Origin of the sequence: Stenotrophomonas sp. 2694, assembly GCF_040548715.1 — a bacterium.
GTDB classification, from domain to species: Bacteria; Pseudomonadota; Gammaproteobacteria; order Xanthomonadales; family Xanthomonadaceae; genus Stenotrophomonas; species Stenotrophomonas indicatrix.
This window is the reverse complement of the sequence record NZ_JBEPSG010000007.1, coordinates 1-223645: the sequence shown is the minus strand read 5'-3', so window position 1 is coordinate 223645 and position 223645 is coordinate 1. Positions and strand designations below refer to the sequence as shown.

Here is a 223645-nt window from a genome sequence, read left to right as displayed (position 1 = left end):
ACTGCTGGCATCGCGGCCCGCAAAGCGTGCAGCGACTTCCTGCATGGTGCCGTACCAGCTGCCAGCTTGATCGCGGAACCGCCGCACTGCCTCTTCGGGCGCGGCAGCACCGGTCCCGGGCAGCAGTTGGCCCCACCAGTCGAACAGGCGCTTCCAGCTGCCCGGGTCGTCGCCAGCCGGGGTTCCCGGCACGGCTGCATGGCGCAAGGCATCAGCCCAGGCGCCGAAGTACTGGCGGGCCAGATTTTCGAAATCGCTGCTGCCGGCGTCGTTGGCCGAGCTGGTCATCGCGCTCCTCCGCAGGGCTGGGTCATGGCTTGGGAATGCGCAGGGTCTTGCTGATCATCAGCGACCCGGACAACGCGAACAGCAGCACCAACGGATGCAGCTGCCAAGGGCCAATCTGCCACTGGCCCAGCCACAGGTCGTGGCCGATGGCATCGGTGCCGGCGGCGATCGCCAGCACGATCACCAGCGCCAGGCTGGTGGGAATCGGCGTTCCCTCGAAGTACTTCACCTTGCCTTCGTCACCGCTCATCGCCTCGGCGGTTACGTTGTAGCGAGCCAAGCGGCTGACGCCGCAGCAGACGAAGTAGCTCAGCACCAGCCAGTCCCAGCCCCCCTGCATGCCACAGGCATAGGCCAGCGCTGCGGGCGCGACCCCAAAGGAAATGACGTCCGACAGCGAGTCGAGCTCGCGGCCCAGGGTCGAACTGGATTTGCGCCAGCGCGCGATGCGGCCGTCCAATGCGTCGAAAATGAAAGCCAGCGGGATCAGCGCCATGCCGAACAGCAGGTAGCCGCGCTCGCCATCCTGCAGGAAACGCATTGCGGCAAACACCGCGCCGGTGCCGCAGAAAGCGTTGGCGAGGGTGAACCAGTCCGCCAGATGGAACTCGCGCAGCATCGAGAAGTGACGTTTCATGAAGTCTCACGGGGCATCAAGGCCCACAGGGTACCGCGAGCGCCGCCACCGGCAACAGCGTGGGCTGCCCCTGTCCTTCACCCGTCACTCACCGATCCTCACCGGCGGTGAATTTTTCGCCACCCATCTTGACAGCCTAGGGGGGTGGCGCCTGTCAGCGCTTATCCACAAAGTTGCCCACGCGTAATCCACACCCCCTGTGGACAACTGGTTCTCACCGACTGCGACGCTGGACATTTCCTCATCACCACAAGCCGGGGTTTCCCTACTTCCCAAGCCGATCCGCCAGCGCTATGGTCTGCGGCGGACCCGCCGCCGCCACGTCCGACTCCTTACCGACGGACGATGTTGATGCTGGATGCACGCACCCTGGCCGCGCAGTTGCGGCAGCCCCATGGCGAGGCCGCGCTGGCCGTGGGCGAATCGATGAACCGCAGCAACGACGCCCTCAACCAGGCGGCGATCGCACTGCTGGCCGTCGCTGCCGGAGAGCAGGTGCTGGAAATCGGTCCTGGCAACGCCGCCTTTGCGCCGCTGCTGCTGCAGGCCAGTGGCAGTCGCTACGTGGGTGTCGAGCTGTCCAGTGCCATGGTCGACGCCGGCAACCAGCACCTTGCCGCCAGCGGCCTGGCTGGCCGTGCCGCGCTGCGCGAGGGTGATGCCCATGCCCTGCCCCTGGCTGATGCCAGCGTCGATGCTGCGCTGGCGGTCAACACCCTGTACTTCTGGCCGGACCTGGCACCGGTACTGGATGAACTGGCACGGGTGCTGCATCGCGGCGGCCGGCTATGCCTGGCCTTCGGCGATGCCGGATTCATGCGCAGCCTGCCCTTTGCCGCCGACTTTGAGCTGCATGAGCTGGACGCAGTGGAGCTGGCGCTGCGGGTGTCCGGCTTCACCGTCACGGCATGGCGCTCGCATCGCGAAAGCACGGCCGGCAATGACGGCCAGCAGCGGGAAAAGCACTTCCACCTGCTGCTGGCGCGCCGGCGCTGAAGCTCTCCCCGCCGGGCATGGCCCGGCGCTACCGAGGCTGCGCCGGATGGTAGCGCCGGACCATGTCCGGCGAGCGCAGCGGCCCCCGGAATGCCTCACAGCCGGCTGAAGGACCAGCTCTGCATGCGACCATCCCGGTAAGGCATCACCCCGTGGAACGGGCGCGGATCGGCATCGAACACCAGCGGCAGGAAGTTGCGGTCGCCCTCCCACATCGGCAGCTGGTCCAGCTTGTCCACGTCCACCCACTCCAGGGTGCCTTCATGGTTGCCGCCGTGCGGGGCACCCTCGAAGCTGTCGATGACGAACACGAAACCGAACCAGTCCTCACCGTGCTTGCCGAAACCCGGCCAGCTGATGGTGCCGCGCAGGCGCATGGCCGTGCAGTCGATACCGGCTTCCTCGGCGATTTCGCGGCGCATGCCGGCGGCGATGTCCTCGGTCGGCTCGACCTTGCCGCCCAGGCCGTTGTACTTGCCCAGATGGTGGTCGCCCGGCCGGGTATTGCGGTGGATCATCAGCACCTGGCGGCGATCGGGCGAGAGCACGTAGCCCAGGGTGGCGACGATCGGGGTATACGGCATGTGCGGGTCCGGCGGCGGGTCAGCCGTGGATTATGGCCGATCAACGCACCAGCGACAGGCGACGGTCGCCGGCACCCACGGCGTTGCCGTCAGGGTCACGACGCAGGGTGGCCACGCCATGGCCGCGTTCTGCCAGGTATTCCAGCCATTTGCCGAGGAAGGTGTTCATCCGCATGCGATGGCTGATCAGCTCGGCCGGCGGTGGGTACAGGCCCATCGTGTCCTGCCAGCGGCGGCCGACGTAGCAGTGGGTGGTCTCGGCTTGGCGCGCGTCCCGGTACAGGCGGACAAAGGCCGATGGGTCCGGTTCACCGGTCACCGGGTCGGCCAGGTCATAGGTCAGGCGCAGCTCGACCGTGTAGCGGTGGCACTCGATCACGTCCAGGCGCACGTCCAGGCCATCGCCCAACGAAGAGACATAGCTTCCCGCCACCAGCTCGGCCGGCGCGAACAGGCGCACCAGGTGACGGTAGTTCTCTGCGTACAGCCCCATGAGCCAGCTCAGCCGGCTCAGGCGGGGAATGCGCTCGGTACGGGGCAATGCTCGGGCCATGGGTTGATCCTACACGTTGGCCCTTCAACGTGGGGACTGATCGGCCCCGGCCAAAGGGGCCCTGTATCGACCAACGGTCGATACCCACCGCGCAGGTGGGCCACGACTGTGGCTCGTAGCGCCCCGTCAACCGCGCAGATGGGCCACGACCGTTGGTCGTGGCGCCCCCGTCAATACAGTTCGCGCTGCAGCCCCAGCGTGCCGAGCACCTTGCTGGAGATCTCCTCGATCGAGGTATGGGTGGTGCTGAGGGTCGGGATGCGTTCCATCTGGAACATGACCTCCGCCGCCGCCACCTCGCGCTTGCAGGTGTCCAGGTTGGCGTAGCGCGAATTGGGCCGGCGCTCCTGGCGGATCTGCTGCAGGCGGTCCGGGTCGATGGTCAGGCCGAACAGCTTGCGCCGGTAGTTGCGCAGGCGGGGCGGCAGGCGGTCGCTCTCCAGATCCTCGTCGGTCAACGGGTAGTTGGCCGCGCGCACCCCGTAATGCAGGGCCAGGTAGATGCAGGTAGGCGTCTTGCCCGCCCGCGACACCGCCACCAGGATCACGTCGGCGTCGTCGTAATTGACCGCGATGCCATCGTCATGGGTCAGCGCGAAGTTCATCGCGTTGATGCGCCGGTGGTAGGTGTCGAAGTCGACCATGCCGTGGGCCTGGCCGACCCGGTTCAGGCGCGAGCTGGACAGTTCGCGCTCCAGCGGCTCGATGAACGGGGCGAACACATCCAGCATCAGCGCCCCGCTTTCGGCCAGGATCAGGCTCAGGCTCTGGTCCACGCAGGAGTTCACCACGATCGGTCGGACCTGGTAGCGCTCCCCCGCCGCCTGGATCCGGGCACAGGCTTCGCGGGCTTTTTCGGGGTCATCGACAAATGACATCCGGTCGGTAATGAAGCTGAACCCGGAGAACTGGGTCAGCAGGCTATGCCCAATGGTTTCAGCGGTGATACCGGTTCCATCGGAAACGTAGAACACCGGACGGATGGTCGACATGCGCGCATTTACCCCCTACGAAGCCTAAAAGGGCCGCCAACACAAGCTTGTGCCGACGGTGGTCTGCCCGGCATCATATCGGCTTCTTCCTACGGACGCGGCCATCAAAGCCCGCCTCGGGCGATGGCCAAACGGAGCATCGCGCTTGAACGAGAACATCCTGTGGTTGCACGAACTGCGTCTGGCCGACCTGGCCCGCGTAGGCGGCAAGAATTCCTCGCTGGGCGAGATGATCGGCAACCTTGCCGGTCTGGGCGTCTCCGTTCCGGGGGGCTACGCGACCACGTCTGAAGCCTTCAAGGACTTCATCGCGCACAACGACCTGTCCAAGCGCATCTTCGACAAGCTGGCCACGCTGGACGTCGAGGACGTCAACGCGCTGACCGCAGCCGGCAAGGAAATCCGCGGCTGGGTGATCGATGCACCGCTGCAGCCGCAGCTGGACCAGGACATCCGCACTGCCTACGCCAAGCTGAGCGCCGACAACGGCGGCGGCGACGTGGCCGTGGCCGTGCGCTCCTCGGCCACCGCCGAAGATCTGCCCGATGCCTCCTTCGCCGGCCAGCAGGAAACCTTCCTCAACGTCACCGGTGCCGACGATGTCGTGCACAAGGTCAAGGAAGTGTTCGCCTCGCTGTACAACGACCGTGCCATCGCTTACCGCGTGCACCACGGCTTCAAGCACGAGGACGTGTTCCTGTCCGCAGGCGTGCAGCTGATGGTGCGTTCGGGCGTGGGCGCGTCCGGCGTACTGTTCACCCTGGACACCGAATCCGGCTTCCGCGACGTGGTGTTCGTCACCTCCTCGTTCGGCCTGGGCGAAATGGTCGTGCAGGGCGCGGTCAACCCCGACGAGTTCTACGTCTACAAGCCCACCCTGCAGGCCGGCAAGCCGGCGATCCTGCGCCGCTCGCTCGGCAGCAAGGCGATCCGCATGGTGTACTCGGATGTCCCCGGCGAGCGCGTCAGGATCGAGGACACCCCGGCCGAACTGCGCACCACCTTCTCGATCAACGATGAAGACGTGGCCGAACTGTCGCGCCAGGCGCTGACCATCGAAAAGCACTACGGCCGCCCGATGGACATCGAGTGGGCCAAGGACGGTGTCAGCGGCAAGCTGTTCATCGTGCAGGCGCGCCCGGAGACCGTGAAGTCGCGCAGCCATGCCACCCAGATCGAGCGTTTCGCGCTGACCGAGAAGGGCGGCAACGTTCTCGCCGAAGGCCGCGCCGTGGGCGCCAAGATCGGTGCCGGCGTGGCGCGCGTGGTGAAGACGCTGGAAGACATGAACCGCGTACAGCCGGGCGACGTGCTGATCGCCGACATGACCGATCCCGATTGGGAGCCGGTGATGAAGCGTGCCTCGGCGATCGTGACCAACCGCGGCGGCCGTACCTGCCACGCGGCGATCATCGCGCGCGAGCTGGGCGTGCCGGCCGTGGTCGGTTCGGGCAATGCCACCAAGGTCATCGAGGATGGCCAGCTGGTCACCGTCAGCTGCGCTGAAGGCGATACCGGCTTCATCTACGAAGGCAAGCTCGGCTTCGAGCGCACCACCACTGATCTGGGCAACATGCCGCCGGCACCGTTGAAGATCATGATGAACGTGGCCAACCCGGAACGTGCCTTCGACTTCGGCCAGCTGCCGAACGCGGGCATCGGCCTGGCGCGCCTGGAAATGATCATCGCCAGCCACATCGGCATCCACCCCAACGCGCTGCTGGAATACGACCGCCAGGATGCGGCGACGAAGAAGAAGATCGACGAGAAGATCGCCGGTTATTCCGACCCGGTCGGCTTCTACGTGGACCGTCTGGCCGAAGGCATCGCCACCCTGACTGCTTCGGTCGCGCCAAACCCGGTGATCGTGCGACTGTCGGACTTCAAGTCCAACGAGTACGCCAACCTGATCGGCGGCAGCAACTACGAGCCGCACGAAGAGAACCCGATGATCGGCTTCCGCGGCGCCAGCCGTTACGTCGATCCGAGCTTCTCGGCCGCCTTCGCACTGGAGTGCAAGGCCGTGCTGCGCGTGCGCAACGAGATGGGCCTGGACAACCTGTGGGTCATGATCCCGTTCGTGCGCACCCTGGAAGAAGGCCGCAAGGTCGTCCAGGTGCTCGAACAGAATGGCCTCAAGCAGGGCGAGAACGGCCTGAAGATCATCATGATGTGCGAAGTGCCGTCCAACGCACTGCTCGCCGATGAGTTCCTGGAGATCTTCGACGGCTTCTCGATCGGTTCCAACGACCTGACCCAGCTGACCCTCGGCCTGGACCGCGATTCGTCGATCGTGGCGCACCTGTTCGATGAGCGGAACCCGGCGGTGAAGAAGCTGCTGTCGATGGCGATCAAGTCGGCACGGGCCAAGGGCAAGTACGTCGGCATCTGCGGCCAGGGCCCGTCCGATCATCCGGATCTGGCCGAATGGCTGATGCAGGAAGGCATCGAGTCGGTGTCCTTGAATCCGGATACTGTGGTCGATACCTGGTTGCGCTTGGCCAAGTTGAAGGCCAAAGGTTGACCTGTTGACGTGTGATGGCTGACGTCGCTTTCATCGACGCCTGCCCATACTGAAGCTGCACGCAAGCCCCGCCTCTGCGGGGCTTGCTGTTTCTGGCGTCCGCGTACGCCATGTTTCCGTCGCACCTGTTCCCGTTGCAAAGGAGTCCGCATGATCGCCGCTGCCCCACCCTCCCCCGCCACGACCTCCTGGTTCCGCTCACTCGACTGGGAACGCCTGCTGGAGACCTACGGCGTGCCGTTGCTGGCCGCGATCGTGGTGCTGCTGGTCGGCATGTGGCTGGCACGACGGCTGTCCAATGCCATGCCGCGCGCCACCTCGCGCATGGGCGTGGACCCGATGCTGGGCAGCTTCCTGCGCAACGTGGTCTACGCGGCCTCGCTGGTGATCGTGGTGATCCTGGCCATCGGCACGCTGGGCGTGCAGATCACTCCGCTGCTGGCCGTGCTCGGTACCGCCGGCCTCGCCGTTGGCCTGGCGCTGAAGGATTCGCTGTCGAACATTGCTTCGGGCGTGATGCTGGTGACCCTGCGTCCGTTCCGCGTGGGTGATGTGGTGACCATCGCCGGGCAGACCGGCACGGTTCGCGAGGTACGCATTTTCCAGACCGTGATCACCGGCGCGGACAACCAGCACACCACCATTCCGAACACGCTGATCACCGCCGCACCGATCATCAACCTCACCGCAGAGCCCACCCGCCGCGTCGAGCTGGTGGTGGGCATCGGTTACGAAGACAACATCCAGTTGGCGCGTGATACCGCACTGGCGCTGATGAAGGCCGACCCGCGCGTGCTGCAGACGCCGGCGCCGGACGTGGTGGTGTACGAGCTGGGTGCGCACGCGATCAACCTGGGCATCCGCTGCTACGTGAAGTCGGCCGATCACTTCGGCACCAAGGTCACCCTGCTCGAACAGATCAAGCTGGGCTACGACAAGGCCGGCATCAACATCCCGTATCCGCAGCAGGACATGCACCTGTACCTGCATGGCAAGGATGGCGGCGTGGTCGAGGCCGACGCACTGGTGCGCGACAAGCCCTGATCGGCAGTGCCGGCCAGTGGCCGGCACCCATCCGCCGTCATCGGTAGCGCCGGGCCATGCCCGGCGGGGGCTGCTTCAGGCCTCGACTGCCTCTTCCAGCACCGGATAGTCGGTGAATCCCGCCGCGCCACCACCGAAGTACGTCGCGCGATCGGGCGAATTCAACACCGCGCCGCTGCGCAGGCGCTCGGGCAGATCGGGATTGGCGATGAACGGCCGACCGAAGCCGATCAGGTCGGCCCAGCCCTCCGCAAGCGCCTGAGCGGCACGCTCGGCGGTGTACTTGCCGGCGTAGATCAACGTGCCCGGATAGATCATCCGCAGCGCCTGCTTGAACGCGACGGGCATCAACGGGGCATCCTCCCAGTCGGCCTCGGCGATGTGCAGGTAACCCACACCCAGCTCGCCCAGCAGGTGTGCGGCAGCCAGATAGGTCGCCTGCGGCGTGTCATCCACCGCCCCCTGCAGCGTGGTCAGCGGCGCCAGACGCACGCCGACACGCTCGCCGCCAGCAACATCGACCACCGCCTGCACCACCTCGCGCAGGAAGCGCAGGCGATTGCGCAGCGCGCCGCCATAGCCGTCGGTACGCTGGTTGGCCTGCGAGTCGATGAACTGGTTGATCAGGTAGCCGTTCGCGCCGTGCAGCTCGACGCCATCGAATCCGGCAGCCAGTGCATTGCGGGTGGCCTGCGCATAGTCGGCCACGATGCCCGGAATCTCGTCCTCGCCCAGCGCGCGCGGCATCGAGTGCTGGATCATTTCGCCCACGCCGGATTCCGGACCGGCGCCGGTCGGGTCGACGAAGACCTTCACCCCTTCGGCCAGCAGTGCCGAGGAAGAGACCGGCGCCGCGCCGTCCGGTTGCAGGGCCACATGGGAGACACGGCCGACATGCCAGAGCTGGGCGTAGATGCGCCCACCCGCCGCGTGCACGGCATCGGTAACCCTGCGCCAGCCCTGCACCTGTTCGTCGCTGTGGATGCCCGGGGTCCAGGCATAGCCCTGGCCCTGCAGGCTGATCTGGGTGCCTTCGCTGACGATCAGCCCGGCACCAGCGCGCTGGGCGTAGTACTCGGCCATCTGCGCGGTGGCGACATTGCCGGCCGCCGCACGCGAGCGGGTCATCGGTGGCATCACGATACGGTTGGGCAGCGTCAGCGCGCCCAGGCGGTGGGGGGTGAACAACATGGCGGCACTCTCTTGCGGGGGATTGCCGGCAAGGATGGGGATGGCGCTGCGCGCGCAACAGGCACGTCCGCGCAAAACAGTTGTGCCTGGCAGGCAAGGGTCAGAGCCCTTCCCTGCGGCGGTCGGGTCGGATCCCTTTCCGCAGGAAAGGGCTCCGACCCCATCGTTACAACGTCGCCTCGATCAACACCCCGCCGTGTGCGATGCGGTCGTAGCAAGTGCGCACTACCTCTTCACCGTACTTCAGCTCCAGCCGGCGCACGATGAAATGGCCGCGGGCCATGTCCTGGTAGTAGTCGGTGAACATGGTGTTGAGCGTCGCGCCGGCCGCCGCACCGACGATTGGTACCGCCTGCGCGGCAAACTTCTCGGTGACCACCACGCCGAAACGGGCGGCGACCTTTTCCACCAGCTTGGCCAGCAGCTTGCCGGCTTCCTTGGGCGCCACGCCCAGGGTCAGGTCACGTCCGGTCACCACGCGCCCGGCCAGTTCGGCCGAGAGGTGGCGCATGACATCGGTGGTGAAACCACGGGCGAGGTAGTAGCCGGTCTCGCTGGCATCGTCGCGCGGCGAATTGCCACCCAGTGCGAACACCTCCAGGCAGGCCTGGCGGGTGCTGAACTGCGATAGATCGAAGCCTTCGCTGCGGGCGACGTCGGCTACCGCGCGCATCATGATCGTGGTCGACACCGGCAGCTCGATGAACAGCGCAGCGAAACCGAACGCCCCACCCACCGCGCCGGACGTCGCCGCCGCCAGCTTGTGCCAACGCGTCGAGGCGCCCTTGCCAGGAGTGTTGTCCATGCTCCACAGCGCGGCCTGCACCGATTTGGACAACGCCGCCTGCACCGCACCGTGGATGCGGTTGGACACCGAGGTGGGAAGCGCCTTCACCGCGAACTCCAGCGGCGTTCCGACCAGGTTGGCCATGCGCGCGGTGATCGTGGGGGCTTCCAGCAGTGCTACCGCCCGCTGCAGGTCAGACCAGTCACCAGCGTCGTGGGCGATATCGCGGGGCAGCAGGATGGGCTCGTTCATGGGCCGATCTTAGCGCCGTGGAGTTGAACGGAGCGTAGTGCCGGCCGCTGGCCGGCAACACCTGATCCTCACCAACGCCGCGGGATTGCCGGCCAGCGGCCGGCACTACCCATCAAGGGGTCGGCAGGCCCGACAGCGCGCCCATGAACTGGCGGTAGTGGCGCAGCTCGTTGATCGAATCGTGCACATCGCTCAGTGCGGTGTGGTTGCTGTTCTTGCCCACGCCCGCAGCCACGCTTGGCGCCCAGCGCTTGGCCAGTTCCTTCACCGTGGACACGTCGAGGTTGCGGTAGTGGAAGTACTTTTCCAGCCGCGGCATCTGCCGGTGCAGGAAGCGGCGGTCCTGGCAGATGGAGTTACCCGACATCGGTGACACGCCGGCCGGAATCCACTGCGCCAGGAAGGCCACGGTCTGCGCTTCGGCCTGGCCAAGCGTGGTGGTGCTGTCGATGACGCGCTGCCACAGGCCCGAACGACGATGCTGGTTGCGGTTCCACTCGTCCATCGCTTCCAGCGTTTCCAGCGGATGATGGATGGCGAACTCCGGGCCCTCGGCCAGCACGTTGAGCTGGGCATCGGTGACCACGGTGGCGATCTCGATGATCGAATCGTTGTCGGTATCCAACCCGGTCATTTCCAGGTCGATCCAGATCAGCCGCTCGTTGGCCGCGCCGTTCTCTGCCATCGTGTCGCCTCGTTGCTGGGCAGGCACGAGGCCGGCCGGTAATGGAAAGTGGCGGCCATCATACCCTTTCGCCACTCAGCCCTCGCCAGCGTGGTCCTCCAGCAGCAGCGGCGGCTTGCCACGCTTGGCCCTGAAGTAGTTGGTCAGCCGGTTGCCCGCTTCCTTGGCCAGCACGCCGGCATGGACCTCCACCCGGTGATTGTGGCGGGCATCAGCGACCAGATCGAACACGCTGCCGCAGGCGCCGGTCTTGGGGTCGCTGGCACCGTAGACCAGGCGCGCCACGCGTGCGTGCACGATAGCCATCGCACACATCGCGCACGGCTCCAGGGTGACATACAGGGTGCTGCCGATCAGGCGGTGATTGGCCAGCATCCGCCCGCCCTCGCGCATGGCCACGATCTCGGCATGCGCGCTGGGATCGTGCGAGGCAATGTTGAGGTTCCAGCCCTCGCCCAGCAGCTGACCGTCGGCACCCACCAGCACCGCACCGACCGGGATCTCGTCAAACTCGCGTTGCGCACGTTCGGCCAATGCCAATGCGTGGCGCATCCAGCTCTCGTCGACGTCGTGCACCGGCACGCCCAAGGCATCAGTCATGGCGTTTCTCGGATTCAAGGAATGAGCGCGCGCGTAGTGTAACGCAGGCCTTTTGGCGCTTCCGCTGCGCGGATGCGAAGCGCCGCACCGGCAAACGCTGCATCGCCGCTTGATCTGCTGTGAAGACTCCTTCACGCTACGACCGCGTTTTCGTCATCTGACGACTGTGCACTGCTGCTTGCTGGCAGCGATTTCACCTTTCGATCTCTACAGGGGGTAGTTTTGAACGCAGTTGCAGAAACCACCGTGCAGGCCAGCCCTGCCGGAAAAGCCGCATGGATCACGCTGGCGATCGCTTGGCTGTGCTTCCTCGTCCCGTTCCCCGGCCTGGGCCTGTTCCTGGGCTGGCCGCTGAACCTGGTGGCCTTCATCCTCGCCATCGTCGCGATGGCCAAGGGCGGCGCCATGAAGGGCCTGTTCCAGCTGCTGGGCTCGATCATCGTTTCGCCGATCGTGTACTTCGTCGGCCTGGCGATCTTTGCCGGCACCGTGAGCGGCATCAGCGCGCAGAGCAAGGGCCAGTACGATGCGGCCGTTGCTGAAGCCAGCGTCTCGTCCGCCGCCGCGGAGGCAGACGCTGCCGCCAAGGCTGCAGAACCGGCAACCACCGCCGTCACCAACGATGCCGCTGCGGCCTCCGCCTCCGCCTCGGCTGTGGAAGTGACCGCCACCACGATGTTCAGCGACTACCAGGACAACGAGATCGCTGCCGATGGCAAGTACAAGGGCAAGGCGCTGCTCGTTTCCGGCACGGTCGACTCGATCAGCTCGGACTTCATGGACAAGCCGGTCGTGCAGCTGAGCGCCAAGCCGTTCGGCTTCGTACAGGCCAGCGACCTGTCCAAGGACGTGGCTGCCAGCCTGAAGAAGGGCCAGAAGGTCACGCTGGCCTGCACCGGCAATGGCGAAGTCATCGGCTTCCCGGCACTGTCCGGCTGCACCGTGCAGTAAGGCGCAGCGAACGGTGACATCCAAGGCCCCGCTTCGGCGGGGCTTTCTGTTTGCGGGTGTCGCACCGGTACAATCCGGGTACTGCAAAGCACCTTGGCCGATCCCATGACCACCCTGCGCCCCTCCCGCGCCACCGATGGCGACGCTCTCGTCGATCTCTGGCGCCGGGCCGTCGACGCCACCCATGATTTCCTCAGTACCGAAGACCGTCAGGCTATCGATGCTGAAGTTGCCGGCTTCCTGCCACAGGCCCCGATGGTCGTGGCCGTCGGCGACCAGGACCAGCCGCAGGGTTTCATGCTGATCGACGGCTCGCACATGGAAGCGTTGTTCATCGATCCCGACGTGCGCGGAACCGGTATCGGCCGCCAGCTGCTGCAGCATGCGCTGGCACTGCAGCCGCAACTGACCACCGACGTCAATGCGCAGAATGCGCAGGCCGTGGGCTTCTATCGGCGCATGGGTTTCATCGAAACCGGACGCTCGCCGGTGGATTCGCAGGGTCGTCCGTATCCCCTCATCCACCTGCGCCATCCAGGCTGATCGGCGGTTGGAACGCCGGCCGTTCCCCGGTCAGGCAACCACGTCGAACGCCGGCGAGTAACGCACCTCCCCCTGTGCCATCGGTGGCTGCAGGCACAGGGCCTGGAAATACGCCGCCGGCACGCCGGGTAGTACCAGATCCGGCACGGCACGGAAGCCGAAGCGCCCGTAGTAGGCCGGCTCGCCCAACAGCACGCAGCCCCGCGCGCCCCTCTTGCGCAGAGCCTCGATCGCGGCCCGCATCAATGCCGTGCCCACGCCGCGCCCCTGCTGCTGCGGCAGCACCGAAATCGGCCCGAGCCCGAACCAGCCCTGGCTGTCGTCCTGCACGCTGACCGGGGACAGCGCGACATGACCCACCAGTTGGCCCGCATCCTCTGCCACCAGCGAGATGCTCAGCTCGCCACGCTCACGCAATGCGTCGACGATGTGGTGTTCGGTGTGGCTGCTGTGCGGCGCGTTACGGAAGGCCGCCTCGGTCAGGAAGTGGATTCCAGCAGCGTCTGCGGGCAGTTCAGGGCGGATGGAGAGCATCGTCGGCACGTCGTCGGAACGGAGTAAGCACCTTGATCATGCCGCATCGAGGAAGCAACGGCCCGCGCCTGATGCCCGTACCCCACGTGTGAAATCCGGATACGAATCACAGTTCGCTGCATCCAATCCAGTTTGATAGCGTCAAAATTTCGACTATTTCACTTTTCCGCCGCGAGAATCGCGCAATCTAGCCTTCCCGGGTCCGGGATCGTGGTCACCAAGGAAAGGAGACATGCCGTGATTGCCCGTCTTTCCTCGCCAGCGCGGCGCGCACTTTCATCGCCCGCAGCGTGCCCCGTCGCGAACGCGCTCACTCCTCCGTCCGGAGGCTGACGGTGCGCCGCACATCCCTCCCGTGTCTTGCCTTGCTTCTACTGATTGCCTGCAGCCCGGAGACCGCCATGAACCAGGAACTTGCTTCCGCCGAGTCCGACGTCGCCCAGGGAGGACGTGGCCTGGCCAAGCTCAACCCCTCACCGCGCAAAGCCTATGAACTGGTACTGCGCCTGCACAACCCGCCGGGCAGCTTTGCCGTGGTCGAAGGCGTTGCCCAGTACGATGTGAGCAACGAAGCGCAGTGCGGCTACATCGAGCCCGCCACCGGCGCTCCCGCCCGCATCACCAGCCAGGAGCCGGTGACGCTGCGCAGGGTCACCGATAACGAGTACCGCGGCACCGTCTACCTGGACCGCATGCTCGACGAGGACTACTACGGCCGCGGCGTCTGCCATTGGGCCTTCAGTGGCGCCGGCGCGATGCTGAAGGCGACCGGCGCCGATGGCGAGACGCGCTTCCTGTCCTTCATCGAGGCCGATCCGTTCGTCAAAGGCCAGAGTGAGACGCGCCATTATCCGCAGGGCGACTACCCACGCGTGGCGGACCTGCCCGACTACGGCGCTACCGGCCAGAAGGACGCCAGCCGGTTCCGTCCGGAACTGCAGGACACGCTGTTCTCTGCCACCTTGACGGCCGATGAGGTGCAGCCGTGACCCTCGGCAGCCAGGACTACGCCGCGCTGTCCAACGATGCCTATCGCGACCTGAAAGTCGGTCGCCGCGCACCCGGACAGGAAGAACATGTTTCCCTCAACGGGCATGACTACAAGGTGCTCGAGCACGTCAGCAACCGCTTCAATGGCTATCAAGGCACGATCTACCAGCGCGTGGACACGCAGGAGATCGTGGTCTCCCATCGCGGCACCGAGCAGATCGCCCGCGATGGTCTCCTCGCCGATGGCGGCATGGTGGTCGCCCGCTACAACGTGCAGGCCGCCGATGCGCTGGCACTGACCCAGCGCGCCCTCGCCTACGCTGCCAAGGAAGGACGCGACCTCGGCCAGGCACCTGAGGTCACCGTCACCGGGCATTCGCTGGGCGGCGCGCTGGCCCAGATCAGCGCACATCACTACAACCTGAAGGGCGAGACCTTCAACGCCTATGGCGCGGCCAGTCTTGGCTACCGCATTCCCGAAGGCGGCACCAGCGTTGTCAACCACGTCATGGCGGCCGACCCGGTCAGCGCCGCTTCGCCGCACTTCGGCCAGGTGCGCGTGTACGCCACGCCCCGGGAGATCGACACGCTGGGCGACTGGGGCTTCAGCAACAGCCGCCTGCGCATCCTGATTCCCGACAGTGCACTTGGCGCGGCCGCCAACTCCCTCGGTTCGCACAAGCTGGTCAATTTCCTCGGCGAAGACTCGGTGCTGGGCAGGCCGGAGACGCAGGCCTTGGCACGCGACAACGTCAAGATGATCGACGAGTACCGGGACAAGATGGAGCTGCTGCGCAGCGGCGTCACCACCGGTACGCGCGGCCTGCCGGGCGGCGTCAAGGATCTCTTCGACCATCTGCGTGGTCCCCTGGAACCGGGCGAACCCGCGCGCCGTGAAGCCGAACGGCAGGGGCGCCCGATCGGCATGCTGCGCATCGACGACGCCGGCCACGTCGGCAACCCCTTGTTCAATGATGCCCTGCGCGGCGTGCACGCACAGGACGCCCGCGTCGGCCGTACACCCGATGGCATGAGCGCGCAGCTGGCAGGCTCGCTGGCTGCGGAAATGCATGCCGCCGGCGGACAGCGGATCGACGAGGTACTGATGAGTGCCGACGCGTCACGCAGCTTCGCCCTGCAGGGTGAGGGCGGCGACCCCGGCCATCTGCGCGTGTCCGTCGACACCACCCGCGCGATGAACACGCCGCTGGAGCAGAGCAGCCAGCGCATCGAGCAGCAGGCTGCTGGCCTAGCCCTTGCACGCGAGCAGCAGCTGGAACAGACCCAAGCGACCCACCGCAGCCTGCACGCCTGAGACGCTTGCTGGAATGAAAACGGGAGCCGGCACTGCCGGCTCCCGTCATTTCCGCGGTCGATCAGGGGCTGGAGACCGCCGAGTGCGCCGCCGGCCCTGCCAGCACGTACGCATCCGGGCCCGAGTCCGGGAAACCGCCACAGGCCTTGTCGCCCGGCGCCACCGGATCACACGGCCACTGCGCGCGCGTCACGGTATCGCGCAGCTCGAAGCGGGTGCCATTCCACACCACGAAGGCCAGATGTTCGCGGTTCCAGTCACTGAAGCTGTGCGGACCGGTCTTCTGCGGTGATTCCGGGTACTGCACGAACCAGCGCATGGCCGGCCCGTACTGCAACTTGCTGTGGTCGAGGCTGATCCTGCCTTCGCGGGTGCGGTGACGGGCACGATCGGCCTCGGCGATCGACGGTGCCGCCGGCATTGCCATTGCAGTGATGTCCCGCGGGACGCCATCGCTGCCCACCTGGAACACGCGCTGGCGGACGTAGGCCTGCCCGCAACTGCCGGCTGCGAGTCGGACGGGCTCTGCGGTGTTCTCGTTTGGAAGTGCGCCATCGGCACAGTCGAACGGCGCCGAGACCAGGTAGGTGGTCGTCGACGCATCCGCGCCTTCAAACGAACGCACCCAGATGTCTCCCAGGCGGGCGATGAAGTCCGGGCGCTGGCCCACGCCGGCCACGGCCTTGAACCACGCCTTCTGGCGCACTTCACGCTCGCGCCAGCTGCGCGGCAGGTGGATGTCCTGCTCAGGCAAGGCCACCAGCAGCGCCGCCAGGTGCGGCGGCAACGCGCCCTGGCAGGCGCCGATCATCAGATCGCCCTGCGGTGCCAGGCGACCGGCCAGATCGACCGGGCAGCGCGCACCGAGCTGGCGCTCCGCGGCCTGGTCTGGTGCCAACGGGATGATCGGCGGTGCGACGGGGGCCGGCGTGGGTGACGGGACCGGCGCAGAGGCTGGCGCGGCGTCGGGCGCCTGTGCGACGGCGGCAGCCGTGGCCGGCACCTGCGCGGGAGCCGGTGGAGGAGCTGCGACAGGAGCCGTTGCGACAGGCGCAGCATTGGTGGAGGCAACGTCGGTCGGCGGTGCCATCGGTGCTGCCGCAGGTGCCGGTGCACTCGCGGGTTCGGCAGAGATGGCTTCCGGAGCGACGCCCGTCGCCGGTTGCGGTGCGGGTTCGGGCGCCGGGGACATGGACGGCACAGGTGCAGCTACCAGGGCAGGCACCGGCTCAGCCGCGGCGACGGGAGCCGGTGCAGCTACGGCATCGGTTGCGGTGTCAGCGGGCGTCTGCGCGTCCGCCGCGGCCACTACCGGTGCTGGCACCGCCTCCTCGACGGCCGGAGCCGCCGGGGCGTCCGGTGCCTGCTGTGCGTGGGCCATGGCGGCAGCCAGTCCCAGCGGCAGCAGCCACAGTGCCGGAGCGCGGCCACGCTGGGCCGCTTGGGAACGCAGGAAAGTGTTTCGCATGTTGTGTCCTTACAAAGAGATCCATGTAGGCACCCGAGGGTGCTCGGTGTCGTGCGATGGGCCCGCCGGTCTCCGACCTGCCGGGCGGTGCCCAGATTACAGCGATCGCGGGCGGTTCTGCTCCTGCTCGCGGGTGACCGAAGCGGTCTGTTCCTGGCGGGAAGAGGCTTCGGCCGCCAACTGCTGGCTGCTCTGCTCGAGCGGCAGCTGGGCAGCGGCCTCACGCTGCACCATCGAGCGCTGCATCGCCGGGTCCCCCATGACGCCCTGCACCGCAAACAGCGCCCTGCCGTCGGTACCGGCCACCACGTGATCGATACGGCTCATCCCTGCCTTCTGTGCGCTCAACGCCAAGGCCCCGGCCGCATTGTCCAGTTCCTGCTGGCTGCGCAGGCCACTCTGCGGCCCCATCTGCTGCAGATGACCCCGTGCGTCGGTGAACAACCGGTTGCCGGCATGGGCCGGATCGGACATATCGCGCGCGCGCTCAGGCAACTGTGCAGGTTCGCCCACTTCGCCGCGAGCAAGCCGGTCCATCACGTCCGGGGTCAGCTTCTGCTGCCACGCCTCGAAACGCTTGAGCCGGTCCTCCACCCCGTTGACGGCACCGTTGATGGCGTACGTAGCCTCGCGCACGTCCTCGCGCGCGTGTTCCGGCACACGGTTCTGCCACTGCCACACCGCGATGCGACCTGCATGTTCCGGCTGCGACGCCAGCTCGGGCTGGTTGACCAGGTCCAGGTCCAGCGCAGTGCCGGCGCGCTGGTAGCTTTCCTTGCCGGTCAGCGGCAGATAACCGCGCCCGTGGTACTTCAGCGCATCACCAGGCGCATCGTTGCCCATCCGGCCCCCATACATCAGCTCGGCCAGGTCATCCGGACGCCCTCGCAGGGCCTCCTGGCGTGCGGACTCCAGCGCCTCGGTGCCATTGCGCCACGCCGCTTCCACCGGGATCTGCGAGATGCCCCGGGTGTAGTTGAAGCTCTCGTTGAGCCGGCTCAAGCCGCGCGACTCGTGCCCTGCCTGGGCCATGAAATTGGCCAGTTCAAGGGGGGAGTCGATGCCGGCTTTCGTCGCCTCCCGCAGCAGTTGCGACTCTCTATCGGTCGACACAGTGCAACTCCTGGATGTTCATCAGCGCGGATTCCCTTCCGCCGGTTGGAGCTTGGATCATGGAAGCGACACCTCGGCGACACTGGACGGGTCGAAGTCCTCGAACCGCACCTTGCCCAGTTCCGCCACCGAGAAATCCCGGATGTTGGTCGCCTCGGTCTCGATATCCACGACCTTGCGTCTCACCCCATCCACCCAGCACGCCTTGTCCGCCGATGCGTAACGGAACCGGTACGTGCTGCTCCAGCGCTCGCGGCTGCCGCCGTTGGTGATCACGCTGAAGGTGTCTTCCTCAACCATTGCATACGCAAAAGGATCGCCAGCCAGGCCACCGCGGGTGGAACACGGCACCAGCTTGTCGTTGCGCGCGGCCAGCTGCCAGCGCCCGCGCCCGTCACCGCGCAGCAACAGCAGCACCCGGTTTGGTCCGTGCTGGCCAGGCACCAGCCCTTCCGGCGTCGGCTGGTCGATGACCAGCAGCTGGTACTCGATGCCATCGCCGTTGAGCTCGCCCCTGACGGCTTCCAGCAGGTTCGCACCGGACGGAACGAATGCCAGGGCATCGTCCATGTGTGCGCCAAACCTGTCGTCCATCCCCTCCCACTCCTTCAATGTCGTCTTGCCGATGCCCGCGTTGATAACGGGCACGGTGGCGTTGCCCGGCCGCGCCGGTCACCCTGCAGATGCGGATGATAGCTCCGGGAGCACCGTGGCAGCGATGGTGGCAAGCGTCACCCGTCGGACGGGCAGACAGGGTCCTCATGGACGGAAAAGCTCCTGCAATCGGTAGCGCCGAAGCGTCATTTTTCTGACGTCGGGAGAGCTTAGCGCGAAGAGGTCTATTGCGTCGAAGAGCGCAAGCTTGAAATGGAGCCACCAGTCACAAAATCCAGGTCCACATCCACGAAGCAAGAGGGACGCGGGCGGCACAGCGCCCCCAAATCGCCCGTAGCCTCACATGCAGTTGTTGAATACCAGAGGACAGGCTTTCGCATCGGCATCGATACATTCTCCCACTGCCTTTTCCTCCGCTTCGGGCAGCGTCCCGGCCACGGCAGAATAGGTCTGCACAACGTCACTGCCCCTGCTGCGGGCACGGACCACTGCGGCGCACTGGCCAAGCGTGAACGCAGCCACCACTTTGCAGTCACCTGCCCCGCACTGGCTGACCGCGGTGTCACGTGCATCACGCTCGTTCAACCCCATATGGATCGCGTAGGCCTTGGGCGCACTGCCTGCAGCGATCGCGCTCCAAGACTGGGCCATGTTGGCCACCATGCGGCCATCCTTTGCGGTTCCCGTGGACGCACCTCGCTTGTCGAGCGGCTTTGCGATGAACTCTGTGGCCCCCGGAAAAGGCTGGAACTTTGGATCCGAAACTTTACCTAGAACGTTCAGTGAAACGCGTTGGATAAAGCGCTCGGCCGCCTTGTAGCCGTACTTCCAGCCAGTGCAGAAAGCCTGCTCTGGCGGACTCTTGCAATCGCTACCACCCGCCGCGACGCAAGCGCTGCCGGCGCCGGCCGCAGCCTCCTGCTTGCTGGCGCCATGGCCCAGGTACATTCCGCCGTGCCCGCTGTACGCCGGGGCCACGCACGTGTTGGCAAAGGTGACAATCGGATAGCAGACGCCCTTGCACTGCTTCATGGCGTTGGTCAGTGCATCGTCGCTTGTCTCGTCGTTCAGATGGACGTACCACGACCCATCTTCAGTGTTGACCGCCAGCGAACCCCACCAGTCTCGCTTGGCGTCCTTCCTCAGCTGCGCGTTGCGGGCTGCAGCGATGTTCCGCGCAATCTGGTCGGCGATATAGTCTTCTTCGGTGTACACATAGCTGCGGGCTTGCTGGCTCTGCTGCCACTGCACGTAATTGTTGACGTTCTGCGCGTGCTGCTGCATCTGCGCCTGACGACCATTCTGCGCCATCGCCGGCATCACGGCAGCCGCGAGCAGGACGGTGCACAACCAGCGCAAGCAACGGTCAGAAGCAGTATTCACTCTGCACCCCGCACTTCTTCGCACCCGACGCCTGGCAACGATCCATCGCCTTGCGGCTCAATTCGCCAGCTTTAACCGTGCGACCATCACCTGCTTCAACGAAGGTGGCTCGGACGTTGGGCCGGGAGTCTGCATCGCTGGCGATCACCATGCAGTAATGACGAATCGGGAAAGTAGTCAGATCTTCGCATCCGCCCCACTTCTTGCTGCAGTCGCGTCGTGCCATCAGCTTGGCCTCCACTTCCGAACCACCCACAGCGGTTACAACCTGCTGCTTGGCATCGCTAACCGCCATGCCGATATACATTTCCCTGCCTTCAGGAATCTGTGCGGTCATGGTTCCGGGAGGCGGCAACCCCTCCAGGCCAGACTTCTGCTGCGCGATCGCCCCGCCGCTTACCAGCAGCACGGCAACCAGCCCACATCCCATGTGCTTCATGCGCTTCTGCATGTCCATTCTCCACTCGTCGCCAGATCGGGCGCAGATCTTGCGCCGCCAGGACGAATACAATAACGCTCGAAACAGAACTATAGTATCGGAACTTTCCTACAGTGAAGCAGAGGGGGAGAAGCCAAGCGCAAAAAGGGCTAAGCCCTGCTGGCTGCCCAGAAACCCATCAGCTCGCTTATGCGGATGTGCATATACGCCCCCCTCGGAGCCAACAACATTATTGAGGATCGTTGCCTCGTCCGGAATCGCATCCAACGCGCTGAACCAGACTAACAGCCCCATTAACGCGATCTTTTCCAACCTTCTTTTCATCCCAGGCGCTCAACGCACACCACTACTGCCGAAGAGGAATGCCCGGCATTGCGCCCGTCTCGCAGAGCGATAGCCCTCGCGGCCCGAGCAAGGATAACGTGGCAGATGTGAGCCAGCAGTGCCTTCCAGGACGCTGCCCGTTCAATTCCGACAAGAATGATCTCGCGACGGGCTGCGAGCGAAACGGCTCTTTCTGGAACCTCAATACTTTTTAAACAAAGGCTCCGTGCAGTCGCTATAGACGGCTTCGCAGGCACCCGGTTTATCGTTCTCACAAATTCCTTGAGCCAGACTCTCGGCGCGCTACAAAGTCGGCCCACTGCACACTTTGCCATGGCATCGCGCTCAGCAGCCTTCTTCGAAAGCTGGCCGGTTGGAACACCCGCGTCTGACGTAACGGGGGTACAGCGACGCCGCCCCAGGTTCTTATCCATTCACCTAAAGGTCTCGGGCGCGGCGACGGGCTCTGCTGCGAAACTCCGCCCCCTGCACCTGGAATCGGGGCGCAGCCTTGCACACCCCGGCCCCCGATAGCATACATGCCCGGGGGATATCCACCGCTATTCTCCGTTTTTTCTACTGCCCGAGGCCTGACCGAATTCGCCCCTTTGCCCGCAGCCCGCTGCGTCAAGCATCCCTGTCAGAAACTCTCGAATCGGGGCTCACTACAGTCAGAATAGACAATCTCACACTGCAAGCCTCCCTCTTTAGTACAGGACTTCATTGCAGTGTCGGACGCGCTCTGTACGGTTGGACCACCTGCAAACGATGAACCGGTGTTGGATGCCTTGGGGGTCGCTATTGCGGCGCATTGATTCTCGTAGGCAAGCATGACCTTGCAGTCATCTGCGCCCCAAGTTGCGCACTGGGCAAGCGCCACCTTCTCGGCTTCTCATTTTGAGTCCTTCCCCTTCGAAACCCCGGTATCTCCATCTCGCCCTATGGCCATGGCCCCCCACGTCTTATGCCATCGCCCAGTTGGTCGCGGGAGAGGTGCGGGCAACTGTTGAGAGCTCGCTCCACTAGCGCCAGGGATTGGCGCGCAACCCTGCACCCCTTGCCCACCGATGGGGTACATGCCAGGCGGACAGCCACCTTCAGCGACAGCGTGGAATGGCCATACAGAAACAAGAACCATCAGGCCCCCCATGCAAAGGGCTTGTATACCTTTCGAGCTCATACTATTCCGCCTTCTCAATCCGAAGATGCTGCACCACGCTTACCAGTCTGGGGGAACCACCATGCCCGAAGTGTCTTGGCCGGCAATACGACTGGTGCCCTGGGTACCGTGCGAGACAGGGGTTCCCTGAGTTGCCGTCGGCATCGATGGCGTGAAACCACCACCACCACCCTGCGAGCCCGGCGGCTGACCCTGCGGACCAGGCGAAGCCGACCCAGCACTACCGCCTATCTGAGACTATGCCATGAAGTACCCAGCGTACCCTGGAAGAACATAGCGGCCATTGGGGGCAGTCAGAATCAGCGTCGTGGGGATCAACCCCATGCCGCCCTGCTGCAGCGCCCTGCTGCTCATGCCTTCGGTCAGGTGGGTGCTCAACAGCGCGCCCAAGGCGGCAGCACCACAGAACGAGGCGGCAACGCGAGCGACCATTTCCATCGCAATACCGGTCATTGCTGCCAGCACTGCCATCGAGAACATGGTACCGATTCCATAGAACAACCAGCGCTGGAACAACGATTTGGTCTGCTCGAACAGCAGGCACAGGATGAACAGCGGGCCAAAGCCGATGAACCACATCGCACGCCTCTTCGCGCTGTCCAGGGTGACGTCGCCCGCCACATCCAGCACGCTTACCGATGTCAGCGCCAGTTGCATGTAGCCAAGGTTGCGACGGATCAGCTCTTCCGCCGTGTCATCCTTGCCGGTCACCACATCAGGCCATCTCTTCTTGAGCGTCCTCGGCGAGGGCAACCTCCAGATTCTCGGTCGAATGGCCAGCTCAGCCAACGTCAAACGATGGCATTTCGACTAGAGATCCTCGTTACTTCCGAACGAGTGGGTATTCACTCGCAAGGGCCAGACCTACACCGCAACTAAAGATCGGCTAGTACTTTTTAAAGATCTGCTCCGTGCAGTTCTCATGGATCACAGTGCATGCCCCTGGCTGATCGTTCTGGCAGATTCCCTGCGCCATTTCCCCCGCACGCTCGAGCGTTGGGCCGGTACCAATTCCAGACCTGCCATTCCCTGTGCGGCCGCTGGGCACTACCCAAGACATACATTGATTAAAGTAGGTAACGCTTACCTTGCAGTCTCGTGCTCCGCTATCTGCGCACTTTGCCATGGCATCGCGCTCAGCAGCCTTCTTCGAAAGCTGGCCGGTTGAAACACCGGCGTCTGACGTAGTCGGGGATACAGCGACGCCGCCCCAGGTTCTTATCCATTCACCCAAAGGTCTCGGGGGCGGCGACGGGCTCTGCTGCGAAACTCCGCCCCCTGCACCTGGAATCGGGGCGCAGCCTTGCACACCCTGGCCCCCGATAGGATACGAGCCGGGGGGACAGCCGCCTTCCGCGTAGGCGACATGTGCCCCCAGAAAAGCGAATCCAAGAGTGCAAAGGCGTATGGACCGCAAACTAATCATAAGAAACCCTCTTCAAATCTCGAGCGGCACGATCAATCAAGAGCCATTGGGTACAGCATTACCTCTTTGGCCAGGAGAGGCGGGCGTAACATCGTTGATCTTTGGCATGGCAACCTGCCCGGCAGCACTATCGGCCCTGTTCACCGAATGCTGCGGAGGCATGTGCGCACCACCGCCACCACCACCACCCTGCGAACCCGGCGGCTGACCCTGCGGGCCAGGCGAAGCCGACCCAGCACTACCGCCTATCTGCGAATATGCCATGAAGGTGCTGAAGACACCCCGGAAGAACATCGCGGCCATCGTGGCGCGGTAGAACCTGCGTAGTCAGAATGAAGTTATGCCCCGTACCGCAGCGTCATGCGGCATGCCTTCGGTCGGATTGGACACGGCCGCACACTCAGCGCGGGCACGGGCCAGCAACCTTCTTCGAAAGCTGGCCGGTCGAAACACCGACAACTGACGTAGTCGGGGATACAGCGACGCCGCCAGGTTCTTATAAAAAGGTCTCGGGGGGCGGCGACGGGCTCTGCTGCGAAACTCCGCCCCCCCCTGCGCCTGGAATCGGGGCGCAGCCTTGCACACCCTAGCCCCCGATGGGGTACATGCCCGGCGGGCAGCCGCCCTCGGCATGTGCAATCTTGGAGCAAATCACTCCAACCAGCAGCAACGGGATAGCAAGGATTGCGGGAATCATAGTTCCTTCCAGAAGCTACAGTCAGTCAACTGCATTGCGCGGCTGGATTACAGAATGCTGGCGTTACGCATTGGCTCACATAAACCAACAGCTCATCTGCAACTAGTACTCCCGGAAAACTGACTCAGAGCACTCGGTATGCGAGATTACGCAACGCCCCCCGCCCGCATCATTGCAACTTGCCAGTGCATTCTTCTTTGCTGTAGCCAGATCCACCGCCGTATTGACGGAGCCTCTGCCCTTTCCGGAATTCGGCACGGAGAATGCCACGCACTGATTGTAATAGGTGAGCGATGTCTTGCAGTCCCTGGCACCTTCCGACTCGCAAATGCGCCGCGCCTCGGTCTCGGCAGCAGCCTCGCTCGTCTTGTTCGCCGACGTACCTATCAGATCGGACGTTGGCGACTGCACCACCGCTCCCCACCTGGTCAACCACTCACCTGAAGGCCTCGGCGGCTGTGGCACGCCCCCCTGGGCCGGCCCTCCACCCGAAGAGCCCCCCGGAATCGGAGCGCAGCCCTGCACACCCTGACCACCGATGGAATAGTAGCCGGATGGACAGTTCCCTTCAGCGAAAGCCGAAGCTGAAAGTGCAAGAGAAACAAGTGAAACCGCCAGTACAGAGATCCGCCTCATCACGCACTCCATATTCCGAATCAAGCATTCATTGTCGGAGCATTACCCCGCTGGCCAGATTGAACCGGCGTGTCAACCGCGTTCTGGAACCTGGGCGTTACGCCTTCAAGTGGCGCTTGTTGACTCTGATTGTTTGCAGGGGCAGACGGCTTAAACATACCGCCACCACCACCGTGCGAACCCGGCGGCTGACCCTGCGGGCCAGGAGAAGCCGACCCAGCACTACCGCCTATCTGCGAATATGCCATGAAGGTACCCAGCGTACCCTGGAAGAACATCGCAGCCATTGGGGGGGGCAGTCAGAATCAGCAGCTTCGGGATGAAGCCACACCGTTATACAGGAGCGTTATGCGGCATGCCCTCGGTCAGGTTGGACACAAGCATCACCAGACTCTCGGCTGTATTGACCGATATATCGCCTTTTCCAGAGCGTGGGCAATTGTGAGGAAATCTGAGTCAGTAGTATCCTCCAAGACACTACCGATTCAATCTCGGCCAGAATAATCTCGCGGCGGGCCTGCTTGTGCTTGCCCACGCGCTCAGCAGCAAAAAATTCAATTGCATGATGCACTACACCAAAGGTGGCAAACAGCTTTGCATCGGCTGACAACCGGTGGCAATACGGCACAGCTCGCAGTGAGTCGTTCAATGCCCCCCTAATACTTCTTGAAGAAGGGAATAGTACACGCGGAGTAGATGGATTTGCATTGCGTTCCACCCGCCGCTTTGCAGTCCTGTAAGGCGGCCTGTGTTGCCTCTTCTTCTGTAGCAGCGCTGACGTATTTCGTTCCAGTGGACACCAGCTCGGGAGAGGAGACTGCTGAGACACACTGATTCTGGTAGACAAAGTCCACCTTGCAACGCCCACCGCCCTGCCGTTCGCAGTTCTCCAGTGCCTTGCGCCTGGCGGCCCCTTCGGTGAGCTCACTAACTGAAGCCCCCCCTTGCTTTCCCTCGGACGGGCTTGCAAGAGCCCCCCAAGTTTTGATCCATTCACCCATCGGACGCGGGGGCATTGGCGTGGATGAAGGTGCGCCTCCCCCGCCTCCCTGCGCGCCTGGAATCGGCGCGCAACCTTGGACACCCTGCCCACCAATGGGATACATCCCCGGCGGGCAAGCTCCCTCGGCATGCGCCGAAGAGACCGCGAAGTACCCCAATGAAATGAGGGCCAAGCGCATCAAGGGAATGAACATATCTGACCTCAACCTCGTTCGTTGTTTGCCACACCACGTTGGCCGGTGCTCGGGCCGGAATCAGCGAAGCCACCAAGCTGGGACCCAGCCGCCCCCTTGTGCTGCCCCCCACAGAATTAACTGGAACAGGTGGCATAAACACTGCGCCACCACCCGAACCTGACGAACCCGGCGGCTGACCCTGCGGGCCAGGCGAAGCCGACCCAGCACTACCGCCTATCTGCGAATATGCCATGAAGGTACCCCAGAACGAAGCAGCGACGCGGGCGACCATTTCCATCGCAATACCGGTCATTGCTGCCAGCACGGCCATCGAGAACATGGTACCGATTCCATAGAACAACCAGCGCTGGAACAACGATTTGGTCTGCTCGAACAGCAGGCACAGGATGAACAGCGGGCCAAAGCCGATGAACATGGCCATCGCGACCTGGTACAGCAGCAACATGGCACCGGCAGTGACTGCAGGACCGCCCGTGCCCAGGCCGATGAACCACATCGCTCGCGTCTTCGCGCTGTCCAGGGTGACGTCGCCCGCCACATCCAGCACGCTTACCGATGTCAGCGCCAACTGCATGTAGCCAAGGTTGCGATCGATCAGCTCTTCGGCCGTGTCGTCCTTGCCGGTCACCACATAGGTGATCTCGTCCTGGACGTCCTGGGTCAGGAAGGACTGCAGATCCTTGCCGAACATCGCCATCGACGTGGCCACGGTGACGATGAGCGCCGCGCGCGCCATGTTCGTGGCCAGCGCTGCCATCGAATCGCGGCTGCGCCCGGTCACGATGCGGAAGCCCTGGATCAGCACCCAAGTCGAACAATGCGGGCTTTCAGGAGTTGGCAGATGGTGCGCTACGTCTGAGCCCTGATGAAGCATGTCTGACCTCATCGCTATGAATCTTCAGCATGGCCAGCTGGCTAATTGCTGCGACTGCCTTATTCGTAAATGGCTTCGCCGGCGCGAATACCCCACCACCCGAACGCGACGAATCCGGCGGCGGACCACTAGGCCCAGCGACTTTGGCAGGGCACTAACAGCCATCTACGAATATGCGCGGCTACCCATGAGCCTTCCGGCGGGGCGTCCCAACCCTCGGGCGTGGAGTCACTCCTCCAATCGCACGGAATATCACCTAGCTGGCTAATGCCTGCGTGATATGCATCTAAAGCCAGGCGAGCAACAACCTTCTGAGAAAAAACACGGACGCAAAGTGCAGATCCAAATTAAAACAACAGAGCCAAACGGCAATCACAATTCATGCCAGAGAAAAATATTGCGAACCAATATCCACTTTCGATCCTACTGCCTCTATCCCACGTCATCTCTCTGAAAGCGAGGCATCTTTGATTACCCACAAGCTGCGTTGATTCGTCGTTCTTTGGATCACCGAAGGCAGCCCTAGAACTTTTTGAAAACGGGCAAGGAACATTCGGAATAGACTACGGTGCACTCCCCCCCCCCCGTGTCCTTGCAATGCTCGATTGCGTTTCCGGCCACAGTCTCTGCATCAACCGCCGTATCCAGCGAGCCCTGTCCCTTCCCTGAAGATGGCACCGCAAATGCAACGCACTGGTTGTAGTACGTTACAGAAGACTTGCAGTCCTTTGCACCTTCCGCCGCGCACTTTTTGATGGCCACAGCTACTGCTCGCCGTTCGCTCGATTCATTGGAAGATGTGCCGACGAGACTTGAAGTTGGCGACTCGGCTACAGCCCCCCATCGCGTCAACCATTCGCCCAGTGGCTGAGGCGGCGCAGAAACTGCTGGGCCGGAAGCACCGCTACTCGTCCCGGGTATTGGCGCGCAGCCTTGAACGCCCTGCCCACCGATAGGATACGACCCTGGAGGGCACCCACCTTCTGCTAAGGCTGGCCCCATGCAAAGAATCAGCGCAATAAGTACTGTCGAGCTAACGACTCTATGCATGGCACCCTCCAACTTCCACGGAGCTAAAAACTCATTTCGCATCGTACACTCCAAATTCCGGGGGGGGGGCTATGAGTTCCCTGCGCCAGCATTTCCACGTTGCCCAGTTTGAACCTGAGATTCTGATGCAGTTGCGAACCGAGGCGTTGTGTCCTGAACAGGAACCTGACTTGATGCTTTGGAATTGGTCGGAACAGAGGGCATAAAGAATCCTCCGCCCGAACCTGACGAACCCGGCGGCTGACCCTGCGGGCCAGGAGAAGCCGACCCAGCACTACCGCCTATCTGCGAATATGCCATGAAGGTACCCAGCGTACCCTGGAAGAACATCGCAGCCATTGGGGGAGCAGTCAGAATCAGCGTCGTGAGGATCAACCCCATGCCGCCCTGCTGCAGCGCCATGCTGCTCATGCCTTCGGTCAGGTTGGTGCTCAACAGCGCGCCCAACGCGGACGCACCCCAGAACGAAGCAGCGACGCGGGCGACCATTTCCATCGCAATGCCGGTCATTGCTGCCAGCACGGCCATCGAGAACATGGTACCGATTCCATAGAACAACCAGCGCTGGAACAACGATTTGGTCTGCTCGAACAGCAGGCACAGGATGAACAGCGGGCCAAAGCCGATGAACATGGCCATCGCGACCTGGTACAGCAGCAACATGGCACCGGCAGTGACTGCCGGACCGCCCGTGCCCAGGCCGATGAACCACATCGCACGCGTCTTCGCACTGTCCAGGGTGACGTCGCCCGCCACATCCAGCACGCTTACCGAGGTCAGCGCCAACTGCATGTAGCCAAGATTGCGATCGATCAGCTCTTCGGCCGTGTCGTCCTTGCCGGTCACCACATAGGTGATCTCGTCCTGGACGTCCTGGGTCAGGAAGGACTGCAGATCCTTGCCGAACATCGCCATCGACGTGGCCACGGTGACGATGAGCGCCGCGCGCGCCATGTTCGTGGCCAGCGCTGCCATCGAATCGCGGCTGCGCCCGGTCACGATGCGGAAGCCCTGGATCAGCACCCACAGCGTCATCAGCACCAGGGCGATCGAGCCGACCCAGGTCATCATGCGACCGAGCACGCCTTCGCCGAAGTTGGCGATCTCCTCTCGCAGGTACTCCAGGATCAGCTTGAAGAACACGAAGTCGCCCACTGAGGCGAACAGCGTTCCGTGCAGCAGATCCCCGATCACCATGCCCTGCATCATTCCCTGACTCATCACATCACCCGCCCCGTATCGGGGCCCTGCTGGAGTGCTTTACGCACGTGGTTCACTTGGAGAGAGCTGCTTTCAGCGCGGCTGCCTTGATCACGGTGCCGAGCGGGTTGCTTTCGCCTTTCAGTGCGCGCTCGGTCAGGTTGCGCTGGCGCCCCTGGAGGGCGGCAATCTGCTGGTCGTACACCTTGATCTTGGTTTCCCATTCCTTGAACGCCTTGTCCATCGCAAGCTGGCTGGCCGTATTGTTGGAAATATCCTCCTGCAAGGCACCCTCGTTGCGAAACGCGTTGCGGATGTTCCGAAGCTGCCCCAGCATCTGCTCCATGGCGGGCATCGACTTGGTCACCACGTCGACGGTTTCGTTGTACTTTTTGTTCTCAAGTACCTGGATGTAGGCACAGATGGAGCGCTGCTGCGCACCGATGTCGCCACCCGGGCTGACACCCAGCAACGACATCAGGCCTTCCTGACTGACCATCGAACCGCCTCCGCATTTCTCGGCGACGTTCCAGTTCTCGGGAATCCGGGTAAGCACAGGCGTGGGCGGCATCAGGGGTGAAGCGATGATCTGGTACCAGTTCTGCAGCCTGGAGATCCAGTTGTCCACCGTCTTCATGTACTGCGCGGCGGTTTCCGACCAGCGCCCGGCCTCGGTGAGGTACTCGCCAGCGGACTTGTATTCCTGCAGGAAGTTCATGATCCAGTTCGCAGGGTCATAAACAGTCATCGCCTGCGCCTGATGGGTGCCGGTACTGAACGTTGTACCCAAGGTCAGCATGGCGGCAAAGATCGGCGCCAAGCGCCGGCGACGCGGCGCGCTCTGTCGGGTTTCATTTGCCATGGCATTTTCCTTGTGCAGATCGGTGATGGTCTTCATGCCGCCTCCTCGTCCTTATCGGCCCGCTTTCCCGAGCCCTTTCGATTCTTGTAGAAGGTGTCCAGCCACTGGTCCGGGGTCAGCTCGTCGACGGTGACCCGTGCACGCACTGCGGCGGTCTGCAGGACGCGATGCATGACCTCGATGTTATCGGTCGATGCGGAGATGACCGACAGGATGTCATCCATGCCCCGCAGGTTGAGCTGACACACGCTGGACGCATGGCCCTGTTTGACCAGGAAGCATCGCGAGCGCTCGTCCAGCGCAGTGACCACTTTGAATTCGGCCTCGGTCAGCTTCAGGCCGTCCATGTAGTCGCTCTTGCTGGCGTTCGGGTTGGGCAACAGGATCAGCGTCGCGGTCTGCTCGATCAGCGCTGCGGAGATGTCGCTCTTCAGCGCATCCTCCGGGCTCTGCGTCGCGAAGATGCCGAGGCCGTTCTGCTTACGGATGGTCTTCTGCTTGTTCTTGGCGAATTCCTTCAGCCCACCCTCGCCATCCAGGATCTTCCAGAATTCGTCCATCACGTAGATCAGCGGGCGACCATCGATCAGCGATTCCAAGCGATGCAGCAGGTAGTTGATGACCGGCACACGTACTTCGGGATTGTCGATGATGTCGGTGTAGTCAAAGCCGATGATGTTGGCCTTGCTCAGGTCCACCGTATCGACCGGATTGTCGAACACCCAACCCAGCGAATTTCCCGACGTCCAGCGGCGCATGCGCGCGTAAAGGCCGTCGTCGCCCATGTTGGGCAGGCTCTTCTGGAAATTGGTCATGCTGCGCAGGTGCATCGGCGTGTCGAGCATGCTTTCCACTGCCCGGTAGATGTCCTCTTCCTCGCGGGCGCTGTACTCGCGCTTGCCGGCCAGCACCTTGATCAGGTCGGCCAGGAACTGCACGTTGCTTTCGTTGTTTTCGCACTGGAAAGGATTGAAGCCTGTCGGCGCACCGTTCTCCAAGGCCAAGTAATTGCCACCACAAGCGCGCACGAAGATCTCAGCACCGCGATCCTTGTCGAAGAAGAAAATGGTCGGCGACGGCTCGTACTTCTGTACCTGACTCAGCAGGAAGTTGATCAATGCCGTCTTACCGGTACCCGACTTACCAATCACCATGGTATTGGCAATCGCCTTCTCGCCCAGCGAATTTTCCGACGGGTGGGTCGCATGGAAGTTAAAGTAGTACGGCTGACCGTTGGTGGTTTGCAGGGTGGTAACGCAATCGCCCCACGGGTTGTTGTGCTGTTTGCCGGTGGCGAAATTGTGCAGCGGCGACAGACCCAGGAAGTTCAGCGAGCTGACGTTGGCCAGGCGCGTACGGAAGCGCCAGTTGGCCGGAATCTGCGAGTAGAACGACGAGGTGACAGCCAGATCTTCCTTGGTCGACACGAAACCGGCGTTGGACAGTTCAGCGCGCGTCGTGGCGACGTTCTGAGACAGCTTCGCCTGACTGTCGCCGTACACGGCCATGATGAAATGATACTCACCCAACACGAAGTTGCCCGAAGACAGCTGATCCATCGCGTAGTCAAGCTCGGCGATCTGACTGACAGCTTTGTCACCCGACGAAATCATCATGCCCTTGGTGCGATCCAGCACCTTCAGCGCGTCTTGTCGCCCCATCGGACTGAATGAATGAGTGATGACGTATTCGTAGTCCAGATACTTCAAACCATTGAGAATGCCGGGGTATGTACCCTCTGCATACTCCTTGATGTTGAGGATGGCACCAAAATGATTGACACCATTTGGAGTATTGATGACGAAGTCACCGGTTTTCGCCGAAAACATATGGCGACTGATCGGAAGATAGTCCTTCACCGGGGCGGACAGCACCGGCACCGGCTCGTCGACCCTGTTGATCAGGTAGCCGAACAGCTCCAGCGTCTCGGAGAACACGACACCATTCTTGGCTTCATACATGCCCAGGCGGTACGGCGCGTAATCGCGGATGACTGCTTCAACGTTGCCGGCCAGCTCAAGGAGCTTTTCCACCGCCTGATCCTGTTCCCCCTGCAGCTTGTCGATGCTGGCCGACTTTTCGACGAAGCGCTTACCGGCCACGACTGGACGATAGATCATCGTCAGGTAAAGCTCGTTCTGCATAATGCGCTGCGATGACAGCATGCCCATGTACTGATCGGACACGTCCTGGTTGAAGCGCTGGTTGTAACGACTGCTGCCCTTGAGCGTGCGTCGGCGACGGATGTCGTGCACCCAGAAGGCCACATTGACGAAATCTGGTGCACGCAGGGTCTGCAACAGGCGGTTGAAGGTATTGTGCCGGTGCTCCAGCTCCCACTCCTCGCGACCGACGAACGGCAGGCCTTCCAGGTACCACGTCAACAGATAGTCCCCGCCCGTGGTTTTGACCACGTTCGGTGCCACGTGTGACGAGAGAGGAACGAACTCGCTGATGGAGGTATCTGGAGAGAACATGCGACTGCTTCCAAAAAGTGCGCCAGGGAACTACAAAGTGGCAGGCGGGAGCGGGCACCCGCCTGCCGATGCCCGTCAATCCGTGCGGGCGGCTTTCTTCCGGTAGTGGTTCGGGCTGAACACCCACATTCCATCGTGGTCCTGCAGGTTGCGCGCCTTGAACTTGAAGAGTAGACGCAGGCCCAGCAGGCGGAAAATCAGCTCATCCCGCTTGGCCATCTGTCGCATGATGAAAATCGCGACTGGAATGGCGAGCAGGAACCAGAAATTGGTATAGACGCTCAACAGCAGCAACCCACCTGCCACCATGAAGAATGGCAGGTAGGGAACGCCCAGAAACATCGCAGGGCGAGTGCAGCCGCGGAACAGGACGTTCTTATGCACTGTAGTACTGCAGCACGTTGTTGATGACGGCAGCCGAGCTGCCCGAGCAGTTGCCATCACTGCCTTCACCCAGCAGCATCCGGGCGATCTGGCCGGCAGCACCGATCAGCACGCCACCGATGAGGATCGGCGCGACATCGGCGATGCGCTTGTGGGCGAAGGCGATCTGGTAGCCAGCAAAGATAACGGCAATCGTCACCACGGCGATCGAAGCAATGTTCAGCAGGCCGTTGATGTTGGCAAAGAAGCCGCAAACGCGCTCATCGGTGCCACCGAAGTCGGTCGGGCCCGACGCAAACACCTGCGGAGCGAATACTGCGCCGACGAAGAGGGTGGCCATCAGCATGGACTTCAGCGTGCGCTGGGCCTGGACGAGGTCGAGATTGAATCGCTTCATGGATTGATTTCCTTGTTGATGGACTAACACAACTGAATCGACCAGCCGGGGGACTGGTCGCACCACGACTTCGTCAGAACACGAAGGCCGCATCCCCAGGGGGAATCTGTTGAGCCGGCACGGGCTGCACCGGCGCGTTGTACATGTTGTTGGGGGACGCCGATTCGCCCTGCTGCCCCCAAGGCTGCAACATCACTGGGCTCTCGCCACCACCGGCAGCGACGCCAGGCAGCTGCTGCGGCATCATCGGCTGTCCGCGCTGCCCCGCAGCGCCCTGCGGCGCCTGTTGCGCATAGCTTCCATCTGGCTGCGACTGCGGCTGCATCATCCGATCCACAGAGCCCAGAACAACCCTCGACAACGCCTGATCGGCAAGATTCACGAGACTTCCACGCGCCATCGCGCCCGCAGAGGGATAGACGGTATACGCTCGCGCTGGATCGTTGGACGGAACATAAATCGGGCCATCGGCCTGAGCTACGATGCGGGCTTGAGCGGGGGAAGCCATCTGCGGATGGTGCTCGACCTTGACGGTTCGCCGCTCACCACGGTCAACCACGTCGATGGGTAGCGCGCCATTGCTTGCGACCTGCTGCCCACGGCGCATCGAATCAAAGACCTTCTGCACGTAGCCGTGGCGGAATCCCGTTTCAAAGTTGCCCGAGTAGTAGCAACTGAAGGACTTGCCCCAGTCCTTACCCGAGCGCTTGTAGCACTCTGCAAGAATGCGGGAGCCGGCCTGCAGGTTTGGACACTGCTGGAACGCCTTCTCATAGGAGTCCAGACCATACTTGCCAAGATTGTAGCGATTGACCTGGGCCAGCCCGATGGAGAAGTTGTAGCCCTTCTCCTCAAGCATGCGCACGGTGGCCAATGCCTCGTCCAGCCCCTTGGGTTGGCGGACAAGCGCTCCACCAACCACGCCGATGGCGTAGGGGTTACGAGACGATTCAACATTGATGACGTGCTGCATTACGTCCATGGAGACGGCCATCTCCGGGCACGCCATCATTTCCAGTCCTGGCAACATCGCTCAACCCTCCTGCCCCTGGGCGCGCCCAGGATTGAAATCGATGCCGGTGATATAGCGCGCACCTGCATGCGCCTTGATATGCACAACGATGTCGATGGTCATCATCAGCAGACGCTTGATGACGTTAAATTCAAGACCTGAGCCTTCGGTCGAGGCCTTCACCATCAGCGCCAACTGATCCCAAGTCTGCTCCGGGCTGCCTGCGTGACAGCTGGTGATGGAACCGGGGTGGCCCGAGGCGCAGTTACGGATGAAATAGAACGCCTCGTCACCACGCAGCTCGGCGAGGATGATGCGCTCGGGTTTCATGCGCAGGCAGGCTTCCATGCAGCTCTTGGCCGTCACGTTGCTGGCGCTTTGCCCACCTTTTGAATACAAAAGATGCACCACGTTGGGCTGAGTCAGGAACAGTTCGCGTGCGTCCTCGATCGTGACTAGGCGCTCGCTGTCCGGAATGTGATTGACCAGCGCCTTCATGAAGGTGGTCTTGCCGCTACCGGTCGCGCCGGAGACGACGATGTTCTTGCGATACATCACCGCACGGCGGAAGAACTCCGCGTACTCGCGGGAGTGGCGCAGTTCCAGCAGTTCGCGATCCTGCTCGCTGATGCTGCCATCCTGTTCGAGAATCTGGTTGAAGAAACCATCCTCGTGGTACTGCGTAAGCGATTTGGTGTGCTTGGAAGGCAGGCGAATCGTGATTGACACCTTGCCGGCATCACATGCCGGTGGAATCACGAACTGCGCACGCTGGCCGGTCGGAAAGGTCAGCGAGACCACCGGATCGGCATCGGTGATCCGCTGGCCCGTGTTGCTCTCGTTGACCACAGCGGTGCAGAACTGCCGCGCCCGCTCGAATGTCAGACTCGGCACGTCCATGCGCTGCCACCCTGCCCGCGTCTCCAGGTACAGCTCACCCGGACGGTTGATGCAGATTTCCGTTACATCGGGCGAGTTCATGTACTCGGCGATGCCCAGCACTTCGTACTGATAGCGCAGGAAATCGCTGGAGACGAGGGCGAGGGGTGACACTTCGGCGTCCATGGTCGTATGGGTTACCTGCGCGGGTTCAGCACATTGGCGAAGTCGACGTCCTTGGCGACGTAGACATTCACAATCGTGCCTTGGTTGATCGTTACGGTCGGCTGACGACGGCCTTCGCTGAGAGCCTCGTTGGCCAATCGCTCCATGGTCCGCGCCGTAGCACTTTCATAGGGCGAGCGGACAGCAAACCCATTGCTTGCGACGGTCGTCGACTCCGGACCGTGCTCTGCAGCGGCGTACTTGAAGGCATCGGCGATGAGGCTGATCATCAACGCCGAGGCGATGCGACTTCCCCAATGTGCGCTGTACTGGCCCGGATGACCGGCACCACCCAACTGATCGACGCCGGGACTGGACATGGCCACGTCGATGCCATTGGGGGTAGTGATTCGGTCCCAGATGACTTCCACGCGCTTGCCATTCGGGCCACCACCGTATGCGCCGTAGATCTTCGACCCCTTCGGCAACAGCAGGTTGCGCCCATTGATCGAGTACACCGGCTCGGTCACCAGGCAGGAGGTATAACCCGCGATGTCGGTGATGATCCGGGTTTCCAACACGCAACGCAGGTAAGTACCACGAACCAGCAAAGCATCCGGACTGCGGATGAACGCGGCATTCGAGACATCTTCCACATCCGGGCCGCGGCGTACCTTCTGCTGCTGTTGGGCCTGCGGATTGGCCGCCTGCATTGCAGCAATCATTGCCTGACTGTAGTCGGTCCCCTGTCCTGGCGGCTTGCCAGCAGAATCGCCTGCATTAAATCCGGCGCTGCTGCCGATACGACGATCGAGCAGCGATGGCCCACGTGGTTCCTCGCTCTGCCGCAAGCGCGCTCGGTCGGCGTCCTGCAGACTGACCATCGGAATATCCGGCTGCGGCGCAGGCGGCAACATCGGAATCGGATCGGCAGGTGCAATGGGCGCCGGCGCGCTGGCAGCCGGCCCAACCGTCGGCAGATCCGGCGTGGAAACACGGGATTCCTGGCGGTTGCCTGTCGTGGCGCTCTTGTCGTCCTGACCCTTGCGGAACAGCAGGAAGCCCATGGCAACGAGCAGCACCACAATCCCGCCAAGGAACATCAGCGCCTTGCGGTTCAGGCGCTGCTCTTCAGCCGAGCGCAACTGAGGTGCAGCAGCATCGAGATTGGGCGCCGCTTCTGCCTGCTGAGCACCGAAGTACGGGTTCGTTGGCGTTTCGGCCGGACCCTGACCACCGTAGGGGCCATGCCCTTCGTCGCGCCCGTTGTTCGGATCGTTTCCGGGAGTGTTCTGCTGGCTCATTTCTTCACGTTCCTTCGCAGACCAACGACGTAATCGCCGTGGCGGATGACCAGGTACGGGTAAGTCCCGTGGACGATCAAGGTATTGCCTTCGACAGTGGTGTTGACGACGAAGTCCTCGCCGTATTCCTTCTCACGGCCGAACACGGCGGGGAAGATGCCGGTTTTGTATTCAGGTGAATTCGGCAGCTTCAGGTACGTGAAACGACCGTCGTCGTAGGCGTTGACCGGAATCAGCCACCCCATTTTCTTCGCCTTGCTGGTCGAATAGGAGTAGTTGAAGTTGTACTGCCTGTCCTTGGCCATTTCAGTGCTCAACAGCGGCTGCGCCTCTTCCTCAACGGCCTCCTGGGCAACACCGAATACGGTGTCGTTGGGATAGCTGAAGGCGATCTTGTACTGCACGCCGGCGCGACGGGCCTGCTCGAGCTGACGCCAGTCTGTCGCCACGACCTTCAATTCGAAGATGTAGGAATGAGTCTCAGTGCGAACCATCATGTTGGTATCGACGTCGACGTTCTTCGGCTTGATGTAGAACACATTCTCGCGGCGGGTCAACTCCCAGCCGTTGCTGAAACCAGTGCTGTAGTCGAGGATCTTCTCGCTCGGGCTCAGCTCGATCTGGGTAGTGAGACCCAGGCCGGTGCGAACCGGATAGATGCGATCCTTCTCATACTCGTAATGGTCTACCGCCTGCGCCATCGCCGCGGTGGAGAACACCAGCGACAACAACGACAGCAGCGCCAATGCGCTCCCCCTGACTTTTCGACTACTCATCGGTTGCTTGCTCCATCAGCATTTCCGGTGGAATTATTCTGTACCGGCCTCATGGCCGGTTGACCGGGCATGGTCTGCCCTGGCGCGGCTTGGCCCTGCATCGGCTGCTGCACGGGCTGCCCCTGCACGGGCTGTCCTTGCATAGGCTGTCCTTGCATCGACTGGCCGACCATCGGCGGGGTGATCTGGACATCGCCCGGCACGGCGAGCGGCTGCCCCGTTGCCGGGTCGATCATGGTGGCCGCTGCCGGGTTGTTCGGGTCATACACGCCTTGTTGTGCTTGCGTGGCCTGCTGTTCTGCCTGCTGCTGCAACTGCGCATCATCCGGACCCGGCACACCGCGCGAGTAATCATTGTCGCGGCGATACTCGAAGACCTGCATGCCCAAAGGATTGAGAATGCGCTGCTGCTCGTTCAGCGCCAGATTCGAGTCATAGCGGAACCGCAACGTGATCAACTGATTGTCCAGGTAGGACGTCGTCGCCTTGTTCTTGTCGTAGACGCTGCGCTGGATTCGTACCGAGGCCCCGCGGAAACCACCGTTAACCTGAGCCTCCAACGGCGTAATGCTGAGAATCTTCACCCGGATGGCACGATCCTTGCCATACAGGGTCACCGGGCTCTGTGGGTTGTTCGGGGAATAGAAGGCACGGATGGCGGCACTGGTGCGCGTGTCGGACATGACGTGCACCAGCGCCCAGTCGCGCAGGCCCATGACAGCGAAATCGTAGGATTCGCGCGCCATGACGTACTGGGCTACGTTGCTGCGATTGATCGCATCGCTCGCGGTGATCGACTGCCCTTCGAAATTGCCGGTCAGGCGCGCCACCGTCGCCGTACCGGTATAGGCATCAGCCATCACCAGGAACGGCACCTTCTCCTTCAACGGCAGCATGTAGTAGTAGCCACCGGCCAGAGCCAGCGACATCAGCAACGAACCGGTGGCGACCCACCAGGCACGACGCTCGCTGCGCCGGGCCATGTCGGCCACGGTGATCTCGTAGCTGACCGCCTTGGCGACCGACTGCTCGACCTTGGGGCTGTTGCCTGCATCCTTCTTGCGGAACATGGGTTCTTCCGTACTGCTGAAACATCAATGGGCGCGACGCCCCTGCGCCAGGCGCGGGGTGCGGCACGTTCGATGATTTCGACGCGGTCTCAGCTGCCGCTGCTGGCTTCGGGATCCTGGGCCGACGCGGTCGGCGTCGATCCAGCGCTCTGCACGACGATCTGGTTGCCGACGATGGAGACGGAAACGCCCTGCGCCGCATAGGCCGCCGTGAGATCGATCACGGCCTGCTGTGCGTTGGTGGTGTCGATCTCCGACACCGCGCCATACAGGGTGAAATCCGAACTGAGGCGATAGTCCAGCGTGCGGCCGGAATCCTTGGCCCAGCGCTCGAGCATGGCCTTCAGCGTGCGATCCATTGGCGACGCCTGATAGACGTAGCTGGAGTACAGCGGAATCTCGGTCGGAGCCGTCGCGAAACGGTTGACCGGCTTCCAACGCCCTCCAAAGTCGGGTGCGGGCTTGGTAGCACAACCGGCCACCATCAACGCCGCCACTGCGGCGATGGACATTTTTGCAATAAACGCCTGATTCATACGGGCTTCACTTTGACGTACGAAAAAGCAGTCCCGATGTTGGTCCCTTGGTCGTCCGGCACTGCGCGATGCACGCCGGAAACGTAACGAATGCACTGCTTAACAGCACATGGGCACGGTTCCCCTGCAGCTCGAAAGCTGCCAACCAAGTCGCGTGAAGCAACCTCATCCGAGGCCCCTCTCACGCACCCTCACCAACGTCGGAACCATCCCTGTTCCCATGGCTGAAACTCCTGGCCACTCTGAAAGCATGACGAATCACACAGATCCGCAAGCCACGCATAGAGTCGCACAACTACGCGTCAATTCGATGTCAGACAAATCTGAATTTTGACCAACGTATGGCGTTTCTTTGACGCACTTCACTAATTCACCTCAATGAATGCGTGCATGCGTCACACTTTCAAGTCTGCAACTTAGACATCCAGCATCGGCACGTCAACCTTTGGCAGTAGACGTGACGTGAAATAGCGATCCTTGTAATAGCGAATCTTGTCGCACTTGACCGGATGCGGGATGCCTTCGTACAGGAAGACTTCCTTGTCCGGTCCCATCGCCTTGAGCTCCTGCGGCAGCATCAGCGCGCGACGCTCCTCGGTGAAGCTATGGGTCTTTTCACGTGCGTGGGTGACGTTCTTCTTGCGGATGGTGGTGTAGCCCAGCATGTCCGAATAGTCGTTGGCATCCTGCTGTTCGCGCGGGGCGTACAGGATCTGCAGCGCATGGTTGGTGATGATGGTGCGCGAGACTTCGCGGCCATAGGTGGCATCCAGCTGCGACATGCTCTGGATGATCGGCAGCAGGCGCACGTTGTAACCGGCCATGTAGGACACCGCGGAGGCGATGATTTCGACCTTGCCGATCGAGGTGAATTCGTCCATCAACAGCAGGCACTGGTACTTCAGGTCCGGATTGGACTTGGGCAGTTCCTTGGTGTTGAGGTTGATCAACTGGCTGAAGAACAGGTTGATGATCAATCGGCTTTCGGCCAGCTTGTTGGGCTGGATGCCGATGTAGATGGTCATCTTCTTCTTGCGCACGTCGGTGAGCAGGAAGTCGTTGGTGCTGGTGGCCTTGTCCAGGACCGGATTGATCCAGGGGTTCAGCGGTTCCTTGAAGGTACCCAGGATCGAGGCGAAGGTCTCGTCGGCCTGGGACAGCATGTTGGCGAATGCCGAGCGCGCGTTGCTGCTGAGGAATGGGCGCTCGGACAGGCCCTTGAGGAACTTCTTCAGGTCGCTGCCATCGCCGGAGGACAGGCGGTAGACCGCACCCAGGGTCGGCGTGCCCTGCCCGCCCGGGAAGCCGCTGCTGCGCTCGTCATCCCAGTTCTCGAACAGGTACAGGGTGAAGGCTATGAAGGCATTGCGCGCCTGGCTGATCCAGAACTTCTGGTCTTCCGAGCCATCCGGATACAGCATCGCACCGATGCTCATCAGGTCCGAGACTCGGAACGCCGGGTCGTCGGAGACATAGCTGAGCGGGTTCCAGCGATGGGTGCGGCGATCTTCGGCGAAGGGGTTGAACAGGTAGATCTCCTGCCCCTGGCTGGCGCGCCAACCACTGGTCAGGTCGAAGTTTTCCTGCTTGATGTCCAGCACCACCAGCGATTCGCCGTACTCCAGCAGGTTCGGGATGACCACGCCGACGCCCTTGCCCGAACGGGTCGGGGCCGCCAGGATCACGAATTGCTGGCCGTCCAGCCGCACCAGCTTGCCGCCATGGCTGCCGACCACGATGCTCTGGCCGCTCTTCTTGAACATGCCATGCTTGGCCAGATCGGCGCTGGTGGCAAAGCGCGCGTCACCGTGCAGCGAGCGCTTGTCCTTCTTCAGCAGCACGACCAGGCCGACGATGGCCAGCACCAGCAGCGGCAGGCCGAAGCCGAGGTAGCCGGCCCATTTGATCTTGCCCACGAACGGGGCAACCTGCGGCTGGCCGAGGACGTGGAAATACTGGTAATAGGTATTCCAGGTGAGCAGCTTGGTATCCAGACCAAGCAGCAGCAGCGTCAGGTAACCGGAAAGCACGAACCCAAGCAGCAGGGTCGCCAGCGTGATGATGGCGATGAGCAGATACTTCTTACTGGACAACACCCGAATCCTCCATGATGCGCCCGAGGGCGCGACGGCTTAGCGGCGGCGTCGCTGCGACGCCTTCCTCCGCAGGTTGACTTCATTCTCCAGCCCGGGCTCCACGCCCTCTTCCCGCACCAGTTCCTCAAGGTACCGGCGCGCATCGGCCAACGACATCAGGTCGGTCAGACGTTCCCCACCGTCGACGATGACCGCATGGCCGACCACATCGCCGGGAGCGTACACCGGCTCGTGGGTCACCGCTACCAGACGGAAGCGGCCGCGTAGTTCCAGCTGATGGGTGTATTCCTGCATGTCTCATCTCCCTGATGGAATCCAGATGCCATTCCTGCAGCGTCCGATGATGCCTGCACGGCCGTGGTGGCGGCATGCAGACAGTCCGTACGACAATACACGCTTGCACCGGGGAGATCGCAATGGACTGGGTAGCACGTGCACGCATGCTGGCGCTGGAGGCCCATGCCGGCCAGGTCGACAAGGCAGGGCACCCCTACATCGGCCACGTTGGCCGGGTGGCCGCTGCCGTGCGCGGCGATGATGAAGCAGAGGCGGTGGCCTGGCTGCATGATGTGATCGAGGACTGCCCGGCCTTCGCTGGGCAGGTGCAGGCCTTTCCCGCCCCGTTGCAGGACGCGGTCCGGCTGCTGAGCCGGACGTCTGCGGCGGATGCCGACACGTACTACGCACGAATTTCGGCGGATCCGCTGGCACTGAAGGTCAAGCTGGCCGACATCGCCGACAATGCCGATGAAGCGCGGCTGGCATCGCTGGATGCCGCCACCGCCGAGCGCCTGCGTGACAAATACCGACGGGCCTTGGCGGCGCTTGGCCAGCCGGCCACGCCGGCAGCACCACCCATCGAACACTGATTTACCCCCAGCCCGGCTGATGCCTGTTGCGGTGCAGCAGTACAATGGGGCGCTTCCCCCGCCCCTTTGCGCCCCCGAATGAGCCCCAACTCCCCTCTGGCCGCTCGGCTGACGCCGCGCCAGCGTACCCTGATCATCCTCGCCCTGTCGTTGGGCGGCTTCGCCATCGGCACCAGTGAATTCGCCAGCATGGGCCTGATGCTGGAGATCAGCCGCGGCCTGTCCATCAGCGAGACGCAGGTCGGCCACCTGATCAGCGCATACGCCATCGGCGTGGTGGTGGGCGCACCGATCCTGGCCTTCGTCGGCGCCAGCTTCCCGCGCCGCAAGCTGCTGCTGGCGTTGATGGGGTTCTATGCCGTCGGCAATCTGGCCAGCGCATTGGCCCCGAACTACGGCACGATGCTGGTGGCGCGCTTCGTCGCTGGCCTGCCGCATGGTGCCTACTTCGGCGTGGCGATGCTGGTGGCCGCAGCGATCAGCCCGGCCGGCCAGCGCGGGCAAGCGATGTCGCGCGTGCTGTTGGGGCTGTCGGTGGCGATCCTGATCGGCAATCCGCTGACAACCTGGCTGGGCCAGCAGCTGAGCTGGCGTACCGCCTTCGCCCTGGTCAGCGTGCTGGCCATCGCCACAGTGGCGATGATCGCGCGCTTCCTGCTGCCCGATCCGGATGAGGTGCGGACCTCGCCGATGCGCGAGCTGCGCGCATTCAACACCACCCAGGTTTGGCTGGCGCTGTCGATCGGTGCGGTGGGCTTTGCCGGCATGTTCTGCGTGTTCACCTACTTGGCGCCGACCCTGGTGCAGGTGACCGGCGTGGCCGAGTCGTGGATGCCGCTGGCGGTGGGCGTATTCGGCATCGGCGCGATCATCGGCAACATCGCCGGCGGCTGGCTGGTCGACAAATTCCACTTCAAGGCCGCCGCCGTGGTGCTGGTGTGGTCGATCGTGATGCTGCTGCTGTACCCGCTGGCCGCCGAATCGGTGTGGACCATCGGCCCGATGATCATCACCGTGGGCACGATGGGCGCCCTGGCTGCGGTACTGCAGACGCGCCTGATGGACGTGGCGGGCGAGGCGCAGACCCTGGCCGCCGCCTCCAACCATGCGGCGTTCAATACCGCCAATGCGCTCGGCCCGTGGCTGGGCGGCATGGCGATCAGCGCCGGCTTCAGCCCGGCCACCACCGGTTACGTCGGTGCGGCGACGGCGGTCGGCGGCCTGCTGCTGTGGTGCGTGTCGGTGATGCTGGAGAAGCGCAGGGTTGCCATCGCCGGCAGCCGCTGAACTGCGCACTGATCGTCAGCCGTCGCCCAGGCGACGGTGTTGCCTTGGAGGCAACAGGTAGCACCGCGCTGGCAGCAGCTGCACACCGAACTACCGCAGGCAATAGCTGAAGCGTTCGCCCAGTGCCATGGCCTCATCCTGGCGCTGCACCCGCTCAAGTACGTCGACGATCTGCTGGAAGCGAGGCCCCAGCGCCTCTCTGGAAACCTGATGGCCGCTCCAGGTCAGCTGCAGCGGGCGCTCGACGCTGGCACTCAGCAGATCCCAGAGGGCGTCGAGATTGTTCCCATAACCGCGCTCGACACCCAGTGCGAGCGCCAGCGTCTCGTGGAATGCCCGCTCGCTGTGGATGCGGTTGCCGTCCAGTTCGATGTCCATTGCGGGCTACTCCGTTGCCAGCGGCGAGTGGAAATTCAACCTGCATGCTATCCCAGCCGCATGCGCAGCCCTGAAGCGTAGCAGCGGACCTCGTTGACTTCGCCACCGCGCTGGCCTGACAGCCTCATCACGGTAGGAAAACGAGGATGGAGACATCTGTCTGCAACCGAGAACACCATGCCGGACACCGGCCACTTCGCCATCCATGCCTTCGAGGCCGCGTTCAACATTTCCGGCGATGTGGAGCGAATCATTTCGCTTACCGTGTCATGCCGTCATTGTGCGGAAATCACCTGCGCCCAGGATGCAAACCTGTTGCACCTGCCGGGCGGTACGCTGTTCCGTTGTGATGCCTGTGGCTGCCATCAGGCCATCAGCAATGCGCGCCTTTCGGACTGGCAACTGCCGCCCCTGCTGGGCGTATGAGGACGTACCATGCCGTTGACTGAAGAACAGTTCACCATCCTGCGCGCCATTGCCGATGCGCGCCCTGTGGGAAGCGATGCGGCGACGTGGGCCGTGAAGGAAGGCCTGGCGGTGCAGGCGGAAGATGCGGATATCGATCTGACCCCACACGGGCGCGACATGCTGGCCTCCCAACCGGCGCGCTGACCGGGCAGCACTGGCATGCAGCATGCACATGCCGTGGTCAGCTCATCACGGCATTTGCCCGCTGGCGGTGCGACGAACACGCGGTGTAGATCTGCGTTGTTGCAGAGTTGCGCACGCCAGCCCCCCAAGCGCGACACAGTCCTCATGCACCGCCAGCTTTCCCCCACCTGCCACGATGCGATTGCCCTGCGGGCCGGCGCGCTGGGTAGCGTGCTGGGCGTGGCGCTGTTCAAGGTCTTTGCGCTGTCTGCCGCAGCGGCCGGCTCGATGATGACGGTCGGGCTGTGGCTGCTGGGATGTGCACTGCTGGCGGCCTGGGCGTTGGCGGCCTGCCTGACCTGCCTGGCCTTGAGCCGGCGCGTGTTCGTGCTGATGCTCGCGCTGTCGACGGTGTTCCTGATCTGCATTGCCTGATTGACAATCGCCCGCCTCTGAGCACTCCCACAATTGTTACTCAATAACAAGTGCTGCCAGTCGGATTGCGCGTGAGCCAGGTCACGGATTGAATTCGATGGCCAGACCGGCCCTCTTGAGATCCCCCCATGCGCCTGCCGCAGCCCCTGCTCCGCTCCGCTCTCTGTGTCCTTGCTCTCGCTTCGATCAGCGCCTGTGCCACCTATGACGATTCGGCCATGCACGCAGCCTGCCAGGAGTCGCCGCATGTGAAGGACCTGCCGCCTGAGGTCGCCGCCCGCGAAAGCCGATGCAGCAAGAGCGTTGAAGTGTGGTCGAGCGAGCGCAAGGGCAGTGGCCAGCCGCTGGACCTGAGCGGCAAGAAGAAGGATCTCTGAAAGACGGCGGCGCAGCCCTGCGCGGGCTGCGCCGGAACTCAGGCAATCGCTTCCCTGCCAGCTGAGCCCGTCCATTCCTGTACCGCCTGCGCCAGTCCTGCCGCATCGGCGCCATCACTGGCCCAGGCGACAATGCCGTCCGGGCGAACCAGCAGCGCCGACAGGCCCAGCGAATCGACAGCGGGCTGCGCGATGGACAGGATGCGGGCCCGTTCAACATCAACCGCCTCGTACAACGAGGCAGCAGCATCGAACACCAGCAGCACCGCCTGCCCTGCCCGCAGTAGTTCACCCATGCGGCGACCATCGACCAGCAGGAAATCGGGCGTGCTGCGGCCCACCAGCGGATGGGTATGGCCGAGGTCCAGCTGCTGGCCCACACCCCACACGCGCTCGGCGAGATACGTGGCGCCATCACGTGTTTCTGCCAGATCGGCCACGATGGCAGCCAGTGCACGTGAGCCCGCGCTGGGGCGCATCAATGCGACCTGCGCGCGCGACCACTCCAGCACGCGAGCGCCGAACGGATGGCGTTCGGCCTGATAGGTATCCAACAGCGCATCAGCTGCCTCGCCGCGCACGACGGCGGCGAGCTTCCAGCCAAGGTTCATCGCATCGCCCAGGCCCAGATTCAGACCCTGCCCACCCAGCGGCGAATGCACATGTGCGGCATCGCCGGCCAGCAGCACGCGGCCACGACGATAGGCGGTGGCCTGCCGTGCGCCGTCGGTCCAGGTGGTGGCCAGATGCAGCGCGGTGATCGTTGCTTCGCGGCCGGAGATGCGGCGCAGCAGCGCCTGTGCCGATTCGCGATCAAGTGGCTGGCGGTGGCCCGCGCCGCCGTCGAAGTCGGCCAGGGCGATCGTGCCCGGCGGATTGAAGTTGCACATGCCCTGCGCGGTGGTGTGACGCCCCGGGCTGAGTACCGTCGGATCTTCCAGTTCAACACTGAGCGAGTGGCCGGTGAACTCTGGATCGGTACCAGCAAAGCTGAAACCACACTGCTTGCGCACGGTGCTGCGGCCTCCATCGCAGCCGACCAGCCAGCGCCCGCGGAAGGCCTGTCCGCCCGCCTCGACCTGGACCTCGTCGGCCCCCATCCGCACGCTCTGCACGCCCGCACCACGCAGGATCACTGCGCCCAGCGCCTGCGCGCGCTCGGCCAGCACGGCCTCCAGCGCCTGCAGTTCCACCGCCATCTGCGTGCCGACCGGGCTGCGCAGGCGCCACGGCCAGCGACCGCTGTCGACATTGTCCAGTGCAAACGGAATACCCGCAAAGTGACCACCCAGCTTGCGTGGCTGCGAGAGCCAGTGCGCGGTTCCCGGCGGCGGCGGGCCTTTCTCCGGCTTCAGCACCTGGCCGGCTGCCACCGCGTCCAGCACACCGCGCCGGTCGAGCGCCTCCAGCGTCGGGGCATTCAAACCGCGCAGCCCGAACGGCAGGCGCTTCAGCGGCGAATCCGGCGAGGCCGCCTGCTCCAGCACCAGCACCGCGCTTCCTGCCTGACACAGTTCACAGGCCAGCAGCAGTCCCACCGGGCCAGCCCCGGCAATGACGACGTCGTACCGCATTGGCAATCCTCGTGAGCACCCGGTCGGCACTCTGGCGGCCTCAATGTTACACTCGATGTACTTTTCCACAAGTGACCCGCCCATGCCCCCCCCATCCGGCCGCCGTGAGCAGCGCAAAGCCGAGACCCGACAGGCGATTTCCGACGTCGCCACCCGGCTGATCATCGAGCGCGGCTTCGAGGCGGTGTCAATGAGCGAGATCGCCGACGCCGCCGGGGTTTCGCGCAAAACGGTGTTCAACTACTTCGCCAGCAAGGAACAGCTGGTGTTCGACCGTGACGAGGAAGCGCGCCAGTTGCTGCGCGAGGGCATGGCCGCGCGCACGTCGATGACGCCGCTGGCCGCCTTCCAGGCACTGGTGCGGGAACTGCTGGACACCGGCCATCCGCTGCTGCGGATCAACGCCGGTGCGGCGTCGTTCTGGAAAACCGTGGCCCAAAGCGCCGTACTGGTGGCTCATGCGCGGCAGCTGCAGGCGCTGCTGACCGATGACCTGGCGCAGTTGATGGCTGAGTCAGCGGGGCGACCCGTCGGCGACGCCGACGCACGACTGGGCGCGACGATGCTGATGGCGTCGATGGTGGCCGCCTACGAACAGGGGCTGCGCGCCCTGTCGTTCGGCGGTGATCCGCGGCAGGCGATGGTGCCGCTGATCGTGCGCGGCGCCACCGGCGTGCTGGTGGCGTTGGCCGGTACGCCGTATACGGATCCGTCCGCGCGTCCATGACGCAATCGGGGGATGGGCACCCGATCATTGCAAATGCTAATCTTTCTCATTTGCAGACAAGCCTGATACGCCCATGCCCCACTTCCTGCCCCGCCGCAGCATTCTGTGCCTGGCGACGACACTGGCTTTTGCCACCCCCGGATACGCCGCCGACGCCCCGCCCAGCCGCGTGCAGGAGCTGGACAAGGTGGAGGTGCGGGGCCGCGCACAGACGTTGTACCGGGTGGATGACGCGGCTGTCGGCACCCGCACCGATACATCGCTGGAACTGGTGCCGCAGTCCATCCAGGTACTGCCGCGCGAGCTGATCGACGACCAGGCTGCACGCCAGGTGACCGATCTCTATCGCAGCATCAGCGGCATCAGCTACTTCAGCTATGCCGGGGTGACCCTGCGTGGTTTCCGCCAGGAGAACGTGCTGTATGACGGCCTGCGGGGCGACCCTTATGCGGGATTCTCGGTACCGCAGTTGTTCAACATCGAGCGGGTGGAGGTGCTGAAGGGACCGGCCGGCGCGCTGTACGGGGGCGGCGACGCTGGCGGCGTCATCAACTATGTGACCCGCAAGCCGAAAGCCACTGCCGAACGCCGCGTTGAACTGCAGATGGGAAACAAGGATTTCCGCGCCGGCTCGATCGAAGGTACCGGGCCGTTGAATGCAGCCGGCACGGTGCGCTACCGCGCCGGTCTGTATGGCGACAACGAGCAGGGCGTGCGCTGGAACACCGACAGTGAAAGCGTGATCGGCGATGCCTCGCTGGCCTTCGACGTGGGCGACACCGGCGAGCTGGTGCTGCAGTTCACCGACATTGCCCAGAACCTGGGCGGCAATCGCCTGCGCGGTGTTCCGGTCGATGACAGGGGCAATTTCCTGACCGACCGCCGCTGGAACCACAACGAGGCCAGCGACTTCCTGGACATGCGGGCCAAGGTGGCGCTGGCACAGTACCGTTTCGCGCCGCGCGACAACCTGGACGTGGATATTGCCGCGCGCTGGTTCAGCAACAACGAACACCAGATGTACCACGAGCCGATGGGCCTGATCGACCGCGACCGCGATGGTGTGGCCGAATGGATGACCCGGCAGCTGCGCAACCAGATCCGCGACAACGAGGCGTTCACCGCCAACGCCAATGCGGTGTGGCGGGTAAGCACCGGTCCGGTGGAACACAAGGTGCTGTTCGGTGCGGACGTATACCAGCTGGATGCGGACTTCACCGCGCAGACCGCCAACAGCGCCGACCTCGCGCGCGGCGCCGGCCCGGTGCGTGGCATCGACCTGTTCAATCCGGTGTATGGCGCCAGCACCTGGCACGATTACAACCTGTCCAGCCTGCCCTGGCGCAGCACCAGCACGCGCAGCAGGCGTTATGGCGGTTACCTGCAGGACGAGCTGGCCCTGACCCCGCGCTGGCACGTGCTGGCCGGCCTGCGCTGGGACGGTTTCAAGGACGACGACCGCCTTGCCGGCAGCAGCGTGGATGGCAACGACATCAGCTGGCGCCTGGGCAGTACGTTCACCGTTCGCGATGGACTGAACCTGTATGCCAACGTGGCCAGCGGCTTCGTGCCGCAGTCGGCGGCCAACCAGAATTCCGCCGCGGGCGGCCCGTTCGATGCCGAGCGCAGCAGGCAGTGGGAAGTGGGCATGAAATCGCTGCTTGCCGAGCGCCTGAGCCTGAACCTGGCGGCCTACCGTATCGACCGCAGCAACATCGTGCAGGCCACTGGCGAGGTCATCAATGGTGTGAACCAACTGGCGGCGCTGGGCCTGGTGCGCAGCACCGGCATGGAGATGGATCTGTTGGCCGACGTGACCGAGCGCTGGGTGCTGAACCTGACCTACGCATACAACGATGCGCGGGTGAAAGACGCAGGCCCCAATGGCATCACCAACGCCTCCGGCGATCGCTTCGCCAATGCACCGCGCAACAAGCTGGGGCTGTGGACGCGCTACGACCTGCCGGCGATCAACTCGGCCATTGGCTTCGGTGCCGACTACGTGGATGAGCGCATCAGCCTGGATGGCCAGCGCGTGAAGCCGTACACCGTGTTCGACATGAGCTGGAAAACCACGTGGAAGCAGTGGCAGTTCCAGGCCAACGTCAAGAACCTGTTCGACAAGGTGTATGCCGCCAGCGGATTCATCGAGCGCAACGGCCATTTCCCGGGCGAGCCGCGCCGGGTGTATGTGCAGGCCGGTTACAGCTTCTAGGCCAGCGCTGCAGAGCAACGCGGCGGGGAAGTGGCATGGCCACTTCCCCGACCGGCGTCAGCCCGAGCAGGACACCAGCATCGAGCGGGTGACCATCTGGGTGGAGGTGAAGCCGTTCTTGTTGCCCACCGCGATGGCATTGCCCTCATCGCCATCCTTGCTGAAAACCACGTAGCCGCCCGGGCACATCTGCCCGGCCTTCTCGTAGCAACCGCTCCAGGAACTGGAGCCGCTGCAGTCAATGGAAACGCCACGGCGGCCGTCGGGGGTGACGGTCATCTTGGCGGTGGTGCAGCCGGTCAGCGTGGCGAGCAACAGCAGCGGAACGAACAACTTCATGGTGACTCCAGGGATGGGAACTGCGAATGGGCGCCAAGGCTGGAGCGCCTGGATTGCGTGAACCTTGCGCCGTCCCCGCGGCGTCATCGCATCCCTGCATGACCTGCCGGCGGCTGTGCAGGCACGCCATGTTCACGCAATGTTCCTGTAATACGGTGCCGGCGCGTGCCGAACCGCCCTTCTGCGGCCTCTCCCTGTCCAAGCCCTGCTGATGCACATCCTGCTGATCGAAGACGAAGCCGAACTGGCCGCCACCCTCAAGTCCGCCCTGCAGCGCGAGCGCTATGTGGTGGACGTGGCCAATACCCTGGCACTGGCGCGGGAGGCGGCCCTGTGCGGCCTGCACGATCTGGTGCTGCTGGACCGCACCCTGCCTGATGGCGATGGCCTGGCGTTGATTTCCCTGCTGCGCGAGCGCAATCCCGGGGTGCCGATCATCGTGCTGAGCGCGCTGGGCCAGTTGCCGGACCGGATTGCCGGGCTGGATGAAGGCGCCGATGACTACCTGGCCAAGCCCTTCGCGCTGGAGGAGCTGTTCGCGCGGATCCGTGCTGCGGGCCGTCGCCCAAGCGGATTGCAGGTGGAGTCCATCAGCATCGGCCGATTGGTGTTCGACCCCGCCTCGGGCGAGGCCAGTGTGGGCGGCCAGCGGCTGGAGCTGCCGCGGCGCGAGATCCGGGTGCTGGCCGCCCTCGCACGGCGCCTGGGCCGCACCGTGCTGCGCGAATCCATCGAGATGGCGGTGTATGGCTTCGACGACGGCATCCATTCCAACACCCTGGATTCGCACGTCTCGCGCCTGCGCCGAAAACTCGCTGACGCCGATGCGGGCGTGGAGATCCACGCCATTCGCGGGGTTGGCTATCTGATGCGGGAAAGCAAGTGATGGCGCGTCGCCCGTCGTTGAAGCGACCGCTGATCGTCAAGACGCTGATCTACCAGTTGCTGGCCCTGCTGGTGGCCTTCTTCGCCCTGCTGATGGTGCTGGTGCGTGCCGACAGCGGTGGCTACTACACCATCCAGACCTTCGCACCGGTGGCGGCCGAGGCGGTGCACCGCGACCGCAACGGCGAACTGTACGTGCAGCACACGCCGGAGCTGGCGGAACTGCTGAAGCTCGTCCCCGGTGCCTGGTTCATCGCCGAGGACGAGCATGGGCACTACGTCACCTTCGGTCATGTGCCACCGGCCTATGCCTCGCTGGTCGGCGCCCTCGATGGCATCCCCTATGGCGACCTGCGCGGGCGTGATCGCAGCGATGGCCTGGCGGTGGTAGTGCGCCAGCACAGCGGACCGGCCGGCAAGCTGACCATCATGGCCCATGGCGAAACCGATTCGCTGACCATGCAGATGGCGTTGGCCGCGCACATCATCACCCTGCCGATCTTCCTGCTGCTGGCGCTGGCCACCATCATCCTGACGCCGATCATCGTGCGGCGGGCACTGGCCGGTGTCGAGCGCATCGCGCAGGAAGCCCGCAACATCTCGGCCAGCCGTCGTGGCATCCGCCTGACCGAGACCGCGGTGCCGGTGGAGATCGCGCCGCTGGTGACCGCCGTCAACGATGCATTGGACCGGTTGGATGAAGGACACGAGCGGCAACGCCGTTTCATCGCCGCAGCGGCGCATGAGTTGCGCACGCCGATCGCGATCCTGCGGGTAAAGATCGATGCCGCTGATGATTCGACTTCGCGCAGCCTTGCCGTGGAAGTCGCGCGTCTGGCGACCCTGGCCGAGCAGCTGCTGGACCTTCACCGCATGGAAGAGGACGGTCCAAAGGAAACCCTCAACCTGGCCCGGGTGGCCAAACGGGTGGCCGCCGATCTTGCGCCCCTGCTGATCCAGTCGGACAAGACGGTGGCGGTGGCGGTGGAACCCCACTTCCCGGTGCTGGGTGAGGCCGGCGCGGTCGAACGGGTGATCTCCAACCTGGTGTTGAATGCCGCCGAGCACGGTGGCCGCCAGATCATCGTGCGGGTGCAGGGCAGCTGCCTGGAAGTGGAAGACGATGGACCCGGCATTCCGGTGGACCAGCGCGAACGTGTGTTCGAGCCGTTCCAGCGACTGCGCCCACGCCAGACCGGCGCGGGCCTGGGACTGAACCTGGTGCGGCAGGTGATCGACCGTCACGGTGGCCATGTCACGATTCTGGATGCCCCTGGTGGCGGCGCGCTGATCCGCGTCGAATTTCCGCAGCACCCGGGCGTTGTCTCTGCGCCATCGGTAGAGCAGTGAGGACGTCCGCACATCGGTGACTGCCGCCTGTCCGTGCGCTGCAGACAGCGATGACACGCAAGGTTGCGGCAATGTTCGCTGCGCAGCATCGAATCGATGGCATCTGCGGTGCCATCGCGTTCCATCCTGACAGGAAGCCTGTACGTGACCGAAGGAGTTCCTCCACCCTCCTCTTCTAGCCGATCCCGCGCGACACCAGCTACATCTGGTTTGACCGCGGCTGCGTGGAATAGACGCTCGCATGCCGATCGCGCGCGCGGACTGCCGCATTGGCCACAGTGGCTTCGCGCGATCCCTGCGGTGAAGCGTCCGAACGTGCTGATGCGCCTTTTTGCCGCGCTGTTCCTGTTGCTGCCCGGCAGTGCACTGGTGGTTTCGACGCACCACCATGCACACGCAGCCCTGACCAGCGCAGTGCTGCTCTTCGTCGTCGCACATGCCGTGCTGCACGCGCTGTCCGCATGGCGATCAACTACAGCGCGAACCCTCCCTGCTGCTCTGCGCAACATGGACAGGCATGCAGCGTGGATGATGCTGGCCAGCGCGTGGGTCCCGCTGGCGATACATCGCGTGCACGCGCAGCCGACCAGCACACTCGCTGTCGCAGGTCTGGTGATCGGCACGCTGTGCCAGCTCTGCAGCATGCGCGTGACGTCCAACCGCCTTCGTAGCGCGCTGCTGGTGCTGGGCAGTGCCTTGCAGTTCGTCGCCGTGGCGCTGGTCATCGCCATGGAAGTGACCTGACAACCACGACAGCGCCGCAAGGTTCACGCAATCCATCACCTTGAGACTCGACGGCCATCCACGCCCGGTACCCGGCGCGTGCATCTCTCCTGCCGCGAGGACCACCGATGACCTGCCCCTTCTGGATGCTGTGCGAATGAGCACGGCACCGCGTAAACACCGCCGACTGCTGATGACCGCCGGTGCCGTACTGTGCACTGCCATTGCCGCCTGGTTCTGGCTCCGACCGGCACCGCCACCACCGCTGCAGTTCGCGCCCGTGGTGCGCGGAAACATCGAACAGGTGGTGGAAGCCACCGGCACCCTCAAGCCATCGCGACTGGTGAGCGTGGGCGCGCAGGTTTCCGGACGCATCGAAACCCTGTACGTGAAGCTGGGCGACAAGGTGAAGGCAGGTGACCCGATTGCCGACATCGACTCCCGTACCCAGCGCAATGCACTGCTGAGTGCGCAGGCAGCGCAGCGCACCGCACGCGCCAACCGCGATGCACTGGCCACCGATCTGCGCCAGCTCGAACTGACCCTGCGGCGGCAGCAACGGCTGGTCGCATCGCAGCTGGTTGCCCGCGCCGACTTCGACGCAGCCACCGCCAAGGTGGAGGCGACACGCGAACAGATCAAAGCGCTGGATGGAGAGATCGTGCAGCGGCAGACCGAGGTGGACATCGCGCAGACCAATCTGGAATACACCCGCATCACCGCGCCTACCGATGGCACGGTGCTGGCGGTGGTCGCCCGTCAGGGGCAGACGGTGAACGCGGTACAGAGCGCACCCACCATCGTCATGCTGGGCAACCAGGACGTGATGACCGTCTATGCCGAAATCTCCGAGGCCGACGTTGTGCACACCACGGTCGGCCAGGAAGCCTTCTTCACCATCCTTGGCGATGCGGGCCGCCGCTACAGCAGCACGCTGCGCGACATCGCGCCAGCGCCCGAATCGATCACCAACGAAGATGCATCCAGCCTCACGTCACCGGCGTTGTCCGCCGGCAGCCGTACCGCCATGTACTACAACGGCCAGTTCGACGTGGACAACAGTGATGGGCGCCTGCGCAGCTACATGACCGCCCAGGTACGCATCGTGCTCGGCCGTGCCCACAACGTCCTGACCATCCCCTCCGCCGCGCTGGGTGCGCGGGCCGGCGATGGCAGCTACAGCGTGCAGGTTCGCGGTGCAGACGGGCGCGCCGTGGCGCGGCGCATCGCCATCGGACTGGATGACCAGATCCAGGTGGAAGTACGCAGCGGCTTGAAGCAAGGCGAGCAGGTCGTTCTTGCTCAAGCCGGCGACGAAGACGCCGCCGCACCCGCGCAGTGCGGATGAGCGCCCCCATGAGCGAGCCTCTGCTGAGCGTACGTGGGCTGCGCCGTGAATTCGCCGCCGGCGAGCAGACGCTGGTGGTACTGGACGGTGTGGACCTGGACATTCATGCCGGTGAACTGGTGGCCATTGTCGGCCAGTCCGGCTCGGGCAAGTCGACGCTGATGAACATCCTCGGCTGCCTCGATCGGCCCTCTGCCGGCGAATACCAGATTGCAGGACGCCAGACCGCGCAGATGTCGCCCGACGAACTGGCCGAACTGCGCCGCGAACACTTCGGCTTCATCTTCCAGCGTTACCACCTGCTGGCCGACCTGACCGCGCTGGGCAACGTGGAAGTGCCGGCGATCTATGCCGGCATGCCCTCCACCGCGCGCCACGCGCGGGCCGCCCAACTGCTGGCGCGGCTGGGCCTGGGGGAACGCATGCAGCATCTGCCCGGCGAGCTGTCGGGGGGCCAGCAGCAACGCGTGTCGATTGCCCGCGCACTGATGAATGGCGGTGCGGCGATCTTCGCCGACGAACCGACCGGCGCCCTGGATACACAGTCGGGCAAGGAAGTGATGAAGATCCTCGGCGAGCTGCATGCCGAAGGCCACACCGTGGTGCTGGTGACCCATGACATGGCGGTGGCCGAGCACGCCCAGCGCATCATCGAGATCCGCGATGGTCGGATTGTCGATGATCGTGCCACGGGTGCTGGCTCGGCAGCGGGCATGGCGCCGACCGCGATGCCGCAACGCAACGATGGCATCGGCTGGCAGGCCGTGCGTGATCGCTTCTCCGAGGCCTTCCGCATGGCCCTGCGCGCCATGAACGCACACCGCATGCGTACCTTCCTGACCATGCTCGGCATCATCATCGGCATCGCCTCGGTGGTGTCGGTGGTCGCGCTGGGTACGGGCGCGCGGCAGGCCATCCTGTCCAACATCTCTTCGCTGGGTACCAGCACCATCGAGATCTATCCAGGCTCCGGCTTTGGCGACCTGCACGCGGCGCGGGTGGAGACCCTTACCCCAGGTGACAGCGTGGCCCTGGCCGGGCAACCGTTCGTGGACAGTGCCACCCCTGGCGTAGCCACCACGGGTACCGCGATGCGCGGCAACCGCTCCGCCAGCGTGCAGGTGCAGGGCGTCAGCGAACAGTACTTCCGCGTGCATGGATTGAAGCTGGGCGAAGGCGCCTTCTTCGGCGCGCAGGGTGTGGCCGGCTACCAGCAGGTGGCGATCATCGACGCCAACACCCGCGCGCGCTTCTTCGCCGCAGCCGAGAACCCCATCGGGCAGACCCTGCTGCTGGGCACCGTGCCGGTGCGCGTGGTGGGTGTAGTGAAGAAAGATGCCGGCGCCGCCGGCGACGCCTCGCTGCTACGGGTATGGATGCCCTACACCACCGCCATGGCGCGGGTGTTGGGCCAGAGCCATGTATCCAGCATCACCGTGCGCGTATCCGATGCGATCAGCATGGAAGCGGCCGAGCAGGCCATCGCACGATTGCTGACCCGCCGCCACGGCAGTACCGACTTCTACATGAGCAACAACGCGCAGATCCGCCACTCGATTGAACAGACCACCGGCATCCTCACCATGATGATCAGCTCCATTGCCGCCATCGCGCTGGTGGTCGGCGGTATAGGAGTGATGAACATCATGCTGGTATCAGTGACCGAGCGCACCCGTGAGATCGGCGTACGCATGGCCGTGGGGGCGCGGCGCAGCGACATCCTGCAGCAGTTCCTGATCGAGTCGGTGCTGGTGTGCCTGCTTGGTGGTGTGCTGGGCATTGGCGTGGCGTTGCTGCTGGGCGCAGTGCTGGCACTGGCCGACGTGGGCTTCAGCCTGGTGTTTTCAGCAAGTTCAATCATCGCGGCGTTCGCGTGTTCCAGCCTGATCGGCATCGGCTTCGGCTTCCTGCCGGCACGTCGCGCGGCGCAGCTGGATCCGGTGGAAGCTCTGGTCCGGTAGGCGCTGCAATTACCTGTCGTGACGGCAGGTTCGCGCAATGTCTGCGGTGTGTACTGCAGCTACCGACGATGTCCGCACAGGAGCTGGACGATGTTTCTGAAAACAGGAAGGACTGTGCTGCTGCTTGTGGCGGCCGCACAACTGCTGGTGCTGCTGCCCTACTCGGGCGATGCCCATGCGCAGCGTGGCGACCGCCACAACCCGCAGTGGAACCAGGACTATCGTGACCGCGAGCGCGATGACTGGCAGCGCCGCGAGCGGGAACGCGAACGTGAGCGCCGACACGACGCCAAGGCCACAGGCGTAGTGGTGGGCGTCGTGGGCGCGGCCGTGGTGGCGGGCGTGATTGCGGCAGCGGCGAAGCGCGAGCGGGAAACACGCGATCGCGCCGATTACTGCATGAACCGCTACGGCAACTATGACCGCCGCACCGACAGCTATCGCGACCGCGATGGCTACACCTACCCCTGCCGCTGACTCCCTCGCTCAAGGACTACATGCAATGCATATGAACAAGACCGCCCTGTTGATCGCGCTGTGCGCCGCCCCGCTGCTTGCACAGGCGGCGCCAGCCGACCCGAAACAGGCCTATATCGATTCCACCTTCACCGCGATGGACAGCAACAAGGACGGTCGCGTCGACAAGGGCGAGTTTGCTACGTATCAGCAGGCACGCTTCAGCAAGCAGGCTGACTCGATCGATGCCGCGTTCGCTGCGATGGACAAGAACAAGGACGGAAAGATCAGCAAGGAAGAATCGACCGTGGTGCCGGAAATTGCGAAGTACTTCACGGGACTGGATACCGACGGCGATGGCTACCTGTCGCTGAAGGAAATGCAGCAGGCGATGGTGGCGGCGCAGACAGCCGACGCACCGGGGAAGTGACGGGTGCGGGGGCAATGGGAATACCCCACTGCCCCTTGCTGTGCACTATGCCAGGCGCATTGCCGGATGCTCGCGCACCTGGTTGTCCAGTTCCTGCTGCTGACGCTGGGACTGGGCCTGTTGCCGTTCTGCACTGGCCAGCTCCAGACGCTGCAACGACTGCTCTACCGGCGTCTGCACGGCCACATCGGTGTGCATGGAAGCCCTCAGGTGTGCCGGGTCGTTCATCTCGCCCTGCACCACGAACACGTTGCGGCCAGCTGGGCTGTCCGCCGTCTGCGCGCTGAGCAGCACATGGTCGGCACGGTCCAGGTTGTTCTGCCGGGCCAGGACCATCACGCTGGCGGTCAGACGTTCACTGCTTTCATCCGGCGTGCGTCCTGCTCTGGCATCGATGCCGGCGACATGCCCGCTGACCTGCTGCAGCAGACTGTACTCGGCGTGGCCCGGGCCAATGTCCGCCAAACGCGTTGGCGAACGCTGGGGGCCTGGCATGCCATCGACCGATGCAGTGAGCGGGCTGCGGGTGATGGAGCGGTAGGGATCTTCCGGGTGGAAGTGGGTGGCCTTCTGCTGGCGCTCAAGGCGGACTTCGCGCGCGTCGTTGAGCTCGGCGATGCGGGTCGGATCGGTGACATCGCGTTTGATCAGCAGGCCATCCAGTGAGCGAAAGTGAACCCACTTGTTGTCCTGTTCGAAGTACAGCGAAAAATCGTCATGCCTGCCGATAGCATTGGGACTGACTGCAGAAAGCTCGCCAACGGCTTGGAACTCATGCCCACCGAGCTTCGTCAGATACTCCCCTCCCGCCTTCCAGCCCAACTGGGTAATGGCATCCACGCTGGTGTTCTTTACGCGCGGGATGCCAGCCCCGTCGTTGTCGAGCATGTTGCTCCAGATCTGCTCGAGCTTCTGCGGGCCACTCTTTTCCATTGCGGCCTGAAGCAGCACGCGGGGTGTCCAGCAATTGGGATCCAGATGATGCTGATCGAAGGCGCGATCATGGGCCAGCATCACGTCAGCCCCAGGCAGGTTCAGCGCCAGGTCCGGGCGGCGTTCGGCCATCCACTTCTGCCGTAGCTCCAGATCTCTATCAAGCAGTGTCTGCCCAAACGATTCCCACTGGCGCTCGGTCAATTCGGCGTTCGGAAACCGGGAACCTTCATCTTGCTGCGTCCTGGCAACGCTTTGCGCGTAGCTGTTCGCAACCCTTCCTGGCAGGCTGTCATTCCTGACGACACCCAGTGCCAGCGTTCCGTACCCGTCCGCGCCCGGCAGCTGCGACAGGTAGTTCCAATAGAGCTCGCGGTTGCCATCCTTGGCATAGCTGCCAAGGATCCTGAGGTCATGTTCGGTCAATCCACTCATGCCTGAATCCTTCCTTGGATCAATTGGATCGGGTGCGCGTGATGACATCTCTGATAGCGTCTTCCATACGCTTCCAGTCCTTCAGGAAGGCTCTCTTGTAGTCCAGGGTGACGGAGAGCTTGTTTTCACTGTCCACGAAGTAGTGAACACAGCCGGCGGCAACCTCACCTTGCACGCTGATCACCTGATCACCCTCCAGCCGCACGCCGTCCTGACGAAAGCCCTCGGCATCACACTTGATGAACGTGCTGATCCGGCCATCGGCCTGGCGTGCGACGTACCAGTCCCTTTCGTAAGCTGGATTCCTGACGGGAGCCTTCCCATATCGCGCCTCGTAGCGCTTTGCGAACTCTTTCATTGCCGCCTCGTCGATGGCGTACGGCGTCAATCCCATCGTCTCAGACAGCGGGATTCGGAGATCGAGCCTATCCCTGGGATCTCCGCGTTCCACCGAATCCGCCTCGGTAAGAGCCTCGTTGGACGCGTAGCGCTCCATCAAGCCCTCGATGGGAACGCGATCAACGTAATTGATCCGAACGGAAATTTCCTTGCGGAAATCATTGGTCCTTGGATTAGCCCGCGCCCCCGGCAACGTCGGCGTCATGTCCGGCCATTCAATGACCAGCGAAACGCCTTCACCGGGCCAAGGCGCAATCTGGCTGTCCAGATAATTGGCAGGGATGCGGAAGGTATTCGGCCCCAGCTTCACATCCACGGGCGCGTCGGTGTAGGTGTGGCCGTTGAGGGTACGACCGGTCTGCGTTGCGCCAGGCATGACGGGATTCCTTTCATGTTCGGTGGATGGCGGTCGTGCGCAGGCACTGGCGCTGACAGCGACGGCGATTGCGAGTGCCAGGCACCGGCCGGAGGACATCGGGTGCATCGGGCCATTCCATTGCAGGGTTTGGCTCCACTATAGAAAGATTGAGATCGGTGGAACAGGCCCCGGGAATATCCCTTCAGGCATTTCGAACACTTCCGAAGTCGGCGTGACCTCGGTCCTCCGGTTCACAGACTGCTCAACGATCGAGCGACCCGGGATCCAGGTTCCGATGAATGAATCGACCAGCTTCATCCCACTCGGGCGGTGAAAGGTCCATTGATTCCGGATCGACAGCGTATTGATCCTCTGTCAGCGCCTGCAGGCTCTGCTGAATCGCTGTACGGAATGAGGAGACGTCAAAGTCCTTCGGCTTGCGTGACTGGCGACTCCAGTTATCGACCGCGTACAGTAGAGTGGAGCTATAGGCACCCCATTGAGCGACTGCATCGAGATGGCAGACCTGCGTCCATTCAAGCTGACCAACCGCCAGGAACGCGTGTTTGGATCGGTAATAGCGCGTTAGATCGCGTGTCGCCGCCATGGATTGCAGAACGGCTTCATCGTCCAGCGCACCGCCCATGCGATGCATCTCAAATCCGAAAATGAAACGGGTAACGGCGGTACCGAACTCCTGGGCGGCCAGATCCTTCTGCAGGTGCGCTTCTACCCGGTTGATGTCGATCCGCCAAAGTCCTTGACTGGCATCGAAACGCCATCCCTCCCTGAGGGCAGTGGCTTCGAAACATCCAGTTGACCAGGTTATCCGGTGCTGGAATTCCATCGGGGAATGTTCCTCTGCGATCCGTGCAAGGGCTACAAGAGGCAGCGCGTCGGCTTTGCCGGGAAAATGCCCCGCAACTTACTGGTCTCGGGTCAGGCGAAGATTACCGTCGGAGGGAAGCAGCACGCGGTACACCTGACGCTCGCCCGCGCCCAGCGTCAGATTCTGCGAGGTGGAAATGTTCGGGCAGAGACCACCGCCCGTTTCCAGTTTGAGGAAGTAGGCTCCCGGAACAACATGGAGCGTGGCTGCCTCGCCCTGCCTGATTGCCATCACCTTCTCGTTGTTGAGAGAGATGTCATGCGAGCAACCGGAGCCAAAGTAACCTTTGTCACGGCTGATATAGATCGTCGCCGAGCGCTCAGCAGACTTCTGCAAGTACTGCGGCAGGTAGACCCGCTCGGAAGGGATCGGTTTGGCCTGGGCCTCCGTCACTGGCACCGTAGAGCATCCGGCCAGCGAGAAAAGAGCGGCTGCAAATGTCAGCGCTACGACGTTCCTCATCCATTTCCCCAGATCGTTTTCCCGGAGTTTACCTGAGAGTCCAGCGGATCAGAGGGCGGGGAGCACGGGTTCACCGCCCTCATCCTGTCCGTGGCAATGCGCCGGCAAGTCAAGGGTCAAGACAGCGCTCTACCTGTAGTGACAGCGCCTCGCAGGCATCAAAAAGACCATCGACCAGCGCTGCTGACGGATAGGAGCCCGGATCGTCGTTCTCCCGCGCTACGTGTGCGGCGTGCAACATGGCAGTGAGCGCGGTGATGCCCGATGCGCTTCGAGTGGCCAAGGCCAAGTCGAAAGCACGACCGGGCGTGAGGCGGTTTTCGGACCACGGTGTGCCGTCCGCACGATGGCCTTTGCCGTGGCCTTGCAGGAACGTGAAGAACGCAGAGGGAGGCGCGGACTCGGCGACATCGCTGAGTGCGTCTTCCATCTTTTCGGCGAGAGCATTGGGAAGATCGCGCACGGCATCGCCGAGCAGCGCGTGCAGACGGGGATAGTCGGGAAGCAGGTCAGGCATGGCAGCAACCTCGCGGTGTAGCCACCTGCAGATGCAAGGTGGCGGACGGTGCGGGTTGGCGTGCCGGATACGTACCACTAAAGCCGGCGGATCGAGAGATCCCCACGCACCGCCCGCCATGGACTGGCAGACGGTGCATTGTCGTGATTACAGTTGCGGCTGCAACACGATCCGTAGTGATACGTAAGTTCGGGACGCCAATCCCGGCCGAGGCGGGTGCCTTGGCGAGGCCATGGTTGACTCATTGCGACGGCGATGAAAAGCAAGGAAAGCTCGTGTCAGTGCGCACCTGCGGATGTTGCGTCATGAGATGCCGACTTGCGCATTGAATGGCGCACTTTGCATACCGGATACCGCTGAGGATCTGGACGGGCCATGCGCAGCGTAGCGTCATAAGCGACACGTACCGCGTGAAACGCTGCGAGATACGGCCACACCCACCCTCAATGCGCAGAACGTCGCAATCTGCCCCGTCCGCGCTTGGTGTCTCGATCCGTCAGGGTGTCGTGGATACTTACAGAAAACGCTTCCACCGCAAGGGCTCAAAGGCCGCCCAGTGACGCGCTTACTCCATGGCCATCAAGTCCGCTACCGCTCATGTCAGTAAGGTCGTCTGCTTCAATCGATTTGGAGCTGACCGTGAATTTCACTTCCTGGCGCAACATTCTCGTCGCCGCTGGTGTGGCTATCGCACTCTCTGTGGTGGCCTACAAAGACCATCATCGCCATGCCCTTACCGACGGGCTCGACGGGCGGGATGCCGTGGGCCTGGTCACCGAAGTCACCTGGGACGAGCGAAAGGGGCGAGAGAACAATTTCGTCCTGAATGTCGAGTTCGAAACTGAAGACGGCCAGGAGCGGGTGGAGAAGATTGCGGTATCCAACAGGCTCGGCAATCAGATGCGTGCTTCCGACGAGGCCGAGGAGATTGATATCCGCTACTACCTCCACGATCCGTCCGTAGCGGTGGCCGCCGGAGATACTGACAATTCACTGCTGATGCTGTGGCTGGCCATTGCCTCAGGACTGGTCGCGCTGGGCCTGGCTACGGCGCGGCTCCTCAAGGGGCGGAAGGTTCAACCCGCCTGAACCAGCGCTCTTGAATCGTCAGCGACCGCTCGTAGGTCGCTGCGACAGGTGGGCTCTACCTTGCCCCCGGACGTCCTGTCCGAGACCGTCAAGCGCGCCAGATCTACGACAAGGCCAGGCCGCCTTCAAGCGAGGCTCAGTGCTGGGGAAGAGGCGCCGCATGACGACGGAATGGGCCAACTTCTGCGGGTACGCCTTGCCGTAGACATCCGAATGGCCCAGCAGGCTCTCACGCCTCAATCATCTGCGCCGCCATCGGAAAATAGCCATGGGGTAAGGCATTCTGAATGTGTGGTCCAGCGCTCATACCTTGGCATGAAGGGGCGAGACCTTGGAGCCCAACCGATGCGGGCCGTATAGTCAGATGACGCAGAGCAATGGAGCGCCGGTGAACATCGTCTCGCAAAGCCCCGAATCATCGGGTCGCATGGATGAAGGCCATGGAAATGAACAGTCAGCGAGACCAGGGCTGTCGCGTTTGCCCCCAGGTCTGGCGCAAGGCGCCGTGTCCCACAACGGAACCCCGTGTCGGGCCCACAAGCGATCAGGCCAGCCCTGTCTGCGGTTTCACGCTTTGAGAACCATGCTCCGTAGTCGCCCTGTACAAGCCTACCCCCGTAGTACTTCAATCAGCGACATGGACCGCTCATGCTGAAATTTCTTCCAGCCCTTGCACACGTGGCATTGATCGCGTTGATCACCCTGGCCGTTCCGGGCTGCAACAAGGAACGCTCGTACCCGGTCTACCGCGAGAATCCCGCACCCAAGGATGCGCTGCCGATTGTGATCCGGGTCCATGACGCGCCTGTGGACGTCCCAACCCCAAAAGTAACCGTCTTGTACGAGATAGACCCGCTTTGCCTCCCCCCGATCAACAACTACGAGGGCGTGCATTACGAACCTAAGTGGCACTCTGTTCAATTGCAGGTACAGCGCGTCAGCCCAACCGATTTCACCACCACAGCGTTCAAAGATGGGATGGCGGTCGCTGACTATTACGGGCGTGGCCCATGCAAATGGACGCCAAACACCCTGCAAGCTGCATTCCCAATGATCATTGATGGGCGCTCAATCTACGCAACAGTCGGCGTCTCTTTCCGGAGAATTGAAGAGGAAGGAGGCTCTACTACTTACGTAGAGAAGGCACTAAAACCCCTGATCCCAGGGCAGACACCTGAACGGGCGTGGACATTGTCTAAGACTATGTTCGATAAGCGCCCACTCGCTGATCACCCGAAGTACTTCCCAATTGAGATCTCCACACGGATTCAAGGAGACGCTCCATGAACCCTATTACCAGCGCCACGCTCTCGGACCATGCCTACAATGAGCTATCTCCGGATGCTACGTCCGTCACCATTGCAGGAATCGAGTACGAGATATTGGCTAGACGGGATTCCAGCACCGGCTACCAAGGTATTGTCTATCGCAAAGTTGAAACCGACGAAGTCATCATTGCCCATCGCGGCACCGAGTTCGATCGTCAGGCACTGCTTGATGGCGGCATCGACGCTGCGATGGTTACCGCGAGAATCAACGCACAACTCGACGACGCCCTGGCACTGACCCGGCAAGCTATCAAGCTGACCGATGAAAGGGGGATTGGGGCCGTGTACGTCACCGGCCATTCACTGGGTGGCGCGCTCGCGCAGATCACTGCACACCATTACAACCTCCCCGGCGATGCCTTCAATCCTTACGGTGCTGCCGGGTTGGCCTACCGCATGCCCGAAGGCCAACCCGCCAATGCGGCGCCCTTCACCAACCATGTGATGGCAGGCGACCTGGTCAGCGCTGGCGGCCCGCACTACGGTAAGGTTGAGATGTACGCGCTCCCGAAGGAACTCGAGGTTCTTCGCAACGCCGAGCAGGGCCAACGCGTCGCGTCCCTCGTAGCACCCGGATTGAGGAGCGGCCACGCCATCTCCGCTGCCGTGGCGGTCCAGCTGGGTGACTCCCATCGAATGGTTCATTTCCTTGACCGTATGACCGAAAAGGGGCCAGTGCAGTCCGTGTTGGATGACCCCAATGCCCGGGTTACAGATCCTGAAGACCTGCGCCGGATTGCCGACTACCGCAGTGACATCCACCAACTGCGCGCGGGAGTCACGGTGCTTGCAGGCGGTGGACCCGGACTCCTGCGCGACGGGATCAATTACCTGCGTGGCACCGAGGATGCTGGCGCCTACGCTCGCCGCGAGGCCGAAGCGGAGCAACAGCCCCGCAATGCGCTCAAACCCGGTGAGCGACTGGTCCAGGACCCAACTGACAAGGGCTCTCCCTCTCTCAGCAATCCGGGCTTCTCTCCCAAGAGCCCGTTGCAGCAAAGCATCGAATCCACCTTGGACAAGGCAGGCTTGGATCCCAGGAAGGAAGGCCATCCTGACCATTCGCTCTACCGGCAGATTCGCGACGGCGTATCCGCCGTGGATGCCAAGCACGGGCGCAACTTCGATGAAACCAGTGAGCGGATAACAGCCAGCTTGCTGGCAACGGCCAAGAACAGCGGCCTGGAGCGCGTGGATCATGTGGTACTGGGCAACCCGCCCAATAACGAGTCTGGCCCGCGCATGTTCGTCGTGCAGGGCGAACTCAACAACCCGGCACACCTGCGCGCATCGGTGGCGGTCAGCGAGGCGGTCAACACGCCCGTAGAGCATTCGCTTGCCAAGGTCGAACAAGTTTCACAGGCGCAACAGGTCGCGCAGCAGGATCATGCCCAAGAGCAGACGCGAGCAGCGATGCGCATGGGCTGAACGCAGTCAATCAGAGGCGATGTGGATCGGTAGTCCACCTGCAGAATTCATCAGCGAAACGCCCATCTGATAGTCAAACTCAGAGGTACTTAAGGCGACCTGCTGGCGAAAACCGACGTTCCTGTAGAGCCATGGACGAGGGTACCTCGGCTTCCTGTAAAGTCGCGCCAACAGAGCGAGCTTTCGCGCTGGGACAGGTCTTTTCTACAGGGAGGGAAGCATGTATCGCAGAACCGCATAGGTGCGATCAACGGAATGCGCGCCGTGGGCGTCATGGTTGACGAAAAGATGGCCGCCCATCTCAACACTGCTGAAACGGTGACGTTTGCCTTGAAGCCAGGTCGGCATCTGATGACCGCAACGGTGCTTGAGGCCTCCGGCCTGTGCGCGCTGGGCGTGACCAAGGCTGCGATCGCCAGGCAACGCTCCATCGAGATCCTCGTGGATGTGGACACCACGCGGAAGTATCGGCTTTCCTATCCGACGGTTGATTCTTCTCCGGTGATCGAGCCTGCGTTCTGACGACATTGTGTCGTTGCTGCACAAATGCAAACGCCCCTTTCGGGGCGTTTTTGCATTCTTGGCGGAGAGAGTGTCTGAGTTTAGGGCGTTCCCTAGCTTCCGTGCGCCTTCGCTAAACCAGTCTCAGCCCTTGCGCCAGCTAGGTTTCACCATCCGGGTTCGTTCGCAGGCTTTCGTGTGAAGTCGCGTCTGCCGGGTGGGTACATGGATGGGTAGGAAATGGGATTGAAGATCAATCGTCTGACGGCGAGACGGGTGGCCACGGTTACCGATCCGGGCTACCACGCCGACGGCGGCGGCCTGTACCTACAGGTGACCGCCTCGGGTGCCAAGAGTTGGGTGTTCCGCTATCGCTTTGAGGGAAGGCGCCCAGAGATGGGGCTTGGCCCGCTGCATGTGATCGGTCTGGCCGATGCGCGGGCGGCGGCTGATGCCGCGAGGAAGATGGTTCAAGCCGGGCAAGATCCCCTCGCCGGGCGGCGCGCAGCCTCGGTGGCCACGTCCTCCATCCCGACGTTCTGGGAGGCAGCCGTCGCTTACATCGCAGAGCGACAGGCCGGGTGGACCAACCCTAAGCATGCCGGCCAGTGGAGCAGCACCCTGGAAACCTATGCCAAGCCGCTACTGGGGGGACTGCGGGTGGATCGTATCGAGACCGACCACGTCCTAGCCGTACTGCGGCCGATCTGGACAACCAAGACCGAGACCGCCAGCCGGGTGCGTCAGCGAATTGAGGCCGTGCTTGATGCCGTCACGGTCCAGAAGAAGCGCTCCGGGGAGAATCCCGCCCGCTGGCGTGGGCACTTGGCCATGATCCTCCCAAAGCCGACGGCGGTGACGAAGGTCGAGAACTTTGCCGCCCTGCCCTATATCGAACTGCCGTCCTTCATGAAGGCGCTGCGCTCTAGACATGGCGAAGCAGCGCGCGCATTGGAATTCACGATTCTAACTGCGGCTCGGACAGGTATGACGCTGGGAGCCGCGCCAAAGGAGGTGGATCTCGCTGCCGGAACGTGGACCGTACCTAGCAATCGCATGAAAGCCAAGGTGGAACATACGGTGCCGCTGTCCAAGCCCGCGCTGGCGCTCGCCCGACCACGTATGGAGAGGGCCTTGTTGTTCCCCAACGAGCTCAGCAACGATCCACTCAGCGAGAACGCCATGCTCGCGCTACTGAAGCGCATGGGATACGGGCACATCACCGTCCATGGGTTCAGGTCGTGCTTCAAAGACTGGGCTAGCGAAACAACAGACTATGCCGATGACCTGTCGGAGGCCGCCCTAGCGCATCAGATTCGCGATAAGGCCAAGGCGGCCTACAAGAGAGGAAGCATGTTGGAAAAACGCCGCTTGCTCATGGAAGCCTGGGGAAGGTTCGCTCAAGGGCACGGGAAATGACTATCTTGTTAAGATCGTGTATAGAGTGTCCTGTCGCGCGGTTAAGCGCATGGGAGACGTCGTTGTGGCATTGGAAGATGGAAGGATCCTTGTTCGGTCGATCGAATTCGGCCAACCCCCGTTCAGAAAGCTCGGCAGCATGAGGATTGAATTTGCTGAGCGGGTGACTCTCATTGCGGGCCACAACGGAATCGGCAAGTCGACAATCCTTGGCCTGCTAACGAATACCTTTGGCCTGACCGGGGCCGAGCACAAAACTTTCTTCGGCGAAAGCTACTTCAAGAATATCGAAAAGATTGTTTACATTGCGAAAGAAGAAGCGGAAGCCTCAAAGGCGAACCCCAAGTCTAATCCGGTGGTTTCAGCCTCCTTCGGAAATATCATTATTCGAAAGCGATGCAGTATCACCGAACGGAAGCTGTGGAATCGCGCGCGGGTAGTCCCCCGCACAGTAGACGCCGATCCGAGCGACCCAGTGGGCCATTCGGCAAAGATTCCGCTCCCGACGATATATCTCGGCATGCGCCGCCTAGCTTCAATCGGGGAGACTGGTGACGTTGATCTGTCCAGCTCCCTCTTAAGCATGGATGAGGCCGATCGAAAAGTTATCGTTGATTTTGTCAAGTCGGTTATTCTTGGAATATCCGTAAATGACCAAGTCACGCAAACTCCGGTAAAAGCAGCGGGAGTGGTTTCGGTTCAGCCAGGTTTCGATGCCCACGATGCCATGGCAATCTCAGTTGGACAGGATAGCCTCGGCAGCATCGCTACAGCTTTCGCATCTTTTAGTAAGTTAAAACGAGATCTGGGCGACGCCTACCCTGGCGGCCTGTTAGTTATTGATGAAATTGACGTTGGGTTCCATCCGCACGCCTTAGAGCGCTTGGCCAAGGCAATTACCAAATACGCGCGGAAGTTCGATGTTCAAGTGGTTGCCACGACACACTCCCCGGCGCTTATCGAGTGCATCCACCCATCCGGGGGCGGAAATCAGAACACCCCGGACGCTGTCATTTACCTTCTTGACACAAACACTCCTCGAATCGCCGAGGATCAGTCATTGAAGTCCATTCTGGCAGATATGTCTTTGCGACAGGATATTCCTCCAGCAGTATCGAAGCCTAAACTCGGCATTTATTTTGAGGATGAAGAAGGTCGCCAGTTCTTCGATGAGCTGTACGGCAGGGGAAGGAAGATCTCGATTTCCAGACGCGCGGGAGTTTCGATTCAACCGATCGCACTCGGCGTCGGCGGGTCAAATTTACTCCAACTCCCTGACCATGACCCGATCTTCCGGGATCGCATTCTTGTTGTTGACGCCGATACAACAATCCCCAAGAAGTCCCGAGATCGCGGAAATACGGCGAAACTACCCTGCCCACCTGGTGCGCAAGGCACTGATAGATCGCCGGAAAATATGATCATCAACTTCCTTAAGGAACTGATGGACGCCAAGAGCGGTCCCTATTATAATTTGATGCTGAAAATAAATGTAGCCAACCCATCGAGCGATAAAATTCGATCAAAGTTCTTCTCGGATGAGGTCAAACTCAGCGACAGGGTTTCAACCAAGAAATGGTGGATCACTCACTGGCCTACATTGAAGTCTTGGAAAATTATCGACCTCTGGATAAGTCACCACTCCGCTCAAGTTTCCACTTTCATAAGCGACTTTGAAGCAGCGGTAATACGCACTGCCACTCGCCTCCAATAACGTTCAAAGGGTTTATGTACTCGAACAAGCTCTACACGCCACTACGATATCCCGGGGGGAAAGCGAGATTCGCTCCTCTGGTTACCGAGATCATTCAAAAGAATGACCTTGGTGGCGGCCATTATCTCGAGCCATATGCCGGGGGCGCCGGGCTGGCACTGATCTTGCTAATGGATCAAGTAGTCGAGCACATCCATATCAATGATTTTGATCCGGCAGTAGCAGCCTTTTGGCGCGCTGCTGTGAACGATGGCGAGCGTTTAATTGAGCTGGTTGCCAACGCTGACGTTACGATGGAGGCTTGGCATCACTGGAGGGCGGTGATGCAAGGAAAGACACCCGCCGGCGGCCTGGAGCGTGGCTTCGCTACGCTCTTCATGAACAGGACTAATCGCTCGGGGATTCTAAAGGGTGGCGTCATTGGAGGAAAAGATCAGGCGGGCGTTTATAAACTCGACGCCCGCTTTATGCGTGACAAGATTTGCAATCGACTGCAGCTAATACACGATAAGCGCGACTTCATTCATGTATATGAGGAGGATGCAATCTCCCTTCTCAGGCGCTGCGCTACAGTAGTGCCCAAGAAGACCCTCGTATATCTTGACCCTCCTTACTACGTGAAGGGTGCCGGCCTGTACAGAAACTCATACAAGCACGAGGATCATTCAGAAATAGCAGATTTCCTAAAGACCGGGGAGCTCGGTCTTCCTTGGATTACCTCGTATGACAATGCGACTGAGATACGAGAGATGTATGCGAACGAGACGAGCGTTACATATGGGCTAAATTACACCGCTCAACGCCGCTATGTGGGCGACGAGGTTATGTTCTTTAGCGATGAACTCTCGCACGTCCCTGTTAGCTAATCCAAGCTTGAATGCCATTGGGCCTTGCGGGTAGCCAACTAGACTAGAGATCTATGGCCGGACAATTCCCACCTCGGGCCCTGACCAAGCGCTCATCGGGCTCTATGCGCCGAGCCTCGTTACCATCTGCGACTGGCGCGGCTCCAGCGCTTCCTTGACCCGCTCCAGCTCTCTTGTCCTCGCCTCAGCCAGGCGCCGGGCCTGCTGCAGCTGCGAGGCCACGGCAATGCCATGCCCAAAAGAAAAGGCACCGGATCCCGGTGCCCTTCTTAGAAGCCAGCAACTTAGAAGCCAGCAACGCCTACGAGGTAGTGAGGTTGGCCCTCATCCAGTCCCTGACGCTTTCCAGCTTCGCTCCGGTCTTCGCGTTGAAGGTCTTTTCCATTCCCCAAGATACGCCCCTGCCCTGAGCGAAGGCAGCGCGGTACTTCTTGATCATATTCGACGGGTCGTCTGCCAGCTCCCGAATCAATCGCGGAACGTCCCACACAGCGAAGTCGAAGGGGGTGCCAAACTGCTCCTCCAATATGGCCGGCAACGCTTCATACCGAATCGTGTCACCCGCAAGATAGACGATCTCGTTGCGAATCGCGGGCGTATGGAAGACGATCTGAGCGGTCATTGCGCCAATGTCATCCGGCGTGGTGAGCGTCACAGCGTTAGTCGGCGAACCCAGGGCATTCACCCTCTTTCCCTTAAGATCGATGACACCAAATTCGGGCTCGAAAAGATAGCTCGTGAACATCCCGGTGGAAATGACAACCCAGTCCATGGCGGACTGAGAACGCAGATAGTCGCGCACATCGAGCTGGGCATCGAACAGATCCTGCGGACCACCTCGCCCGATTGCGTCGAAGTCCACACCGAACTGCCAAGGGAAGTACCTCGGGATACCCGACTTCACTGCAGCACGCGCAACCTTCATCGGCGTGTCGCGGCCAGCCGCGTAACCCGTGCAGCCAATCACGGTGTCGTACTTGGAGAACATGGCCGCCAACTCGTCCACAGTGGCAGCCACTAGGTCGCCAGAAACAATGGCCACACCCAGCGAGCGGATTTCATCAACCACAACTCGCTTCTCAGGCAAGTCCGAAGCAATGGAAGCGGATCGGAGCATCACGCTGATGCTTGCGCCGTGCTCCTTCCCTAGACGGGCGAGATTCCGAATAACTGGCATTCCGAGCTCACCGGCACCCAGGACCAGGATCGCGCGGGATTGGATCGGGGTAGACATTCAAACCACCATGTGTGTGTACGATGGCGGCGATTCTGGCCCCCTCCTCATCGCGACGTAAGAAGGCACACCGATGATACCGACCGTACCGTTCATGAGTTCTGACGAGCTCCTGCGGCATTCCCAATCGATATGCGACGGCATGAGCGCGGACGACGACGGCCTTCGGCGCGAGGTTCTTGCGCACGCTGGCAGCCGCTGGTCGCTTGGCATCATTCATGCCTTGGGCGTGTACGGAACACTGCGTCACGCCGATGTTGCGCGGAGGATGAAGGGAATCACCCAGCGCATGCTGACACGCACCCTCCGCCAGCTGGAAAGGGATGGCTTGATCTACCGACACGATTTCCGAGAAGTTCCCCCTCGCGTTGAATACAGCATCACCCCGCTGGGCAAAGACCTTCTAGTTCTGATGATTCCCATGTGGACTTGGGTCGTGCAGCACGCCGAGGAGTTCCGACACTGCCGCGAGATCTACGACAGCAACCACGCCTCCCTTGTACCTGACTCGCCTGAAGACAACGAGTCTCAATAGCGGGGAATCACCTCTCCTCGTTCCTCCCTCACCCAAGCCTTCAGCGGGGCCTTCGCTCTGGGCTTCGTCACCGCCGGCGGACGGATTGGCGCCAAGGCTTCCTTGACGCGCTCCAGCTCCTTCGCCCCCGCCTCGGCCAAGCGCCGGGCCTGCTGCAGTTGTTCGGCTGTCGGCGGAAGGCCGGGCAACGGCGGTAGAAGCTCCCTCGGGGAGTCGTCCACCATCCGAGCCACAGCGGCTCGCAGCCGCATCTCTGGGTAGAGCCTGGCCGCGCACCACCGCTCGGCGTACCGCTTGCCCTGGTCGACGCTCGCCGCCCATACATCCTTGGTCTGCCACATCTTCCGGGCATCGAGATGCACTCGCACCCCGCGCTCCTTCGCCGGCGAAACCTGGGCAATCTGCCGGCCGCCCCACCACAGCACCCAGGTATCCCTCAGCTGGACCCAGCCAGAGGGTGGTGGTGCTGAGCGGAAGCCTTGGTAGCCGTGCATCGGGAGCATGGGCGGAAGGATACGGCTGGGCGTCGCACAGCCTGCGAATCGCCAAGTTCCCAGCCTGAAGCGCTCACACTTCGACACGTGTCACATCGCTGGCCACCGTGGGGCTTTACCTACACCGGCCCGGGCAGTTTTCCGATTGCACCTATGCACAGGTGTTGCGACCGTGCAGCGGCAGTGCAGCACTACCCTACTCATGGAGAGATGGAAGTGAACTCATCGCATAACGATTGCAAAACTGCCCGCTCGAACCCTCGCCGACTGTTGTTGGGCGTGTCCCTTGCCCTGTTGTCAGTCGGCTTCGCTCAGAGCGCGTTCGCCGGTCAGTGGGTGCCAACGGGTCGCCTGCTCTGGGTGGATTCAGAGACCATCCAGCCTTATCCGGTGGCCTATACCAATTTCTGCCAGGGCGGCGTGGATGGGCCCAGCGGCGTCTACACGTACGGCGACTGGGGTCCGGAAGGGCTGGGCTCGTGCCCGACCGACGCGTACACCGGTTTTCAGAATATGAAGGGCACTGTCGGCAGCTGTAGACCAGATCCCGAAGCCGTTGGTGGCGGCTATTCCTGCGAGGAATACCACTACACCTTCAGCGGTCAATCTTTCCCAGGCCCGATGCCGGCGACCTGTAGCTCGCCGGGAGCCTATGGCGTCGGCAACTACTACCGTACAGAGCTTGTGTACTTCGGCTCTGGCGACAATCCCAACGACTACTACGACAGGTACTTCCAAAGCTCGACCGAGTACGTTTGTCAGTAGTCGGCCCTCCTGGCACCCAGTTGTATTGTCCCCGCGCCAGCGGGGACAGCTCACGCTTCCACCAAGTAAGAACCGCCCCCGACCAGAGACCGAAGACAGTGCAGCCGGAGCAAGGATGCCGTCGAAGCCCAATCAGGGGTGCCGCAATCAACAAGGGCTCTACACTCGGGCGAGCCGGCGCATAGCGCAAAGCTCCAGCACAACGGAGGCTGTAGACTTCGGCACCATCAAAAGGACGCTAAGGAAACGAGCATGGCCGACACAGGGTTGTTCCTCCTCAGCGACGTTCTGGGGCAAGAAGACGACAGTGGTCGGCTGCTGCAGGTAACCCAAGTCGTGTGCCGCTGTCTGCAGTGCTCGTCCCGGTTCACCGGACGGCCCGATGAAGGGCTCTTCGATCTCCCCGGTGGCGCAATTCTCAGCTGCCCCAAGTGCCCAAATCGGCAGGCTATCAGCCTGGCCAGATTCGCCGACTTCTTGCAGAAGAGGGCTTGACCCTCAAACGCCCGGACCTTCTGCTGGCATCGCCGCTCAAGCGGCGATTGCGTACGGTTCGACCAGCGCTCTCAGCAGGTCCATCCCGGTCGCGCTCGCGGCATCGGAATCGCTGCGCTGCTTGAAGCCGGTCCAATCTGCATGAGCAAGGCTCCGCAGCTCCGACGGCTCGACAGGGAGCCAGCGCATCGGCCAGAACGGAAGCCGCCGGTAGCCCGCCCGGCCTCGCTGCAACTCAACCAAGGCGGAATGGCTCCGTGCGCTCAGAACTCGGGAATAGGCTACCGACAACCCATCCTCCGGCCCTTCGAGGTACTGAAGAAACCGTTCGCCATCGAAGAGCAAAACGCCTGTCACCCCGGCATCTCGATTGAACCGGCATGCATCATCTACGATCGCATCCAACTTGCCGTCAGACTGCCCTAGTCGCCCCTGCGCGATCGACGGACCTACCTCGCTCGCATACACAATGGCCCTTATGGGCATGGCGCACCTCCTCGCTGAGAGGCAAGACCCTAACAGCCGAAGCCGCAAATCGGTGTAGATGTATGGGCTGAATCCGTAACGATTCAGCTTCAAACTCTTGCTGAATTCGGACCCCCGTCACAAGATCTACTCGTCCCACCCTGCAGCATGCAATTCACCCCTCGGTACACGGCCATGCCAGACACAGGTCTTTTCTACGTTCTCAACATCGACCCGATGCGCGATCAGCAGGGGAATATCCAAAGCGTCATCGCCATCAGCGTCCGCTGTAATAGTTGCCAGCACGTCACTCACTCGACAGGCCCCAGCCTCGGATCCATGCCGGGCGGAACCCTTCTCGCTTGTGCCAAGTGCGGCGGGCGCCAGGCCGTGAGCAATGCTCGGCTGGTTGAGTGTGATCACGTACTGGGTACTCCCCTCTCCCAACCCCATAGCGCCTGAAGAGCACCGTGGGCAGCGAATCGCAGCACTGGCCTGATCATTAGAGTGGCCCGAGGTCCTTCACCACAGCCTGCGCATTCTGCAGATATCCGGCCAGCAACCGACCGCCCGCCACCACTCGCCCCACCCGACTGTTGAGCCAAGCGGCTTGGATCTTTCCGGCTGCGAGCAAATCGGCTTCGGCAAAGCTATCCGGCCTACCAGCCAGCGGTTCTCCAGGCGAAGCCAAGCCCCCCTCCAGGGGCTGGACCAATGTTTTGCGCGAAGTGTCGCTCTTCGCATACGCCGTGGCCACCATCCTGCCGCCCTTCGGTGACCAGCCCCCGAGCACCAGCTCCGTGCCGAGCTGTTCGATCGGCAAGCCGGCCTCGCTTGCCGCCTTCTCGTAGCTGGGCCACAACTGGTCCATTACCAGGCCGAGCTCGGCGGATAGCTGCTCCATCGTGAAGTCCGCGCGGTAGCTGGCCTGCAGGACCAACTCATAGATGCGGAGAAAGAACTGGGTAGAGCCCCGCGTGGCCAGCACTAGGTTGTGCTGGGGGACCAGCAACAACTTTGCACCTGAGGAATGGGCACCCGTGCGGGCATCCTCAGCAAGGGTATCCACCGCGACTGCGAGGTGGTCACGAGTGAGCAAAACATTGAGGATGCTCATAGCGGGCCCGTTTGGTTGCTCGCCAACTATCGCTTCCCCGCCAATCCCTGTCGAGCCCGCCATGAGCGCAGAAATCACCGAGATCCTAGACCGCCTTCATGCCTGCGAAGCCGGACTTGAGGTGCATCGGGGCTACCTCAAAGCGATGGAGTACGCTCTCCGTGTCTTGGTTCTTACCCATCAGGATCCAGACGCCCTACTCCACACATGGACACGGCTGCTCCCCTCGATTGCGAGTACTCACTCAGGCGACGGCGGTCCAGTGTTTGTCGCCGCATTCCAGCAATCACTGACGGTTCTAACCGAGCAGATTGGGCTAGATAGCAAAGAACGCTAAGCCGCCAGCCGGTGCTCGTAGAACGGGTGCCGCTTGTCGTCAAAGATCCGGTACAGCGCCGCCAGGTCGGCAGGATCAGGGTTCAGCCAGGCGTCGACGTGCTCGGGCTTGATGTTGATGATCGTCCGGTCGTGGCCAGCGGCGGCCACCTCGGGTTCCGGGTCGTCGGTGATCGCGGCAAACGACAGTAGATCCGGCTCCTTGCCGGCCGGGTCCACCCAATGCGACCACAGGCAGGCCACCAGCATCGGCTCGCGCGTGCGCGGGGTGAACTGCACTACCTGGTTCTTGCCGTCCGGCCCCTCCACGTTCTCGTAGAAGGTATCGACCACCATCAAGCCGTGGGTGTGGCCGAAGGCTGGCGCCCAGAACTTCTCCAGGCTGTCGCGGCGGGCGTTGTAGGTGCCGGGGAAGCGCTGATCGTAGTTGGCCGGCTTCCCAGCTAACCTGCACTGGTAGCGCATCGGCTTGATCGTCAGCTTGCCGCCTTCAGAGACGATCACCGGGGCGTAGATCCCGGGAAAGATCCGGCTGTCCCGGTCCTTGCCTTCGGTGCGCTTGAGGCCGGCCAGCTTGCCCATGGCGCGCTCGATCTTGTTGCCAGCGATCCGCACGTCCTCCCGGGCCTTCTTCGTTTCCTTGGCCTGCAGCGATCGCTCGGCATCGGCCAGACGTTTCCGGTTGGCAAACAGCTCCTGTTCGAGGATGGTGGCCTCGGCCTGGTTCCATTGCTGGATCTCTGCCCACACGGCCCGCTCTGCCGGGCTGGCGCCGGCACGGAAGGCGTCATCCATCGCCTTGGGGGTCTTCGGGCGCTTCTTACCCGGGTCGTGGGCGTACAGCGCGACGAACTCCTGCAGCGACACGGTGGCACCGGTCATGCGGACCAGCTTCTGGTAGGCGGCTTCGATTTGGGCGGAATAGCACATGCTCGTAATCGAGCTCCTTCGGGCGTTCAGTTGGCGTGATCTTGGCCTCTGCACCCTCAAGTATCGCCAGCCGGCTCTTGAACGAGCCGACGCACTCAACCATGGCTGCCTCATGCAGCTGCAGCTCCCGGAGAGCGGTCACAAGGTGGGCGATCAACTGAGCTACGCCTAGCGATCCAGCCGGCAAAGAGCGGTGCGTAGGGCTTTCCCTACACCAATCCGAGAAAACCACCTATCGACTTAGGCAAAAAGAGCTGGGATGGTTTGAAAAATGAAAGATTTATGAACAGCAGAGTCGTGATGCTGTGACTTGCTATCGCGCTAATCGCAAAGGAAAAAAATGAATCAGAGAACCAGAGTCTTAATTCTCTCTGCGTCGATCATCGTGGTCGCAGGAGCTATCTGGTACGGCTTGACATCTACGCCGAAGGCCTCAATTGGGCCCGCTTCCCCTTCGGATTCCGCAAGCCATCGAGTGCAACGCTCGTCGGGAGACGCGGCCATCCCCCGCTCTGCTACGACAACCTCGGCGCCAAGCTCGCCGGCCAACAGAGCGATCCGGATCAGACAACTATCCGGAAAAGCCTTTGCAGTTGAAGACTTTGGCCCGATACCGAGTGGCACTGTGGACCAAGTAATTGCAGAGCTTTCGCCGCAGGCCCTCGCCGGTGATGCCACAGCCTCCTATGGAATATTTCTAAAGCTCAACCAGTGCGCCGACGTAACTCGACGCGCATCCCGAGGAGCGAATTTAGGCGTAGCTGCCGATGTCGCCAAGGCCTGCATGGATATGTCGGCAGAGACTGAAGCAAGTTCCAGCAAATGGCTATCCCTTGCTGCCGAACAGGGGAACATTGGAGCACGTCTCCTGTATTCAGCCGACTCCGAGTCAGCTCTTGGCGGACCCGCTGAGCTCCTCCGAGATCCGGATCGCACCAAGGAGTACAAGCAGAAAGCCACTGGCTATCTGCAAGAGATGGCATCCCAAGGAAACGTAGATGCGCTGCTACAACTTGGGAATGCCTACCACGCTGGGGTGCTTGTCGACGGCGACCTGGTCACAAGCCGAGCATATTTCGAAGCCGTTCGACTGGCTGATCCTTCGATCGTCCCAGCTTTGCAAGTAAGCACTTTGGACAAGGCACTGAGCGCACAACAACTATCAATGGCTCTAAGAAAAGGAAATCAAATACATGATTCGTGCTGCCGATAGATCCTCATTCAGAATTCCTCGAAGGAAGGCGGTATTCATTCTAGTTGTCGCCGGAGGCCTAGCACTTGCAGCTAGTACTCTTGCTTTCGAACGCGGCCCATACCTTTGTACTGATTGCGCCGTAGCTTCGCCGGTTCCGGACGCAAGAACACTAGAGACACTAAAACGTTCGCGCGCTCCGATTGACTACGTACCGCTATTCGCATGGGCGACGGGAACGACCTACCAGATCTGCAACCCAACCCATTGCACTGTCTATCATGAAAATTTCGAAGGAAACTGGGTAGGCGAAGGTCAAACCGTGCGGCAAGGCGAGCTTCCTCAACCCATCGATGAAGGCGACGGCGGGGGCGGTGGTGGGGGCGGCATGGGGGATGGGGGCGGGCCTGGCGTGGGCGGCGGTGGGTTCGGGGGAGGGGAATGTTCCGTCCACCCCAGAACCGGGAATGCCTGCTCCACGGTGAATGGCATCAGCCACTGCCAAACATTCGATGACAGCTTTGTGGACTGCGGATTCGGCTGATCGCTAATCGCTGATTCTAGAAACCAATCTAGGTCGCCTAGGGCTTGCGTGGCACCGGGCGACCTTCTTCTATCCGCCACCACGCATACGAGAGCCAGCAGTCCTCAAAAAACCTTTAAAAGGAAGCGGCATAGCACATGACCGCAATCTAGCCGCACGTGGCGTTGTCGCGGCGTAATGGACCTGCCGTCAGCCGAACCCCAGCGGCACCTCGGTCAGGTCTACGATGAAGATCGACGCGTTCTGAGGCCCCATCGTTACGCCGCCAACCGGGAAGGTGTTGGTGATCAGCGTTTGTTGGGCAACCTGCAATCTCGAAACGAAGATCCGGTTGTCACTGGTCATGTGGAAATAGTCGGCCGTCATGGTGCATCGGTCCTGCGATACCGAGTTGTAGTAGAACCGCGGTGAAGGGATTGCAATTCCGATCTTCGTGCCCGGAAAGAACTGCCCTATTTCAACGGGTGGACCTGGCACTGTTGGCACAGGCACCACCTGGAGAACACGAAGTCCCTTTCGCCTTGAGTCGTAGAACACCGTGCCGTCCTCGCCGCGCATGCGCAGTCCGACCGGGCCGGCCGCTGCGCGCTCGGCGGCACTGAACGTGTAGTACTCGAGCACCTTGTTCGGTGCCGCGCTCGAGGCGTACACGCCACACGTAACCTTGCTCTGGACCAGGGTGAATCCTGTGTTGGTCGACATAGCATCATTGATGTAACGGCAGACGTGGAGGTTGGTCGTACCGTTCGTTGATGCCAGCACACCACTCGGAGACCATGACCCAAACGGTGGAGAGCCGCCGGTCGCGCTGCCGGAGAAAGTGCCAGTGTTGAGCGTCCCCGACTTGGCCAGCTGGAGGTTCCGATACCCGAGCCCGATCTGGATCTGCCCGGTGCCCTGATTGCGTACGCGCAGACCTACAGCCATTAGCTGTATACCCCATAGTGCAGCGTGATGCCGCCGACAGTGCTCGTGGTCGGCTGACTTGGAAACATCTCCATCCTGACGTGGTAGTTCACCACGTCAGGTTCCCAGTTCCAGGTGATGCTGTTGCCCGATATCGTCACTGATGGGACCAGCATCCCGTACGCCGATCTCTGCCCTTCGCACGTGAAGTAGTAGAAGGGCTCCCCGCCCAAGAAGTCGTTGACGACCAGGCCCCCATTTGCCTCGGGCGGAGCGACCCATTTGTTGTTGGAGTTCACCGGGTTGTAGAGCGGGAACGTGTACGACCCGATCATCTTCGACAATTTGGTGGTGACCGAGGACTCCACGTAGCCGTTTTCGTTTCTCACCCGTAGTCCGACATCAGCCATTACAGCAAGACTCCAAGCTCCACGGCGGGGACGCCGTTGGGGTAATAGACGTAGACGCCTTGGTTGGTGACGTTGAGCCTGTAGCCACCGGCCACTGTTCCATTGAACTCGAAACCACCACCGGCGCTCTTGTTGATCCGCCAGCCGGTCTGCCCCTGCACATAGTCATCGGATTGAATCACGCCGCTGATCTTCGCGTTGGTGATCGCCGCGTCGGCTATATTGGCGTTGGTGATCCACGCCGTTCCGATCAACGCCTGGTTGATGAAGGTCTGCCCGCCTTGGATGACGAACGGCGCGGTGACATTCCCGTTCACCACGTTGATGACGCCAAACCGGTCGGCCTGCATCAGGATCTGGCTCTGGTAGCTGCCATCTGGCTGCTGCTCGACGCCAAGGCCCATGCCCGCCATGTAGATCTGACCAGCGCTGGTGATCTGCGCCTTGACCGTATAGGTCGCGCTGATCCTTCCATTGAGGTCGACAATGGCTTGGCTGGTCTGCTGCACCGATGCCTGGACGCCGCCGAGGTCGATATCACCAACCGTTGCCTCGACGGTATCCACGCGCTTGGCCAGCGACCGATCTGCCTCAGCCATGACCGTCTGCACGGAGGTGCTGCCCGCAAACACGTTCGTGTTGCCAGCCCCCCAATCGCCATCACCCGCGCCTTGGGTATCCAGCTGCGCGAAAAGGCCATCGGTCTTGCGCCCCACGGCCTGCAGGCCGGTCTCTGGATCGTTGACGGCCAGTTCAAGCGAGTCAACTCGGCCCACCACCGCGCCGGCCTGTGCGACGGCATCACCCACGTTCAGCCACTTTGAGCTTGGTGGCTCCTCATTGCCCGGCCCGGTTCCCTGCCAGCTCCAGATCTTCCCGTTGTGAATGACGGTCTGGCCCGGCTCGTAGGTGGCATCAGCAGCCCAGATCAACGGCACAATTCCGCCGATGCTTTCAATCTCCGTCAGAAGCTCCTGTCCCAGTGCGCTCTTGTTGATCAGCCCGGAGAAGTAGACGTCATAGAGGGTCGCATCAGTACTCGCCTCCCCCATCACGCCCGCACCCGTCGGATACCACGGGCCGATGTTGCCCGTCCTGTCCACCAGGCGTGCCCAGAAGTAGAAGCGCGCACCTGCAGCCAGGCCGTCCAGCTGCAGTCGATTCTGAGGGTAGGCGTAGTCACCGAGCTTTACCGCCGTTTCGCGATCCGGCCCGGTGCTGCGCCAGATCTCCGTGCGCTGCGTGTCGGTAGCGCCCGGCGGAAACGCCCATGCCAGCTGGATTCCGAACACGATTGGTGTCGTTGTCAGCGACGTGACTGCCGGCGGCGGTTCGGTCTTGCCGCGGATGTCGGTAAGCATGCTCGTCGCTGGGATCGACACCGCATTCAGGGCATTCACCGCGCGCACCCGCGCGAGATACTGGCCGGCGTAGATGCCCGGCACATCGATGCTTGTCGTGCCCACCCGCCCCGCCCGCACCCAGTTCAGGTCGTCACGCTGCCATTCCACGTCATAGGCGATAGCCTTGTCTGCCGCGTCCCACTGGATGGTCAGCGTGGGCGTGGCGATGCCCTGGTCAATCATCACGTGCGACGACAGGGCCACATTGGTCGGCGGCGGCTGCACGCTGGGCGGGATGATGCTGATGGGTGGCAGCTCCAGGCGCGTACCGTCATCGATCGCCCCATACTTCCCAGGGACGTGCTTCAGGCCCGTGATGTTGTAGGTCAGATCCTCGCCCTCGGCCACGCCGACAACGCGGAACAGCTGCAGCGCCAGCTCGCTGGACTCGGTCGCCCAGATCGACTGGGCCACGGGAATGGCCGACCACGGGGCCGCGACGGTCACTACACCGCTGGCGCGGTCCACGCCGGTGATGGTCCTGCCTTCAATCTTCCCGCTGGGAAGGGTCGCATGCAGCACATCGCCAAGGGCCATTTCATCTGGGATGCGGTCGAGTGTCAGGCTTTCGGCACCAGCGGTGCGCACGCGACCACCGTTGCGCCGGCCTGAGCGATTCGGGTCCGCAACCTGGATCACATCACCCGGCATGCAGTTCAACGCATCCATACCTACCGCGAAGCTCACCGTCTCGGTTTCGAGGTTCTCGGTGTAGAGAATGTGGTTGCCGACACGCTGGGCCTGCGCACGCGAATGGCAGCCGATCGCCGTTACCTCAGTCTGGTTGACGCCGTAGCGAGCGACGCCTTCGCGGTGCTGCACCGGCTCGACCTTCTGCCGACCGAAGTCGTCAGGATCGGTCCACGACACCAGTGCAACCGTATGCCGAGCTTTGCGGCCGCTACCCTCATAACGAAACCGGCCACCGACAACGTTGGCCTGGCTGAAGGTGGCGCTCGGATCCTTCGGCATGTCGGCCGAGGCCATGACCTGCCCCGCCGCATAGAAGCTGATGCCGCGGAACATGCTGGCCATATCCTGCAGCACGCGATACGCATCCGCCCTGCTCTGCAAGTAGAGACTGCAGGTGAATCGAGGCTCACGCCCGCCGAGGCCATCGCTCACCAGCTGATCGCAGTACTGGGCGATCTGATACAGCCGCCACTTGTCCACCCAGTCCAGCGGGATGCGGTTGCCCAAGCCGAAGCGATCGTTGGTCACGATGTCGAAGAACGCCCAGGCCGGATTGTTCGTCCATGCCGACTTGAACGTTCCGTCCCAGGCGCCGTTGGTGGTGCCTGGCCCGCTGGTCGAGTAGATCCGGCTGATTGGGTCATAGTTTGCCGGCACGCGAACTATGCGACCCCAGATGCGGTAGGAGCGCGACGGGATGCTCTGAAACGCGCTGGCATCAACCTGCACTGCTGCCAAGGCGCAGTTCGGGTAGCGAAGTTTCACGTCGATGATCTCGGTGATCGAAAGCACGTTCACCGTGTCCGAGATCAGCGAGTTGTTTCGGTTCGGCGTGATGCGCCGGATGCGCACTTGCCACTGCGACCCCGCTGGCAGGTCAATTCGACGGCTGCGCTCATACTGGGAGGTCGTCTTGCCGGTGATGGCCTCGGTCAGCACCGTAGTGAAGGCACCGCCGTCAACGGCCAGGTCCACCGCGTAGGTGATCGAGTAGCCTTTCCGGTCCCCGTTCTCGCCATCCACCTCCTGCAACGCGGGCACGGCCAGCCGGATGCGAACGGCGGACAAGTCCGGGCCGCTGACAGTGCGAACTACCGGCTCGCCGCCGCGAAGCTCGACATTGACAGCAACCTCATTCTCGACCGAAGGGAATCCGGGGATGTACGACTGGTCCTGCGCGCCAGATCGGGTCTCCACGGTGACGCCGGAGAAGTTGAGCGTACCGTCGGGATTCTGGACGGGCACCTGGTTGAGGTAGATCGACTGGTTGCCAGCTACCAGCCCACGGATCTCGCCCTCGCCCACCAGGTCCACGATGCGCGCCACTGCCATCGAGTGAAGGCTGTCCGGCATCTCAACAGGCGTACGGGCATTGGATCCGCTCTTGCCGCCGGCGCCGGCCAGGCGGGTGGCCTGTCCCACGCCATGGGCCAGCGGTACGTTTACAGTTGAAAGGGTCACAGTTGGTCCTCCGCCTGAATGCCACCACTGATCACGGCAGAGCCCACCAGCATGCCCTTGGTGTCGTGCCCGCCGTAGGGCACCGGCACAGGATTACCTTGGGCTTGCGTGTTGACCGTGCCGTTCATGCTGTAGCTCGGCCTGTTGTCGACGTTGTCCTGCGAGCCAAGTCCCTTCGGCTGCGGGCCAAGCATCTGCGCAACGCCGCCGATCACCATCACAGCGCCCTGAACCATCAGATTGACGTTGCTGGTATAGGCGCCCACAACGATCAGCACCACGCCGAGGATGATGTTCAGCACGCCGCCGCGCTTGCTACCGAGCATCACCGGTGCGATGCGAATGTCCTCAGAGCCAGGAGGATCCTGCAGCTGGTCCTTCGTGATGTTCTGTTTGCCGATGAACACGGCAAACGCCATACCCTGCTCCTTCGCACGGGCCAGATACTGCTGGAAGCCCGGCACGATCGCGCACAGCGCGCGGACGGCCTCCGCCGGGCTGTTCACGGCCAAGCGGAACCTGCGCCCGAACCGGCTCCCCAGCTGCCCATATAGCCGAACGGTGCGCATGCGCTCACCCATGACGTGCCTCCTTGTGGCGAACGATGTAGCGGGTGCGCTCGGTCCACATTCCGCCATAGGGGACGACTTCCGACAGCCGGCCGTGCAGGTGATGCAGCATCTGGCCATCACCCAGGTGGATGCCGGCGTGGTTCGGTACGGTGGAGCGGATCTGCATCAGGATCATGTCTCCGCGGCGAGGCTCGCCCTCGATCTGCTCGAACCCCTCCGCCCGCAGCCGATCCAAGCTGTAAAGATCCTGCCCCTTCTCCCACCAGTCGTCCTCTCGTTCGTACTGGTTGAGGTGGATGCCGAGCTCCCGTGCGTGGAAGTCGCGCACCAAGGTGTAGCAGTCGAGGATGCCGTGGGCGAACTGGCGGCCCACAAGCGGCGCCACATAGCCGCAGGGACTGATGGACTGCAGGTCACCGCACTCGGGGGCTTCACCGGTGACCTGGCCAACACTGACGATGTGCCAGGTAAGGCCGCTCTGCTCGCAGATGACTCGGTCGGCATCGGAGGGCTTGGCTGCCGCGTTGGGATGGCTGTGCACCAGTGCCAAGACCACACCTTGGTCCTCGGCCGCCGCATAGTCTTCGGCGGGCAGAATGAAGTGCTCGCTGGGGGTCGTCGCGACATTGCGGCAGGCAACGTAGGCCTCACCGCCGGCCGTAGCCACAATCAGTCCGCAGCACTCGCGGGGGTAGTCGGCCACGGCGTGCGCCTGGATGGCCTGCAGGGTGCTTTGCTGCATGGGTGTCGCCCATAGAAAAAGGCGCGCGCTGTGCGGGCCTGGGTAGCGCTGCGGGTGCAGCGGGAAATTGCAGATCGTCAGGTGCGCAGCAGGCCTGCTGCCGGGAAGCCGCCATACGGAAGCTCCCTGTCGGCACCGAAGCGAAGCTTGCAGCCGCGAACCAGACCGCTGCACTGGTCACGGGCGGGGTCATCCGTAGGGATGTCGTTGGCGTCGGCGACTGGAGGCCCGGTGTATCCGCAGTAGGGGCCACGGTAGCCGCCCCGGATCAGCCACCCACAAACCCCGGCAATGATCTGTCGGCCGGGAAGCTGCTCCCCGTTGAGGTCGATGGCGGTGGTCAGCTCAAACTCGACCGTTTCCTTGTCCTCGGAAGTCTTGCGCTCGATGAACCACACCTCGTCTTGAAAGTGCTCATCAGGGTCGGCCGTCGGGTTTCCATCCGGGAAATTGGCGGCGTCCAGATACTTCACCAGCGTCTGCCGGCGTATCACCCTGGCCCCGACCAGGTCGTCGAAGGCTAGGCACAAGGCGGAGATACGGCCGTCGATGTTGCTGACGCCAAGCTTGGGCGTCGGCGGCTGATCGCCGGTCCGAGCGAATCCCTCAGTTTTGATAGGCCATGCCCCGTACTCCTGGCCCTGCCACCAGATCACTCCTGACTGCAGGTGCTGGTGAAAGAACAGCTGGTCCGCCCCGAAGCTACTTGCATCCAGTTCGTACAGAGTGACCCGGCCACCTGGCTCGAGTTGCTGGGCATCGGCGGTGATCATGACATCACCACCGCTGGGGCGGACTCACCAGCATCCAGCGGCAGCTCGACCGTAGCTGGCCAGGCGTAAGCTGTTGGCTGCGGCAAAAGCGCACGGACCTGATCCCACGTCTCAACACCTTCGGGCGGGCTCAGCACCAGGCGTTCCAGTGCCTGATTCACGTCATCGCGCCATGCCACCATCGCCCTCGCTTCGAGGCGATAGCGCTCTACGCTGCTGTTGAAGTAACCCACGCACGTTTCAATGCTGTCGTAGCCGCGAACAGCCACGACACCGCGCATCCATGTGAATGCTGCATCGCGGATCGCACGATAGTGTTCCGGGCTGTGAGGAGCAGGGCCGACAGGCTCAAACGGTAATGGCTCGTTGATTTGCAACCACTCAGTCGGCCACATCCAATGACCACGAGGAATGGTGGTATTTGTTTCAATATTCACGATCACATCAGGGTTTTCAGTCCTGCGGTACATGTTCAAAGCTCCGCATCAAACAGGTAGTTGGTGGAGAATGCGTAGGACCCCGTAACGGTCACGAAAATTTCAACCCCGTAACGAGTTGTGGCACTCGCGCCGATACCAGAACACCCATACGCATATGTCGTGTTGCTGAACGTCACTGCAGGTGTTGTCCGCATCTCATGCGCCACGAATAAGCCCGCGCCCGTATTACTGACGGGCCCGCTAGCTTGCCGGGAAGAAACAAATCCGTAGCGGCAATATCGCCGGCACAGCACCAGTTCTGATGCTCGGCTACGGTACTCAAATGACGTGACTGTAGCACCACGTTCGAGCTGTATCATCGTGGTTTCGAACAACCCCGTCTGTCCTACCAATTGATTACCGTGACCAGTGGCGGCCGCGAAATCGAAGACAACCTGAAGGTTGTCATTTTGGCCTATCGTCTTACCAGCAACTGACGGCAAATCGAACGTGCACGTGTATCTTTTGAATACTGTATCCAAGGTGAAAACATCACCATATACCGTAATTGGTGAAGACCCACCCGCACCAAAATCCTGGATTAGGCGAACGCCTACCTTTTTGCCTGCGGCATTGGCACGCATCCAGAAGGACAGAGTGACTTTCCCTCCCGAACAGACAAACACATTTTCGATCTTCTGCCGAATCCATGAGCTCGTAACACCGGCCACCACATTGGCGCCCAAGTAGTTCCGGGGCGCGTTCTCGGCGGGAAGCGGCTCATTGAAACTGCCCACCCCCCAATTAGATGACGCGGAACCCAAGGACGCGAAACTCCACCGATCTACCGTAAACGTCTCAGTATTTGTGACATTGCCAGCATTCCCTCTTTGAAAGACGCTGATGCTTCCATTGATGAGAAGATTCTTGCCTTGGATCCGCGCGCTAATGCTTCCGCCATCACCCAGTTCATCGTAGATCTCTTTGAAGTTCTCGTTGGTCTTCGTGAAGGCAATCTTGGCAATGTCGCCGATCCAACCGGGGTTTTGGGTGTCCGTATCAATGATCTGTCGTGCCATGGCCTTTCCTTACGGCTGGAACGTTTGTTCAAAGGTGCAGCTGATGCGCAGGTAGCCTTCAAGCTCGTCCACTGCGGTCAGCTTCGTACAGCGGTAGAGCTCTTGGAGCTCACCGGGCGGCGTCCAGAGAAAGGACTCGCCTTGCCGCCGCCGTAAGCGCAGAAATGCCTTTGCTGCGCCCATCTGATCCAGTTCTCGGTGGCCCCAGAGCTCGAGGTTCCATATCTGCCTTTCGTTGTTGATGCCGTCGGGCGCTTCCTGTGAATAGCCATCCCCGAACGTGACTGCACGGGTGACAGCCTCGTATTCCACGCTCGGCGGCGCGCTATACACGCACCAGACGAAGGTCTCTTTCATGTTCGATATCCCGCCCCGTAGAGGAGCCCACCAGGCCGCAGGTTCTTGACCGCCCACTCGTTGATCGCGCCGGTGAAGCTGTCCCGGATCTGCTTGTCGGTGACCTCTGGCTGGTCGCTTTCCTGCTCGGTGGTGTTGATGTTCAGGTTTCCCTGGATAATCAGCCCACCTGCTCGCCCAGCGCCCGCTGTGGAAGTGCTGACTGCGCCGCCGGTGTCGTACCCCTTCAGGCCCTTGCGCATTGCTTCGACCACGTCGACGCCACCGGCGCGCGCGACGTCCTTCTGTGACCACACCACCTCGCCCTTGTGCACGACGCCTGCTGGCTCGCTCACGCCACCATCGCCCGTGTAGCCACCGGTGGAATAGCCGCCGCCCAGCTTCATGTTCTGGAACAGCTGGTTGTTGATGCTGCTGGTGCCGGCGTTGACGGCCTGATTGCCAGCGGCAGAGACGCCACCGCCACCCCAGGCGCTGGCCACCGCGTTCACGATGCCCATGATGGCCTGGCGTGCTGCGATCCTGGCCAGATCGGCAAGGATGGCCTTCGTCATGTCAGAGAAGCTGGCTTTGCCCGTCGTCGTGAACTGCACCCAGGCATCTTCGAAGCTCCCGATGACGGTGTTGACGACGCCTCCCATCTGCTGAGCGGCGTTGCCAGCCTGCTGCTGGTAATTCGCCCATGCAGCGCTGGCACCAGCCAACCAGTTGCCCTCGGCCTGGCGGAGTTCTTCATATCCGTTCTTGATGATCTGCAGCCGATCAAGTGTCTTGGCGTGGAGCAATGCCCGCTCTTCTTCGAACGTCACCTGGTCAATCTGGTCCGCGTTCCGCTGCAGGCTCAGCTCCCGAAGTTTGTCCGCCTCATCGGCGATTGCCTCGTTGATACGCTGCTGTACTTCGTACTCGCGATCACCCATCCCCACACGCTGGGCTTGGGTCGTCAGCTGCCGGTGTAACGCTTCGTTGCTGGCGTCCAGAGCGCTGGCGTAGGCTTTGACCGCGTTCTCACGCGCCTTTGCTGCCGATTCTTCCTCCTTCTTCAGCACTTCCAGCGCACTGGCGCCCTCAATTCGCAGCTTTGCCAACCGGGCCTCGAGCTCACCAATCTGCCGGTTCACGTTGATGGCATCCTTGCCGCTGACGCCCTGCTTCTGCAAGAACTCGATCTGTTGCTGGAGCGACCGGGACTGTGCATCGGTACTCTGCTGCAGAAGATCACGCATGCGGCTGTAATACTCGGCGGCGGTGATCTCACGGGCGGAATACTGGGCCCTCAGCATCTGGGTTCCGGCAGTGATCTGTGCCTGTTCGGCTACCAAGTCGTCCTTGTATCCCTGCAGTCCCGCTGACCTTGATGCTGCACCGGTGCCTGCGGTCGGCTTTTCGCGGTACTTCTTTTCGATGGCCGCGACGGCGGCTGCACGACGCTGTTCGATTTCCTCGACCTCTTGGACGAGCCCAGAAGCCTGGGCCTTTCGCCGTGCAGCCGCAGCTTCGCCATTGATCCGTTCGACTTCCTGCCGCTTCTTCGATTCCTTGCTGGCCTGCGCATCGATGATGGCGTCCATCTCGGAGACGAACTCGGTGGACGCGGTCTGCGCAGCTTTGACCTCTGCATCTTTTCGCTCTTTGATCAGATCAGCGGCCAAAACTTTGATCTTCTCCGAGCGGTCCTTGATGGACTTCTCCATCGCCGCCAGCGCGATGGGATTCCTGGCCAAGGGCAGTCCCCGCTGGTTTCCCGAAGCCAGATCGTTCAGCTTCGCCAGCTCTCGCTGGTTCTCCGCGACCAGCTGCTGCATCTGCGCCGCAGCAGGCCCGAGGCCGACGTTGGCCTGCATCGCAGACCACGCCTTCGTCGCCTCCGCCCACAGGTCCTTGAAGCCGCGGATCACCGGATTCTGGCTTGCACGGACCCGGGCAAGCGCCATGACGGTCTCATCGGCCGCCGCACGGGTGATCACCGTTACAGCATCCTGGTTGCGGCCCTGCTCCTGCAGCGCTTTGACCTGCTCGTAGAGAGCAACGGTCATGAAGTTGACCTGCTCGTTGAGCTTCTGGGAGTTCTTGATCGGATCTTCAGCAAGCTTCCCATACAGGGCGACCGTATCCTCGATCGCTTGCCCGGTGACTTCCTTCATCGCAACTGCCGCGGCAGCCACTGCCTGCATGTTCTGCGCAGCAATCCGGCCATTCGCACCAACGGCCTGGGCCACCTCGGCACCGGCACCGGCAGTGACGTTGAGCGCATCGCTGGTCCGTTGCGCGAGCGACACCAGGGTGAGGGTTGTGGCGGCGGCCTCATTGCGCGACAGCACCAGCGCCTTCGTGTAGGCCTGGGCCTGCTTCTCGGCGTCGTACCAGGCGTAGACCAGCAGCCCAACAGCGGCGGCCGACACCGTCACCGGGGTGACCATTCCCAGCACCGCGGACGACACTCCCTTCAATGCCGGCTCGACACCGCCGAAGCTGTCCTTGATCTGCCCGCCCTGCTGCACCAGCACCGTGAAGAAGGGCATGCCGCCCTGCAGGCTGGTGAAGATGTCGGTGAACTGGGCCGGCAGCTGACGCATGGCCTGCGCCGTCTGGCCCGCAGACACACCGAGGTCGGTTATGCCGTTCTTCGCCGGCAATGGCCTGGCCGCCTCGCTGCGCACTTCGCGCAATTGACGGGTGAGCACGCCCAGCCCCTGCCTGATGTCGGCCAGGTCCGCACTGATGCGAACACGGAGATTCGCTGAAGGCTCAGCCATGGGTCATCTTCCCTTGTGTCTGCCCCACGGGGGCGTGGCCACGCAGTGCGGCCAGATACATCTGCCAATCGGCTGCTGGTGCAGCCATAGCCATGCGGGTGGCCACAGCGAACTCGGCGATGCGATCGCGGTCGTCTTGGGCGGCGGCTGCGGTGAAGGCCCGCAGCTGCGCCAAGGTGTATGTCAGGACGTCGCGCCGAGAATGCCCGTGCGCGATCAGGTACTGGACTAGGTCGGGGAGGCCGTACTCTCTGCCGCCGACGGCTTGGCCATCAGCAGCAGGCGCTGCAGCCGGCGGGCAAAAAAATCCCGGTTCAATCCCACAACGGCCTCCAGCAGATCGGCCACTTCGTCCAAGGTGCCGGCGGCGATCCAGCCTGCTTCCCTGTCGACTGCCACAGCCAGGGCAGCAGCGATCTCTGCGCCGTCCTGCTCGAGCAGATCGAGCATGATTGCGCCGATGGCAGCCGGCTCCGCCGCCTCGACCGCGCCGGCCATCATCGCCACTCGGGCGATGATGGTGCGGCTGGCGGTGATGAACGGGCCAACCTGCTGCAGCCGCAGCGGCCCCACCACCAGCATCTCGCCACGGAAGGTAACCGTACGGGTTGGCGGGGTAATGACGTCTTCGTCGGTCACGGCTTACTTCTCCTGCTGCCAGGCGAAGTAGGCGGATTTGTCCGGGCCCGTTACCTTGGAAGAGTCCTTCAGCAGAGCGCCCGGAACGCTGCCAGCACCGAATTCATTGCCGATCAGGCCCATGCTCTCGATGACGCCACCGGTGACCTTGTGCGCCACCAAGCGCACCAGCTTGCCGCCACGCGCCTCGTTGGCGCCGTAGAACTGCATTTCGTAGAAGGCCTGTGCGGTCACAGCCGCTTCCACATGCCCCAGATCACCGTGTTGATACGTCACATGGATGTTGGCTGCACCTCCGACGGAAGCCGGGATCGTCGAGTCTGCCGGGATGAACAGCATGCCGCGCTCGAATCGGAAGTCCTTGCCCTCTTCGAACTCGGTGGTGCCGGCGATGTTTTCCACCGTGGTGATGCTGCTGGCAAGGTGCTGCAGGGGCACGAACGAGCCCTTTACCGCGACGGCAGGTTCGTCGGCCACGCTTGCTGCGGCGATGGAGCTGGCCTTGCCGCGCGTGGCACGTGCAAAGTTCTCCGGATTGAAGTCGTGGAAGGTGTAATTGAGGTTGTAGCCGGTCACGCGATCGACACGGTTCGCCGTGCCGCCACCCGGGTTCTGGTAGTCGGCCAGTTCGATGGTGTTGGTCTGCGGCGCGACGGTGAACGCGGACACGTTACCCACTTCGAGGAACGGTTCGTTGCTGCCCCACTTGCGGATCAGGACGATGCCGCTGCCCAGGTAGCTGTAATCTTCGGCCATGATGGCTCTCCAGTTGGGTTGCCGCTGAGCGGCGGGTCATTTCTTGGGGATGTGGGTCTGGTAGGTAATCAGGACGCCGACCCATCCGGCGCTGGCCTTGTCCGGCATCAGCGGTTCCATGCCGACGTAGACCGGCACCTGGATGCCATCGGGGAAGTTGCGCGCTGTCTCGCGGCTGTCCATGGCCGCCTCGACGTCGGTGACCAGGTCGTCCAGCTTCCGCTGGTAGCCATCCGTGTCGGCGGGGACCTTGGCGATGACGCTCACTGTGGTCAGCCGATGCGTGTTGACCTTTGACGGCGTCTCCGCCCGCTGCTGTTTCTCGATGACAGCAGTCAGCACCGCCTGGGTGTCCTGGTCGCCCGGGGCGGGCTCGAGCGTCCAGCCGGCGCCGGCATCGGTCAGGTAGCCGTTCTCTGTACTGATCAGCTGCAGCGTTTTGCCCATCGCCAGCAACAGCTGGCGACGCGGGCTGGAAATGGCATCAGGCACTGGCCACCTCCCACACCGCCGTCGACTCATCGGCACGGATCTTCTGAACCAGCTTCAGCCGACGACCGGTGCCATCAATGCGCACCACGCCGCCAGTTCGCGGGGAAACCTCGGCCAGCTGCAGGGTGATCCGATCAATGGTGGTGGCGATCGGTGCCACGTCGTCCGCTGTGAACTGCTCAACGGCCTCGTCCAGCATCACCGTGCACGGAACCTCCGCATCTGCGCCCGGGGCCAGATAGTGAGCGGCGTCGGCCACGCCGGCGGCACGGAAGGCACCGAACGCGACTGCGTCGAAGGCCTGCATGAATGCTCTCTGGTTCAAGGCAAGGGCCTCGCGGTTTCCATGGCCTTCTCCAGCTCACGCTTCAGGAAGAACGGCATCAACCGCTTCCAGGTGTCCTCGGCCATGCCGAAGATGTCGTAGCGCGGGCTGTAGCCGGCTGTGTTAGTGAAGATGAAGATCGAGCGGACACCGGAGCCGCGGCCGATGCGCTCGTAGATGCCAGGCCGCAGTGCGCCGCGTCGCCTGGTGATCACGAAGTACTCGCCGTCCCGGTTGCCCTTTCGACGACGCCGACGCTGTTTGCTTACGTCGGTTTGGTTCTGGTAGCGGTCCCGCTGCGCCCCCAGCTGGGACAGGATCTTCGTCACCTGCCCGGCCGGCACGTTGCCGAACTGGTTGGCCTGGGCGCCCCGCCCCATCACTGCGAACTGGGTCGGTGACAGCAGACCTCGGCTCTGCAGCAGCCGCTCGAATCCTTTCCGGCGACGTTGGCCACCCTCGACTTCTGCCAGCAGGTACTTCGCCGGCGGCGTGCCCTTGAAGGCTTCGTCGCGGATGTAGATCTCGGCATACGGCTGGGCCTTGGTGGCCTTCCGGTACATCGCCGCATTCGTGGTCAGCGGCGTGGGGCGATCGAACACGCGGGGCGCTTGCCGCTTCCACCGTTCGCGGATCTCGTAGGCCACCTTGTTGGCGGCCTGCGAGGCGGCGAACGGCAACTGCGACTGCTCAAGCTCCGTGAGTTGTCTCCGGAACACGTTGTCGGGGTCCACCCCGATTCTGATCTGGGCCATACACCCTCCTGCCCGGCCCGCCGCAGCGGGCCAGGCACTGCTGGCTTACTTCGCGCCGGCCTTCAGGCGGATCACCGCGTCCGGTCGGGTGTTGAGGTTGAGCGGGTTGGACTGGCTTTCCAGTTGGATGCCCTTGTTCATGCGCATCGGGGCGGTCTTGGTGTAGTACGGCAGGCCGATGCCGCGCACCGTTTCCAGGTAGTCCGCCGGCGCAAAGCGGGTCAGGAACATGTCCGGCACACCCAGCGGGAACGCGATGGCTTCGCCGTCGTCCAGGGCCAGATCGCCACCGGTGTTGCCCTGCAGCTCTTCGAAGGTGATATCGCCGAACACGAAGCCCTTGCGGACGTCATCGCGCAGCGCGGCACCGTCCTGCCAGCGCTCGTAGGCCTTCTGCACGTCGGGGTGGTCGGTCAGGGCGTCGAAGAAGCCGGCGCTGCAGAACACATGGATGCCGGTGTACGGGATGCCACCCAGCTTTTCCTCGATCGCGCGCTTGATGGCCATGCACTTGGCGCGGACCTTGGTGGCGTCCTTGTTCAGCTCCATGCCGATGACGGTCTGGTCGACCCCGAATTCTTCGTAGAAGTCGATGATCACCGAACCGTCGGCATCGAGCAGCTTGCCCTGCAGCGCGCCCATGCGGTGGTATTCGATGGTGAAGTCCAGGTCGCGCTTGTGCACCGCCTGCAGCGCGTTGACCACCGCGGCAACGTTGTTGCCTTCCGGGTCGGCCGGGTCATACACGCCCAGCAGCTGGTCAGCCATGACCGTCGAGTTCTGCGGCAGGTGGGTGGTTTCCAGCAGCTTCACCTTGCCACGCTCCAGTCCTTTGGGCTGGCCGGGCGCGCCGCGCGGGGCGTTCGGGACCAGCACCAGCTTGGTGCCATTGACACCCACCTTGACGATGGTGGTGCCGACCAGGCCCTCTTCCTGGAAAAGGCGCATGTCGGCCAGCCGCGTGGAGATGCGCGGCAGATTGTTGATGTAGGCGTTCAGGGCGTCGAAGCTCAGAACGCCCAGCGCCAGAAGGGTCTGCAGATCCATGGTGATTTCTCTCTCGAAAGGGGATACGAAAAGGCCCCGTCGAAGCGGGGCCAAGGGTCAACGGGTGAAAGGGACGCTGTTCAGCGGTCAGCCGCCGGCAGCGGCGATGGTGATGGTGTCGCTGATGGCTTCGTCCAGGTCGGTTGCGGTCACCTTGAGGGTGTAGTCACCGGCGGCGCTCAGCGTCGCGGCATCCCAGGTGATGACGCCGCCCACGGCTGCCTTCGCACCACCGCCTGCGAGGTTGCCGGTGCCGCTGGCCTTGGCCAGGGTGGCGCTGACGGTGCTGCCGGTGACCAAGGCGCCGAATACGTCCTTGACGTGCGCCACGATTGGGCCCAGCGCAACACCGGCGGTGCCGGTCAGTGGTGCGGACACGAACACCAGGTGATCGGCGGCGTTCGACGCAATCGGCTGCTGGGTCCAGCGGGTGATGATGCCGGACTCGGCCAGGCTCAACGCGGCCAGGAGCTTCTGATCGGCGGTGACGCCGCTGGCCCATACCAACTTTTCGCCGAACACTTCGGCGTCGCGCGCGATCGCCGCGCCCTTGACGGCCAGCGCCGCAGATTCGGTACCAGTGTCGACCGGGCCGTACAGCACCTTCACTGCGTCGGTGCCGTTGGCAGCGACGGTGTTGTCTGCCTTGAGCAGGGTGCCAGCGGACAGCACGCCCTGCCCGGCCGGCAGACGGATCAGTTCGCGGCTGCGCTCGCCGCCCGCTTCGGACAGCAGGAATTCGCCGGTACGGTTGCCGGCCAGGGAGATTTCCATCGTCAGTTACCTCGTTGCTTGTAGATGTGATTGGGATTCAGCTTCGCCTTGTTGTCGGCGGCGCGTTGATCGGCCATGGAAGCCGGGTGTGCGGTGACGACCTGCGTGCTGCGGCCTTCCTCCGCCTTCATCGACAGCAGCTGTGCACGCACCGTGTCGAGGTCGGTGTTCTTCTCGATGAAGCTGGCTGCGAGGGTGTCATCGCCACGCAGCGCCGCAGCGCAGGCGTCCTGCACGGCGGTCGCGTACTCAACGGCGCTGGCAGCCGGTTCGGCCTCCTGCGGTGGGCGGCGCAGGAGGGCGACTGCGAGCGCTGGCGGCAGTTCACTGGCTGCGACTGCTGCTGCCAGCGCTGCTGCCGGGTTCTCCACGACGGCTGCGGGCGGTGCTGGTGCGGCCTCGGGCGCCGGGGGCACTACCGCTGCCTCCGGCTCATCGTCAGAGTCGGGGTTGCCCGGCGCGGGCGGCGGTGCGGCTTCGGCAGCACCGAGGTGCGCGATCAGGTCGTGCCAAGTACCGATCCGGGTCGCGAAGCCCACTGCCACGGCGGACTGGCCGCGGTAGCAGGCCGCCTCGGTGGCGCGCACGGCGTCCGCCTCCATGCCGAGATTCCGCGCCACGGTGTCCACGAACATCGTGCGCATGTCTTCCAGATCGGCCATTGCCTCGGCATGCGCCTCCTCGCTGAGCGGGAAGTTCGGGTTGAAGTCGACCTTGCGGGCGCCGGCGAACAGCGGGGTGACCTTCAGGCCGATCTGGGCGTTGTTACCGCTCCAGTCCTGGTGGAAGCGCACAACGCCGACCGACCCGACGCCGCCAGTGCGGCTGATCCAGATCTCATCGCACGCCGAAGCGAGGGCGAAGCAAGCCGAGTACGCTTGGTCATCGACCAACGCATACAAGGGCTTTCGGCCACGCGCGTCGAAGATGTGGTCAACAAGGTCGAAGCAGCCCGACGCCATACCACCCGGCGAATCCAGCCGCAGGATGATGGACGTCACCGCATCGTCGTTGAGCAGCTCATCGAAGGTGTCACGTACTGCCGCGTAGCTCACCGGCCCGGGGCCACTGCCGCCGGGCATGGGCCGGTTCACCATCGCACCGGACAAATTGATCACGCCAATCAGGTTCTGGGTGATTCCAACCGTCTCCCCGCCGGGTCCCGACACTTCGAAGCGGTCGGCCTTCAGCACGCTGTCGTCGCTGGTGACCTTCCCTTCCAGATAGCCGCCCACCAGCGCTTCACCGATGGCCGGCTGTACCAGCAGGGGCTGATTGAGGACCGCGGCAGCGAGCGAGGCCACCACGGGCGCACGGCTGCCGCGACCCAGCATTCGGGCCAACAGGCCAGGCTTACTCGTCATCGTCATTCCTTTCATCGTCGTTGGCGCCAGGGGCGCCGGGTTCGTCGTCCTGCCGGGCACCAGAGGCGTTCGTACGCCTCGGATCGCTGTCATAGCGAAGCCCGGCCGCGTCTGCGCGCTCGTTGTCCAGCGCCTGCTCGGCATCAACCTGTTCGGGATCCTCGCCAGCGCTCAGCACCACCTTGCTGCGCGACTTGAAGCCAGCCCGCACCGCCTTGAGTTCGGAGGTCACGTCCTGAACCGGATGGCTCCAAGGCCAGCCTTCGGGCACCCACAGGGTTTCGGTCACGTCATCACGAAGGGCTGCATAGCGCGGCACCTTCAGCAGACCAGACAGCACCGCCTGGTCGATGAAAGCGTCGCGCACCCGCTGGCAGAACATCGGGATCATGAAGAGCCACTGGTCCTGCTCGATCACCCGGCGGAACTCGTTGAGGATCAGGCGCAGCGCGCGGTCGGATACGTTGCGCAGGTCGCCGGTGAGCACTTCATAGGGCACGTCCTGGCTGGCACAGATCGCCAGCAGGTGCCCACGCAGGAACTCGGCATAGTCCGAGCCGGCGCTGGGCGGATCGGCGAAGTCGATCTTCAGACCAGGCGGCAGCTGCTGCAGGGTGCCGGGCTCGAGGCCACCAATGGCCGTGCCGTCGGCATCCTCGCCGGTGATCAGTTCGCCGACGCCATCACCATCCTCGCCCTCTCCGTTGGCGTCGGAGGTGATGAACCCGGCGAACAGGTTGGCAAGGGCCTGGCGCTCCAGCACTGCATCATCGAGGCGGTCCAGGTTGAACATGCGCAGCAGGGCTGGGGCAGAACCCGGCACACCGCGCATCGCACCGGCTCGGTTCGGCCGGTACAAGTGCAGCACCTGCTCGGCCGGCACGCGCACCAGCTCGTTGCCGTTGACGGTCAGCTGCAGGTCGCCCGGGTGCTCCCGGTACATCCAATAGGCCACGCGGCGACCGATGCTATCGACCTCGATGCCCTGCCGGATCACGTTGCCATTGCTGGCCACACCGTTGTAGTGCTGCGGGCACTGCTCAGATTCGATCAGCTGCACCTGCAGCGGCACAGGCAAACCGTCTTCAGGTCGCCGATACCGGATGCGGGCGAACACCTCGCCTGCCTCCTTCCACTCGCGCCAGGCAAGCGCTTGCAGGCCGTCCCAGCCAAGCACGCCATCGGCATCAGCGTACTTGCCCCAGCGGGTCCACAGTTTGGTGAGCTTCTTCTTGTGGTCCTTCGTTCCCCAGATCGGTTTTGCCTGGATGCCGGTGGCGATGCCATTGGACACGCTCTTATTCAGCGCGCTGACCATCCAAGGGTCATTGCGGGCCAGGTGCCGTGCCCTGGCCAGCAGTGTGGGCAGGCCAATCAACGCAGCATTGGGACCGAGCGAGGTCGGCCGGAAGGTGCGTAGGCGTCGGCCGTTGCCGGCAGCGCGGTAGCTGCTCTCGGAGATATCAGACATTGCCGGTCCCCGATTGGTAGAGGCGCACGATGCGGCGGCGCCGCGGTGCACCTGCGGCCTGGCCCAGCTCATCGCGCATCTGCTTCAGCAGGCGGCGCATCTCCACCAGGCTCTGGTAGGTCACGGTGCGGTCGGCATATCGGACGCTCAGCACGCCGGCCGCAATCGCGGCCTCCAGTTGTTCGACTTGCTTGGTGGTGAATGCCATTTCAGCGTCCCAGGTACTTGCTTCGGATGACGCGGCGGGTGCGCGTGCGCGGCGTTGGCGCCGGCGCTACGTCGTCTGCCCTCACGTCTGGGTTGTCGTCCCACGGCGCAGCCCATGGCGGCGGCGCGGTCCAGTTGATGGCCGGAACCTTCAGCCACAGCGCCATGCCCTCTGCATATCCGCAGAGGTCGAACGCCTCATTGCGCCGCTTGGCCAAGTTCTCCCAGCCCCTGGCCGTCCGCGATTCGGCTGTCAGTTCGGCGTAGAACGCCTCTGGCAACCAGTCGGGGAAGTGGTAATAGCCCGGGCCGGGCTCGGCCCGCTTCACGTTGGCGTCTACCGTGTCCTTCAACCGGTCCACATTGAGCAACAGCTGCGGCACATCGCCCTTCGACCCTGATTTGCGGTCCCGACGCTTGCTGCTGTCGGGGAAGGTCTCGCGGAACAGTCCACCCTCGCGGCGCGCATCGCCCTTGATCAGCCTGACCCTGGCGTGCAGCTTCCGGGCCTTGAGCGAACGCCAGAACTCCAGCGCGCGTATCGAGGTTCCCGATTTGCCACCCCAATCGATGCCCACCGCATGCACGGGCATGCTGCGGCCGGTAGCGTCATCCAGCGGGTAGCGACGGCTGATGACCTTCTCGACTAGGCGTTCCCAGTCTTCCAGGTACTTCGGCGGGTCCAGCGGCAGAAAGCCACCGGAGCCGTCTTCGCGCTTGGACGTGCGAAGGGTGAAGGAATCCACCACCCAGCGTTCCAGCTGCCCGGATTCGCCGATGCCGAAACCCAGCACCAGCACGACGAAGCGGTTGGCCTGGACGTCGACCTCAGCCAGGAGGAAACGTACGCCAGCGGGCACCGCGCCAGCAGGCCAAACCTCGGCGCGCTCCTGCATCTCGTTCGGATCGCTGGCCGACCGCGCCGCCATCGGCACGTAGTTGATCGCCCCGTCCACGTTGTGCGTGGTCTTAAGCGGGCGCTCTTCACCGGTGGTGGCGAAGGTCCTCAGCGCCTGCAGGTAGCGCTCGATCAGCGATTCCCATGACTGGTAGGACGCTGCGACACCGCCGAGCCAGTAGCTGGCGATGCGTGCCTCCGGCCGTTCACCAGTGACCGTGCCGTCGGCGTGCACGACTTGGCCCTCTGCAGCCCATACGCCGCTGCGGTTCATCCCATCTTTCCACCGGTGCTGCAGCCCCACACCGCAGTGCGGGCAGTGCAGCAGCGAGTAGTGCCGCGCCATCTTCTGCACGTCGTCCAGCACGACCCGTTCGAGCAGTTCCTCCATCGGCGGCAGCGCGAATCCGTCGTAGCCTGGCGCTGCCTGAAACCGCTCGCCGCACTCCGGACAGGGCCAGTACCAGCGGCGCCTGTCACCGCGCGCATACAGCGCGGCGATGCCCGCTGCTGGTGGACCCTGGTGCGGGTTCAACGGCTTCCAGGCACCGTCGGCGTAATCGTTTGCCGGGCTCGACTCGGCGACCACCATGCCGGCCGACATGTACGTCTGCGTACGCTTCAGGCCCAGGCCGAAGCACTCATCGATCGTCAGGTCGCCGGTGTAGTTGTCCACGTCCGTCATCAGGACGTCGTGAATGTCCTTGCCTGAAAGAACCGAGACCGACGGCCAGCCCATGCGCAGCGACATTCCCGACCGGAAGAACTTGAGCAGGATGTTGTCGTCGTGGGCACGCGGGCTCAGCCGTGACCGCAGTTCCGGGCTGGCAGCGATGCTGCGGGCGATACGGGTCTTGCTGTAGTCCTCAGCTGCATCCTTGGACATCTGCACAACCATGGCGTCGGCCGGGTTGCACGTAATCAGGTACGCCAGGCGCGCATCGATCAGCGAGATAGTCTTGCCCGACCGCGCCGGCCCTACGAACACCACAGCCTCGTAGTGGCGGCTGCCGGTGGTGTCCAACGGCTCGACCATGTAGGGCGTGGTATCCGGATCCCAGGCTCCAGCGGCGCCGGCGGCATTGGCCACCTGCAGCACCCGCGCACCCTCGCTCACCCTGATGCGGCGCGGCGGCCTGATCATCTCGGCAACGCCCTGGCGCACGCTACGCGCTGTCGCGTACGTCGTCATCGGTGATGCCCTCGTACATGGATTGCCGGACGCGATCGCACTCGTCCTGGACCTTGACCACCTGCTCCGGAGTGAGCCCGGCCTTGCGCTCGAGCACATCTGGGAGCGTGTCGAAGAACTGCACGACCTTCTTGACCAGCTCGGCGTAATCCGCCTCGACCTCAGCGGCCGGCACGAGCTGCCCGATGGTCGATTCGACCTTCAGGCGTTCGTTCTCCGACTGGTAATAGGCGCGCCGCTCCATCGGAGGTAGGTCACGCGGGTCGACAACGCCCTCAGCACCGAATGCTGCAGCGCCCGGATTGACCAGCGCGGGGGCTGCATCGGCCAAGCGGTAGACGTCGTGCCCTGCCCGCTTGGTCAGCGGCGGAACGCCGGCCTCCTTTAGACGCTTGCTGGCCGTTCGGCGGTCCATCCCGAACTCATCCGCCAGCCTGGCCACGGACCAGCCTTTGGTGAATTCGTGGATGTCAGCCATGTTCTACCCGATGCGCAGCCTATTCAGGGCCGAAATTGCGGTTTCTCCCGAGAAAATCCGCCGAAAACGTGGCCTGTGGTGGAGCACCATAGAGGCCGAAAAACTGTCAATTACCGGGGTCCGAATCCCCCCCGGTTGCTGTGGATAAACTCAGGGGCCCCGCCTTCGTGAAACCTCACCCGTGGAACTTGATCTGCGCCGGGACGACAGCTAAAAGGTGCGGTCAACCCCGATCACGGCTTGGCAACTGCGGACGTGGTCGTCGGCGTCACGGGCGATTTGAACAAGATCTCCCGCGACCTCTGCTCGTAGTTGGGCGTGCGCATCACGTTCGATGGCGCCGGCGACGGCTTCGGACAGACGAGCGGTATTGCAGGTGGCGAGGTCGTCGCGCAGCTGCAGGCTGCCATCGCGCACGCCAGCGACAACAGCAGCAGGGAGGGCCTCGGCCGCAGTGCGGTCTTCTTCATGCTTGGCTCCGATGGTGGCCAGCGCTGCGGCCTGATTGTGCTCGATGGCACGGGTCTGGTTGACCTGCTGCACCTGGACGGCACCGGCGCTGGCCTGCTGCCGGGCTTCAGTGCCATGGGCGCGATCGCCGCGCCAAGCCCAGCCGGCACCGAACATGCCGGTCGACCAGGCGACGAACACCAGCACCACGATCACGGTCCGATTCACGTCAGGCTCCTGCGCCGCGGCGGCCAATGTTGAAGTAGAACTGGATGATTCCGCCCATGGCCGTGTTCAGCCCGCCGATGAGCATGAGGAAGGCGTCCTTGTTCCCCTCGGGGATGGCCACCGCCAGCATTGCGGCCATGCCCATGCCGATCAGGAACAGGATCAGAATCGCGATTCCGGCCCTGGCCGCGCCCACGTTGCGTGTTGCGAAGGTCATGCGGCACCTGCCAATGCGTGAATTTCCTCCAGCGCCCAGTGATAGAGCTGCTGGTCGACGATGGTCACGCGGGTGAGGCGCTTGCCCCGCACGACCTTGATGGCGACCTGAGTGGACTGCTGGACCGCCAGCAGCACGAAGGCGATCCGTTGCTTGGTCGGGTCCGGCTCCTGCAGCACTGCGAGCGAGTCGCTCACCATCTCGCGGATGGCAGTCAGCAGTTCTGCGGTGGGGTTCTTGGCCTTGCGGCTTTCCAGTACCACCAGCACGCCCTGCAGCTGACTGACCGGCGAAAGCCTGGCCGGTTTCTTCTTCGCCGTCATACGGCCAACGCCTTCAGCGCGCGCGCATATCGCTCGCGGCGGTCTGCTGCGCCGGTGTGGCCGCCATTGACCCTTTCGGTGATGTCGTCGAATCGGCCAGCGTCGGCCAGCTTGTTGAGATTGCGCGCGTCCCAGAATGCCCCTGCGGCAAGCGCGCCCCACTTCGGCTGCTCCAGCGCTTCCGGCTGAGCCTCGAAGTCCGGAACGGCCTTGATGCCCTTGGCGCGGAGAGCATCACGGATCGCGGCATAGCTGGCCCTTCCAGTGTTCTGGATCGGACCGCGACCACGGTAGCGGTAGCCATCGCCACTAGCCTCGGAACCATTGCCCATGCGGTTCGCATACGCGTTGTTGCCAATCGCCACCGGCTTCCGCTCCAGCGCGCGTGCCAGGTCGTTCGGCCTCTTCGGCTTGGCCTTGGGGTCGACCGCGTATCGACTCGGCCAGGTGTCTGCCAAGCCCTGGGCGCCGTAGTTCAGGTTCTCTGTCATACGCGTTAGCCCACCCGATTCATGGCCAACTTGGGCTAGGAACGCGGCTACTCGCTTCGCCGTGCTGATGCCAAACGCATTACAGGTGTCGGTCAGGGGCTGGGCCCACTGGGCAGAAACGGCGGCACTGCAGCCAACCGCCTGCTGGATTGTAGAGGCGGTCAGGATCATGACGTTGGATTTAGTTCGGAGAACGGGTAAGAATCGGATCTCACCCAAGGAGAGTTAACGTATGGCCGCTCGGCTTTACTGGATCAAGGACTGCTACATCAACCTCGATCATGTCACCTTCGTGCCCAGAGTCACCCATGAAGAGGGTCTCTTGCTTGAAGGTGAGGACAACCCCGTCAGCGGGTTTATCGTCACGGTTTTCACCGTGGGTCAGCAGGAACCTCACTCGTTTGTTTTTGAAACTGAGGATGAGGCCAAGCAAGAGCGCGATCGACTGGTGGGAGCAGCTGGCATCACTCCCCGACTGTAGTAATTTGCACAGAAAGTTGCGGGGGCATCAACCCCGCACTTTCGCTCAGGTGAAAACGACGCTAATGTGCAATCGGCCGTGCGGTGCACGGCAAGGACCCCTTAGCGGGGGGACGAGGGTGGCTTAGCGGCTGCTCAATGGGGCAGGCACGGCCGAACCCCGCCAACTGGCTAACCCGGAGTGATTCTGGCCTAGTCGGAGCGGGCTTGGGACCGATCTGTACTCGAATTCGCGGAAGTGGGTCGACACACGGAACCGACGTCGTAGCAACGCGACGATAAAGAATGCCAGGACATCTGCTGATGCCCTGGGCCGGCCTGGGGCATCATTGAAGGAAACGACAATGATCGACCTCAGTTTCAGGCTGAAGGTGGACCTGAGCAAGATCGTGAAGCTACTGCTTCCGATCTTCCTCATCTGCAGCCGTTGAGTATGGGGGCTGGTCGAGCCTGGTATCGGCCAGCCCCACCTATCAAGCAGCAGACCGATCGAGCGCCCGGCCCAAGTGCCACGCAGCTTCCTGCTCTGCCTCTGTGAACCGCTGCAGCATCCACTCGTACACGACGCGCCAGCGCTCCCTGTAAGTCGATTCGTCCCTACCCAGTGCCGAAGCTCGGCGCCGATCGCTGACTGCGCCAAGGCCAGACCCTCCGCACGTCTTGCACGGCACCAGCAGCTCGCCCAGCATCGCCTGGCCTCTGCCCTCGCAGGCCGCGCAGTGCGGGCGCTTCGCGATCTCCCCGATCACCGCGCCGGCCAGCGTCGGCAGCGACTCCAGGGTGCTGATCGGCCAGCACTGCGCCTTCACCCGGCCCAGCCGCTGCTGGGCGGCGTCACGGTTCGCCCGCTGCTCAGCCGTAGCGGCGCCGCCCCAGCCCATGCAGACCTCGGCCAAGCCAAGATCCGTGCGCGCCTCGGCCAGGCGCCGCTGCTGCCGCTGCAGCTCCGGCGTCACCAGCGCAATCACCGCGTCCCGCAGCTTGTGCCGACGAAGCGCGGCGCCATCCGGCCACCAGCACGCCTCCAGCAGCTCCCGGCCAAGGCCGGCCGACACCATGCCCAGCGCCGCCGCGATGTCCTGATTGGTCAGGTCCGGCTTGCCACCGCCGCAGCCGATATCGAACTTCACCGTGCTCGGGCCAAGTCGCGCCATCGTCTCTCGTGGATTCATGCCCGTTCCCCTGTCGTTGAGTGGCCAGCCGCCGCCGGCCCGCCCGTAATCCGCACAACCACCTGGCCGCGCTTGCGGACCTCGTTGCTGACCAGCGGGTGGCTCATGAACCGCTTGTCGTCTATGCCCAGAGCGTCGGCGATGCCATCCCGGTAGGGCTTGGACCTGGCCAGCATGTTGTCGTCGTCGGGGCGCATCCGAGTGGGCGGGTGGAACGTCTTGCTGCCATCCATGAGGCTGGTGCCGTAATGGGCCCTCATTTCTTGGTGGGTGCCCGCCTTCCGGTAGGATCGGCGGCGCCAGCCAACACGATCACTACCGGAGACGGACATATGGCAGAACTGCTTGATCGCAGCTTTCAGCGAGAAATTCTTCAGTGCGCGGCGGCCAAGTACCCCGCAGCAGCGGACATACGACCCTTTGGCACGGATGACCACAGGCTGCGGGTGAACATTGCCTACCTGCACGAACACGGCCTGATCGAAGGCGTCTACCCTGGCACTCATGGCCGAAGGGCATCCCCCTATGCGGCGGTCATTACCGCAAAGGGAATCGACTTCCTGGCCGATGACGGTGGCCTGTCCGCAATTCTTGGAGTGATTACGATCAAGCTTCATGAGGACACCTTAAAGACTCTGATTGCTTCGAAAATTCAGGAATCGGAGATCCCGCAGACTGAAAAGCAGCGATACCTCGATCAGCTTCGAGAGCTGCCCGGCGAGACCACCAAACACCTCGCTTTGAAGCTCGTGGATGCTGGCCTTGAGAACTGGCACAAAGCACTGCCGCTGCTTCAAAACATCCTTTTCCCGACATGACGCGCCGGAAAAGAACGCTGGTTCCAGTAGTCAGCGGAATCTCAAACTCGTCGGCATCCTCAGATGGGGATTCAATGAACATGCCGTTGGCGTAGAGAACGATGGCGTCCATCACTTCGCCTCCCTCGGCAGGATGAAATTCCCGGCCGCGTCGTAGTGTTCCTCGCTGTGAAAGTCGCCATCGTCGCAGTCCTGGCAGATGATCTCCACGGTGTGCGTCTCGGCGCTGGTCTTCTCCCTCCTTGCGGCACAACGGGCAGCGCAACCGGGTCTGATCGAGCGCAGCCATCAGGGCAACTCCGGACCGGCCGGCTCGGCCGCAAAGTGCGTGATCTTGGGGTTGCCATCCCGCCAGCTGCCGAACACCGGCCGCTTGCTTACCGAGTCCCACAGCATCAGCCGCGTGGCGTCCTGCGGCGCCTCGGCGATGGGGCGCCAATTGGGCCTGGGCGGCAGCGCAGCCAGATCCTCGATCCACTGCAGCGCTTCGCTGGTGTCCACGAAGTTCTGTATCTCGTCCTCGCCATACAGCTCATCAATCTCCGGGCCGAACTCCACCATCCATTCCTGGTGGCTGTCGCAGTCGCCAGCGGCCCAGCCCCAGTGCGCGTACACCACCGACAAGCCCCGGCGCTTCGCAGCAGCAACGATCTTCCGCTTGCTCATGCTGCCTGCTCCCAGCTGGCCGCAAGGCGCTGCACCTGGCCGCCACGGGCCTCGAACTGGTCTACCGTCTCGGCGGGGCCGCGGAAGGCGGTTCCTGCCTTCACTCGCTTAGGGCGCGACACCGTGTTGTGGTCCATGCGCCGCTCGCGGGGCGCGACTTGAGGGTTCAGCCTCGGCGCCAATTTCTTCGTTGTCTTCATGCTGCCGCCCTCAGTTCGTTGATGTAGGTCTGGTTTGCAATCAGCTCGTCGTCGGAGCCGTACGTCTCGTGGAAGGCACGCGAGCCATCCATCAGGCTCGGGCCGTAGATCTGCCGCATCGATGCGAAGGTGTTCCCCTCCATCGGAATGCGGCGGTGGTGCCATATGCAGAGCGCGAAGCCGAAGAAGTGGCCGCGCCGCCGGTTGCCGCTCTTGGCGTGGTTGTAGTCGCAGCCGTAAACCACCAGCTCTGGCTCCAGCAGCCGTTTCTCCAGCAGCGCCAGGCAGGCCATACACGGGCCGGTCTTGGCCAGCTCGATGCGGGCGCCCTCTTCCTTCGTCGGCGGCGGTGCGTTCGACCACATCAGCGCAGTTCCGGAATCGGCCCGGCATACCGGGTGATCGGGATCTGCCTGCAACCATCGCGCCAAACGGTGGCCCCAAGGGTGGCGTACAGCACCAGCGGTTTGACCCCGTAGCCATAGGCCAGATACCAGCCGGCCACCGACACCGGCTCGGACACAGGGCGCACCTCCAGTTCGACATGGTCCTGCCTCATGCCGCCGCGTCCTGAGTGGGAGCGAACAGCTCGGCGATTTCTGCCAGGCGCTGCTTGGTGCGCTCGTTCGCTTCCGAGCTCGCCTCCACCCGGCCTGCCAGCAGGGCCAGCGGATTGAACGCGGGCGTGGGCGACGGCAGCGCCAGATGTTCGGCAACCTGCTCGTGCGCCAAGCGGCCAGCATCCACAGCCAGCTGCAGCGCTGCGGCCCGGGCACTCGCGTCGCAGCCCAGCGACGGCTGATAGACGGCGCAGCCATCCACAGCGCGCGCGCTCTTCACCAACCGGGCGTACACCTCCAGAAACGCCTGCCTGGCTGCGATCTTGTCGCCCTCCTCGACCAGCGGCAGCGCCGCCGTCCATGCGTCCCTGGTCTGCTCGGTCCATACCAGGGTCACCGCCTCGTCAGCGGCCCGGATCGCCACAGCCCACGCTTCGTTCGGTGCCGGGTGCCCGTCGTCAATGCGCTCCATGATCGCGGCCAGGCTCAGCCGGCCCTTTACCTCGCGGCGGCAGGCGGTCAGCGCCTCGGCCAGCACGCGCAGCGGGTAGGACGCTAGGTCAGTGACCATGTACGCCGCAGCGGTCGGCCGAATCTGCTCGCCCATCACCTCGGCCGTGGCCACCAGCATTTCGACCAGCTTGTCCTGTTCGGCATCACTGAGCATCTGCGTTCCCCTTCAGGCGGCGCAGCAGCGCCTTGGCGTCGTCGGCCGCGTTGGCATTGGCCTGCGTCTGGTCCTGCTGCCGGGCGCTGGTGTCGGTCACCTGCCGCCCGGTCGCCCACTGCGTGCGGTACGCCTCGGCCCCGGCCAGCAGCACGCCTAGGTCGTGCATCCGCTTCACGGCGTAGTTCTCGTTGACGCTCAGGAACCAGCCGGCCACCAGCGGCGCCTCTTCACGACCCAGGCGTTTCACCAGATCCCGAACGTTGGTGTTGACCTTGGCGTTGCGGACGGGGTCCACGCCGTGGCGGATGAGGTAGGCAGCCCGGTAGGCAGCCCACGTCGCCTTGCAGGCCAGCTGCATCTGCTCTTCCTGCTCCGCCTTCGTCCGCGGCGCGGCCGACAGGCCCGCCGGAGATGACGGTTCTTCTGACGGTTCATTGGTGGTTATATGACGGTTAGGCGGCACGGGGCGCACCTCCAGACCTGCGCCCGCTGCATCCCCACCTGCACGGGGCGCATCCCCACCTGCATCGGGCGCACCCGCTGCACGGGGCGCAGCACCTGCGCCCGATGCAGTACCGGCTTTTCCGGTCTTGCGAGTGCCCTTCGACGGCGCGGCGGCCTTGTCGAACTTGGCCGGGGTGACGTTGTAGACAGTGCTGCTGTTGAACCTGCGGTCGCGGGTCAGTAGGCCCACGACTTCCAGATGATCCATGGCGGTGCGGACAGCGCGCGGCGACATGCAGCAGCGCGCGGCGATGGTGCCCACCGCCGGCCAGCACACGCCGTCGTCGTTGGCTTGGTCAGCCAGCGAGATCAACACAGCCTTCTGCGTGACGCTCAGGCCCTGCAGCGGCCAGCACTGCGACATGATGATGGTCGACATGTCAGGGCCCCAGCGTCATGTTCTGGCCCCGGGCCACCGGCCACCAGGTGCAGCGGGAAGGCGTCGAGCGAGCACGTATCGGCAGATGCCCGTCTCGTTCGCCAGTTCGAGGCTGGTCAGGCCTGCGAAGCGGCGCACGGCAGAAGCCGCTGCGGCTTGTTGGTCACCTTGGACGCCAGTGGCAACGATGTAGTTGGCTGCCTCGTGGGTGGTGCTGGGATCGCTGGAACGGGCCGGATGATTCATGCCTTCTGCTCCAGCCCCATCGCTCGAATGACTGCTTTCCGGAAAGTCAGCGCGCTGATGACCATGTCATCGCACTCATTGATGATCTTGTGCCCGTGGGGGCGATCCTTCTCGTCAATCACGCCGTCGGCGACTGCAGGACTGATCGCTGCGCAGAGGTCGCCAAAGTCCTTCACCAACTGCCCAACACCGACCGTATCGGCTGACGTTTCGATGGCGTCCATGCGGATCGGCAGAATGCCGCGACGGCGGCCCAGCGCGCGCTCGCAGTTGCTGCGGTACGGCTCGGGCAAGCTCATCACCCACGAATCTTCCAGATCCGCCGGCAGCGTTTTGACGACGCCGTCCAGGTAGCGACCGAGGATCTGGCCGTTGTGCTTCTTGTCCGCGTCGCCGTCCCCTTCCCCACCCAGAGTGATTCGGAACGGGACTTCACGGTCATCTTGTGCGTACATCGACAGGTACTGATCGGCCACCACCATGGCGAAGCTGCGGCGGTTGGTGCCCGTGTCGCGCAGCATCTGCTCGGTGAATCCGTAAATCACCGTCTGGCGCTTGGGCAGGAAATGGGGCTTGGGCTTCATGACAGGCTCTCAGGAGCGGCGCACGATGGGCGCCATGGACAACTACTCAGGGATGACGGGGGTCGCCCCCCTTGCGCTACGCTGGATTTGCGAACAACACAGCCCGCAAGGAGGGCGACATGGCAAAGAAGGGCGTTACGGCTGGCCGGAGTCAGATGAACGAGATCCGGCATCAAAATCACTACTGGAAGGGTTTTGCGGATTACACGCTCGAAGTCTTCGGCGACACGCTGAAGAAGCGGGAAGGCTGGAAGAACGACCTGACTGGCTTGGACGCAATCCACTACTACCTTGTGGAAAAGCACCACTGGCTGCCGTCGGTTGTTCGGGCAATGTCTCTGGAAGACCTTCGATTCGCCTTGACCGAAGAAATGCATGGCTGGACGCTGCCAAAAGACGCGCTCGGGCCAGAGGACATGTAGCTGAAGCCGCTTCTAGACTGAGTTGCTGGCTGCGCAGCAGTTCCGATCTGCTGCGCAGCTTCTGCAGAGAACGAATAGGCCACTGCAGACTCGGCATGTCGCGTGGAGGAAGATCTTTGGAGAGCGTGATTTCCTCCTGCGACAGATGCGATAGGAAGGCTCGTGAGCCCGCCGCGAGGGCAGCCGAGGTAGACGGCCATTCCTGGAAGGCCAGCAGTCGGCGGTGGATTGCCAGTCGTCGCTTCAGCGCGCGCATGTCAGGCAACCTCCAGAGGTGCGTATCGGTCTTCGTCGGGGTCATGCGGCGCTGGCTGCGCCTGCGTCTGTTCCTGCACGCCCAGCAGGCGCTGGATCTGCGGCAGGGCCGGCAAGGCACCCTCCTCTGCCCAGCCCTCAACCTGCTCGGCCGGCAGCTGCAGCACCTTGGCCAACTGCTTGTCGGTGCTCAGGCCCAGCTTTGCGCGCAGCGCGCGCTTGCTCATGCGCTTGTCCGAAAGGGTCCGAACTACTCCAGCGGGCGGCGCACCAAAGGCTTCCGGCTTGAGCAGTTCGAGAAACTGCCTCCGCGCCGGCGGGATCCCACTAGAACGCCACTCGCTCACGGAAGGCGGCTTGATCTGGCAGATACGGGCCACCTCGGTCGTGCCACCCAAGCGGTCGATGATTTCGGAAGCAGTAAGGTTGTCCATGCAGAAAATATTAGGACTAGCTAATGCATCAGTCAATAGCCAGTCCTAATCCAATTGTGGTTAGCCTTTCCTAATGACCACTCTTGCCGAACGACTCACGCTCGCCATCGAGCACGCCAAGATCACCAAAGCAGAGCTTGCTCGTCGGGTAGGAATTTCTGCCCCTAGTGTCAACGGGTGGTTCAGCGGCAAGGCCAAGTTCCTGCGAGGAGAGAACCTTCTTGCAGCTGCCAAAGGTCTGGGCGTAAGCGAGACTTGGCTAGCCACGGGCAAAGGACAGATGCTGTCGGGCACAGATCCAGCGGAATGGATCTCGCCAGTCCGAGAGGTTGAGACGCCACCCGGCTATGTTCGCTTCGACTTGTTCGAAGGGGGTGCGGGGATGGGTGCAGGGATGGTCAACCAAGACTACCCGGAGGTTGTAAAGACCATCGAGGTTGCCGAATGGGAAGTGCGCAGGAAGCTCGGCTACCTGCCCCATCCTGGTCGAATTCAAATCATCACCGGCCGGGGCCCATCCATGCGTCCGAAGCTGGAAGATGGTGACATTGTTTGGATCGACACCAGTTGCGACTACTTCGACGGCGATGACTACTACCTCATCAACATCGGCGGCGAGACGCAGATCAAGATGCTGCAGAAGCGAGGTGATGGTCTGTATGTTGTGAGCGTCAACACTGACTTCCCTGCTTACCGCCCCGATCTGGGCGATCTCTGCATCTTAGGAAAAGCCCTAATACACGCAGGATTGCGCAAGTTCTAGTGCCTAGTGCCTGCGCTCTGAAGATTGGAGCAAAAGAAAACGCCGCGTTCGCGGCGTTCTTGTTGGGGGAGCGAAGGCCATCACTCGGATCGAGAAAGGTGCGCCTCACCAGAGGCTGGCTGAATTGCTCGATACGCCTGTCGTTCACCAGCCCCAATGACTACGTTTTGAGACGTAGCGCTAGAGCCGCAGAAACCACCGGTCGTCTCCAATCGCAAGAAGTGGCCGCCCGGAGTCACATGCAAAGTTGCGCTCTCGCTGGACCTAATTGATACCACCTTCGCGTTGTCCAAGAAGAGCAGGTAGGCGCAGGCGGATCCTTTGACTCCCTGATCCCTTGTTACGACGATCTGCGCGGAACGTTCGGCACTGGGCGTCAGAAGATTCGGTAGGAAAACGCGCTCTGCGGGGATTGGATGTTCCCGACCAGGCTCGACTGCAGTCGTCGTACAGCCTATCAACGTTCCCAGCAACGCCAAGCAAGCAACACGCTTCTTCATGACCGGTCCTTGTTTAATGGCGCTCGACATTAGCATGCAGCACGGGTATTCGGCAGAGACCTATTCCTGGGCAACTAGAGGTCTGGGCTCGCTCACTATCCCGGGTTGCTGGGGTCGAGACATCGGCAGAATGTTAGCCACTCCTATTGACAAGAATGATTAGCGTCTCCTAATCTTCGCCTGTCGCTCAACTGAGCCCTATCCCAGGGCCGGGGGCAGGAGATCAACCATGCCTACTCTGGCCCTCAACACCGAAACCGCCCCCGGCACCGCCAAGGCTGACACGGTCAGCGGGAAGGTCGTCCAGAACTTCGGCGCCGCCCGGATCTACTACACCGCCGACGAGGCAACCGCCGCAGCGCGCGCCCTGATCGCCGCTGCGCAGCAGCTGCGCGACGAAAGCCAGGGCGCCGCCGCATGAGCGCCGTCATCGCCAACCACTCCCCCGTGCAGCGCGCGGCCGCCGCCGCCGGCATCGTGCGCCGCGCCGCTGGACGCTGGGGCGTGCGCCCCGAACTGGTTCGCTACGTGGCCGGTCACGCAGCCGCCGGCGTCCTCCTGCACGGCCAGAGCGTTGCGGGTGCCGTTGCCGCCGCGCGTCTCGATGCGCGCGCCCAAGGCGGTGCTGCATGAGCGCCCCTTCCAAGATCGCGGCCATCCGCCACGCAGTGAGCGCGCTTCATGGCGCAGCTGACGACGGCGCAGACACCCGCCGCTACGCCGACGCGCTGCAGGAAGCTGCCGAGGCCATTGATGCGCTGGTTGCGGCCGATCAGGACTACGACCAAGCGCGAGACCGGTGGCTCAACTCGCCGAGCGATCACGAATCGTTCGAGGCGGCGCGGGAAGCCTGGGGGCGGCGCGCCATTGCCCTCGCCCGCGTCAAGGGCGGTGCCGCATGAGCCGCAGCGGATACAGCGACGACTGCGACACCTGGCCGCTGATCTGCTGGCGCGGCGCGGTTTCTTCCGCCTTGCGCGGCAAGCGCGGGCAGCAGTTCCTGATCGAGCTTCGCGATGCGCTCGACGCGATGCCAGAAAAGCGCCTCATCGCCGAACAGCTGCAGGACAGCACAGGCTGCCACTGCACGCTGGGGGTTATCGGCGCCAAGCGCGGCTTGGACATGACCGGCCTCGACCCCAACGACCGCGAGGCCGTGAGCAAGGCGTTTGGCATCGCCGAAGCGATGGCGGCGGAGATCGTTCACGAGAACGACGGCGAGTGGCGCTGGGATAACGAACCGCCGGAGCAGCGATGGACGCGCATGCGGACTTGGGTAGAGCGCCACATCACTGCAGCTGGTGCCCCATGACCGACGCCGATTTCATCGCCGCCATGGCCGTCGGCATCCCGCCCATCACCCCGCCCGCCGGCCCAGCACCGGCCGAACCCACCACCGAACAGGACGCCGAGTAATGCGCCACCTGGCCCTGCCCTTCTACTGCGCCGTAATCGTCTTGCTGCTGCTGGCACTGCTGGCGCGCGCCATCTACACCGGCGCCGCCTCGTTCGTCCTGCCGTGCGCTGCAGGCATCGCCTACTTCGCCTGGTGCGGCGTACGCGACCTGGTCCGGAACTGGCCAGCCTTCCGCGAGGAAATGCGGCAGCGCGCGGCAGAGCGACAGCGCGCGCCGATGCCCGCAGACGACACCCACTGATCCCCTGCCCTGCGCTCTCCCCCTGTAGCGCAGGGAGCCCGCGCCGGCCGGGTTCCACCAGCCGGCAACTCATCCCAGGAGTCCAGCGTGCGTAACCAGCTTGACGTCTTCGATCACGACCCAGCACGCGTGGCAGCGCTGAACCGCTCAACTGCTGGGCTAGTCGATTTTGAGAAGCGCAGCCTCGTCAATCGCTCGGTCGTCGAGTACGGCTGCATCAGCAGCAGCGCGATCGACAAGGTCCTTGATGTTGTCAAACCCCTCCGCCAATCCTTCTGTCTTCTCCTTAGCCAACACCGGACCGTCATTGGCGCTGGGTTCCCAGTGAGCCAAGGAATACGCCCCAAATTCGCGTTGAATAGAGGAAACGTCTCCCGCGAGCCGCGCCAGCCTCATGCCGGTTTTTGGGGGCACTGCGTGCAATCTGGAAATGACGGAGAAGAGCTTGTTCGTCGTTATTTCACCAGCCCTCTCGGCCAACTGCGCACGAATTGGGGAATGAGAAACGAACCGGTCTTTAGAAAAGGTCGCAGCATTGAGAAGGCTTTGTATCGCTCCAACCCTCACCCGAATTTGTGCGAGTTCTCCGCTCAGAAAGCAAAGAAGCACCTGTTCCTCTCTTTCTCGTTCGGCAGCCAACTGCACATTGAGTCGCTTTCGCTCCTCGATTCCATTTGTCAGCCCAACCTGAGCAACGGCGTTGGCTTTCTTACCCAGCAGGAACACCGCAAAGGCGGCAAGCGCGGCGACGCCGACGCTAGCAATAGCAACTGCGACTCCCAACACGGCTACCACTACGGCCCATGCATCCCACCAAATGACGCAGTCACCAACACCGGGCTCCATGCATGGGCTGATTCCATTCCACAACTGCTCCCAACTACCCATTTCCCAATCCCCCTGTGGACTGGACGGCATTCTGCCATGACCCGGCAGCCGGAGGCGTGCCGTGCGTAACCAGCTCGACATTTTCAAAGACGACCCGGTCCGCATGGCCAAAGCAAACCGCGAAGCCGCCGTCCACGCGCTGCACGACAGGCAGTTCACCGAAAGCGAGCGCCAGGAGCGCGCGGCCTACTACACCCGAGAGGCAGAGCGCTGGGAATTCAGCGCCGCCCTCGGTGGGCAGTCAATTAACGCTGGAATAACTGGGGTACACGCCGATGCTGCTACCTGACGAACTTTCCTTCGGCATCCACGCCCGGAATGTCAGCCAGCCCCCGCCGGGCCAGCTCAACTGCTTCCTGCAACGTCTGGTCGTCCCGGCGGACCATCGTGACCAAGACGTTATCGGTGACGTCCCCGTTTCGATCCACCGCCTCGATGTAACCGTCGTAACCAAGGGGCTGACCGGCTCGTTCCTTGGCCACTACGCGCAGCACGGGGCCGCCTTGGGCCGTACCGCGCCGCAATCCATCGGCGATTTTCTCTATCGCTGCGGACGTGCCCTGGAGACGTGCTTCCGAAAGCAATCCAACTACCGGAAATCCCCGGCCCACATGCACGACTGTCGATGTCGGCAGTGCCACCTCAAAAACGCTTACAGACCAATAGGCGCCTCGTCCATCCACGTGGACGGTCGCAACCGCACCGTCTTGGGCAACAAGGAACACCTCTCCGTAACCCTCGTTCGATCGCTTCATGCGTTGGCTGCCTTGTTAAGTCCCAGCGGAGCTTATCACCGCACTTCCACGGAGATTCGATGTGATTGTGAAACAACTGTGCGGGAGTGCTTCTTTGCCGCAAGCCCAACTGCAGATCCTTCGCCATGCCCTGGGAGTCGGCGACGGTGGCATGGAGCGAAGCTATCGCAACCACTTCGTCACGGACCCAGGCGGAGCCGGTCACCGGCGCTGCATGGCGCTCGTCTCGCGCGGGTTCATGGTTCAGCGCGCGGGCAACGCGATCACCGGCGGCAGCGACCTGTTCAACGTCACCCAGGCCGGCCGGGCGGCGGTGCAGGAGCACACCCCGCTGCCGCCGAAACTGACCAGGTCGCAGCAGTGCTACCGGCAGTTCCTGCGCTACGACGGTGGCGTGACGTTTGGTGAGTATCTGCGGGGCTGGCGATGAAGGCGATCACCAACAACACGGCGGTGCGCCATGGCTGACCAGCTGCTCACCGCTTCAATGGACCACCGCGACGTCGGCTGGCAGCTCGCCAGCATGTCCGGGGTCGATATCGACTCAATCGCTCCCCAGGACGCTCGTCTGTGGGAAGCCCGAGGCCAGGCGCTTCAGGCACTCGCTGCCGGCGACATGGACGCAGCACTGCGGACCATGGGCATGGTGTCCCCGCGAATCATGGACCGGGATGAAGCGCGGTCGATCGCATCGGAGGCGGTGGCGGTACGCATTGCCGCCGGGTGGACGCGCGACATGCTGGTCAGCAGCACCGAGAGCGGCCGCGCGCCGTGTGGTCGCGGCTACTACCTGTTCTGCTCCGGGGCCATCGCGGTCTGCTACTTCCCGATGATCTGCATCACCGACATGAACGGCCGGGGCTATCACTTCGATATCCCCCGTGACCTGCTCAACGAACGAGAGCCCAGCCCCTACGCAATCTGTCGCCCGGTCGTCCCGCAGCAGCTGGAGATGTTCCGATGATCGACTTGGACGCGGCATACGTGCCTGACGCCGATGAGGACGAGTACGACCGCCGGCGCCTGCCCGGTGCCTACTCCCAAACCGTCCATCACATCCGGGAGCTTCGCAAAGAGCGAGATGCTTTGCTACTGCGTGGCCACGCCGGGGACAGATTCAGGGCCGCCCAGCTGTCGTGGTTCATCAGGAACAACGAGAACTATGCCGGCCGCCTCCTGCAGCGAATGGAACAACTCGGAGCCAGCGCTGCACACGCACTGCTCACCCCGCCGCCGGCGCTGCCGGCCCAACTGGACCTGTTCGCATGACCGCTACATCGTTCCCCAGCAGCCCCACCGCAGTGGTCGACGCCACCAAGGCATCGTCTCCGGTCGCCGCGGTGGTTGCCGCCATGCGTCGGATCGATCCGGCTGGTGGCCCTGTTGCCGCCGACCAGGTCCGCGCCTGGGCCGACACACTGATGGCCGAGCTTTACTCGGCTCACGTGGCACGCTGGGAGTACCGCCACGCGGACGACTTCGCGCCGGGCTGCTGGGCCGAAGCGAACGCCGAACAGGTCTACTACGGCCCGCAACGTGGCTTGGTCATCCGCGCTCTGTTCGAAAAGCCGCGCGTGCCGCAGCCGGAGAAGGAGCACGTGTTCCAGAACCGCATCTGCACCAAGTGCGGCGATCCCGAAGACTGGGCCGGCCCTGACTGCATGCCGCCGGCTCCGCCGGTAGATCCGCGCAGCCGGCTTTCGTTCGACCCGCGCTGGATGCTGCAGCCGCTGCAGTGGCTGCGTGATGCACCGCCACACCTCAACCATTACGACAGGCGTCACAGGTCCAGACAGGCGGCTTTCCTGCTGGAAAAGCTGGAAGCCCACATTACGGAGTGCGAAAAGCCATGACTCAGAAGCAGATCAGCCATCCCGAAGGCCTGCCCAACTGCGCTGCCGGCCACCGCGCGCGCCACATCCAAGACGAGCGGCGAGCGAGCGCCGGGGGGGGCCACCTGGTCGAATGCTGCTGCAGGTCGACCAGCAAGAAGACGGATGCCGATGCAGCGTTGGCTGAGTGGCGTCGGATCAACAGGCCGGCCCGGAGCCCGCGTGCTGCGCCGATCGCGCCCGGCAAGGTTGTGCAGTTCAAGCTGAGCTTGGCCGAGCAATCACAAAAACCGCAGCGCGCGACGGGAGGCAGACATGGGCGCGGCTGAAAAGCTGGAAGAGTTGCTGTCACTGGACCGCGTGCGGCAGACCACTGGCATGGGCACCACCTTCATATACGGCGAGATCAAGGCCGGCCGCTTTCCGCGATCAATCCGCATCGGAAGGCGCGCACTGTGGATACAATCCGAGGTGCAAGGCTGGGTTCGGCAGCAGATCGCCCTGAATCGGCCTGCGCAGGTGGATGGGTAGGCGGGCGGGTAGCAATAGCTGAGGCAAAGAAAAAGCCCCTATTTCTAGGGGCTTTTCGAAAATTCTGGCGGAGAGAGTGGGATTCGAACCCACGGAAGGTTTGACCCTTCGCCGGTTTTCAAGACCGGTGCCTTAAACCGCTCGGCCATCTCTCCGTATCGGCCCAGCCTGCTGGCCGGGCACGCATTCTCGCACGGCCGGGCGATTTGCCCAAGACCGTTGTTCCGTCGGGGCGGCGCCTCAGCCCGCGTCCACCGCCAACGCACCCAGCGCACTGGCCTTGATACGCTCCTTGGCCTTCTCGCAGGCGCCACCGCAATCCAGGCGCGAGGCCTCCAGCTGCGGCGGCAGGTGTTCGGCCAGGAAGTCGATGAATACCCGCACCGCCGGCAGCAGGCCGCGACGCGAGGCGAACACGGCATGGCACACGCCCTGCGGCAGCGACCAGTCCGGCAACACCACTTCCAACTCGCCATTGCGCACGGCATCGGCGCAGACAGTTTCCGGCAGCATGGTGATGCCGAAGCCGTCCTTCACCATGCTCTGCAGCAGCGGGAAGTCGAAACCGGCCACGCGCGGCTGCAGGTCCACCCGGCGCACGGCGCCTTCGGGTCCGTGCAGTTCCCAGCGCTGGCGCGCTTCGTCTTCGCTGATGCTGAGGGTTACGTGGTTGGCCAGCTCTTCCGGGTCCTTCGGGCGACCGGCGCGGTCCAGGTACTTCGGGCTGGCCACCAGCAGTTCCTGCACCTGGCCGAAGCTGCGCATCACCAAGCTGCCGTCGTCATCCAGCCGCGAGCGCACGCGCAGGGCCACGTCGTAGCCTTCGTTGATGATGTCCACGCGGCGGTTGCTGATGTTCAGCTGCAGCCGCACCTTCGGGTACTGCTCGAGGAACTTGGGCAGCAGCTTGGGCAGCTGCATCTGCGCCAGCGACACCGGCACGCTGGCGCGTACCAGGCCGCGAGGCTCGGCGCTTAGGCGGTCCACCACCTCGCGCGCGGCCTGCGCCTCGGCCAGCATGGTCTGGGCGTGGCGGTGCACGCTGGTACCGACGTCGGTAACGGCGAAGCGGCGCGTGGAGCGCTGCAGCAGGCGCACGCCCAGGTCGGTTTCCAGCTGGCTGATACGGCGGCTCAGGCGCGACTTGGGGATGCCCAGTGCGCGCTCGGCGGCGGCGAAACCGCCGTGGTCGACCACCATCGCGAAGTAGTACAGATCATTCAGGTCATGCATACCCGAGTTCCATTGATAGAACAATACGTGGCATTCAACCACCTTTATCCCGCCGATGCAACAACCTATCGTTCTCTCCGTCGGCGGCAAGCCCGCCACCTCTCCCGAACATAGGTACTGCCATGAAGCTTCTGCACATCGACGCCAGCGTGCTTGGCGACAACTCCGTCTCCCGCCACCTGACCGCCGCCGTGGTGGCCCAGTTCAAGCAGCAGATCGACGGCCTGCAGGTTGATTATCGCGATCTTGACGCCAATCCGGTACCGCATCTGCGCAGCGGCTCGCTGGCCAAGACCGACCCGGCCGAGGCCGCTGATGCTGAACAGGTGCTCAAGCAGTTCCTGGCCGCAGACATCGTGGTGATCGGTGCGCCGATGTACAACTTCAGCGTGCCCTCCACCCTGAAGGCCTGGATCGACCGCGTGGCGGTGGCCGGGCGCACGTTCAAGTACACCGAGAACGGCCCGGTGGGCCTGGCCGGTGGCAAGCGGGTGATCGTGGTCAGCAGCCGTGGCGGTATCTACACCGATTCGCCGGCGGACTTCCAGGAGCCCTTCCTGCGCCAGACGTTTGCCTTCTGGGGCATCAACGACATCGAGTTCGTGCGTGCCGAGGGCATCGCCTATTCGCCGCAGCACCGCGAAGACGCCATTGCCGGTGCACTGGCAGCGCTGCCGTCGCATGAGCCGGCGGAAGTGGCAGCGGCGTAACGCGTTCCAGCGTTCGGCGCCTCTCTCCCTCGTCTGGGCGCTGAACGCGGGCCGGGATTCCCTCCCCCATCCCGGCCCACCCTGGCGGTCCTGCTTTTGCGGGGCCGCTTTTTTTTGCCACCATGGGGCGATGGACTACATCGTGATGGCTGCGCACCGCAGCGAATTTCCGCACCCGATCACCCTGCACCGTGGGCAGGCGCTGGTGGTGGGCGATCGTTATGAGGGGCCCGAGGGTTGGGAAGACTGGTTTCTGTGCGAGGCCGAGGGACAGCAGCCGGGGTTCGTGCCGGCGCCGGTGATCGGTCGCGATGCGCAGGGTGGCGCGTTTGCCACGGAGGATTACTGCGCACGGGAGCTGGATGTGGACCCGGGGCAGCCGTTGCGCGGCGTGCGCACGCTCAATGGCTGGGCGTGGTGTGTGCCGGCGGCTGGCGACGCCGGTTGGGTACCGCTGGAGAAGCTGCGCGTAGCAGGTTGATGGATTGCGTCATCCACGCATGGCGTGGATCTACTGCAAAGCCCTAAGCCCCCAGCGCCTGGATGCAGCATCGCGCCGTCGGTAGATCCACGCCATGCGTGGATGCCGCACCGCCTCAGTAGATCCACGCCATGCGTGGATGCCGCACCGCCTCAGTAGATCCACGCCATGCGTGGATGCGGTGCCGACATGGCCGGCACCCATCAGAAGGCCGCCGGGCATGGCCCGGCGCTACCGGCTGATCAGCCGATGGTTTCGATGCCGCCCATGTACGGGCGCAGGGCTTCAGGCAGGGTGATGCTGCCGTCGGCGTTCTGGTAGTTCTCCATCACCGCGATCATCGCGCGGCCGACGGCCACGCCCGAGCCGTTCAGGGTGTGCGCCAGCTCCGGCTTGCCGGTGGCCGGGTTGCGCCAGCGGGCCTGCATGCGGCGGGCCTGGAAGTCACCACAGTTCGAGCACGAGGAAATCTCGCGGTAGGTCTCCTGCGACGGCAGCCAGACTTCCAGGTCGTAGGTCTTGATGGCCGAGAAGCCCATGTCGCCGGTGCACAGCAGCACCTTGCGGTACGGCAGGCCCAGCTTCTCCAGCACCACTTCGGCGCAGCGGGTCATGCGCTGGTGTTCGGCGTCGCTGTCTTCCGGGCGGCAGATCGAAACCAGCTCGACCTTCTCGAACTGATGCTGGCGGATCATGCCGCGCACGTCGCGGCCACCGCTGCCGGCTTCGGAACGGAAGCACAGCGAATGAGCGGTCATGCGCAGCGGCAGGCGCTCGGCATCGAGGATCTCGTCGCGGGCGATGTTGGTCAGCGAGATTTCCGAGGTCGAGATGAGGTAACGCTTCTGCTCACCCAGCTGGGTGATGAACATGTCCTCTTCGAACTTGGGCAGCTGGCCGGTGCCGTACAGGCTGTCGGCGTTGACGATCACCGGCACGTTGGTTTCCTGGTACTCGTGCTCGCCGCTGTGCAGGTCGAGCATGAACTGGGCCAGGGCGCGATGCAGGCGGGCGATCGGGCCACGCAGCACGGTGAAGCGCGAACCGGACAGCTTGGCGGCGGTCTCGCCGTCCAGCCACTTGTTGCGGGCGCCGAGCTCAACGTGGTCCAGCACCTTGAAGTCGAACTGGCGCGGGGTGCCCCAGCGCGACTGCTCGACGTTCTCGCTTTCATCGGCACCGGCCGGCACGTCATCAGCGGGAATGTTCGGGATGCCCATGGAGATCGTGTCGATCTTCTCGCGCAGCTCGTCCAGGGCCACTTCCGAAGCCTTCAGCTCGTCGGCAAACGCGGCGACCTCGGCCATGATGGCCGAAACGTCTTCGCCCTTGGCCTTGGCCTGGCCGATGGCCTTGGAACGGCTGTTGCGCAGGCTCTGCAGCTCCTGGGTACGCACCTGGATGCGCTTGCGATCGGCCTCCAGTGACTCCAGGGCAGACACGTCGAGCTCGAAGCCGCGGCTGGTGCGCAGGCGTTCGGCGAGGTCGGCGGGCTGGTGGCGGAGCAGGGCTGGATCAAGCATGGCAGGCGTCGTGGTGGGTAACAGGAACGGGATTATCGCCTGTTATACGGAATTCTGCCGCCCGGTTCATTCCGGCCGTGGCAGAATCGAGGTATTCCGTACTGGTCTGGTCCATGTCTGCTCCCCGTCCGTCGCCTGCCAAGTCGTTCACCGTGCATATCCCGCGCAACGCCCTGAAGATCGCCGGCATCGCCTTCGGCGTGGGCATCCTGCTGTTCGTGCTGGTCTGGCTGACCGGACGCGACAAGGAATTCTTCCGTGCCGACCCGGCCGCGCAGACGCCGCAGGAAACCGCCCAGGTGGAACCGCTGCCCGAACCACTGGCCGCGGCGGCCGGTTCCAGCGACATGCCAGACGCCAAGCCGGCCCCGGTGCCGGACGAGGAAGATGCGCCGAAGCTGGTGGAAACCGCCCCGCCCCCGCCACCGGCCACGGTTGAACCCGCTCCGGCCGCGCCGGGTACTGCGGCACCGGCAACCGCCAATGCGCAGCCGATGCCGATTGCCGGCCAGTCGCCGCCGCCGGCCTACCCGGCCGCCGCCCTGCGACGCGGTGAAGCGGGCAGCGTGGTGGTGCGGGTGGAGGTGGACGCCACCGGCTACCCGAACAACGTGACGGTGATCCAGCGCAGCGGTTCGCGCGAGCTGGACCGTGCAGCGACGGACGCGGTGCGTCGCTGGCGCTTCAGCCCGGCAGTCAGCAATGGCCAGCCGGTACCCGGCAGCATTGAAGTGCCGTTCGACTTCAAGCCGCAGTAACTGAACGCTTCCCCGCAGAAAAGCTGAACCTTGCAGGTTGCGTTGACGCAATGCTGACACGCTTCGACGCCGCCTCGGGCAACACTCTGGGCGTCGTTACTGACGTGAGGAGTTTGCGATGACTGCCACCACCCACGAGAACCTTCATTCGCCGCAACTGCAGCAGGATGGCGCGCTCGAGCCGCGCTCGACCTCCCCTTGGCTGTGGCTGGCCTTGATCGTGGCGATGTTCGCCGCGGCACTGGTCTGGCTGCGTTTCTCCAGCCATGACGACGTTGCGCCTGCACCGGTAAGCGAGCGCATGCTGCCGGCCACGGAAACGCCGGTTGCCGCCACGCCCGCCCCGGCTGCGCGACAGGCCGTGCCCGCGCAGAGCGAGCGCAAGGCAGCCCCGGCCGTACGCAACCGTGAGGCGCGTCCGCTGGCGAGCAACAGCAAGCCCAGCTATCCGGCCGTCGCGCTGCGCAGTGGCGTGCAGGGCAGCGTGGTTGCCAGCTTGAACGTGGATACGCGTGGCAACGTGACCGACGCTGCGATCGTGTCGCGCAGTGGTGAGCGCAGCCGCGACCTGGACCGTGCCGTGCTGAACACCGTGCAGGGTTGGAAGTTCGAGCCGGCCATGCACCAGGGCCGTGCGGTGGCGAGCGTGGTACGCGTGCCGGTGGATTTCCGTACCGAACAGCGTTGATCGCCGGCTGACGCCTGAAATGAAAACGGAGGCCTCGGCCTCCGTTTTTTTTGCGCGCGCGTTGGGATTCCGCCGGGCATGGCCCGGCGCGCGCAGCGGCGCCGGGACTACCTCAGGCCAGGTTGAAGCCGGCGCTGCGAGCCAGTCCGTCGAAATCCGGGAAGGACGTTGCGACGTTGGCGATGTCGTTGATGCGCACTTCGCCGTGGCTGATCTGGCCGGCAATGGCGAAGGCCATCGCGATGCGATGATCACCGTGGCTTTCAATGGTGCCACTGCCCAGCGATACGCCGCCGTGCAGGGTGGCGCCATCTTCGGTTTCGTCCACTTGCATGCCCAGCGCGCGCAGGCCGGTCGCCATCGCGGCCAGGCGATCGGATTCCTTCACCCGCAGTTCGGCGGCGCCGGTCACCACGGTCTGGCCTTCGGCGGCAGCAGCGGCCACGAACAATGCCGGGAACTCGTCGATCATGTCCGGCACCAGCTCCTCGGGAATGCGCGCACCCTTCAGCGGCGCGTAGCGCACCAGCAGATCGGCCACCGGTTCGCCACCCTGCTCTGCCGGGTTCTGTTCGGTGATGTCCGCGCCCATCAGGCGCAGCGCGTGCAGCAGGCCGGTACGGCGCGGATTGAGGCCGACCTGCTTCAGGCGCAGTTCGGAGCCGGGAATGATGCTGGCCGCGACCAGGAAGAACGCGGCCGAGGAGAAGTCGGCCGGCACCACGATATCGGTCGCGCGCAGGCGCTGGCCACCACGCAGGCGGGCCTTGCCCGGCGAGAACGCGATGTCCACGCCGAACGCGGACAGCATGCGCTCGGTGTAGTCGCGGGTCGGGTGCGGCTCAGTGACGCTGGTTTCGCCGTGCGCGTACAGGCCGGCCAGCAGCACGGCGGACTTGATCTGCGCACTGGCCACGGGCGAGGCAAAGTCGATGCCGTGCAGCGTCTGCCCGCCATGCACGTGCAGCGGCGGCGTGCCGTCTTCCTCGGTGTCGATCTTCGCGCCCATCTGCGACAGCGGACCGGTGACGCGGCGCATCGGACGGCCGGACAACGATTCGTCGCCGACCAGCGTGCAGTCGAATGCCTGACCGGCCAGCAGGCCGGCCAGCAGGCGCATGCCGGTGCCGGCATTGCCACAGTCGAGCGGTGCGCTGGGTGCCTGCAGGCCATCGATGCCGACGCCGTGCACGACGCGCTGCGACGCACTGGGGGTTTCGATGCGCACGCCCAGCTGGCTGAAGATGCGCGCGGTGGCGCGGGTATCTTCGCCTTCCAGGAAGCCTTCGATATGCGAGGTGCCATCGGCCAGCGCGGCGAACATCACCGAGCGGTGCGAGACCGACTTGTCGCCGGGAATGGTCAGGCTGCCCTGCAGGGGCTGGCCCTTGCGGGCGATCCAGTGCTGCGCGTTGCTCATCGTTGAATGGTTCCGTAAACGCCGGCTCGCCGGCGGTGCATCAGGGGCGGCGGCCGCAGCCGCCGCAGCAGGGATCAGGGCACGGCTACCGGATAGGAGCCAAGCACCTTGATCTGCGCCGAGTGCGCTTCCAGTTCGTCCAGTGCGGCCTGCATCGGCGCATCGTCGATGTGACCGGCCAGGTCGATGAAGAAGCCGTATTCCCACTTGCCGTGGTGCGAGGGACGCGACTCGATGCGGTTCATGCTGATGCCATGGCGCGCGAACGGGCTGAGCACATCGAACAGCGCGCCGGGCTTGTCATGGATGAACACCAGCACCGAGGTACGGTCATGGCCGGAGGTCGGGAAGATGTTGCGCCCCACCACCAGGAAACGGGTGGTGTTGTCGGCATCGTTCTGGATCGGCTTGGTGACGACCTTCTTCAGGCCGTACACATGGCCGGCGCTCTCGCCGCCAATGGCCGCTGCATCGTCGGCGTTGCGCGCACGGCGCGCGCCTTCGGCGTTGCTGGCCACCGGGATCTTCTCGGCCTTGGGCAGGTTGGCGCGCATCCATGCCGAGGTCTGCATGAACGATTGCGGATGGCCGTAGACACGCTCGATGTCCTCGATGCGGCCACTGCGCGACATCAGGTACTGCTGCACGCGCAGTTCCACTTCGCCGCAGATCTTCAGGTTGGAGGTAAGGAACATGTCCAGGGTGATCTGGATGGTGCCCTGCCCCGAGTTTTCCACCGGCACCACGCCGAAATCGGCGTTGCCCGCTTCCACTTCCTGGAACACTTCTTCGATGCTGGCCATCGGCAGGCCCAGCGCCGAGCGGCCGAAGTGCTTGAGCACGGCCTGCTGGCTGAAGGTACCTTCCGGACCGAGGTAGCCGATCTTCAACGGCTCCTGCTGGGCCAGGCAGGCCGACATGATTTCGCGGTAGACGTGCACCAGCAGCTCATCGCTGAGCGGGCCTTCGTTGCGATCCACCACCATGCGCAGCACCTGCGCCTCGCGCTCGGGGCGGTAGTAGTCGACGGCAGCGGCGAGCTTGCCCTTGGCCTTGCCGACCTGGTGGGCGAACTGTGCGCGTTCGGCGATCAGGCTCTGGATGTCACGGTCGATCTGGTCGATCTTCGAACGCACATCGGCCAATGCCAGTGGCGCCAGGGTCGGCACCGCGGTTGCCTTCGACTTGCCCTTGGGCTTGGAAGTGGCGCTGTCCTTGGCCGGCTCGGCCTTCTTCGACGCCTTCTTGCTGGGTTTGCTTGCCATCGGAATTCCTTGTTGCGGGGCGCGCACCCGACGATGCGCGCCGTTCATTGCTCAGCCGTGACGCTGCTGGAAATCGGCCATGAAGGCGACCAGCGCCTCCGCCCCGGCCAGCGGCATGGCGTTGTAAAGCGAGGCGCGGATGCCACCGACCACCTTGTGACCCTTCAGCGCCAGCAGGCCGGCGGCCTTGGCATCGGCGACGAAACGGGCATCGAGGTCGGTGTTGGGCAGGAAGAACGGGATGTTCATCCGCGAGCGCGCCGAATGGGCGACCTCGTTGCGATAGAAGCCGCCGGAGGCATCAATGGCGCCGTACACCAGCGCGGCCTTGGCGGCGTTGCGCTTGGCGAACTCGACCACGCCACCTTCGGCCAGCATCCACTTGAACACCAGACCGGCCAGGTACCAGTTCCAGGTGGGCGGGGTGTTGAGCATGGAATCGCGGGCGACGTGCGAGCGGTAATCGAAGATGTCCGCGCGTGGCTGGCCACTACGCTCCAGCAGGTCGCGACGGATGATCATCACCGCGATGCCGACCGGGCCCAGGTTCTTCTGCGCACCGGCATAGATGACACCGTAGCGGCGCACGTCCAGCGGCTCGCTGGCGATGGACGAACTGAAGTCGGCCACCAGCGGCACGTTGCCGGTCTCGGGCACATCACGGAACTCGACGCCGTGGATGGTCTCGTTGGCAGTGATGTGCACGTACGCGGCGTCGGGAGAGAGCTGCCAACCGGCGCGCTCGGGCAGCTGGCGATACCCTTCGGCCTCGCTGCTGGCGGCGATGTTGACGTCCACATAGGGGCTGGCCTGCTTGACTGCGGTCTTGCCCCAGTGGCCGGTGACCACGTAGTCGGCACGCTGGCCGGGGCTGGCGAAGTTGAGCGGGATCAACGCCTGCTGGGTGGTGGCACCACCGGGCAGGAACAGCACCGCATAGTCCGCGGGAATGTCGAGCAGGCGACGCAGGTCGGCCTCGGCCTCGGCGGCCACGGACATGAACTCCGGACCGCGATGGCTCATTTCCACGATGGAGGCACCGCTACCGTGCCAGTCCAGCATTTCCGCCTGCGCCTGGCGCAGGACCGATTCCGGCAGCGTTGCAGGGCCGGCACTGAAGTTGAACGCGCGCGTCATGGCACACCTGTGGGGCAAGACCCCTAGTATGCCGCACTGCACCAGCCTTGCGGCCTTGTGGCGCAAGGGAAATTTGGTTGCATCCGTATCCATTGCCGCGGCGGCACTGGTAGTGCCGGCCGCTGGCCGGCAACTGCAATCACCTTGGTTCACCGAGGTTGCCGGCCAGCGGCCGGCACTACCCAAAGCGGATTGGTCCGGGCGGTAGCGCCGGGCCATGCCCGGCGGAACGAATTCAGCGCGCGCCGAACCAGAGCAGCAGGCTGAGCACGGCTGCCAGCAGCAACGCACTGCCCAGCAGCCACGGCCAGCGCCGCACCCGACGCGGAGCGACCGGCACCACCGGTGCCTGTTCGGCTTCGTCGCTGCCTTCGTCATCGGCCAGTGGCGGTCGCCGGCGCGGGTCATGCGGCACTTCCAGCACGAACCGGTGCTGGCCGTCGAACACGACCTGGTCGCCGGCCTGCAGCCAGCAGTGGCGTACGGCAACGCCGTTGACCCGGGTGCCATCGGCACTGCCCAGGTCGCGCAGCAGTACCCGCTCGCCATGGACTTCCACCCGCGCGTGCTGTTCGGCGAAGGCGGGTTCATCGATCTCGATGTCGACATCGCTGCCACGGCCGATCACTCGCGCGCGCGACAGGGGGTAGCTGCGGCCGTGGTGCAGGCCGCCCACACCGCGCAGCAGGCGCTGCTCGTCACCGCTGCCTTCGACGCTGGCTGCCGGCGCCGGTGCCTGCAGCAGGGTGTCGACCTCGCCCTGCAGGACCATTTCCACGCCGTCGACGTAGACCGCGTCGCCCGCCCTCAGCAGGGCCATGCGCCGCACCGGGCGACCATTCACATGGATGCCACGGATACCGTTGCCGACCTGCAGCCAGAGGCCGCGGTCGTCCATGCAGAACTGCGCAAGCAGCAGCGCGCCGTTGCCGGCATCACCGAGGCGCACGCTGCCGTTTGCCTGGCGCACGATGCGCTGCACCCCGGGCCGCAGCGGCTGGTCGGGCTGTTGTTGTTGACTGAAGTGAACTAGCAGGTTCTGCACGCGGCGCAGACTAGCAGGTTGGCCGCCCACGAAGAAGAACCTGCGATGAGCGCTTGGCGTGGGCGCCGTCGATGCGCACAATGCTCGCCCTCTCAATTGATCCCCGCCCTGCGCCAGGAGCCTGCATGTCCACCATCGATGTCCGCCACGCCCACACCCTGCCCGACACCCAGGCACGTGAAGCGATCGAGCAGGTTGCCGCCAAGCTGGGCGAACGCTTCGGCCTGAAGTCGTCGTGGGCCGCCGACGTGCTGAATTTCTCCGGCAGTGGCGTGGACGGTGCGATCGAACTGCAGCCGGGCGCGGTGCGGGTCACGGCCAAGCTGGGCTTCCTGCTGTCGGCGATGAAGGGAATGGTGGAAAGCGAGATCCAGCGCGTGTTGAAGGAAAAGCTGGGCTGAACCTGCGCTGCGGCCATCACGGCCCAGCAACGGCGCGCCGCGCTACTCTCGGGGATAGGCCCAACTCCCACGGGGAATGCAATGAACCGTTACGAGAATGACGATCGCCGCGACGACGATGCCGGCTTCGGCGACCAGGCAGAGCGCTTTTCGCGCAAGCTGAGCGATTCGGCACAGCAGGTCTGGCTGGCTGGTTTGGGCGCCCTGGGGCGCGCGCAGGCAGAGGGAGGCCGGTTCTTCGATGGCCTGGTGAAGGAAGGCGAAGCCTGGGAAGCCCGCCGCCGTGAACGCAGCGGCGAGCAGGAACCGGGCTGGCGCGACAACGTCGAGCACTCGCTGGACGAAGCCCGCGAGAAGGCGTCCGGAACCTGGGACAAGGTCAACAAGGCCTTCGATGACCAGGTGCAGGGCGTACTCAAGCGACTGCACGTGCCGACCGCCGATCAGGTGACCGCGCTGGAAGCCCGCATCGATGCCCTGACCGCACGCCTGGCCAAGCTCGAACACCGTGCCTCCACCGACGTGGATGCTCCCTCGCCGGGCAGCCACCAGTCGCCGGGCAGCACGCCCTGAACCGCCTTTGTTGCAACGCAATAAATTTTCGTTGACAATCGCGTAGAACCCGCCAATCGCTTCGGCTGCCGTTTGTTCCCTCCCCTCACGGCTTCAGGATTGGCGGGTTTTTTCGTGTCTGGCGCGTGCGGATCTGCGGGCTGCATCACGGTTGTTGTCGGGAACACCCTGACGCAATCAACCGGTCGGCCCTTTACACTGTGGGCTTCCGTTTTCGCCCCTTCCGTCGTCGCCCTGCATGCTTCCCTGGATTCTGGCCCTGCTGTCGGCCCTGCTTACCTGCACCCTGGCCACCGTGTACCTGTGGTGGTTCAAGCGTCGACGTACCGAAATGCAACTGGGCCTGCAGGCCCTGGCGGGCATGCACTGGCGTGAGTTTTCCACGCTGATCAAGCGCATGCTGCGCGAGCAGCGCGGCCTGCGTGAACTACAGGATCCGAGCGAGGAAAGCCGCGAGCCGAGCAGCGATTTCCTGCTCAGCGATGGACCGAACACCTGGCGGGTGTCGTGCAAGCACGGCCTGGCCTATCGCATCGGCACCGCTGCGGTGAACGAACTGGGTGCTGCCGCGCGACTGGCAGGCGCCAAGGGCGGCATGCTGATCACCGAAGGCCGGGTTGAACGCGATGGCCTGGGCGCGGCGGAAAAGCAGGCAGTGGAAGTAATCGATGGTCCGCGCCTGTGGCCACTACTGCAGCCCTACCTGCCGGCCGATGTTGAGACCCGCGTGCGCGCGATCGCCCGCCATGAGGCGCTGCGCCGCATCGCCATTGCCGCACTGGCCTCAGTGACGCTGGGCCTGCTGGTCGGACTTGGCCTGCAGGGCCTGCGCCCGGAACAGGCGGACTCGGTCCCAGCACCGGCCGTTGCACCTGTAGCGCCGCCGGCTGCACGTCCTGTGCCGACGCCCGCCGCGCCGGAAAGCGCCGCGAATGCGCCCGCTCCCATGGTCGCCGCAGCCGCGGCGCAGAATGGCGACGACACGCGCAGCAATCCCAACCCGGACGCTGCCACGCTGGACCGCTACCAGGCCGAACTGGCCCGCGCGCTGGCGGGGCAATCCGGTATCGCCAGCGGCGTCTGGCTGACCCGGCAGACGCTGGCCATCAACCGCACCGGTGAACTGGAAACGGTGTGGCCACGCGTGTGCCAGGAAGTGCTGCGCTACCCCGCCCTGCGCAACGTGCGCGTGCAGCTCAACGCCCGCCCCGGTGTGGATGAGCCGGTGCGCTGGCGGCAGTGCGCGACGTATTGATGGGCTGCCGGGTGTAGCGCCGGGGGCGTGCCCGGTCGCCGTATCGTCAGCCCCGTGACGCCAGGTGCGCGATGTAACTGGAGCGCGACTCGCCGGCCGCCTTGGCCTGCGCATCCAGGCGAGCAAGGATACGGCGCGGCAAGCTGATGTTGACGCGCTCAATGGTGTCATCCAGCAACGAAGGGTCGATGCAGATGTAAGCGAGGATCCATCCTGCTGCATCTCCGGCCTCGGCTACCACCTTCTGTGGCGATGAAGGGCGTGGAATCGAGCGGCCGGCATCCAGCGCGGCATCGATCCATGCCAGTGCCGCCTCTTCGGCAGACGTCAATGCATCGTCGAGTGTGTCGGCAGCCGAGAAGCAGCCAGGCAGGTCCGGCACGATCACGCTCCACGCGGTGCGTTCATCACCGGCCTCGATCAAGACTGGATATCGCATGAGGGCCTCCTACGTCAGTCCCGCAAGCTTCCGCAGTGCCTGCACCAACCCTCTTCCCAGATCCTTTTTGGGATGAGGAACGGTGATGATGTGAGGCCGGTACGGATGCACGAATACATGATGGGATCCGCGGATCCGGTTGCAGTACCAGCCCGCCGCTTCCAGCTCCCGGATGAGGTCCCTGCTTTTCATGCAGGAACCATACACATCGTACACACGCACCGACAGAGCGCAAGACGACAGAGCCTGCAACGCCACGGCGAATGGGATGTCCGCCCCTATCGCGCCCCAGGCGCGAAACGGGCGACCAGATCCCAAGCATCGCCCAGGAACATCTGGCGCACGCGGGTGATCGGCTGTTCGCCGCGCCAGGTCAGGCGCTCGATCACCAGGCAGGCGGTACCGGGCTTCACGTCCAGCAGCCTGGCGGTGGACGCATCGGCGCCCCAGGCGCTGATGCGGTGCTGGGCGCGCGTCCACGACACGTTCTGCAGCAGCCAGCTGCCCGGTGCGGTGGTGCTGAAATCCACCTCCAGCACCTCGGGCACGCCGACCGGGCTGATCAGGCGATGCTCCAGCGCCAGCGGCCGGCCATCGGCCAGATGCAGGCAGCGCATCGCCAGCAACTGCTCACTGCCGGCCAGTTCCACTTCGCCGGCATTGGCTGCCTCGGCCAGGCGCAGTTCACGCTGCAGCAGCCGGTAGCCGTACTGATGTCCGCGCGATCCGACCTCCATTGCGATATCAGGGATCTCCAGCGCCACCTGCTCCAGATGCGGTGGCTGCCGAGCCACGAAGGAGCCCGCTCGGCGGCGGCGCTCGATCATGCCGCTCTCGGCCAGCGCGGTCAGCACCTTGTTCACCGTCATCCGCGAGCACCCGTACTGCTCCATCAGTTCGTGCTCGTACGGGATACGGAAGCCCGGCGCCCACTCTCCGCTGAGGATGCGGCTTTCCAGGTCGCTGCGGATGCGCTGGTTGAGCGTGGCGGACTTGCTGGCCTTCACGTGGTGGAGTCTCGATGGTGGGAGGCGATCAGCCCAGCACGCCACGCAGGGCAGCGGCGAAGGCGCTGGTGATGGCCTCGCGCTGCAGGTGGCGGCCCTCGGCCACGCACTGGCGGCCATGGCGCCAGACCGATCGCAGCGCGCCATTACGTGCGGCGAACACCCAGCTGTCAAGCCATGCGTCACCGTGTCGCGCCTGCAACGCGGGGTGCGCGGCGTCCAGTTCAACCATGTCTGCGCTGGCACCTATCTGCAGGTCGGCGGCCACACCCAGCGCCTGGGCACCGCCCTGCAGCGCACCCTCGAACAGGAAGCGCCCGGTGCTGCGGCCGGCATCCGGGGCCAACACGTTGCGACCCCGCAGGGTCAGGCGCTGGCCGTATTCCAGCAGGCGCAACTCTTCTGCGGCATCGATCAGCACGTTGGAATCGGAGCCCACGCCGAAGCGCCCGCCCTCGCGCGCGAAGGCCTGCATCGGGAACAGGCCGTCGCCCAGGTTGGCCTCGGTGATCGGGCACAGCCCGGCCACGGCCTTGCTGGCGACCATCTGCTCGCGCTCGTCGTCGGTGATGTGGGTGGCGTGCACCAGGCACCAGCGCGCATCGACCGGGGCATGCTCGTACAGCCACTGCACCGGTCGCCGGCCACTCCACGCCAGGCAGGCCTCGACCTCGCGCACCTGCTCGGCAATATGGATGTGTATCGGGCCATCGGTCAGCGGCAGCAGTGCGCTCAGCTCCTCGCCCGTCACCGCGCGCAGGCTGTGCGGGGCGATGCCGAGCACCGCATCGGGCAGCGTGGCCAGCGCGGTGCGGGCGCCATCAAGCAGCTGCGCGAACCCGTCTACGTCATGGATGAGGCGGCGCTGTGCCGGGTTCGGCGGCGCCCCACCGAAATCGGCGTGGGCGTAGAACACCGGCAGCAGGGTCAGGCCGATGCCGGTCTGCGCGGCTGCAGCCGCAATCTGCGCGCTCATCTCGGCGCGATCGGCGTAGGGGCGGCCATCGGCGTCGTGGTGCAGGTAGTGGAATTCGCCGACGCGGGTGAAGCCGCTTTCCAGCATTTCCATGTAGGCCTGGGCGGCGATGGCCTGCACTGCGTCCGGGCGCAGATGTGCCAGGAAGCGGTACATCAGTTCACGCCAACTCCAGAAACTGTCGCCGTCGCCGCCACCGATCTCGGTCAGGCCGGCCATGCCGCGCTGGAAGGCGTGGCTGTGCAGGTTCGGCAGGCCCGGCACCAGGATGCCCACGCGGGTATCACCCTGCTGCGCAGCCTGCCCACGCGTGACCGCGGCGATGCGCCCGTCCTGCACCTGCAGGCGGACGTCGGCGGCCCAGCCGTCGTCCAGCAGGGCGTGGGCGGCATGGAAGGAGTGCGCGGAACGCGAATCGGACATGGCTGGACAACCCGAATTGGACGCCTATATTGTATAGACATATAAGCACAGCTGCGTTGTGGATGCCATGCACGTCGATACCCTCTGGTCCAACGTCCACCTGATGACCCTCGATGGCGAGGGCCTGGGTGTCCTGCGCGATGCCGTACTGGCCGCCACCGATGGCCGCATCGTGCATGTCGGCCCCGCCGGCAGCGATGCCCATCTGCAGCCGACCACCCGCATCGACGGCGAACGCCGCTGGATGTCGCCCGGTCTGATCGACTGCCACACCCACCTGGTCTACGCCGGCAACCGCGCCAACGAATTCGAGCAGCGCCTGCAGGGCGTGAGCTATGCCGAGATCGCCCGTGCCGGTGGCGGTATCGTCTCTACGGTGCGCGCCACTCGTGCTGCCTCGCCAGAGCAGCTGGCACGCGAGAGCCGGCCGCGCCTGCTGGCGATGCGCGCCGAAGGCGTAACCACCATTGAGATCAAATCCGGCTACGGCCTGACCATGCAGGACGAGCGCAAGCAGCTGCAGGTGGCCCGCGCGCTGGGAGAGGAATGCCGGGTGAACGTGGTGCCGACCTTCCTCGGTGCGCACGCGGTGCCGCCCGGTCGCGAGGCGCAGGAATACACCGATGAGGTGTGCGAGGTGATGATTCCGGCCATCGCTGCAGAAGGCCTGGCTGAGGCCGTGGACATCTTCTGCGAGAACATCGCGTTCTCGCCGGCGCAGGCCCGCCAGGTATTCGACGCTGCGCGTGCGCATGGGCTGGCGATCAAGATCCATGCCGAACAGCTGAGCAACCAGCATGGCGCCGAACTGGCGGCCGGTTTCGGCGCGCTGTCGGCCGACCATATCGAACACCTGGACGACGCCGGCATTGCCGCGATGGCCGCCGCCGGTACCGTCGCCGTATTGCTGCCGGGCGCGTTCTACTTCACCCGCGATACCACCCTGCCGCCGATCGCTGCGCTGCGCGCGGCCGGTGTGCCGTTGGCACTGGCCACCGACAGCAACCCCGGCACTTCGCCGCTGACCAGCCCGCTGCTGGCAATGAACATGGGCGCCACCCTGTTCCGCCTGACCGTGGACGAGTGCATCGCCGGCTTCACCCGTGAAGCGGCGCGTGCGCTGGGCCATGGCGAGCGCATCGGCCGCCTGGCCGTCGGCATGGACTGCGACCTGGCGATCTGGGACATCGACGCCCCCGCCGACCTGGTCTATCGCATTGGATTCAACCCGCTGCACGCGCGCGTGGTGCGCGGACAGCCCGACCTGCCTGCCTCCTGGAGCAACACATGAGCAACACCCTGGTTCTTCGCCCCGGTCATGTCACCCTCGCCCAGTGGCGGCAGGCGTATCGCGGTGCGCCGCTGTCGCTTGACCCGGCCGCGTTGCCGGCGGTGCGTGCCAGTGCCGCAACGGTGGCTGCCATCGTCGCCAAGGGCGCACCGGTGTATGGCATCAACACCGGTTTCGGCAAGCTGGCCAGCGTGCGCATCGAGCGCGAGGACCTGGCCACCCTGCAGCGGAACATCGTGCTTTCGCACGCAGCGGGCGTCGGTGAGCCGATGCCGGCGAATGTGGTGCGGCTGATGATGGCGTTGAAGCTGGTCAGCCTGGCCCAGGGTGCTTCCGGCGTGCGCGAGGAAACGCTGCTGCTGCTGGAAGCAATGCTGGTGAAGGGCGTGCTGCCGGTGGTGCCGGCGCAGGGCTCGGTCGGTGCCTCGGGCGACCTGGCACCGCTCTCGCATCTGGCCAGCGTGATGATCGGCGTCGGCGAGGCCTTCGTCGGCGATGAACGCCTGCCCGCCATGGACGCACTGGCTCGCGCCGGCCTGCAGCCGGTGGAGCTGGGCGCGAAGGAAGGCCTGGCCCTGCTCAACGGCACCCAGTTCTCCACCGCGTACGCACTGGCCGGCCTGTTTGAGATCGAAACCGTGTTCCAGGCCGCACTGGTCACCGGCGCGCTGTCGGTGGAAGCGGCCAAGGGCTCGGATACGCCGTTCGATCCGCGTATCCATGCGCTGCGTGGCCAGCGTGGGCAGATCGCCACCGCCGCCACCCTGCGCACGCTGATGCAGGATTCGGGCATCCGCGAATCGCACCGCGACAACGACGTGCGGGTGCAGGACCCGTACTGCCTGCGTTGCCAGCCGCAGGTGATGGGCGCGGCGCTGGACATCCTGCGCCAGGCTGCGACCACGCTGGAAATCGAAGCCAACGGCGTGTCCGACAACCCGCTGGTGTTCACCGATACCGGTGAAGCGCTGTCCGGCGGCAACTTCCACGCCGAGCCGGTGGCCTTCGCCGCCGACATGCTGGCGATGGCCGTGTGCGAGATCGGCTCGATCAGCGAGCGCCGCTTGGCGATGCTGGTCGACCCTGCGCTGTCCGGTCTGCCAGCCTTCCTGACCCCGCGCCCGGGCTTGAACTCCGGCCTCATGATTCCACAGGTGACCGCCGCTGCACTGGTCTCGGAAAACAAGCAGCGCGCCTACCCCGCCAGCGTCGATTCGATTCCCACCTCGGCCAACCAGGAAGACCACGTGTCGATGGCCGCGCACGGTGCACGCCGCCTGATGCAGATGGCCGAGAACGCGGCCAACGTGATCGGCATCGAGCTGCTGGCCGCTGCGCAGGGCTGCGACTTCCATGCGCCGCTGCGCTCCAGCAAGGCACTGGAAAGCGTGCGCGCCACGCTGCGTGCACAGGTGCCGATGCTGCAGGACGATCGCTATTTCCACCCGGACATGGTGATCGCAACCGATCTGGTCCGCAGCGGCGCATTGGCCAAGGGTCTGGCCGAGCTGTTGCCCACGGTGGAACCGCAGGCATGAACGGCCATCCCGAATGGCTGACCGTGCACGAAGGCGACGCGCCGCTGATCGTCAGCTTCCCGCACACCGGCAGCGAGCTGCCGCATGACCTGATCGGCGATTTCCACTCGCCGTGGCTGGCGCGCCGCGATGCCGACTGGTGGGTGCATGAGCTGTACGACTTCGCACGCGGCATGGGCGCGACCACCGTGCGCTCGGCAATCTCGCGTTCGGTGATCGACCTCAACCGCGACCCCAGCGGCGTGTCGCTGTACCCGGGGCAAAACACCACCGGCCTATGCCCGCTGACCACCTTCGACAACCAGCCGCTGTACCACGCCGGTCGCGAGCCGGACGACGCTGAGATTGCCCGGCGCCGCGACACGTATTTCGCGCCGTACCACAACGCACTGGCCACGCAGATCGCACGCCTGCGTGCACGCCACGGCACCGTGGTGGTGTACGACGCGCATTCGATCCGTTCGCACATCCCGCACCTGTTCGAGGGCGAGTTGCCGCAGTTCAATCTCGGCACCGCCGGGCCGTCCGGTGCACCGGACACCTCCTGCGACAACGCACTGAGCGATGTGGTGGAGAACCTGCTGGCGCTCAGCGGCATGAGCCAGGTGCGCAACGGCCGCTTCAAGGGCGGCTGGATCACCCGCCACTACAGCAGCATTGCCGGTGGTGTGCACAGCCTGCAGATGGAACTGGCCTGCCGCAGCTACATGCACGAACCACTACCCGACCAGGTGGACGAGCACAGCTGGCCCACCCCGCTCGACCCCGATCACGCCGCACCGCTGCGCCACACCCTGGCGCAGGTGCTCAATGCCTGCCTTGAATTCGCTACGAACCGGAGCGCCGCATGACCCGCAACGACCCGTCCCGCACCATTGCCGCACCGACCGGCACCACGCTCACCGCCAAGAGCTGGCTCACCGAAGCGCCGCTGCGCATGCTGATGAACAACCTGCACCCGGACGTGGCCGAGCGGCCGCAGGAGCTGGTGGTGTACGGCGGCATCGGCCGTGCCGCACGCGATTGGGAGAGCTTCGACGCCATCGTCGAAACCCTCAAGCGCCTGGACGATGACCAGACGCTGCTGGTGCAGTCGGGCAAGCCGGTGGGCGTGTTCCGCACCCATGCCGATGCACCGCGCGTGCTGATCGCCAACTCCAACCTGGTGCCGCGCTGGGCCAACTGGGATCACTTCAACGAGCTGGATAAGAAAGGCTTGGCGATGTATGGCCAGATGACCGCCGGCAGCTGGATCTACATCGGCGCACAGGGCATCGTGCAGGGTACCTACGAGACCTTCGTGGAAATGGGCCGCCAGCATTACAACGGCAGCATGGCCGGCAAGTGGCTGTTCACTGGCGGTCTGGGTGGCATGGGTGGCGCGCAGCCGCTGGCCGCGGTGATGGCCGGCGCCTCCTGCCTGGCGGTGGAATGCCGCAAGAGCAGCATCGAGATGCGCCTGCGCACCGGCTACCTGGATACCTGGACCGACGATCTGGATGAGGCCCTGCGCCTGATCGAAGAATCGTGCACCGCCAAAAAGCCGCTGTCGGTGGGCCTGCTCGCTAACGTTGCCGACGTGCTGGACGAACTGCTGATCCGCGGCGTGAAGCCGGACCTGCTGACCGACCAGACCTCCGCCCACGACCCGGTGAACGGCTACCTGCCGCAGGGCTGGACGGTGGAAGAATGGGATGCCAAGCGCGTGACCACCCCGAAGGAAGTGGAAAAGGCCGCGCGTGCGTCGATGGCCAACCACATCCGCGCCATGCTCGGTTTCCACTCGCTGGGCGTGCCTACCGTGGATTACGGCAACAACCTGCGGCAGATGGCGCTGGAAGAAGGTGTCGAGGATGCGTTCGATTTCCCGGGTTTCGTGCCGGCCTACATCCGGCCGCTGTTCTGCCGTGGCATCGGCCCGTTCCGTTGGGCGGCGCTGAGCGGCGACCCGGAAGACATCGCCAAGACCGATGCCAAGGTGAAGGAGCTGATTCCGGACAACCCGCACCTGCACCGCTGGCTGGACATGGCCGCCGAGAAGATCAAGTTCCAGGGCCTGCCGGCGCGCATCTGCTGGGTCGGTCTGGGCGATCGTGATCGACTGGGCCTGGCCTTCAACGAGATGGTGGCCAACGGTGAACTGAAGGCGCCAGTGGTCATCGGTCGCGACCATCTGGACAGCGGCAGCGTGGCCTCGCCGAACCGCGAAACCGAAGCGATGGCCGACGGCTCCGATGCTGTGTCCGACTGGCCGCTGCTGAATGCCCTGCTCAACACCGCCAGTGGCGCGACGTGGGTGTCGCTGCACCACGGCGGCGGCGTGGGCATGGGCTTCTCGCAGCACGCCGGCATGGTGATCGTCTGCGATGGCACTGAAGCGGCGGCCAAGCGCATTGCACGCGTGCTGTGGAACGACCCGGCCACCGGCGTGATGCGCCATGCCGATGCGGGGTATGAGATCGCGATTGAGTGCGCGAAGGAGAAGGGTCTGGATCTGCCGGGAATCCTCGGCTGACCCAGCACCCGGGTAGTGCCGGCCGCTGGCCGGCTCTTCCTGATGGCCATCGCTCTGGTGGATGCCGACCTTGGTCGGCACAACCCTCCTGGCTTGACCCTATCCCCCGCCGTGACCAAGATGCGCCATCGCCGCTGACGGATCACCGCGATGTACCGCACGCTCGCTGCTGCATTGCTCTGCGCCCTGTTTGCCACCCCGTTCGCTTCGGCGCGGGATGTTCCGCCAGATCTTGCTTCCCAGCTCAACAGCCAGCTCCAGGCCAATCGCGAACGCTACGGCATCGCCGGCCAGGCGGTACTGGTCGCACACAACGGCAACGTGCTTTACGAGGACGCCAGTGGTGAGCGCGATCCCGCCACCCACGCGCCCGCCACCGTCGACTCCATCTTCGCCGCGCAGTCGATGGCCAAGCTGCTGACCAGCACGCTGGTGATGCAGCTGGTGGATCAGGGCAAGGTGGATCTGGATGCCCCCGCCAGTCGTTATGTGCCGGACCTGCCGACCGCGTGGCAGGCCATCCACGTGCGTGACTTCCTCAACCACAGCTCTGGCATCGGCGAATACTACGACCGCGTGGACAACCGCTGGGTGAGCAAAGGCTACCCGGGCGTGGCACCCGATCTTGCTGCTGCGTTGAAGGTGGCCGGTTCGGCGCCGCTGCAATTCAGAACCGGCAGCCGCGTGCAGTACACGCAGGCCAACTACCTGGTGCTGACTGCGTTGCTGGAGGCGCAGTACCGCCAGCCCTATCCGGTCATTGCACGCGAACGCATCCTGCAGCCGCTGAAAATGACCAGCACCTCGTGGGGAGCAGCCAGCGTGCCGGCGCAGCGCGCGGCGGTGCCGTACATCGGCAAAGACGGCCAGCTGCAGCCGGCCAATGAAGATCCATGGCCGAACTACGGTTGGGGCCACGCCGATCTGCAGACCACCGTGGGCGACATGAACCGTTTCCTGCAGGCACTGGCGACCGGCAAGCTGGTGCGCACTGCCACGCTGGAAGCGCTGTGGCAGCCACAGACACTGACCGGCGGTGGCAGCAACTTCTTCTCCACCGGCTGGGATACGACCCGCAGCGATGGCTACACACAGGTCGGCCACGATGGTGGCACCCGCGTGCGCGCGCGGCTGGCCTACAAGGGCACGCTGGCCAGCGGCTACTGGGTGTTCGTGTACCTGACCAATGGCAGCGCCCGCAATGCCTGGTCGAGCACGCTGGTGGAAAGCACGATGGCAGTGGCTGCGCCAGGCGAGTTTCCGCATGCAGCACTGTCCGAACGTTTGATCGGCTATGCCTTGACCGGCGACAGCAGCAGTGAAAGCAGCCTGCGTGCGTGGCTGAGCGAAAGCAGTGGCATTGCATCCGACGAACTGGAGCGGGCCATCAATGCAACCGGCTACGCGATCCGCAACAATCTGGGCAACCGGCCCGCGCTGAAGGTCTTTGCCCTCAACACGGCCCTGTATCCCACCTCGGCCAATGCCTGGGACAGCCTTGCCGAATGCCATGCTGCGCTGGGCGAGAAGGAGACCGCTGATCGGCTGTATGCGAAGTCGAAGGGGCTGGCGAAAACCTCGCCGTAGATTCTTCTGTGAATCCACGCCACGCATCGGGGTGACCCATACGCACCCGGTAGGTGACGTACCGCACTCGACCTGTTAACTTTCGCGCCTGATTTTTGGTTTACAGACTGTCCGCATGCCCTTCCTGCCGTATCGCCCCGCCCCCTCCCTGCTGTCGCTGGCCATCCTGCTTGGCCTGTCCGCCACCGCCCACGCCGCCCCACAGGCCACCACGCTGGACGTGGTGCAGGTCACTGCGGCCGATGCCAGCGCGCAGGCGCGCGAGGCGCTGAAGCGCGTGCCGGGCGCCAGCAACGTGATCGACGTGGCCAAGGCGGACAGCCGCCTGGCCAGCAGCGCCGACATATTGGCCTACCAGCCCGGCATCAGCGCGCAGTCGCCGGGCAACGAAGGCACCAAGGTGTCGATCCGCGGCTCGGGCATCAACCGCGGCCCGGGTGCACATGCTTCCGGCATCGCGGTGTCGATCGACGGCCTTCCACTGACTGGCCCGGGCGGCACACCTTACGAACTGCTGGAACCGTTGTGGCTGTCGCGCGTGGAAGTGCTGCGCGGTGCCAACGGCTTCGAACGCGGCGCGCTGGCACTGGGCGGAGCCATCGACTACATCAGCCGCAGCGGTCGCGACTCGGCGGGCGTGCAGCTGCACTACGAAGCCGGCAGCCGCGGCTACCAGAAGCGCGGGATCAGCTGGGGCGGCGTCAGCGGCGATGTCGATTACTTCCTGGCCTATACCGATACCGAATTCGATGGCTACCAGCGCCATGCGGCCGGCGATGGCAAGGGCGCGATGGCCAACATCGGCTGGCAGATCACCCCCGATCTGCAGACCCGCTTCTTCGTGCGCTATCGCGAAACCAACCACGAGACACCCGGGCGCCTGACCCGCGAGCAGATCCGCAATGATCCGCGCGCCGCGAACGCGGCCAACCTGGCCATCGATGCGCGCCGTCCGCAGCCGGGCAGCACCTGGGTGGGCAATCTCACCACCCTGCAGATCGACGAGGATTCCTCGCTGCAGGCCGGGCTGGTCTATCACAAATACCCGATGGACTTGAACGAGAGCCTGTACCGCCAGCAGCTGGACTACGCCAACCTCAATGCCACGCTGGACTACCGTCGCCGGCACACGCTGTTCGGTTTGGACAGCGAGACCACCATCGGGCTGCGCATTACCCACGACCTGGATGCCGATGTGCGCGAGTCGCTGCGCTTTGCCAACAACGGTTATGCCGCCGGCACCCGCACGCGCGACTTCCGCCACCACGGCACCGACAGCACGCTGCACATCGGCAACAACCTGGCCGTGAATGATCGCCTGCGCGTACAGACCGGTTTTGCACTGATCAACACCCGCCGCGATGTGCAGGTCACGTGGCCGAGCAGCGGCGGCCGCCTGTGCGACCACGACTGGGACTACGCGCCGCGGCTGGGCTTCACTTGGCAGCAGACGCCGCAGACGCAGTGGTTCGGCAACCTCAGCCGCTCAGTGGAAGCGCCGCACCCGTGGTCGATGATCTGGGGCTCGAACCAGTACTTCGGCGCGGGCAATGGTCCGTCCACCGGCCGCCAGCGCGCGCCGGTGCCGATGCAGAACCAGACCGCCACCACACTGGAACTGGGCGCACGCGGCGAAGCGGCCCTGGGCCGCTGGGAACTGACCGGCTACTACGCGCACGTGAACCACGAGCTGCTGAGCGTGGAACTGCAGCCGGTGCCGAACCTGTTCATCGCTGAGAACAACGCCAGCCCCACCGTGCACAGTGGCATCGAGGCCGGGTTGGACAGCACCTTGTGGCATGCCGCACCGGGTCGTTTGTCGCTGCGCCAGGCGTATACCTTCAGCGACTTCCGCTACCGCCACGATGCACGTTTTGGCAGCAACCGCCTGCCCGGCCTGCCGCGCCACGCTTACCAAGCCGAACTGCGCTTCGACCACGCCTCGGGCCTGTATGCCGCACTGAACACCGAGTACGCCTCACGCATCGCGGTGGACTACGCCAACAGCTATTGGGCGGACAGCCACGTCATCTTCGGCAGTCGCATCGGTTACGACGCACCGGGCGGCCGCTGGCAGCTGTGGGCGGAGATGCGCAACATCGCTGACCGCCATTACGCCGCCACCGTCACCCCCGGTTACAACGATGCCGGCAAGGACGTGGCGCGCTCGACGCCCGGCGAAGGCCGCGGCGTGTATGCAGGCGTGCGCTGGCGCTTCGACTGATTCACAAGGGGAGCGCCGGGCATCGCCCGGCGCCCTATGGATCATGCAATGCGCCAGGACGGCAGGCGCTCGCTGCGCCGCCAGACAGTGGGCGCGAAACCAATCATCAACAGCCCTGCCAGCCACTTCGGCGACGTGCTGAGCAGTGTAGAGGCCAACGCGGCATCCAGCGGAGCGGCGTCCTCCTGCCACGGGTTATAGCCCAGGTAGATGATGCTGCCCGCCCACCACAGCAGGGCCACCCCGATGCCCACCAGCAGCAGGGCCATCGTGCGGCAGGTCCAGCGCTGCGAGGTCGTCCCCCATTCGCGGGAAATGGCCACCAGCAGGCCGACCACCAGCAGCGACACCACGGTCACCAGGCCGATGTCGACCTTGTGCCCGATGCGTTCATAGGTGCAGGCGCGGCACTGGGCTTCTTCGGCGGCCGCATCTGTTGTGGGCGGGGTGGCCGTAGGCCCGGACTGGGCCAGCACCGCGAAGGGCATCAACAGGGCGAACATCGCCACCATCAGCCAACGAACGAACTTCCTGTTCCTGCGTGCAGCGACATCCATGCGCTTCTCCTTGCGTGTGATTGATATTAAACGTCGTGGCAGATCCTGTTACAACGCCTTCAATACCTGCATCAGGCTGACCGCATCCGGCGCCAACTGCTGCGCAAGCCAGCCCAGCCCGGCGAAAAACACCAGCAGGCCCAACAGCGGCCAGATCGTATGGGACAGGCACAGCCGCCACCACCCCTGTGCCTGCATGCCCTGCATCCGCTTGTACAGACCCCCGGCGATGGCCGCATCCACCAGCAGCTCGGCCATCAGCACCGGCGCAGACCAGACTACCCAGACACTGGCCACGAGCACTGTAGCCACCAGCGCCATGATGCCGAGAATGGCCAGCAACGGCAGGCCTGCCTCGCCGTCGGCCACGTCCAGCAACGATGCGCTGTCGGCGCTCGCGCTGGAGGACGCTGCGGCTTCGCCCCAGGAGGCGGACGCGCCACCACCGCCGGAATGCCCGCCGCTGCCGGTCCACGGCGATGCCTGGCTGTCACCGCCGCCGGGCGCGGAGCCCAACCCATCGGCCACTGCATCCCAGCGCCACCGGATCCAGACCCACATCAGCAGCAGGAACACGCCATAGGCGATCAGCACGGCCAGCGGATAGCGCAGCAGCATCGCGTCCATGCCTGCCAGGCGCAGCACGTGCGAGGCGAGGAATCCGGCGGCACCGGTCAGCACGACAATCACGGCCATCTGCAGCCGCGGCCAGCCACGATGCTGCAGCTGCCGACGTGCACGCATCGCTTCGCTGCTGCGGCTGCCCGGCATTGAAAAAGGCTGGCGTGCGTGCTTCATGCCGCCGCCTTGGTCACCGCCTCGATGCGATGACCATCTGGATCGATCACGAACGCAGCGTAGTAGCGCTCGCCGTAGTCCGGGCGCAGACCGGCAGGTCCGTTGTCCTGGCCTCCGGTGGCCAAGGCAGCACGATGGAAGGTATCAACGGCCGCACGCGTAGTTGCCGTCAACGCCAGATGGAAGCCAGGTCCCGGCGCAACCGCATCGTCGCGCAGCTTCAGGCACAACAGGTCTTCATCCTCGACCAGGCCATAGCCGATCGCAGTGTCGTCTTCGAAAACGCGGCGGTAACCGAGTGCTGCAAGAACGGCATCGTAAAAGCGACCTGCACGCTCGAGATCGCGGACACCCAACGAGAGGTGGTGCAGCATGCAGACATCCTTGCCAAGCACGCGCGGGCTGCGCTGGCCGGATTCTACCCTGCCGTGGCGCCGCGTCTACAGGCCACGTCCCATCCAGTTCCCGCCGGATCCACGGCAACCGCAGTCCGGTGTGGATCCTATATTCTGGGCAGCCACGGAACGGATCGGCTCCTGCATGCAAGCGTCCCAGTTCACCCGCCCTGTTGCCATCGTCATGTTCCTGCCGATGATCGGCCTGGCAGGCTGGGGGTCGTGGTTCGCGACCTATTGCATGAGTGACGGCTGCCTGGGCGTGTTTGCGCTTTGGCTTGGCGCAATGGCGGCCTTGTTCCTGCAGGCCCTGCTGGTCTTGCCTGTGCATGCCTGGGCACTGAAACGGCAAGGGGCCGATGCGGCCAGCCGCTATGTACGCTGGCTGGTGGCATCCAGTATCGCTGTGATGGTGCCCATGTTTGCCGGGTGGGTCTACATGTTCTTCAAGTAGTCCGCGCGCCGCTCAAGCAGGCGGTGCGGCTGCCTTCAACAACTGCGCAGCCACCTGGTCGAACGGGGTGATGTCCTGCACTGCACGGCTCATCGCCACTGCGCCTTCCACACTGGCAATCACCAGGCTGGCCAGGCCGGTCGCCTGGGCAGGCGCGTGCCCATCGGCGACGAACGCCTCAGCCAGGTGCCCCTGCCAGCGAGCAAACACCTCGGCGGCCGCCGCACGTGGCTGGCTCGGCAGGGCCTCCACCGGCTCCTCGACGGCTGCCGCCAGCACCGGGCAGCCGGCACGAAAACCGGTGCGCAGCAGGCGCTCGCGCCACAGCGCCAGGAACTGCTGCAAGCCCTGCACCGCGCCGCCCTTCAGCAGTTCGATCAGCAGCGCCTCCACCTTGTCGCCGGCCATCGTGGTGGCCCGTGCCAACAACTCCTGCTTGCCGCCCGGGAAGTGGTGATACGTGGACCCGAGCGGCGCATCAGCCAGTTTGGTCACCTCGCGGATGCTGGTCGCGTTGAGGCCCACCCGCGCGAGCATCTGCGCTGCGGCATCGATCACACGCTGGGGGGCATCGGACGATCGCGGGCTCACGGCCGACTCCTTGCTAAGACAGTCGTCATAGACTAGCGTATCGACCGCTCTATAACAGTCGTCATAATCATGAATCTCTGGTTCCGCCTGCTCCACCTGCTGCTGTGCAGCCTGTTCCGGCCGAAGCTGGAGGCCCCGTTCGGCGTCTCCCGCCTGCAGTTCCGGGTGCTGCCCAACGACCTGGACAGCAACCTGCACATGACCAACGGCCGCTACTGGAACATCTTCGACCTGGGCCGGCTGGACCTGATCCTGCGCATGGGCCTGGGCAAGGTGGCGCTGCGTGAGAAGTGGGCGCCGATTGTTGGCGCCGGCACCATCCAGTTCCGGCGCGAGCTGAAGCCGTTCCAGCGCTTCACCCTGGAAACGCGACTGGTCGGCTGGGTCGGCACACGCGGCATCATGGAGCAGCGCGTACTGATCGGCCCGGAGCAGAAAACCGCCACGCGTGCACTGCTGATCACCGGCATCTACGATCGCCGCGCACGTCAGTTCGTCGGCATGCCACAGATGATGGAATCGATCGGCGTGGTTGCTCCGCCCTCGCCGGCCCTGAGTGCGGCAGCCGAGGCGCTGCTGGCAGCAGATGCAGCACTGAAGCGCGATGATGCGTGAGCAACACGACCCTTAGCACACGCTGGCACGGTCAAGCGTTCAGCGCAGCACCTGCACCAACCCGACCACGCCAGCGGCCACGCCTACCAGCATGATCGAATAGATCAGCCATACCGGGCCGCCCTGCGCGTAACCGTAGGTCACCAACGCCTCACGCATCGGGCGACGTAATACCCAGGAAACCAGTACCAGCGCCAACAGCGCGGAACCGCAACTGATACCCATGCCCAGCAGCAAGGGAAGCGAATCGGTATGGGCGTAGTGGCCCAACGGCCATATCAGCAGGCTGCCAGCGATCCCAAGCAGGAACAGCGCGTTCGCACTCCGCACCACAACACGATGCCTACGTCGCAGATATGCCTGGCTTCGGCCGCAGTAGTGCCTGGGAGGCCGTTCAGCCGTTCGCCGCACAATCAGCGTGGCGATGCTGCCGCCAACCATGCCACTCCATACCGCCGCATCCAGATCCATTCGTCACTAGGCATGCCACTGTTGCCGCATCATCCCACGGCGTCGGCAGCGCCGGTAAGGAACTTACCCCACCTTCGGCATGCTATTGGTCACGCAGTGGATGCCGCCACCGGCGATCGCATCAATGTCGACCTGTTCGTTCTCCCGTCTTGGATACAGACCCTCCAGCAGTTCACGCCAACAAGGGCCTTGGCATTGCACTGGTCAGCGAACTGCTGGCCGCACCGGCGAGCGCACACGGGCGTGCTGCAGCCGCTGAGTGAGGCATACGTGCCGGGACCGCGCTGGAGCTGGCTGCTGCACGAGAACAGCGCGTGCGATCCGCTGGTGATGCGCTTCTGTGAATGGCTGCTGGCCACCCTACCATTCGAAAAATAATGTCCACTAGAAGGCACCCACAGTGGCAAGCCCCTCAAATAACTTCCTTCAGAACGCGCTTCAATCTGCGCGCGTGCAACTCAATCGACTTCCAGTTCCAATCCCTCACCGGACGACTGAAGCGCACACCATCTCGCTCCCTGCCAAGGGCAGAACGCTCGGAAATGACGTAAATACTTGCAGCGCTGCTGGCATCCTGGCTGACGGGCAGAAGCACATTTATCAATCCCCAACCTCCCGCCTGCGAGCGCAGCTTCCCGCTATCCGCGCCCTTGGTAAGTTCATATTCCCGAATACTGACATCGCCTCCCATCTCAGGGTATTGAACACCAACAAACAGGGTCCCTCCTCTCACATGTCGAAGTGACTCCGCATAACTGCAGAGTTCGTCAGCACTTTTGAATCGTTGAAGATTGTTACCTGGTGCCGAATAAATCTCGATCACAAGCGAAGGACCGCGTTTGAAAACTGCGGTAGCGACTGCTTCTATCACTGTGGACGAAACACCGGCCATCGATTTTACCAATTCGAAGCTGGACATTATGCAGTGGGCAGGCACCATCCTCTAGGCCGATTGCGCCAACAATTTCCCCCTTCGACCTCAACTATCGGTTTTAGCCCCCCCATCCTTGAGGGCATGGGTGATCGCCGCCTCGGCCAGCGGTGCCATCAGCGCATAACCCTTCGCCGTCGGATGCACGCCATCGGTTGCCAACTGCGCATCCAGTCCGCCGGCACGGTTGGCCATCGGCGTGTGGTAGTCCAGATAGACCAGCCCGCGTGCATCGGCCTGCCGCTTCAACGCAGCATTCAATGCACGCACCTTGGGTGCAGGTGCTATGCCCGGCATCCACGGGTACTCGCTGACCGGCAACACCGACGCCAGCACCACCGCAATGCCATGCGCTTTGGCCAGATCCAGCATGGCCTGCAGGTTGTCCTCGATCATCGCCTGCGTGGACGGGCCGGTGTTCCCGGCGATGTCATTGGTGCCGGCCAGGATCACCACCACATTCGGGCGCAGCGCCAGCACATCCTGCGAAAAGCGCACCAGCATCTGTGCGGTGGTCTGCCCGCTGATGCCGCGATTGAGGTAACCCTTGCCGGGGAAGAACCTGCTGCTGCCTTCCTTGCCCCAGCCTTCGGTGATCGAATCGCCGAAGAACACCACGCGTGACTGGCCGTCCCGTGGCGCGGGCAATGCAGCATTGGCTGCGCGGTACTTCTGCAGCTGCGGCCAATCGGACAGACGCTGCTGCATGAAGCGCACTTCATCTGGCTGCACCTGCTCCACTGGCTTGGTCAGCAATGGATTGCTGGCCGCCTGCACCAACGCTGGCGTGGCCAGCCCCGCCATGAGCGATCCGGCCAGCAGCCAGGCCAGTGAAGTCCTCCTGCGCATGAGCATCCTCCGTTGTCGACCTGGGCAGTCTAGCGCGGCCTGCCAATGGTCACTTGGCCGATGCAGCCGCCCTTGCCGCCACACCCGTCACCTTCGCCGGCATCCACATCCCTGGCGTCCAGCCGCTGGCCTGCAGGATCGCCTTCGGGTTGTCCTGCTGGATCAGCGCGCGCACGGCATCGCGCTTGTTGCCGGCCTGCAGGTAATACGCCTTGGCGATGCGGTAGCCCACCCAGTAACCCAGATCGTAGGGCTCCTGCGAACCCGGCGTGTAGTTGTACAGCCAGGGCGTCAGATCGGTGCTGTCCACGTCCAGCGCGAAGGCGCTTTCGATATGCACTTCCCTGCCCCGCGTCCAACCGGCATGCCGCCCGTTGCCAACGTTGCCGGAAATCAGCTCGGCGATGAACTCGGCGATCCCCTCGCCCAGCGACTCGCGGAGCACCGTCGCCCGCGGGTCGCCTGCTTCGTACTCGCTCACGCCGGTCTGCTGGATATGCACGTACTCATGCGCGATCACGTGCACGAAGCGGTCCTGCGCGTTGGCGTTCATGAAATCGGCCGCGCACAGCGCTTCCAGGCCGATCACCACGCCATCGGGGTACGTCATGCCCACCGGCTTGCCGCGCCCGACCACGATCGCCACCGGCGGAAACTTCGCCTGCGGATAGATGGCCTGCAGATTAGCGAACACCTGCACCAGTCGCTGCCGCACCGCCGGCAACTCCGCCAGGCAGGCCCGTCCATTGGCGTACAGCGCAGGGTCGCGCGCCATCGCTTCGGCCATGCGCTGGGCGGTCACCCGGCGCAGCTTGGCGAACTGGGCCAGGCTCGGCGTGCCCTGTGCCAGGTACTGCTCAAGCTGGGCCACGCTGGGCTTGCCGCCAGCGGCCTCGTACAGCGCGTAGAAACGGGCGGCATCAGCGGTCAGGATTTCCGGTCCCGGCGCGGCCGCCTGGGCAGTGCCGATCACCCCGCCGAGGGCCAGGACAAGCAGGCAACGCAATGACACGAACATGGCTCCGTCCTTGGTGGAGTGCACGCGAAGCGCGCAATCTACCACCGCGTCGTCGCATGCGCTGCCGTATCGTGCAACGCACTCTGCGGCTGTGCCAGACTCGTGCCGACCGGCTGCCAGGGAAGCGAGGGGAATACAGGATGATGATCGTTCCAGCGTACTGGGCCGAAGCCCGCCTGCAGGACAGGTACAGGGGACGCCCGCTGGTGGTACGCCGGTTCGGCTGGTCCGACGACGACCAGGACGCCGCGCAGGTCCACGCCGATGCACGTGCACGCGAAGCGCTTGATGCCATCCTCAGTGGCCAGTCCGTGCCGCGTCGCGAGCGACGAACCAACTACGGTGTCGAAGGCATCCCGATCCGCGAGCAGATCGTGCAGCGCAGCGATGACGTCATCGTTACCCGCAACAGCTACGGCGCGTTATGCCTGAACACCCCGGACGTACTGTTTGCGGATATCGACCACGTGTCCACTCCGTCAGGCTGCGCATTGCCGCTGCTGGGTGCGCTGGGGCTGCTGGCGGCCGGTGCGCTGATCGGCGGTGCGCTGGGCAACTTCAACATCGGCCTGGCGGCCGGCGGCATTGCCATGGTGGTGGTCAACCAGGTCCTGTCGTGGCGGCGCAATCGACGGCTGGCCCGGTCCGGCGGCGTCGAAGGCATCGCACTGCAGCGCGTGCAGGCATTCGTCGAGCACCACCCCGACTGGCACCTGCGCGCTTACCGCACCCCGGCCGGGCTGCGCATATTGGCGATGCATGCCACGTTCGAACCACAGGATGCGCAGGTGCATGCCTTCTTCAAGGCATTGGGCACCGACACGTTGTATGCACGCATGTGCACGCTGCAGCATTGCTTCCGTGCGCGGCTGACACCCAAACCGTGGCGGCTTGGCATCATCGCGCACATCCGTCCGCCGGTGGCGGCCTGGTCGGCCGAGCAGGCCAGCAACCCCGACCGCCTGGCGTGGGTCGCCGACTACGAAAGGGAAAGCGCCGGCTTCGCTGCATGCGCCTATGTCCGCAGCTTCGGCGATGAGCGCCGCGTGCATGCCAAGGCCGAACGCGTGCGCGACCTGCATGATCGGATGTCGCGTGCGCTGGAGAACCTGCCGCTGGGCTGAGTGCCCGTCGTGCTCAGCGGCCGCCCTGCACGAAGGGTTGGCCCGCCAGCGTGGTTCCCACCTGCAGAGCGACCTGCTGCCCATCCTTGGCGAAAGTGCTGCTGCAATTGTTGCCGCCCTTCTGGCAGCCCACTTCCGGGAAACCGTCCAACACTTCGGGTGCATCGCGTGGCGGGCTGGCCTGCCACCCTGCGGCATCAAGAAGGCGCTTGGCCTTGCTGTAGGGCATGCCGGCAGTGATGCCCAACGCTGCCAGCTCGGCCGGCAGCGGCTGGGCCAATGCAGTGCCCGGGACAACGGAAATCGACAGCGATACGGCGAGGATGAAGGCCTTCATGGAGCGAACCCGTAGCGGACATCAGATGCGCAGCGTACCGCAGCTTTGTGGCCGATCCATGCCTGCATCACAGATGGTTACGCAGCACCCACAGGGGGATACCTGGACTGGATACCTGGACTGGACGCCTGAACCAGAAAGGCCGCCCCGGAGGGCGGCCTTGCCGGATTACTTCGCGTTCTTCACGTAGGTGTCGAACCAATTCAGCATTTCCGACACCAGCTGCTCGTTCGATTCCAGCGCGGTGTACCAGTGCGGCTCGTTGGGCAGCATCACCAGGCGGGTGGTACCACCATTGCCGCGGATCGCCTGGTACAGCTTGCGCGACTGGAACGGCTCGGTGCCCGGGTTGGCGTCGTCCTCGCCGTGGACCAGCAGCAGCGGCAGCTTGATCTTGTCGGCGTAGAAGAACGGCGAGGCCTTCAGGTACACATCCTGCGCCTGCCATACCGAGCGACGCTCGTTCTGGAAGCCGAACGGGGTGAAGGTCTTGTTGTACGAGCCACTGGTCGCCACGCCGGCCTTGAACAGGTTGGTGTGGGCGATCAGGTTGGCGGTCATCAGGCCACCATGGCTGTGGCCGGTCACGCCGATACGGTTGCGGTCGACCACGCCCAGCTCCACGGCCTTGTCCACCGCCGCCTTGGCGTCGGCTTCCAGCTGTTCCAGATAGGTGTCGTAGGCGTTCTTCGGGTCACCCACGATCGGGAACGAGGCGTTGTCGATGATCGCGTAGCCGGCCAGCAGCATCAGGCGGTACGGCTGCAGACGGGTGAACGTCTGCTGCGAACCGGAGACCTGGCCGGCCTGCGCGGCATTGGCGAAGTCGGCCGGGTAGGCATACAGGATCGCCGGCACGCGCTGGCCTTCCTTGTAGCCCGGCGGCGTGTACAGGGTGAACGACAGGTCCACGCCATCGGCGCGCTTGTAGGTCACCAGGCGCTTCTGGATCTGCCGCACTTCCGGGGTCGGGTCGACCAGCTTGGTCAACGCAGCAGGCTTGGACTGGAACTGTGCCTCGCCGGCCTTGGCATCGTTGACGCGCTCACCGAGCAGTCGCACGAATGCGTTCGGCGGGTCCATCACCGACTGGTGCCAGGTCAGGAAGCGACCCGGTGTATTGCTGAACCCCAGGAACTGCTCGTACGCATCGGCATCACTGCGGAACAGGCGTTCGCTCTTCAACGTTGCCAGATCAAGCGCATCCAGGAACGGACGGTCGCCCTGCGGCGAGGCCCCCTGCCCGCGCAGGAACACGGTGTTGCCCTCCTGGCGCACCACCGGCGCACCGCTGGGCAGGCGCTTGAACACCAGGTTGCCCGGGTTGCCGTACAGCTCATCGCTGGACATGTCCCACAGCAGGCGACCTTCCTTCTTCGGCTGGTCCACATCGACGATGCGGGCCTGCATCCAGTGGCGGTTCTCGTCGTTCTCGAACTGGAACGACACGGCCGGGTCGGCCGACCACGCAAAGCCCTCGAAGCGCTGTGCAGTGCGGGCGATTTCCACCGGCTTGCCGGTGAACGGGGCCTTCAGCATCAGCACGCGATCGCGATGCGGCACGCTCACCTTCCAGTCGCCCTTGTCCAGCGCTTCGGCATAGACCAGGGTGGCCGGATCGGTGGAGCGCCAGTCGTAACCCCGCGGACCTTCCGGCACACCGTGTACCGGCACGCGATCGGCCAGCGGCAGGCTCGCCAGAACCGTATTGCGGCCATTGGCCAGGTCCAGCACCGCCACATCATTGGCGAAGCGCTGGTAGGTCACCGCATGCGAGAACGGCGCCTTCAGGGTCTCGGTCAGCACATGCACGCCATCGGGTGCGGCGTTGACGTCGTTGTACAGCGCCGGCTGGCCAACCGGGCGCACGCTGCCGGCAGCGGCATCGATCACCGCCAGCTGCGAGGCACCGTAATAGGCGAACAGCTTTTCGTCGTGCACGCTGGTCAGCGTGTCGCGCGCTTCATAGGTGCTGCTCTCGCCACTGCTGCCCAGCGACTCCTGCGCGTCCGGACCGGTGGGCGTACCGCCGTTGGACGGCGCCGGCCCCTGGTTGGCCGGCACCAGCTTCACCAGCAGGTTCTGGCTGCCGCCCAGCCACTGCACCGTGCTGCCGAAGATGGGGTTCAACTGCACGTTCGGCACCTGCTTCACCTGGCCGGTGGCGGCGTCGCCCACCCACAGCTGCACGCTGGTATCGACGGCATTCTGGAAGGCGAAACGGCTGCCATCGGCCGACCACTGTGCGCCACCTGCGCACCCCTGCGGCAGGTTCACCTTGGTGCTCTTGCCGCTGACGATCTCGACCAGGGTGAAGTCGGCCACACAGGCCGGAATGCCATAGCCGCCCGGGGTGTCGTGGCGGCTGCGGTTCTTAGGTTCCAAGCGCACGCCAGCCAGCTTCAGGTACGGCTGGGCCACGCGGGTGATGGACGGATAGGTCTGTGCGGTGGTCAGCAGCAGGCGCTGGCCGCTGGGGTCGATGTTCGGTGCCGGCGGCGGCGGCGCCTTGAGCACCTTGAGCAGGTGTTCCGGCGGCTTGGCGTAGTCGGCAAAGGCCGGGCCGGCGGCCAGCAGGCCGAGCGTGGCAACGGCAACGGCCGCCGCCAGAGAGGTACGACGGATGAGCATCCTTTTCCCCTGGGGTGTGAGTTGGGTACCCGCACGGCGGGCATGGGCCGAATCTAACACCCCCTGCCCACCGGGAAATGGGCCGGAAGGGCTAGTCGCCCCATCCTGCAAAGCGTGGCCCTGCCTGGCCCGGCCCCTCTCTGGATGCCCTTCGCCTACTGCCGCGCGTGCAACTCCCAGGTGGACAGATAATCGGGATCGATCACCGTCACCCCGCTGGACCGCAACTGGTACTCGCCTGGCGCGGCCGGCAGGTACTGGTCCAGCATGGGCGGCAGGTAACGCTCATGGCCGTCATCGCCATCAGCCAGCACCAGCCCTTCTTCGGCACTGACCCTCAGCACGGTGCCGGCAAACTGCTCCAGCCCCTGCACCTGGCCATCGCCACCAAAACGGGTAACGCCCACCAGCACCAGCTTGCCAATCATCTGCGCGGCCTTGGCATCATCCAGATCCAGGGGCGGCAGGGCTCCTCTCGATTCGTTGCTCATCGTGCACCTCGGAAGCCTGCGTGGACATCGTGGACGAGATGCGCGCCCAGTGCTGCGAACGAAGCAGCGCCATGGGGCGACTCGCATGCATGTAGTGGCTCTGCGCATTGCGGGATGCAGAGCCAACCATCGGTGCTCAACTCACGGAAGAATTCTGTCTGAGGCTGCATGAACCGCAGCAACGTCTTCAGCATGTCTGCCAACACCAGCGCGCGCTGCCTGCGCGACAGGCTGGTTGCTGATGCAGTAGGTATACGCGTGAACAGGACTGTGCATCGCGGGCCTCCTTGCCGAGGGGAGTGGCCTCGCAGGACCACGTTCAACGCTGCGCAAACGTGCCGGAAACAAGCTGGCGGGTGTCGGTCGCGGGAAAGCGGCAGGGGGGCCTGCAATTCAAGGCCACGCCAGTGCTTGATCGACTCACGGCTGGATGCTGCCACCTCTCACGGAACGAGGAAGTGAAGAAAATTCCATGGCATCCAGAGCCGACTGCGCGCCGCCAGGGAGAGCCCGGCGCTGGCAACTCCGCTTGCAGCAAACACCTGAGGTCCGAAGCGCCCGGCCCCGGTGCCAGCAATCGTCAATCCCATTTAACCTGTGATTCACCTGGCCCACTTTAGGGTCAGCGCTCAACATGCAGGGAACGCTTATGCTTGGGTACGCATTCACACGGCCGTGGACGATCGTCCTAAGCGCGGCCTCGCTCTGCGCCTGCGCACACGCGACTGACCATTCGTCGACTTCTCAAGGACCCGCTCCCATGGCATCGACTGCCTCCGACGCCGCAACGCCGTCTGCGCTCACCGCAGATCAGCTTCTTTTGCGCCTGCTGGATCTGATCAAGGACACCACCTCCACCCGTGAACTGACCCTTGAACGGGTATCGCAGGCCATGCAGGCGCCCGCGCAGAGTTTCGGCCCAGGTCATTTCGGCTACGGTGGCACGCTCACTCCAGAGTGGAGCTACGGCCTCGAGGTCAAGAAGGCTGGCGCCGCCGATGCGCGTCTCGATCTCAATCTCATCGACACCACCGCCGACCGCAAAGCCAACGCAACGGCGATCTGCCAGGTCGACTTCAATCAGTTCGCCTCGGCTCTGCAGGCTGCGGGCTTCAAGCGTGAAACCATCCGCGGCGAGCACGGCCGGGTCATCCATGACCGTTTCGATCGTCCAGACCTGAGCATCACGGTCGATACGCTGCCGGAAAACCCGACCCCATCCGGCGAACCGGCACATGCCTGTGTCCGCCTTGTGACCGTGCAGTAAGGAGCAGCGCACCATGCCTACGCTTTCAGCGGATACGGAACGCCTGCTGACCGAATTTGCAGGAAAACCCGATGTAACGACCGATCAGGTCGACAATCTTCGCAAGGCCATCGCCAACTCTCCGGCGCTGGCAACCCAGGTCGACTCGGCCATCGCTGCCGGTCATCTGCAGCGCTTCGAGCTGTTGCCCGCCGACAGCAATGTGGGCGGCGAGTACGACGGCGGCGCAAAGGCCATCCGCCTGCCGGCATCCAGTCTGTCCACGCTGGCAGCCCCGGACAAACACGATGCTGCAGAGCTGACCTTCGTACTGGGCCATGAGCTGCAGCATGGGTTCAATGATGCAGCGACCGAACGGGCCTATAAGCAGTTTGATTCCGATATTGCAGACATTGCCGCACGCGATTCGACCCACGACTACACCCAGGCCATCGGCACCCTGCTCGCAGCCAACCGGCGCGACGAGGCATCGGCGAACATCGAGGGCTGGAATGCGCTGGTCGGCATGGTCAAGACCGCCAAACCGGACGCCACGCTGGAAGATCTCTACAAAGCAAGTACCCGTGCAGAGGAGTTCGTGCGCGTGCAGCCCGGCCCGCCGATGACCTATGCCGCGCATCCGGACCTGACGCTCAATGCAGACCTGAGCATGACCGCCACTGCCGCCAACATCGAGGGCATGGGCAAGCACTACTACGACGAAGGTGTGTCGTCGCGGCTGGGTCCCAACGGCAATTCGGATTACCAGAACTACTACGCCACCGATGCCATCGGCCGCGCCTGCAAGGAAGAAGCCAAGAACCCCGCACCCGATGGCATCAGCCGGATGTCGGTGAACATGGCACAGCTCGGCCTGCAGGAAAGCCTGCTGGAACAGAACGGCCTCTCTCTGGGTAAAGGCACGCCACCACGGCAGCCCTACTTCGACACCAGCACCTCGCCGTCCACGCTGCACTATTTCGACCACACCGAGGGCACCTACGCCCACGTGCCCATCACTGCACAGGCAACCACACCCGTGCCGACCGAAGCGCAGGCTGCGCCGTTGGCGGGTGGCAACGACCGTGCCCTGCACGATCAGATCCGCGGCAAGGTGGCAGAGCTGGATGCCGCCAACGGCCGCAGCTTCGACGCCTCCAGTGAACGCCTGAGCGCAAGCCTGCTGGTACTGGCCCGCGAGAACGGCCTGGACCGCGTGGATCATGTGGTGCTCAGCCGGCAGGCAGGCGATGTCGCTGCGGCGCAGAACGTGTTCGTGGTGAAGGGCGCGCTGGATGATCCTGCGTCGCTGCGTGCATCGGCAGCCACGGCTGAAGCCGCGCAGCGGCCGGTGCAGGAAAGCCTGGACAGCCTCGCTATCGTCAACCAGCGCCAGGCCGACCACGCCTCGCAGGAACAGACGCGCCAGCAGGTGCAGGAACAGCAGCGCAGCGCGTTGTCGCACTGACGTCAGGGACAGCGCCGGGCACCACCCGGCGCAACCCAAGCATGGGCCACGCTAGAATGCACCCATGCGTACCGTCCATGCCCTCCGTTATATAACCCCCTTGCGGGAAGGTGGCTCGCTGCCTGCCGTGGTCGAGACCGACGACGACGGTATGGCGGTGCTCAAGTTCCGTGGCGCTGGCCAGGGGCCCAAGGCGCTGATCGCCGAGCTGATCGCAGGCGAGATGGCACGCGCGGTGGGCCTGCCGATTCCGGAGATCCTGTTCGTCGAGCTGGACAGCGAGTTCGCGCGGACCGAGCCGGACCCGGAGATCCAGGACCTGATCCGCGCCAGCGAGGGCCTGAACCTGGGTCTGGATTACCTGCCCGGCGCGATCAACTACGACCCGGCGGCGATGCCGGTGGACGCTGACCTGGCCTCGCGCATCGTCTGGTTCGATGCGTTCACCAGCAACGTCGACCGCACCACGCGCAATCCGAACCTGATGGTGTGGCATCGCAAGCTGTATCTGATCGACCACGGCGCGGCGATGTACTTCCATCACGACTGGGCCAACGCCGGCGATGCCTGCGAGAAGCCCTTCGTGCTGATCCGCGACCACGTGCTGCTGTCGTTCGCCAGCCGCATCGCCGAGGTGGATGCCGAACTGGCCGCGCGCCTGCCGGATGCGGAAATCGAGCGCATCGTCGGCCTGGTGCCGGACAGCTGGCTGGTCGATGAGCCGGCCTTCGACAGCCCCCAGGCTTACCGGCAGGGCTACATCAACTACCTGAAGCATCGCCTGAAGGTGCGTGCGGTGTTCGTGCAGGAGGCCATCCGTGCCCACGCTGCACACGTATGACTATGCCGTCATCCGCGTAGTCCCGCGGGTGGAGCGCGAGGAGTTCATCAACGTCGGTGTGATCGTGTCCTGCCCGGGTGCACGGCACCTGGAAGCGGCAATCGAGATCGATGCCGCGCGCCTGCACGCCTTCGCGCCGGCGCTGGATATTGAAGCGCTGCAGCCGTGGCTGGATGCCATCGTGGCGATCTGCCGGGGCGATGCCGGCGCCGGCCCTATCGCGCAGCTGCCTGCGCGCGCGCGCTTCCATTTCCTGACCGCCAAGCGCAGCTCGGTGGTGCAGATGTCCAGCACACACGTAGGCCGCACGGCGGACCCGGCGGGCGTAGTCGAACACCTGATGGCAAAGATGGTTCGGGTACCTGCCTAGCGCACTACTTGCCGCCGCCCCAGCGTGCAGTCATTTCGCTGCGGATCGGCGTGCGCTCGGTGTTGCTGTCCGTTGCCGTGAAGCGCATCGCCTTGACCGCATTCAACGCCCAGCCACTGAAGGCCGTCGACGGCTTGGCCTCCACCACCTTTACGTCATACGTCCGGCCGCGCTTGTTGACCGAATAGGCCACGGTCACCTCCTCCGCGAACGGCACACGGCCGGGGTCGACATTGAGTTGTGGGCGGAAGGTTCCCTCCACCGGCTTCCAGTACGTCAACGCTTCGGCCTGCGGCAGCTGCAGCGGCTCGGGAGATGCGGCGGTGGCGACCTGGCTCAGTGCCAGGGCAAGCGTGATGGCAGCAACACGGAGCAGCATCGGGGGCATGGTTGTCATTCCTTGTACGCCAGTGGTTGTTTTCAAGCGTACGCCATCAGGGGCCTTTGCGGTTCACCGCAACGGTTACCGTGAAGTAGGGAATCGCGCTCCACTGCGTGCGCGGATGGTGCAGCGATTCCACCCCCATGCCGATCTGGTACTTCACGCTGCCCGGCTGCTCATGCCAGAAATAAGGCGCGCCGCTGCTCCAGCCACAACATACATATGTCAATGACGGCATGCCAAAGGTCTGCTGCAGATAGGCTTCGATCTTCGCCGCCGAGGCACCGCTGACGCGATACCGCGCTTCCATCGGCTGGATGTAGGAATCGTCGTCCTGCGTGCAGCTTACGTATTCCAGCTCGGCTGGTTTGCGTCCCATCGCCTGCAGGAAATCCTGGCAGACGGTGTCGGGGCGGGCCAGGCCTTCGGAGCGGCCGTGTAGTTCCCACTCTGCGATCGCACTGGTAGGCGCCTGCGCGCTGGCAGTGACGGCGCTGCCGATCAGAAGCAGCAACCCAGCACTGCATCCGAGGCGGACGAAACAGGAGGCAGACAGATGCAACAGGGTGATGGCAGATCCTCCGTGGGCGTGACGACATGCCATCGTAATCGACTGGCGCAGCCACCCGGTGCGAACGCTTCGATCAACGCTCCCCCGCAGCAGCGACGGACCCACAACGGGCACGTCGCTGTTGTCGGCTCAGGCCAATGAAGGCCCGCGGTTCTCGTGCTGGCGGCTGTCGAGGGCGAGTTGCTGCTCACGCTGCCGATGGTCACCGGCCAGATCGCGCACCATGTCGTCCATCGAGCGCGCGGGCTGCGCCGTATCCACACTGGCGCGCTCACCGGGAATCAAGCCGGCGACCCACAGGCGATCTCCGGCCATCATGACCCGGTCGACGCGCCCGGCATCGTCGATACCGTTGCGCTTGGACTCCAGCACGGCCTGCATGACGTGCTCATCGCCGATGGTTCCGGGTACTCCCTGGCGGATGCGCTCGAACAACGCTGCATCCCTGGGCGACAGCGAATCCACGCCACTGTGCTGTGGCAGCGGTTCCTGCGTGGCCGGGCCAGCGACCGGTGGATTCGCCGCAGCCTGCTGCCGCGCCTGTACCTGCTCCGGCTGGAACTCCGCCCGCGTATAGGGCGGACGCTGTGGCGGCCAGTTCTCTGCTCGGTCGAATTCGGTGGTGGGGGCAAACTCGCGCGCCACCGCTGCATCGTTCAACTGCCGGCGCGCATCTTCATCGATGGTGTTGCCCGGGCGCAGGGGCAGGCCGTAGTCCTGCTGGAAACTGCGCATGGCCGCCTGCATGCCGGCATCAAACGTGCGCGCCTCGCGCTCGGCACGTGGGTTCGGTTCGGCAAGGTACCCCAGCTCCTCCAGCTGGCGGCGCATCTCGAACACCGGCTCGCCCTTCTCACCTGGGCGCAGGTTACCGTCGGCCAGCGGCCCAGTCAGATCGGTCACCGTCCGGCGCTTGAAGTCCGGATCGACCGCCAGCGTGTCGGTGCGCATGCGCTCCAGCAATGCATCGTCGATGCGACCATTGGCCGGACTGATGCCCCGCCCGGTCTGGAAGCGGCGCACGGCCTGCTCGGTGGAAGAACCGAAGTCCCCATCGGGCTTGATCGCGGCATTGGCGTTGTTGCGGATGTCCAGCCGCTGCAGGTACTGCTGTGCTTCCAGCACCTTCTGGTTGGCATCACCACGGTGCAGGTCCATCGTCCCAGCGGGCCCCTGCTGGATCGGCACCGGCATCTGGAAGCCCGGCTGCTGAACGCGCTGGACCAGGCCGGCGACCTGCGATTCCCATCCGGTGGCCAGCGTGGCGATGGCGTCCGGATAGGGACTGTCGTTGTTCAACTCACCGCCATTGACCGAGGCTCTCGCCTGTCGGTAGTCGACATGGCTGGCGTTGACGTTGTCGGACAGCCGCGCGCCGAACATGCCATCGCGCATCCCCACCACCAGCACCTTGGTGGCGATTTCCGCTTCGGCCGCCCGCTCCGGGTGCTCGACCAGCTCGCGGCCCATTCCCAGAGCCTCGCCCAGCCGCTCGTAGTTGTTGACGTGGGTAAGGTGGGCAAAACCCCGGCCGAAATACTCTTCACCGCCGAAGTAGCGCAGATCCACCGCCTGCTTCCTGCCCCAGTCTTCCTCGGGCGCGGCGAAATTCCGTGATTCGTGCTGCGCCGTGGCCAGCACGTAAGCAATCTGCCGGTGATCGGTAACGCCATTGTCGATACAGGTGCGGACGATCATCTCGACCGACTGGTCCCGGGTCAGGCCGAAGCCTGACCCACCCTTTCCATAGCCTTCGCTCATCCTTCAGCTCTCCAGTTCCGGAACGCATCCATTCGTCAGGGAAGGACCTACTTCAGCAGGTCCGATTCAGTAGGGACCTGGCCCTTGCAGGTGTCATAGCGGCGCATCAGCAGCGTGCGTGGTTCGGTTCCGCGCAGTTGGATGACCTTGTCTTCCCGCTCGCACGGGCTTGCCTTGCCGCGCAGTACGAACCGGCCGTTGTCGATATGGTCGATGTCACGTCCACCGATGGCCGCTTCCAATGCCTTGGCACGCACATAGCGATGGCCCTTGACATCAAACAGGTAGAACGCGTGGACGGGAACGTTGTAGACACCGTTGTTGTCCTGCCATACCTGCAGGTCTGGCAAGCCATCGCCGTTGAAGTCAGAAGCGGTCAGCAGCACGGCGGCCGCAGCATGGGCATTGGCACCGGCGCGGGTCAGGCGTGGCTGCACGTCCGTGACGGCCACCTTGCGGCCGCCACGGGTCACGCCCATGCTCCGCACCTGACAGGTCATCACGTTATCGGTGCCGCTGCAGTCGGCCACCTGGAAGACCACCTGCAGCGCAGGCGTGATCCTGCCCTCGCCGGGCTGCAGGACGATCCGGCCCTGCCTATCGGGTTCGCCATCTGCGGTATGAGCGGCGACCTGCGTGGGTGCCGGGGCCGCCTTGGCTTCAGCAACCAGCGCCGCCGCACCACCGGCCTGCAGCTGGCGGGCACGCAGCAGAGTCATGTGTGTACGGCACTGCTGCGAATCCAGTTGGGCAGCGGCATTGCCACCTTCCGGGCAACGACGGTCACGCTGGCGCAGCCATTGCCGCTGCAGATCGCGCAGTACCTGCTGATCATTGGCCGTCATCGTGGAGCGCGCCGCGCTGTAGGCGGCGTTGAGCGCATCGTCGTGCGCCTTGAATTCAGCGTCGACACAGCGACGACGAGCGTCCAGCGCCGTGCCCGCATTGGCCATGCACGGCGCATAGGCGGGGCTCAGGTAACGCACATCGCCGGCGATCAGTTCGGCACCGCTGGGCAGCTTGCGTACGGTGGGCGGGGGCGAGGCCTGTGCCGATGCCCACAGGCAAGGGCCAAGCAGAAGCAGCCCAGCCAGCAACCGGGTGGCACGCCCCGGCAGGCGTTCTGAGTTCAGCATGCGATTCCTTCCGTGGGGCTTGGCCAGCCCCGTCCTGTTCCGATGATGGATCCTGCACGCTCACCCACGCAACTTCAGCGACAGCGGTCACATCCCGCATGCCGGCCTCGGAGCCGGACGCTACTCCGGCAACGCATACGCCATCACGTAATCCCCCGCCGGCGTCTCCATGAAATGGTGCCCGCCAGCCATGATGACCACGTATTGCCGCCCGCCCTGCTCGTACACCATCGGGTTGGCCTGTCCACCTGCTGGCAGCTTGGTGTGCCACAGCTCCTTGCCGGTCTTCAGGTCGATGGCACGCAGCAGGTCGTCGGTCGCTGCGGCGATGAAGATCAGGCCGCTGGCGGTCACCACCGAACCGCCATTGTTCGGCGTGCCGATTTCAATGGGCAGGCCGGAGCGGATGCCGAAGGGGCCGTTGCCACGCGCGCTGCCGAACGGCCGGTCCCACAGCAGCTTGCCGCTGCGCAGGTCGATCGCACGGATACCGCCATAGGGCGGCTGCTTGCACAGCAAGCCAGTGAACGGCAGCCGCCAACCGGCGTTGACGTCGATGCCATAGGGCGTGCCGACCTGCGGATCCCCTGCGCCTTCGGCACCGCCCTTGTCGGCGCGCATCTGCTCGCGCGGCAGCCAGCCCTTGCGGTCGGCTTCGGCGCGCGGCACCAGCCGGTTGTAGTTGGGCATGTCGTTGTAGTTGGCCACGATCACGCCACGCCGCGTATCGATGGCCACGCTGCCCCAGTCCGAGCCACCGTTGTAGCCGGGGTATTCGATGGAGTGGTGATCGCTGCTGGGCGGTGTGTAGAACCCTTCGTAATGTGCCTTGCGGAACTGGATTCGGCAGACCAGCTGGTCGATGGGGGTGATGCCCCACATGTCGCGCTCGGTCAGCGCGTCGTCGCGCCGCAGCGTGTGATACAGCGAGAACAGCTGGGTGGCGGCGCGCTGCTCGGGCTCCACGCCGCCCTGTGGCACCTTGCGCTCCTCAGCCGGGGTCAGCAGCTGGCCGTTGCGACGGTCGAGGATGTACATGTCGCCCTGCTTGGTGGGCAGCAGGATCGCCGGCACCTTTCCCGATGCCGTCGGGTAGTCGATCAGGCTGGCCTGCGACCCCAGGTCGTAGTCCCAGACGTCCTTGCGCACGGCCTGGAAATGCCAGACCGGCTTGCCGGTAGCCACATCGATGGCGACCAGCGAGGTCGCGTACCTGTTCTGGTTTTCGGTGCGCGAGCCACTCCAGTAGTCGCCTGCGGAATTGCCCATCGGCAGGTACACCAGGCCCAGTGCTTCATCGCCGGTAGCGGTGGTCCACATGTTCGGTGTGCCACGTGTATAGGTCTGCTCGCGCGGTGGCAGGCCGCTGCGCTCGGGCTGGTCCATGTCCCACGCCCAGCGCAGCTTGCCGCTGATCGCGTCGTAGGCCTGGATGACGCCGGAGGGCGCGTCGCGGCGCTGGCCGTCCAGTACCTGGTGGCCGGTAACGATGACACCGCGGACGATCGCCGGCGGCGAGGTGATCGATACGTAACCCGGCGGCACCTCGCCCATGCCCAGGGTGATGTCGACCTGGCCGTTGTTGCCGAAATTCGCGCAGGGGCGACCGCTGTCGGCGTCCACCGCGATCAGGCGGCCGTCCAGCGTACCTTCGATGATGCGTGCGCTGCAGGCTGAGCGGCTCCCTGGCGCCGCGCTCTGGTGGGTGCGGGTCGGCGGCGGTGCGGGCAGCGCGAGATCGGCAGCCACGTCAGCCAGTGCGGCATCGGCGAGGGTCGGCGCGCTGGGCAGCTCGTAATAGGACACGCCACGGCAGGCGGCCGTGTACGGGATCGATGCATCTTTCACCTTCGGATCGAAACGCCATAGCTCCTTGCCGCTGCCGGCATCGAGGGCGATCAACTGATTGCGTGCGGTGCACAGGTACAACCGATCACCGATCTTCAGTGGCGTGGTTTCCGCACCCCAGCGCTTCTTCGGCAGGTCGCCCGTGCGGAACTGCCACGCCAGTTGCAGGGTTCCCACGTTTTCCGGGGTGACCTGCTGCAGCGGCGAATAACGGGTGGCGGCATTGCTGCGCCCCCATGCCGGCCAGTCACCCTCGGCCGGCTGGTCGGCAGGCTGCAGGCCGATGGTGTCACGGGTGGGATCAAGCCCGGCGCTGACCGCCGGCTCCGGGAACGGCTGATGCCCGTCGACCACGCCATGCGGGGTGAACGCGAGGCCGAAGGCGGCCACGAAGACCAGCATCAGTACAGCGGCCACGCTGCGCGACAGCCGCCTGGGCACCGGCGCCTGCAGGGTCGGCGCCAGCAATGCCAGGACGATGCCGAGGGCGGTCACCAGGCCCAGCCGTGGTACCCAGCGCCAGTAATCGCTGCCCGACTCCCACCAGGTCCACAGCAGGCTGCCGATGAACACCAGTGCGTACAGCAGTGCACCGCTACGCCGATTGCCCCACAACAGGATGCCGCAGACCAGCAGGCCCAAGCCGGCGATGGCGTAGTACCAGGAGCCACCGAGGCTGAGCAGCCACGCACCAAGGCCGCCGATGACCAGGCCGAGCACGATCAGCAACAGGGCCAGCACGGTAACGAGAGGATGGCGGGGCGGAGGCGCGGAAGCAGACTGCGGCGTGGCGGACATCGTCGATCTCCGGGGGCAGCATGCGCCCTTATGCCACCGTCACCGTGAAGTGCGTGCGTATTTTCGACTGCAGACACGACGACGCCGGCACAAGGCCGGCGTCGTCGGGTACCTCAGCATCGCGGCAGGATCACTCCTGCGCGGCGTCCTCGCTGCTGGCAGCAGCCGGTGCGCCGTCGGTCGCGGCCGGGGCGGCGGCGGCCACCTCGTCCTCGTCCTCGTCGATCGAGGCATCCATGCGCTCCACCGCCTGCAGCTTCTCGTCCTTGGACAGGCGGATCAGGGTCACGCCCTGGGTGTTGCGGCCGACGCGGCTGATTTCCGAGCCACGGGTACGCACCAGGGTGCCGCCGTCGGAGATCAGCAGGACTTCATCGTCGGTACCCATCAGCACCGCGGCAACCAGCTTGCCATTGCGCTCGGTGGTCTGGATGCCGATGACGCCCTGCGTGCCACGACCCTTGCGCGGGTAGTCCGGCAGCGGGGTGCGTTTGCCGTAGCCGTTTTCGGTGGCGGTGAGGATGTAACGCAGGTTGGCGTCGTCGGCACCTTCGATCAGCGCATCGCCATTGGCGACGGCCTCCTCGACACCGTTGTCGTCCTCGTTCTCGTCCTCGATGCCGCCAGCACTCTCGGCCACGATCAGGCTGACCACTTCCTCGCCGGCCGGCATCCTGATGCCGCGCACGCCGGTAGCGGTACGACCCATCGAGCGGACCTTGTCTTCACCGAAGCGCACGGTCTTGCCGTTGGAGGCGAACAGCAGGATGTCACGCTCGCCATCGGTCAGGCCGACGCCGACCAGGGCATCGCCCTCTTCGAGGTTGATCGCGATCTTGCCGCGGGCCAGACGGAAGGCGAACTCGCCCAGCGGGGTCTTCTTGACCGTACCGTTCTTGGTGGCGAAGAACACGAACTGGCCATCGGCGTACTCGCGCACCGGCAGCACGGCCTGCACGCGTTCGCCCGGCTCCAGCGGGATCCAGTTGATGATCGGACGACCGCGGGCATTGGAACCGGCTTCAGGCAGCTGGTAGACCGGCAGCCAGAACACCTTGCCCGAACTGGTGAAGGTCAGCAGCGTGTCGTGCGTGTTGACCAGCCACAGCTGCTCGATGAAATCCTCTTCCTTGGTCGACGCTGCGCTGCGGCCACGGCCGCCTCGACGCTGGGCGCGATAGGCGCTGACCGGCTGGCGCTTCACGTAACCGGCATGCGACAGGGTGACCACCACGTCTTCCGGGGCGATCAGGTCGAGGATGTCCAGGTCTTCTTCGCTGTGGCGGATCTCGGTACGGCGCTCGTCACCGAACTCGGCCCGCACGTTGATCAGCTCTTCGCGGATCACCTGCAGCAGGCGATCGGGATCTTCCAGGATATGGATGAGCCCGGCGATCACTTCCAGCAGCTGCTTGTATTCCTCGGTCAAGCGGTCCTGCTCCAGCCCGGTCAGGCGATGCAGGCGCATTTCCAGGATCTGCGTCGCCTGGATCTCGGTCAGCTGGTAGCCGCCTTCGATCAGGCCCACGCCCTTGGGCAGGTCATCGGGACGCGAGGCTTCGGCACCGGCGGCGCCGAGCATCGAACCGACCAGGCCCGGTTCCCACAGGCGCGCAAGCATGCGCTCGCGTGCCTCGGTGGGGTTCGGCGAGGTCTTGATCAGTTCGATCATCTCGTCGATGTTGGCCAGCGCAACGGTCAGGCCTTCCAGCACGTGGGCACGGGCGCGCGCCTTGCGCAGCTCGAACACGGTGCGGCGGGTAACCACTTCGCGACGGTGGCGGACGAAGGCCTCCAGCATCTGCTTGAGGTTCATCAACTGCGGGCGGCCGTCGACCAGCGCCACCATGTTGATGCCGAACACCGACTCCATCTGGGTCTGCTGGTAGAGGTTGTTGAGCACAACCTCGGCCGACTCGCCGCGCTTGATTTCGATGTAGATGCGCATGCCGTCCTTGTCGGACTCATCGCGCAGCTCGCTGATGCCTTCGATCTTCTTTTCCTTGACCAGCTCGGCGATCTTCTCGATCAGACGCGCCTTGTTCACCTGGTAAGGAATTTCAGTGACGATGATCGATTCGCGGCCGTTGTCGGCCACTTCGACATCCGCCTTGGCACGGATGCGCACGCGGCCACGGCCGGTGCGGTAACCGGCGATGATGCCGGCGGTGCCGTTGATGATGCCCGCAGTCGGGAAATCCGGGCCCGGGATGAACTCCATCAGGCCGTCGATATCGATTTCCGGATTGTCGATCAGCGCGATGCAGGCATTGATCGATTCGGTGAGGTTGTGCGGCGGAATGTTGGTCGCCATGCCCACCGCGATACCGGCCGAACCATTGACCAGCAGGTTCGGGAACCGGGTCGGCATGACCGTCGGCTCCAGTTCCTTTTCGTCGTAGTTGGGCTGGAAATCGACGGTTTCCTTGTCGATGTCCGCCATCAGCTCATGCGCGAGCCGCGACATGCGCGCCTCGGTGTATCGCATCGCCGCGGCGGAGTCGCCGTCGACCGAACCGAAGTTACCCTGGCCATCGACCAGCATGTAGCGCAGCGAGAACGGCTGTGCCAATCGCACCAGCGTGTCGTACACCGACTGGTCGCCATGCGGGTGGTACTTACCGATGACGTCACCGACGATACGTGCCGACTTGAAGTAGGGCTTGTTGCTGTGCGCGTTGAGTTCATTCATCGCAAACAGCACACGACGATGCACCGGCTTGAGGCCATCGCGCGCATCTGGCAGCGCGCGCCCCACGATCACGCTCATGGCGTAATCGAGGTAGCTCTTGCGCATCTCGTCTTCCAGGTTGACCTGGATGATTTCCTTGGCGGTTTCTGCCATTCGGGTTCCGTTGTCTGGTAGCGGTCCAGTCCGGCGCATCCACCCGGGGGTGGTCGTGCCGGAACCTCGATTCAACCGCTGGATTCTACCACACGGGGCCGTTTTCCGCCTGCCTTTACGGTGATTTTACCGGCACAAATCAGGAACTTAGGGGGTTGCCGGCCAGCGGCCGGCACTACTGGACGCCGGGGTCGGAGCCCTTTCCAGCGGAAAGGCACCCGCCCCTGCCGGCGTCAACCGCCGAAGGCGGTACGCATGTTCTCCGCGGTCGGGTTCAGGATCACCCCCCGCTCGGTCACAATGGCATCGATCAGCTCGCCCGGGGTGACATCGAACACCGGGTTCCAGGCGGCGATGCCCTCGGCCACGGTGCGGGTGCCGCCCACGCCGTACAGTTCGCCCGGGTCGCGCTGCTCGATCTCGATCTGGCTGCCGTCCACGGTATCCATGTCCACCGTCGAGGACGGCGCCACGACCATGAACTTCACCCCGTGGTGGCGGGCCGCGATGGCCAGCTGGTAGGTGCCGATCTTGTTGGCCGTATCGCCATTGGCGCAGATGCGGTCGGCGCCCACGATCACCCACTGCACCGCACCGGTCTTCATCAGGTGCGAGGCGGCCGAGTCGGCGATCAGCGTCGCGTCGATGCCGTCCTGCTGCAGCTCCCATACGGTCAGGCGCGCACCCTGCAACCACGGCCGGGTCTCACCTGCAAACACACGGGCGATGCGGTCCTGGGCCATGCCGGCGCGGATCACGCCCAGCGCCGTACCGAAGCCGGCGGTGGCCAGCGAGCCGGTATTGCAATGGGTCAACACGCCGCTGCCGGCCTCGATCAGGCCGGCACCGAGTGCGCCCATGTGGCGGTTCGCGGCCAGGTCTTCTTCGGCGATCGCTTGCGCTTCAGCCTCCAGCAGCGCCTTCCAGTCGGCACCGGCAGCGCTCAGGCAACGTCGCATGCGTGCCAGCGCCCAGGCCAGGTTGACCGCGGTCGGGCGCGAGGCATTCAGCCGCTGCAGCGCCGGTTCCAGCTGCTGCAGGGCATGCGCGCCATCGGCCGCCTGCACATCACGTGCGGCCAGCACCACACCCCAGGCGGCAGCGATGCCGATGGCCGGCGCACCGCGCACGGTCAGGGCGTGGATGGCCGCGGCCACCTCATCGCTGTCATGGCAAGCCACATGTTCGACCACGAACGGCAGCTTGCGTTGGTCGAGCAGTTGCAGGGCATCGCCGGTCCACAGGATCGGGCGGATGTGGTCGTAGCGGGCGTAGTCGAGGTCGGTGGCGGTATTCATGGCCCCATTGTAGGGCCACGCCACGCACGGATGGACCCCGTCCGGGGTCAGTTCACCGAGAATTCGGCGCGGCAGCCGCCATCGACCCAGATGCCGTTGCGGTTCCAGCCCCAGGTGCTGCCTTCCTCGCACGGGGTGCTGGAAAGCTGGTTGGAGAGGGTGGCGCTGGTGGAGATGCTGGCGCCACAGAAGCGGCGCTTCTTGGACTTGGATTCGCAGGTCAGCCGGCGCGGCATGTCGACGAAACGGCCCTGCTCGTCGGCCACCTCGAAATCACCCTGGCAACCGCGGGTGGTCCACACCTCATTGCGCTTGTAGCCCCAGCCCTGCCCTTCCCGGCACGGCAGCACCGACAGCTGCCGCAGCAACCGTACCGGCGCACCGTCCAGGCGTACCGGGCAGCTCTGCGGGCGGCCATTGGACTCACAGCGCACTACCCGCCGCACCAGTCGCTTGCGGCCCTCGGCCGAGGGCACGGCATCAGTCTCTGCACCGCGCGCGCGGAACTCGGCGCGGCAGCCCAAGGTCACCCACACGCCACTGCGGTCGGTGCCCCACTCGCTGCCACGGATGCAGCTGTTGTTGGACAACTGGCGGATCAGGTCAACGCCGTTGCTGACATCGATGTCGCAATGCACCCAACCCATGTCGCGGGATTCGCAGGTCACCACTTCGCTGTCATAGCCAAGCGACTGCGCCGATGCGGTCGACGGAAGCAGGCCACCCCATATCGCCACGGAGTACATCGGTGCCGCTACGACCGCAAACCACTTGACCAAAGCCTTCCCCATGAATGGATGAACCACGACGCAAGTGTGCGGTATCGGCTGTGATAAGAGCATCATCGTGCTTGCTGAATCAAGCGCGCAAACGCGTGTTTTCGTTCAGCCTGCCAGGTCCAGGGGAAATCGGCTCATGCGTGGGCGAAATCGAATGCAAGCACGTCGGCGATGCGCGGTGTGCGGTGCATCGCCATCAGCAGGCGATCAATGCCAACGGCAACACCGGCACAGGCGGGCATTGCAGGCAGTGCATGCAACAACGCTTCATCCAGCGCGGGCTGTACCTGCCCCCGTGCATGGCGACGCTGCAGGTCATGCTGGAAACGCGCGCGCTGTTCAGCCGCATCGTTCAGTTCGTTATAGCCATTGGCCAGCTCCACCGCGCCCAGGTACAGCTCGAAACGCTCGGCCAGCGGCGGTGTGCCGGGGCGGATGCGCGCCAGTGCCGCCTGGCTGGCGGGCCAGTCGTGGACCACGGTCATGACCGTGTCATCGAAGTGCGGTTGGATACGGTGGGTCATCAACAGATCCAGCCAATCATCGCGGGTCAGGCCTACCGGATCGATGTGCACCTCGCCCAGCGCAGCGCGCAGTTGGCCCTCATCGGCATCGAACGGGTCCACGCCGGCCTGTTGCTGGAACAGTTCGCGATAGCTCAGCACGCGCAGCGTCGCGCTGCGGCCAACCAGCGCCAACGCCTGCCCCACCAGTTCCGCGGTTTCCTGCAGCAACCGATGGTGGTCCCAGCCAACCCGATACCACTCCAGCATGGTGAACTCGGGATTGTGGCGGCCACCGGCTTCGCCATTGCGGAACACCCGGCCCAGCTCATAGCAGTCGCCCACGCCGGCAGCGAGCAGGCGCTTGAGCGGGAACTCCGGCGACGTGCGCAGCCAGCGGCGGCGTCCGCCCGCATCGACGTGGCCGCTGAAATCGGTGTGGAAGCTGTCGATGTTCGGCTCGGTGTTGCCGGCCACGGAAAGGATCGGCGTTTCCACTTCCAGCACGCCACGCTCGGCAAAGAAGCGTCGCACCAGCGCATTGAGGCTGGCACGCTGTTGCAGGCTGCGCAGCAGTGCCTCGCTCACAGGATGCCCTCCGGCCGCGGATGGTCCAGCGGCAGGGTCAGCAGATCGCGCGTGTCATCGATGTAGCCACTGGCCAGGTACAGGCGGCGCGCCAGTTCGTTGTGATGGTTCACCTCCAGCCGCAGCCGGCTGACCCCGCGCCCGCGTGCGCGTTGTTCGCAGATGGCCAGTGCCCGCTTGCCACGGCCACGGCCACGCGCGCGGTGGCTGAGGTAGAGCTCGTCGAGCAGCATGAAATGGCCGCCCTGCTCCAGGCTGAAGCCCATCGCGATGACCGCATAGCCAACGACGGCCGCGGCCTCGTCCAGCCACAGCAGCACTTCCCCGTTGCGCGGATCGGCCAGCAGCGCATCGACACCACGGCGCACGCGCGCATCGTCGAATTCGATCTTGTCTTCGGCGTAGAAATCGCGCATCAGCGCGATCAGCAGTTCCTCGTCGGCACGGGTGGCCAGGCGGAAATCCAGCGGAGCGGTCTGCATCAGTGTTCCTTTGCGGTTGCGTGCCGGGTGCCTGCGCACCCGGCCGGTTCATCACTCGTGTTCGGCCAGGTAGGCCAGCAGGCGCTCTTCATCCCACACCGGAACGCACAGCGATTGCGCCTTGTCCAGCTTTGAACCCGCTTCGGTGCCGGCCACCACGAAGCTGGTCTTCTTCGACACGCTGCCGGATACCTTGGCGCCCAGCGCCTCCAGACGCTCCTTGGCGGTATCGCGATTGAGCTGGGCCAGCGTGCCGGTAAGCACCACCGTCTGCCCGTCCAGCGGGCCGGCCACCACTTCGGCCAGGGCCGGTGCGCTGGCCAGGATGTGCTTCATCTCCACTTCGGCGGCCAGCAACATCGCGCCATGGCCCTCGCTGTCCAGCCAGTCAGCGACGCCGCGCGCGGTGTCATCGGGCAGGCCGGCGTTGACGAACTGGCCGTGCTCGGCGTCCAGCACCGCCTGCGCGCTGGGCAGTGCGGCCACCAGCTTCTCCGCGCGCAGGCGGGTAATGCCGGGAATCTCCGCTTCGACCAGCAGCTGGGCAAGGTCCAGCCCCTCGCGCAGCTTTGCACTTGGCGGGTGCACGTCGCTGATGCGCACCTGCCCCACCTGCAGCAGCGCATCGATGGCCTGTTGGTTGCCTTCCTGTTCGAAGAAGTGGCCCAGCGAGCGCGCCACTTCGCCACCGATGTCGGGCACGCGCTTGAACAACGGCCACGGCAGGCGGCGGATCAACGCCAGATCGCCAAACCACTGTGCCAGTGCCTTGGCGGTGCTCTCGCCGACGTGCTCGATGCCCAGTGCGAACAGCAGTCGCTCCAGCGTCGCATCACGGCTGGCGTCGATCGCAGCGATCAGGTTGTCAGCCCACTTGGTCGCGATCTTCCTGGTGTTCCATTCAAAAGCTGCCGGCTGCGCCAATGCCTGCGCGCGCCACCCCGCATCGTTGCCATCCAGCTTCAACACAGCGTTGAGCACCGCGCCGCTGCCTTCGGCCGGCAGGTGCAGTTTCAGGCTGGCCGCGAGCGCGGAAGGATCTTCTGCGTCCAACACCAGCTTCAGGTGCAGCAGCTGGTCGCGGGTGAGGCGGTACAGATCAGCCACGCTCCTGACGATGCCGGCGTCCACCAGGGTTTCGATGTACTTGTCGCCGAGACCGTCGATATCCATCGCCCGTCGCGAAGCGAAGTGGGCGATGGCCTCCTTGCGCTGCGCCGGGCAGGACAGCTCGCCCGAGCAGCGCCAGGCAGCAGCCCCTTCCTCGCGCACGATCTCCGAGCCGCACACCGGGCAGGTGGTCGGCATCTGCCAGGGCGTGGTGCCGGCGGGACGGCGATCGAGAATGACGCTGACCACTTCCGGAATCACATCGCCGGCACGGCGCACGATCACGCTGTCGCCCACGCGCACATCCAGGCGCGCGATCTGGTCGGCGTTGTGCAGGGTGGCATTGGAGACGATCACACCGGCCACCGCGACCGGCGCAAGGCGCGCCACCGGGGTGGCAGCACCGGTACGGCCGATCTGGATTTCGATGGCCTCCAGCGTAGTGTTCTGTTCCTGCGCCGGGAACTTGTGCGCGATGGCCCAGCGTGGTGCGCGCGACACGAAGCCCATGGCCTGCTGGCCGGCGCGGTCATCGAGCTTGTAGACCACGCCATCAATGTCGAATGCCAGACCGTCGCGACGCTCGCCAATGTCACGGTAGTACGCCAGCAGGCCGTCGCTGCCTTCCACCACCTTGCACAGGTCGCTGACCGGGAAACCCCAGTCGCGCAGCTGCGCCAGCGTGCCCGAGTGCGTATCGGGCAACTCACCGCCCTGCACTTCACCGGTACCGTAGGTGAAGAAACTGAGCCTGCGCTGCGCGCTGATCTTCGGGTCAAGCTGGCGCAGCGAACCGGCCGCGGCATTGCGCGGATTGGCCAGCACCTTGCCACCGTGCAGGCGCGCGCGCTCGTTGTAGGCCTCGAAGTCGGCGCGGGCCATGTAGACCTCACCGCGCACTTCCAGCACATCCGGCCAGTCCCTGCCTTTCAGGCGCTTGGGAATGTCGCCGATCTCCCGCAGGTTGGCAGTCACGTCCTCACCGGTGCTGCCATCGCCCCGGGTGGCGCCCAGCACGAAATGACCGTCCTCGTAACGCAGGCTGATCGCCAGGCCGTCCATCTTCGGTTCGGCGGAAAAACGCAGGGTGCCGCGGCGCAGGCGCTCATCGATGCGGCGCACGAAGTCGGCCACTTCCTCATCGCTGAAGGCATTGGACAGCGACAGCATCGGTACCGCATGGGTGACTTCGGCGAAGCGGCCGGACGGGCGTGCCCCGACCTGCTGGGTCGGGCTGTCGGCACGGGCGAGATCAGGATGCTCGCGCTCCAGCGCCTCCAGCTCACGCACCAGACGGTCGTAGTCGACGTCAGGGATCTCCGGCGCATCCAGCTCGTGATAGGCGCGATTGGCCTGGGCGATCTGCCGGCGCAGGTCTTCGGCACGTTCGGCGGGGCTGGGGCTCATCGGAATCCGCGGGTTCTGGGATGGCCGGGAATTCTACCGCGCCTGCGCGCAGCACCTTGTAGAACTGGGCCATGCGGGACTGGCGGCAAGCAACGGTCGCGCATGATTGGAGACGCTGCATACCCCCTTGCCCGCACTGACCACCAGCGCTAGCGTGCGTCGGTCGCCCTTCCGGAACCGCCCCCTGTGACCTTGCCTGCCTCCCGTCGCCACTTCCTGCAGCTGGCCGGTGCCGGTCTCGCCCTCGCCAGCAGCGGCCTGCCCCGGTCGGCCCAGGCACAGCCGGCGACCGTTGCGCCGCCACCCGCCGATGCGGGCGCGGTGCTGCTGAACTTCAACGAATGCCCCTATGGCCCCTCGCCGGCCGCCCAGCAGGCGGCGCGCGACAGCATCGCCAGCTGCGGCCGTTACCGCTTCGCCCTGGCCGGTGAGGTGCGCGACGCATTCATCGCCCAGGCCGGCATTCCCGCCGACCACGTGCGCCTGTATCCGGGCTCCAGCGAACCGCTGAACCGTGCGGCGACACTGTGGACCGGCCCGCAGGCGGGCCTGGTGGTGGCCGACCCGACCTTCGAGACGCTGGGCGAGATGGCAGCTGCGCGCGGCGCCCATGTGCAGAAGGTGCCGCTGCGCGGCGATGGCGCGCACGACCTGCGCGCGATGGCGGCCGCCGCGCACGCGCGACCGACCGGCCTGCTGTACGTGTGCAATCCCAACAACCCCACCGGCTCGATCAGCCCGGCCAACGAGCTGGCCTGGCTGCTGGCCAACAAGCCCGCAGGTACCCGGGTGCTGCTGGACGAGGCCTATCTGCAGTACAGCGAACAGCCCAGCCTGATTGCACAGGTGGCCCAGCGCGATGACCTGATCGTGCTGCGCACCTTCTCCAAGCTGTACGGCATGGCCGGCCTGCGTCTTGGCGTGGCTGCAGCGCATCCGGAGCGCCTGCGCGAGCTGGCGAGCCTGGGCGAGAACCCGCTGCCGGTGCCCGCCCTTGCAGCGGCACTGGCCAGCCTGCGCGACCCGCAGTTGATCCCGCAGCGACGTCTGCAGAACGCCAAGCTCCGGCAGGCCACCATCGCCTGGCTGGGCAAGCGTGGCTTTGACTGCCTGCCGACCGAAGCGAACTGCTTCGTGGTGGATGTGCAGCGCGACGGCGCGGCCTTTGCAAAGGCGATGGCGGACAACGGCGTGGTGATCGGCCGCAGCTGGCCGATCTGGCCGCAGCGCGTGCGCGTGACCGTGGGCACCGAGGAAGAGATGGCGCGCTTCCGCAGCGCGTTCGCGAAGGTAGCCGGCGTACCGGTCTGACCCTATCCACGCATGGCGTGGATCTACTGGTCTGGTGGGGGGGCGAACCCTGGTTCGCCGCATCCACGCATGGCGTGGATCTACTGTTGTGGGTGCCGACCGTTGGTCGGCACGCCAGGACCTGCCGCGCTTACCAGCGCGGGGTCTTGGTCAGCGGCGGCGCCTGGTGCTGGCGGTCATAGGCGCGCAGCTCATCACGGATGTGGGCGATGCGCTGGCGGCCGAGCGCGTTGCGGCTGTCATCCAGCACCACACCATCGAGCAGTTCAGCCATGCGCTGCACGGTCGGCAGCATCTTCTCCCAGGCGTCCAGCGCGGTCAGCGGTGCCGGCAGGGTCAGGAAGAAGGCGATGGCCGGGGTTTCCATGGCGCGGATGTTGCCCATGTCGAAGCTGCCCGGCTTCATGATGCTGGCCATCGAGAAAATCGGGCCTCGCTCGGGATGCCCCTCCACCAGCCGGTGGAAGACATTCATGTGGCCAAACACCAGGCCGGTCTTCTCCGCTGCCACGACGATGTCTTCGCCGCGCAGCTGCTCACCGGCGCGGGCGGCCACGAACAGCGAAACGATCTTGTCGAAATCCTGCGTCGCGCGCTTGCCCAGGTCGCTGGCCGCGCCATCGACATCGGGCAACCCCAGTTCGGCCTGCTCGACCGTCTCGCCCATGCCCGGCTCGACGCGGTCGCCGGCCACAGGCACGCCATCCTCGCCCAGCACCGGCTCGCGACGCTCGCCGCTGGTCGGTTCGGCGCTATCGAGGCGACGGCCCTGGGGCTTCTTTTTCGGGCGGCCAAACAGGAAGATCGCAGCGACCAACAGCAGGCCGGCGGCCAGGATGCCGATGCGCAACAGTGCCGTGTCGGACATTCGTTAGGTTCTCCGGCTAGTTCATTCAGGTAACTAGGATGGCACGTCAGGCCGCGCCCGCCAATCGCGCGGCTTCTTCCAGGTCCACGCTGACCAGCCGGCTGACTCCCGGCTCGCGCATCGTCACGCCCGACAACTGGTGCGCCGCTTCCATCGTGGCCTTGTTGTGGCTGACGAACAGGAACTGCACCTTCTCGCTCATTTCCTTGACCATGTTGGCCAGGCGGCCGACGTTGGCTTCATCCAGCGGCGCGTCCACCTCGTCCAGCAGGCAGAACGGTGCCGGGTTGAGCTGGAAGATCGCAAACACCAGCGCCACGGCGGTCATCGCCTTTTCGCCGCCGGACAGCAGCGAGATGCTCGACACGCGCTTGCCCGGGGGACGCGCCATGATGGTCACGCCGGTATCGAGAAGGTCTTCGCCGGTCAGCTCCAGGTAGGCGTGGCCGCCACCGAACAGGCGCGGATACAACGCCTGCACACCGGCGTTGACACGATCGAAGGTGTCCTTGAAGCGGCCCCGGGTTTCGCGGTCGATCTTGCGGATCGCATCTTCCAGGGTCTCCAGCGCGGTGGTCAGGTCCACGTGCTGCGCATCCAGATACTCCGAGCGCTGCGAGGCTTCGCCATACTCGTGGATCGCGGCCAGGTTGACCGGCTCCAGCCGGCGCATGCGACCGTCGATCTGGTGCACCGCCTGCTCCCAGTCGCCCAGGCGGGCCTCTTCGGGCAGCGCGTTGATCACATCCTGCAGCACGAAACCGGCCTTCTCCACTGCGCCCTGCAGGGTTTCGGCACTGAGTACCAGCGCCTGCTGGTCCAGCTTGCGCTGCGAGATGCGCTCGCGCTGGGACAGCGCCTGCTCGTCGCGCTGGTGGCGGGTCTGCTCGTAGTTGCGCAGTTCGGCATCGATGCCATCCAGCAACGTGCGCGCTTCGGTCAGCACGCGATCGGCACGGACACGCTCTTCCAGCGCGTTCTGGTGCTCGGCCTGCAGCGATTCGACCGGGGTATCGCCTTCGTCCAGCTGCGAATGCAGTTCGCCCAGGCGTGCATCAAGCTGGCCGCGCTGGGTGCTCATGCGTTCCAGCGCCTGGCTCAACGACGCCACCTGGGCGCGCTGTGATTCCAGGGTCAGGGCCAACGCGTGCGACCGCTCGCGCACCGCACGGGCGGCGTCGCGGGCCAGATCACGCGCCTCGGTCAACTGACGGCGTTCGCCCTCCAGGCCCTGCCGGTTCGACTCCAGGTCACCCATGCTGTTGACCGCATTCTCCAACCGCGCACGCGCTTCACGCGCCTGCTCGCGATTGATGTCCAGGGTCTCCAGCAACTGGCTGAGCTCGCCTTCGATACGGTCGATGCGCGTACGTGCCGCCTCCACCTTGCCCTGCTGGCCCTGCAGCTGGCCGGCCAGTTCGGACACCGCGCGGTGCGCCAGGTACAGCGCACGCTGCGCATCCTCGCGCTGCTGTTCGGCGGCCAACAGGTGCTCGCGGAAACCGGCCAGCTGTTCTTCCAGTTCGGCTTCGCGCGATTGCAGCTGCTCGATCTGCTCGCGCAGTTCGTTGATTTCGCGTTCGCGCAGCAGCGCGCCCTGCTTGGCGGCGCCGGAGCGCGACACGCGCACCCAGCCTTCGCCCAGGCGTTCGCCGCCCTGGGTGATGATGGAATCGCCCTCGGGCAGGCTGGCCTGCAGTGCATTGGCTTCGGCAAGGTCACGCGCGCCGTGCAGGCGTGCAAGCAGGCGCCGGATCGGCGCCGGGCCCCGCACACGTGCAGCCAGCGAGGTCGGCGCGACCTTCAGGTCCGCACCGTCATTGGCAACCAGCGCGATGCGGCCTTCGCCCAGCTCACCCAACGCATCGACCAGGCTGGCCGGGTCGTCGACCAGCACGCCTTCGATCAATTGACCGAGCGCGCTTTCCACTGCGTTTTCCCAACCCGCATCAACATCAAGGCGCTCACCCACGCGCGCGGCCGAATCCAGCCCACGCGACTTCAGCCACGCCACCGCCGCGCCCTGCTCCTGGCCGAGTGCAGCCTGCTGCAGGGTTTCCAGCGAAGACAGGCGCCCGCGCAGGCCATTGACCTGCTTGCGCAGCTCGGCCAGCTCGTTCTGCCCGTTGCGCTGCTGCTCCTGCACGGCGGCGACACCGTGCTTGCGCTCCTCGACCTGCTCGGTCAGCTCATCCAGCGCGGTCTTCTGCGTATCGTGCTGCAGGTGCAGCTGCTCGAAGACTTCATCCAGTGCATCCACGTCCAGCCCGGCACGTTCGGCCGCCAGCGCTTCGCGGCGACGATCGGCATCAAGGATCTGCTTGTCCAGGTAGTCCACGCGGGTGCGCTCGACCTCGCCGGCGCGCGAGGCTTCCGAGCTCTGCGAGGTGTGCTGCTCCCAACGCTGCTGCCAATCGGACAACCGCGCTTCGGCCTCACGCAGGCCTTCCTGCTTGATCTCGTTTTCTTCCTGCAGCGCTTCCAGCTGCGGGGTAGCCGCATCGACCGCTTCGCGCAGCACCATCAGCTTGGCCTCGTCGCCGCTGATGTGCTGGCCCAGTTCGGCCAGTGCCTGGCGGGTTTCATCGCGCGCCTTGTGCAGGCGCTGCGACAGTTCGCGCTGGTGCTGGATCTGCTGTTCGAGGCGGGCCAGCGTGCTGCCCACCTGGTAGACCTCGGCCTGCGCGGCATTGAGCGCGTCGGCAGCCTCCTCGCGGCGCACGCGGGAAGTCTCGATCCGCGCCTCAGCGTCGCGCTGGTCGGCAATCAGCTGCTGCAGCTTGGTTTCTTCCTGCGACAGCCCTTCGCGCAGCTTGGACAGGCGACCATCCAGGCCACGGTATTCCAGCGCCTTCCACTCCGCATCCTTGACCCGGCGCTCTTCCTGCAACGCCTGGTACTGCTCGGCCTGCTTGGCCTGCCGCTTGAGGTGCTCGAGCTGCTTGGTGATTTCCTCGCGCAGGTCGCCAAGGCGGTCCAGGTTCTCGCGGGTGTGGCGGATGCGGGTCTCGGTTTCCTTGCGGCGCTCCTTGTACTTGGAGATGCCCGCGGCCTCTTCCAGGTACACGCGCAGGTCTTCCGGGCGCGCTTCGATGATCTGGCTGATCATCCCCTGCTCGATGATCGAGTAGCTGCGCGGGCCCAGGCCGGTGCCGAGGAACAGGTCGGTGATGTCGCGACGACGGCACTTGGTGCCGTTGAGGTAATAGTTGCTGCTGCCGTCGCGGCTGACGGTGCGCTTGACCGAGATCTCGTTGAACGAGGCGTACTCGCCGGAGATCGTGTGGTCGGAGTTGTCGAAGATCAGCTCGACGGTGGCCTGCGAGACCGGCTTGCGGGCATTGGAACCGGAGAAGATCACGTCGGTGAGCGAGTCACCACGCAGGCGGCTGGCCGAACTTTCGCCCATGACCCAACGCACCGCGTCGATGATGTTCGACTTGCCGCAGCCATTGGGGCCCACCACGCCGGTCATGTTGGTCGGCAGGTGCAGGGTGGTCGGATCGACGAAGGACTTGAAGCCGGACAGCTTGATCGTGGAAAGACGCATGGCGTGATTGGGTTCCGGGCAAGGGCCTTACGGCCGCCACCATAGTGGATGTCAGGTCAGCCAGCACCTCAAGCCCTTGATTTCAAAAGAATTCAACAAGGCCAAGGGTGACGCAATGGAATGAGTATAGCGGGGCCAATGTTCCACGGGCGGGATGACCGTGGGAGGAGGCTCAGCGCTCACGCCCGCTCGTGCTTCCCCGCTCTGCCGGGGGCCGCCCCGTAAACCGACCCGGGTCCAGAAAATGAGGCCAACGCATTGATCTTCATGGATTCATCCAGGCTCTGTCGGCACGGGCGCGGCAGGCCAAGCACCGGCCCGGCCGGACGGGCCGCCCCAAAACAAAACGGGCACCCTTGCGGGCGCCCGTTCTGGTGATACCAGGCCTTGCGGCGTGGGATCAGGCCTTTTCGGCTTCAACCACGACCTTGACGGTGGTCTCGACGTCCGCGTGCAGGTGCACCAGGACTTCGTACTCGCCAATGTTGCGGAAGGCGCCTTCGCCCAGGATGACTTCGCTCTTGCTCAGCGCCAGGCCGGCAGCGGTGAAGGCATCGGCGATTTCGCGCGCGCCGACCGAGCCGTACAGCTTGCCTTCGGTCGAAGCGTTGGCGGCGACGGTCACGCTCGCGCCTTCCAGCTTGGCCTTGCGGGCTTCGGCTTCAGCGTGGATGGACTGGGCCTTGGCTTCGTAATCAGCGCGCTTGGCTTCGAACTCGGCCTTGTTGCTCTCGGTGGCCGGAACGGCCTTGCCCTGCGGCACGAGGAAGTTACGGCCGTAGCCCGGCTTCACGTCGACCAGGTCGCCCAGGTTGCCGAGGTTGGTGACTTTCTGCAGGAGGATCAGCTGCATGGTATTGCTCCAGATAAGTTATTCGTTAGCGAGGCGCGGGCCCCGCAACAAAGGCTGTCCGAATAGCTGGCACAGCGGGGGCAGCGCGAAGCTGCCCCGCCGGCATCAGACGTCGTGGTTGTCGGTGTACGGAATCAGGGCCAGGAAGCGAGCGCGCTTGACGGCGGTCGCCAGCTGACGCTGGTACTTCGACTTGGTACCGGTGACGCGGCTCGGCACGATCTTGCCGTTCTCGGTCAGGTACTGGCGCAGGGTGTTGAGATCCTTGTAGTCGATCTCCTTGACACCTTCGGCCGTGAACTTGCAGAACTTGCGGCGACGGAAGAACTTGGACATGTCAGTGCTCCTTAGGCGGCCGAAGCGGCGTCGTCGCCGGCATCGTTGTCAGCGGCGGGGGTGGTTTCGCCTTCTTCGTCATCACGACGACGACGCTCACCACGCTCGGGCTTGTCGCCCTTCTCGTCCTTGCTCTTCATGATCAGCGACTGCTCGGTGTCAGCCTCGTCACGCTTGATGACCAGGTTGCGCAGGACGGCGTCGTTGAAGCGGAAGCTTTCGGTCAGCTCGGTCAGCACGGCCTGGTCGACTTCGATGTTCAGCAGCACGTAGTGCGCCTTCACCAGGTTCTGGATCGGGTACGCCAGCTGGCGGCGGCCCCAGTCTTCCAGACGGTGGATGGTGCCGTTGCCGTTCTCGACCAGCGACTTGTAGCGCTCGATCATGGCCGGGACCTGCTCGCTCTGGTCCGGGTGGACCATGAACACGATTTCGTAATGACGACTCATGTTTTTCTACCTTTCGGATGTGGCCTTGCGGCCGGACAGCCCCCCGCCGTTGATACCGCGGTGGGGCAAGGGATCCTGCCAGGGAGGCAGGAAGCCGCGCATTATGGCGCAGATGGGGCTGCCGGGCAACCGGCGAGCCGCAGAGCGACCTGAACCTGGTAGCGCCGGGCCATGCCCGGCGAACGCGGAAACCGCCCCGGGCTACCCCAGGTCCACATGCAGGCGGTGCTGGCCGCATTGCAGGCACTGGAACAGGCAGCCAACCATCTCCCCGTCACGGCTCAGGTGTTCCAGCAACCACTCGGCGTCGCGCGGGTTGACCTCGGCCACGTCCGGCCGGACCTGGTCGAGGATGGGCAGGAGGTCCTCGCTGCCGGCATAGCCGAGGAAGGCGCAGGGCCGTTCACAATGGCTCAGCCAGACCGATTGCTGCCAGGACAAGTAACCCGGGGTGCGCTCGCAGATCTCCAGCAACTGCCCGCGGGGAATGGTCGGTGGCGGATCGGCCGGGTCCGGCGACACCCCCTCGATATCGCTCCAGCCGGTGAATTCACCCTCATAACTGGCCGCTGCCCTGCCATCGGCGATACACCAGGGGCACAGGTAATCGGGACGCAGAGGTGTGTAGAACGGCCCCCGGTAACGAAGCGTCCGGGACTGACCGCAGCAGTCACAGATCCCGTCGACCTCTTCGAAGGAGAGGGCGTAGGCGTTGGGGTGATAAATGAAAAGCGGTCGTTCCATCCGTGGATCCCTTCCCTGCCGACCAAGGTCGGCATCTACCAGAGCAGGTTCCGATAGCGCCGGACCACGTCCGGCGGGCGCCAGAACCGGCCGTCAGGCCTTGTCGGCGTCGGTGGTGAAGCTCTCGCCGCAGCCGCACTCGGCGGTGGCATTCGGGTTGCTGAACGTGAAGGTCTCGCTCAGGCCGTGCTTGCCGAAGTCGATCACGGTGCCGTCCACCAGGGCCAGGCTCTTGGCGTCGACATAGATCTTTACCCCGTTCTGGTCGAACACGGTGTCGTCCGCGCGCTCCTCGCGGGCCAGGTCGGTGATGTGGCCCCAGCCCGAGCAGCCGGTCTTGGTCACGCCAAAACGCAGGCCCAGCGCGCCGGGGGTCTGGGCGACAAAGCGCTGCACGCGCTCGAAGGCAATAGGGGTCAGGCTGACAGCCATGGTGGATCACTCCAGAGGTACCGGGACATTATAGGGAGCCGATGACCGCAGAAATGCCTCGCAAGCAGAACGCTGCAACCGGTAAACTCCCGTGTTCATAGATCGAGTCGATCAGCAGAGGATTCAAGTCATGACGGTGGTCAGCGTTGAACATGCGCTTGCCGGGAAGATCCCGGAAGGTGGCGAAGTCACGGTACGCGGTTGGGTGCGCACGGTGCGCGGTTCAGCAAATCTGGCTTTCGTGAATGTGACCGACGGCTCCTGCTTCGCCCCGATCCAGGTCGTGGCCGGCGACGCGCTGGCCAACTTCGACGAGATCAAGCGCCTGACCACCGGCTGCTCGCTGGTGGCCACCGGCACGCTGGTGAAGTCGCAGGGCAAGGGCCAGTCGTTCGAGATCCAGGCCAGCGCGGTCGAGGTGGTCGGCTGGGTCGAAGACCCGCTCACCTACCCGATCCAGCCCAAGCCGATGACGCCGGAGTTCCTGCGTGAAGTGGCGCACCTGCGCCCGCGCACCAACCTGTTCGGCGCGGTCACCCGCATCCGCAATTGCCTGGCCCAGGCCGTGCACCGCTTCTTCCACGAGAACGGCTTCAACTGGATCAGCACCCCGATCATCACCACCTCCGACGCCGAAGGTGCCGGCCAGATGTTCCGCGTATCCACCCTGGACATGGTGAACCTGCCGCGTGACGCCCAGGGCGGGATCGACTTCAGCCGCGACTTCTTCGGCAAGGAAACCTTCCTGACCGTGTCCGGCCAGCTGAACGTCGAGGCCTACTGCCTGGCGCTGAGCAAGGTGTACACCTTCGGCCCGACCTTCCGCGCCGAGAACAGCCACACCACCCGCCACCTGGCGGAGTTCTGGATGATCGAGCCGGAAATCGCCTTCGCCGACCTGGCCGAAGACGCACGCCTGGCCGAGGAATTCCTGAAGTACCTGTTCCGCGCGGTGCTCAACGAGCGCGGCGACGACCTGGCCTTCATCGCCGAGCGCGTGGACAAGAACGCGATCACCAAGCTGGAAGACTTCATCAACGCGCCGTTCGAACGCATCGATTACACCGATGCGGTCAGCCTGCTGCAGAAGTCCGGAAAGAAGTTCGACTTCCCGGTCGAATGGGGCCTGGACCTGCAGACCGAGCACGAGCGCTGGCTGACCGAGGAACACGTCGGTCGCCCGGTGGTGGTGACCAACTACCCCGAGCACATCAAGGCCTTCTACATGCGCCTGAACGATGACGGCAAGACCGTCGCGGCGATGGACGTGCTGGCCCCGGGCATCGGCGAGATCATCGGTGGCAGCCAGCGCGAAGAGCGCCTGGACGTGCTGGATGCACGCATGGCGCAGTTCGGCCTGGATCGCGAGCACTACAGCTGGTACCGCGATTTCCGCCGCTACGGCTCGGTACCGCACGCCGGCTTCGGCCTGGGCTTCGAGCGCCTGGTGGTGTACGTCTGCGGTCTGTCCAACATCCGCGATGCGATCCCCTACCCGCGCGCCCCGGGCAGCGCGGACTTCTAAGCCCACACGCACGACCACGGAGGTACTGCCCCCATGACCCTGTTCTTCGCCCTGTGTTTCGTCGGCGTTGCAGTGGCCGGGTTCAGTGCCTTCGTGATTTTCTGGCCGCTGACCCTGGTGCATGTGCGCGATCGCCATCCGGCGCTGGCGCAGCGCTTCGGCAGTGGCGCCTTCCTCAAGCCCGATGCGCTGGGCTGGCTGCTGCGGCGCGAATACCGCACCCAGCCGGACCGCTCGCTGTCCGGGCTGGCGACGCCCGCCTGGGTATCGCTGCTGACCCTGCTGGCCGGACTGGGCATGGCTGCCCTGCTCTGGCTGGCCTCGCTCTGGTAAGACACACATGAACGACCTTTCCCACGTCCGCGACAGCTGGTGGCTGGCCAGCCTCGGCAACACCCTGATCTGGGCGCGCCTGCGCATCCGCGAGGCCGGCACTGCCGAAGTGCTGGACAGCGATGGCAATACGCTGAGCTACGACAGCGAAGACACTGCACGCTCGCAGCTGTTCGATGCCGAGTTCGTCGAGTACGACGGCCTGGATGAAGAAGATGCGCTGGTGCGCGGTTTCTCGCTGCATGAAGTGCAGCCACCGCAGGCAGGCAGCGACGAAGGCCTGCGCGGGCGCATGGTGCAGTCGCTCGGCAGCCGCGCCTGAGGCCAACCGATGTTCACCCCGCGCGCTTTCGCCGAGACCGACCTGCTGTGGCTGGATCGCCTGCTGGCGCGTGATCCATTCGTCACCGTGCTGACCGCCGGTGGCGATGGCCTGCCGGAACTGACCCGGCTGCCGGTGCTGTACCAGCGCGACGGCGACCACATCGAGCTGCGCGGCCACTGGGCCCGTGCCAACCCGCAGGCACGTCACAGCGGTGCGGCCAAGGTGTTGGTGGACGGGCCGCACGGCTATGTATCGGCCAGCTGGTACCCGGACAAGGAGCCGATGGCACGGGTGCCCACCTGGAACTACGCCGTCGCCGAGCTGCGCGGCCAGTTGCAGCCCTTCGACGGTACCGATGCCCTGGCCCAGCTGGTCAGCGATACCGGCGACCACTTCGAAGCCAGCGTCGGCCAGGACTGGCGGTTCGAACCCGAGCGTGACGACCACCGCCGCCAGCTGCGCGGCATCGTCGGCTTCCGTTTTACCGTCGAACAGGTGCAGCTGACGCTGAAGCTGAGCCAGAACCACCCCGAGGCCAACCAGCAGGCGGTGATGGCCGAACTGGAACGCCTGGACAATCCCCATTCCACCGAACTGGCGCAGTGGATGCGCCGGTATCGCGACGAAGCCGCCGCAGGCAGCTGAGCGCTCTGTTTCCCGCGACGACGCGACCAGAACGGCCGCGCCTTGCCCCCACCCGACGTCAGGGACCCCGAACATGAAAGACATCCACAAGCTGCTGCAGAACAACCGCGAATGGGCTGACCGGATCGAGAAGGAAGATCCTGACTTCTTCCATCAGCTGGCCAAGCAGCAGCATCCGGAATACCTGTGGATCGGCTGTTCCGATTCGCGCGTGCCGGCCAACCAGATCATCGGCATGGCCCCGGGTGAGGTGTTCGTGCATCGCAACGTGGCCAATGTGGTGGTGCATACCGACCTGAACTGCCTCAGCGTGATCCAGTACGCCGTGGACCAGCTGAAGGTGAAGCACATCCTGATCGTTGGCCATTACGGCTGCGGCGGCGTGCACGCCAGCCTGAACAACACGCGGGTGGGCCTGGCCGACAACTGGCTGCGCCATGTCGGTGACGTGGCGCAGAAGCACGCCGTGATCATGGATGCGATCGAGGAGCCGGAGCTGAAGCATGCCCGCCTGTGCGAACTGAACGTGATCGAGCAGGTGGTCAACGCCTGCCGCTCGACGATCGTGCAGGACGCCTGGGCCCGCGGCCAGAAGCTGATGGTGCACGGCTGGGTGTACAGCCTGAAGGACGGCCGCGTGCGCGAAATGGGCATCGACGTGGGCGCACCGGAAGAACTGCAGCCGGCCTACGAGAAGGCCCTGTCCTACGTTCCGCGCCGCGGCCGGCGCGACTGACCCTCCCTTACGGACACCCCCATGCTTGCCTCCCCCATCAACCTGCTGGGCTGGATCGAGGAAAACCGGCATCTGTTGAAGCCGCCGGTCGGCAACAAGATGATCGACAACGGTGATTTCATCGTGATGGTGGTCGGCGGGCCGAACAGCCGCACCGATTTCCACTACGACGAAGGCCCGGAGTGGTTCTACCAGCTGGAAGGCGAGATGGTGCTGAAGGTGCAGGAGGATGGCGCGGTGCGCGATATCCCGATCCGTGCCGGCGAAATCTTCCTGCTGCCGGGCAAGGTGCCGCACTCACCGCGGCGCCCGCCCGGTGGCATCGGCCTGGTGGTCGAGCGCAAGCGCCTGCCGCATGAACGCGATGGCGTGATCTGGCATTGCGAGCGCTGCAACCACAAGCTGCACGAAGAGTACTTCACGCTGCAGAACATCGAGACCGACCTGCCGAAGGTGTTCGCGCACTACCAGGCCAGCCTGGAACTGCGCACTTGCAGCGCGTGCGGCCATGTGGATCCGTTGCCGGCGCCAGTGGCGGCCTGACGGCGCTCCGCCCCCGGTAGATGCCCACCTTGGTGGGCGCTTGTTCGCACGTGCGCCAACCAAGGTTGGCCACTACCGGATCATGCGGCGCTGGCGCTGGGTGCGCAGCTACCGGGTGATGCCCCAGGCGCTACACTGGCAACCCCGTTGCAGCCTGTTGCCCGACCATGTCCGACCTGCTCAGCCGCACCCACGCCATTGCCCTTGATGCCGCCGATCCGCTGCGGCCGCTGCGGCAGGAATTCCTGATTCCGCGCCATGGTGGCGGTGAGCAGACCTACTTCGTCGGCAACTCGTTGGGCCTGCAGCCGCGCGGTGCGCAGGCTGCGGTGCAGGAAGTGATGAAGCAGTGGGGCGAACTGGCGGTGGAAGGCCACTTCACCGGGCCGACTCAATGGCTGTCATACCACCGCCTGGTCAGCGCACAGCTGGCCCGCGTGGTCGGTGCGCTGCCAAGCGAAGTGGTGGCAATGAACACGCTGAGCGTGAACCTGCACCTGATGATGGTCAGCTTCTACCGGCCCACGGCCGAACGCCCGGTGATCCTGATGGAAGCCGGCGCGTTCCCGACCGACCGCCACGCGGTGGAAGCACAGATCCGCTTCCATGGCTTCGACCCGGCCGACTGCCTGGTGGAAGTGCAGCCGGATGAAGCCAACGGCACGATCTCGATGGCTGCGATCGAGCGTGCGATCGCCACGCACGGTCCGCGCCTGGCGCTGGTGCTGTGGCCCGGCGTGCAATACCGCAGCGGCCAGGCCTTCGACCTCGATGCGATCACCCGCGCCGCACGCCTGCAGGGTGCGCGCATCGGCTTCGACCTGGCGCACTCGGTCGGCAACCTGCCGCTGCGCCTGCATGACATCGCGCCGGATTTTGCCGTGTGGTGCCACTACAAGTACCTCAACAGCGGCCCCGGCGCAGTGGCCGGTGCCTTCGTGCACGAGCGCCATCATCGCGACACCACGCTGCCGCGCTTTGCCGGCTGGTGGGGCCACGACGAAGCCACCCGCTTCCAGATGGCACCGCAGTTCACGCCGGCGGTGGGTGCCGAGGGCTGGCAGCTGAGCAACCCGCCGATCCTCGGCCTGGCGCCACTGCGGGCATCGCTGGACCTGTTTGAACGCGCCGGCATGGAATCGCTGCGCAGCAAGTCGCTGGCACTGACCGGCATGCTCGACGCACTGGTACGCGCGCGCCTGCCGCAGGTGCTGGAGATCGTCACCCCGGCCGAGCCGGAGCGCCGCGGCTGCCAGCTGTCGCTGCGGGTGATCGGCGGCCGCGAGCGCGGACGCGCCCTGTTCGAACACCTGCGCGCCATCGGCGTGCTGGGTGACTGGCGCGAACCGGACGTGATCCGCATCTCGCCCACCCCGCTCTACAACCGCTACCTCGACGTGCACCACTTCGTCGAGGAAGTGGAAGCCTGGGCTGGCCTGTAAGCCGCCCTCCCCTACTGCTGGACAGTTCGTTGATCGCACATGCATCCCGCTCGCTGAGCATTGTCGGCGCCGGCCTGGCCGGATCCCTGCTGGCCATCCTGCTGTCACGGCAGGGCTGGCGCATCACCCTGTACGAACGCCGTGGCGATCCGCGCATCGCCGATTACGAAAGCGGCCGTTCGATCAACCTGGCCCTGGCCGAGCGCGGGCGCAACGCGTTGCGCCAGGCCGGCGTGGAAGACGAAGTGATGGCGCGGGCGGTGATGATGCGCGGGCGCATGGTGCATCCGCGCGAGGGCGAGCCGCAGCTGCAGCGTTACGGTCGCGACGACAGCGAAGTGATCTGGTCGATCCATCGCAGCGACCTGAATACCACGCTGCTGGAACTGGCCGAGCAGGCCGGCGCCACCGTGCATTTCCACCGCCGCCTGCACACCGTCGATTTCGATGCAGGCTACGCACGCTTCATCGATGATCGTGACGACAGCCCGCACGATATCCGCTTCGATACGCTGGTGGGTGCCGACGGCGCCGGCTCGGCGCTGCGTGCGGCGATGAACCGGCGCGAACCGCTGGGCGAGGACATTGCCTTCCTCGACCATTCCTACAAGGAACTGGAAATTCCGCCGAGCGACGATGGCGGCTTCCGCATCGAGCGCAATGCCCTGCATATCTGGCCGCGTGGCCACTACATGTGCATCGCCCTGCCCAACCACGAGGGCACCTTCACCGTCACCCTGTTCCTGCCCAACGATGGCGATCCGAGCTTCGCTACGGTCACCACCGGCGCCCAGGCCGAAGCGCTGTTCGCGCGTGAGTTCGCCGATACCCTGCCGCTGATTCCCAACCTGCGTGCAGACTGGGAGCAGCATCCGCCCGGCCTGCTCGGCACCCTCACCCTGCAACGCTGGCACCAGCAGGCACGTGCCGTGCTGATCGGTGACGCCGCGCATGCGATGGTGCCGTTCCACGGCCAGGGCATGAACTGCGCGTTCGAGGACTGCGTGGCGCTGGCCCGCCATCTGATGGAGGCGGACGACCTGCAGAGTGCGTTCGCCGCATTCGAGGCCGAGCGCAAGCCGAACGCGCGTGCGATCCAGCAGATGGCGCTGGAAAACTATCTGGAGATGCGTGACAGGGTGGCTGATCCGGCCTTCCTGCTGCAGCGTGAGCTGGAACAGGAACTGCAGCGGCGCTGGCCCACGCGTTTCGTCCCGCACTACACGATGGTGACGTTCCTGCACACGCCCTATGCCGAGGCACTGCGCCGCACCGACCTCCAGCGCGCGATGCTGATCGCCGCCACCGCAGGCCACGACACCCTGGACAACATCGACTGGAACGCACTGCAGGCGCAGATCCATGCGCAGCTGCCGGTGCTGGAGGGCGCGCACTGATGGCTGACAGCTTCCTGTTCTACGACCTGGAAACCTTCGGCCAGGATCCACGTCGTACCCGTATCTCCCAGTACGCGGCAATCCGTACCGACAGCGACCTCAATGAGATCGACACGCCGGTCAGCTTCTTCGTTCGCCCGGCCGATGATCTGCTGCCCTCGCCGATGGCGACGATGGTCACCGGCATCACTCCGCAGCAGGCGCTGGCTGAAGGCATCAGCGAAGCCGAGGCGTTCGATCGCATCAACGAGCAGCTCTCGCGTCCCGGTACCTGCGCACTGGGCTACAACACCCTGCGCTTCGACGACGAGTTCATCCGCTACGGCCTGTTCCGCAACTTCCACGACCCGTACGAACGCGAGTGGCGCAACGGCAACTCGCGCTGGGACCTGCTGGACATGCTGCGGCTGATGCATGCCATCCGCCCGGACGGCATCCACTGGCCCAAGCGCGAGGACGGCGCCACCTCGTTCAAGCTGGAGCATCTGGCCGAGGCCAACGGCGTGCGCGAGGGCGATGCCCACGAAGCGCTGTCGGACGTGCGCGCGACGATCGGCATGGCGCGCCTGTTCAAGCAGTCGCAGCCGCGCCTGTGGGACTACGCGCTGAAGCTGCGCGACAAGCGTTTCGTCGGCAGCCTGCTCGACATCACTGCATTGAAGCCGGTGCTGCATATCTCGATGCGCTACCCGGCCAGCCGCCTGTGCGCGGCACCGGTGTTGCCGCTGGCGGTACATCCGACCATCAACAACCGGGTGATCGTGTTCGATCTCGACGGCGACATCGGTGACCTGCTGGAACTGCCCGCCGAAGTGATCGCCCAGCGCCTGTACCTGCGCGCCAGCGAACTGCCCGAAGGCGTGGCCCGGGTGCCGTTGAAGGAAGTGCACCTGAACAAGGTGCCGGCGCTGGTGGCCTGGAACCACCTGCGCGCTGATGACCACGCACGACTCGGGCTGGACGTGGCGGCGATCGAAGCCAAGGCCGAACGCCTGCGCGCGTTCGCGCCGCAGTTGGCCGAGAAGGCGCGCCAGGTCTACAACCAGCCGCGCGCGGCGAGCGTTTCCGATGTGGATGCATCGCTGTACGACGGCTTCCTCGGCGCCGGCGACAAGCCGCTGCTGGCACTGGCACGGACCACGCCCGCCGAGCAGCTGGCCGCACTGGAAGGTCGCTTCCGCGATCCGCGCCTGCCGGAACTGCTGTTCCGCTATCGCGCCCGCAATCATCCCGACAGCCTCGCACCGGAAGAACGCGAGCGCTGGAAAGCCTATCGCCGCCAGCGCCTGTTCGGCGAGGAAGGCATGGGCGAACTCAACCTGGCCCAGTTCCAGCAGCAGCTCGACGCGCTGGCAGCCGAGGCGCCCGACGATGCCCGCCGCGCCGCGCTGCTGCAATCGCTGCGTGACTGGGGCCAGCACCTGCAGGAGGACCTGTGAGCACCTATTTTTCCGATGCCAGTTTCAAGTTCCTGCGCAGCCTGGCGCTGCACAACGACAAGACCTGGTTCAACGACCATCGCCAGCAGTACGAAGACCACGTGCGGCAGCCGTTCCTGCGCCTGCTGGGCGACCTGCAGCCGGCCCTGGCCGAGGTCAGCGGACACTTCCGCGCAGACACGCGTGGCGTGGGCGGCTCGTTGTTCCGCATCTACCGCGACGCGCGGTTCTCCAACGATAAATCGCCGTACAAGACCTGGCAGGGCGCGCGCCTGTTCCATGAGCGCCGCCGTGAAGTGGCCGCACCCTCGTTCTACGTGCACCTGCAACCGGGCGAGAGCTTCGTCGGCGCCGGGCTGTGGCATCCCGAACCGGAAACCCAGCGCCGCGTCCGCCACTTCATCCTCGACAACCCGGGCAGCTGGAAGGCAGCTGCGCACGCACCGGCGCTGCGCAGGCGTTTCGACTTCGAGGAAACCGAGAAGCTGGTGCGCCCACCGCGCGGCTTCCCGGCCGACTTCGAGTTCATCGATGACCTCAAGCACCGCAACTGGGTGATGTGGCGTTCGCTGGACGATGCCACGATGACCGGCCCGCGCCTGCTGTCCACGCTCGGCAAGGACCTGGCGGCGCTCGGCCCGTTCGTGGATTACCTGTGCGCTGCGCTGGATCTGGAGTTCTGATGGCACTGGCGCGACAACGCCGCACGCTGGGCCGCACGAACCTGGCCGTTTCGCCGATCGGTCTGGGCTGTTCCGGTTTCTGGGGACACCACCGTTTCCCCGAGGCAGCGGCGGCCGAGGTGGTCGAGCACGCCCTGGCGCATGGCGTGAACCTGCTCGATACGGGCCATAACTACTCGGGCTTCCACGCCGAACCACGTCTGGGCCGGATCCTGCGTCCCCTGCTCGCGCGCTACCCGCGGCATTCACTGGTCATCTCCAGCAAGGGCGGCACGCTGACCGGCCAGGCCGGCATCAGCGGCGCCGAGCAGCGCAACTTCTCGGCCGCAGCGATCACCACCAGTTGCGAAGCCTCGCTGCGCAATCTCGGCCTGGACTACCTCGATATCTACCAGTTGCACGGCGCCAGCGAGCACGACATCAACGATGACCTGCTGGCCGCCCTGCAGCGCCTGCGGCAACGCGGCCTGATCCGACACACTGGCATCAATACGCATTCCGCATCGACATTGCGCTGGATGATCGCCAATCCGACGCTCTTCGACGTGGTTCTACTGGACTACAGCGCTCTCCAGCAGGACCGCGAGCCTCTGATCGACCAGCTGCAGGCAGCCGGCATCGGTGTGCTGGCTGGCACGGTACTGGCACAGGGCCATCTGCTGCCCGCGCGACCACGGCTGCCGCGCCTGGCCGACGCCTGGTACCTGGCCCGCGCCTGGCTCAAGCCGAGCAGCCGGCAATTGATGCGCAGCGCACGCCAGATGCGCAGGGCTGTCGCCGCCATCCACAGCCAGCGTCCCGCCCAGACCGCCTTCGCCTATGCACTGGGCCACCCTGGCGTGGCCAGCGGCATTCTCGGCACCACCCGCACCCAGAGCCTGGACGAAGTGCTGGCGACGCGACTGGACGCATTGACCGTAGCAGAGCGCCAGCTGCTGATCGACGCATTCGGAGATGGCCGCGGCTCGCCCAGTCATTGAGCCTTCACCCCTTACTGCGGCGGTTGCGGCAGTCTGGGCCTCATGAAGAAACTTACTGCACTCGCAATCCTGCTGGTCATGGCCTTGGCGGCCTGGTGGTTCGGCGGCCCCTACCTGACCGTGCATGGCCTGTCCAAGGCCATCGAACAACGGGACACCGCCCGTCTGGAGCGCTACGTGGATTTCCCACGCGTGCGCAGCAGCCTGCGCGCCCAGCTCAATGACTACCTGGTACGCCAGGCCGGTCCCGAGGTGGCTGCCAGTCCCTTCGGTGCCCTGCTGTACGGGCTGGGTGATCAGTTGGGTGGCGCCGCAGTGGACACGATGGTCACCCCCACCGGCATCGGTGCGATGTTGCAGGGCCACGTCCTGTGGAAGCGCGGCCGCAACGAACTGCAGGGCGGCGAGGCCTTGGGTGCAACCGAGCCGGCGCGACCGCTGAAGAACGCCGAACACCACTTCGAAGCCCTGGACCGCTTCGTGGTCGACGTCGATCGCGGCCCCGGCCAGCCTCCGTTGAAGGTAGTGCTGGAACCGCAGGGCCTGCGCTGGAAGGTGGTGGACCTGCAGCTGGGGATGTCAGGCAGCCCGTAACCGGTAGCGCCGGGCCATGCCCGGCGTTTCCATGGGCGCCGCTGCGCTCGCCGGGCATGGCCCGGCGCTGCCACCTCACCCTTCGTTGGCGACACCATGCGGCACGTGGCCGGCGGCTACGTGTTCACGCGCACTGTCGATGTTGTGCTGCGAATCGTCAAAGAAGATGTCGGCACCGAATGCCTGCAGGAACGGGCCCTTGTGCCGCCCCCCAAGGAACAGCGCCTCGTCCAGGCGCACGCCCCATTCGCGCAGGGTACGGATCACCCGCTCATGCGCCGGTGCAGAACGTGCGGTCACCAGCGCCGTGCGGATGGGCGCGCTGTCGCCGGCCGGGAACACTTCCTGCAGCGTGTGCAGCGCAGAGAGGAAACCGCGGAATGGACCGCCACTGAGTGGCTCGCGTGCACGCTCGCGTTCGTGCCGGCCAAAGGCTTCCACGCCCTGCTCGCGCGAAATGCGCTCGCTCTCGTCCCCGAAGATCACCGCATCACCATCGAAGGCGATGCGCAGCTGCCCGGCCGGGCGGGTGATGTCGATCTGGTCGGCGGCAGCGGCAGCGGTCTCGCCCGGTGGCTTGGGCAGGATGGTGGCCGCAGCGATGCCATGGCGAAGCGCGCTGCGCACCGATTCCGGATTGGCCGACAGGAACAGGTCGGTGCCGAACGGCTTCACGTACGGCCAGGTCGGCTCACCGGCGGTGAAGGTCGCGCGGATGATGCCCAGCCCGTAGTGCTGGATGGAATTGAAGATGCGCAGGCCGGTATCGGCCGAGTTGCGTGACAGCAGGATCACTTCCACGCGCGGGTTCTCGGGGCTGGCGCCCTGGTTCAGCGCCAACAGCTTGCGCACCACCGGGAAGGCCACGCCCGGCCCGAGGATGTCGTCCTCGTGCTGGCGCTGGTACTCGGCATAGGCGGCCACGCCATCGCTCTCGAACAGCGCATGGCTTTCTTCCAGGTCGAACAGCGCACGCGAGGTCACCGCGACGGTCAGCAAACGGGGGGAGTTGTCGCCCATCGGTGGGGTCCTTCAAGCGGTCGGCAGTGCCGGCCGCCTATTGTCGTCAAAAAACGAACTGTTCGCTCAGGATCCGGTCTTCGAGGTTGTGCTCCGGGTCGAACAGCAGGGTCACCCGGTGCTCGCGCGACTCACGGATCGTCACCTCGACCACATCGCGGGTCTCGTGCGAATCGGCGGTGACGCTGACCGGACGCTTGTAGGGATCGAGCACGCGGAAGCGCACTTCGGTGTCGGCCTTGAGGATGGCGCCGCGCCAGCGCCGCGGGCGATACGGGGCCAGCGGCGTCAGGGCGATGGTGTGCGAGCCCAACGGCAGTACCGGCCCATGTGCGGAATAGTTGTAGGCGGTGCTTCCGGCCGGGGTGGCCACCAGCACGCCATCGCCGATCAGTTCGCCCACCCGCTCCTGGCCATTGAGGTCGATACCGATATGCGCCGCCTGCCGGGTCTGGCGCAGCAGCGAGACGTCGTTGTAGGCCAGCGACCCGGTGGTGGTACCCGATTCGGTCAGCGCCATCATTTCCAGCGGGCGCAGGTGGGCCGGCTCGGCACGGGCGATACGCGCATGCACGTCGTCGTCGCCGCGGTACTGGTTCATCAGGAAACCCACCGTGCCCAGCTTCATCCCGAATACCGGCCTGCCCAGGTGTCCGTGACGATGCAGGGTCTGCAGCATGAAGCCATCGCCGCCGAGCGGGCACAGCACGTCGGCCTGGTCCGGGGCGTGGTCGCCATAGCGCGATACCATCGCCGCACGGGCCATCTGTGCAGGTTCGGTGGTACTGGCCAGGAAAGCGATGCGGGGGGTGTCGCTCATCGGTGGATCCGGGGGAAGGCTCGGTGGAGAGCATAACCGAGCGCCGCTGCGCTCGCCGGGCATGGCCCGGCGCTACCTGCTCCGCCGTACATCGGTAGCGCCGGGCCATGCCCGGCGGTCGTCCGCAAGAAAAAGCGGCCCCGCTTTCGCGGGGCCGTTCCGGTTCACGCATGCTAGGCGTGGCCTGGCACTACATCACTTACGCGCCGTGGGCAGCGAGCTGACCCAGGCGCTGCACCGCGACCGAAACGGTCGGGTAGTCGAGGGTCTTCTGCTCGGCCAGTTCGGCCAGCATCGCCAGCGTGAAGCGCAGGCTGCTGTCGTCTCGACCGATCCACGCGGCCACCTTGGCTTCAGCGGTGCTGCCCTTGGTGGCCAGCACCTGGCCGGCCAGGCTGCGGTGGTGTGCGGCCAGTTCGTCGCGCAGCACGCCACGTGCCACCGCGTGCCAGCGGCCGTTGACCTCCAGCGCGTCGATCTGCTCGAACAGCCACGGCAGCTGCAGGGCGTCGCCCAGGCGGAAGTGGATCTTGGAGACATCCACCGGCTTCAGCTTGCGGGTACGGGCCAGTTCGATGATGTCGAACGCCGGTTCCAGGAAGTGCAGTTCGGCCAGCTGCTGTGCCAGCGCCGACGGCAGGCCCTTTTCCTTCCACTCGGCCACCAGGGCTTCGTAGGTCGGACGCTGCGAATCCGGCAGCACACCCGAAGCAACACGGATGTCGTTGAACGGACCCTGGTAGCGGTTGACCGCCTCGGTGATGCCCGGCATCGGGCCCGGGCGCGACAGCAGCCAGCGTACGAACGAACGCTGCAGCTTCCAGATCACTTCCAGCGCGTCGATCTGCACCGACTCCGGCAGCGTGCCATCAAGAGCGTCGATCTGTGCCCACAGCGCGCGTGCGTCCAGCGTTTCGCGGCTGATGGTGTAGGCCTTGGCTACCTCGGCAATGGAGCGGCCGGTGTCTTCCTGCATGCGCATCAGGAAGGTGGCGCCCATGCGGTTGATGGTCTGGTTGGTCACAGCCGTGGCGATGATTTCGCGCTTCAGGCGGTGACGCTCCATCGCGTCGGCGTACTTCTTCTGCAGCGGCGTCGGGAAGTAGCGCTGCAGTTCCTTGGACAGGTACGGATCTTCCGGGATGTCCGAATCCAGCAGCTGCGCGAACGCCACCAGCTTGGAGTAGGACAGCAGCACCGACAGTTCCGGACGGGTCAGGCCCTGGCCGCGTGCCTTGCGCTGGGACAGCTCGGCATCGGACGGCAGGAACTCGATCTGGCGATCCAGCAGGCCCTGCTGTTCCAGGGTACGGATGAAGTGCTGCTTGGACCCCAGGCGCTTGACCGCCATCCGCTCCATCAGGCTCAGCGCCTGGTTCTGGCGGTAGTTGTCGTTGAGCACCAGCGCGGCGACTTCGTCGGTCATCGACGCCAGCAGCTTGTTGCGCTGCTCGACGGTCAGCTTCTTGGCCCGCACCACATCGTTGAGCAGGATCTTGATGTTGACTTCGTGGTCGGAGGTATCCACACCGGCCGAGTTGTCGATGAAGTCGGTGTTGAGCAGCACGCCGGCCTGGGCAGCTTCGATGCGGCCCAGCTGGGTCATGCCCAGGTTGCCGCCCTCGCCCACCACCTTGCAGCGCAGCTCGCCACCATTCACGCGCAGGGCGTTGTTGGCGCGGTCGCCGACATCGCTGTGCTGCTCGCTGGCAGCCTTGACGTAGGTACCGATGCCGCCGTTCCACAGCAGGTCGACCGGTGCCTTCAGGATCGCGCTCATCAGATCGTTCGGCGACAGCGCCTTGACGTTCTCGTCCAGGCCCAGCGCTTCACGCACCTGCGGGGTGATCTCGATCGACTTCAGGCTGCGCGGATACACGCCGCCGCCCTTGCTGATCAGCTTGGCATCGTAGTCCGCCCAGCTCGAACGCGGCACGGTGAACAGACGCTCACGTTCGACGAACGTGGTCGCTGCATCCGGGTTCGGGTCCAGGAAGATGTGGCGGTGGTCGAACGCAGCGACCAGGCGGATGTGGCGCGACAGCAGCATGCCGTTGCCGAACACGTCGCCGGACATGTCGCCGACGCCAACCGCGGTGAAGTCCTGGGTCTGGCTGTCACGGCCCAGTGCACGGAAGTGGCGCTTGACCGACTCCCATGCGCCGCGCGCGGTGATGCCCATGCCCTTGTGGTCGTAACCGACCGAACCGCCGGAGGCGAACGCATCGCCCATCCAGAAGCCGTGCGCGATGGCCAGGCCGTTGGCGATGTCGGAGAAGGTCGCGGTGCCCTTGTCGGCGGCCACCACCAGGTACGGATCGTCCATGTCATGGCGCACGACATCCACCGGCGGCACGATCTTGTTGTTGACGATGTTGTCGGTGATGTCCAGCAGGCCCTGGATGAACAGCTTGTAGCAGGCCACGCCGTTGGCGAAGATCGCATCGCGATCGCCGTTCACCGGCGGCATCTTGGCGAAGAAGCCGCCCTTCGCGCCGACCGGCACGATGACGGTGTTCTTGACCATCTGCGCCTTGACCAGGCCCAGCACTTCGGTACGGAAGTCTTCGCGGCGATCCGACCAGCGCAGGCCGCCACGGGCGACGGCACCGAAGCGCAGGTGGGTACCTTCCACGCGCGGGCCATACACGAAGATTTCGCGGTACGGGCGCGGCTTGGGCAGGTCCGGCACCAGGGCCGAATCGAACTTGAAGCTGATGACATGGCCGTGCTGGCCATTGGCATCGGTCTGGTAGTAGCTGGTGCGCAGGGTCGCATCGATCACGCCCATGAAGGAACGCAGGATGCGGTCCTCGTCCAGGCTCGACACGCGGTCCATCAGCTTCAGCAGCGCTTCGCGCGCGGCCTGCATCTGCGCATCGCGGTCACCCTTGCGGGCGTCGACCACGGTCTTGAGCACCTTCAGGGTGGCCTCGTCGCCGGCAGCCAGCACCTCGAGGTGGGCCTTCAGCTGCGCCTGGCCGGCGGCGATGTCTTCCTTGCTTTCATGGCCGGTGGCCGGATCGAAGCGGGCTTCGAACAGTTCCACCAGCAGGCGTGCCAGCAACGGGTAGCGGGTGAAGGTGCCTTCGACGTAAGCCTGCGAGAACGGCACGCCGGTCTGCAGCAGGTACTTGCAGTAGCCACGCAGCATGGCGACCTGGCGCCAGTGCAGGCCGGCAGCCAGCACCAGGCGGTTGAAGCCATCGTTCTCGGCATCGCCGTGCCAGACGCGGGCAAAGGTCTCACCGAAGGCTTCATCGACGCTGGCCGCATCGATCGCACCAGCGGTCGACTCGACCTCGAAGTCCTGCACGTACACCGGCGCGTTGTCCACCGACAGGCGGTACGGACGCTCGGCGATCACGCGCAGGCCCATGTTTTCCATCATCGGCAGCGCGTCCGACAGCGGGATGTCATCCAGCTGGCGATACAGCTTCAGGCGCAGGCCATCGCCGGATTCGCGCGGCACGGCCTGCAGGCTCAGGCGCAGGTCGTCCGGACCGGTCAGCGCATCCAGCTGGCTGACATCGTTGGCGGCAACGGCGGTGCTGTTGTCTTCGATGTAACCGGCCGGCAGCGCCTTGCCGATACGCGCAGCAATGCGCAGGCCTTCGGCTTCGCCATGGCGGGTGACCAGCGCTTCGCGCAGGTCGTCCTGCCAGTTGCGCAGCACCTGGGCCAGCTTCTGCTCCAGTTCCGCGGTATCGACGTCAAGCATTTCGCCCGGCTTCGGACGCACGATCAGGTGCACCTGGGCCAGCGGCGATTCACCCAGCACCACCGAGCTGTCCACGTACTCGCCGTGCAGCGCTTCCTTGAGCATCGCTTCGATGCGCAGGCGCACGTCGGTGTTGAAACGCTCGCGCGGCAGGTAGACCAGCGCGGAAATGAAACGGCTGTACTTGTCGCGACGCAGGAACAGGCGGCTGCGCACACGCTCCTGCAGTCCCAGCACGCCCATCGCGGTGCGGAACAGTTCGTCTTCGCTGGACTGGAACAGCTCTTCGCGCGGCAGGGTTTCCAGGATATGGCGCAGGGCCTTGCCGCTATGGCTGGAGCCGGCCAGGCCGGACTGCTTCATCACGTGTTCGTAGCGCTGGCGCACCAGCGGGATTTCCCACGGGCGGCGGTTGTAGGCGCTGGAGGTGAACAGGCCGAGGAAGCGCTGTTCGCCGATGATCTTGCCCTTGGCGTCGAATTCCAGCACGCCGATGTAATCCATGTAACCGGCACGATGCACGCGCGAACGGGCATTGGTCTTGGTCAGGATCAGCGCGTCCTTCAGCCCGGACGTGGTGTTCAGGCCCTGCGCGGCCAGGGTCTTGACCGGACGTGCAGCGGACTTGTCCTTGCCGCGCATCAGGCCCAGGCCGGTGTCGTTCAGCGGCGCCAGCACGTCTTCCTTGCCCTGCTTCTCGACGCGGTACTCGCGGTAGCCGAAGAAGGTGAAGTGGTTGTCGGCGGCCCAGCGCAGGAATTCCTGTGCTTCCTTGCGCGAGGCAGCGTCGACCGGCAGCTGGCGGCTGCCAAGGTCGTCGGCCAGCGCCAGCGCCTTGTCCTGCATCGGCTGCCAGTCGCGCACGATGGCGCGCACTTCATCCAGCGCCTTGTTGATGGCCTGCTCGATGTCTGCCATGGCTTCGGCCGGCTGGCGGTCGATCTCCAGCAGCATCACCGATTCCAGCTGGCCCTCGCCGACCTTGGTCAGCTTGCCGGCCTTGTCACGGGTGAAATGCAGCACCGGGTGGCCCAGCACATGCACGCCAACGCCATGCTCGGCCAGCGACATGGTCACGGTGTCGACCAGGAACGGCATGTCGTCGTTGATGATCTGCAGCACGGTGTGCGGCGATTCCCAACCGTTGGCCTTCGCCGTCGGATTGAACACGCGGACATTGGCCTTGCCGGCCTTGCGGGCACGGGCGAATTCCAGCGTTTCGGCTGCGAGCGCGGCCCACTCCTCAGCGCTGTGATGGGGGAACTCGTCGGCCTCCATGCGCTTGTAGAAATCGGCTGCGAATGCCACTGCCTCGGCCTGGGCGGCCGCGGGGTAACGCTTGCGCAAGGCCGTGTACACCGGCTCCAGGGAGAAACCAGCGGTCACTGCGACCTCCGACTCAACTGGTCTGCTTTTGTTTTTCACGGTCTTGGCTGCGGTTTTTTGCGGTTTCATGGCAGAGCGGCGCGCTTGCTCAGTTGGGAAAATGAAATTGTAGCCCTACCGCACGAAAAGGCCTTGCTGCAGGACGGAATAACCAGATTCGGGTTTGCTGCGGTTTAGACGCCCTATTCAGTTCGCACCGGTATGGGCATCGCAGTGGCGCAGCGTTGCCGACAGGATCGGCAAAACGTGTTACCGGAAGACACATGCGGCAACATCGGCGCGATTCCACAATCCTGAACTGGACGGTATAGTCCACCGCGTGAATCCGGCCTACCTTCCTGTCGCCCTCGACGCGCGTGATGAGCGCGTGTTCGACGCCGTGCGCGAACTGCTTGCCCGACAGGGCATGCAGATGAGCATGGACGCGGTCGCCCAGCATGCAGGCTGCTCGAAGCAGACCCTGTACTCGCGCTACGGCAACAAGCAGGCCCTGCTGCGGCGGGTGATGCAGCGCCACGTCGGCCACGCCACCGGGGCCATGCTGCGTGCACTCCGCGGTGACGACCTGCGTGGCAGCCTGCTGCAGTTCGCCACCGACTTCCTGGAGCACTTCAACCAGCCCCACGTCGGCCAGGCCTGCCGCCTGATCGCCGCCGATGCAGCACAGTTTCCCGAAGAGGCGCGTACGCTGTACCGGCATGGCGCCGGCGCGTTGACACTTCATCTTGCTGAATGGATTGAAACCGTTTGCAGTCGCGGGCTGCTGCGGCATGACGACCCGCACTTCATGGCCGAACTGCTGCTGAGCATGATTGCCGGTCAGGATTTCGACAAACAGCGCTTCCATACCCCCCATCGTGATGACGCTGCATTGCGTCGGCGCTGGGCAGAGTTCTCCGTCGATGGCTTCCTGCGCGCGTTCGCGCCGCAGCCCTCGCCGGCCCCGTCTTCAAACCAACCCCGGAGTTCCTCCTGATGACCGCCCCACTCCGCACCCTTGCCTTGACGTGCGCCGTTGCTGTCGCCGTAGCTGCCTGCAAGAAGCCGGAACAGCCGACGCCCCCACCGCCGGAGGTGGGCGTGATCGACGCCAAGCCGCAGACCCTGCCGCTGCAGCGCGAGCTGGTCGGTCGCCTGTCGCCGTTCCGCAGCGCCGATGTGCGCGCCCGCGTGCCCGGCGTGCTGCTCAAGCGCGTCTATCAGGAAGGCAGCGAGGTCAAGCAGGGCCAGACCCTGTTCCTGATCGACCCGGCGCCCCTGCGCGCCTCGCTCAACGCCTCCGAGGCCCAGCTGGCTTCGGCCCGCGCGACCTACGCCAACGCCAAGGTCGCCGCTGACCGCGCCCGTTCGCTGGCGCCGCAGAAGTTCGTGTCCAAGGCCGACCTGGACAATGCCGAGTCGGCCGAGCGCACCGCGCTGGCCGCGGTCAAGCAGGCCGAAGCCACCGTTACGTCCTCACGCATCAGCCTGGGCTACACCGAAGTCACCGCCCCGATCAGTGGCGTGGCCAACAAGCAGCAGGTCACCGAAGGCGCGCTGGTCGGCCAGGGCGATGTGACCCTGCTGACCACCGTGGACCAGCTCGACCCGCTGTACGTGAACTTCTCGCTGAGCGTGGATGAACTGACCCAGCTGCGTGCGCAGCAGGCCAAGGGCACCCTGGCCCTGTCCGGCGACGGCAAGGCCACGGTCAACGTCAAGCTGGCCGACGGCAGCACCTACAGCGAGCCGGGCACGCTGGACTTCTCCTCGACCACGGTCGACCCGGCCACCGGCGCGGTGTCGCTGCGCGCGGTGCTGCCGAACCCGCAGAAGATCCTGCTGCCGGGCGCCTTCGTCAGCTTCCAGGCCAACCTGGGCGAGCGCAACAATGCCTACCTGGTGCCGCAGCAGGCCCTGCTGCGTGACACCAACGGCGGCTATGTGATGGTGGTGGGTGCCGACGGCAAGGTCGTCCGCAAGAACGTCAAGACCGACGGCGCGCAGAACGGCAACTGGCTGGTCAGCGAGGGCTTGGCTGCCGGTGACAAGGTGGTCGTCGCCGGCGTGCAGAAGGTCAAGGAAGGTACGCCGGCCACGGCCAAGCCGTGGACCCCGGGCCAGGACGCCAACGGCAAGCCTGCCGCCGGCGGTGCTGCTCCGGGCGCGCCTGCCGCAGCTCCGGCCGACGCCAAGGCACCGGCCAAGGCTGACCAGGCCGACAAGGCCGAGCCGGCCGCCACCGAATCGAACAAGCAGTAACGGGACCTTCCGTCATGCCTAAATTTTTCATCGAACATCCAGTCTTCGCCTGGGTGGTGGCGATCCTGATCTCGCTCAGCGGCGTGATCGCGATCCTCAACCTCGGCGTGGAGTCCTACCCCAACATCGCCCCGCCGCAGGTGACCGTCTCGGCCACCTACCCGGGTGCAAGTGCGGATACCACGGAGAAATCGGTCACCCAGGTGATCGAGCAGCAGCTGACCGGCATCGATCACCTGCTGTACTTCAGCTCCTCATCGGCCTCCAACGGCCGCGCCTCGATCACCCTGACCTTCGAGACCGGTACCGATCCGGACATCGCCCAGGTGCAGGTGCAGAACAAGGTCTCGCTGGCCACGCCGCGACTGCCTTCGGAAGTCACCCAGCAGGGTGTGGTGGTGGCCAAGGCCAACGCCGGCTTCCTGATGGTGGTGGCGCTGCAGTCCGATACGCCGACGATCAACCGTGACGCACTGAATGACATCGTCGGTTCGCGCGTGCTCGACCAGGTCTCGCGCATCCCCGGCGTCGGCAGCACCCAGCAGTTCGGTTCCGAGTACGCCATGAACATCTGGCTCAACCCGGAAAAGATGCAGGGCTATGGCCTGTCGGCCAGCCAGGTGCTGGCGGCGGTACGCGCGCAGAACGTGCAGTTCGCCGCCGGTGCGCTGGGCTCCGACCCGTCGCCGGAAGGCCAGCACTTCACCGCCACGGTGTCGGCCGAAGGCCGCTTCAGCTCGCCGCAGGAGTTCGAGAACATCATCCTGCGCGCCAATGCCGATGGCTCGCGCGTGCTGTTGAAGGACATCGCCCGCGTCGCCTTCGGTGCCAACAACTACGGCTTCGATACCCAGTACAACGGCAAGCCCACCGGCGCCTTCGCCATCCAGCTGCTGCCGGGCGCCAACGCCCTGAACGTGGCCGAGGCGGTGCGCGGCAAGATGGACGAGCTGCAGCCCAGCTTCCCGGCCGGCGTCACCTGGTTCTCGCCGTATGACAGCACCACCTTCGTCAAGATCTCGATCCAGGAAGTGGTCAAGACCCTGTTCGAAGCGGTGTTGCTGGTGTTCCTGGTGATGCTGATCTTCCTGCAGAACTTCCGCGCCACCCTGATCCCGACCCTGGTCATCCCGGTGGCCCTGCTGGGTACGTTCCTGGGCATGTGGATGATCGGCTTCACGATCAACCAGCTGACCTTGTTTGCGATGGTGCTGGCGATCGGCATCGTGGTCGATGACGCGATCGTGGTGATCGAGAACGTCGAACGCATCATGACCGAGGAAGGCCTGGCGCCGAAGCCGGCCACGCAGAAGGCGATGACCCAGATCACCGGCGCGGTGGTGGCCATCACCGTCGTGCTGGCGGCGGTGTTCATCCCCTCCGCCCTGCAGGGCGGTGCGGCCGGTGAGATCTACAAGCAGTTCGCCCTGACCATCGCCATCTCGATGGCGTTCTCGGCGTTCCTGGCGCTGGGCTTCACCCCGGCACTGTGCGCGACGTTCCTCAAGCCGACGCACAACGACAACCCGAACATCGTCTACCGCACCTTCAACAAGTACTACGACAAGATCAGCCACACCTATGTGGGCCACATCACCTCCGCGGTGCGCCATGCACCACGCTGGATGATCCTGTTCGTGGTGCTGACCGCGCTGTGCGGTTTCCTGTTCACCCGCATGCCGGGCAGCTTCCTGCCTGAGGAAGACCAGGGCTATGCACTGGCGATCGTGCAGTTGCCGCCGGGCTCGACCAAGAGCCAGACCAACGAAGCGTTCGCACAGATGCGCGGCATCCTGGAAAAGCAGGATGGCTATGAAGGCATGCTGCAGGTGGCCGGCTTCAGCTTCGTCGGCTCCGGCGAGAACGTGGGCATGGGCTTCATCCGCCTGAAGCCGTGGGAAGAGCGCAAGTTCACTGCTCCGGAATTCATCCAGAACATGAACGGCGCGTTCTACGGCATCAAGGAAGCGCAGATCTTCGTGGTCAACCTGCCGACCGTGCAGGGCCTTGGCCAGTTCGGTGGCTTCGACATGTGGCTGCAGGACCGCAGCGGCGCCGGTTACGAGCAGCTGACCCAGGCCCGCAACATCCTGCTCGGCCAGGCCGCGCAGAAGCCGGACCACCTGGTGGGCGTGCGCCCGAACGGCCTGGAAAACGCCCCGCAGCTGCAGCTGCACGTGGACCGCGTGCAGGCGCAGTCCATGGGCATGTCGGTGTCGGACGTGTACAGCACCATCCAGCTGATGCTGGCCCCGGTGTACGTCAACGACTTCTTCTACGAAGGCCGCATCAAGCGCGTGACCATGCAGGCTGATGGTCCGTACCGCACTGGCCAGGAATCGCTGAAGAGCTTCTACAGCCCGTCCAGCCTGACCACCAATGCCGATGGCACCAACGCGATGATTCCGTTGAGCACGGTGGTCAAGTCCGAATGGGTCTCGGCACCACCGTCGCTGAGCCGCTACAACGGCTACTCGGCGATCAACATCGTCGGCTCGCAGGCACCGGGCACCAGCTCGGGTGAAGCGATGCAGACCATGGAAGGCATCGTCAACGACGACCTGCCGGCGGGCTTCGGCTACGACTGGTCCGGCCTGTCCTACCAGGAAATCCTGGCAGGCAACGCCGCGACGCTGCTGCTGGTGCTGTCCATCGTGGTGGTGTTCCTGTGCCTGGCCGCGCTGTATGAAAGCTGGTCGATCCCGGTGGCGGTGCTGCTGGTGGTACCGCTTGGCGTTCTGGGCGCACTCGCCCTGTCGATGATGCGTGGCCTGCCGAACGATCTGTTCTTCAAGATCGGCCTGATCACGGTGATCGGCCTGGCCGCGAAGAACGCGATCCTGATCGTGGAGTTCGCGGTGGAGCAGCGTGCGGCGGGCAAGACCCTGCGCGATGCCACCATCGAAGCGGCGCGCTTGCGATTCCGCCCGATCCTGATGACGTCCTTCGCGTTCATCATGGGCGTCATCCCGATGGCGATCTCCACCGGTGCCGGCGCCAACTCGCGCCACGCCATCGGTACCGGCGTGATCGGCGGCATGCTGTTCGCCACCCTGCTCGGCCTGCTGATGATCCCGGTGTTCTTCGTGGTCGTGCGCCGCATGCTGGGCGACAAGCTGGATGAACCGTCGAAGGAATTCCTCGGCCGCCAGCGTGATGCGGAAAGCGCCCACCGCCCGGATCGTTGATCCGGCGGTAAATTGAAACGAGAAAGGCCCCGGAGCGATCCGGGGCCTTTTTCTTTGCTGCTTTTGAATCCATGCCAACCAAGGTTGGCATCTACCAAGCAGCGGCATGCCCGGTAGCCGCCAACCTTGGTTGGCGCTCTCCAGGGCGACGTGTCAGCGCAGCAGCGCGATCAGGGCGCACACCGCCACGAGAACCAGCGCGGCCCATTGCATGGGCACGAAGAAGAAATGATGGGGTGCGGCCTCACCCTTATGCCGCGGCGCACGGTTAAGCCACAGCCCCAGCAGCACGTTCACTGCCGCACCGATGCCACCACCCAGCAGCACCTGCTGCAGCGGAATGTTGCCCTTGGCGCCGTCGTGCGGGAAGAAGTACGCCAGCAACAGGATGCCTGCGATCGGCGTCACCAGCGTCATGAAGCCCCAGCCGCGGTAGATCATGCGGTATCTCCAGAAAAAACGATCCGCATTGCAGCAGCATGCATCCTGGAAAGCCAGAGGGGCATGCCATCTGGGCACAACGCCATCCACGCATGGCGTGGATCTACTGCCGCGCCGCCATTGCAGCGGCGCGGAGCAGGAAAATCAACGCAGCCCGGTTTCGTTGCGGGCAATCACCAGGCGCTGGATTTCAGAGGTGCCTTCGTAGATCTCGGTGATCTTGGCATCACGGAAGTAGCGCTCCAGCGGCATTTCCTTGGAATAGCCCATGCCGCCATGGATCTGTACGGCCTGGTGGGTGATCCACATTGCAGCTTCCGAAGCGGTCAGCTTGGCGATGGCGGCCTCGTTGCTGAAGCGCTTGCCCTCGCCCTTCACCCATGCCGCACGCAGGGTCAGCAGCAGCGCCGCATCCAGCTTGCACTTCATGTCGGCAATCTTCGCCTGGGTCATCTGGAACGTACCGATGGCCGCACCGAAGGCCTTGCGGTCCTTCACGTACTCCAGGGTCGCTTCATAGGCGGCACGGGCAATACCGATCGCCTGCGAGGCAATGCCGATGCGGCCGGCGTCAAGCACGCCCATGGCGATCTTGAAGCCCTCGCCTTCCTGCCCCAGCACGTCTTCGGGCTGCGCCACGTAATCGTTGAACTCGATCTCGCAGGTAGCCGAGGCACGGATGCCCAGCTTCGGTTCGGTCTTGCCGCGGCCGAAACCGGCCTTGTCGGTGTCGATCATGAACGCGGTGATGCCACGCGCGCCCTTGTCCGGCTCGCTCATCGCGAACAGCACGATGTACTTGGCCACCGGGCCGGAAGTGATCCAGCTCTTCTTGCCATTGATGACATAGCTGCCGTCGGCCTGCTTGACCGCGCGGCAACGCATGGCAGTGGCGTCCGAGCCCGACTGTGGCTCGGTCAGCGCGAATGCACCGATGGCCTCGCCTTCGGCGATGGCGCGCACGTACTTCTGCTTCTGCGCTTCGCTGCCATGGGTCAGGATGCCGTTGCAGAACAGCGAATTGTTGACCGACATGATGGTCGAATGCGCAGCATCACCGGCGGCGACCTCCACCATCGCCAGCACGTACGCGATCGGGTCCATGCCCGCGCCACCGTATTCGGTCGGCACTTCGATGCCCATCAGGCCGTTCTCGCCCAGCAGGCGGATGTTGTCCAGCGGGAACTCACCGGTACGGTCATGGTGCTCCGCGCTCGGGGCGATCTTTTCCTGCGCGATCCGGCGCGCAACGTCCTGCAGCATCAACTGCTCTTCGGTAAAGCTGAAATCCACAACACCCTCCCGGGAAAATGGTTCGCCGATTGTACCGGGGGCGGGGCATTGGCGGCTGACTCGACCCTGGCGGCGGCTTGACCGGGCAGCCCCCCGTCAGCGAATATATCTCTATATCGCGATAGGTAGATGTTTATGGATCTGGAAGACTGGTCGACCCGCCTGAAGGTGTTCGCCGATGCTACCCGCGTGCGCCTGCTGGCGCTGCTGGAGCAGGAAGAGCTGACCGTGGCCGAGCTTTCGGCCATCACCCGGTTGGCGCAGCCGCGGGTATCGACTCATCTGGCGCGCCTGAAGGAAGCCGGCCTTGTGCGCGACCGCCGTGCGGGCGTGTCGGCCTACTACCGCTTCGACGAAGCCCAGCTGGACCCGGCGCAGCGTGCATTGTGGCATGCCCTGAGCAACGGAAGCGATGACCCGTTGCTGCGCCAGGATGCTGAACGCGTAGCGGCGGTGCTCGCCCACCGCGCGGCGGACCAGAACTGGGCCGACAGCGTGGCCGGCGACATGGAGCGCCACTACTCCCCGGGCCGCACCTGGGAAGCGCTGGCGCGCACCGCGCTGCCATTGCTGGAAACCGGCGACGTGCTGGATATCGCCTCCGGCGACGGTGTGCTGGCCGAACTGGTCGCCCCGCACGCCAGGCGTTATGTCTGCATCGATACCAGTGCGCGCGTGGTGGCCGCCGCCAGCGAACGCCTGCGCCGCCTGCCGAACGTGGAAGTCCGCGAGGGCGACATGCATGCCCTGCCCTTCAAGGACCGCAGCTTCGACCTTGTGGTGCTGATGCACGCCCTGACCTACGCCAGCAAGCCGGCGCAGGCGGTCACCGAAGCCGCGCGCGTACTGCGCCCGGGCGGTCGCCTGCTGCTGTGCAGCCTGGCCCGCCACGAGCACAAGGCCGCGGTCGATGCCTATGGCCATGTCAACCTCGGCTTCAGCGACAAGGAGCTGAAGAAGTTCGTCGACAAGGCCGGCCTGCAGGTCTCCAACCTGGAAACGGTCACCCGCGAAAAGCGCCCGCCGCATTTCGAAGTGATCTCGCTGATCGCCAACAAACCCTGAGGTCGACATGCCCGCATTGCCCTGGCTGCACCCGGAACGCGTGGAATCGCTGCTCGCTGCCCTGCGTGATCGGATCCTGATCATCGACGGCGCGATGGGCACGATGATCCAGCGCCACGGGCTGCAGGAAGAGGATTACCGGGGCGAGCGCTTCGCCGGCGGTTACGACCACGCCCATGGGCCCGGCTGCGACCACGGCGGCACACCCGAAGGCCACGACCTGAAGGGCAACAACGACCTGTTGCTGCTGACCCGGCCGGAGGTCATCGCCGGCATCCACACCGCCTACCTGGAAGCGGGCGCGGACCTGGTGGAAACCAACACCTTCAACGCCACCTCCGTCAGCCAGGCCGACTACCACCTCGAACACCTGGTGTACGAGCTGAACAAGGCGGGTGCGGCCGTCGCACGTGCCTGCTGCGATGCGGTGGCGGCCACCACACCGGACAAGCCGCGCTTCGTCATCGGCGTGCTCGGCCCGACCAGCCGCACCGCTTCGATCAGTCCGGACGTCAATGATCCCGGCTTCCGCAACACCAGTTTCGATGAGCTGCGCGGCACCTACCGCGAAGCCATCGATGGCCTGATCGATGGTGGCGCCGACACGATCATGGTCGAGACCATCTTCGATACGCTCAACGCCAAGGCTGCGCTGTACGCCATCGAGGAGGCCTTCGATGCACGTGGCGCGCGGCTGCCGATCATGATTTCCGGCACCATCACCGATGCTTCCGGGCGCACCCTGTCCGGACAGACCGCCGAGGCGTTCCAGGCGTCACTCGCGCATGCACGGCCGTTGTCGATCGGCCTGAACTGCGCACTCGGCGCCGATGCCATGCGTCCGCACGTGGAAACCCTGTCGCAGGTGTCGGACTGCTACGTCAGTGCCCACCCCAACGCCGGCCTGCCCAATGCATTCGGTGAGTACGACGAAACACCCGAGGAAATGGCCGCCACCCTGCGTGGCTTTGCCGAAGATGGCCTGCTCAACCTGGTCGGCGGCTGCTGTGGCTCCACGCCGGACCACATCCGCGCGATCGCGCTGGCGGTGGCCGGGCTGCCGCCCCGCGCCCTGCCTGCCGCCCAGGTTCAGGCGGCATGAACACCTCCACCCCCTCCCGCACGTCCCCCTGTTGCCGCTGAGTTGCCGCCGATCATGACGCCTGTCCGCCCTACCCGCCTGTCCGGCCTGGAACCGCTGGTCATCACCCCGGATCTGCTGTTCGTCAATGTCGGCGAACGCACCAACGTCACCGGCAGCGCGCAGTTCCGCAAGCTGATCAAGGAAGGCCGTTACGAAGAAGCGGTGGACGTGGCCCGGCAGCAGGTGGCCAGCGGCGCACAGATCCTCGACGTCAACATGGACGAGGGCCTGATCGATTCGGAAGCGGCGATGACCCGCTACCTCAACCTGATCATGTCCGAGCCGGACATCGCCCGCATCCCGGTAATGGTCGATTCCTCCAAGTGGAGCGTGATCGAGGCTGGCCTGAAGTGCCTGCAGGGCAAGAGCGTGGTCAATTCGATCTCGCTGAAGGAAGGCGAGGACCTGTTCCGCGAGCACGCGCGCAAAGTGCTGCGCTACGGTGCGGCCGCAGTGGTGATGGCCTTCGATGAGAGCGGGCAGGCCGACACCTGCGCACGCAAGGTTGAAATCTGCACCCGCGCCTATCGCCTGCTGGTCGATGAAATCGGCTTCCCGCCACAGGACATCATCTTCGACCCGAACATCTTCGCCGTCGCCACCGGCATTGAAGAGCATGACAACTACGCGGTCGACTTCATCGAAGCCACCCGCATCATCAAGCAGACACTGCCGCACTGCCATGTGTCCGGCGGCGTGTCCAACGTTTCGTTCTCGTTCCGTGGCAACGAGACCGTGCGCCAGGCGATCCACTCGGTGTTCCTGTACCACGCGATCGCCGCAGGCATGGACATGGGCATCGTCAACGCCGGCGCCATGCCGATCTACGACGAGCTGGAGCCGGAACTGCGCGAGCGCGTGGAGGACGTGATCCTCAACCGCCGCTCTGATGCCACCGAGCGCCTGCTTGAAATCGCCGAGCGCTACAAGGGCAGCAAGGGCGCGGCGAAGACCGAAGACCTGGCCTGGCGCGAGAAGCCGGTGGACGCACGGTTGGCGCATGCGCTGGTGCATGGCCTGGATGCCTGGGTCGACGCCGATACCGAAGAAGCCCGGCAACGTTCCAGCCGCCCGCTGGACGTCATTGAAGGCCCGCTGATGGCCGGCATGAACGTGGTCGGCGACCTGTTCGGTGCCGGCAAGATGTTCCTGCCGCAGGTGGTGAAATCGGCACGTGTGATGAAGAAGGCAGTGGCCTACCTGCTGCCCTACATCGAAGCCGAAAAGGCCCGCAGCGGCGACACCGCCAAGAGCAACGGCAAGATCATCATGGCCACGGTGAAGGGCGATGTGCACGACATCGGCAAGAACATCGTCGGCGTGGTCCTGGCCTGCAACAACTTCGAGGTGATCGATCTGGGCGTGATGGTGCCGGCGCAGAAGATCCTCGATGCCGCCCGCGAGCACCAGGCCGACATCATCGGCCTGTCCGGCCTGATCACGCCGTCACTGGAAGAAATGAGCCATGTCGCCCGTGAAATGCAGCGGCAGGGCTTTGACCTGCCGTTGATGATCGGCGGCGCGACCACCTCGCGTGCGCACACCGCGCTGAAGATCGACCCGCACTACAAAGCCCCGACGGTCTGGGTGAAGGACGCCTCGCGCGCCGTGGGCGTGGCGCAGTCGCTGATCTCGCGCGAGCTGCGGGATGCGTTCGTCGCCGCCAACGAGGCGGACTACGCCGAGATCCGCACCCGCCACCGCAACCGCGGTGACGCCAAGCGCCTGGTCTCGCTGGAACATGCACGTGGCCAGAAGTTCCAGTGCGACTGGCAGGCGTACACGCCACCCGCACCGAAGCAGCCGGGCCTGCATGTATTCGATGACTACCCGCTGGCCGAGCTGGTGCCCTACATCGACTGGACGCCGTTCTTCCAGGCGTGGGAGCTGGCCGGCAAATATCCGGCGATCCTCACCGATGAGATCGTTGGCACCCAGGCCAGCGAGCTGTACCAGGACGCGCGCGCGATGCTCGATCGCATCGTCAACGAGAAGTGGCTGCGGGCCAAGGCCGTGTTCGGCCTGTGGCCTGCCAACAGCATCGGCGACGACGTACGCGTGCAGCACCCCGATGGCGAGGCCACCCTGCACTTCCTGCGGCAACAGGTGGACAAGCCGGCCGAACGCCCGGATTTCTGCCTGGCCGATTTCATCGCCCCGGCCGACAGCGGCAAGCAGGACTGGATCGGCGCCTTCGCAGTGACCGCCGGGATCGGCATCGACGCGCACGTGGCCCGTTTCGAGGCCGACCACGACGACTACAACGCAATCCTGCTGAAGGCGCTCGCCGACCGCTTTGCCGAAGCCCTGGCCGAACGCCTGCACCAGCGCGTACGCACCGTGTTCTGGGGGTACGACCACGCCGAAACGCTCGACAACGAAGCGCTGATCGACGAAAAGTACCGCGGCATCCGCCCCGCGCCCGGTTACCCCGCCTGCCCCGAGCACAGCGAAAAACGCCGGTTGTTCGACCTGCTGGGCGCGGAAACCAACGCCGGCATGCAACTGACCGAGAGCTTCGCGATGCTGCCGACCGCGGCGGTGTCGGGCTACTACTTCAGCCACCCGCAGAGCCAGTATTTCGTGGTCGGCCGCCTCGGTCGCGAGCAGGTCACCGACTACGCACGCCGCAAGGGCGTGGACCGTGCCCAGGCCGAACGCTGGCTGGCCTCGAACCTGGATTACGATCCGGAATGATCCGCCGACAGGGTTGGCCCGGCGCCAGCCCTGCCCGCGATTGCTCAGGAAGGCAGGGGCATGCCCGGTTTCACGGTTGCAGAAGCACCTGCTGCAGCGACGGCAACAACATGCGATTGCCGTATGCGCTGAGATGGTCGCCATCGAAGTACAGCGGCCTGCCCTCCCGCTGCGCCGGGCACTTGGCGGCATCGCACAGCACCGGCAATGGGTCCCACAGCACCGCACCGGGCAGGCCATCGACCACCTGCCGCAGGCTGCCCAGCATGGGGGCACGCAGGGTATCCATGGCCACGCGGGTGCTGTCCATGCCGTTGCGGCAGACCTCGTTGCGGGCATTGAAGCGGTCCGAGCAGCGATAGGGTGGCGCCGGCAGGACTGGCTTGGGTGCTTCCAGCACGATCCGCACACCGCGCTCGGCCAACGGCGTCCACTGCGTGATCGACTCAGCCACTTCCGCCTCGCGTCCGGCGGCGGCTTCCGGCGTCAGTTCACCGGCCAGCTGCGCCTGCGCATCGAACAATACAAACTGGTCGGACAGGCGCGGGATCCGCAATGACACCAGCACCACCACATCACCGGGCTGCGCCCGCTGCTTGATGTCGGCCAGCACGGCCGCATCGAACGCAGCACAGCCAGCGCCGGCGCCTCGCCACTTCTGCAGGCTGATCTGCGGGCAACCGCCACGTCCATACAGCGATACCTGCGTCCCGGTATCCAGGGCCAGGCGCTGCAGCAGTTCGATATAGGCCATGGCGTGTGAATCACCGGCAACGAATACCTGCGCCGGCGCGCCGGCGACCACCGGACGGCTGCATTGGCCACGGGCGAAGGTGCGTGCACTGCCTCCTTCGAAACGGCGCTTGCCGACGTCCAGCTCGCAGTCCGGGTAGTCGCGGGCCACGCTCTTGCCATTGGGGTACCAATCGGCCGGATGTCGACTCACCGTACTCAACGACAGCAGCGGCGCCTGCGCGTACAGCAGCATCTGCATGCCCCCTGCCAGCAGCAGCACCACCCCACCGGTGACTACCCAGCGTGCGGACGTCAGGTGCTGCGCGAGTGGTCCACGGAAGGGGCGTTCCACCCAGCGCCAGGACAGCCAGGACAACACCACCACCAGTCCGACGGCGGCAGCCATCTGCGCAGGCGTCTGCAAACCGACGGTCCAGCGCATCAGCACGAACACCGGCCAATGCCACAGGTACAGCGAATAGGAAAGCAGGCCGATGCGGCGCATCGGCGAACTGGCCAGAAGACGGCCGATCCACGCCTGCGGGTGATGATGGAGGGACCACAGCAGGCCGGCGGTGGCGAAAGCCGGCAGCAGACCGTCGGGCCACGGCGAGTGCCCCGCGCGCGCGGACCACAGGGCCCACCCCAGCAGCGCCAGCGACAACATGGCCAGCAGCGAGAACAATGGCGCACTGCGTTTCGCGGGCAGACCGGTCAACGCAATGTGCGGTTCGCGCACATGAAGCAGTTGGAACAGCAGCACGCCCACGCCCAGCTGCCACAGACGGGTACTGGTGGCATAGAACGCCCACGGCGGCGGCGCCTCGCGCGTGCCCAGCGCGGCGGCATGCGAGAGCGACGCCACGCTGACCAGCGCGAACAGGCCCAGGCTGATCCAGCGCCCGTGCCGGCCGCGCGCCCAAGCCAGGAACAGCAGCGGGAACAACAGGTAGAACTGCTCTTCCACGCCCAGCGACCAGGTATGGGTATACGGATTGAACTCGGCCCTGGGCGCGAAATAGTCGTTGCCGATGGCCGCCAGCACCCAGTTGCTGAAACCGAAGAAGGCCATCAATCCGGTCTTGTCGCTGGCCTCGCTGAGCCAGGATTCGGGGATGAACAGAACGCTTGCCACGGCAGTCGCCAGCAGGCAGGTCAGCAGTGCCGGTGCGATGCGGCGGATGCGGCGCGCATAGAAGCGCAGCATCGACTGCCCCAGCGAAAGCGCCGGCAACCGATGTACAGAGGCACTGACCACGAAACCGGAGATGACGAAGAACACGTCAACGCCGGTGAACCCGCCCGGCAGCCAGGCCGGGTCCAGGTGGAACACGATGACGGCCAGCACGGCAATCGCACGCAGGCCGTCGATGTGCGGCACGTAGCCGCGGCTTGGATCAACGGTCATCCCTTCCCTCGCGGCCGCGATGACACTGGGCCCGCCGCGGCCATCCTGTGCTTACCAGACCAGGTCGTCGGGCACCTGGTACTGCGGGTCGGCGTAGGGATCGTCCTCGGCCGGTGCATTCGGGTCGACCTTCAACGCCACCGAAGCGGCGAACACCGCCTCAGACTGGGCCAGGACTTCAGCCGTCACCAGCAGGTAGCGACCGTTGAGCTGGACCACACCCAGTTCACCGGCATTGAGTGCCTTGAGCTGCTCGGCGGTGACGTAGATGCGCTTGATCTTGCCGCCGTACGGGAAGTGGCGCGCGATATCGGCCGCTTCGGCATTCAGGCTCTTGTCCTTCAGCAGTTCTTCCAGCTTCACCTTGGCCTCGCGGCGCTGGCGGGCTTCTTCCTGCTTCAGGCGCTCGGTCTCGATGCGCTCTTCCTTCTCCCGCTGCGCACGGATCGCGTAAGCCTTGGCCAGATCCATTTCCTCGGCGGTACGCGGCTTGCGCGGCCCCTGCCCGTGGCCCTGGCCACGCTGCTGGCCAGGCTTGCCCGGGCCGCCATTGCCATGCGCCCGCCGCTCGCCGGGTTTGTGTTCGCCCTTGCCAGCGTGCTGCGGCTTTCCATTGCCAGCGCCACCCTTGCCCTGCGGGCGGCCATCACGGCGGGGGGCATCATTCTTGCGCTCGGGTTTGGGCGCGGGCTTGAAGCCCAGGCCCATCAGCTGGTCGCGGAGGGTATCGCTCATAGGATATGGATCAGTAGTGCGGCGGCGGCGGTTCGCTCGCCGGATCAGAAGAATTCAATGCATTGCGGACCTTGCCCAGGTCTTCCAGCAGCACGCGCAGGATGCCGGCATTGCGGCTGCCTTCCATGCGCGCGTCTGCAAGTGCATCGCTCAGTTCGGCCAGCGCGTGTTCCTGGAAGGACACGCGCATCTCCAGCTCGACCAGGCGCGCTTCCAGCGCCTGCTCACGTTCGGTCGGTACTTCAGACATGCAGCGAACGCCCCCGGCCAATGCCGTAATACGCAAGGCCGGCGGCCTCGACTTCAGCCGGCTCGTACAGATTGCGGCCGTCGAACACCACCGCATCCTTCAGCCGCTCGCGCAGCATCTGGAAATCGGGGCTGCGGAACTGCTTCCACTCGGTCACCACGACCAGTGCATCGGCGCCCTGCAGCGCATCGTCGGCGCTGTCACAGAACACCAGATCGTCGCGCTCGCCGAAGATCCGCTGCGATTCATGCATCGCCTCCGGATCGTAGGCGCGCACTGTCGCACCGCCTTCCCACAACTGGGCCAGCAGGCGGCGGCTGGAGGCCTCGCGCATGTCATCGGTGTTCGGCTTGAACGCCAAGCCCCACACGGCGAATGTCCTGCCGCGCACGCCTTCGTCTTCGCCCTTGTCGTAGTGGCGCTGGATCAGGGCAAACAGGTGCCCCTTCTGCGATTCATTGACCGCCTCCACCGCGTTCAGCAGCTTCGGCTCCAGGCCGGCCTGCTGCGCGGTGCGCGCCAGCGCCTGCACGTCCTTGGGAAAACACGAACCGCCATAACCGGCACCCGGATAGATGAAGTGCCAGCCAATACGCGGATCCGAACCGATGCCCTGGCGGACCTGCTCGACGTCGGCGCCCACGCGCTCGGCGATGTTGGCGATTTCATTCATGAACGAAATCTTGGTTGCCAGCATTGCATTGGCGGCGTACTTGGTCAGCTCGGCCGAACGCACGTCCATCTCCACCACGCGATCGTGGTTGCGATTGAACGGTGCGTACAGGCGACGCATCACTGCGACCGACTCGGCGCTGGTCGCACCGATGATGATGCGGTCAGGCCGCATGCAGTCGGCAACGGCGTCGCCTTCCTTCAGGAATTCGGGGTTGGACACCACATCGAAGGCGATATCCGCCCCACGCGCCGCCAGCTCCTCGGCAATGGCCGCACGCACTTTGTCGGCGGTGCCTACCGGCACCGTCGACTTGTTGACCACCACGGTCGGCACCGAAATGTACCGACCGATGGTGCGGGCCACGGCCAGCACGTACTGCAGATCGGCGCTGCCATCCTCGTCCGGCGGCGTGCCCACGGCGATGAACACCACCTGGCCGTGGCCGATGGCGGTCGCCGCGTCGGTGGTGAACACCAACCGCGACGCGGCGTGGTTGGCCTTCACCATCGGCTCCAGGCCGGGCTCGTAGATCGGGATGATGCCCCGGTTGAGGCCATCCACCTTGGCCTGGTCGATATCGACGCAGACCACCTGGTGGCCAACGTCGGCCAGGCAGGTGCCGGTCACCAGACCTACGTAGCCGGTACCAAAAATCGCAACGCGCATATCCGTGCTGACTCCGTGTTGGCTTACGGCAGAACGCCCAGCAGCTCGACGTCGAAGGTCAGGGTGGAGTTCGGACCAATCGGACCACCCGGGGTGCCGTTCTCGCCGTATGCCAGTTCACCCGGGATCCAGAAGCGGTACTTCGAGCCGACCGGCATCAGGGCCACGCCCTCGGTCCAGCCCTTGATGACCTGGTCCAGACCGAATTCGGCCGGGCCACGGCCCGCGGAACTGTCGAACACCGTGCCGTTGAGCAGCTTGCCTTCGTAGTTCACGCGCACCTTGCTGGAGGGCAACGGACGCTCGCCACTGCCCGGACGGATCACCTGGTACTGCAGGCCCGACGGGGTGGTCACCACGCCCGGCTGGGTCTTGTTCTTGGCCAGGAACGCGTTGCCTTCCTGACGGTTGGTCTGCGCTGCCTGTGCGGCCTTTGCCTGCATCTCGGCCTGCTTGGCACCCATGAACGACTGGATGGTGGCAGTGGCATCGGCTTCGCTCATCTTCGGCTGGCCCTTGCTCAGGCCAGTGTTGATTGCGTCAAACAGCGAAGCGGTATCGATATCGTCCTTCAGCTGTGCCAGCGACGGACCCACCGAATAAGCACCGATCATCTGCGCGACCTTGACCCGATCAACCTTCGCCGGCTGCGAGCCCGGCGCGACGCCCGGCACCTGCTGGCCGCTGCGGGCCATCACCACCTGGCGCAGGGCGGCATCGGTCGCCTTGGCCTGTTCCTGGGTGATCTGCGGCTGCAGGCCTTCGAAGGAACGCTCCACGGCAGTGCGCAGCGCGGCTGCATCGATTTCATCGGCGATCGGCGCGAACGACTTGGCCACATCCAGACCAATGGCGTAGCCGAGCTTCTGCTTGGGGGAATTCAAGGGTGCGGTCTCCTTGGCGGCCGAAGGAGCGGCCGGTTGTTGCGACAGGGCGACACCGGAGGTGCCCATCGCCAGAATCAGAACCGACGCCGCGGCGCCGCGCATTCCCATTTTCATTCGCTGCATTCCTGGAAGTGACTGGACGCCGACGTCGGCGCGAAAACACGTATTGTCGCACGCATGCCGTCGATGTCGAGGCATCCGTGCCGGCATTCAATGTGCGGCCGGTGCCGCCAGCGCCTTGTCGATGGCCGCTTTCAGCTGCGGATCATCCGGGGTGACCTTGCTGGCGAACTGGGCAATGACCGTGCCATCGCGTCCGACCAGATACTTGTGGAAATTCCAGGCCGGCGCCACGCCGGTGGCGGCGGTCAAGCGCTGATACAGCGGCGTGGCCTGCGCGCCGGTCACGTGCACCTTTTCGAACATCGGGAACTTCACACCATAGGTAAGCGTGCAGAAATCCTGGATCTGCTTTTCATCACCCGGCTCCTGCCCCTTGAAATCGTTGGACGGGAAGCCGAGCACGGCGAACCCCTTGCCGGCGTACTGCTTCTGCAGCGCTTCCAGACCCTCGTACTGCGGGGTATAGCCGCACTTGCTTGCCGTATTGACCACCAGCAGCACCTGCCCGTGGTAACGCTGCTGCAGGTTGACCTGCTGCTTGCCCGCCAGCGGCCGGTACGACAGATCCAGCAGATCGGCGGCCGAAGCGGCGGCCGACGTGGCCAGGCCTGCGGCCAGCAGGGTCAACAGGGACAGGCCGCGAAGGCGGCGCGAGGAGGCAGTCGACAAAGGCATGGGAGACGGTCCGCGGTAGCCATTCCAGGGGTCCGGCCGTGACCGGCCGGGAATCGGCCGAACTATAGCACCGGGGTCTGCACGTCTCTGGAGCGCATGCGTTGTCGCGCTTTGCACGGCGTGGCGGAAGCAGTCTGCCGCGCGTCCCAGCCCCCTGCTGATGACATAGCATGGACATGGCTGAATGGGAGGCCGACTGAAAACGCGCCTCCGCAGTTTCTCTTTTTCGATGCATATCAAGCGGTTGAACGAATATTGCGGTGCCGTGACCACCCCTGCCATCAGTTGGGTGGGGGCAGGACTTGCACACAGGCGTGCCGGTGTTATAGTTGCATACAACACCAGTCACCTGAGACAGGGGGAACCATGAACAGCCGGATGCGTCGCAGCCTTGCCGCCCCCGCGGTCACCGCGGTATCAACCCTGTTCGTACTGGTCTGGCTGGCCATGCCGGCACCGCCGGCCGCGTCCTCCCCCACCCTCTCCGAAGACAGTACGCAGGACGCAGCAGCACCCACGGCAGGGAATGCCGCTCCCTCCCCCTCCCCCCCGCGTCGGCTGCACAGCTCCCTGTCCATGCCGTATTTCTCGTTCGCACAGCCGCTGACCCCACGGAGCTGAATATGAGCGACATCCAGTGGAGCGACGGCGCTCCCATCTACCGCCAGCTGAAGGAACGCGTGATCGCCATGATGCTTGACGGAATCCTCAAGCCGGGCGATGCCCTTCCTTCGGTGCGCCAGGTGGCCGCCGATTACCAGCTCAACCCCATCACCGTTTCGCGCGCCTACCAGGAGCTGGCCGATGAAGGCCTGGTCGAGAAGCGCCGCGGGCTGGGCATGTTCATGACCGAACAGGCGGCCACGCAGCTGCGCAGCAGCGAGCGCGAACGCTTCCTCAATGAAGAATGGCCGGCCGTACTGGAGCGCATCCAGCGACTGGGCCTGAGTCTCGACGAATTGTTGCCCCAGGGGAAATTCTGATGAATGCCAGTCCCACTACCGCTGTGCCAAGCGACGCTGTCATTACCGCCCGTGGCCTTCGCAAGGCTTACAAGAACACGCTCGCGCTCGACAACGCCAGCTTCTCCATTCCGGCAGGCCGCATCATCGGCCTGATCGGCCCCAATGGTGCCGGCAAGACCACCGCGCTGAAGGCGGTGCTCGGCCTGACCTCGGTGGAAGGCGAGCTGAGCGTGCTCGGCCGCGACCCGCGCGTGCACCGCGACGATCTGATGAACGACATCTGCTTCATCGCCGATGTCGCCGTGCTGCCGCGCTGGCTGAAGGTGCGTGAGGCGATCGACTTCGTCGCCGGCGTGCACCCCCGCTTCGATCGCGCCCGTTGCGAACGCTTCCTGGCCAACACCAAGCTGCAGCCGAAGCAGCGCGTGCGTGAACTGTCCAAGGGCATGATCGTGCAGCTGCACCTGGCACTGGTGATGGCCATCGACGCCAAGGTGCTGGTGCTGGACGAACCCACGCTCGGCCTGGACATCCTGTACCGCAAGGAGTTCTACCAGCGCCTGCTGGAAGACTACTTCGACGAGCAGAAGACGATCATCGTCACCACCCACCAGGTGGAAGAGATCGAGCACATCCTCACCGACGTGATGTTCATCCGCGATGGTCGCATCGTCCTCAATGCGGAAATGGACGAAGTCGGCGACCGCTATACCGAACTGCTGGTCGGTGCCGACCAGCTTGAAACCGCCCGCGCACTGAAGCCCATCGACGAGCGCAGCCAGGCCTTCGGCAAGACCGTCCTGCTGTTCGACGGGGTGCCACGCAGCCAGCTGGCCAGCCTGGGTGAAACCCGCAACGCCGGCCTTGCCGATCTGTTCGTCGCTGTCATGAAGGGGACCTACGCATGAATGCCGTCAACCATCCTGTCAGTCCCGCAGGCACCCTGCGCTGGCTGCTCAAGCGCGAATACTGGGAAAACCGCGGTGGCTTCCTGTACGCCCCGGTGATCGCCGGCATCGTCTCGCTGCTGATGAGCGGCATCGGTATCGGCCTGGGCCTGTTCGCCCTGCATCGTGCCGCCCGCGACGGCGGCCTGCACATCGACGGCGAGAGCGTGAACATCAACGGCCTGGATCTGGCCGTGCTGACCCGCGACATCAGCGCCAAGGACATGGCCGACCTGGGCAACGGCCTGGACCTGGCGATGGTATTGACCTCGTCCTGGCCACTGATCGTGCTTGCCTTTGTGGTGTTCTTCTATTGCCTGGGCGCCCTGTATGACGATCGCCGCGACCGCAGCATCCTGTTCTGGAAGTCGCTGCCGCTGTCGGACACCCAGACCGTACTGTCCAAGGTGCTCAGTGCACTGATCGTCGCACCGCTCATCGCCATCATCGCTTCCAGCCTGACCCTGCTCGTTTTCATGCTGATACTGTGCCTGGTGGTGGTCTCCCACGGCGGCGATGCGATGCAGTTGATCGTGGGACCTGCCAATCCGATGAGCCTGGTCATGGGCATGTTCGTGTCCATCCCGGTGTACGCCCTGTGGGCGCTGCCCACTGCGGGCTGGCTGCTGCTGTGCTCGGCCTGGGCACGGAGCAAGCCGTTCCTTTGGGCAGTGATGCTGCCGCTGTTCGCCGGCATCATCGTCAGCACCACCAAGCTGATGCACCTGTTCGACCTGACCACCGGCTGGTTCTGGCAACACATCGTCGGCCGCCTGCTGCTGGGTGCGATGCCGGGAATGGATCTGCTGTACCGCGCCGGTGGCGGTGAATCCAGGCAGGATCTGGACTCGATCGTGGCGCTGATGGCGCCCTCTGCCCAGCTCAAGTCGCTGGCGATGCCCGACCTGTGGATCGGCGCGGCCTTCGGCGTGGCCTTCATCTTCATCGCCATCCGCCTGCGCAAGCGCGCTGGCGAAATCTGATCGTCAACCTGGAGGCACCACCCATGCGTTCCTTGATTGCCTGTACTGCACTGTTGCTGTTGCCGCTGTCGGCGCTGGCCGCCGATGCACCGAACTGCAAGTTCTCCGCGCCGCGCGCGTTGAAGATCGACGCGGCCGGTGCCAAAGCGGTGGTGTTCGAGATCAACCAGCATGACCTGAAGGTGGTCGCCAGCACCGGTGGCGGCCAGCTCGAAGGCCGCGCGTGCGCGTCCAACAAGGACTGGCTGGACCAGCTGGTGCTGGACCAGCGCCGCGTGGGCGACAAGCTGGTGGTGAGCCTGCGCCGCGACAGCCGCGACGCCCTGTCGATGGGTAACAGCTACGCCTGGCTGGACATCCGTGGCAGCGTGCCGGACAACCTGCCGCTGCAGTTCAAGATCGGCTCGGGCGATGGCAGCATCGAGAACGCGCAGTCGCTGAGCATGGACGTGGGCTCCGGTGATGGCATCGCCCGCGGCACCCGTGGCAGCGTGCATGCCGCCGTGGGTTCGGGCGACCTGGACGTCGATGGCGCCGCATCGTTCAACCTGCTCTCGCTGGGGTCGGGCGACGTCAACGCCCGCAACATCGGCGGTGATGCCAGCGTCGGCACGGTCGGTTCCGGTGACCTGAAGGTGACCGACGTGCGTGGCAACGCACGGCTGGATACCGTCGGTTCGGGCGACATCGGCTTCAAGCAGGTGCAGGGCAACGTCGAGGTCGGCGTGGTCGGCTCCGGCAACGTCGATATCGAGCAGGTCGGCGGCAACGTCCGCGTGCGCAGCCACGGCTCGGGCGACATCGATGTCGACGGCGTGCGCGGCAACCTCACCGTCGAGCACAGCGGCAGCGGCGATGTCCAGCATCGCAACGTGTCCGGCACCATCACCCTGCCGCGCGGCAAGTAACGCCCAACCATCCGATCCGAGGGAAATGCCATGAGTCTGCTGCGCCTGCTGCCTGCTGCCCTGCTGTGCCTGCCGCTGATCGCCTGTGGCGACACGTCCAGCCCCGACAAGACCGCCGGCAAGGCGGTGGCCGAGACCGCGGGCGGCGTCGGCCAGACCGTCAAGGAAGCGATGGATGACGCCCGCAAGGAGATCGCCGAAGGCAACATCAAGATCTCGGCCGACAACCAGCCACGCGCGGAGATCACCCCGCAGGGACAGCTGCTGATCGGTGGCAAGCCGGTGGCGCTGGACGATGGCCAGCGTCGCCAGCTGCTTGATTACCGTGGCCACGTGGTGGCGGTGGCGATGGACGGCATGGACGTCGGCCTGGCAGGTGCCAAGCTCGGCGCCAACGCCGCCGGTGAAGCACTGAAGGGCATCTTCAGCGGTGACAGCGAAGGCATCGAGAAACGGATCAACGCCGAGGCCGCCAAGATCGAAGCGCAGGCCAAGCGCATCTGCGACCGCATGCCGGCCATGCTGGCCAGCCAGCAGGCCCTGGCTGCCTCGCTGCCGGCGTTCAAGCCCTACGCCACGATGGACCAGAGCGATGTGGACGACTGCGGCAAGGACACCGTCGTCAACCGCTGACCCCTGTGACAGATCAGCGCACCCGGCCGGCCGCGCACCTGCGTTGCCGGCCGCTGCGCCCCGGCGGGCTTACAATGGCAGCCCCGGATGCACTTCATCGAACCGCCATGAAAAAGCTGTTTCTGCTGCTGGCCGCCCTGCTCTGCCTGGGCCTGGTCGGCTGTGACCAGGACTACCGCAACCACCGCGCCGAGCGTGGCAAACCCAAGATCTCGGTCAGCGAGAGCATCGTGACCGTTCGCCGCCAGCCGGCACCGAACATCATCATCCTGCCCGACGGGCAGATGAAGATCGACGAGATCCTGATCCCGCTCAACGCCGAACAGAAGCAGATGCTGCAGACGATGTTCGGCAAGCTGCAGGTGCTGCGCCAGAACACGCTGGTGGCCGCACCGGCCGACCCCAACATGCAGCCGGTGAAGATCGTGCCGCCAGAGGGCATGCAGGTGATTCCGCCGGACCTGGTGCAGACCATTCCCGAGTTCAAGGATTACACCGAGACCTTCGGCAACATCGTCGCCGACCGTCGCTGAAACGAACAACGCCGCCCTCCCGGGCGGCGTTCTTCTTTCTCGCCTGTAGTGGGTGCGGACCTCGGCCCGCACGCCGCTCGATCAGCCGCCGGCACCACCGCCACCGGCCTGGATGCCACCGGCCGTCAACGCGGCCGGATCCAGCAGGCGGCGCAGCTCGGCTTCGGCCAGGCCACTGTCTTCCAGCGCCACGTCCAGCACCGGGCGCTGCTCCTTGTAGGCGCGCTTGGCAATCGCTGCGGCCTTCTCATAACCGATGATCGGGTTCAGCGCGGTCACCAGGATCGGATTGCGCGCCAGCGCCTCGGCCACACGGTCCTCGCGCACCTTCAGGCCGGCAATGGCGCTGTCGGCCAGCAGGGTCGACACATTGGCCAGCAGGCCGATGCCATCGAGCAGGTTCACCGCGATCAGCGGCAGCGTCACGTTGAGCTGGAAGTTGCCGGTCTGGCCGGCCACGGTGATCGCCGTGTGGTGGCCGATCACCTGCGCGCAGGCCATCACCGTCGCCTCCGGGATCACCGGATTGACCTTGCCCGGCATGATCGAGGAGCCCGGCTGCAGTGCCGGCAGTTCGATCTCGCCCAGGCCCGCCAGCGGGCCGGCGTTCATCCAGCGCAGGTCGTTGGCGATCTTGATCAGGGCTACCGCCAGCGCATTGAGCTGGCCCGACAGTTCCACCGCATCGTCCTGCGCGGCCAGGCCTTCGAACTTGTTCTCGGCGCTGTCGAACTTGAAGCCGGTCTGCTGCTTCAGCGCCTTGGCAACCTGTGCACCAAAGCGCGGGTCGGCATTGATGCCGGTGCCGATGGCGGTACCGCCCAGCGGCAGGCGGCGCACGCGCTTGAGGCTGTCCTCGATGCGCTCCTGGGCCGAGGCCAGCTGCGCCGACCATGCACCGAATTCCTGTTCGAAGGTCAGCGGCATCGCATCCATCAGATGGGTGCGGCCGGTCTTGACTACCTTGCGCAGGCTGCGGCCCTTCTTGTCCAGCGTCCGGCGCAGGTGCACCAGCGCCGGCAGCAGCTGCTCATGGGTGGCCAGCACGGCCGACACGCGCAGCGCCGTTGGAATCACGTCGTTGGAGCTCTGCCCCTGGTTGACGTGATCGTTCGGGTGCACCGTGGTCTTGCCGGCCTTGCCGGCGCGATTGGCCAGGGTGGCGATGACCTCGTTGGCATTCATGTTCGAGGACGTACCCGAGCCGGTCTGGTAGACGTCGATCGGGAACTGCGCGTCCCACGTGCCGTCCGCCACTTCAGCCGCGGCAGACTGGATGGCCTTGGCCACGGTCTTCGGCAGATGGCCCAGCTCGGCATTGACGCCGGCGGCAGCGCCCTTGACCAGGCCCAGCGCACGGATGAAACCGCGCGGCATGCGCTGGCCCGACACCGGGAAATTCTGTACAGCGCGCTGGGTCTGCGCGCCCCACAGGGCGTCGGCAGGCACCTGCAGCTCGCCCATGCTGTCGTGCTCGATCCGGAATCCCTTGGGGGCACGCTTGCTTGCAGCTTTGCTCATTGCATCAACTCCGCACTACTTCAGTTGGGGAAAGGAAAGCGGCGGCTGGCAGGGTGTCGCTTCCCGGGCTGGCGGCTGCGACAACGATACTCCCTTGTCCGCAGCGTGGGATGGCGAGGACGGGCCAGATCGTTTCATCCGCAGGGCCGATTGAACGGGTAGCGCCGGGCCGCGCCCGGCGAGCGCGCAGCGCGGCCACCATCCGCCGTGCATGGCCCGGCGCTACCGAGCATGCGAAGGCCACGCGTCGTAGAATATCGGCCCCGCCGCTCGTCCCAGCCCTGCCGACATGTCCGAATCCGCCCTGCTCGCCCTGTCCCCGCTCGATGGCCGCTATGCCGGCAAGGTCGACGCCCTGCGCCCGATCTTCTCCGAGTACGGCCTGATCAAGGCCCGTGTCACGGTCGAAGTGGAGTGGCTGTTGGCCCTGGCCGCCGAGCCGGGCATCGTCGAGCTGGCCGCGTTCTCCGACGCTGCCATTGTCCGCCTGCGTGCACTGGCCAGCGGCTTCAGCCCGGCCCAGGCCGCGCGCGTGAAGGAGATCGAGCGCACCACCAACCATGACGTCAAGGCGGTGGAGTACTTCATCAAGGAACAGCTGAAGGACGATGCCGAGCTGGCGCCGGCGCTGGAGTTCGTGCATTTCGCCTGCACCAGCGAAGACATCAACAACCTCAGCTACGGCCTGATGCTGGAACAGGCCCGTCGCGACGTGCTGCTGCCGACCCTGGACGGCATCGCCACTGCACTGCGCACGCTGGCCCATGCCCAGGCCGGCCAGCCGATGCTGTCGCGCACCCACGGCCAGACCGCCTCGCCGACCACGCTGGGCAAGGAGCTGGCCAACGTGGTCGCCCGCCTGGAACGCCAGCGCCGGCAGATCGCCGCGGTTGAACTGACCGGCAAGATCAACGGCGCCGTCGGCAACTACAACGCGCACATCGCCAGCTACCCGGATGTGGACTGGCCGGCCTTCGCCGAGCGCTTCGTGACCGGGCTGGGCCTGGTGTTCAACCCGTACACCACCCAGATCGAGCCGCACGACAACATCGCCGAGATCGGTGATGCCGCCCGCCGCGCCAACATCATCCTGATCGACCTGGCCCGCGACATCTGGGGCTACGTCTCGCTGGGCTATTTCAAGCAGCGCCTGAAGGAAGGCGAAGTCGGTTCGTCGACGATGCCGCACAAGGTCAACCCGATCGATTTCGAGAACGCCGAAGGCAACTTCGGCATCGCCAACGCGCTGTTCGAGCATTTCAGCGCGAAGCTGCCGATCAGCCGCTGGCAGCGTGACCTGACCGATTCCACCGTGCTGCGCGCGCTGGGCACCGCGTTCGGCCACAGCCAGGTGGCGCTGGATTCGCTGGCCAAGGGCCTGGGCAAGCTGGAAGTGAACCCGCAGCGCCTGGACGCCGATCTGGATGCGGCGTGGGAAGTGCTGGCCGAGGCCGTGCAGACGGTGATGCGCCGCCACGGGCTGCCGAATCCGTACGAGCAGCTGAAGGCGCTCACCCGTGGCCAGGGCATCACGGCCGAGTCGATGCGCACCTTCGTGCAGGGGCTGGAGCTGCCGGCCGATGCCAAGCAGCGTCTGCTGGAGATGACCCCGGGCAGCTACACCGGCCTGGCCGAGTCGCTGGCGAAGAAGATTTAAGGGTTTTCCTTGCGGCGGCGGCCGCGGGCGCTGCCTGCGGCAGGCTTGTACTGCCACGGCAACAGCAACAGCAACAGCAACGTCAAAAGCGGCTCTGGGTTTTTGCCGTGTTTGGCGGGGCGGGTTGGGTTCCCGGGACACGCCGTAAACCCGTCCCTGGGGGCTCGTTGGCGCCATCCATGGCGCCAACGGTCCCGCGAACCCAACCCGCCCCACCTCTGACAGATTCCCGGTGACGGATCGAAGAGCGTTGGGTTGTCGGGACGGAATTGAGAGAGGGACGCGGCTTCGCCGCGTCCCTCTTTGTTTATGGCGAAGGCAGTTGGAGCAAGCGCAGCGCGCGACCCGCTTTTGCCTTGCTTTTCTTCTTCCATTCCGTGGCGGGCCACGCAGGAAACTGTCAGGGGCCGGGGGGGGGGGGGGGGGGGGGGGGGGGGGGGGGGGGGCGGGGGGGGGGCGCGGGGGGCCCCCCCCCCCCCGGGCCGCCCCCCCGCCCCCCCCCCCCCCCCCCCCCCCCCCCCCCCACCCCCCCCCACCCCGCCGGG

General features: G+C 64.5%; 231 protein-coding genes, 1 tRNA gene and 2 pseudogenes (1 of these 234 cut by a window edge). 94 read left to right on the top strand and 140 right to left on the bottom strand.

Features of this window, described 5'->3' with window-relative positions:
* On the bottom strand, nt 1–288 hold the 5' portion of the coding sequence (phaE, locus tag ABIA73_RS11520) for a class III poly(R)-hydroxyalkanoic acid synthase subunit PhaE (protein WP_218787686.1). The gene continues 771 nt to the left of window position 1, outside the view; only the first 288 of its 1059 coding nucleotides appear in the window; its start codon is at nt 286–288; the stop codon falls past the left edge of the window.
* Nucleotides 289–310: 22 nt separating this feature from the next.
* Nucleotides 311–925, bottom strand: a complete 615-nt coding sequence (locus ABIA73_RS11515; protein WP_025879258.1) for a CDP-alcohol phosphatidyltransferase family protein — start codon at nt 923–925, stop codon at nt 311–313.
* 345 nt (nt 926–1270) lie between these two features.
* Here ABIA73_RS11515 and ABIA73_RS11510 point away from each other — a divergent pair, with 345 nt between their 5' ends.
* The gene (locus ABIA73_RS11510) at nt 1271–1921 is read left to right on the top strand and encodes a class I SAM-dependent methyltransferase (protein WP_354275821.1); all 651 of its coding nucleotides are present in this window, start codon (nt 1271–1273) and stop codon (nt 1919–1921) included.
* A 95-nt stretch (nt 1922–2016) separates the two neighbouring features.
* On the opposite strand, the gene ABIA73_RS11505 is transcribed toward ABIA73_RS11510, so the two are convergent.
* The 3 genes from ABIA73_RS11505 to ppsR all read right to left on the bottom strand — a co-directional run bounded on the left by ABIA73_RS11505 (nt 2017) and on the right by ppsR (nt 4050).
* Entirely contained in the window at nt 2017–2505 is a 489-nt protein-coding gene (locus ABIA73_RS11505) for an NUDIX hydrolase (protein ID WP_080148528.1), read from the bottom strand.
* Nucleotides 2506–2545: 40 nt separating this feature from the next.
* Entirely contained in the window at nt 2546–3058 is a 513-nt protein-coding gene (locus tag ABIA73_RS11500; RefSeq protein WP_354275820.1) for a DUF1249 domain-containing protein, read from the bottom strand.
* A gap of 170 nt (nt 3059–3228) precedes the next feature.
* Nucleotides 3229–4050 carry a posphoenolpyruvate synthetase regulatory kinase/phosphorylase PpsR gene (ppsR, locus tag ABIA73_RS11495; RefSeq protein WP_025879262.1) on the bottom strand — a complete coding sequence of 274 codons (822 nt, stop codon included), beginning with the start codon at nt 4048–4050 and terminating at the stop codon, nt 3229–3231.
* Nucleotides 4051–4195: 145 nt separating this feature from the next.
* Here ppsR and ppsA point away from each other — a divergent pair, with 145 nt between their 5' ends.
* Nucleotides 4196–6574: a phosphoenolpyruvate synthase gene (ppsA, locus tag ABIA73_RS11490; RefSeq protein WP_025879263.1), complete on the top strand. Its 2379-nt coding sequence runs from the start codon at nt 4196–4198 to the stop codon at nt 6572–6574.
* A gap of 150 nt (nt 6575–6724) precedes the next feature.
* The gene (locus ABIA73_RS11485) at nt 6725–7618 is read left to right on the top strand and encodes a mechanosensitive ion channel family protein (RefSeq protein ID WP_025879264.1); all 894 of its coding nucleotides are present in this window, start codon (nt 6725–6727) and stop codon (nt 7616–7618) included.
* Between the two features lie 75 nt (nt 7619–7693).
* Here ABIA73_RS11485 and ABIA73_RS11480 read toward each other — a convergent pair whose 3' ends face one another.
* From ABIA73_RS11480 to tadA, 4 genes are all read right to left on the bottom strand, one after another.
* Nucleotides 7694–8809, bottom strand: a complete 1116-nt coding sequence (locus ABIA73_RS11480) for an alkene reductase (RefSeq protein WP_313281577.1) — start codon at nt 8807–8809, stop codon at nt 7694–7696.
* 166 nt (nt 8810–8975) lie between these two features.
* Nucleotides 8976–9848, bottom strand: a complete 873-nt coding sequence (locus tag ABIA73_RS11475; protein WP_354275819.1) for an EcsC family protein — start codon at nt 9846–9848, stop codon at nt 8976–8978.
* Nucleotides 9849–9960: 112 nt separating this feature from the next.
* A complete protein-coding gene (gene orn, locus ABIA73_RS11470) occupies nt 9961–10533 on the bottom strand; it encodes an oligoribonuclease (protein WP_218787689.1) in 573 nt (190 codons plus the stop codon).
* A gap of 75 nt (nt 10534–10608) precedes the next feature.
* Complete coding sequence (gene tadA, locus ABIA73_RS11465) at nt 10609–11133, bottom strand: tRNA adenosine(34) deaminase TadA (RefSeq protein WP_080148523.1); 525 nt, start codon at nt 11131–11133, stop codon at nt 10609–10611.
* A gap of 222 nt (nt 11134–11355) precedes the next feature.
* Between tadA and ABIA73_RS11460 the strand changes: the two genes are divergently transcribed.
* Together ABIA73_RS11460 and ABIA73_RS11455 are read left to right on the top strand one after the other, a co-directional pair.
* Nucleotides 11356–12084, top strand: coding sequence for an OB-fold protein (locus ABIA73_RS11460; protein WP_333622056.1), 729 nt, complete (start codon nt 11356–11358; stop codon nt 12082–12084).
* A gap of 105 nt (nt 12085–12189) precedes the next feature.
* A complete protein-coding gene (locus ABIA73_RS11455) occupies nt 12190–12627 on the top strand; it encodes an acetyltransferase (RefSeq protein WP_025879270.1) in 438 nt (145 codons plus the stop codon).
* Nucleotides 12628–12657: 30 nt separating this feature from the next.
* Here ABIA73_RS11455 and ABIA73_RS11450 read toward each other — a convergent pair whose 3' ends face one another.
* Nucleotides 12658–13161: a GNAT family N-acetyltransferase gene (locus ABIA73_RS11450; RefSeq protein WP_312308047.1), complete on the bottom strand. Its 504-nt coding sequence runs from the start codon at nt 13159–13161 to the stop codon at nt 12658–12660.
* A 335-nt stretch (nt 13162–13496) separates the two neighbouring features.
* Between ABIA73_RS11450 and ABIA73_RS11445 the strand changes: the two genes are divergently transcribed.
* The gene (locus ABIA73_RS11445) at nt 13497–14150 is read left to right on the top strand and encodes a hypothetical protein (RefSeq protein ID WP_080148522.1); all 654 of its coding nucleotides are present in this window, start codon (nt 13497–13499) and stop codon (nt 14148–14150) included.
* Nucleotides 14147–15466: an XVIPCD domain-containing protein gene (locus tag ABIA73_RS11440; protein ID WP_354275818.1), complete on the top strand. Its 1320-nt coding sequence runs from the start codon at nt 14147–14149 to the stop codon at nt 15464–15466. Before ABIA73_RS11445 ends, ABIA73_RS11440 begins: the two co-directional genes overlap by 4 nt.
* A gap of 61 nt (nt 15467–15527) precedes the next feature.
* On the opposite strand, the gene ABIA73_RS11435 is transcribed toward ABIA73_RS11440, so the two are convergent.
* From ABIA73_RS11435 to ABIA73_RS11300, 26 genes and pseudogenes are all read right to left on the bottom strand, one after another.
* Nucleotides 15528–16934, bottom strand: a complete 1407-nt coding sequence (locus ABIA73_RS11435; RefSeq protein ID WP_354275817.1) for a hypothetical protein — start codon at nt 16932–16934, stop codon at nt 15528–15530.
* Nucleotides 16935–17030: 96 nt separating this feature from the next.
* Nucleotides 17031–18047, bottom strand: a complete 1017-nt coding sequence (locus ABIA73_RS11430; RefSeq protein ID WP_218787692.1) for an XVIPCD domain-containing protein — start codon at nt 18045–18047, stop codon at nt 17031–17033.
* A 57-nt stretch (nt 18048–18104) separates the two neighbouring features.
* Nucleotides 18105–18641, bottom strand: a complete 537-nt coding sequence (locus tag ABIA73_RS11425) for a hypothetical protein (protein ID WP_059064476.1) — start codon at nt 18639–18641, stop codon at nt 18105–18107.
* 360 nt (nt 18642–19001) lie between these two features.
* Nucleotides 19002–20045 carry a DUF4189 domain-containing protein gene (locus ABIA73_RS11420; protein WP_218787693.1) on the bottom strand — a complete coding sequence of 348 codons (1044 nt, stop codon included), beginning with the start codon at nt 20043–20045 and terminating at the stop codon, nt 19002–19004.
* A complete protein-coding gene (locus tag ABIA73_RS11415; protein WP_180167407.1) occupies nt 20029–20496 on the bottom strand; it encodes a DUF4189 domain-containing protein in 468 nt (155 codons plus the stop codon). The genes ABIA73_RS11420 and ABIA73_RS11415 overlap by 17 nt, the downstream gene beginning before the upstream one ends.
* 96 nt (nt 20497–20592) lie before the next feature.
* A complete protein-coding gene (locus tag ABIA73_RS11410; protein WP_218787694.1) occupies nt 20593–20796 on the bottom strand; it encodes a hypothetical protein in 204 nt (67 codons plus the stop codon).
* 652 nt (nt 20797–21448) lie between these two features.
* A complete protein-coding gene (locus ABIA73_RS11405; RefSeq protein ID WP_280113453.1) occupies nt 21449–21688 on the bottom strand; it encodes a DUF4189 domain-containing protein in 240 nt (79 codons plus the stop codon).
* A gap of 537 nt (nt 21689–22225) precedes the next feature.
* Nucleotides 22226–22777 carry a type IV secretion system protein gene (locus tag ABIA73_RS11400; protein WP_502960549.1) on the bottom strand — a complete coding sequence of 184 codons (552 nt, stop codon included), beginning with the start codon at nt 22775–22777 and terminating at the stop codon, nt 22226–22228.
* 97 nt (nt 22778–22874) lie between these two features.
* Complete coding sequence (locus ABIA73_RS11395) at nt 22875–23414, bottom strand: DUF4189 domain-containing protein (RefSeq protein ID WP_080353841.1); 540 nt, start codon at nt 23412–23414, stop codon at nt 22875–22877.
* A 799-nt stretch (nt 23415–24213) separates the two neighbouring features.
* A complete protein-coding gene (locus tag ABIA73_RS11390) occupies nt 24214–24747 on the bottom strand; it encodes a DUF4189 domain-containing protein (protein ID WP_354275816.1) in 534 nt (177 codons plus the stop codon).
* A gap of 656 nt (nt 24748–25403) precedes the next feature.
* Complete coding sequence (locus ABIA73_RS11375; RefSeq protein WP_157804398.1) at nt 25404–25748, bottom strand: DUF4189 domain-containing protein; 345 nt, start codon at nt 25746–25748, stop codon at nt 25404–25406.
* 358 nt (nt 25749–26106) lie between these two features.
* Nucleotides 26107–26754: pseudogene (locus ABIA73_RS11370) on the bottom strand (TrbL/VirB6 family protein); the annotation flags it as partial.
* 588 nt (nt 26755–27342) lie between these two features.
* Complete coding sequence (locus ABIA73_RS11365; RefSeq protein WP_354275824.1) at nt 27343–27822, bottom strand: DUF4189 domain-containing protein; 480 nt, start codon at nt 27820–27822, stop codon at nt 27343–27345.
* Between the two features lie 117 nt (nt 27823–27939).
* Nucleotides 27940–29091, bottom strand: coding sequence for a TrbL/VirB6 family protein (locus ABIA73_RS11360; RefSeq protein WP_425518196.1), 1152 nt, complete (start codon nt 29089–29091; stop codon nt 27940–27942).
* Between the two features lie 52 nt (nt 29092–29143).
* The gene (locus ABIA73_RS11355; RefSeq protein WP_025878712.1) at nt 29144–29968 is read right to left on the bottom strand and encodes a TrbJ/VirB5 family protein; all 825 of its coding nucleotides are present in this window, start codon (nt 29966–29968) and stop codon (nt 29144–29146) included.
* Nucleotides 29965–32409, bottom strand: a complete 2445-nt coding sequence (locus ABIA73_RS11350; protein ID WP_080148515.1) for a VirB4 family type IV secretion/conjugal transfer ATPase — start codon at nt 32407–32409, stop codon at nt 29965–29967. The genes ABIA73_RS11355 and ABIA73_RS11350 overlap by 4 nt, the downstream gene beginning before the upstream one ends.
* Before the next feature lie 75 nt (nt 32410–32484).
* On the bottom strand, nt 32485–32793 hold the full coding sequence (locus ABIA73_RS11345; protein WP_025878714.1) for a VirB3 family type IV secretion system protein: 309 nt from the start codon (nt 32791–32793) through the stop codon (nt 32485–32487).
* Nucleotides 32786–33190, bottom strand: coding sequence for a TrbC/VirB2 family protein (locus tag ABIA73_RS11340; RefSeq protein ID WP_025878715.1), 405 nt, complete (start codon nt 33188–33190; stop codon nt 32786–32788). Before ABIA73_RS11340 ends, ABIA73_RS11345 begins: the two co-directional genes overlap by 8 nt.
* A gap of 73 nt (nt 33191–33263) precedes the next feature.
* Nucleotides 33264–34220 (bottom strand): lytic transglycosylase domain-containing protein, encoded by a 957-nt coding sequence (locus ABIA73_RS11335; protein WP_080148514.1) that lies wholly within the window; start codon nt 34218–34220, stop codon nt 33264–33266.
* 3 nt (nt 34221–34223) lie between these two features.
* Nucleotides 34224–35267 carry a P-type DNA transfer ATPase VirB11 gene (virB11, locus tag ABIA73_RS11330; RefSeq protein ID WP_025878717.1) on the bottom strand — a complete coding sequence of 348 codons (1044 nt, stop codon included), beginning with the start codon at nt 35265–35267 and terminating at the stop codon, nt 34224–34226.
* A gap of 11 nt (nt 35268–35278) precedes the next feature.
* Complete coding sequence (locus tag ABIA73_RS11325) at nt 35279–36550, bottom strand: TrbI/VirB10 family protein (RefSeq protein WP_025878718.1); 1272 nt, start codon at nt 36548–36550, stop codon at nt 35279–35281.
* Complete coding sequence (locus ABIA73_RS11320) at nt 36547–37326, bottom strand: TrbG/VirB9 family P-type conjugative transfer protein (RefSeq protein WP_025878719.1); 780 nt, start codon at nt 37324–37326, stop codon at nt 36547–36549. Before ABIA73_RS11320 ends, ABIA73_RS11325 begins: the two co-directional genes overlap by 4 nt.
* A complete protein-coding gene (locus ABIA73_RS11315; RefSeq protein ID WP_025878720.1) occupies nt 37323–38396 on the bottom strand; it encodes a VirB8 family type IV secretion system protein in 1074 nt (357 codons plus the stop codon). The genes ABIA73_RS11320 and ABIA73_RS11315 overlap by 4 nt, the downstream gene beginning before the upstream one ends.
* A gap of 89 nt (nt 38397–38485) precedes the next feature.
* Entirely contained in the window at nt 38486–38932 is a 447-nt protein-coding gene (locus tag ABIA73_RS11310; protein WP_025878721.1) for a hypothetical protein, read from the bottom strand.
* Nucleotides 38933–39348: 416 nt separating this feature from the next.
* The gene (locus ABIA73_RS11305; protein WP_218787698.1) at nt 39349–41028 is read right to left on the bottom strand and encodes a type IV secretory system conjugative DNA transfer family protein; all 1680 of its coding nucleotides are present in this window, start codon (nt 41026–41028) and stop codon (nt 39349–39351) included.
* 36 nt (nt 41029–41064) lie between these two features.
* Nucleotides 41065–41322, bottom strand: coding sequence for a hypothetical protein (locus tag ABIA73_RS11300; RefSeq protein ID WP_025878723.1), 258 nt, complete (start codon nt 41320–41322; stop codon nt 41065–41067).
* A gap of 122 nt (nt 41323–41444) precedes the next feature.
* Here ABIA73_RS11300 and ABIA73_RS11295 point away from each other — a divergent pair, with 122 nt between their 5' ends.
* Both ABIA73_RS11295 and ABIA73_RS11290 read left to right on the top strand, forming a co-directional pair.
* The gene (locus ABIA73_RS11295; RefSeq protein ID WP_301864659.1) at nt 41445–41897 is read left to right on the top strand and encodes a phosphohydrolase; all 453 of its coding nucleotides are present in this window, start codon (nt 41445–41447) and stop codon (nt 41895–41897) included.
* Between the two features lie 78 nt (nt 41898–41975).
* The gene (locus ABIA73_RS11290; RefSeq protein ID WP_033831433.1) at nt 41976–43184 is read left to right on the top strand and encodes an MFS transporter; all 1209 of its coding nucleotides are present in this window, start codon (nt 41976–41978) and stop codon (nt 43182–43184) included.
* 90 nt (nt 43185–43274) lie between these two features.
* On the opposite strand, the gene ABIA73_RS11285 is transcribed toward ABIA73_RS11290, so the two are convergent.
* A complete protein-coding gene (locus ABIA73_RS11285; RefSeq protein WP_088100230.1) occupies nt 43275–43562 on the bottom strand; it encodes a barstar family protein in 288 nt (95 codons plus the stop codon).
* A 177-nt stretch (nt 43563–43739) separates the two neighbouring features.
* Here ABIA73_RS11285 and ABIA73_RS11280 point away from each other — a divergent pair, with 177 nt between their 5' ends.
* The 4 genes from ABIA73_RS11280 to ABIA73_RS11265 all read left to right on the top strand — a co-directional run bounded on the left by ABIA73_RS11280 (nt 43740) and on the right by ABIA73_RS11265 (nt 44965).
* Nucleotides 43740–43988 (top strand): hypothetical protein, encoded by a 249-nt coding sequence (locus ABIA73_RS11280; protein ID WP_025878727.1) that lies wholly within the window; start codon nt 43740–43742, stop codon nt 43986–43988.
* A 9-nt stretch (nt 43989–43997) separates the two neighbouring features.
* A complete protein-coding gene (locus ABIA73_RS11275; RefSeq protein WP_165780900.1) occupies nt 43998–44174 on the top strand; it encodes a hypothetical protein in 177 nt (58 codons plus the stop codon).
* Between the two features lie 144 nt (nt 44175–44318).
* Nucleotides 44319–44588 (top strand): hypothetical protein, encoded by a 270-nt coding sequence (locus ABIA73_RS11270; RefSeq protein WP_025878728.1) that lies wholly within the window; start codon nt 44319–44321, stop codon nt 44586–44588.
* Between the two features lie 128 nt (nt 44589–44716).
* Nucleotides 44717–44965 (top strand): hypothetical protein, encoded by a 249-nt coding sequence (locus ABIA73_RS11265; RefSeq protein ID WP_354275815.1) that lies wholly within the window; start codon nt 44717–44719, stop codon nt 44963–44965.
* Nucleotides 44966–45003: 38 nt separating this feature from the next.
* Here the strand turns inward: ABIA73_RS11265 and ABIA73_RS11260 are convergent, their stop codons facing one another.
* Complete coding sequence (locus tag ABIA73_RS11260; RefSeq protein WP_354275814.1) at nt 45004–46539, bottom strand: FAD-dependent monooxygenase; 1536 nt, start codon at nt 46537–46539, stop codon at nt 45004–45006.
* 82 nt (nt 46540–46621) lie between these two features.
* Here ABIA73_RS11260 and ABIA73_RS11255 point away from each other — a divergent pair, with 82 nt between their 5' ends.
* Nucleotides 46622–47266, top strand: a complete 645-nt coding sequence (locus ABIA73_RS11255) for a TetR/AcrR family transcriptional regulator (protein WP_313281613.1) — start codon at nt 46622–46624, stop codon at nt 47264–47266.
* A gap of 73 nt (nt 47267–47339) precedes the next feature.
* On the top strand, nt 47340–49481 hold the full coding sequence (locus ABIA73_RS11250; protein WP_354275813.1) for a TonB-dependent siderophore receptor: 2142 nt from the start codon (nt 47340–47342) through the stop codon (nt 49479–49481).
* Between the two features lie 57 nt (nt 49482–49538).
* On the opposite strand, the gene ABIA73_RS11245 is transcribed toward ABIA73_RS11250, so the two are convergent.
* Nucleotides 49539–49820, bottom strand: a complete 282-nt coding sequence (locus ABIA73_RS11245; RefSeq protein WP_080148506.1) for a hypothetical protein — start codon at nt 49818–49820, stop codon at nt 49539–49541.
* Nucleotides 49821–50031: 211 nt separating this feature from the next.
* On the opposite strand from ABIA73_RS11245, the gene ABIA73_RS11240 reads away from it, so the two are divergent.
* From ABIA73_RS11240 to ABIA73_RS11210, 7 genes are all read left to right on the top strand, one after another.
* Nucleotides 50032–50706 (top strand): response regulator transcription factor, encoded by a 675-nt coding sequence (locus ABIA73_RS11240; protein WP_080148505.1) that lies wholly within the window; start codon nt 50032–50034, stop codon nt 50704–50706.
* Nucleotides 50706–52055 carry an ATP-binding protein gene (locus tag ABIA73_RS11235; RefSeq protein WP_279209006.1) on the top strand — a complete coding sequence of 450 codons (1350 nt, stop codon included), beginning with the start codon at nt 50706–50708 and terminating at the stop codon, nt 52053–52055. The genes ABIA73_RS11240 and ABIA73_RS11235 overlap by 1 nt, the downstream gene beginning before the upstream one ends.
* Nucleotides 52056–52355: 300 nt before the next feature.
* Nucleotides 52356–52799, top strand: coding sequence for a hypothetical protein (locus ABIA73_RS11230; protein WP_354275812.1), 444 nt, complete (start codon nt 52356–52358; stop codon nt 52797–52799).
* 136 nt (nt 52800–52935) lie between these two features.
* Nucleotides 52936–54126 (top strand): efflux RND transporter periplasmic adaptor subunit, encoded by a 1191-nt coding sequence (locus ABIA73_RS11225; RefSeq protein WP_354275811.1) that lies wholly within the window; start codon nt 52936–52938, stop codon nt 54124–54126.
* On the top strand, nt 54123–56087 hold the full coding sequence (locus ABIA73_RS11220) for a MacB family efflux pump subunit (RefSeq protein ID WP_354275810.1): 1965 nt from the start codon (nt 54123–54125) through the stop codon (nt 56085–56087). Before ABIA73_RS11225 ends, ABIA73_RS11220 begins: the two co-directional genes overlap by 4 nt.
* Nucleotides 56088–56177: 90 nt before the next feature.
* Nucleotides 56178–56564 (top strand): hypothetical protein, encoded by a 387-nt coding sequence (locus ABIA73_RS11215; protein WP_354275809.1) that lies wholly within the window; start codon nt 56178–56180, stop codon nt 56562–56564.
* A gap of 31 nt (nt 56565–56595) precedes the next feature.
* A complete protein-coding gene (locus ABIA73_RS11210) occupies nt 56596–56973 on the top strand; it encodes an EF-hand domain-containing protein (protein WP_354275808.1) in 378 nt (125 codons plus the stop codon).
* A 45-nt stretch (nt 56974–57018) separates the two neighbouring features.
* On the opposite strand, the gene ABIA73_RS11205 is transcribed toward ABIA73_RS11210, so the two are convergent.
* The 5 genes from ABIA73_RS11205 to ABIA73_RS11185 form a co-directional block, all read right to left on the bottom strand.
* Entirely contained in the window at nt 57019–58341 is a 1323-nt protein-coding gene (locus tag ABIA73_RS11205; RefSeq protein ID WP_354275807.1) for a Smlt3024 family type IV secretion system effector, read from the bottom strand.
* A gap of 19 nt (nt 58342–58360) precedes the next feature.
* Nucleotides 58361–59224, bottom strand: a complete 864-nt coding sequence (locus ABIA73_RS11200; RefSeq protein WP_354275806.1) for a Smlt3025 familytype IV secretion system inhibitor — start codon at nt 59222–59224, stop codon at nt 58361–58363.
* A gap of 136 nt (nt 59225–59360) precedes the next feature.
* Nucleotides 59361–59945 carry a hypothetical protein gene (locus ABIA73_RS11195; RefSeq protein WP_354275805.1) on the bottom strand — a complete coding sequence of 195 codons (585 nt, stop codon included), beginning with the start codon at nt 59943–59945 and terminating at the stop codon, nt 59361–59363.
* Nucleotides 59946–60023: 78 nt separating this feature from the next.
* Nucleotides 60024–60449 (bottom strand): hypothetical protein, encoded by a 426-nt coding sequence (locus tag ABIA73_RS11190; protein ID WP_025878744.1) that lies wholly within the window; start codon nt 60447–60449, stop codon nt 60024–60026.
* 109 nt (nt 60450–60558) lie between these two features.
* The gene (locus tag ABIA73_RS11185; RefSeq protein WP_354275804.1) at nt 60559–60966 is read right to left on the bottom strand and encodes a hypothetical protein; all 408 of its coding nucleotides are present in this window, start codon (nt 60964–60966) and stop codon (nt 60559–60561) included.
* A gap of 639 nt (nt 60967–61605) precedes the next feature.
* Here ABIA73_RS11185 and ABIA73_RS11180 point away from each other — a divergent pair.
* From ABIA73_RS11180 to ABIA73_RS11150, 7 genes are all read left to right on the top strand, one after another.
* Nucleotides 61606–62055: a hypothetical protein gene (locus ABIA73_RS11180; RefSeq protein ID WP_301864679.1), complete on the top strand. Its 450-nt coding sequence runs from the start codon at nt 61606–61608 to the stop codon at nt 62053–62055.
* A 648-nt stretch (nt 62056–62703) separates the two neighbouring features.
* Entirely contained in the window at nt 62704–63342 is a 639-nt protein-coding gene (locus tag ABIA73_RS11175) for a hypothetical protein (RefSeq protein ID WP_218787711.1), read from the top strand.
* The gene (locus tag ABIA73_RS11170) at nt 63339–64811 is read left to right on the top strand and encodes an XVIPCD domain-containing protein (RefSeq protein WP_301864680.1); all 1473 of its coding nucleotides are present in this window, start codon (nt 63339–63341) and stop codon (nt 64809–64811) included. Before ABIA73_RS11175 ends, ABIA73_RS11170 begins: the two co-directional genes overlap by 4 nt.
* A 255-nt stretch (nt 64812–65066) precedes the next feature.
* Nucleotides 65067–65333, top strand: coding sequence for a hypothetical protein (locus ABIA73_RS11165; RefSeq protein WP_088100248.1), 267 nt, complete (start codon nt 65067–65069; stop codon nt 65331–65333).
* Nucleotides 65334–65552: 219 nt separating this feature from the next.
* On the top strand, nt 65553–66731 hold the full coding sequence (locus ABIA73_RS11160) for a tyrosine-type recombinase/integrase (RefSeq protein ID WP_301864686.1): 1179 nt from the start codon (nt 65553–65555) through the stop codon (nt 66729–66731).
* Between the two features lie 49 nt (nt 66732–66780).
* Nucleotides 66781–68445: an AAA family ATPase gene (locus ABIA73_RS11155; RefSeq protein WP_354275803.1), complete on the top strand. Its 1665-nt coding sequence runs from the start codon at nt 66781–66783 to the stop codon at nt 68443–68445.
* 14 nt (nt 68446–68459) lie between these two features.
* Complete coding sequence (locus ABIA73_RS11150; RefSeq protein WP_301864689.1) at nt 68460–69311, top strand: DNA adenine methylase; 852 nt, start codon at nt 68460–68462, stop codon at nt 69309–69311.
* Between the two features lie 301 nt (nt 69312–69612).
* On the opposite strand, the gene ABIA73_RS11145 is transcribed toward ABIA73_RS11150, so the two are convergent.
* Nucleotides 69613–70545 carry an aromatic alcohol reductase gene (locus tag ABIA73_RS11145; protein ID WP_301864691.1) on the bottom strand — a complete coding sequence of 311 codons (933 nt, stop codon included), beginning with the start codon at nt 70543–70545 and terminating at the stop codon, nt 69613–69615.
* 94 nt (nt 70546–70639) lie between these two features.
* On the opposite strand from ABIA73_RS11145, the gene ABIA73_RS11140 reads away from it, so the two are divergent.
* Complete coding sequence (locus ABIA73_RS11140; RefSeq protein WP_279209018.1) at nt 70640–71080, top strand: winged helix-turn-helix transcriptional regulator; 441 nt, start codon at nt 70640–70642, stop codon at nt 71078–71080.
* Here ABIA73_RS11140 and ABIA73_RS11135 read toward each other — a convergent pair.
* Nucleotides 71074–71583: a hypothetical protein gene (locus tag ABIA73_RS11135; RefSeq protein ID WP_301864693.1), complete on the bottom strand. Its 510-nt coding sequence runs from the start codon at nt 71581–71583 to the stop codon at nt 71074–71076. The genes ABIA73_RS11140 and ABIA73_RS11135 overlap by 7 nt on opposite strands.
* Nucleotides 71584–71853: 270 nt before the next feature.
* Here ABIA73_RS11135 and ABIA73_RS11130 point away from each other — a divergent pair, with 270 nt between their 5' ends.
* On the top strand, nt 71854–72339 hold the full coding sequence (locus tag ABIA73_RS11130) for a hypothetical protein (RefSeq protein ID WP_301864694.1): 486 nt from the start codon (nt 71854–71856) through the stop codon (nt 72337–72339).
* A gap of 531 nt (nt 72340–72870) precedes the next feature.
* On the opposite strand, the gene ABIA73_RS11125 is transcribed toward ABIA73_RS11130, so the two are convergent.
* The 3 genes from ABIA73_RS11125 to ABIA73_RS11115 form a co-directional block, all read right to left on the bottom strand.
* Entirely contained in the window at nt 72871–73320 is a 450-nt protein-coding gene (locus ABIA73_RS11125) for a BLUF domain-containing protein (protein ID WP_301864696.1), read from the bottom strand.
* A 481-nt stretch (nt 73321–73801) separates the two neighbouring features.
* Nucleotides 73802–74416 (bottom strand): hypothetical protein, encoded by a 615-nt coding sequence (locus tag ABIA73_RS11120; protein ID WP_301864698.1) that lies wholly within the window; start codon nt 74414–74416, stop codon nt 73802–73804.
* Between the two features lie 333 nt (nt 74417–74749).
* Entirely contained in the window at nt 74750–75682 is a 933-nt protein-coding gene (locus tag ABIA73_RS11115) for an SOS response-associated peptidase family protein (protein ID WP_354275802.1), read from the bottom strand.
* A 625-nt stretch (nt 75683–76307) separates the two neighbouring features.
* Here ABIA73_RS11115 and ABIA73_RS11110 point away from each other — a divergent pair.
* Entirely contained in the window at nt 76308–76895 is a 588-nt protein-coding gene (locus ABIA73_RS11110) for an SEL1-like repeat protein (protein WP_354275801.1), read from the top strand.
* 712 nt (nt 76896–77607) lie between these two features.
* Here the strand turns inward: ABIA73_RS11110 and ABIA73_RS11105 are convergent.
* The 26 genes from ABIA73_RS11105 to ABIA73_RS10980 all read right to left on the bottom strand — a co-directional run bounded on the left by ABIA73_RS11105 (nt 77608) and on the right by ABIA73_RS10980 (nt 101267).
* Nucleotides 77608–78345 (bottom strand): hypothetical protein, encoded by a 738-nt coding sequence (locus ABIA73_RS11105; RefSeq protein WP_301866079.1) that lies wholly within the window; start codon nt 78343–78345, stop codon nt 77608–77610.
* Entirely contained in the window at nt 78345–78734 is a 390-nt protein-coding gene (locus ABIA73_RS11100; protein WP_301866077.1) for a hypothetical protein, read from the bottom strand. The genes ABIA73_RS11105 and ABIA73_RS11100 overlap by 1 nt, the downstream gene beginning before the upstream one ends.
* The gene (locus ABIA73_RS11095; RefSeq protein WP_354275800.1) at nt 78734–82291 is read right to left on the bottom strand and encodes a TipJ family phage tail tip protein; all 3558 of its coding nucleotides are present in this window, start codon (nt 82289–82291) and stop codon (nt 78734–78736) included. Before ABIA73_RS11095 ends, ABIA73_RS11100 begins: the two co-directional genes overlap by 1 nt.
* Nucleotides 82288–82872, bottom strand: coding sequence for a tail assembly protein (locus ABIA73_RS11090; protein ID WP_197597169.1), 585 nt, complete (start codon nt 82870–82872; stop codon nt 82288–82290). The genes ABIA73_RS11095 and ABIA73_RS11090 overlap by 4 nt, the downstream gene beginning before the upstream one ends.
* The gene (locus ABIA73_RS11085; protein ID WP_354275799.1) at nt 82865–83605 is read right to left on the bottom strand and encodes a C40 family peptidase; all 741 of its coding nucleotides are present in this window, start codon (nt 83603–83605) and stop codon (nt 82865–82867) included. The genes ABIA73_RS11090 and ABIA73_RS11085 overlap by 8 nt, the downstream gene beginning before the upstream one ends.
* 77 nt (nt 83606–83682) lie before the next feature.
* Entirely contained in the window at nt 83683–84378 is a 696-nt protein-coding gene (locus ABIA73_RS11080) for a phage minor tail protein L (RefSeq protein WP_354275798.1), read from the bottom strand.
* A complete protein-coding gene (locus tag ABIA73_RS11075) occupies nt 84375–84848 on the bottom strand; it encodes a hypothetical protein (protein ID WP_354275797.1) in 474 nt (157 codons plus the stop codon). Before ABIA73_RS11075 ends, ABIA73_RS11080 begins: the two co-directional genes overlap by 4 nt.
* 2 nt (nt 84849–84850) lie before the next feature.
* Complete coding sequence (locus tag ABIA73_RS11070) at nt 84851–85876, bottom strand: hypothetical protein (RefSeq protein ID WP_354275796.1); 1026 nt, start codon at nt 85874–85876, stop codon at nt 84851–84853.
* Nucleotides 85877–85885: 9 nt separating this feature from the next.
* The gene (locus ABIA73_RS11065; RefSeq protein ID WP_354275795.1) at nt 85886–86233 is read right to left on the bottom strand and encodes a phage tail protein; all 348 of its coding nucleotides are present in this window, start codon (nt 86231–86233) and stop codon (nt 85886–85888) included.
* The gene (locus ABIA73_RS11060) at nt 86230–88989 is read right to left on the bottom strand and encodes a phage tail tape measure protein (RefSeq protein ID WP_354275794.1); all 2760 of its coding nucleotides are present in this window, start codon (nt 88987–88989) and stop codon (nt 86230–86232) included. Before ABIA73_RS11060 ends, ABIA73_RS11065 begins: the two co-directional genes overlap by 4 nt.
* Nucleotides 88990–89217: 228 nt before the next feature.
* A complete protein-coding gene (locus ABIA73_RS11055) occupies nt 89218–89628 on the bottom strand; it encodes a DUF6631 family protein (RefSeq protein WP_197597176.1) in 411 nt (136 codons plus the stop codon).
* 3 nt (nt 89629–89631) lie between these two features.
* Nucleotides 89632–90384, bottom strand: a complete 753-nt coding sequence (locus ABIA73_RS11050; RefSeq protein WP_354275793.1) for a phage tail tube protein — start codon at nt 90382–90384, stop codon at nt 89632–89634.
* 36 nt (nt 90385–90420) lie between these two features.
* Nucleotides 90421–90831 carry a hypothetical protein gene (locus ABIA73_RS11045; RefSeq protein ID WP_197597224.1) on the bottom strand — a complete coding sequence of 137 codons (411 nt, stop codon included), beginning with the start codon at nt 90829–90831 and terminating at the stop codon, nt 90421–90423.
* Between the two features lie 37 nt (nt 90832–90868).
* Nucleotides 90869–91183, bottom strand: a complete 315-nt coding sequence (locus ABIA73_RS11040) for a head-tail joining protein (protein ID WP_354275792.1) — start codon at nt 91181–91183, stop codon at nt 90869–90871.
* A 14-nt stretch (nt 91184–91197) separates the two neighbouring features.
* Nucleotides 91198–91956, bottom strand: a complete 759-nt coding sequence (locus ABIA73_RS11035) for a hypothetical protein (protein WP_354275791.1) — start codon at nt 91954–91956, stop codon at nt 91198–91200.
* A gap of 45 nt (nt 91957–92001) precedes the next feature.
* On the bottom strand, nt 92002–93003 hold the full coding sequence (locus tag ABIA73_RS11030; RefSeq protein ID WP_354275790.1) for a major capsid protein: 1002 nt from the start codon (nt 93001–93003) through the stop codon (nt 92002–92004).
* A gap of 87 nt (nt 93004–93090) precedes the next feature.
* The gene (locus ABIA73_RS11025; RefSeq protein WP_197597180.1) at nt 93091–93777 is read right to left on the bottom strand and encodes a head decoration protein; all 687 of its coding nucleotides are present in this window, start codon (nt 93775–93777) and stop codon (nt 93091–93093) included.
* A gap of 2 nt (nt 93778–93779) precedes the next feature.
* The gene (locus tag ABIA73_RS11020; RefSeq protein WP_354275789.1) at nt 93780–95147 is read right to left on the bottom strand and encodes a S49 family peptidase; all 1368 of its coding nucleotides are present in this window, start codon (nt 95145–95147) and stop codon (nt 93780–93782) included.
* Nucleotides 95131–96612 carry a phage portal protein gene (locus ABIA73_RS11015; RefSeq protein ID WP_354275788.1) on the bottom strand — a complete coding sequence of 494 codons (1482 nt, stop codon included), beginning with the start codon at nt 96610–96612 and terminating at the stop codon, nt 95131–95133. The genes ABIA73_RS11020 and ABIA73_RS11015 overlap by 17 nt, the downstream gene beginning before the upstream one ends.
* A complete protein-coding gene (locus ABIA73_RS11010; protein ID WP_008268422.1) occupies nt 96605–96820 on the bottom strand; it encodes a phage head-tail joining protein in 216 nt (71 codons plus the stop codon). Before ABIA73_RS11010 ends, ABIA73_RS11015 begins: the two co-directional genes overlap by 8 nt.
* A 1-nt stretch (nt 96821) precedes the next feature.
* The gene (locus tag ABIA73_RS11005) at nt 96822–98861 is read right to left on the bottom strand and encodes a terminase gpA endonuclease subunit (RefSeq protein ID WP_354275787.1); all 2040 of its coding nucleotides are present in this window, start codon (nt 98859–98861) and stop codon (nt 96822–96824) included.
* Between the two features lie 22 nt (nt 98862–98883).
* Complete coding sequence (locus tag ABIA73_RS11000) at nt 98884–99387, bottom strand: DUF1441 family protein (protein ID WP_008265668.1); 504 nt, start codon at nt 99385–99387, stop codon at nt 98884–98886.
* 210 nt (nt 99388–99597) lie between these two features.
* A complete protein-coding gene (locus ABIA73_RS10995; RefSeq protein WP_354275786.1) occupies nt 99598–100065 on the bottom strand; it encodes a lysis system spanin subunit in 468 nt (155 codons plus the stop codon).
* A 1-nt stretch (nt 100066) separates the two neighbouring features.
* Nucleotides 100067–100282: a hypothetical protein gene (locus ABIA73_RS10990; RefSeq protein ID WP_049464547.1), complete on the bottom strand. Its 216-nt coding sequence runs from the start codon at nt 100280–100282 to the stop codon at nt 100067–100069.
* Entirely contained in the window at nt 100279–100605 is a 327-nt protein-coding gene (locus ABIA73_RS10985; RefSeq protein WP_354275785.1) for a hypothetical protein, read from the bottom strand. Before ABIA73_RS10985 ends, ABIA73_RS10990 begins: the two co-directional genes overlap by 4 nt.
* The gene (locus tag ABIA73_RS10980) at nt 100602–101267 is read right to left on the bottom strand and encodes a glycoside hydrolase family 19 protein (protein ID WP_354275784.1); all 666 of its coding nucleotides are present in this window, start codon (nt 101265–101267) and stop codon (nt 100602–100604) included. The genes ABIA73_RS10985 and ABIA73_RS10980 overlap by 4 nt, the downstream gene beginning before the upstream one ends.
* Before the next feature lie 61 nt (nt 101268–101328).
* Between ABIA73_RS10980 and ABIA73_RS10975 the strand changes: the two genes are divergently transcribed.
* Nucleotides 101329–101577, top strand: coding sequence for a hypothetical protein (locus ABIA73_RS10975; RefSeq protein WP_354275783.1), 249 nt, complete (start codon nt 101329–101331; stop codon nt 101575–101577).
* Nucleotides 101578–102049: 472 nt separating this feature from the next.
* On the opposite strand, the gene ABIA73_RS10970 is transcribed toward ABIA73_RS10975, so the two are convergent.
* Together ABIA73_RS10970 and ABIA73_RS10965 are read right to left on the bottom strand one after the other, a co-directional pair.
* Entirely contained in the window at nt 102050–102748 is a 699-nt protein-coding gene (locus tag ABIA73_RS10970) for a hypothetical protein (protein ID WP_354275782.1), read from the bottom strand.
* On the bottom strand, nt 102745–103080 hold the full coding sequence (locus tag ABIA73_RS10965; protein ID WP_354275781.1) for a hypothetical protein: 336 nt from the start codon (nt 103078–103080) through the stop codon (nt 102745–102747). The genes ABIA73_RS10970 and ABIA73_RS10965 overlap by 4 nt, the downstream gene beginning before the upstream one ends.
* Here ABIA73_RS10965 and ABIA73_RS10960 point away from each other — a divergent pair, their 5' ends adjacent.
* Nucleotides 103081–103566: a hypothetical protein gene (locus tag ABIA73_RS10960; RefSeq protein WP_354275780.1), complete on the top strand. Its 486-nt coding sequence runs from the start codon at nt 103081–103083 to the stop codon at nt 103564–103566.
* A 288-nt stretch (nt 103567–103854) separates the two neighbouring features.
* Here ABIA73_RS10960 and ABIA73_RS10955 read toward each other — a convergent pair whose 3' ends face one another.
* From ABIA73_RS10955 to ABIA73_RS10925, 7 genes are all read right to left on the bottom strand, one after another.
* Entirely contained in the window at nt 103855–104232 is a 378-nt protein-coding gene (locus ABIA73_RS10955; RefSeq protein ID WP_354275779.1) for a hypothetical protein, read from the bottom strand.
* A complete protein-coding gene (locus ABIA73_RS10950) occupies nt 104229–104432 on the bottom strand; it encodes a hypothetical protein (RefSeq protein ID WP_354275778.1) in 204 nt (67 codons plus the stop codon). The genes ABIA73_RS10955 and ABIA73_RS10950 overlap by 4 nt, the downstream gene beginning before the upstream one ends.
* A complete protein-coding gene (locus ABIA73_RS10945) occupies nt 104429–104797 on the bottom strand; it encodes a Ref family recombination enhancement nuclease (protein WP_354275777.1) in 369 nt (122 codons plus the stop codon). Before ABIA73_RS10945 ends, ABIA73_RS10950 begins: the two co-directional genes overlap by 4 nt.
* Nucleotides 104797–104991 carry a hypothetical protein gene (locus ABIA73_RS10940; protein WP_354275776.1) on the bottom strand — a complete coding sequence of 65 codons (195 nt, stop codon included), beginning with the start codon at nt 104989–104991 and terminating at the stop codon, nt 104797–104799. The genes ABIA73_RS10945 and ABIA73_RS10940 overlap by 1 nt, the downstream gene beginning before the upstream one ends.
* Complete coding sequence (locus ABIA73_RS10935) at nt 104988–105659, bottom strand: hypothetical protein (protein ID WP_354275775.1); 672 nt, start codon at nt 105657–105659, stop codon at nt 104988–104990. Before ABIA73_RS10935 ends, ABIA73_RS10940 begins: the two co-directional genes overlap by 4 nt.
* Complete coding sequence (locus tag ABIA73_RS10930) at nt 105649–106545, bottom strand: helix-turn-helix domain-containing protein (RefSeq protein ID WP_354275774.1); 897 nt, start codon at nt 106543–106545, stop codon at nt 105649–105651. Before ABIA73_RS10930 ends, ABIA73_RS10935 begins: the two co-directional genes overlap by 11 nt.
* A gap of 242 nt (nt 106546–106787) precedes the next feature.
* A complete protein-coding gene (locus ABIA73_RS10925; protein WP_301866023.1) occupies nt 106788–107375 on the bottom strand; it encodes a DUF8585 domain-containing protein in 588 nt (195 codons plus the stop codon).
* 119 nt (nt 107376–107494) lie between these two features.
* Here ABIA73_RS10925 and ABIA73_RS10920 point away from each other — a divergent pair, with 119 nt between their 5' ends.
* Nucleotides 107495–107797, top strand: coding sequence for a hypothetical protein (locus ABIA73_RS10920; RefSeq protein ID WP_354275773.1), 303 nt, complete (start codon nt 107495–107497; stop codon nt 107795–107797).
* A 257-nt stretch (nt 107798–108054) separates the two neighbouring features.
* Here the strand turns inward: ABIA73_RS10920 and ABIA73_RS10915 are convergent, their stop codons facing one another.
* The gene (locus ABIA73_RS10915) at nt 108055–108279 is read right to left on the bottom strand and encodes a hypothetical protein (RefSeq protein ID WP_354275772.1); all 225 of its coding nucleotides are present in this window, start codon (nt 108277–108279) and stop codon (nt 108055–108057) included.
* 280 nt (nt 108280–108559) lie between these two features.
* Here ABIA73_RS10915 and ABIA73_RS10910 point away from each other — a divergent pair, with 280 nt between their 5' ends.
* The 6 genes from ABIA73_RS10910 (at nt 108560) to ABIA73_RS10885 (ending at nt 111407) form a co-directional block, all read left to right on the top strand.
* Nucleotides 108560–109249 (top strand): LexA family transcriptional regulator, encoded by a 690-nt coding sequence (locus tag ABIA73_RS10910; protein ID WP_354275771.1) that lies wholly within the window; start codon nt 108560–108562, stop codon nt 109247–109249.
* 729 nt (nt 109250–109978) lie between these two features.
* Entirely contained in the window at nt 109979–110170 is a 192-nt protein-coding gene (locus ABIA73_RS10905; protein ID WP_354275770.1) for a hypothetical protein, read from the top strand.
* On the top strand, nt 110167–110382 hold the full coding sequence (locus ABIA73_RS10900; protein ID WP_100436535.1) for a hypothetical protein: 216 nt from the start codon (nt 110167–110169) through the stop codon (nt 110380–110382). The genes ABIA73_RS10905 and ABIA73_RS10900 overlap by 4 nt, the downstream gene beginning before the upstream one ends.
* A complete protein-coding gene (locus tag ABIA73_RS10895) occupies nt 110379–110651 on the top strand; it encodes a hypothetical protein (RefSeq protein ID WP_140227331.1) in 273 nt (90 codons plus the stop codon). The genes ABIA73_RS10900 and ABIA73_RS10895 overlap by 4 nt, the downstream gene beginning before the upstream one ends.
* On the top strand, nt 110648–111061 hold the full coding sequence (locus tag ABIA73_RS10890; protein WP_140227332.1) for a hypothetical protein: 414 nt from the start codon (nt 110648–110650) through the stop codon (nt 111059–111061). The genes ABIA73_RS10895 and ABIA73_RS10890 overlap by 4 nt, the downstream gene beginning before the upstream one ends.
* Before the next feature lie 103 nt (nt 111062–111164).
* A complete protein-coding gene (locus ABIA73_RS10885) occupies nt 111165–111407 on the top strand; it encodes a hypothetical protein (protein WP_223484682.1) in 243 nt (80 codons plus the stop codon).
* A 159-nt stretch (nt 111408–111566) separates the two neighbouring features.
* On the opposite strand, the gene ABIA73_RS10880 is transcribed toward ABIA73_RS10885, so the two are convergent.
* The gene (locus ABIA73_RS10880; RefSeq protein WP_354275769.1) at nt 111567–112253 is read right to left on the bottom strand and encodes a hypothetical protein; all 687 of its coding nucleotides are present in this window, start codon (nt 112251–112253) and stop codon (nt 111567–111569) included.
* A gap of 103 nt (nt 112254–112356) precedes the next feature.
* Between ABIA73_RS10880 and ABIA73_RS10875 the strand changes: the two genes are divergently transcribed.
* Complete coding sequence (locus ABIA73_RS10875) at nt 112357–112584, top strand: hypothetical protein (protein WP_354275768.1); 228 nt, start codon at nt 112357–112359, stop codon at nt 112582–112584.
* Here ABIA73_RS10875 and ABIA73_RS10870 read toward each other — a convergent pair.
* The gene (locus ABIA73_RS10870; protein ID WP_354275767.1) at nt 112577–113050 is read right to left on the bottom strand and encodes a hypothetical protein; all 474 of its coding nucleotides are present in this window, start codon (nt 113048–113050) and stop codon (nt 112577–112579) included. The two genes, ABIA73_RS10875 and ABIA73_RS10870, sit on opposite strands and share 8 nt — an antisense overlap.
* A 61-nt stretch (nt 113051–113111) precedes the next feature.
* On the opposite strand from ABIA73_RS10870, the gene ABIA73_RS10865 reads away from it, so the two are divergent.
* The 6 genes from ABIA73_RS10865 to ABIA73_RS10840 are packed head-to-tail and all read left to right on the top strand — an operon-like array spanning nt 113112 to nt 115413.
* The gene (locus ABIA73_RS10865) at nt 113112–113480 is read left to right on the top strand and encodes a hypothetical protein (RefSeq protein WP_354275766.1); all 369 of its coding nucleotides are present in this window, start codon (nt 113112–113114) and stop codon (nt 113478–113480) included.
* 30 nt (nt 113481–113510) lie between these two features.
* The gene (locus tag ABIA73_RS10860; protein ID WP_354275765.1) at nt 113511–114014 is read left to right on the top strand and encodes a hypothetical protein; all 504 of its coding nucleotides are present in this window, start codon (nt 113511–113513) and stop codon (nt 114012–114014) included.
* Nucleotides 114011–114319 (top strand): hypothetical protein, encoded by a 309-nt coding sequence (locus ABIA73_RS10855; RefSeq protein ID WP_354275764.1) that lies wholly within the window; start codon nt 114011–114013, stop codon nt 114317–114319. Before ABIA73_RS10860 ends, ABIA73_RS10855 begins: the two co-directional genes overlap by 4 nt.
* Nucleotides 114320–114351: 32 nt before the next feature.
* Nucleotides 114352–114903 carry a hypothetical protein gene (locus ABIA73_RS10850; RefSeq protein WP_354275763.1) on the top strand — a complete coding sequence of 184 codons (552 nt, stop codon included), beginning with the start codon at nt 114352–114354 and terminating at the stop codon, nt 114901–114903.
* A complete protein-coding gene (locus ABIA73_RS10845; protein WP_354275762.1) occupies nt 114900–115211 on the top strand; it encodes a hypothetical protein in 312 nt (103 codons plus the stop codon). Before ABIA73_RS10850 ends, ABIA73_RS10845 begins: the two co-directional genes overlap by 4 nt.
* On the top strand, nt 115198–115413 hold the full coding sequence (locus tag ABIA73_RS10840; protein WP_354275761.1) for a helix-turn-helix transcriptional regulator: 216 nt from the start codon (nt 115198–115200) through the stop codon (nt 115411–115413). The genes ABIA73_RS10845 and ABIA73_RS10840 overlap by 14 nt, the downstream gene beginning before the upstream one ends.
* Nucleotides 115414–115478: 65 nt before the next feature.
* Here the strand turns inward: ABIA73_RS10840 and ABIA73_RS10835 are convergent.
* Together ABIA73_RS10835 and ABIA73_RS10830 are read right to left on the bottom strand one after the other, a co-directional pair.
* Nucleotides 115479–115568: transfer RNA gene (locus ABIA73_RS10835), tRNA-Ser, on the bottom strand.
* Nucleotides 115569–115653: 85 nt separating this feature from the next.
* Nucleotides 115654–116646 carry a LysR family transcriptional regulator gene (locus ABIA73_RS10830; RefSeq protein ID WP_025878750.1) on the bottom strand — a complete coding sequence of 331 codons (993 nt, stop codon included), beginning with the start codon at nt 116644–116646 and terminating at the stop codon, nt 115654–115656.
* A 122-nt stretch (nt 116647–116768) separates the two neighbouring features.
* Here ABIA73_RS10830 and ABIA73_RS10825 point away from each other — a divergent pair, with 122 nt between their 5' ends.
* Together ABIA73_RS10825 and ABIA73_RS10820 are read left to right on the top strand one after the other, a co-directional pair.
* Entirely contained in the window at nt 116769–117356 is a 588-nt protein-coding gene (locus ABIA73_RS10825; protein WP_354275760.1) for an FMN-dependent NADH-azoreductase, read from the top strand.
* Nucleotides 117357–117486: 130 nt separating this feature from the next.
* Entirely contained in the window at nt 117487–117837 is a 351-nt protein-coding gene (locus ABIA73_RS10820; RefSeq protein WP_263929216.1) for an SH3 domain-containing protein, read from the top strand.
* A gap of 242 nt (nt 117838–118079) precedes the next feature.
* Here the strand turns inward: ABIA73_RS10820 and serS are convergent, their stop codons facing one another.
* Nucleotides 118080–119360: a serine--tRNA ligase gene (gene serS, locus ABIA73_RS10815; protein ID WP_354275759.1), complete on the bottom strand. Its 1281-nt coding sequence runs from the start codon at nt 119358–119360 to the stop codon at nt 118080–118082.
* Nucleotides 119361–119473: 113 nt separating this feature from the next.
* On the opposite strand from serS, the gene ABIA73_RS10810 reads away from it, so the two are divergent.
* Nucleotides 119474–120118: an energy transducer TonB gene (locus ABIA73_RS10810; protein WP_025878754.1), complete on the top strand. Its 645-nt coding sequence runs from the start codon at nt 119474–119476 to the stop codon at nt 120116–120118.
* 118 nt (nt 120119–120236) lie between these two features.
* Nucleotides 120237–120806 (top strand): energy transducer TonB, encoded by a 570-nt coding sequence (locus ABIA73_RS10805; protein ID WP_309910126.1) that lies wholly within the window; start codon nt 120237–120239, stop codon nt 120804–120806.
* 112 nt (nt 120807–120918) lie between these two features.
* On the opposite strand, the gene aroA is transcribed toward ABIA73_RS10805, so the two are convergent.
* The 4 genes from aroA to ABIA73_RS10785 all read right to left on the bottom strand — a co-directional run bounded on the left by aroA (nt 120919) and on the right by ABIA73_RS10785 (nt 125673).
* A complete protein-coding gene (gene aroA / locus ABIA73_RS10800; RefSeq protein WP_088100318.1) occupies nt 120919–122226 on the bottom strand; it encodes a 3-phosphoshikimate 1-carboxyvinyltransferase in 1308 nt (435 codons plus the stop codon).
* Between the two features lie 74 nt (nt 122227–122300).
* Nucleotides 122301–123491, bottom strand: a complete 1191-nt coding sequence (gene pheA, locus ABIA73_RS10795; RefSeq protein ID WP_354275758.1) for a prephenate dehydratase — start codon at nt 123489–123491, stop codon at nt 122301–122303.
* Nucleotides 123492–123542: 51 nt separating this feature from the next.
* Nucleotides 123543–124628: a 3-phosphoserine/phosphohydroxythreonine transaminase gene (gene serC / locus ABIA73_RS10790; protein ID WP_354275757.1), complete on the bottom strand. Its 1086-nt coding sequence runs from the start codon at nt 124626–124628 to the stop codon at nt 123543–123545.
* Nucleotides 124629–124863: 235 nt separating this feature from the next.
* Nucleotides 124864–125673 carry an FHA domain-containing protein gene (locus ABIA73_RS10785; protein WP_025876986.1) on the bottom strand — a complete coding sequence of 270 codons (810 nt, stop codon included), beginning with the start codon at nt 125671–125673 and terminating at the stop codon, nt 124864–124866.
* A 125-nt stretch (nt 125674–125798) separates the two neighbouring features.
* Between ABIA73_RS10785 and ABIA73_RS10780 the strand changes: the two genes are divergently transcribed.
* From ABIA73_RS10780 to ABIA73_RS10770, 3 genes are all read left to right on the top strand, one after another.
* Nucleotides 125799–126074, top strand: coding sequence for a polyhydroxyalkanoic acid system family protein (locus ABIA73_RS10780; RefSeq protein ID WP_025876985.1), 276 nt, complete (start codon nt 125799–125801; stop codon nt 126072–126074).
* 81 nt (nt 126075–126155) lie between these two features.
* On the top strand, nt 126156–126647 hold the full coding sequence (locus ABIA73_RS10775; RefSeq protein ID WP_025876984.1) for a phasin family protein: 492 nt from the start codon (nt 126156–126158) through the stop codon (nt 126645–126647).
* Nucleotides 126648–126885: 238 nt separating this feature from the next.
* Complete coding sequence (locus tag ABIA73_RS10770; RefSeq protein ID WP_025876983.1) at nt 126886–127902, top strand: restriction endonuclease; 1017 nt, start codon at nt 126886–126888, stop codon at nt 127900–127902.
* A gap of 46 nt (nt 127903–127948) precedes the next feature.
* Here the strand turns inward: ABIA73_RS10770 and ABIA73_RS10765 are convergent, their stop codons facing one another.
* From ABIA73_RS10765 to ABIA73_RS10750, 4 genes are all read right to left on the bottom strand, one after another.
* Nucleotides 127949–128341 (bottom strand): type II toxin-antitoxin system HicB family antitoxin, encoded by a 393-nt coding sequence (locus tag ABIA73_RS10765; protein WP_025876982.1) that lies wholly within the window; start codon nt 128339–128341, stop codon nt 127949–127951.
* Between the two features lie 9 nt (nt 128342–128350).
* On the bottom strand, nt 128351–128533 hold the full coding sequence (locus tag ABIA73_RS10760; protein ID WP_080278327.1) for a type II toxin-antitoxin system HicA family toxin: 183 nt from the start codon (nt 128531–128533) through the stop codon (nt 128351–128353).
* Nucleotides 128534–128619: 86 nt separating this feature from the next.
* Nucleotides 128620–129348, bottom strand: coding sequence for a histidine utilization transcriptional repressor HutC (gene hutC, locus ABIA73_RS10755; RefSeq protein ID WP_099842959.1), 729 nt, complete (start codon nt 129346–129348; stop codon nt 128620–128622).
* A 28-nt stretch (nt 129349–129376) separates the two neighbouring features.
* The gene (locus ABIA73_RS10750; RefSeq protein ID WP_354275756.1) at nt 129377–130747 is read right to left on the bottom strand and encodes a formimidoylglutamate deiminase; all 1371 of its coding nucleotides are present in this window, start codon (nt 130745–130747) and stop codon (nt 129377–129379) included.
* Nucleotides 130748–130814: 67 nt separating this feature from the next.
* Here ABIA73_RS10750 and hutI point away from each other — a divergent pair, with 67 nt between their 5' ends.
* The 6 genes from hutI (at nt 130815) to ABIA73_RS10720 (ending at nt 139902) form a co-directional block, all read left to right on the top strand.
* Nucleotides 130815–132038: an imidazolonepropionase gene (gene hutI, locus ABIA73_RS10745; protein ID WP_312401715.1), complete on the top strand. Its 1224-nt coding sequence runs from the start codon at nt 130815–130817 to the stop codon at nt 132036–132038.
* A complete protein-coding gene (hutH, locus tag ABIA73_RS10740; protein ID WP_354275755.1) occupies nt 132035–133576 on the top strand; it encodes a histidine ammonia-lyase in 1542 nt (513 codons plus the stop codon). The genes hutI and hutH overlap by 4 nt, the downstream gene beginning before the upstream one ends.
* On the top strand, nt 133573–134427 hold the full coding sequence (hutG, locus tag ABIA73_RS10735; protein WP_354275754.1) for an N-formylglutamate deformylase: 855 nt from the start codon (nt 133573–133575) through the stop codon (nt 134425–134427). The genes hutH and hutG overlap by 4 nt, the downstream gene beginning before the upstream one ends.
* A complete protein-coding gene (hutU, locus tag ABIA73_RS10730; protein WP_354275753.1) occupies nt 134424–136091 on the top strand; it encodes a urocanate hydratase in 1668 nt (555 codons plus the stop codon). Before hutG ends, hutU begins: the two co-directional genes overlap by 4 nt.
* Nucleotides 136092–136241: 150 nt before the next feature.
* Nucleotides 136242–137678, top strand: coding sequence for a serine hydrolase domain-containing protein (locus tag ABIA73_RS10725; RefSeq protein WP_354275752.1), 1437 nt, complete (start codon nt 136242–136244; stop codon nt 137676–137678).
* Between the two features lie 115 nt (nt 137679–137793).
* Nucleotides 137794–139902, top strand: a complete 2109-nt coding sequence (locus ABIA73_RS10720) for a TonB-dependent receptor family protein (RefSeq protein WP_354275751.1) — start codon at nt 137794–137796, stop codon at nt 139900–139902.
* Between the two features lie 41 nt (nt 139903–139943).
* Here the strand turns inward: ABIA73_RS10720 and ABIA73_RS10715 are convergent, their stop codons facing one another.
* Genes ABIA73_RS10715 through ABIA73_RS10705 form a run of 3 tightly spaced genes read right to left on the bottom strand, consistent with a single transcriptional unit; the run spans nt 139944 to nt 141631 of the window.
* The gene (locus ABIA73_RS10715) at nt 139944–140459 is read right to left on the bottom strand and encodes a hypothetical protein (RefSeq protein WP_088101663.1); all 516 of its coding nucleotides are present in this window, start codon (nt 140457–140459) and stop codon (nt 139944–139946) included.
* A 48-nt stretch (nt 140460–140507) separates the two neighbouring features.
* Entirely contained in the window at nt 140508–141257 is a 750-nt protein-coding gene (locus ABIA73_RS10710) for a hypothetical protein (protein WP_354275750.1), read from the bottom strand.
* Nucleotides 141254–141631 (bottom strand): VOC family protein, encoded by a 378-nt coding sequence (locus tag ABIA73_RS10705; RefSeq protein WP_025876964.1) that lies wholly within the window; start codon nt 141629–141631, stop codon nt 141254–141256. Before ABIA73_RS10705 ends, ABIA73_RS10710 begins: the two co-directional genes overlap by 4 nt.
* Nucleotides 141632–141797: 166 nt before the next feature.
* Here ABIA73_RS10705 and ABIA73_RS10700 point away from each other — a divergent pair, with 166 nt between their 5' ends.
* On the top strand, nt 141798–142106 hold the full coding sequence (locus ABIA73_RS10700) for a hypothetical protein (protein WP_282280530.1): 309 nt from the start codon (nt 141798–141800) through the stop codon (nt 142104–142106).
* 12 nt (nt 142107–142118) lie between these two features.
* Here ABIA73_RS10700 and ABIA73_RS10695 read toward each other — a convergent pair whose 3' ends face one another.
* A complete protein-coding gene (locus ABIA73_RS10695) occupies nt 142119–142697 on the bottom strand; it encodes a TetR/AcrR family transcriptional regulator (RefSeq protein WP_354275749.1) in 579 nt (192 codons plus the stop codon).
* Between the two features lie 69 nt (nt 142698–142766).
* Here ABIA73_RS10695 and ABIA73_RS10690 point away from each other — a divergent pair, with 69 nt between their 5' ends.
* On the top strand, nt 142767–143312 hold the full coding sequence (locus tag ABIA73_RS10690; RefSeq protein WP_059064591.1) for a thioesterase family protein: 546 nt from the start codon (nt 142767–142769) through the stop codon (nt 143310–143312).
* Nucleotides 143313–143351: 39 nt separating this feature from the next.
* Here the strand turns inward: ABIA73_RS10690 and ABIA73_RS10685 are convergent, their stop codons facing one another.
* The 5 genes and pseudogenes from ABIA73_RS10685 to ABIA73_RS10665 all read right to left on the bottom strand — a co-directional run bounded on the left by ABIA73_RS10685 (nt 143352) and on the right by ABIA73_RS10665 (nt 146581).
* Nucleotides 143352–143642 carry a hypothetical protein gene (locus ABIA73_RS10685; protein WP_144435776.1) on the bottom strand — a complete coding sequence of 97 codons (291 nt, stop codon included), beginning with the start codon at nt 143640–143642 and terminating at the stop codon, nt 143352–143354.
* Nucleotides 143643–143846: 204 nt separating this feature from the next.
* A pseudogene (locus ABIA73_RS10680) lies at nt 143847–143960 on the bottom strand (agmatine deiminase family protein); the annotation flags it as partial.
* 235 nt (nt 143961–144195) lie between these two features.
* A complete protein-coding gene (locus ABIA73_RS10675; RefSeq protein ID WP_144435777.1) occupies nt 144196–144702 on the bottom strand; it encodes a hypothetical protein in 507 nt (168 codons plus the stop codon).
* Between the two features lie 60 nt (nt 144703–144762).
* The gene (locus tag ABIA73_RS10670) at nt 144763–145563 is read right to left on the bottom strand and encodes an SGNH/GDSL hydrolase family protein (RefSeq protein ID WP_502960548.1); all 801 of its coding nucleotides are present in this window, start codon (nt 145561–145563) and stop codon (nt 144763–144765) included.
* Between the two features lie 49 nt (nt 145564–145612).
* Nucleotides 145613–146581 carry a DUF2268 domain-containing putative Zn-dependent protease gene (locus tag ABIA73_RS10665; protein WP_354275748.1) on the bottom strand — a complete coding sequence of 323 codons (969 nt, stop codon included), beginning with the start codon at nt 146579–146581 and terminating at the stop codon, nt 145613–145615.
* 140 nt (nt 146582–146721) lie between these two features.
* Here ABIA73_RS10665 and ABIA73_RS10660 point away from each other — a divergent pair, with 140 nt between their 5' ends.
* Nucleotides 146722–147705 (top strand): hypothetical protein, encoded by a 984-nt coding sequence (locus ABIA73_RS10660; RefSeq protein ID WP_354275747.1) that lies wholly within the window; start codon nt 146722–146724, stop codon nt 147703–147705.
* A gap of 13 nt (nt 147706–147718) precedes the next feature.
* Here the strand turns inward: ABIA73_RS10660 and ABIA73_RS10655 are convergent, their stop codons facing one another.
* From ABIA73_RS10655 to ABIA73_RS10645, 3 genes are all read right to left on the bottom strand, one after another.
* The gene (locus ABIA73_RS10655) at nt 147719–148042 is read right to left on the bottom strand and encodes an HhH-GDP family DNA glycosylase (protein WP_354275746.1); all 324 of its coding nucleotides are present in this window, start codon (nt 148040–148042) and stop codon (nt 147719–147721) included.
* A 168-nt stretch (nt 148043–148210) separates the two neighbouring features.
* Nucleotides 148211–150673, bottom strand: a complete 2463-nt coding sequence (locus ABIA73_RS10650; protein WP_354275745.1) for a S9 family peptidase — start codon at nt 150671–150673, stop codon at nt 148211–148213.
* A gap of 155 nt (nt 150674–150828) precedes the next feature.
* Nucleotides 150829–151164: a hypothetical protein gene (locus ABIA73_RS10645; RefSeq protein WP_025876944.1), complete on the bottom strand. Its 336-nt coding sequence runs from the start codon at nt 151162–151164 to the stop codon at nt 150829–150831.
* Between the two features lie 760 nt (nt 151165–151924).
* Between ABIA73_RS10645 and ABIA73_RS10640 the strand changes: the two genes are divergently transcribed.
* From ABIA73_RS10640 to ABIA73_RS10625, 4 genes are all read left to right on the top strand, one after another.
* A complete protein-coding gene (locus ABIA73_RS10640; protein ID WP_354275744.1) occupies nt 151925–152431 on the top strand; it encodes a hypothetical protein in 507 nt (168 codons plus the stop codon).
* Between the two features lie 13 nt (nt 152432–152444).
* A complete protein-coding gene (locus ABIA73_RS10635; RefSeq protein ID WP_354275743.1) occupies nt 152445–153878 on the top strand; it encodes an XVIPCD domain-containing protein in 1434 nt (477 codons plus the stop codon).
* 64 nt (nt 153879–153942) lie between these two features.
* Entirely contained in the window at nt 153943–154719 is a 777-nt protein-coding gene (locus tag ABIA73_RS10630) for a HipA family kinase (protein ID WP_032976287.1), read from the top strand.
* Nucleotides 154697–155089 carry a DUF3037 domain-containing protein gene (locus ABIA73_RS10625; RefSeq protein ID WP_025876936.1) on the top strand — a complete coding sequence of 131 codons (393 nt, stop codon included), beginning with the start codon at nt 154697–154699 and terminating at the stop codon, nt 155087–155089. The genes ABIA73_RS10630 and ABIA73_RS10625 overlap by 23 nt, the downstream gene beginning before the upstream one ends.
* Nucleotides 155090–155093: 4 nt before the next feature.
* Here the strand turns inward: ABIA73_RS10625 and ABIA73_RS10620 are convergent, their stop codons facing one another.
* The 11 genes from ABIA73_RS10620 to ligA all read right to left on the bottom strand — a co-directional run bounded on the left by ABIA73_RS10620 (nt 155094) and on the right by ligA (nt 170603).
* On the bottom strand, nt 155094–155477 hold the full coding sequence (locus tag ABIA73_RS10620) for an energy transducer TonB (protein ID WP_032976288.1): 384 nt from the start codon (nt 155475–155477) through the stop codon (nt 155094–155096).
* 46 nt (nt 155478–155523) lie between these two features.
* The gene (locus tag ABIA73_RS10615; RefSeq protein ID WP_256993970.1) at nt 155524–155985 is read right to left on the bottom strand and encodes a DUF4952 domain-containing protein; all 462 of its coding nucleotides are present in this window, start codon (nt 155983–155985) and stop codon (nt 155524–155526) included.
* A gap of 186 nt (nt 155986–156171) precedes the next feature.
* The gene (locus ABIA73_RS10610) at nt 156172–157803 is read right to left on the bottom strand and encodes a peptidoglycan-binding protein (protein ID WP_301865599.1); all 1632 of its coding nucleotides are present in this window, start codon (nt 157801–157803) and stop codon (nt 156172–156174) included.
* Nucleotides 157804–157850: 47 nt separating this feature from the next.
* A complete protein-coding gene (locus ABIA73_RS10605) occupies nt 157851–158939 on the bottom strand; it encodes a lysozyme inhibitor LprI family protein (RefSeq protein WP_354275742.1) in 1089 nt (362 codons plus the stop codon).
* Between the two features lie 120 nt (nt 158940–159059).
* Nucleotides 159060–161585 (bottom strand): membrane-bound PQQ-dependent dehydrogenase, glucose/quinate/shikimate family, encoded by a 2526-nt coding sequence (locus ABIA73_RS10600; RefSeq protein WP_312401109.1) that lies wholly within the window; start codon nt 161583–161585, stop codon nt 159060–159062.
* A 130-nt stretch (nt 161586–161715) separates the two neighbouring features.
* Nucleotides 161716–164430 carry a DNA gyrase subunit A gene (gyrA, locus tag ABIA73_RS10595; RefSeq protein WP_354275741.1) on the bottom strand — a complete coding sequence of 905 codons (2715 nt, stop codon included), beginning with the start codon at nt 164428–164430 and terminating at the stop codon, nt 161716–161718.
* Nucleotides 164431–164663: 233 nt separating this feature from the next.
* Nucleotides 164664–165728: an S-methyl-5-thioribose-1-phosphate isomerase gene (gene mtnA, locus ABIA73_RS10590; protein WP_059064602.1), complete on the bottom strand. Its 1065-nt coding sequence runs from the start codon at nt 165726–165728 to the stop codon at nt 164664–164666.
* 47 nt (nt 165729–165775) lie between these two features.
* Nucleotides 165776–166507, bottom strand: coding sequence for a DUF3011 domain-containing protein (locus ABIA73_RS10585; protein ID WP_025876921.1), 732 nt, complete (start codon nt 166505–166507; stop codon nt 165776–165778).
* Nucleotides 166508–166641: 134 nt separating this feature from the next.
* Nucleotides 166642–167598: an EF-P lysine aminoacylase EpmA gene (gene epmA, locus ABIA73_RS10580; RefSeq protein WP_025876919.1), complete on the bottom strand. Its 957-nt coding sequence runs from the start codon at nt 167596–167598 to the stop codon at nt 166642–166644.
* Nucleotides 167595–168080, bottom strand: a complete 486-nt coding sequence (locus ABIA73_RS10575) for a GNAT family N-acetyltransferase (RefSeq protein WP_025876917.1) — start codon at nt 168078–168080, stop codon at nt 167595–167597. Before ABIA73_RS10575 ends, epmA begins: the two co-directional genes overlap by 4 nt.
* 51 nt (nt 168081–168131) lie before the next feature.
* On the bottom strand, nt 168132–170603 hold the full coding sequence (gene ligA, locus ABIA73_RS10570; RefSeq protein ID WP_354275822.1) for an NAD-dependent DNA ligase LigA: 2472 nt from the start codon (nt 170601–170603) through the stop codon (nt 168132–168134).
* A gap of 180 nt (nt 170604–170783) precedes the next feature.
* Here ligA and ABIA73_RS10565 point away from each other — a divergent pair, with 180 nt between their 5' ends.
* Entirely contained in the window at nt 170784–171908 is a 1125-nt protein-coding gene (locus tag ABIA73_RS10565; RefSeq protein ID WP_354275740.1) for a pyridoxal phosphate-dependent aminotransferase, read from the top strand.
* 130 nt (nt 171909–172038) lie between these two features.
* Here ABIA73_RS10565 and zipA read toward each other — a convergent pair whose 3' ends face one another.
* The 7 genes from zipA to ABIA73_RS10530 all read right to left on the bottom strand — a co-directional run bounded on the left by zipA (nt 172039) and on the right by ABIA73_RS10530 (nt 179140).
* Nucleotides 172039–172776, bottom strand: coding sequence for a cell division protein ZipA (zipA, locus tag ABIA73_RS10560; protein WP_025876911.1), 738 nt, complete (start codon nt 172774–172776; stop codon nt 172039–172041).
* A gap of 46 nt (nt 172777–172822) precedes the next feature.
* A complete protein-coding gene (gene smc, locus ABIA73_RS10555; protein ID WP_025876909.1) occupies nt 172823–176326 on the bottom strand; it encodes a chromosome segregation protein SMC in 3504 nt (1167 codons plus the stop codon).
* Nucleotides 176327–176726: 400 nt separating this feature from the next.
* Entirely contained in the window at nt 176727–177179 is a 453-nt protein-coding gene (rplI, locus tag ABIA73_RS10550; RefSeq protein WP_025876905.1) for a 50S ribosomal protein L9, read from the bottom strand.
* A 105-nt stretch (nt 177180–177284) separates the two neighbouring features.
* Nucleotides 177285–177515 carry a 30S ribosomal protein S18 gene (gene rpsR, locus ABIA73_RS10545; protein ID WP_002804494.1) on the bottom strand — a complete coding sequence of 77 codons (231 nt, stop codon included), beginning with the start codon at nt 177513–177515 and terminating at the stop codon, nt 177285–177287.
* A gap of 11 nt (nt 177516–177526) precedes the next feature.
* Nucleotides 177527–177964, bottom strand: coding sequence for a 30S ribosomal protein S6 (gene rpsF / locus ABIA73_RS10540; protein WP_025876882.1), 438 nt, complete (start codon nt 177962–177964; stop codon nt 177527–177529).
* Between the two features lie 201 nt (nt 177965–178165).
* Nucleotides 178166–178708, bottom strand: coding sequence for a CbrC family protein (locus tag ABIA73_RS10535; RefSeq protein WP_218787730.1), 543 nt, complete (start codon nt 178706–178708; stop codon nt 178166–178168).
* A gap of 93 nt (nt 178709–178801) precedes the next feature.
* Entirely contained in the window at nt 178802–179140 is a 339-nt protein-coding gene (locus ABIA73_RS10530) for a HesB/IscA family protein (protein WP_354275739.1), read from the bottom strand.
* 130 nt (nt 179141–179270) lie between these two features.
* Between ABIA73_RS10530 and asnS the strand changes: the two genes are divergently transcribed.
* The 12 genes from asnS to ABIA73_RS10470 all read left to right on the top strand — a co-directional run bounded on the left by asnS (nt 179271) and on the right by ABIA73_RS10470 (nt 189782).
* Nucleotides 179271–180665 (top strand): asparagine--tRNA ligase, encoded by a 1395-nt coding sequence (gene asnS / locus ABIA73_RS10525; RefSeq protein WP_012511556.1) that lies wholly within the window; start codon nt 179271–179273, stop codon nt 180663–180665.
* 33 nt (nt 180666–180698) lie between these two features.
* The gene (locus tag ABIA73_RS10520; RefSeq protein ID WP_006376524.1) at nt 180699–180998 is read left to right on the top strand and encodes a hypothetical protein; all 300 of its coding nucleotides are present in this window, start codon (nt 180699–180701) and stop codon (nt 180996–180998) included.
* Between the two features lie 7 nt (nt 180999–181005).
* Nucleotides 181006–181320, top strand: coding sequence for a hypothetical protein (locus tag ABIA73_RS10515; protein ID WP_025876872.1), 315 nt, complete (start codon nt 181006–181008; stop codon nt 181318–181320).
* 9 nt (nt 181321–181329) lie between these two features.
* Nucleotides 181330–181968 (top strand): FMN-binding negative transcriptional regulator, encoded by a 639-nt coding sequence (locus ABIA73_RS10510; RefSeq protein WP_140227372.1) that lies wholly within the window; start codon nt 181330–181332, stop codon nt 181966–181968.
* 73 nt (nt 181969–182041) lie between these two features.
* Entirely contained in the window at nt 182042–182704 is a 663-nt protein-coding gene (can, locus tag ABIA73_RS10505) for a carbonate dehydratase (protein WP_309910178.1), read from the top strand.
* 21 nt (nt 182705–182725) lie between these two features.
* Nucleotides 182726–183247, top strand: a complete 522-nt coding sequence (locus tag ABIA73_RS10500) for a 3-hydroxyanthranilate 3,4-dioxygenase (RefSeq protein ID WP_025876865.1) — start codon at nt 182726–182728, stop codon at nt 183245–183247.
* 167 nt (nt 183248–183414) lie between these two features.
* Nucleotides 183415–184689 (top strand): kynureninase, encoded by a 1275-nt coding sequence (gene kynU, locus ABIA73_RS10495; protein WP_280883779.1) that lies wholly within the window; start codon nt 183415–183417, stop codon nt 184687–184689.
* Between the two features lie 29 nt (nt 184690–184718).
* Complete coding sequence (locus tag ABIA73_RS10490) at nt 184719–186086, top strand: FAD-dependent oxidoreductase (RefSeq protein ID WP_105164349.1); 1368 nt, start codon at nt 184719–184721, stop codon at nt 186084–186086.
* The gene (gene sbcB / locus ABIA73_RS10485) at nt 186086–187525 is read left to right on the top strand and encodes an exodeoxyribonuclease I (RefSeq protein ID WP_354275738.1); all 1440 of its coding nucleotides are present in this window, start codon (nt 186086–186088) and stop codon (nt 187523–187525) included. Before ABIA73_RS10490 ends, sbcB begins: the two co-directional genes overlap by 1 nt.
* On the top strand, nt 187522–188208 hold the full coding sequence (locus ABIA73_RS10480; protein WP_218787733.1) for a DUF2461 domain-containing protein: 687 nt from the start codon (nt 187522–187524) through the stop codon (nt 188206–188208). The genes sbcB and ABIA73_RS10480 overlap by 4 nt, the downstream gene beginning before the upstream one ends.
* Nucleotides 188208–189188 (top strand): aldo/keto reductase, encoded by a 981-nt coding sequence (locus tag ABIA73_RS10475; RefSeq protein ID WP_354275737.1) that lies wholly within the window; start codon nt 188208–188210, stop codon nt 189186–189188. Before ABIA73_RS10480 ends, ABIA73_RS10475 begins: the two co-directional genes overlap by 1 nt.
* Before the next feature lie 42 nt (nt 189189–189230).
* Nucleotides 189231–189782 carry a DUF2939 domain-containing protein gene (locus ABIA73_RS10470; protein WP_088101688.1) on the top strand — a complete coding sequence of 184 codons (552 nt, stop codon included), beginning with the start codon at nt 189231–189233 and terminating at the stop codon, nt 189780–189782.
* Nucleotides 189783–189857: 75 nt separating this feature from the next.
* On the opposite strand, the gene ABIA73_RS10465 is transcribed toward ABIA73_RS10470, so the two are convergent.
* The 3 genes from ABIA73_RS10465 to ABIA73_RS10455 all read right to left on the bottom strand — a co-directional run bounded on the left by ABIA73_RS10465 (nt 189858) and on the right by ABIA73_RS10455 (nt 196798).
* Nucleotides 189858–190802 (bottom strand): 5'-nucleotidase, encoded by a 945-nt coding sequence (locus tag ABIA73_RS10465; protein ID WP_033831508.1) that lies wholly within the window; start codon nt 190800–190802, stop codon nt 189858–189860.
* Between the two features lie 46 nt (nt 190803–190848).
* Nucleotides 190849–191622, bottom strand: coding sequence for an NAD kinase (locus ABIA73_RS10460; RefSeq protein ID WP_025876850.1), 774 nt, complete (start codon nt 191620–191622; stop codon nt 190849–190851).
* Between the two features lie 199 nt (nt 191623–191821).
* Nucleotides 191822–196798, bottom strand: a complete 4977-nt coding sequence (locus ABIA73_RS10455; protein ID WP_354275736.1) for an NAD-glutamate dehydrogenase — start codon at nt 196796–196798, stop codon at nt 191822–191824.
* 250 nt (nt 196799–197048) lie between these two features.
* On the opposite strand from ABIA73_RS10455, the gene ABIA73_RS10450 reads away from it, so the two are divergent.
* The 3 genes from ABIA73_RS10450 to ABIA73_RS10440 are packed head-to-tail and all read left to right on the top strand — an operon-like array spanning nt 197049 to nt 202158.
* Nucleotides 197049–197705: a TetR/AcrR family transcriptional regulator gene (locus ABIA73_RS10450; RefSeq protein ID WP_099784744.1), complete on the top strand. Its 657-nt coding sequence runs from the start codon at nt 197049–197051 to the stop codon at nt 197703–197705.
* Nucleotides 197705–198970 carry an efflux RND transporter periplasmic adaptor subunit gene (locus ABIA73_RS10445; RefSeq protein ID WP_025876844.1) on the top strand — a complete coding sequence of 422 codons (1266 nt, stop codon included), beginning with the start codon at nt 197705–197707 and terminating at the stop codon, nt 198968–198970. Before ABIA73_RS10450 ends, ABIA73_RS10445 begins: the two co-directional genes overlap by 1 nt.
* Before the next feature lie 14 nt (nt 198971–198984).
* On the top strand, nt 198985–202158 hold the full coding sequence (locus ABIA73_RS10440) for a multidrug efflux RND transporter permease subunit (protein ID WP_025876842.1): 3174 nt from the start codon (nt 198985–198987) through the stop codon (nt 202156–202158).
* Between the two features lie 153 nt (nt 202159–202311).
* Here the strand turns inward: ABIA73_RS10440 and ABIA73_RS10435 are convergent, their stop codons facing one another.
* Both ABIA73_RS10435 and ABIA73_RS10430 read right to left on the bottom strand, forming a co-directional pair.
* Complete coding sequence (locus ABIA73_RS10435) at nt 202312–202599, bottom strand: hypothetical protein (RefSeq protein ID WP_032976310.1); 288 nt, start codon at nt 202597–202599, stop codon at nt 202312–202314.
* 144 nt (nt 202600–202743) lie between these two features.
* Nucleotides 202744–203892 carry an acyl-CoA dehydrogenase family protein gene (locus ABIA73_RS10430; RefSeq protein WP_032976311.1) on the bottom strand — a complete coding sequence of 383 codons (1149 nt, stop codon included), beginning with the start codon at nt 203890–203892 and terminating at the stop codon, nt 202744–202746.
* A gap of 135 nt (nt 203893–204027) precedes the next feature.
* Here ABIA73_RS10430 and ABIA73_RS10425 point away from each other — a divergent pair, with 135 nt between their 5' ends.
* Genes ABIA73_RS10425 through metH form a run of 3 tightly spaced genes read left to right on the top strand, consistent with a single transcriptional unit; the run spans nt 204028 to nt 208798 of the window.
* On the top strand, nt 204028–204957 hold the full coding sequence (locus ABIA73_RS10425) for an ArsR/SmtB family transcription factor (protein ID WP_025876836.1): 930 nt from the start codon (nt 204028–204030) through the stop codon (nt 204955–204957).
* Between the two features lie 7 nt (nt 204958–204964).
* Entirely contained in the window at nt 204965–206059 is a 1095-nt protein-coding gene (locus ABIA73_RS10420) for a homocysteine S-methyltransferase family protein (RefSeq protein ID WP_059064614.1), read from the top strand.
* Nucleotides 206060–206113: 54 nt separating this feature from the next.
* Nucleotides 206114–208798, top strand: coding sequence for a methionine synthase (metH, locus tag ABIA73_RS10415; RefSeq protein WP_218787737.1), 2685 nt, complete (start codon nt 206114–206116; stop codon nt 208796–208798).
* A 70-nt stretch (nt 208799–208868) separates the two neighbouring features.
* Here the strand turns inward: metH and ABIA73_RS10410 are convergent, their stop codons facing one another.
* The 6 genes from ABIA73_RS10410 to ABIA73_RS10385 form a co-directional block, all read right to left on the bottom strand.
* Nucleotides 208869–210941, bottom strand: coding sequence for an SGNH hydrolase domain-containing protein (locus ABIA73_RS10410; protein ID WP_313281738.1), 2073 nt, complete (start codon nt 210939–210941; stop codon nt 208869–208871).
* 51 nt (nt 210942–210992) lie between these two features.
* Entirely contained in the window at nt 210993–211676 is a 684-nt protein-coding gene (locus tag ABIA73_RS10405; protein WP_032976315.1) for a DUF2058 domain-containing protein, read from the bottom strand.
* A gap of 10 nt (nt 211677–211686) precedes the next feature.
* Complete coding sequence (locus ABIA73_RS10400; RefSeq protein ID WP_025876828.1) at nt 211687–211926, bottom strand: SlyX family protein; 240 nt, start codon at nt 211924–211926, stop codon at nt 211687–211689.
* Entirely contained in the window at nt 211919–213268 is a 1350-nt protein-coding gene (locus tag ABIA73_RS10395; protein WP_025876827.1) for a UDP-glucose dehydrogenase family protein, read from the bottom strand. The genes ABIA73_RS10400 and ABIA73_RS10395 overlap by 8 nt, the downstream gene beginning before the upstream one ends.
* Before the next feature lie 23 nt (nt 213269–213291).
* A complete protein-coding gene (locus ABIA73_RS10390; protein ID WP_025876825.1) occupies nt 213292–214269 on the bottom strand; it encodes an FKBP-type peptidyl-prolyl cis-trans isomerase in 978 nt (325 codons plus the stop codon).
* 96 nt (nt 214270–214365) lie between these two features.
* Nucleotides 214366–214953: a glutathione peroxidase gene (locus tag ABIA73_RS10385; protein ID WP_025876823.1), complete on the bottom strand. Its 588-nt coding sequence runs from the start codon at nt 214951–214953 to the stop codon at nt 214366–214368.
* A gap of 623 nt (nt 214954–215576) precedes the next feature.
* Between ABIA73_RS10385 and ABIA73_RS10380 the strand changes: the two genes are divergently transcribed.
* The 6 genes from ABIA73_RS10380 (at nt 215577) to ABIA73_RS10355 (ending at nt 219922) form a co-directional block, all read left to right on the top strand.
* A complete protein-coding gene (locus ABIA73_RS10380; RefSeq protein ID WP_012511573.1) occupies nt 215577–215936 on the top strand; it encodes a GntR family transcriptional regulator in 360 nt (119 codons plus the stop codon).
* The gene (locus tag ABIA73_RS10375; protein ID WP_032976317.1) at nt 215936–216826 is read left to right on the top strand and encodes an ABC transporter ATP-binding protein; all 891 of its coding nucleotides are present in this window, start codon (nt 215936–215938) and stop codon (nt 216824–216826) included. Before ABIA73_RS10380 ends, ABIA73_RS10375 begins: the two co-directional genes overlap by 1 nt.
* Entirely contained in the window at nt 216823–217848 is a 1026-nt protein-coding gene (locus ABIA73_RS10370; protein ID WP_025876815.1) for a hypothetical protein, read from the top strand. Before ABIA73_RS10375 ends, ABIA73_RS10370 begins: the two co-directional genes overlap by 4 nt.
* A gap of 23 nt (nt 217849–217871) precedes the next feature.
* Entirely contained in the window at nt 217872–218756 is an 885-nt protein-coding gene (locus tag ABIA73_RS10365) for a GIN domain-containing protein (protein ID WP_025876813.1), read from the top strand.
* A 30-nt stretch (nt 218757–218786) separates the two neighbouring features.
* Nucleotides 218787–219389 (top strand): DUF2884 family protein, encoded by a 603-nt coding sequence (locus ABIA73_RS10360; RefSeq protein WP_218787738.1) that lies wholly within the window; start codon nt 218787–218789, stop codon nt 219387–219389.
* Between the two features lie 107 nt (nt 219390–219496).
* Nucleotides 219497–219922, top strand: coding sequence for a hypothetical protein (locus ABIA73_RS10355; RefSeq protein ID WP_032951937.1), 426 nt, complete (start codon nt 219497–219499; stop codon nt 219920–219922).
* Nucleotides 219923–220003: 81 nt separating this feature from the next.
* Here the strand turns inward: ABIA73_RS10355 and ABIA73_RS10350 are convergent, their stop codons facing one another.
* Nucleotides 220004–221443, bottom strand: a complete 1440-nt coding sequence (locus tag ABIA73_RS10350; protein WP_059064618.1) for a class II fumarate hydratase — start codon at nt 221441–221443, stop codon at nt 220004–220006.
* Between the two features lie 289 nt (nt 221444–221732).
* Between ABIA73_RS10350 and purB the strand changes: the two genes are divergently transcribed.
* A complete protein-coding gene (gene purB / locus ABIA73_RS10345) occupies nt 221733–223100 on the top strand; it encodes an adenylosuccinate lyase (RefSeq protein ID WP_354275735.1) in 1368 nt (455 codons plus the stop codon).
* Nucleotides 223101–223645: the final 545 nt, after the last annotated feature.

Coding starts and splice junctions, on each gene's coding strand:
- ABIA73_RS11515 (WP_025879258.1), bottom strand. CDS start 925: ATGAAACGTCACTTCTCGATGCTGCGCGAGTTCCATCTGGCGGACTGG.
- ABIA73_RS11510 (WP_354275821.1), top strand. CDS start 1,271: ATGTTGATGCTGGATGCACGCACCCTGGCCGCGCAGTTGCGGCAGCCC.
- ABIA73_RS11505 (WP_080148528.1), bottom strand. CDS start 2,505: ATGCCGTATACCCCGATCGTCGCCACCCTGGGCTACGTGCTCTCGCCC.
- ABIA73_RS11500 (WP_354275820.1), bottom strand. CDS start 3,058: ATGGCCCGAGCATTGCCCCGTACCGAGCGCATTCCCCGCCTGAGCCGG.
- ppsR (WP_025879262.1), bottom strand. CDS start 4,050: ATGTCGACCATCCGTCCGGTGTTCTACGTTTCCGATGGAACCGGTATC.
- ABIA73_RS11485 (WP_025879264.1), top strand. CDS start 6,725: ATGATCGCCGCTGCCCCACCCTCCCCCGCCACGACCTCCTGGTTCCGC.
- ABIA73_RS11480 (WP_313281577.1), bottom strand. CDS start 8,809: ATGTTGTTCACCCCCCACCGCCTGGGCGCGCTGACGCTGCCCAACCGT.
- ABIA73_RS11475 (WP_354275819.1), bottom strand. CDS start 9,848: ATGAACGAGCCCATCCTGCTGCCCCGCGATATCGCCCACGACGCTGGT.
- orn (WP_218787689.1), bottom strand. CDS start 10,533: ATGGCAGAGAACGGCGCGGCCAACGAGCGGCTGATCTGGATCGACCTG.
- tadA (WP_080148523.1), bottom strand. CDS start 11,133: ATGACTGATGCCTTGGGCGTGCCGGTGCACGACGTCGACGAGAGCTGG.
- ABIA73_RS11455 (WP_025879270.1), top strand. CDS start 12,190: ATGACCACCCTGCGCCCCTCCCGCGCCACCGATGGCGACGCTCTCGTC.
- ABIA73_RS11450 (WP_312308047.1), bottom strand. CDS start 13,161: ATGCTCTCCATCCGCCCTGAACTGCCCGCAGACGCTGCTGGAATCCAC.
- ABIA73_RS11435 (WP_354275817.1), bottom strand. CDS start 16,934: ATGCGAAACACTTTCCTGCGTTCCCAAGCGGCCCAGCGTGGCCGCGCT.
- ABIA73_RS11425 (WP_059064476.1), bottom strand. CDS start 18,641: ATGGACGACAGGTTTGGCGCACACATGGACGATGCCCTGGCATTCGTT.
- ABIA73_RS11415 (WP_180167407.1), bottom strand. CDS start 20,496: ATGCAGAAGCGCATGAAGCACATGGGATGTGGGCTGGTTGCCGTGCTG.
- ABIA73_RS11395 (WP_080353841.1), bottom strand. CDS start 23,414: ATGATTAGTTTGCGGTCCATACGCCTTTGCACTCTTGGATTCGCTTTT.
- ABIA73_RS11390 (WP_354275816.1), bottom strand. CDS start 24,747: ATGAGGCGGATCTCTGTACTGGCGGTTTCACTTGTTTCTCTTGCACTT.
- ABIA73_RS11375 (WP_157804398.1), bottom strand. CDS start 25,748: ATGGGTGAATGGATCAAAACTTGGGGGGCTCTTGCAAGCCCGTCCGAG.
- ABIA73_RS11365 (WP_354275824.1), bottom strand. CDS start 27,822: ATGGGGCCAGCCTTAGCAGAAGGTGGGTGCCCTCCAGGGTCGTATCCT.
- ABIA73_RS11360 (WP_425518196.1), bottom strand. CDS start 29,091: ATGAGTCAGGGAATGATGCAGGGCATGGTGATCGGGGATCTGCTGCAC.
- ABIA73_RS11355 (WP_025878712.1), bottom strand. CDS start 29,968: ATGAAGACCATCACCGATCTGCACAAGGAAAATGCCATGGCAAATGAA.
- ABIA73_RS11350 (WP_080148515.1), bottom strand. CDS start 32,409: ATGTTCTCTCCAGATACCTCCATCAGCGAGTTCGTTCCTCTCTCGTCA.
- ABIA73_RS11340 (WP_025878715.1), bottom strand. CDS start 33,190: ATGAAGCGATTCAATCTCGACCTCGTCCAGGCCCAGCGCACGCTGAAG.
- ABIA73_RS11335 (WP_080148514.1), bottom strand. CDS start 34,220: ATGTTGCCAGGACTGGAAATGATGGCGTGCCCGGAGATGGCCGTCTCC.
- virB11 (WP_025878717.1), bottom strand. CDS start 35,267: ATGGACGCCGAAGTGTCACCCCTCGCCCTCGTCTCCAGCGATTTCCTG.
- ABIA73_RS11325 (WP_025878718.1), bottom strand. CDS start 36,550: ATGAGCCAGCAGAACACTCCCGGAAACGATCCGAACAACGGGCGCGAC.
- ABIA73_RS11320 (WP_025878719.1), bottom strand. CDS start 37,326: ATGAGTAGTCGAAAAGTCAGGGGGAGCGCATTGGCGCTGCTGTCGTTG.
- ABIA73_RS11315 (WP_025878720.1), bottom strand. CDS start 38,396: ATGTTCCGCAAGAAGGATGCAGGCAACAGCCCCAAGGTCGAGCAGTCG.
- ABIA73_RS11310 (WP_025878721.1), bottom strand. CDS start 38,932: ATGAATCAGGCGTTTATTGCAAAAATGTCCATCGCCGCAGTGGCGGCG.
- ABIA73_RS11300 (WP_025878723.1), bottom strand. CDS start 41,322: ATGCAGGAATACACCCATCAGCTGGAACTACGCGGCCGCTTCCGTCTG.
- ABIA73_RS11295 (WP_301864659.1), top strand. CDS start 41,445: ATGGACTGGGTAGCACGTGCACGCATGCTGGCGCTGGAGGCCCATGCC.
- ABIA73_RS11290 (WP_033831433.1), top strand. CDS start 41,976: ATGAGCCCCAACTCCCCTCTGGCCGCTCGGCTGACGCCGCGCCAGCGT.
- ABIA73_RS11285 (WP_088100230.1), bottom strand. CDS start 43,562: ATGGACATCGAACTGGACGGCAACCGCATCCACAGCGAGCGGGCATTC.
- ABIA73_RS11280 (WP_025878727.1), top strand. CDS start 43,740: ATGCCGGACACCGGCCACTTCGCCATCCATGCCTTCGAGGCCGCGTTC.
- ABIA73_RS11275 (WP_165780900.1), top strand. CDS start 43,998: ATGCCGTTGACTGAAGAACAGTTCACCATCCTGCGCGCCATTGCCGAT.
- ABIA73_RS11270 (WP_025878728.1), top strand. CDS start 44,319: ATGCACCGCCAGCTTTCCCCCACCTGCCACGATGCGATTGCCCTGCGG.
- ABIA73_RS11265 (WP_354275815.1), top strand. CDS start 44,717: ATGCGCCTGCCGCAGCCCCTGCTCCGCTCCGCTCTCTGTGTCCTTGCT.
- ABIA73_RS11260 (WP_354275814.1), bottom strand. CDS start 46,539: ATGCGGTACGACGTCGTCATTGCCGGGGCTGGCCCGGTGGGACTGCTG.
- ABIA73_RS11255 (WP_313281613.1), top strand. CDS start 46,622: ATGCCCCCCCCATCCGGCCGCCGTGAGCAGCGCAAAGCCGAGACCCGA.
- ABIA73_RS11250 (WP_354275813.1), top strand. CDS start 47,340: ATGCCCCACTTCCTGCCCCGCCGCAGCATTCTGTGCCTGGCGACGACA.
- ABIA73_RS11245 (WP_080148506.1), bottom strand. CDS start 49,820: ATGAAGTTGTTCGTTCCGCTGCTGTTGCTCGCCACGCTGACCGGCTGC.
- ABIA73_RS11240 (WP_080148505.1), top strand. CDS start 50,032: ATGCACATCCTGCTGATCGAAGACGAAGCCGAACTGGCCGCCACCCTC.
- ABIA73_RS11235 (WP_279209006.1), top strand. CDS start 50,706: ATGGCGCGTCGCCCGTCGTTGAAGCGACCGCTGATCGTCAAGACGCTG.
- ABIA73_RS11225 (WP_354275811.1), top strand. CDS start 52,936: ATGAGCACGGCACCGCGTAAACACCGCCGACTGCTGATGACCGCCGGT.
- ABIA73_RS11220 (WP_354275810.1), top strand. CDS start 54,123: ATGAGCGCCCCCATGAGCGAGCCTCTGCTGAGCGTACGTGGGCTGCGC.
- ABIA73_RS11215 (WP_354275809.1), top strand. CDS start 56,178: ATGTTTCTGAAAACAGGAAGGACTGTGCTGCTGCTTGTGGCGGCCGCA.
- ABIA73_RS11210 (WP_354275808.1), top strand. CDS start 56,596: ATGAACAAGACCGCCCTGTTGATCGCGCTGTGCGCCGCCCCGCTGCTT.
- ABIA73_RS11205 (WP_354275807.1), bottom strand. CDS start 58,341: ATGAGTGGATTGACCGAACATGACCTCAGGATCCTTGGCAGCTATGCC.
- ABIA73_RS11200 (WP_354275806.1), bottom strand. CDS start 59,224: ATGCACCCGATGTCCTCCGGCCGGTGCCTGGCACTCGCAATCGCCGTC.
- ABIA73_RS11195 (WP_354275805.1), bottom strand. CDS start 59,945: ATGGAATTCCAGCACCGGATAACCTGGTCAACTGGATGTTTCGAAGCC.
- ABIA73_RS11190 (WP_025878744.1), bottom strand. CDS start 60,449: ATGAGGAACGTCGTAGCGCTGACATTTGCAGCCGCTCTTTTCTCGCTG.
- ABIA73_RS11185 (WP_354275804.1), bottom strand. CDS start 60,966: ATGCCTGACCTGCTTCCCGACTATCCCCGTCTGCACGCGCTGCTCGGC.
- ABIA73_RS11175 (WP_218787711.1), top strand. CDS start 62,704: ATGCTGAAATTTCTTCCAGCCCTTGCACACGTGGCATTGATCGCGTTG.
- ABIA73_RS11170 (WP_301864680.1), top strand. CDS start 63,339: ATGAACCCTATTACCAGCGCCACGCTCTCGGACCATGCCTACAATGAG.
- ABIA73_RS11165 (WP_088100248.1), top strand. CDS start 65,067: ATGCGCGCCGTGGGCGTCATGGTTGACGAAAAGATGGCCGCCCATCTC.
- ABIA73_RS11160 (WP_301864686.1), top strand. CDS start 65,553: ATGGGATTGAAGATCAATCGTCTGACGGCGAGACGGGTGGCCACGGTT.
- ABIA73_RS11155 (WP_354275803.1), top strand. CDS start 66,781: ATGGGAGACGTCGTTGTGGCATTGGAAGATGGAAGGATCCTTGTTCGG.
- ABIA73_RS11150 (WP_301864689.1), top strand. CDS start 68,460: ATGTACTCGAACAAGCTCTACACGCCACTACGATATCCCGGGGGGAAA.
- ABIA73_RS11145 (WP_301864691.1), bottom strand. CDS start 70,545: ATGTCTACCCCGATCCAATCCCGCGCGATCCTGGTCCTGGGTGCCGGT.
- ABIA73_RS11140 (WP_279209018.1), top strand. CDS start 70,640: ATGAGTTCTGACGAGCTCCTGCGGCATTCCCAATCGATATGCGACGGC.
- ABIA73_RS11135 (WP_301864693.1), bottom strand. CDS start 71,583: ATGCTCCCGATGCACGGCTACCAAGGCTTCCGCTCAGCACCACCACCC.
- ABIA73_RS11125 (WP_301864696.1), bottom strand. CDS start 73,320: ATGCCCATAAGGGCCATTGTGTATGCGAGCGAGGTAGGTCCGTCGATC.
- ABIA73_RS11120 (WP_301864698.1), bottom strand. CDS start 74,416: ATGAGCATCCTCAATGTTTTGCTCACTCGTGACCACCTCGCAGTCGCG.
- ABIA73_RS11115 (WP_354275802.1), bottom strand. CDS start 75,682: ATGTGCTATTCCGCCCAAATCGAAGCCGCCTACCAGAAGCTGGTCCGC.
- ABIA73_RS11105 (WP_301866079.1), bottom strand. CDS start 78,345: ATGGCTGTAGGTCTGCGCGTACGCAATCAGGGCACCGGGCAGATCCAG.
- ABIA73_RS11100 (WP_301866077.1), bottom strand. CDS start 78,734: ATGGCTGATGTCGGACTACGGGTGAGAAACGAAAACGGCTACGTGGAG.
- ABIA73_RS11090 (WP_197597169.1), bottom strand. CDS start 82,872: ATGGGTGAGCGCATGCGCACCGTTCGGCTATATGGGCAGCTGGGGAGC.
- ABIA73_RS11085 (WP_354275799.1), bottom strand. CDS start 83,605: ATGCAGCAAAGCACCCTGCAGGCCATCCAGGCGCACGCCGTGGCCGAC.
- ABIA73_RS11080 (WP_354275798.1), bottom strand. CDS start 84,378: ATGATCACCGCCGATGCCCAGCAACTCGAGCCAGGTGGCCGGGTCACT.
- ABIA73_RS11075 (WP_354275797.1), bottom strand. CDS start 84,848: ATGTACCGCAGGACTGAAAACCCTGATGTGATCGTGAATATTGAAACA.
- ABIA73_RS11070 (WP_354275796.1), bottom strand. CDS start 85,876: ATGGCACGACAGATCATTGATACGGACACCCAAAACCCCGGTTGGATC.
- ABIA73_RS11065 (WP_354275795.1), bottom strand. CDS start 86,233: ATGAAAGAGACCTTCGTCTGGTGCGTGTATAGCGCGCCGCCGAGCGTG.
- ABIA73_RS11060 (WP_354275794.1), bottom strand. CDS start 88,989: ATGGCTGAGCCTTCAGCGAATCTCCGTGTTCGCATCAGTGCGGACCTG.
- ABIA73_RS11050 (WP_354275793.1), bottom strand. CDS start 90,384: ATGGCCGAAGATTACAGCTACCTGGGCAGCGGCATCGTCCTGATCCGC.
- ABIA73_RS11045 (WP_197597224.1), bottom strand. CDS start 90,831: ATGGGCAAAACGCTGCAGCTGATCAGTACAGAGAACGGCTACCTGACC.
- ABIA73_RS11040 (WP_354275792.1), bottom strand. CDS start 91,183: ATGCAGGCCTTCGACGCAGTCGCGTTCGGTGCCTTCCGTGCCGCCGGC.
- ABIA73_RS11035 (WP_354275791.1), bottom strand. CDS start 91,956: ATGGCCCAGATCAGAATCGGGGTGGACCCCGACAACGTGTTCCGGAGA.
- ABIA73_RS11030 (WP_354275790.1), bottom strand. CDS start 93,003: ATGGATCTGCAGACCCTTCTGGCGCTGGGCGTTCTGAGCTTCGACGCC.
- ABIA73_RS11025 (WP_197597180.1), bottom strand. CDS start 93,777: ATGGAAATCTCCCTGGCCGGCAACCGTACCGGCGAATTCCTGCTGTCC.
- ABIA73_RS11020 (WP_354275789.1), bottom strand. CDS start 95,147: ATGACGATGACGAGTAAGCCTGGCCTGTTGGCCCGAATGCTGGGTCGC.
- ABIA73_RS11015 (WP_354275788.1), bottom strand. CDS start 96,612: ATGTCTGATATCTCCGAGAGCAGCTACCGCGCTGCCGGCAACGGCCGA.
- ABIA73_RS11010 (WP_008268422.1), bottom strand. CDS start 96,820: ATGGCATTCACCACCAAGCAAGTCGAACAACTGGAGGCCGCGATTGCG.
- ABIA73_RS11005 (WP_354275787.1), bottom strand. CDS start 98,861: ATGATCAGGCCGCCGCGCCGCATCAGGGTGAGCGAGGGTGCGCGGGTG.
- ABIA73_RS11000 (WP_008265668.1), bottom strand. CDS start 99,387: ATGGCTGACATCCACGAATTCACCAAAGGCTGGTCCGTGGCCAGGCTG.
- ABIA73_RS10990 (WP_049464547.1), bottom strand. CDS start 100,282: ATGACCTTCGCAACACGCAACGTGGGCGCGGCCAGGGCCGGAATCGCG.
- ABIA73_RS10985 (WP_354275785.1), bottom strand. CDS start 100,605: ATGACGGCGAAGAAGAAACCGGCCAGGCTTTCGCCGGTCAGTCAGCTG.
- ABIA73_RS10980 (WP_354275784.1), bottom strand. CDS start 101,267: ATGATCCTGACCGCCTCTACAATCCAGCAGGCGGTTGGCTGCAGTGCC.
- ABIA73_RS10975 (WP_354275783.1), top strand. CDS start 101,329: ATGGCCGCTCGGCTTTACTGGATCAAGGACTGCTACATCAACCTCGAT.
- ABIA73_RS10970 (WP_354275782.1), bottom strand. CDS start 102,748: ATGAATCCACGAGAGACGATGGCGCGACTTGGCCCGAGCACGGTGAAG.
- ABIA73_RS10965 (WP_354275781.1), bottom strand. CDS start 103,080: ATGTCCGTCTCCGGTAGTGATCGTGTTGGCTGGCGCCGCCGATCCTAC.
- ABIA73_RS10960 (WP_354275780.1), top strand. CDS start 103,081: ATGGCAGAACTGCTTGATCGCAGCTTTCAGCGAGAAATTCTTCAGTGC.
- ABIA73_RS10955 (WP_354275779.1), bottom strand. CDS start 104,232: ATGAGCAAGCGGAAGATCGTTGCTGCTGCGAAGCGCCGGGGCTTGTCG.
- ABIA73_RS10950 (WP_354275778.1), bottom strand. CDS start 104,432: ATGAAGACAACGAAGAAATTGGCGCCGAGGCTGAACCCTCAAGTCGCG.
- ABIA73_RS10945 (WP_354275777.1), bottom strand. CDS start 104,797: ATGTGGTCGAACGCACCGCCGCCGACGAAGGAAGAGGGCGCCCGCATC.
- ABIA73_RS10940 (WP_354275776.1), bottom strand. CDS start 104,991: ATGAGGCAGGACCATGTCGAACTGGAGGTGCGCCCTGTGTCCGAGCCG.
- ABIA73_RS10935 (WP_354275775.1), bottom strand. CDS start 105,659: ATGCTCAGTGATGCCGAACAGGACAAGCTGGTCGAAATGCTGGTGGCC.
- ABIA73_RS10930 (WP_354275774.1), bottom strand. CDS start 106,545: ATGTCGACCATCATCATGTCGCAGTGCTGGCCGCTGCAGGGCCTGAGC.
- ABIA73_RS10925 (WP_301866023.1), bottom strand. CDS start 107,375: ATGAAGCCCAAGCCCCATTTCCTGCCCAAGCGCCAGACGGTGATTTAC.
- ABIA73_RS10920 (WP_354275773.1), top strand. CDS start 107,495: ATGGCAAAGAAGGGCGTTACGGCTGGCCGGAGTCAGATGAACGAGATC.
- ABIA73_RS10915 (WP_354275772.1), bottom strand. CDS start 108,279: ATGAGCAAGCGCGCGCTGCGCGCAAAGCTGGGCCTGAGCACCGACAAG.
- ABIA73_RS10910 (WP_354275771.1), top strand. CDS start 108,560: ATGACCACTCTTGCCGAACGACTCACGCTCGCCATCGAGCACGCCAAG.
- ABIA73_RS10905 (WP_354275770.1), top strand. CDS start 109,979: ATGCCTACTCTGGCCCTCAACACCGAAACCGCCCCCGGCACCGCCAAG.
- ABIA73_RS10900 (WP_100436535.1), top strand. CDS start 110,167: ATGAGCGCCGTCATCGCCAACCACTCCCCCGTGCAGCGCGCGGCCGCC.
- ABIA73_RS10895 (WP_140227331.1), top strand. CDS start 110,379: ATGAGCGCCCCTTCCAAGATCGCGGCCATCCGCCACGCAGTGAGCGCG.
- ABIA73_RS10890 (WP_140227332.1), top strand. CDS start 110,648: ATGAGCCGCAGCGGATACAGCGACGACTGCGACACCTGGCCGCTGATC.
- ABIA73_RS10885 (WP_223484682.1), top strand. CDS start 111,165: ATGCGCCACCTGGCCCTGCCCTTCTACTGCGCCGTAATCGTCTTGCTG.
- ABIA73_RS10880 (WP_354275769.1), bottom strand. CDS start 112,253: ATGGAGCCCGGTGTTGGTGACTGCGTCATTTGGTGGGATGCATGGGCC.
- ABIA73_RS10870 (WP_354275767.1), bottom strand. CDS start 113,050: ATGAAGCGATCGAACGAGGGTTACGGAGAGGTGTTCCTTGTTGCCCAA.
- ABIA73_RS10860 (WP_354275765.1), top strand. CDS start 113,511: ATGGCTGACCAGCTGCTCACCGCTTCAATGGACCACCGCGACGTCGGC.
- ABIA73_RS10855 (WP_354275764.1), top strand. CDS start 114,011: ATGATCGACTTGGACGCGGCATACGTGCCTGACGCCGATGAGGACGAG.
- ABIA73_RS10845 (WP_354275762.1), top strand. CDS start 114,900: ATGACTCAGAAGCAGATCAGCCATCCCGAAGGCCTGCCCAACTGCGCT.
- ABIA73_RS10840 (WP_354275761.1), top strand. CDS start 115,198: ATGGGCGCGGCTGAAAAGCTGGAAGAGTTGCTGTCACTGGACCGCGTG.
- ABIA73_RS10830 (WP_025878750.1), bottom strand. CDS start 116,646: ATGCATGACCTGAATGATCTGTACTACTTCGCGATGGTGGTCGACCAC.
- ABIA73_RS10825 (WP_354275760.1), top strand. CDS start 116,769: ATGAAGCTTCTGCACATCGACGCCAGCGTGCTTGGCGACAACTCCGTC.
- ABIA73_RS10820 (WP_263929216.1), top strand. CDS start 117,487: ATGGACTACATCGTGATGGCTGCGCACCGCAGCGAATTTCCGCACCCG.
- serS (WP_354275759.1), bottom strand. CDS start 119,360: ATGCTTGATCCAGCCCTGCTCCGCCACCAGCCCGCCGACCTCGCCGAA.
- ABIA73_RS10810 (WP_025878754.1), top strand. CDS start 119,474: ATGTCTGCTCCCCGTCCGTCGCCTGCCAAGTCGTTCACCGTGCATATC.
- ABIA73_RS10805 (WP_309910126.1), top strand. CDS start 120,237: ATGACTGCCACCACCCACGAGAACCTTCATTCGCCGCAACTGCAGCAG.
- aroA (WP_088100318.1), bottom strand. CDS start 122,226: ATGAGCAACGCGCAGCACTGGATCGCCCGCAAGGGCCAGCCCCTGCAG.
- pheA (WP_354275758.1), bottom strand. CDS start 123,491: ATGGCAAGCAAACCCAGCAAGAAGGCGTCGAAGAAGGCCGAGCCGGCC.
- serC (WP_354275757.1), bottom strand. CDS start 124,628: ATGACGCGCGCGTTCAACTTCAGTGCCGGCCCTGCAACGCTGCCGGAA.
- ABIA73_RS10780 (WP_025876985.1), top strand. CDS start 125,799: ATGTCCACCATCGATGTCCGCCACGCCCACACCCTGCCCGACACCCAG.
- ABIA73_RS10775 (WP_025876984.1), top strand. CDS start 126,156: ATGAACCGTTACGAGAATGACGATCGCCGCGACGACGATGCCGGCTTC.
- ABIA73_RS10770 (WP_025876983.1), top strand. CDS start 126,886: ATGCTTCCCTGGATTCTGGCCCTGCTGTCGGCCCTGCTTACCTGCACC.
- ABIA73_RS10765 (WP_025876982.1), bottom strand. CDS start 128,341: ATGCGATATCCAGTCTTGATCGAGGCCGGTGATGAACGCACCGCGTGG.
- ABIA73_RS10760 (WP_080278327.1), bottom strand. CDS start 128,533: ATGAAAAGCAGGGACCTCATCCGGGAGCTGGAAGCGGCGGGCTGGTAC.
- ABIA73_RS10750 (WP_354275756.1), bottom strand. CDS start 130,747: ATGTCCGATTCGCGTTCCGCGCACTCCTTCCATGCCGCCCACGCCCTG.
- hutI (WP_312401715.1), top strand. CDS start 130,815: ATGCACGTCGATACCCTCTGGTCCAACGTCCACCTGATGACCCTCGAT.
- hutH (WP_354275755.1), top strand. CDS start 132,035: ATGAGCAACACCCTGGTTCTTCGCCCCGGTCATGTCACCCTCGCCCAG.
- hutG (WP_354275754.1), top strand. CDS start 133,573: ATGAACGGCCATCCCGAATGGCTGACCGTGCACGAAGGCGACGCGCCG.
- hutU (WP_354275753.1), top strand. CDS start 134,424: ATGACCCGCAACGACCCGTCCCGCACCATTGCCGCACCGACCGGCACC.
- ABIA73_RS10725 (WP_354275752.1), top strand. CDS start 136,242: ATGTACCGCACGCTCGCTGCTGCATTGCTCTGCGCCCTGTTTGCCACC.
- ABIA73_RS10720 (WP_354275751.1), top strand. CDS start 137,794: ATGCCCTTCCTGCCGTATCGCCCCGCCCCCTCCCTGCTGTCGCTGGCC.
- ABIA73_RS10715 (WP_088101663.1), bottom strand. CDS start 140,459: ATGGATGTCGCTGCACGCAGGAACAGGAAGTTCGTTCGTTGGCTGATG.
- ABIA73_RS10710 (WP_354275750.1), bottom strand. CDS start 141,257: ATGAAGCACGCACGCCAGCCTTTTTCAATGCCGGGCAGCCGCAGCAGC.
- ABIA73_RS10705 (WP_025876964.1), bottom strand. CDS start 141,631: ATGCTGCACCACCTCTCGTTGGGTGTCCGCGATCTCGAGCGTGCAGGT.
- ABIA73_RS10700 (WP_282280530.1), top strand. CDS start 141,798: ATGCAAGCGTCCCAGTTCACCCGCCCTGTTGCCATCGTCATGTTCCTG.
- ABIA73_RS10690 (WP_059064591.1), top strand. CDS start 142,767: ATGAATCTCTGGTTCCGCCTGCTCCACCTGCTGCTGTGCAGCCTGTTC.
- ABIA73_RS10675 (WP_144435777.1), bottom strand. CDS start 144,702: ATGTCCAGCTTCGAATTGGTAAAATCGATGGCCGGTGTTTCGTCCACA.
- ABIA73_RS10670 (WP_502960548.1), bottom strand. CDS start 145,563: ATGCGCAGGAGGACTTCACTGGCCTGGCTGCTGGCCGGATCGCTCATG.
- ABIA73_RS10665 (WP_354275748.1), bottom strand. CDS start 146,581: ATGTTCGTGTCATTGCGTTGCCTGCTTGTCCTGGCCCTCGGCGGGGTG.
- ABIA73_RS10660 (WP_354275747.1), top strand. CDS start 146,722: ATGATGATCGTTCCAGCGTACTGGGCCGAAGCCCGCCTGCAGGACAGG.
- ABIA73_RS10655 (WP_354275746.1), bottom strand. CDS start 148,042: ATGAAGGCCTTCATCCTCGCCGTATCGCTGTCGATTTCCGTTGTCCCG.
- ABIA73_RS10650 (WP_354275745.1), bottom strand. CDS start 150,673: ATGCTCATCCGTCGTACCTCTCTGGCGGCGGCCGTTGCCGTTGCCACG.
- ABIA73_RS10645 (WP_025876944.1), bottom strand. CDS start 151,164: ATGAGCAACGAATCGAGAGGAGCCCTGCCGCCCCTGGATCTGGATGAT.
- ABIA73_RS10640 (WP_354275744.1), top strand. CDS start 151,925: ATGGCATCGACTGCCTCCGACGCCGCAACGCCGTCTGCGCTCACCGCA.
- ABIA73_RS10635 (WP_354275743.1), top strand. CDS start 152,445: ATGCCTACGCTTTCAGCGGATACGGAACGCCTGCTGACCGAATTTGCA.
- ABIA73_RS10630 (WP_032976287.1), top strand. CDS start 153,943: ATGCGTACCGTCCATGCCCTCCGTTATATAACCCCCTTGCGGGAAGGT.
- ABIA73_RS10620 (WP_032976288.1), bottom strand. CDS start 155,477: ATGCCCCCGATGCTGCTCCGTGTTGCTGCCATCACGCTTGCCCTGGCA.
- ABIA73_RS10610 (WP_301865599.1), bottom strand. CDS start 157,803: ATGAGCGAAGGCTATGGAAAGGGTGGGTCAGGCTTCGGCCTGACCCGG.
- ABIA73_RS10605 (WP_354275742.1), bottom strand. CDS start 158,939: ATGCTGAACTCAGAACGCCTGCCGGGGCGTGCCACCCGGTTGCTGGCT.
- ABIA73_RS10600 (WP_312401109.1), bottom strand. CDS start 161,585: ATGTCCGCCACGCCGCAGTCTGCTTCCGCGCCTCCGCCCCGCCATCCT.
- gyrA (WP_354275741.1), bottom strand. CDS start 164,430: ATGGCAGAAACCGCCAAGGAAATCATCCAGGTCAACCTGGAAGACGAG.
- mtnA (WP_059064602.1), bottom strand. CDS start 165,728: ATGAATACCGCCACCGACCTCGACTACGCCCGCTACGACCACATCCGC.
- ABIA73_RS10575 (WP_025876917.1), bottom strand. CDS start 168,080: ATGCAGACCGCTCCGCTGGATTTCCGCCTGGCCACCCGTGCCGACGAG.
- zipA (WP_025876911.1), bottom strand. CDS start 172,776: ATGTCCGACACGGCACTGTTGCGCATCGGCATCCTGGCCGCCGGCCTG.
- smc (WP_025876909.1), bottom strand. CDS start 176,326: ATGCGTCTTTCCACGATCAAGCTGTCCGGCTTCAAGTCCTTCGTCGAT.
- rplI (WP_025876905.1), bottom strand. CDS start 177,179: ATGCAGCTGATCCTCCTGCAGAAAGTCACCAACCTCGGCAACCTGGGC.
- rpsR (WP_002804494.1), bottom strand. CDS start 177,515: ATGTCCAAGTTCTTCCGTCGCCGCAAGTTCTGCAAGTTCACGGCCGAA.
- rpsF (WP_025876882.1), bottom strand. CDS start 177,964: ATGAGTCGTCATTACGAAATCGTGTTCATGGTCCACCCGGACCAGAGC.
- ABIA73_RS10535 (WP_218787730.1), bottom strand. CDS start 178,708: ATGGAACGACCGCTTTTCATTTATCACCCCAACGCCTACGCCCTCTCC.
- ABIA73_RS10530 (WP_354275739.1), bottom strand. CDS start 179,140: ATGGCTGTCAGCCTGACCCCTATTGCCTTCGAGCGCGTGCAGCGCTTT.
- asnS (WP_012511556.1), top strand. CDS start 179,271: ATGACGGTGGTCAGCGTTGAACATGCGCTTGCCGGGAAGATCCCGGAA.
- ABIA73_RS10520 (WP_006376524.1), top strand. CDS start 180,699: ATGACCCTGTTCTTCGCCCTGTGTTTCGTCGGCGTTGCAGTGGCCGGG.
- ABIA73_RS10515 (WP_025876872.1), top strand. CDS start 181,006: ATGAACGACCTTTCCCACGTCCGCGACAGCTGGTGGCTGGCCAGCCTC.
- ABIA73_RS10510 (WP_140227372.1), top strand. CDS start 181,330: ATGTTCACCCCGCGCGCTTTCGCCGAGACCGACCTGCTGTGGCTGGAT.
- can (WP_309910178.1), top strand. CDS start 182,042: ATGAAAGACATCCACAAGCTGCTGCAGAACAACCGCGAATGGGCTGAC.
- ABIA73_RS10500 (WP_025876865.1), top strand. CDS start 182,726: ATGCTTGCCTCCCCCATCAACCTGCTGGGCTGGATCGAGGAAAACCGG.
- kynU (WP_280883779.1), top strand. CDS start 183,415: ATGTCCGACCTGCTCAGCCGCACCCACGCCATTGCCCTTGATGCCGCC.
- sbcB (WP_354275738.1), top strand. CDS start 186,086: ATGGCTGACAGCTTCCTGTTCTACGACCTGGAAACCTTCGGCCAGGAT.
- ABIA73_RS10475 (WP_354275737.1), top strand. CDS start 188,208: ATGGCACTGGCGCGACAACGCCGCACGCTGGGCCGCACGAACCTGGCC.
- ABIA73_RS10470 (WP_088101688.1), top strand. CDS start 189,231: ATGAAGAAACTTACTGCACTCGCAATCCTGCTGGTCATGGCCTTGGCG.
- ABIA73_RS10465 (WP_033831508.1), bottom strand. CDS start 190,802: ATGGGCGACAACTCCCCCCGTTTGCTGACCGTCGCGGTGACCTCGCGT.
- ABIA73_RS10460 (WP_025876850.1), bottom strand. CDS start 191,622: ATGAGCGACACCCCCCGCATCGCTTTCCTGGCCAGTACCACCGAACCT.
- ABIA73_RS10455 (WP_354275736.1), bottom strand. CDS start 196,798: ATGAAACCGCAAAAAACCGCAGCCAAGACCGTGAAAAACAAAAGCAGA.
- ABIA73_RS10445 (WP_025876844.1), top strand. CDS start 197,705: ATGACCGCCCCACTCCGCACCCTTGCCTTGACGTGCGCCGTTGCTGTC.
- ABIA73_RS10440 (WP_025876842.1), top strand. CDS start 198,985: ATGCCTAAATTTTTCATCGAACATCCAGTCTTCGCCTGGGTGGTGGCG.
- ABIA73_RS10435 (WP_032976310.1), bottom strand. CDS start 202,599: ATGATCTACCGCGGCTGGGGCTTCATGACGCTGGTGACGCCGATCGCA.
- ABIA73_RS10425 (WP_025876836.1), top strand. CDS start 204,028: ATGGATCTGGAAGACTGGTCGACCCGCCTGAAGGTGTTCGCCGATGCT.
- ABIA73_RS10420 (WP_059064614.1), top strand. CDS start 204,965: ATGCCCGCATTGCCCTGGCTGCACCCGGAACGCGTGGAATCGCTGCTC.
- metH (WP_218787737.1), top strand. CDS start 206,114: ATGACGCCTGTCCGCCCTACCCGCCTGTCCGGCCTGGAACCGCTGGTC.
- ABIA73_RS10410 (WP_313281738.1), bottom strand. CDS start 210,941: ATGACCGTTGATCCAAGCCGCGGCTACGTGCCGCACATCGACGGCCTG.
- ABIA73_RS10405 (WP_032976315.1), bottom strand. CDS start 211,676: ATGAGCGATACCCTCCGCGACCAGCTGATGGGCCTGGGCTTCAAGCCC.
- ABIA73_RS10400 (WP_025876828.1), bottom strand. CDS start 211,926: ATGTCTGAAGTACCGACCGAACGTGAGCAGGCGCTGGAAGCGCGCCTG.
- ABIA73_RS10395 (WP_025876827.1), bottom strand. CDS start 213,268: ATGCGCGTTGCGATTTTTGGTACCGGCTACGTAGGTCTGGTGACCGGC.
- ABIA73_RS10390 (WP_025876825.1), bottom strand. CDS start 214,269: ATGAAAATGGGAATGCGCGGCGCCGCGGCGTCGGTTCTGATTCTGGCG.
- ABIA73_RS10385 (WP_025876823.1), bottom strand. CDS start 214,953: ATGCCTTTGTCGACTGCCTCCTCGCGCCGCCTTCGCGGCCTGTCCCTG.
- ABIA73_RS10380 (WP_012511573.1), top strand. CDS start 215,577: ATGAGCGACATCCAGTGGAGCGACGGCGCTCCCATCTACCGCCAGCTG.
- ABIA73_RS10375 (WP_032976317.1), top strand. CDS start 215,936: ATGAATGCCAGTCCCACTACCGCTGTGCCAAGCGACGCTGTCATTACC.
- ABIA73_RS10370 (WP_025876815.1), top strand. CDS start 216,823: ATGAATGCCGTCAACCATCCTGTCAGTCCCGCAGGCACCCTGCGCTGG.
- ABIA73_RS10365 (WP_025876813.1), top strand. CDS start 217,872: ATGCGTTCCTTGATTGCCTGTACTGCACTGTTGCTGTTGCCGCTGTCG.
- ABIA73_RS10360 (WP_218787738.1), top strand. CDS start 218,787: ATGAGTCTGCTGCGCCTGCTGCCTGCTGCCCTGCTGTGCCTGCCGCTG.
- ABIA73_RS10355 (WP_032951937.1), top strand. CDS start 219,497: ATGAAAAAGCTGTTTCTGCTGCTGGCCGCCCTGCTCTGCCTGGGCCTG.
- ABIA73_RS10350 (WP_059064618.1), bottom strand. CDS start 221,443: ATGAGCAAAGCTGCAAGCAAGCGTGCCCCCAAGGGATTCCGGATCGAG.
- purB (WP_354275735.1), top strand. CDS start 221,733: ATGTCCGAATCCGCCCTGCTCGCCCTGTCCCCGCTCGATGGCCGCTAT.